Here is a 229,891-nt window from a genome sequence, read left to right as displayed (position 1 = left end):
TTGAAGTCCTTCAGGGGACCGCGTATTCGCGGGTCGACCAACGCCTCGGGGTGCGGGAAGACATTCGTCCGGTAGTCACCGAGCCTGCGGTAGTACACGGTCCCCAGCAGGTTGAAGAAGTACATCTGTGCGAGTGCGGTGAGGAACGTGGGCATCATGTCGAACCAGTCGCGCTCGGTGTAGTTCCGCTTCTTCTTCACCGGAAGGGCCGCGAGCGTCCCGGAATAGTGCGGTGCGTATGACATCTCATCGCGCTGGAGATAGTTGACGGCGGCGTGCTGCGCGCTCGCGGTGAAGATGATCATCGTGATCACCTCGACGAGGGACTTCCTGTTCCGCACCGGAGGGATGCCCGCGATCTTGCCCTGATCCCTCGCCTCGGCGAGCCATCGCCCGAGGTCCGCATCGGCCGCGACCGCGGCGTCGTCGCGGTAGTACACCCAGACGTAGTCGTGCACCCAGCGTTCGATCGCCGACCAGATCAACCGTGCATCGTCCCGGTACGGGAAGTCGATATCGGGATCGTCCATGCCCCGTGATGCCAGGTCGCGTTCCGGAATCGAGTCCGTGAAGTTCCAGTCGAGACGGGCTTTTCCGGCTGTCGATTGGGTGTCCGAGATGTCGGAGGCGAGGATCAGGTCACCGAAGGTCTCGGGCCCCATGATGATCGATGCGGCGAGGTTGTTGATGAACAGGTCGCCTTCGAAGTGGGGGATCAGCAGGGTGTGAAGCGGGTGCCCCGGAGGGAGTTGCCGGTGTGCGGCAACGCAGAACGCCTCGGAGATCAGGTGCGTGCGCGCCAGGTGACTGAACATCTCGTGGTGATTGAAGTCGGCGGTCTGAACGATGGTCTTGGCCATCTGCCAGCCCCAGTAGTCGCTCGACGTGGAGGTCCGCGTGGCGGCGTAGAAGACGGGGCTCTCCCCCGGGACCTGCCCCACCTGAATCGCAGCGGGCTTGAGCTGACGACTTCCCCGCGGCCGCAGGAAGATCGCGATCGGCGCGGTGTTCCAGTTCGGACCGGTCAACAGCTTGTACGTCGCATCCTCCTTCGCCATGCGCCCCAGTGGGCGATAGTCGCAGAGGAACAGCCGGCCTTCGGCGAGCGCGACGCGCAGGGACTCTCCCGTGGCCGCGGCGAACTTGGCATCGTCGATCTTCGCGCTGCGCGGCAATCGCTCGGAGACCTTCTCGATGATCATGGGGTTGGGGCCCGCCAGCCTGGTGTGCCCGAAGAAGTCATCGTCACGCAGCCTCTCCGCCACCGACGGAAGCGGAATCGATCCCCACATCGCGTTGTACCGCTGGAGGTTTCCCTTGTCCCCGATGTCCCCGATCCACAGTTTCTGACCGACCAGCGAACGCTCGACGGCCCCGAACACGGTGCGGCGGATGGCCTGCAATGCGGACAGGATGCCGAGGAGGGCCGTGACCCAGGTGCCGACCACCGCCTTGTCCGTGGCATCGACGACCGTGTCGAGTGTGGCGCTGAGGTACTTCTTCGACAGTGCGTCGACCGCGCGGGCGATCCCGGCGAACTGGTTCTTGAGGGCACGGATCTGCACACTGCAGGCCAGGGTTTCGGACTTGAGCTGGGGCAGAACGGCGATCACGACGCTGTCGACGAGGTTCTCGACCAGATTGAGGAAGTTGTCGATGAACTCGATCAACCAATCGATCGTCGGATTCTCGCCCAGTGGTAGGTCGGCCGACATCGGCACTCCGACGACGTTCTCGATGGTGGTGGACCAGCGGTAGGTCTGCCTGGCCTCCGCGAGGAGACGGGCCCGGGTAGCGAGCTGATCGGGCGAGCAATCTGCGGTGAGGCGCGGAATCCATTGAGAGGAAGGCTCCGCCGATGCATCAGGGATCGCTGACAACAGCGGCTGGGCGGCGACGACGCCACCGGCGATGAAGGCGACCTTGAACGCACTTCGACGATTCACTGACATACTTCTCACTCCCCGCGGCCCGGATCACCATCCACACGGGTGGATGGCTTCGAACCGTAACCACCTGCACTACAACATCTTCGAAGCGCGAACCTCACGCGGATCACTCCACCGAGGTTGTGCTGCTTCACTCAGTGAAAGCAGTCCTTCGGCATACTGTTTGCTTTTGCAACTCAGGAACCTACCAACTGAAATGCTTGGGCGCCAGCGTGTCTCAGAACACACGTCTGAATTCCGGTTTCCCCTAGGGGATCTCATCACCCGATTTGCGGCACTTGCACCTTTATCTGTGACGATTCCTTGTCGATGCCGTGTCGATTCCGTGAAGCCGAAGGGCCGCCGCTCCGGGCTGAGCACCGGATATCAGTGCTGCGTCGCAGTCTCGGGAAGCGAATCCGCCGGTAGCCGGTGGTGCGGTCCGCTGGTGTCGCAGTTTTCGGGCCGCCCTGTCGCAGATCGGGACCGTTCGCCGAACGGGAGCGGCAGTTCGATCAGCCTTCCGGCGTGGGGCAGGAGGCGGCGATGTCCACCCGGGAAACGAATCGCCGGCCGCTCGATCCCTCCAGTGAGAAGCCGGCGGCCCGGCCGGGTACGGCGTCCAGGGTCAGGGTGCTGTTCTCCCAGACCCGCGCCTCCGCCTCGGACACCCACACGGGCACGAGCGCACCGTCGCCCAGGTCGACGGTGCCGAGCCGCACGTTCGCATCGCCGACGCGGAACTCCTCCACGGTGAAGCACATCGGGGCGGAGCCGTCGCAGCAGCCGCCGCTCTGGTGGATCAGCAGCGGCCCGTGCTGCCCCCACAGATCACGGAGCAGTGCCCGCGCCTCCGACGTCGATTCCACGCGCTCGCCCATGACCCTCCTTTTCCGTACAACGACGGTAGCCGGTGCCGGTCGCCCCCGTCACGAGATCGTCACCGCCGAGATCACGGAAGGCGCGTAGGCTCGAAGGCAGGAGTCGAAAACCCCATCGGGATCAGCCCGGTGCTCCCGGCTCCGTTCAGCGGGCGAGCCCGATCTCACCAGCAGGGAGCGCCATGACGAAGAAGAACGAACTCCAGCCTCCGCGACGGCGCCGGAAGTGGCCGTGGATCGTGTTCGGAGTGTTCGTACTGTGCACCATTCCCGGATTCATGTAGCCGGGGTGCCTACCCCCCGGAAGTCCCCCGAGGCTCTGCGACGGCTGCTCGAACGTCCGCACGCCAGGCCCGGGCGCGCGGTTCCGGGACGCGTACTCCTGCCGCGGCACCGCACTCGCGCCCGCATGGTCGACGGGGTCTGGTGGCCGCGGTCCCGCGACCTGAGGGCGGAGCTCCCCAGCGTGCTACCGGCACTCGGCGTCCGGCTCCAGACGCTGACCCTGATCCGGTTCTGCACCGCCGATTGGACCACCCGCGCCGCCGTGCTGCACCGTCCCGAGTCCGTCCCCATCGAGCTCGCCCTGATGAACACCGAGGGCCTCATCAGCTTCTCCGGCCCGGATGTCACCGTGGTCTACGGCCTGATCGCGCCGGACGCGAATCTGCACCAGGCGGAGCAGCTGGTCGCCCGCCTCCTCGACGTGCCGTAGCGGCCGGCGATCCCGTGCAACGAATCAGGTCCGGCTCCCTGCTGGGAACCGGACCTGATTTCACTGTGCGCCCGAAGGGATTCGAACCCCTGACCTTCTGATCCGTAGTCAGATGCTCTATCCACTGAGCTACGGGCGCATACCCATTTTCAATTGTCGCCGGTCCGAAGACCGCCGTGGCGGAGGCGAGAGGATTTGAACCTCCGGTCCGGTGTTGGCCGGACAACTCATTAGCAGTGAGTCCCATTCGGCCGCTCTGGCACGCCTCCAAGTAGGACGCGATACGCGAGCGCTCCGTACGGGGCACGCGCAACCGCCGAGCAGCTACTTTACACAACGCTCCCGTAACCCACAAAACCGCAGGCCACGCCGCTTCCGGCCTAGTTCTGCCCGCTGGTCACGAGGTCCTCCCACGTGAGGTCAACGCGCACCTCGACCGGGCCGACGATGCCGGCGAGCACGGCGGCCGCGCGGTCGCGGAGCCGATCGCCACCCACGAGCATCGTCTCCGCACGAGCTCCGGTGCCCACGGCCACGAGGTGCACGTGCACGCCGGTCACCGCGGCACCGTCGAGGACGAACTCGATATCGGCGATGGCGGCGGATTCGGCCGCCGCCTCGTCGGAGAGCGCGATCGTGAGCGCCTTGGTGAGCGCGAGTTGCGTGATGTCGATACCGGGCTTCGTGGTCGCCACCGGCCGCGAGCGCCGGGGAAGCCCGGAAACCTGGTGGGACACCGCGGAGCGAAGCCGTTCGATCGCGTCGGCACCCCAGCCGGACGCGGCCTCGGGGGCGTCGGACTCGGATGCGGTCAGGCCCGCGAGCCGACGGGTCGCGTCGGCAATCCATTCGTTCGCCACCGGGGCTCCGGGAACGTGGTCTTTTGCTGGAGTGAAACTCATAGCTCCCCCAGTGTGACCACGAATCGTCCGCTTGTACAAGGCCGGAAACCGGCGATCCGCGCCGGAAGGGTCGTCAGATGGGTCATGGGCGGTATCCCTCCAGGGCCTCCGCGAGATGGCGTCGCGTGCGCTGCAGGTGCCCGCGCACCGACCCCTCGGTGGTGCGCAGCACGGCGGCGATCTCGGCGGTCGACAGGCCGTCCACCTCGCGCAGCCACCACGCCGCCCGGGACGGATAGGGCAGTCGGGCCAGCTCCCGGCTCAGTGCGCCGAGGAAGTCGCTGTCGGCGGCCAATTCGACGGGGCCGGGGTCCGTGGTCGCAACGTCCTGCACCATGTCGGACACCACGACCGCATGACGGCATCGCAGCACGTCGACGGTCTTGCGCGAGGCGATGGAGAACAGCCAGGTGCGCACACTGGACCGGAAGGCGAAGGTCGGCAGCGCCTTCCATGCCGCGATCAAGGACTCCTGCACCACGTCGTCGCAGTCGGTGCGTTGCGGGAAGGTGCGCGCCACGAAGCGGAACAGGGCCGGCGCATGCCTCTGAACGAGCGCATCGAAGGCGGCGGCATCGCCGCGCTGTGCCCGCCTGGTGAGGGTCTCGTCGGAGAGCGACGACAACAGCTCCGGGTCGTTCAACCATCCTCCTTCGTGAGATAGGTCACAACCGCGTGCCGATCTCGTGTCCGAGCCGACTCACTCCATAGTGCCGGAAAGGATCCCGGCACATCAGTCGACACAAGGAGACGGAAGATGACCTCGACCACCACCAGCCCTGCTGCCTCGACTGCCACCGAGAAGACCCCCGGCTCGGAGGTCGCGACCGCCAACGGCCGCGGCTCGACCAACATCGCCGATGTCGTGGTGTCGAAGATCGCCGGAATCGCGGCGCGCGAGGTGGACGGCGTGTACGACCTGGGCGGCCAGGCCGCCCGCGTGGTCGGCAAGATCCGCGAGACGCTGCCCGGCGCACCCGACCTGACGCAGGGCGTCACCGTCGAGGTCGGCGAGAAGCAGGCCGCGGTCGATGTGGCGATCGTCGCGGAGTACGGCGTGGCCATTCACGATCTCGCCGCCGGCATCCGGAACAACGTGATCGATGCGATCGAGTCGATGACGGGCCTGCAGGTCACCGAGGTCAACGTGACGGTGCACGACGTGCACTTCCCGGATTCCGACGATGACGAGACCCCCGCCACGGAGTCGCGAGTCCAGTGAGCCGCGCACACGCCGAACGCATCGACCGGATCGTCGCCGCGGTGACGGCGGTCGACGGTGTGGCGGGGCTGCACGCCGGGGCCGCGGGCTCGGCCGCGACCTACCTCCCCGGCCGGACGGTGCCCGGTATCCGGGTCGATGACGAGTCGGGGCAGGTGAGCATCGTCGTCGAGTTCCGTGGTGATACCGACCTCGTCGCCATCGCCGAGAGCGCTCGACAGGCCGCGACCGACGCGGCCGGGGTACCGATCCAGGTGATCGTGGCCGATATCCGGGTGCCGGAGAGCACCGACCGTTCGAAGGAGATGACCGCATGACGCAGAACTTCACCGTGTGGGGAGCCGTGATCGGCCTCCTGCTGGCGATCGCCGCAGTCTCCGGGGGCCTCGTGGGATTCCTCCTGGCCATCGTGCTCGGCGGCGCCGGGCTCGCGATCGGAGCGCACTTCGACGGCCTGATCGATCTCACCGCCCTGCGGCGGCGCGACCGGAGCTGACCATGACCTCCGAAGCGGTGACCCCTGACGCCGTCACCTCCGACGCGGCGCCGCAAGGCGAGGCGGCGGACGGTGCGGACCGCGCCTGCCGCGGCCGGACGGTGATCGACGACCGCGTGCGCCAGCGGCTGATCGAACACGCCGTCCTGTCGGTTCCCGGCACGGTGCGGCACCGCGGCCTCCCGCTGCGGCAGCTCCCGTCGATCCGTTTCGCGGACAGCGAGCGGAAGGAAGTGCAGGTGCAGGTGGCGGCCGAATGGCCGCTGGACGCATCGCGGTTGGTGGATTCGGTGCGCTGGGCGGTCGACGATGAGCTGGCCCGCAGCCTGGGCGAATCACCGTCGTCCGTGCACGTCCACGTGGCTCGCGTCAGTGGCGAATCGTCGGCTCCGCGACGCGCTCTCGCGCTGCACACCGCAACCGAGACCGAGCCGGAGCCGCACGCCACACTGGACGCCCGGCGCAATGCGCCCCGCCGCACGGCGGGATCGAGCATCGTCGCGGTGCCCGTGCTGTTCGCCTTCCTGGTGCTCGGCGTCCTCGCGCTGCGCGACAGCCTGGTCTCGCTGGGCTGGGTGGGCGGCGGCCGGTGGATCGACGCGGTCCCCCGGATCGCCGACGACCTGCGGTGGGCGTGGTGGACGTGGCCCGCGGCGATCGCCGCGATCGTGGTCGGCCTCGTGCTGGTGATCGCTGCGGTGAAGCCGCGCAAGCGCAGTCACACGCCGATCTCCGACGAACTCTGGCTGGGCCGCCGAGCGGCTCGCGCGCGACGGAAGGGAGCACGTTCATGAGGTCGTCCACACGGGTCATCGACCGCATCCTGGCGGGCGTACTGGGCCTGGCGCTGATCGCGGGCGGCGCGTGGCTGCTCGCCTACCGGCAGGGCGTGGCGTTCACCACCGAGGCCACGCACCGGCTCGCGCCGGACGTGATCGCGGCCTCGCCCGATAAGCCGTGGTGGCAGGCGTCGGTGGTGGCGGCGGGCGTTCTGCTGGTCCTCGTGACCGCCTGGCTGCTGGTGCGGCACCTGCGCGCACCGGCCTCGAAGACCGTCGACACCGAGGACGGCGGCAGCGTCGACCTCGGGAAGGTCGCCGAGGCCGTGGCCGACGATCTGGCGCGCAGCGAGCTGATCCGGCGGGCCCGCTCGGCCACGCTGGTGGAGCGGGGACACCCGGTGATCCGGGTGTCGGTCACCGTGGCGCCCGGCGCGAGCGACGAGGAATTGGCCGCCTTGGCGCGAGCGGCGCAGCACGAGGTGACCCGGGCGACGAATCCCGATGTGCGGCTACAGGTCCTCATCAACGGTGAGGACACGAGCGATCGGCGCCGCGACCACGCGGTGGCCGGAACACCAGAGGCTTGAGGTGGAGACCCCACCTCGGGAAATGAATGACATCTACCGAGAGGAAGTGCGGCATGGGAATCGCAGATGACGCGAAGAACAAGGCAGAGGACCTCAAGGGCCGTGCGAAGGAGGCGGCCGGCGCCGCCACCGGCGACGACGACCTCAAGGCCGAGGGCCAGGCCGATCAGGGTCTCGCCGCGGTGAAGGACAAGGTCACCGAGGCCGCCGACAAGGTCAAGGAGGGCGTCGACGCCGTCAAGGACAAGTTGACGGGCAACTGATGCCACGCGGCGCTTGAGCCGCAGCACGATCACGAGGCCGGTCCCGATCGCGGGGCCGGCCTCGCCGCGTCGAACCCGCTAGGCGAGCCGGGCGACGGCGCGCACGGGCGCACCGTCGAACGGGCCCACCCGGAGCGGGTGGATCCCCACCTCGCACTCCACGGGAAGATCCGTGAGACCGCGCAGGTTCTCGACGATGAGTCCATCGCGGCCGAGCACCAGGGCGTGCACGGGAAAGCCCTCGGAGTCGATCGGGTCCGGGCTGTAGGTGTCCACACCGAGCACCCGCATTCCCCGCTCCCACAACGCTTCCGCCGCCGCGGCCGACAGGGCGGGGTGTTCCCGGTATCCGGGAGTGCCGAACCATCGGTCCCAGCCCGTCGCGATCAGCACGATCGCGGGCAGCCGGAGCGGCAGATCGCCGAGCGCCTCGGGACCGATCACGCCACCCGCAGGAACATCGACACGGACCACCCGGGCGGGGCCCAGGAGTTCTTCGATCCCGATGTCGGCCACGGTGCGCCCGCCGTCGACGGTGTGGCACGGGGCGTCCACATGCGTGCCGCTGTGCGTGGACAGGTGCAGTCGCGTGACCGCCACACCGTCGGCGTCGAGCGTGAGCGCGGGCTCGGCGACGATCGGCGGGTCGCCCGGGTACTCGGTCCCGGGGCTCAGCGTGTGCGTGAGGTCGACCCAGCTCACGCCGAAACCGGCTCCCGCGTCCGGGTCGCGACGCTCACCGCCCAGTAGAACCCGGCGCTCACCAGGAAGGTGGGCACGGTGGCACCCACCGGGCTCACCCACAGGTAGGTGATGGCCGAGGAGAAGCCGACGCCCACCAGCCACACGATGACCGCCACCGGGTTCCAGCCGCCGCGGTACCAGTAGTCGCGCGATCCGGCCTCGGCGAGTGAGGCGGCGTAGCGACCGCGCCGCAGCACGTAGTAGTCCACGATGATGATCGCGAACACGGGGATGAAGACGATGCCGATCGCGGTGAGGAAAGCGGTGAACTTGTCCAGCAGCGCCAGCCACGCCGATCCGGCGATCGAGATGATGCCCAATCCCAGTGCGGCGGGGAGGAACCGGATCCGTCCCGGTTCGGCGTTCACGAGCGAGGTGACCATCCCGTACACGGCCATGGTGTTGGTGGCCATCACGGAGAAGAAGACCACGATCGCGAGCGGCACCCCGAACTCGGCGACGATCACCGTCGGGTCGAAGGGCGGGGCGTCCTTGCCGTTCGCGAGCAGCCACGCGATCGCGGTGGCGCCCAGCGCCATCGCGGCCACGGTCGACGCGACGTAGCCCAGGCCCGAGCCGATCACGCCGCCGCGCTCGGTCTTGGCGAACCGGTTGATATCGGCGGAGAGCACGGTCCACGAGATCGCCGTGGCCACCACGATGTCGAAGATCCCGAGCCCGCTGAGGCCTTCGGGATCGCGGGGCAGCGCGTTGAGCCGGTCGAAACCGTCACCGAACATGTCGATGAACAGGTAGGCCATGATCGCCAGGATCACCACGGCCAGAATCGGTTCCACCTTGGCGATACCCGCGTGACCGAAGATCGCGAGCGAGACCACGATCACCTCGCACAGCACGGAGAACAGCGTGGGGTTGGAGTAGCCGGTCTGCTGCTGCACCACGTAGTTCACGGTGACGCCGGCCAGCATGGCCTGCACCCAGCTCCAGCCCATGAGCACGGCGATGTTGGCGGCCACCGGGATCCGGCTTCCGCGAACACCGAACGAGGCCCGGGTGAGTGCCATCGTCGGCAGTCCGGTGCGGGTGCCCACGTTGCCCACGGTCACGAGCACCAGGGCACCGACCACCGTGCCCGCCAGGATCAGCCACAGCGCGCTGCTCAGCGAGACCGACGGGACGAACAGCGTGCCGGTGAGCATCGTGGTCACCACGAGATTCGCGGCGAGCCAGATCGCGAAGACGCGCCGCCCGCTGAGATCGCCGGTCACGGGGGTGCCGTCGTCGGCGCCGGCGTGCAGGTGGGCGTCGAGTCGCCGGTAGTAGCGCAGCATCAGGCGGCCGAGAGGTGCTCGTGGACGGCGATGAGCCCGCCGTCGGGGGCCGCGGCGAAGACGATCGATTCGCGTTCGCGGGTCTCGGTGCGGGTGCCGTCGCCGTCCTGGGTCACGGTGCGCACCGAGTGGCTGAACACTGCGGTGGCGCCGACCGTGGTGACCACGCGCTCGCTGCTGTCGCAGGACACCACGTGCCAGCCGGCGTTCACCCAGCCGGACCACAGTCGCTCGTATTCGGCCCGGTCGCCGAGGGTGCGAGGCTCGGTGTGGAAGACGAACGTGGCTCGCGGGTGGAAGCCCGCGAAGTAGCGATCGGTATCGGTGGCGGCGAAGGCCTCGATGATGCGGTCGGCGGCGGCGAGCACATCGCCTTCGGGGATTGAATGGTCCATTTCGTCTCCTGACCTGCGGCTCTCCCGCGCTGGGTCGGCCAACTGTAAGCCCCATCACAGGGTCGTGCAAGCAGTTCGGAACCGGCGAGAATCGATCGACGATCGATCTGCGCATGCGGGGGGCGATCTGGTCTCCATTGGGCGCGCCGAAGCCTGTGTGGGTGCACTATTGGAGCAGTGCGCCGTGCGGAAAATGCGGCGTGGAACTTCGGGAGGGGCGATGGACGAGATCGACCGGGCGCTGCTCGACCTGCTCGCACGCGACGGGCGGATGAGTCATCGCGAACTCGCCGCGGCCGTCGGCGTCACCCGCGCCACCGTCGCCTCGCGTCTGCGCCGGCTCCTCGATTCGGGCGCCTTCACGGTGCAGGGCGTGGTGCATCCGTCGGTCCTCGGACGCGGCACCATCTGTTACGTCCGGATCGAGGTGGACGGTCCGGCGGCCCCCGTGGCCGGGGCCCTTGCGACGCTCCCGGAGGTCGTCTACGTCTCGGTGACCACGGGCCGGTTCGCGGTGGCCGCGGAGATCCGCACGGGCTCCGCGGAGGCCGTCGACGGTGCGCTCGCCCGCCTGCGCTCGCTGCCCGGTGTCGCGCGGGCGGAGACGCTCGCCTACCGGGAGGTGCACCGGGACGCGGTCGGGCCGGTCGGCGATGCCGATGCCCAGCTCGACGAGGCCGATATCGCGCTCCTGCGGAGCCTGGAGCGCGACGGTCGGGCGTCCTACGTCCAGCTCGGTGCCGCCGCGGGCCTGTCGGCGGCCGCCGCCCGGCGGCGGGTGCTGCGCCTGGTGGACGGCGCGGTGGTGCGGATCGGGCCGATCGTGAGCCGCGGCTCGGAGCACGCGATGGGGATGGGGATCCACGTGACCGGCGCGGCGCGCGCCGCCGCGGACGAGGTGGCCGCGGTGGCGGGCGTCAGCTTCCTGGCGCGCACCGTGGGCACGTTCGATCTTCTGGCCACCGTCCGGTCCCCGGCCGCCGCCGGGCTCGCGGAGGCGGTGGACGCGGTGCGCGCCCTGCCCTCGGTGTCCGGGGTGGAGACGTGGTCGCACCTGCGGTTCGTGAAGGAGTCGTACGCCTCGCTCGGGGAATGACGGTGCTCCGAGGGGCGGCGGACCGTCGGACTACCCTGGCGGGGTGGCCTCCGCGAACGAATCCCAGTCCGGACAGCTCGGCATCCGCGCCGATCTCGAGACGCTGCCGGCGTACGTGCCGGGCAAGTCGGTGCCGTCGGCGATCAAGCTCTCCTCGAACGAGGTGGTCGACGGTCCGCTGCCCTCCGTGGCCGCCGCCCTGGCCGAAGCGCTGACGGGGGCGAACCGCTATCCGGACAACGGTGCCGTGGCGTTGCGGGCCGAGCTCGCGAAGCTGACCGGGGCCACCGAGGAGCAGGTGCACGTGGGCTGCGGTTCGGTGGCGCTGTGCCAGGACCTGGTGCAGGTCACCTGCCGCCCCGGCGACGAGGTGATCTTCGCGTGGCGCAGCTTCGAGGCCTATCCGATCATCACTCGGGTGGTGGGCGCGGTGCCGGTGCAGGTGCCGCTCACCGCCGATGCGGTGCACGATCTGGATGCGATGGCCGCGGCGATCACCGACCGCACCCGCCTCATCTTCGTCTGCAACCCGAACAACCCCACCGGGACCACGGTCTCGGAGGAGCAGCTCGAGGCCTTCCTGGCGAAGGTCCCGCCGCAGGTGATCGTGGCGCTCGACGAGGCGTACTACGAGTACCACCGCGGCAACGCGCAGAGCGGTGAGCGGATCGACGGCGTGGCCGTGGTCGCGCGGCACCGCAACGTGATCGCGCTGCGCACCTTCTCGAAGGCCTACGGCCTGGCCGGGGTGCGGGTGGGCTACGCGATCGGCGATCCGGAGCTGATCGCCGCGATGACCAAGGTGCACCTGCCCTTCTCGGTGAGCGTGCCCGCGCAGGCCGCCGCCATCGCCTCGCTCCGTGCGAGCGACGAGCTGCTGGCGCGCACCGAGGGCGTGGTCGCCGAGCGCGTCCGCGTCCGGGACACGCTGCGGGAGGCCGGATACGACGTGCCGCACACGCAGTCCAACTTCGTGTGGCTGCCCCTCGGCGACGATGCGGCCCGGTTCACCGCCGACGCCGCCGAGGCCGGAATCCTGGTGCGCGGCTTCGTGGGCGAGGGTGTGCGCGTCACCGTGACCGTCCCGGAGGAGAACGACGCCTTCCTGGACTTCGCCACGGGCTGGCAGCAATAGATGCGGTGCACCGAGACGGCGGACGGAACCGGCGGTGTGCCCGCCCGACGACTCTCGGAGCGCAGCACGGGCATGAACCGCCGAAGGAGAGCACATCGATGAGCCTGTCCAAGCATGAGTTCGCGTTCACCGCGCACGTCCCGGTGCGCTGGTCGGATATGGATGCCCTGGGGCACGTCAATCACGCGCGGATGGTGACGCTGCTGGAGGAGGCACGCATCCAGTGGCTGCTGTCGGCCGGTGAGAAGTATGCGCCGCTGATCAAGAGCGCGTTCATCGCCGATGTGGCGATCAAGTACAAAGCCCAACTGTTCCACGAGGATTCGCCGGTTCAGGTGGGCATGTACATCGCGGGCAACCGCAGCGTCGACTTCACCATCGGCTACGAGGTGCGGGCCGCGGGGGCCGCGCCCGAATCCAAACCCGCGATCCTCGCCACCACGCAGATGGCCGTGGTCGATATCGACAAGCGCGCCCTGCGCCGCCTCACCGACGAGGAGAAATCCTACCTGGCGTCCTGGTCCCGCGACTGATCCCGACCGTTCTCCGCGGTGAACAGCTGCTTCACCTCGCCCTTCGGCAGTGACCTGAAACGCAACACCGCCGATGCGAGAACGAGGATCGGACCGGCCGACCACGGTTCGCCGAGTGCCGCCGGGATCGCGCCGGCGATCACGAGCAGTACGAAGGCGTTGCACCTGCGCCACCGGTTGGTCGTCGTGTTCGTGCCCCAGACGACCCACCCCGCCACCACGAGGGCCACGCTCGCGAAGAACGCGACGACGGCAGTGGTCATGCGGCGCTACCGCTCGGCCGGTGCATCCGGGCCATCGGTCACAGCCGGTGATTCGCCTCGGGGCGCCGACGGAGGCAGGGCCTGCCGTTTCGGCCCGCCGATCTCTCCGCGCACGCCCACGATCTGGCTCGCGACCCGCTTGGCGCTCTGTGTGGAGATCTCGCGTTCGCCGGAGCGCAGCACCAACTCGTGGATCTGCTGGTCGATGGATTCGATCGACATGCGCCGGGGCCGTTTGGAATCGGCCACGTCCACCAGGTCGCCCACCTTGGTCAGCGCCGTGACCCGGTCCACCAGCTCGTCCCAGACCCGGTCGAGCTCGCTGGAGCGCGTACCGTCGGCCAGTCCCGGGGCGTAGCGCAGCTGGCCCCACACCGACTTCAGCTGCGCCACATCGGCGGAGATCTGCACCAGATCGGTGGGCAGATCCAATTGCAGCAGTTGCTCATCGAGATCGCCGGAGCTCACGGACCGCGAATACGTGACCTTGTCGTAGACCAGGCCGGCGAGGAACAGCAGTACGTCGTAGCGGTCCTCGAAGATCAGCAGCCGGGGATCGGGGGCGCCGTGTCCGTCGACCCAGTCGGCCACCTGGGGCGCGAGCCGCAGCACCGGCCCGGCCACGCGGGAGACGGTGCGCGCCGCCACGGCGCCGGCCGACGGCGTCATCGGCAGCGGGGTCTGGCAGAGCGCATCGAAGAGTGCGTCGCGCTCGTCGAGGTCGAGGTGGACGGCGTCCTTGCGTGCCTTGCGCACGGCGCGAACACCCGCTGCGAAGGACACCCGGTTCAGCGTGAAGGCGTGGCGGTAGCCCGCCAGCTTGCGGCGGGCATCGGCGGCGCGGATCGCCTCGGCCGCGCTCTTGGCCTGGGCGAGCGGGCTGGGCGGCACCCCGTCGACCGACGGTGCCGGGGGCGGGGGCTCGGCGATCCGCCCGAGCTTGCGCAGCTTGGCGTAGCCGCCGATGTCGGGAAAGGCGCGCTCGGTGTCGAAACGGTTGATCACCACCTCGCGGGCGGCGGGTTGGAGATGGCCGGCGGCGATGAGGAGTGCGGCCTCGTCGGACAGCTCGCGCCGCGGCATGGGGATGGCCCGGGCGTCGCACCAGCGGCGCACGGGCGCCTCGATGTGCACCTCGGGTTCGGTCGCCTCGATCGGCACCTCCCGCGGTTCCGGTTCGGTCATCCGGTCACCCCCTCTCGTCGCTGCTGCGGTCGCTTCCCCCGGCCATTGTCCCCGAACGGCAGCGCCGCGCGCAGCCCCCACGCGAGCGGGACGCTGACCAGCGACGTCGCGACGAAGGCGACGGCGATGTTCCCGGTGAAGGGGGTCCACCGGAAGACGTCGAGCAGCAGCACGTCCATCACGATGAGGTGCACCAGGAAGTACTCGTAGGAGATGCCGCCGAGCCACACCATGGGTCGGCTGCCGAGGAACCGGTGGTAGGGGTCGGCGCTACCGGGGGCGAGGGCGAGCGGAGCTATCAGCGCGGCGGCCACGATGAGGTACAGCGCGGATTTCACGATGGCCTCGACCGCGCTCTTGGGCACCATGGTGGGCGCGCCCCCCACTGCGGGCAGTGCCGAAACCACGAAGGCGGTCACGGCGAGCACCAGGCAGGCGGGGGTGGCCCAGCGGGGCCAGCCGCGGATCAGCTCGGCGCACACGGTGAGCACCATCCCGGCCACGAACCACCACAGGTAGGCGGGTGGCCACATCCGTGCGGTGATCTGGATACCGGGGGCGATGACCGCCCAGATCGGGCTCACCGCGCCCAGCACCGCGAGCGATCCGAGGAGGAGGCCGGGGCGCCAGCGGTACCGGCAGATCACGGCGGTGAGCACCCACCCGATGAAGGGCAGGGCCACGTAGAAGGCCACCTCGACGGCCAGGCTCCAGGCCTGCGTGAGTCCCACCCGCAGGTGCCCGAAGCCGTAGATCTGGATGAATCCGAGGTTGCGGAGGTAGCCGTCGAGGCCCCCGCCCGAGGGGTTGGGCTCGTATCGCACCAGGCCCAGCAGGTAGACGAAGGTGACCACCACCCAGTACGCCGGGACCACACGGCGGAATCGGTGCCAGGCGTACCGCCGCAGATCGGGCTGGTGGTGCTGCCCCTCGCGCAGCAGGCGCACCCACGGCCGGAACAGCAGGAAACCCGAGAGCGCGAAGAAGATGGGCACGCCGATCTCGAACCGCGCCCACAGGTGCCCCGGGAAGTCGTCGGTGTAGTGACCGGTGGCGAACGCGGCGTGCGTCAGGCACACCGAGGCTGCGGCGACGGCACGCAGCCCGGTGAGCGGCGCTACCCGACCTTGCATCCATCCATTTTGCCCCGTCGGTCCGTCAGGCCCCAGGGGGCATCGCGGCCCGTGCGACGAACCGCGGCGGTCCGATCAGCGCGCATCGTCGGGGTCGATCACGAGGCGCACCATGAGCCGCTCCGGCGGTTGCGCAGTCCGAGCACCGAAACCGGTGTGGGAGTGGCTGGGCCGGCTCATCGCGCTCGCCCGCACCACCTCGCCGCGCACCCGATGGGTCAGCGTGGACAGCAGCCCGTTCTTGCTGAGCCGGACGTCGCCGAGGTCCACCTCGATCACGCCGCCGACCTCGGGCGCGGTCGGGCCGAAGCACGCCGCGGGCCCGGCGAGCACCACGGTGCGCCGGTCGCGGTCCTCCCGGAGCACGCGGGCGTCGATCTCCTCCTGCGTGGGGAAGTGCACGTCGGTCACCCGGATTCCGGCGACCACGCCGGGCGCCGCGGGGCCGCCCGGTTCGGCGCGGTCCTCGGGCCGGCGGGTGGCCTCGCGCACCTCGCGGTACTCGACGGTGCTCGGGTCGATCGTGAAGGTGCCGTCGGGTCCGCGCACGTACCGGCCCGTCTCCTCGACCAGCAGCTCGATCCGTCCGGCCACCTGCGGCGGCAGACCGTGCCCGTGCCAGCCGAGGCTGATGATGATGTCGGTGCGGTACGGATCGGTGACCGAGTGGCCGAGCTGGGCGACCACGTCACCGATCTGCACCAGGCCGCTGCGGGTGTCCCAGTCGTGGACCACCGGCGCGGGATAGCCGGGCCGGTGGCTCGGATAGAGGGTGAGGGCGCCGAGCACCGTCCCGCCGCGCCGCGGGACCTCGCCGCAGCACTGGTACTCCCACCGGGAGATGTGCACGTAGAGCAGCGCCGGGTCGAACGACAGCGATGAGTTCACAGTTCTTCACCGGCGCTGGACGATTCGTAACCCTCCGGTGCCACCTCCCGCGCGTCATCGTAACCGCGACCGCCGGAGACGGCAGTGGTCAGGATCAACGCGAGGTGCAGACCACGCGGGTTCAGCAGTAGCCGCAGATACCGGTGGCGGCGAGCTCGGTGAAGCAGTTGGGGCACAGCTTGGCCTGGCGCGGCTCGGGCTTCGCGGGCGCGGAGGCCTTCGCGGGCTTGGCCGCGGCACCGGCGCTCGCGCGGGGCGCCGCGGTGGTGCGGGCCTTGACCACGCGGCCGGACGCCTTCTTCGCCGGACGGGCCTTGACCGCCTTGGCTTGCGCGGCGCGGCGCGCCTCGGCGAGCTTCGGGGTGAGCTGCGGGCCGGCGCCGGCGGGGATCGTCGCACCGTAGTGCAGGTAGCAGGCGAAACGGGCGGCGGCGGCGTGCTCGTCCAGATCGGCCGGAACGGGCAGTCCGGCGGCGGCCACGGCGTAGGCGTATCCGTCGCCGACCGTCTGATCGTGTGCGACGGTGAGCGCCACGAGCGGCGGCTCCCCCGCGGCCTGGCAGCGGTCGGTGACGCGGCGCTGCAGGGCGGCGATCCAGGTGCGGACGGGGGCGCGGGTCGCGATGCCCGCCTCGGCCTGGGCGCGGGCGGCGAGCTCGGCGAAGCTGATGTAGGCGCCGTACCGGCCGGCGGTTTCCACGAGCACGGCGTAGGCGGCGTCGGCCCACTGGTCGAGCGCCTCGTCGAAGGGCACCGAGAGTTCGTTCGCGGTCCGCCACGCTTCGAGGTCGATCGGATCTTCCAGGGCAGGGACGGCTTCGCTCACTGACCTAGTTTACGTCCGCGCATGGGGTACAACGCAAACCGTTGCGCTCTACGTGAACTGGCGCACAACGTCGTACCCGATCTTGCAGATGAATGCGGAGACCACCACGAGGAAGACGATCTTGACGAAACCGCTCCCCTTCGCCACCGCCGTGCGCGCGCCGAGGTAGCCGCCCGCCACGTTGGCGCACGCCATGGCGATGCCCAGCTTCCAGTAGCCCGCACCCTGCGGCAGGAAGACCACGAGCGAGGCCAGGTTGGTGGCGAGGTTGGCGACCTTCGCCTTGGCGGAGGCCTCCAGGAAGGCGTAGCCCATGAGGCCCACCATCGCGAACACGAGGAAGGAGCCCGTGCCCGGGCCGAGCGCACCGTCGTACACGCCGATCGCGAATCCGGCCAGCCCGGCCGCCACGAGATGACGGTGCCCCGCGAACCGCAGGGCGGTGCTGCCGCCGAGATCGGGCTGGCGCAGCGTGTAGACGAAGACCACGATGAGCGCCGCCAGGATGATCGGGTTGAACGCCGCGCGCGGGATGTGCGAGGCGATCAGCGAGCCCACGATCGCGCCCGCGAAGGCGGGGACCGCAAGAGCGACCGCGGTGCGGGCGTCGGGTTTCACGCGGCGCCAGAAGGTGATGCTGCTGGTGGTGGTGCCCGCGATGGAGGCCATCTTGTTGGTGGCCAGCAGGTGGATCGGCGCCGCGCCGGGGAAGGCGATCAACAGGGCGGGCAACTGGATCAGGCCGCCGCCGCCCACCACCGAGTCCACCCAGCCGGCGGCGAGAGCGGCCAGCAGGAGCAGCAGCAGGGTGGTCGTGGAGATGTCGGGCACCGACACATCGTGCTGTAATGGCCTTGTGCATATCAACCCTTACGGGACCGATCCGGTGCTGCTGGCGGTCGACCTGGCGAACCGCCCGCCCGTCGATCTGACCGACCTGGTCCGGCGGTGCGACGAGCACGACATGTCGATCGAATCCGTGGGTGAGGGCGACTTCGAGGGCTGCCGCGCGGTGATCGACGCGTGGCTCACGGTGGTCGATGCCGCCGAGGTGTCCGAGCGGGTGGAACTGCTCAACGCGCTGCTCGCGACGCACGCCTCGCACCCGCGGGTGACCGACCACGCCGGCACCGGCTGGCACATCCACTACCGCGAGTCCGGCGCTACCCTGGCCGGTCAGCTCGCGGTGCTGATCCTGACCGGGACCGCGCTGCACCTCACCGAACGGGGGATGACGCGGCTCGGACGGTGCGCCTCCTCCGACTGCGAGCGCGTCTTCGCGGACGTCTCGCGCAACGGGCGGCAACAGTACTGTTCCCCGCGCTGCGGCAGCCGCGAGGCGGTGCGCCGGCATCGGGCGGGTTGACCCGCGACAAGCATCGGCAGTGATCCTTGGAGGTCCGCACAAGACCTTCGGGACATCTGTCCCCGTACCGTCGCCACATGCCCAACGACACCGCACTCGCCGACCGCCCCCTGACTCCCGAGGAGATCAGCGAGCGCGCGGAGGCCGCCGTGGGTTACCACTACGTGCACCCGGAGACCTACACCGTGGGCCGCGAGAAGGTGCGCGAGTACGCCCGCGCCTCGCAGTTCACCGATCCGCGGTACTTCGAGCTCGACGCCGCGGCGGCCGCGGGTTACGACGATCTGGTGGCGCCGCCCATGCTGGTGAGCGTGGCGGGCATCGTCGCCAACCGGCACCTGTTCGACGATTCGGTGATCGGCTACGGCGCGAGCCAGCTGCTGCAGGCCGACGAGTCGATGACCTACCACCGGCCGATCGTCGCGGGCCACGAGCTGACGATGCACGTGCACGTGGACAAGTACCGCAAGGTCGGCGGATTCGACATGGTCACCATCCGCAACGAGATGTACTCGCAGCAGGACGAGCACCTGGTCACCTTCTCCACCACCCTGATCGGCGGCTCGCCGGACGACGGTGCCGACTACGGCGACGTGGCCGAGAAGATCGTGATGCACGGGGTCATGAACGCCTGACGCGCACCGTCACGGCCTGATCCGCACCGTCATCGCCGGGTGACGCGCATGGGCAGCGACGACAGGCCCCGCACGTTCAGCGAGTGCACCCGCTCGGCGGCATCGAAGTCCACCTCGTAGCCGCGCACCGTCGAGACCACCTCGCCCAGAGCGATATCCGCCTCCAGCTTGGCGAGGTGCGATCCCAGGCAGAAGTGGCTGCCGAAGCCGAAGCTGAGCGAGGCCGAGGTGTCGCGACCGATCCGGAAGGCGGCCGCGTCGTCGAAGATCTGGGCGTCGCGGTTGGCGGAGGCGACCAGCAGCAGCACCCGATCGCCCTCGGGGATCACGGTTCCGCGGAATTCCACCTCGGATGTCGCGCGCCGCAACAGCATCTGGGTCGAGGTGTCGTAGCGCAGGGTCTCCGCCGACCACTCCCCCACCCGTGGCGGTGCGGCGAAGGGTTTGGCGCCCTCGTCGGGAAATCGTGCGCCCCAGTACATCGCGTTCCCGAGGAGCTTGGTGGTGGTCTCGTTCCCGGCCACGATCATGAGGATCAGGATGCCCACGATCTCCGCATCGGTGAGGGCCTGTTTCTCGCCGCCGTCGCCCTCCACCTGCGCGGCGATCAGGGCGGACACCAGATCGTCTGCGGGGCGGCCTCGACGTTCGGCGACGAGATCGAAGTAGTACCGATAGAGGCCGAAGAAGGCCTCCGCCGCCGGCTGGGGAACATCGAAAACACCGTCCTCCCTGTGGATCAGCACATCGCCCAGCCTGCACAGCTCATCCCGATCCGCGATCGGCACACCCATCATCTCGGAGATCACCTCCATGGGCACCAGGGCGGCGAAGTCGGCGACGAAGTCGAACTCGGCGCGCTCCAGGCACGCCGCCCAGTGTTCGCGCACGCGGCCCTCGATCCACGGCCGCAGTTCGCCGACTCGCTTGGGGGTGAAGGCCTTCGCCACGAGCCGGCGGATGCGCATGTGCCGCGGATCGTCCATGGCGATGAAGCTCATCGCGTACTCGGCGTCGGGGGTGTAGGCCGCCGGCTCCAGCGTGACACCCCACGCGCTCGACAGTCGCTCCGTGTCCCGAAAGGCCGCACGCACGTCGTCGTAGCGGGAGAGTGCCCAGAAATCGCGCTCCGGGTTGTAGTACACCGGCTGTTCGGCGCGCAGGCGCTCGTACACCGGATACGGGTCGTCATGGAAGGCGTGGGAGTACGGGTCGAGCACGGTCGTGGAACTGGACATGTGTCCAGACAGTAGTCCAGATCCCGCCGAAGTGGAACAGGTTCTCGGTATTCAGTCGCGCATCATCAGGTCGACCGCGCGGGTCAGCGCCGCCTTCGACGCCGCGACATCGATGTATCCCATCCCCGCCTGCACGAGCACACCCGAGTACGCGAGCTCGACGGACTCCACCAGCCCCGACGGTGCACCCGGCCCGAGCGCTTCGGCCAGGCGCCCGCGGATCAGCAGGCCCACCCGCAACCGCACCACCTGCGCATCGGGCTCGTGCCCGAGCAGTGCCGTGTTCACGGCGGTGGCGAACTGCGGATCGATCAGCACCAGATCGACCAGCCCGCACAGCACCTCCAGGAGCCGATCCCGCGGGGCCGCAGCCGGATCGGGATCGACGAGCTCGGCCTCCACCCTGCGGGCGAAGACCTCGGCGATCAGATGGTTCTTCGACGAGAAGTAGGTGTAGGCGGTGGCCGGCGAGACCCCCGCGGCACGCGCCGCCAGCCGCACGGTGAACCCGTCGACCCCGTGCTCGGCCAGCACCGCGGGTACCGCCGCGCACAGCTTCGCGACGGTGTCCGCCTGGGTGGGGGTCAGTCGCCTGCGGGGCAGGTCCGACGGTGCGCTGGACATGCGTCCAGACCCTAGTCCAGACCGCGCACCGTCGGGCTAACGGCGCTCGCGCCAGCGGTCGATCGGGGTCTTACCCTGCTCACCGAGGGGTTCGTCGAGGATCTTCTCGCGCCCCAGGATCGATCCGGTCACCCGCAGCCGCAGCCGCAGGTCCCACAGCATCAGCTTGTTGTAGAGCGTGAGCGCCTGCGGATTGACCACGTCGGCCAGACGCAACAGTCGGAGCAGGCGATCGAACCACTCCTGTTCGGTGTCGGTCCACCCCCAGCCGAGCATCTCCCGGAAGGCGGGCGGCAGATTCCCGCGCGTCATGAAGTGGTTGAGCGGGCCGAAGATCTTGGCCAGCACCCATCCGGGAGGGCCGAGCGCCTCGTTGAGGAACATGAAGTCCGACAACGATTTCAGATCGTCGCGCACCTCGGGGGCGATCGCGAGCGAGGGCAGCATCGAGTTCCAGTAGTCCTCGAACTCCTGCCAGCTCTGCGGCCACGCCGACTCCGGAACGTTGACGCCCGTGGCGAGCGGTGCCGCCGCCGGCGTCAGCACGTCGAGCGTCTCGCGATCGAGTGGGCCGTAGAGGAATTCGTACTGATCGATGTAGAAGCGGTACAGGCAGGCCGCCACCCACAGCTGCAGTTCGCGCGAGTTCCCGCTGTACTTCACGGGACTCTTCTCGGTCGAGTGGACGTGCGCGTGCACCTTGGCCATCTCGGCTCGGAAGGCCGCGCGATCCTGCTCGTCGCCCGCGACCGAGACCACGAGGTGCTGGCCGGTGGTGCGGAGCCGCTTGAACGGGTGCCGCCGCGGGCTGCCGGATTCGACGCGGCTCTCGTGCACGCCGTGCCCGACCGGCGGCAGCGACAGCTGCATGATGATGTTCGCGACGCCACTGGTCAGCCCCACCATCGTGAGCAGGTCCGCGAGGTTCTGCGGCTGCCGCCGCGCGCGGCGGCTGCGAGTGAGGAGCTGATCGACGACTGCCATATCCCTATCATGCATTCACCACCGCAAAGATGCACCCTTTTCGAGAACACGTCGTAACTTGGCCGCGGCGCCCGGTGTCGGACATCGGCGCTAGCGTGCCGGCATGAGCAACGCACTCGCGGAGATCGCAGCCGAAGTGGCACGCATCAACCCACTCGACGAGCTCGAAGTCCGGCATCAACGCGAAACCCTGGAGTGGCTCGGAGTCACGACCGACGTCTTCCGCCGCATCGCCGACCCTGTGGCACCGGTCCGGCACCTGGTGTCCTACTTCCTCCTCGTCGATCCGCACGGTGGCGTCGTGTTGCTCGGCGATCATGTGAAGGCGAATCTGTGGCTGCCCTCCGGGGGTCACGTGGAGCCCGGCGAGCATCCCGCCGACACCGTGGTTCGGGAGTGCCGCGAAGAGCTGGGAATCGATGCCCTCTTTCATCCGGCGGTGGGTCGCCACCCCCTCTTCATCACGATCACCGACACCGCGGGCGCGAGCAACGTGCACAACGACGTGAGCCTGTGGTTCGTGCTCGGACATGCCCGGGACACAGTTCTCGCGGTCGACCCGAGGGAGTACCGCTCCGTCCGTTGGTGGTCGCCGAATGCGATCCATCGCGAAGATCCGGCCCTGTTCGACCCGCACATGCGGAGGATGCTCTCGAAACTCGACGCAGCCGGAATCACGAGGGCCACCGGTACCGTCGGGGGCACTACCCCTTCACCGATGGAGCCCTCATGACGGAATGGGTCGAAGTGCTCAAGGTCCTGGTCGACGGGCCGCGCCTGCCGGTCCGCGGGGTCGTCCGCACGCTCCACGCCGATCTGATCGACCGCACCGAGACCTTCGGTTTCATCGGTGCGCCGCCGATGCCGGTGGTTCTCGGTGACCACGACGTCCGGGTCTGGCGCGACGGACGGCGAGTGCGGGTGGAGCGCCCCGACGGCTCGCCGTACTTCATCACCGACGGCGTGACCGCGTGGGAGTTCTCCGACGATCCCGACGAGAGTCCGACTCACGCCCCCGCGGACCGCGTGTACTACTCGGGCCCCGGTTCCGAACTCCTGATCTCCCGCAGCGCCCAGGACTGGCTTCACGGCGACGATTTCACCCGACCGAACGGCCCGATCGGAGAGACCACGTTCCTCGATAGATCGTGCTGGGCCGTCGAACTCGCGCCCCCGGAGCACAAGCCGTACCCGCTCCAGATCGTCGTCGACCGGGAATCCGGCGCGATCCTGCAGGAGCGCAACGACGATGCCGGCTTCTCCGTCGAGTACATCGAACTCAGCATCGGAGAACCGGTCGACGGTGCGGTGTTCACCTGGACCGGGCCCTCCACTTCCCTGGATGAACGATGGGCTGCGCGGCGGGCGGAGTACGAGGCCGCGGAGCAGGCGCGGCTGGCGGAGAGCCGCACATGGTTCACCGACCACGTCGCCGCCCCCGCGCTCACCGTGGAGGTGGCCCTGGGATTCTCCTTCTCCCACTTCTACGATCTCGATCCCGCCGACGGCAGCTTCTCCGCGCGGGTCCAGGCCGATCGGGCGGGCGGACCCGACGGGGTTCTGTCCAGGCGCGCCCGATCCACCCAAGAATGGGACTTCGGGAGGGTCGGTTACCCGGTTCGTCGATGGTCCACCAGTGATTTCGATTGGGCGTGCTGGATGTCGCAGGACTTCCTCGATGACAACGCCCTCGGCCAACTACAGAGGCACCTCCACCCGGACGAATCGGCCGTCGATCAGTTCACCGTCGAACCGGACCACACCTGAATCAGTTCAGCCGTTCCGTGAGGTGGACCGTCACCTCGTCGCCGTCGGTCTTGCCGATCTCCTTCCGGATCGCGGCGGATACCGGCAGCTTGTGGGTTCCGTCGCCGAGCGCCATGAACGACGAGGTGAAGGGCTCACCGTCGACCGTGCCCTTCACCTTGACCAGCCCTCGCGTGCCGAAGATCGTGGCGGAATCCCGGAGCTGCACGCAGGTCCACGTGTCTCCCTCCCGGACTTTGCCGAGTGTTGCTGTGAAGGTGATGTCGAGCGGGCCTGCCGTGGCTGCCATGAAGCCTCCTTGGAACGAACTGGCGGTGGAGTCCAGTCTCCACCGGCGCGATCGCTGCGTCCGAGCTTCCGACCTGCGCTACCGGCTGCACGACATGCGTCACACGGCGGCGTACTCGCACCGCGCGCTCAGTACTCGATGTGCGCGAGTCTTGCGCGGGCCGAGGCCGAGCACCTGCTGCACCGCGGTGTACGGGGTGGCGAAACAAGTAATCTACGCGCCGAAGGGGCGGGTGCAATTTTGAGAAACGAAACGAAGCTGCAAAACGTTCGATTCTGGTGGCCTCGACGTGAGTTTTCTCCGGAGGCCGTAGCGGCCCTGCTCCACCAGTTTCTAGCCGCGGGCGCCGGCGCCGAGGCGATCCACGCTCGCTGGTTCTTCGGCGGTGACACCCGTGCGGAGGGGCTCACCAACGTCGCGTTCGACCTCCAGAACACCCCGATTGGTACCATGCGATCGGCGGGTTCGATTTCTCGGTGGGCGGAGTGGCCACAGTATCTGGGAACACGATTTCGATCAGTCCCCAGGTAGATATTGATGACTTCTATAACTGGGATGGCGGGAAGTCTACGAAGGTCGGCCCAGTGACTATTAGCGACGCCAGTATGAAAGACCTCGTTACTGCAGGTGTTGCGTAGAAGTTCCTTATCAAAGGGTCAAGTTCCCTACCTACCATGACAATTCCGAAGTAGAGAATGGTGAGAATGACGCGACGTCTAGCAACGGGGCAGGCAATCAAGTTAGGGGCCGGATTCTTGGTCGCCACGGCCTTATTCGCCACCGTCGGTTGCGGCGAGAGCAAAGGCGGACGGAACAATTCTATCGACTATGCGTGCAAGAATTCCGACTCCACGCGCCTCCTTGCCTCTGCAGGACTGCTCAATGCCGCACAGTCCACTCGCGCAACGCTCACGCTTAGGATGGCGCGATGCGATCGTGATCTGATTAGCGAATTTGACTTACGCATCAGAGGCGGTACGGTTACGGACTTTACCGCTGCCGCAAGCATGAATAGCCCCACCTTCGAGGCTGGAATGCGAGACCAGCCTGGGTATGTGATCCAGGATCAAGTGAACACTGAGACGTTCGGGCGGCTATATAGAGAGGTGCAGGTTTCCTCCGTCTCGGCCGACGGCAATGTCGGCGGCACTGTCAAGTTGTTCGCCACCTAGAGTCACGAAGCAACGGTTCCTCCAAAGTCATGTCCAGAGGACCCCTCGAAGACTCTCCAGCGGTTCTCGTGTGGGGATTTGTGTGGATGAACGAGTCATGGAGGTTCCTCGACTGACGAGAACCCTTCCCTGACCTGGCGGAAGCGGAGGGATTTGAACCCCCGGTGGTTTCACCCACGCTCGCTTTCAAGGCGAGTGCATTCGGCCGCTCTGCCACGCTTCCCTGCGCCGAATGCTACCGGACCACGGACCGGCCGACGGCTCACGACCCATCGCCGTGCCGGGTGTGCTACCCATGAACCATGAAGGCGATCGACGTCGATGAAACCACCCAAGACCTGCGGCTCGTCGATATCCCAACCCCGGAGCCGGGGCCCGGCGAGGTCCGGATCAAGGTGGCCGCCGCCGCGGTGAACCGGGCCGACCTCATGCAGCGCCGCGGCCTGTACCCGCCGCCGCCGGGCGCGAGCCACATCTTGGGCCTGGAGGTCTCGGGCACCGTCGACGCGCTCGGCGAGGGCGTCACGAGCCTGCGCCCGGGCGACGAGGTGTGCGCACTCCTGGCCGGCGGTGGCTACGCCGAGTACGCGGTGGTCGCGGCCACCCAGTGCCTCCCGATCCCCGCCGGTGTGAGCCTGGTGGACGCCGCCGCGCTCCCCGAGGTCTCGTGCACCGTCTACTCCAACGTGGTCACCGAGGCCGGGCTCAAGGCCGGCGAGACGCTCCTGCTGCACGGCGGTGGCAGCGGCATCGGCACGCACGGCATCCAGCTCGGCAAGGCGCTCGGCGCCACGGTGGCCGTGACCGTCGGCTCCGAGTACAAGGCGCAACGCTGCCGCGAGCTCGGCGCCAATATCGTGATCAATTACCGCGAACAGGATTTCGCGGAGGAGCTGGACGGCCGGGCCGACGTGATCCTCGACATCATGGGCGCGAAGTACCTCCCCGGCAACGTGCGCGCGCTCGCCCCGCACGGGCGCCTGGTGATCATCGGCATGCAGGGCGGCACCGAGGGAACGCTGAACATCGCTGCGCTGCTTGCCAAGCGCGGCCGGGTGAGCGCGACCAACCTGCGGGGCCGCCCCGCCACCGGACCGAACAGCAAGGCCGAGGTGGTGAGCGGTGTCATCGATCACGTGTGGCCGCTGGTGGCCGCCGGCGAGGTGAAGCCCATCATCTCCGCCCGCCTCCCCTACACCGAGGTCGACGCCGCCCAAACCCTCCTCGATTCGCCCGAGTCCATCGGCAAGGTGCTCCTCGTCGTGGATCCGCAGGCATGACAGACGATCTCGGTGCACGCCTCCTCGACGCACAGGTCGAGTTCGCGAAGAAGCAACTCCGCGACACCGCCTACCACGCCCTCGTGATCGACGAGGTCGACCACGCGCTCGCCGAGGCCTCGCGACTGACCCTCGCCGAATCCGTCACCCCCGACATGATCAAGGCCGTTGCGGCGAAGTACGCCGTGCAGGTCCCCGTGGAGGGCGCGATCCCGGAGCTGGTGGGCGAGATCGCCGGCCGGCTCTACCGGCACTCCGCGAACGAGGAGACCAGCCTCGCCGATGTGGTCGACAGCCGCCGCTTCGACGAGCTGCTCACCGCCGTGCTGGAGATGGAGGTCACCCAGCGGATCCTGCAGCAGCTGTGGGAGAGCCCCGTGACCGCCGATACCGTGAGCTCTGTCCTACACGTGGCCGCCACCTCCGCAGCCGACGATGCGGCCCGCGTCCTGGACCGGAATCCCGTGACGCGCACCGTCGCCGGTGCCGCGAACCGCGTCTTCGGCCGGGCCCTGCCCGCCCTCGGCGAACGCGCCGACGAGGCCACCCGGCGCGGCGTGCGGGCCGTGCTGCGGCGCGCCACCGTCGACGGTGACCGGTCGGTCGCCGAGGCCGTCCGCGACGTGTGGCGGCGCAACCGCGAGAACCCGCTGGCCGCCTACCGCGACATGGTGACCGACGCCGACATCGAAGACGTGGTGGTGCTGATCTTCGAGTTCTGGCGCACCTTCCGCGACACCGACTACTTCCGCGCCCTGCTCGACGAGGGCATCGACCACGTCTTCGACAAGTACGGCGACACCTCGCTGTACGACCTGCTGGCCGAGCTTGGCGTGGGCCGCGAGGACATGATCGAGGAGGCGCTGCGCTTCGGGCCGCCCGTGATCGCCACCCTCGACGAGCGCGGCGTGCTCGACGCCCTGCTGCGCCGCCGCCTCGCGCCCTTCTTCGAATCCGACGAGTATCGTGCCGCCATGGAGAATCGCCCGTGAACACCCGCATCGCCGCCGCGGCCGCCGCCGCAGCCCTGCTCGCCACCGCCGCGTGCGGCCAGAACGGCACGCCCGCACCGTCGTCCAGCTCCACCGAACCGGCCGCCGCATCCAGCGCCGGTGCGTGGTCGTCGTCCGCCCGCCCGGGACCGGCCCCCGCGGGTGCTCTCGCCTCCCCCGCCCACGGCTACTTCCCCTCGCTCACCGCGACACCGGGAACACCGGACGGGGCAACGGTGTCGATCCCGACCCTGCAGGGCGGCGACCCGGCGGTCACGAAGCGGTTCAACGAGGCGATGAAGGCCTCCCGCGCCGGAATGCCCCCGGCCGATGAGAGCACCACCGCCAGCGACGGCGAACTCACCGGCGGATACCGCAGCGGCGTCACCCGGATCGGCGCGAATGCCGTGGCCGGGCGCATCGTCCTGTACTGGAACGGCAAGGGTGCGGCCCACCCCAACAACAGCCTCGGCACCGTGGTGATCGCGACCAAGACCGCCACCCCCGTCACCGTCGACGACGTGTACCGCGACAAGTCCGCCGCGCTCGGCCGGATCCGCGGCCTGCTCCCCGAACTCGACACCAGCGGACGGCTCCGCGCGGACAACGTGAGCGGCGACGACATCCTGGACGCGTGGCTTCCCACCGCGACCGGCATCGAGGTCTACGTGCCCGTGGCACACGCGGCCGGCGATTACGTGCCCGTCGTGGTCCCGTACGTCAAGATCGCCGATCTCCTGCGGCCGGGCATGCTGGACGTCCTGCGCGCCGACTGACTACAGGGCCGACTGACTACAGGAAAGCCGTGACCACCACGGCCACACCGCAGATCGCCACGATGATGCCGCCGGCGAGCGAGATCATCCGCTGCGTGCGCTCGGTGGACCGCGATCGCAGCGCGGCGCCCACCGCGACCAGCACCTGGCACCAGCCGAGCGAGGCGATACCCACACCCAGCGCGAAGATCCCGGCCACCGCGGGCTCGTGCAGCCGCGAGCCCAGGCCCACGGCGATCGCCATGAAGTACAGCAGCGGCATCGGATTGATCATGGTGAGACCGAAGAACAGCCCGAACCGGCGCAGGCCGGTGCGGGCGGCGCGGTCGGCATCGGTGGTCGCGCCCGGGGGCCGTCCGCGGAAGGCGTTGCGCAGCGTCACCGCCGCCACCACGAACAGCAACACGCCGCCCACGGCCGCGGGCCACTTGCCCCAGCGCTCCACCGTGGGCGCCACCACCGACCCCGCCGCGAGAGCGATCACGCAGTAGAGGAAGTCGGCCAGCCCCACACCGCAGGCGGCGGGCGCACCGCGGCGCCACCCCCGATCGGTGCCCTCCTTGAGCAGGAGCACGCCGATCGCGCCGATGGGCACGGTGGCGCCGAGTCCGGCGAGGATCCCGGCCCCGAAGGTCGAGATCAGCTGCGCGGCATTCACCCGGAGGCCGCCGCTACCCGAGAGAGGCGAGCGCGCGGATCAACTGATCGACGTCGTACGGGGTGGAGTACTGCCCCAGCCCGACGGTGACCGCACCGCCGTACTCCGGCACGCCGAGGCCCGCGAAGTACCGGCTGGGCACGTTCGACAGCGCGCACACCCCATTGTCGGCGAGCCGCTTGGCCGCCTTCGCCGCGGGCACCCCCGGCAACGTGAACGAGACGATGGGCACGCGCCGCTCGGCACGGCCGATGATCGCGACCTGCGGCGTGGACGCCAGCGAGCTGAGCAAGTAGTAGAGCAGCCGCTGCTGGTACTGCCGCAGCCCGAACATCGAATGCTCGAGCCGATCGCGGCGGGTGCCCACGGACGCCTCATCGAGACCGGCCAGATGATCGATCGAAGCGATCAGGCCGGCGAGCATGGCGTACTGGTGCTCGCCCACCTCCAGGCGCTCCGGTCCGGCCAGGCTACGGTCCGGATTCACCGCGCGCAGGCGCCCGATCATCGACGGATCGCGGAAGACCATCGCAGCCACCTGCGGGCCGCCCCATCGGTTGGCGCTGACCACCAGGACATCGGCGCCGAGGCGTTCGATGTCGAGAAGTTCGTACGGTGCCGCGCTCGTGGCATCCACCACCAGCAACGCACCGGCCCGGTGCGCGGCCTGCGCGGCCGCGGCCACATCGAGCACGGACCCGATGGTCGACGAGGCCAGGGGCATCGCGATCACCGAGGTGGCGGAGTTGGCCAGCTCGTCGAACTGCCAAGCCGGCGCCTCGCCCGTCTCGATATCCGCCTCGACCCACTTCACACGGGCGCCGCCGCGATCGGCCACCCGCAGCCACGGCGCCTGATTCGCCTCGTCGTCCAGGCGGCAGAGCACCACCTCGGCACCGAGGCCGAGCCGCGCGCTCAGCGATTCCGCGAGGCTCGACAGCAGCTGCTCGCGGCTGGGCCCGAGCACCACGCCCTCGGGTTTGCCGTTCGTCAGATCCGCGACCGCCACCCGCGCCGCCTGCACGATGCCACGAGTGTGTGCAGCTGCAGCATAGACACCATGAGGGTTGCTCACGAACCCACGGAAAGCGTTCGCTACTGCAGATGCAACAGCCCCCGGAATCTGGGCGCCCGCCTGGGGGTCGAAATGGATCCAACCATCCCCCAGCGCAGGGAAAAGCCCCCGGATGCGGGCAACGTCGAACGCCGAGACAGCGACGGCGGACGAGGCCCGACCGGGAGAACCCTGGTCACCTGAGAACGTGTTCACTGCGATGCAGATTACACCCGTCAACCGACGAGTCGGCGGCCCGCCCACGCCGTACTGCCAGAATGGTGCTATGAGCGATCGCAACGACGTGGAGATCATCCCGGCCGAGAACCCGGCGTCCACAACTGGTGGTGCGGAGGCGGCGAGCGACGGCCACGACGAGTTGGCGGGCATGGTCGAGCAGCCCGCCAAGGTGATGCGGATCGGCACCATGATCAAGCAGCTGCTGGAGGAGGTACGTGCCGCTCCCCTCGACGACGCCAGCCGGGCCCGGCTCAAGGAGATCCACCGCACCTCGATCAAGGAACTCGAGGACGGTCTATCGGACGATCTGCAAGCCGAACTCGAGCGCCTCGCCCTCCCGTTCACCGACGATTCCACCCCGTCGGACGCCGAACTGCGGATCGCCCAGGCCCAGCTCGTGGGTTGGCTCGAGGGCCTGTTCCACGGCATCCAGACCGCGCTGTTCGCCCAGCAGATGGCGGCCCGCCAACAGCTGGAGCAGATGCGCCAGGGCGCGCTGCCCCCGGGGATGAACCCCGGACCCGAGTCGCAGACGGGCCACGGCCAGTACCTATGACCTCCCCGGGCGACTCAGGCGAGACGGGTACGCTTCGAACCCGTGCCAGTCGATAGCCCCGCCGAGCAACAGCCGGCGCCCCTCGTCTCGGATTCACGCACCTTCAAGCGCGCGATCCGCGACCTCGTCGACGGCGCCACCGTGCACCGCGAGCTGTGGCTGGAGCTGGGCTGGCAGGACATCAAGCAGCGCTACCGCCGCTCGGTGATCGGCCCGTTCTGGATCACCATCGCCACCGGCGTCACCGCGGGCGCGCTGGCGCTGTTGTGGTCGGCCCTGCTCAACGCCGACGTCAAGACACTGCTGCCGCAGCTCACCGTGGGCTTCGTGATCTGGGCCTTCATCCAGAGCTCGATCATCGACGGCTCCGAGGTGTTCATCGCCAACGAGGGGCTGATCAAACAGCTGCCCGCGCCGCTGTCGGTGCACGTCTACCGGCTGGTGTGGCGGCAGGTGCTGTTCCTCGCGCACAACATGATCATCGTGGTGATCGTGCTGGCGATCTTCCCGCCACAGCACTGGTCGTGGACCCAGCTCAGCGTGATCCCCGGATTCGCCATGCTCGCCCTGACCGCGGTCTGGGTCGCGATGTTCTTCGGCATCCTGGCCACCCGGTTCCGCGATATCTCGCCGCTGCTCACCGCACTCACCCAGCTGCTGTTCTACGTGACCCCGGTGGTGTGGACCCTGGACACCGTTCCCGGCGGCAACAGCGAGCGTGCGCAGCTGGTCAAGCTCAACCCGCTGTACCACTACCTGGAGATGATCCGGGGCCCGCTCACCGGCAAGCCCTTCGATCCCCAGCACTGGTACGTGGTGATCGGCTGCACCGTGGTCGGCTGGGCGCTGACGCTGGTGCTGATGAAGCAGTACCGTTCCCGAGTCGCGTATTGGGTGTGAGATGACCGTTTCCATTCGAACGCAGGACGCCTGCGTCGATTTCCCCGTCTTCGACGCGAAGTCGCGGTCGATCAAGCGCGCCGTGATGGGCAAGGCCGGCGGCCAGGTGGTGGCCGACGACAACGTGGTGGTCGTCGAGGCGCTGCGCAACATCACGATGAACCTCAACGAGGGCGACCGGGTGGGCCTGGTGGGCCACAACGGCGCCGGCAAGTCGACGCTGCTGCGCCTGCTGTCCGGCATCTACGAGCCCACCCGCGGCACCGCCGTGGTGAAGGGCCGCGTGGCGCCCGTCTTCGACCTGGGCGTGGGCATGGACCCGGAGATCTCCGGGATGGAGAACATCATCATCCGCGGCCTGTTCCTCGGGCAGACCCGCAAGGCGATGCAGCGCAAGGCCGACGAGATCGCGGAGTTCACCGAGCTCGGCGACTACCTCTCGATGCCGCTGCGCACCTACTCCACCGGCATGCGGGTGCGGATCGCGCTCGGCGTGGTCACCTCGATCGACCCCGAGATCCTGCTGCTCGACGAGGGCATCGGCGCCGTGGACGCGGAGTTCATGCGCAAGGCCCGCAAGCGCCTCGCCGCGCTGGTCGAGCGGTCGGGCATCCTGGTCTTCGCCTCGCACTCCAACGAGTTCCTGGCCCAGCTGTGCGACCGCGCCATGTGGATCGACCACGGCGAGGTCCGGCAGGAGGGCGGCATCGAGGAGGTCGTGACCGCCTACGAGGGCCCCGACGCCGGTGCGCAGGTCCGCAAGGTCCTGGACATGCTGGCGGCCGAGGATGACTGACGCCGACCGAACGCCTCGCGAGACCGGCACCGTCGTCGCCGTGGTCGTGACCCACAACCGGCCCGGCCCCCTCGCCGAATCGCTCCGGGTGCTCAGCTCGCAGGACCGCCCCGTCGATCACCTGATCGTGGTGGACAACGCGGCCCAGGACGAGGTGCGCGAGCTGGTGCAGTCCCAGCCGGTGGCCACCACCTACCTGCCCTCGCAGTTCAACCTCGGCGGCGCCGGCGGATTCGCGCTGGGCATGCTGCACGCCCTCGCCCTGGGAGCCGACTGGATCTGGCTGGCCGACGACGACGGGCGCCCCGAGGGCCCGCAGGTGCTCTCGACGCTGCTGGAATGCGCGCAGCGGCACGACCTGGCGGAGGTCTCGCCGGTGGTCGCCACCATCGACGATCCGGAGACGCTCGCCTTCCCGCTGCGCCGGGGCCTGGTGTGGCGGCGCAAGCGCAGCGAGCTCATCGACCCGGATCTCCCCGCCGGGGATCCCTCGGCCGATCTGCTCCCCGGCATCGCCTCGCTCTTCAACGGCGCCCTGTTCCGCAAGGACGCCGTGGCCTCGGTGGGCGTGCCCGATCTGCGGCTGTTCATCCGCGGCGACGAGGTGGAGGTGCACCGCCGGCTGGTGCGTTCGGGGCTACCCTTCGGCACCTGCCTGACCACCGCGTACCTGCACCCGAACGGCGCCGACGAGTTCCGGCCCATCCTGGGCGGGCGGATGCACACCCAGTACCCGGACAACGAGACCAAGCGCTATTTCACCTATCGCAACCGCGGCTACCTGCAGTCGCAGCCGGGCATGCGCAAGCTGATCCCGCAGGAGTGGGCGCGGTTCGGCTGGTTCTTCCTGGTGCAGCAGCGCGATGTGGCCGGCTTCCGCGAGTGGCTGCGGCTGCGCAAGCTGGGCCGCGACGAGCGCTTCACCCGGCCCTGATCCGGGGACTCTCGCCGGGCTTCATGAAGGCTTATTGAAGGGCCCTCAACAGACCGGGAGGGCTACGCCTATCATCGTCGGCATGGGAACGAGCCTGGTCTCCGATCTGCTTCCTCAGGGTCACGCACTGCTGCGCATGGTCCAGCGACGGGTCGTCGACCCCGCGCGCCCGGACGTCGCGCTGCGCGCCCTCGGTTACAACCGCCAGTACGGCCCGCAGGCCGCGCTGGTGATCAAGGGGGCGGCGGAGAACCCCGACCGGGCCGCCATCATCGATGAGCACGGCACGCTCACCTACGCCCAGTACGAGGCGCAGTCCAACGCGCTGGCCCGCGGCCTGCGCTCCACCGGACTCAAGGCCGGCGACGTGATCGCAGTGCTCGCCCGCGATCACCGCGGCCTCATGCTGATCATCAGCGCCGCCGCCCGCGCGGGCCTGCGGCTGGCCATGATGAACACCGGCTTCGCCAAGCCCCAGTTCGCGGAGGTCTGCGAGCGCGAGAAGGTGCAGGCCGTCTTCCACGACAGCGAGTTCACCTCGCTGCTCGACGCCCTGCCCGACGATATGCCGCGCTACCTCACCTGGGTCGACGACACCGACACCCTGCCCGAGGGCGCGCAGACCATCGATCAGCTGGCCGCGGGCCGCGATACCAAGCGGGTGCCGCAGCCGGCCCAGCAGGGCGGCTTCATCATCCTCACCTCGGGCACCACCGGCCTGCCGAAGGGCGCCACCCGCAGCAAGGTGCCCTCGCTGGCCACCGCGATGCTGGTGGACCGCATCCCCTTCCAGCGCCGCGGCACCGTGGTGATCGCCTCGCCGATCTTCCACTCCACCGGCTTCGCCATGTGGTCGGCGGGAATGTCGGTGGGCTGCACCACCGTCACGATGCGCCGCTTCGATCCCGAGAACACGCTCAAGCTGATCGCGGACAACAAGGCCGACATGCTGGTGGCGGTGCCCACCATGCTCACCCGCATGCTCGCGCTGCCCGCGGAGACCCTGGCGAAGTACGACACCAGCTCGCTGAAGTCGGTCGTGGTGGCGGGTTCGGCTGTCTCGCCGGAACTTTCGGAGCGATTCCAGGACACCTTCGGCGACGTGCTCTACAACGTCTACGGCTCCACCGAGGTGGCGGTGGCCACCGTCGCCACGCCGAAGAACCTGCGCACCGCGCCGGGCACCGTCGGCAAGCCCCCGGTGCTCACCACCGTGCGGCTCTACGACGACAAGGATCAGCTCGTGGAGGGCGTGGGCGAGCGCGGCCGCGTCTTCGTGCGCGCGGGCGCGCCCTTCGAGGGCTACAGCGACGGCCGCACGAAGCAGATCATCGACGGCCATCTCTCGTCCGGCGATATGGGCCACTGGGACGAGAACGGCCTGCTGCACATCGATGGTCGCGACGACGACATGATCGTCTCCGGCGGCGAGAACGTGTATCCGCTGGAGGTGGAGAACCTCCTGGTGACCCGCGACGATGTGGTCGAGGCCGCCGTGATCGGCGTGCCCGACGAGGAGTTCGGCCAGCGCCTGCGCGCCTTCGTGGTGCTGTCCGACGGTGCGCCCGAGGGCGACGGCGCGGAGCTGACCAAGGAGCTCAAGGACTTCGTGCGCGGGAACTTGGCCCGGTTCAAGGTGCCGCGCGACATCGTCTTCCTCGACACCCTGCCCCGCAATCCCACGGGCAAGATCGTGCGCCGCGAGCTCCCCCAGGACTGAGGAATGTCCGGCCGTCCGTCTCCATGATCATGGGAACGGACGACCGGACATTCGAAGGGCGAGTCAGGCGCCGATCACCAGGCGGGGAACAGCGGGCCGGTGAGGGCCAGCGGCACCGACTGGGTGACGTTGACGAAGTAGAACAGGATCAGGGCGCCGCCGATCAGGGCCATGTTCTTGTTGAAGGAGATCATCTCGGTCTGCTTGATCTGCGGGTCCACGGCCTTCCAGAAGTCGTGCATCATCACGGTGACGGGCAGCAGGAACGCGATGAGCAGCAGCGCGCCCAGGTCGATCCACACGCCCAGCACCAGCGACAGGCCGCCGAGCAGTGCGATCACGCCGCTGCCGACCACTGCGGCCTTGGCGGCGGGCACCTTCTTGGAGAGGGCGTACTGCGCCATGCCGTCCGCGGCGGTGAAGTGGCCGACCGCCGAGAGCAGGAAGAGTGCGGCGAACAGGATCCGGCCGATCAGGAATACGACGTCCATCGTGAGATCTCCTCGTGTGTGGGCGGCGCACCCTGCGCCGCACATGAACCCTTCAACCGGACCGTGGTCCGCATCATTCCGATCCCGGCTCGATGTGATGTAGATCACTTCTGATTTCTACAGAGTACGAGCTCGGAGGACCCCGCACCAGAGCGGATCAGCGGCTCACCAGTAGTTGTGCCGCGTGCGGGGCAGCGGCTGCGGATCGGGCCCCACCGCCGGCTCGGGCCGCACCAGGCGCACCACCTGCAGGATGTGGAACTGCTCCTGGTGCACCACCGCGAGGCCGCCGTAGTCCAACGAGACCTGCATATCGGTGCCCATGAACTGGAACGGCCGGAAGGTCCACCAGAGGTTGCCGTTCTCCCGGCGGAAATCGGCCTCGGAGCGATCGGCATCGGCGAGAACCCAGGCGGCGGTGCAGTTCTCGGCCGCCCACTCCGCCCACTGGTTGACGCCCTTCTCCTTGTCCCAGAGCTTGCCGTCGGTGCGGCGGTCACCGTCGTTGCCCATATCGGTGAGGCCGTCGAACATGCCGGGCAGACCGTCGTGCGCGATCCGCAGCGACGGCCACGCCCAGCTGGGCTGCACCTGGAAGAAGACGCAATCGCCGGGGTTCGCGTTGTCCCGGATGTACTGCGCCGCATAGGTGAAATCGCTGCCGCCCGGCTTGGACAGCGGGCTGTGCTGCCACAGGTATCCGGGGATCGCGGCCACGGCCAGCAGCACCACGACCGCGGCGCCCGCGATCCGTGGGCTCGGCAGCGCGCGCGCCACCGTGGCGGCCGCCACGGCCAGGATCAGCACCAGGCCGGGCACGGTGAAGCTCACGTAGCGCCCCACGTACGACGGGACCACCGGCGAGACGATCAGGATCACCGCGAGCGGGACCAGCGCGGCGGCCACGCCGCAGCGCAGCGCCAGCAGCAGGTCCGACGGTACGCCGCGCCGCCACCACAGCACGCCCGCCGCCAGCACCAGCAGCCAGGCCGCGGCGGCGAACAGGTAGGAGTGGTCGAACCACTGATCCACCGCGACATTGGGGAAGATCATCCAGCCCGGCCAGCGCAGCCAGGAGACCTGATCGCGCTGGGTGGCGGCGAAGAAGGCGATGGGACTGATCACGGCGATCGCCACGGCGGAGGCGATCGCCGCCTGCGTGAGCCGCGCCCGGCGCACCCCGTCCGGCGCGGCCCAGGCCACCGCGACGAGCATCGCGGCGGCGAGTGTCGCGGAGTAGAGGAACAGAGCCGACGAGAGGGCGAGGGCCGCGCCGTAGGCGATCCAGTCCCGCCGGGTTCCCGACCGGGCCGCGCGGTGCGCGAGGATCAGCGTGAGCACCGCCGAGGCGATCACCCAGGAGTACGACCGCGCCTCGACGCCGGCCCAGGTGATCCGGGGCAGGATCAGCGCGATACCGCCCGCGATCACGGCCAGGGTCTCGCCGCCCAGGCGCCGGGCCAGCACGTAGCAGGCGGCCACCGCCGCACCGGCGCCGAGCGCGGAGAAGGCCCGCAGCGCCGCCGGCTCCATGCCGAAGGGCACGGCGAAGAGCTTCAGGACGGCGTAGTACAGCCCGTGGACGGCGTCGATGTTGCCGAGCATCCGCCACAGCTCGCCGGGCGAGCGGTCGATCGCGGAGGCGGTGGCGAGCTCGTCGAACCAGACCGACGGGCGGCCGCCGTGCCACAGCGACAGCAGGACGCCCGCGAGGGCGAGGGCGAGCGGTGGGCCGAACCGTTTCACATCAACCGGAAGATCACCGTGCGCTGGACGATGAAGTTGACGACGGTGGCCGTGCCCTGGGCGAGCACGAAGGCGACGGCGCGGATGGCGTAGCTGCCGAAGCCGTCCTCGGGCGGCGGGAACAGCGCCAGGACACCGAGGTAGATGCCGGTCTGCACCGCGTACATGGTGAGGTACAGCGCCCACACGGCGATGAGCCGCTTCGTGCTCGGCGGCGCCTGGAAGGTCCAGCGCCGATTCAGCAGGTAGGCGGTGGTCGTACCGCAGATGAAGCCGATCGTCTTCGCCGTGAAGTCGTCACCGCCGAAGAGCTTGGTGACGATCAGGGTGATGCCGAAGTCCACGACCGCCGAGAACGCGCCCGTGAGCACGAACCGGATGAGCTGCGTCTTGAGATCGAGCTGCTCCCGATCGGCCGCGTCAGAGGTGGTCACGAAGGATCAGGGTACCGAGCTTCACTCGAAGACGTCGTCCTGCTCACCCGCGGCGGCCTCGCGGCGTCGCTCCTGCCGTGCCAGCAGCGCGCCCAGGGCGCCCGCGATCACGGTGCCCACGAGTCCGCCGACCACCGCGCCCGCGATGGTGGAGGGATCGGAATCGACCATGAGCGAGCACCACAGCGCCAGGTACGGGATGAGGATCGCGATCAACGCCACCATCCGCTTCTTGGTGAGGAAGGACTTCATGATCTCGCCCAGCGGAACATCGTGGCGCACGCAGTACCGGTAGGCCGCGAGCTGCGTGAACACCGCCAGCCACAGCGCCGCGACGGCCGCGATCTTCGCGCCCTCCGCCGCGGCGATCAGCGACAGCACCAGGGTGGCGGGGGCGGTCCAGTAGTAGCCGATGGTCATCGCCCGGTAGTACTCGTCCCGGGCGCGCTCGTCGCCCCACGCGGGGTCCGACGGGGCCAGGATGAACTCCTCGACGCGGTCCTCGACCGAGTGCGAACTCTCAACCGACATGGTTCTCCTCCTTCTCCAACGGGAACAGTTCTTCGACGGTGGCGTCGAGAGCGCGGGCGATCCGCAGGGCGAGGTACACGTTGGGCGCGTAGTCGCCCTTCTCGACGGCCACCATGGTCTGGCGGCTCACGCCTGCGGCAGCGGCCAGTTCGGCCTGCGTCACGCGCCGGGCGCGCCGCCGCATCCGGACGGGGTTCTCATCTTCCACACCACGAAGTCAAGCATGCTTGACATCTGAAGTCAAGCATTCTTGACATCGAGGTCGTCGGAAACCTCTCCGCGCTCGAATGCGACACGTTTCTGCCCGATTCCGGGCAGAAAATTGACAGCGGAGTCGGCGGGACGGAAGATCGACGTCGTGCCGGACACCGACCTCGTCGACCACATCGCGCGCACCACGGGGCTCACCGCCGCCGAGGCAGTGCGGGTGATCGACGATGTCACGGCCTACTACCGGGAGCCCGTCGAGGACTTCGTGCGCCGCCGCCACCGCGCCCTCCAGGACCGCGGTGCCAAGAACGCCGAGATCTTCGAGACCCTCACCGATGAGCTGCGCAGCCGGCTCGTCGCCGCCCCCGAACTCACCGAGCGGCAGCTGCGCCGCCTCGTCTACAGCTAGGAGCGCACCCCCAGCATGTGCGGAATCGTCGGATACATCGGTGGCCAGACGGCCGTGGACATCCTCATCGACGGGCTCACCCAGCTCGAATACCGCGGATACGACTCCGCGGGCATCGCCGTGCTCGGCCCCTCGGGCGCCAAGCGGGTCCGCAGCGTGGGCCGCGTCCGGGATCTGGAGGCCGCGCTGCCCAAGCGTCTGGCCGGTAAGACCGGCATCGGCCACACCCGGTGGGCTACGCACGGCGCACCGTCGGAGGCGAACGCCCACCCGCACGCCTCCGCCCCCGACGCCGAGGGCCTGGAGCGGATCTTCGTGGTGCACAACGGCATCATCGACAACGCCCGCGATCTGCGGATCGAGCTCGAGGCCGAGGGCGTGGAGCTGACCTCCGACACCGACACCGAGGCGGTGGCCCACCTGATCGCCCGCAGCGGCGCCGAGACCCTGGAGGACGCCGTCCGCCAGACCCTGGCCCGGCTCAGCGGCACCTACGCCCTCGCGGTCCTCGACACCGAGCATCCCGATCGCATCGTGGTGGCCCGCAACGGCTCCCCGCTGATCATCGGCGTGGGCGACAAGGAGATGTTCGTGGCCTCCGACATCTCCGCCGTGGTGCGGCACACCAGCCAGGTGGTGCACCTCGACGACGGCGAGTGCGCCACGGTCACCGCCTCCGGCTTCCGCATGTTCAGCGCGGACGACAACCGCGCCGTCGCGAAGTCGGCCACCACCGTGGACATCTCGCCCGACGAGCTGGAGCTGGGCAACCACAGCCACTTCATGCTCAAGGAGATCGCCGAGCAGCCGCAGTCGCTCGAGCGCATGCTCTCCGGCCGCCTCGACGAGCGCTTCGCCACCGCCCGCCTCGACGGCCTGAACCTGGACGCGCAGGCCATGCGCCGGTTCAAGCGGGTCAAGATCCTGGGCTGCGGCAGCGCCTACTACATGGGTCAGCTGGGCGCCTCGGTGATCGAGGAGCTCGCCCGCATCCCCGCGGATGCCGAGCCCGCCAGCGAGTTCCGCTACCGCAACCCGATCATCGAGCCCGACACCCTGTACGTGGCCGTGAGCCAGTCCGGCGAGACGGCCGACACCGCGTTCGCGGTGCAGGAGGTCAAGCGCAAGGGCGGCACCATCGTCGGCCTGGTGAACGTGGTCGGCTCGACCATCGCCCGCGAGGTGTCCGGCGGCATCTACCTGCACGCCGGCCCCGAGGTCTCCGTGGCCTCCACCAAGGCCAACACCCACATGGCGGTGGGCTTCGCTCTGCTGGCGCTGGCGCTGGGCCGCGTGCGTGATCTGTCGATCACCGACGGCACCCGGATCGTGAAGGCGCTCAAGCAGTTGCCGGCGCAGATCGGCGAGATCATCGCCGCACCCGACGAGATCGAGAAGGCGGCCAAGCTGCTCGCCGAGGCGCCCAGCCTGTTCTTCATCGGCCGGGTGCGCGGCTACCCCACCGCCCGCGAGGGCGCGCAGAAGTTCAAGGAGATCAGCTACCGCCACGCCGAGGCCTATCAGGCCTCCGAGCTCAAGCACGGCCCGCTCGCGCTGATCAGCCCGGAGCTGCCGACCGTGGCGATCGTGCCCGACGACGAGCTGCTGGACCGCAACGTGGGTGCGCTGCACGAGATCGCCGCCCGCGGCGGCGATATCGTGGCGATCACCAACCCGGGCGTGGAGCTGCCCGAGTCGAAGGTGACGCTCACCGTGCCCAAGAGCGAGCCCGAGCTGGACCCGATCCTGCTGATGATCCCCACCCAGCTGCTGGCCTACTACGCGGCGCTGTCCCTGGGCCTGAACATCGACCGGCCGCGCAACCTGGCGAAGTCGGTCACCGTCGAGTAATCACTCCCGCTTCGGGCCCACCCACACCTGCTGGGCGTTCACGAACTCGTGGATGCCGTGGCGTCCCAGTTCGCGGCCGTAGCCGGAGCGTTTGACACCGCCGCTGGGCAGCCGCGGATCGGTCTTGACGATGCCGTTCACGCTCACCTGACCGGCCTCGATCTGCGGCGCCAGGGCCTCACCGCGCTCGGGGGACGTCCACACGCTCGCAGCGAGGCCGTAGGGCGTGGCGTTGGCGAGGTCGAGCGCGTGGTCGGCGTCCACGGCGGTCATCACCGCGGCGACCGGGCCGAAGGTCTCCTCGGCGCAGGCCGCCATCCCCGGCCGCACGCCGGTGAGCAGCGTGGGCGGATAGAAGTAGCCCGCGCCGGTGGGCAGTTCACCGCCGATCACACAGGTCGCGCCGGCGGCCACGGTCTCGGTGACCTGCCGGTGCAGGTTGTCGCGCAGATCGGCCCGCGCGATGGGGCCCACCTGGGTGGCCTCGTCGCGCGGCTCGCCCACGCGGAGTGCGGCGAACCGGGTGTGCAGCAGTTCCACCAGCTGGTCGTGCACGGGACGCTCGACGATGATCCGTTTGGCGGCGATGCACGACTGGCCGGCGTTGATGATGCGGGACAGGGCGATCACATCGGCCGCGGCCTCCAGATCGGCATCCGCGAGCACGATGCAGGGATCGGACCCGCCCAGTTCCAGGACGGCCGGCTTGATCTCGCTCGCGGCCACGGCCGCCACCGCGGCGCCGCCCCGCCCGGATCCGGTGAAGGAGACGGCGCGGATCCGGCGGTCGCGGATCACCGCCTCGACATCGGCGGTGGCCACCGGCAACGAGGCGAAGACCCCGTCGGGCGCGCCGACCGCGCGGAAGGCACCGGCGATCGCGGCCGCGCACCCGGGAACGTGCGGGTCGTGTTTCATCACGCACGTGTTCCCCGCCATGAGCGCGGGCGCGCAGAACCGGAAGGCCAACCAGAAGGGTGCATTCCACGGGAGCACGCCCAGCACCGGGCCGATCGGCAGGTACTGCACATAGCTGCGGGTGGCATCGGAGGCCACGGTCTCGGTGGCCAGGTACTCGGCGGCGTGATCGGCGTAGTGCTCGGCGGCCCACGCGGCCTTCTCCACCTCGCCCCGCGCCTCGGTGATGGGTTTACCCATCTCCTCGGTCATCATCATCGCGTAATCCGCCGTGCCGCGCCGCAACTCGGCGGCCACCGCACGCAGCAGTTCGGCGCGTTCGGCGAATCCGGTTCGGCGCCAGCGGTCGTACCCCGCCTCGGCGCGGGCAAGGGTCGATTCGACGAGCTCGGGGCCCGCGGCGGGGACGGTGCGCACCACCTGCCCGGTGGACGGGTCGATGGCGGTGAGTTCGGCGGTCATGTCTCCTCCGTTCGCTCGGCGGGAATCGGCGGCGCGGCGGTAGCGGCGCCGCCGTGCACGGTGAAGTCCTCGTCCAGGGTGAAGAAGGACTCGCAGCCGGTCTCGGTGATCCGGATGGTGTCGGAGATGCCCACGGTCTTATCGCCGTCCACGCCCCACATCCACGGGATCACGTGGAAGGTCATGCCCGGTTCCAGCGCCGTGAAGTCGCCCGGGTTCAGGCTCAGGATGTAGCCCTCGTCCCAGGACGGCGGGAAGGCGATGCCGATGGAGTAGCCGGATCGCGTCACCAGCCGGGCACCCACCGGATTGTCGGAGATGATTCGCCGGACCACCGAGTCCGCGTCCGAGACCGTGAGCCCCGGGCCCATCACCGCTTTCAGTTCTTCCAGCGCGGTCTTCATGGTCTCCTGCGCGATGGACAGCGATTCGCTGAGCTCGCCGTTCACCGCCGTCCGCATCAGCGCCGTGTGGTACCGGCGATAGCAGCCGCCCACCTCCAGGAAGACGTGCTCGCCCGGCTCGATGGTGCGCCCCTCCCAGGTGGCGTGCCCGATCATCGACCGCGGCCCGGAGGCGACGTAGGGCATCACGGCGGGGAACTCGCCGCCGGCGGTGAACATGGCGGCGCTGATCGCCGCGGCCACATCGTTCTCGGTGTTGCCCGGCACCGCCGCCTCGAGTCCCGCCGCCATACCGGCCTCGGCGGCGCGGGCGGCCTTGCGCATCACCGCGATCTCGGCATCGGATTTGCGCGCCCGCCCCGCCTCGACGATGCCGAAGCAGTCCATCAGCACACCCTGCTGGAACGAGGTGTGCACGCGGTCCTGCTGGTAAGCGGGGAAGAAGTAGCTGTTGCGCTCGTAGCCCACGCGTTTGGTACCGAGCCCCGCCTCCTTCAGGGTGAGCACGAGTTCCTGGATCGCGTCGCCGGTATCCGGGTAGGGCCGGGTGCGTTCGACCCAGGTGCGCGCGATCACGTTGGATTCCTCCATCGCGCGGGTGATCATCACCGGCTCGTCGTCGAGCGGCACCACCAGCGCCTGGAAGAAGGAGTAGCCCGTGGTCTGATAGTCGGTGAGGTACATCAGGTTCTCGGGATCGGTGATCACCACCGCGTCCAGCTGGCGCTTCTGCATCCGCTCGCGCAGCTCGGTGAGCCTGCGCTGGTACTCGGCCGGCTCGAAGGTCATATCGTCACGGACCAGCATCAGCTCACCTCCGCGATGGCCCGCTCCAGGATGCCGAGCCCCTCGGCGAGATCCTCTTCCGAGATGGTGAGCGGTGGAATCAGTTTCAGCACCCGTCCTCCGCTGCCGCACGGCCCGATCAGCAGGCCGGCCTCGAAACAAGCGCTCTGGACCCGCTTCGCCAGCGCACCGTCGCCCACATCGAGCGCCTGCATCATGCCCTTGCCCCGCACCTCCCAGTCCCGGTCGGGATGCGCTGCCGCGATCGCGGCGAGCTTCGAGCGCATCGTCTCGCCGTGTGCGGCCACGGCTTTCATGAGGGTGTCGTCGGCGAAGTAGTCGAGGGCCACGGTGCCCGCCACCAGCGACAGGCCCTGCCCGCGGAAGGTGCCGGTGTGCGCGCCCGGCGACCACTGCGCATCGATGCCCGGCTTGTTGAGATTCATCGCGATCGGGGTTCCGTAGCCGCCGAGCCCCTTGGCCAGGGTGATGATATCGGGGTCCAGGCCGTACCCGTCGAAGCTGAAATAGCTTCCGGTGCGGCCGCATCCGGCCTGAATATCGTCGATGATGAACAGCGCCCCGGTCTTCTTCGCGAGCTCCTGCACCGCGCGCAACCACTCCGCGCCGGCCACGTTCACGCCGCCCTCCGCCTGGACGGCCTCCACCAGGAAGGCCGCGGGCGGCGTGAGCCCACTCGACGGATCTTCGAGGGCGGCCGCGTACTCGGCGAGCGCCGTCTTCCCACCGGGCGCGGTCTCGAAAGGCAGGCGCACCACATCGCGCAGCGGCACGCCCGCCCACTGCCGGAAGGCCTCGTTCGCGGTGGCCGCCAGTGCCCCCAGGGTCATCCCGTGGAAGCCGTGGCTGAACGCCACCACCTCACGCCTGCCGGTCACCAGGCGGGCCAGCTTGAGCGCGGCCTCCACGGCGTTGGTGCCGGTGGGCCCGGTGAACTGCATGCGGTGATCCATCCCGCGGGGAGCGAGGATCACCTCGTGGAACCGGGCCAGGAAGTCGCGCTTGGCGGTGGTGTAGGTGTCAAGGCTGTGCACCACCCCATCGGATTCGAGGAAGTCGATCAGGGCGCGCTTCATCTTCGGGTTGTTGTGACCGAAGTTGAGGACCCCCGCGCCGGCGAAGAAGTCGATGTAGCTCGTGCCCGCCTCGTCCACCTGGCGAGCGCCGGAGGCGGAGGCGAAAACGGTGGGGAACGCGCGACAGTACGCACGCACCTCCGATTCGTGCTGGTCGAATACTGCGGTGTCCATGCGAATTCCTCTCGTTCCGTGCGTTCGTCGGTTCCGTTCAGTGCGGTGGATCGGGGGCGCCCGCCAGGCCCACCAGGAGCCGGGCGGCGGTATCGAGCAGCTCGTCGTCGAAGTCGTACTCGGCGCTGTGCAGGGGCGCCTCGGTGGCGGAGCCGAGCAGGGCGAAGGCGCCGGGAACGGCGCCCAGGTAGTAGCTGAAGTCCTCCGAGGCGAGCACGGGGACGGCTGCCTGTCCCGCCCAGTGCGGGCCGAGCACCGCGGCCAGCCGCTCGCCGTACTCGGCTGCGGGCCCCGGATGGTTCACGGTGGCCCCGTACCGCGGCGTGGTCGTCACCCGGATGCCGACGCCGTGGGCATCGGCGGTGGCGCGGGCGATCGACTCGATCAGGTCGAACACCCGGGTCCGGGCGGCATCGTCGGCGGCGCGGATGCTGCCGGACAGCACCGCCTCGTCCGGGGTCACCGTGGGAGCGCTCTCGGCGTGCAGTGCGGTGACGGCCACGACCACCGCCTCGTGCGGCGCGGTGCGGCGGGCCACGATCTGCTGCAGCGCCACCGTGATCGCCGCCGCCGCGAGCACCGGGTCCGCAGTGGCCTCCGGCTGGGAGGCGTGCCCGCCGCGGCCGCGCACCGTCACCTCGAAGGTGCCGTTCGCCGACATCACCGGGCCCGCCGGGCACAGTGCCCTCCCGGGCGGCAGCCCCGGCCAGTTGTGCCAGCCGAAGATCACGTCGACCCCGTCGAGGCAGCCCTCGTCGATCATCCGGCGCGCGCCGTGGCCGCCCTCCTCGGCGGGTTGGAAGAGCAGGGTGACGGGACCCGGGAGATCCGGCTCGTGCCGGTGCAGCCAGCGCGCGGCCGCGAGCAGTGCCGCGGTGTGTCCGTCGTGCCCGCAGGCGTGCATCACGCCCGGCGACTGCGAGGCGTGGGCGAGTCCGGTGGCCTCGGCGATCGGCATGGCGTCGAGGTCGGCGCGCAGGGCCACGTGGCGCCCCGGCGCATCGGGGGCCAGCAGGGCGACGGTGCCGGTGTCCGCGCAGGGCCGCCAGCCGATTCCGATCGCGTCGAGCTCGGCGCGGACGGCGGCTGCGGTGGCGTGCTCGGCCCAGGCGATCTCGGGCCGGCGATGGAGTTCGTGTCGGAGCGTTCGTGCCCGGGCCAGGGTCTCGACCCACGGTGCGTTCATCGGACCTCCTCGGATTGCGGTCCGTCTCGGTCACTTCCAACGTACCGCCGATCGTCGGGCGGCACGCGCTAACGTGACCGAGGGGCCGACGCGCGAGGCGGGATCCGGCCGCGCGGGAGTAGACGAACGGCGGAGTTCCATCGGCCGTTCGGCTGATGTGCGCCCGCTGTGCGATCCCATAGATTCAGCACATGGAGAACCCGACCGCCCGCGATCCGTCCGTGGACGCGCAGCTGCGGGCGGAGCTCCCGGCCGAGTTGTACCGGGTTCTGCAGCTGCGCGTGGTGCAGGGACTCTCGGTCGACGAGGTGGCGGCGATACTGCGCATCACGCCGAACGCGGTGCGGCTCCGCCAGCACCGGGCCCTGGAGGGGCTGCGCCGGCGGTCCTGTGATCAGGGGCGGACACGACAGCGCACCCGGGCCTGAGGCTCCGGGTGCGCCGCGGTGATCGGGGTCCGCTCAGCGCGGGGCCATGCGGATCGCGCCGTCGAGGCGGATCGTCTCGCCGTTGAGCATCGGGTTGGTGATGATCGCCTCCACGAGCTGCGCGTACTCGGACGGGTCGCCGAGGCGGCTCGGATGCGGCACCTGCGCGCCCAGCGAGCGCTGCGCCTCCTCGGGCAGGGTGCCCAGGAGCGGCGTCTTGAACAGGCCGGGTGCGATGGTGTTCACCCGGATCAGCAGCGAGGCGAGATCACGCGCGATCGGCAGGGTGGCACCCACCACGCCGCCCTTGGACGCCGAGTACGCGGCCTGACCGATCTGCCCGTCGAAGGCGGCCACGGAGGCGGTGTTGACGATCACGCCGCGCTCCTCACCCACCGGCGCGTTCTGCGAGATGGCGTACGCGGCAAGCCGGGTCACGTTGAAAGTGCCGATCAGGTTCACCTTCACCACGCGCTCGAAGTCGGCCAGCGGGAACGGCCCGTTCTTGCCGACCGTCTTGATGGCGTTGCCGATGCCCGCGCAGTTCACCGCGATCCGCAGGGTGCCGTCGGCGTTCGCCTGCTCCACGGCCGCCGTCACGCCCGCCTCGTCGGTCACGTCGGCGGCGGCGAAGCGCACGTCCGCCCCGAGTGCATCGAGGGCCGAGGTATCGGCGGAGGGGAGGTCGATGGCCACGACCTTCGCGCCCGACCGGGCGAGGGCGGTCACGGTGGCGAGGCCGAGCCCCGAAGCGCCGCCGGTCACCAGTGCCGTACTGCCTGCGATATCCATGATTGTCTCCTGAAAAGGGTTGAGCGAGGGGGTTTTCTACAGTCCGCGGGCGATGAGTTCCTTCATGATCTCGTTCGTGCCGCCGTAGATCTTCTGCACGCGAGCGCCCGCGTAGAGCTGGGCGATGGGGTACTCCATCATGTAGCCGTACCCGCCGAACAGCTGGAGCACGTTGTCGATCACGCGGCACTGCATCTCGGTGGCCCACAGCTTCGCCATCGAGGCGGTGCCGGCGTCCAGGGTGCCGGCGATCGCGAGGGTGATGCAGTGATCGACCAGCGTCTTACCCGCGAGCACCTCGGTCTTCGCGTCGGCGAGCACGAACTTGGTGTTCTGGAAATCGGCGATGGGCTTACCGAAGGCCTTGCGCTCCTTGGTGTATGCGATCGCCTCGAGCACCGCCTTCTCGGCCGCGGCCACGCCGCCCACGGCGATGCTCAGCCGCTCCCGGGGCAGCTGGCGCATGAGCTGGTAGAAACCCTGGCCCTCGACGCCGCCGAGCAGGTTGGCCGCCGGGACGCGCATATCGGTGAAGGACAGCTCGCGCGTGTCCTGGCCGTGCTGGCCGATCTTCTTGAGCACCCGCCCGCGCTCGAAGCCGGGGAGCCCGTCGGTCTCGGCGACGATCAGCGAGATGCCCTTCGCGCCCTGGCCGGGATCGGTCTTGCAGACGATGATCAGCAGATCGCAGTGGCTGCCGTTGGAGATGAAGGTCTTGCTGCCATTGATCACGTACTCATCGCCCTCACGAACGGCGGTGGTGCGCACGGCCTGCAGATCGGAGCCCGTGCCGGGCTCGGTCATCGCGATGGCGAAGACGGCCTCGCCCGATGCGGCCTTGGGCAGCCAGCGCTGCTTCTGCTCCTCGGTGCCGCAGTCCTCCACGTAGTGGGCGCAGATCGTGGAGTGCACGCCGTAGCCGAAGGCGGAGTCGCCGGACAGGGCCAGTTCCTGCACCACCACCGTGTCGTGCCCGAAGTCGCCGCCGGCGCCGCCGAGCGATTCGGGGAGCTCGGTGCACAGCAGTCCGGCATCGCCCGCCTTGTTCCAGAACTCGCGGTCCACCTGGTGCTGATCGGCCCAGCGCTCCTGATTCGGCGTGGCCTCCCGGCGGAAGAACTCGGCCGCGTGCTTGCGGAGCTCGGTGTGCTCCGGGGTCTCCCACGCGGGGCGGTAGTCGGGGAACAGTGCGGTCATTCGACGGTCTCTTCTCTGCACACGAAACGGACGATACGTTTGTATAGTCTACGATGCAGCTGTATAGCGCAAGGGGGAACCCGCTAGAATCTCGCAGGTAGAAGGGACACCGAGTGACCGATCTCCCCGCGACCGATGACGATCTGACCGCCAAGGCCCGGATCCGCAACGCCGCGCTCGACCTGTTCGCCGCACACGGCGAGAGCGCCGTCTCCCTGCGCGCCGTCGCCGCCCGGGCCGGGGTCACCGTGGGGCTGGTGCAACACCACTTCAAGACCAAAGAGGGACTGCGCAGCGCGGTGGAACAGCAGGTCGTCGACTACCACGCCCAGGCCATCGCCCGGGTCCCCGACGACGGCACCCCCGCCGAGGTCGCCGCCGCCCGCGACGCCTCCGTGCAGGACATGCTGGCCAGCCGGCCGGCCGTCGTCGACTACCTGCGCCGGTCCTTCCTCGACCCCGGCGGCTCCCAGCTGCTGATCCGGCTCACCGAACTCGGCCGCAGCGAGGTGGTCCGCCTCCGCGCCGCGAACCTCGCCTCCACGGACAGATCCGAATCCGACCAGGTGATCAGCCTGATGGTGCGGCAGATGGGCAGCCTGTTCCTGCAGCCCCTCGTCGACGCGATGTGGACCCACCTGCGGGGGCCGGACGCACCGTCGGACGAGAAACCGCAGCTGTCCGTGATCACCGCGCCGCTCGACCCGCACTGACCTCGCCGCACCGGACTGTGCGATTCCACAGCCGCGTCACAGTTCAGCGTGGTCTCAGGTAGCGAGCGGTATTCTGGCCTGCGATGTCTGAGACAACTCTTCCCTATCTGCCCATCTCGACGCGCAAGCTGGTGGGCTGGTCGCGCACCACGCCGATCGAGGGGCACGTGCTGTCCACGCCGGACGTGGACCAGATCGCCAAGGCGGTCGCCGTCGTGGCCGACGCCGAGGCCGACAAGCCCGCCTACCTGCGACGCGGCGTGATCGCGCGCGGCCTGGGCCGCTCGTACAACGAGTCGGCGCAGAACACCGGCGGCCTGACCATCGACATGACGCCGCTGAGCGCCATCCACGAGATCGACGCGGAGAACGCGATCGTGGACGTCGATGCCGGCGTCGACCTCGACACCCTCATGCAGGCGGCGCTGCCCTACGGCCTGTGGGTGCCCGTGCTCCCCGGCACCCGCCAGGTGACCATCGGCGGTGCCATCGCGCACGACATCCACGGCAAGAACCACCACAGCCAGGGATCGTTCGGCAACCACGTCCTCGAGATGACGCTGTTGACCGCCGACGGCACGGTGCTCACGCTCACCCCGAAGGGCTCGTCCGACGATCCCGACGGTGAGCTGTTCTGGGCCACCGTGGCCGGCGTCGGCATGACCGGCATCATCCTGCGCGCGAAGATCCAGATGAAGCGCACCGAGAGCGCCTACTTCATCGCCGACACCGAGCGCACCAATTCGCTGCAGGAGACCATCGACCTGCACCTGCAGGACGGCTTCGAGGACGGCTACGAGTACGCCTCCGGCTGGTTCGACGCGATCAGCGCGCCGCCGAAGCTGGGCCGCGGCACCTTCTCCCGCGGCAACCTGGCCACGCTCGACGAGCTGCCGGAGAAGTACCGCAAGAATCCGCTGAGCTTCAACAACAAGCCGCTGCTCAGCTTCCCCAACATCTTCCCCAACGGGCTGGCGAACAAGTTCGACTTCTCGCTGGTGGGCGAGGCCTACTTCCGCGCCGGGCCGCCCAGCCAGGGCAAGGTGAAGAACCTCGCGGGCTTCTACCACATGCTCGACGCCTTCGGCGGCTGGAACAACGCCTACGGCCGCACCGGCGGCTTCTGCCAGTACCAGTTCATCGTGCCCACCGGCAACGAGCCCGAGTTCATCAAGCTGATCGAGGACATCCAGGCCTCCGGCCACGTGAGCTTCCTCAACGTGATCAAACTCTTCGGCGACGGCAACCAGGCGCCGCTGAGCTTCCCCTTCAAGGGCTGGAACGTGTGCCTGGACTTCCCCGTGAAGCGGGGCCTGGCCGAGTTCCTCAACGAGCTCGACGTGCGCATCATGGCCATGGGCGGCCGGCTGTACACCGCGAAGGATTCGCGGACCACCGCGGAGCGCTTCCACGCCATGTACCCGAAGATCGACGAGTGGATCGCCACGCGCCGTCGCATCGATCCCACCGGCGTCTTCATCTCCGATCTGGGCCGTCGCCTGGAACTCGCCTAAGACCCGGCCGAACAGAACCAAGGAAGCAATCACATGATCAACGCCGTCGGCGTTCCCCAGTCCGTCCTGCTGCTCGGCGGAACCTCCGAGATCGGTCTCGCGATCGTCGAGGAGTACCTCGCCAAGGGCACCCAGCACGTGGTGCTGGCCGCGCTCCCGAACGATCCCCTGCGCGAGCAGTCGGTCGCCCAGGTCAAGGCCGCCGGCGCGGCATCGGTCGACGTGATCGACTTCGACGCCACCGCCTTCGACACCCACGAGGCCGTGATCGACCAGGCCTTCGCCGGTGGCGACATCGACGTGGCCATCGTGGCCTTCGCCCTCGACGGCGACGCCGAGGAGCTGTGGCAGAACCAGCGCAAGGCCGTGCTGCTGGCGCAGGTCAACTACACCGGCGCAGTGTCGGTCGGCGTGCTGCTGGGCCAGAAGTTCAAGGCGCAGGGCCACGGCCAGATCATCGCCATGAGCTCCGTCGCGGGCCTGCGGCCCCGTCGCAGCAACTTCGTCTACGGCTCCTCCAAGGCCGGCTTCGACGGCTTCTACCTCAACCTGGGCCAGGCCCTGGAGCCCTACGGCGCCTCGGTGCTCGTGGTCCGCCCGGGCATGGTGCGCACCAAGTTCTCCGCGCACGTCAAGGAGGCCCCGCTGACGATCGACAAGGACGTCATCGGCAAGCTCGCCGTGGACGCCGCGATCAAGGGCAAGTCGCTGATCTACGCCCCCAGCCCCTGGGGCTTCGTGAGCTTCGGCCTCAAGAACATCCCGCAGCCGATCTTCAAGAAGCTCCCCATCTGATGCGTGCAGCCGCTCGGACGTCGGACCATTTAGTCTGACCGCGTGACTGACACGCACACCGACAGCACCGTCGCGGCCCCGAGGGCACGCGACCTGGCGCTCGACCTGGCCGCCGCCGCGATCCTCGCGGCGGCGGTTTCGGTGATCGGGTGGTACGCCATCCAGTCCGTGGAGTGGCCCGCCTACAGCAGCTCCAACGTGACGCGCTCGCTCGCGACCGTCGCGCAGGTGGCCGCGGTGGTGATCCTCGCCGGCTGCGCGTGGACGCTGAGCCTCGGCCGGTACGCCCGTCCGCTGCGGCTGCTGTCCTTCGCGACCCTCTCGGGCTTCGTCACCGCGACGCTGGCCCTGCCCCTGGGCGGCACCAAGCTGTACCTGGGCGGCATCTCCGTCGACCAGCAGTTCCGCACCGAGTTCCTGACCCGGTTCACCTCATCGCCGCGGATGGCGGACATGACCTACGCGGACATGCCCCCGCTGTACTCCCCCGGCTGGTTCTGGCTGGGCGGCCGATTCGCGCGGATCTTCGGGTTCGAGGGCTGGTCGGCCTTCCAGCCCTGGTCGGTGCTCTCGCTCGCGGTGGCCGCGGCGCTGGCGCTCGCGCTGTGGTTCGCGCTGGTCAGCCCCGCGAAGGCGATCGCCGCGAGCCTCGCGACCACGATCGCGATGCTGCTCTACGGCTCGGCCGAGCCGTACGGCGCCGTGGTCACCATCCTGCTGCCGCCGGTGCTGATCTTCGCCTGGCGCGCCGTGACCCGCGGGGACCGGCTCGCGCTGGCGATCACCGCCGTCTACCTGGGCGGCGCGCTGTGGTTCTACACGCTCTACCTCGGAGTGGCCGCGTTCATCGTGGTGCTGATGGGCCTGGTGGCCCTGATCGCGGCGTGGACGCGCGAGCACCGGGTCGATTGGCGGATTCCGGCGCGGGTCACCGTGATCGGCCTCATCACGATCGTGATCGGCCTGCCCGCGTACGGCCCCTTCCTGCTGCGGATGGCCAGGGAGCCCTCGGAGTCGCGCGGCTCGGCGTTCCACTACCTGCCCGAACAGGGCGCCGTGCTCCCGATGCCGATGCTGCACTTCTCGCTGCTCGGGGCACTGGCCCTGATCGGCGTGGTGTGGGTGCTGGTGCGGTTCCGGTCGACCCCCGAGGCCCAGGCCCTGGGGATCGGCATCGTCGGCGTGTACCTGTGGGCGCTGCTGTCGATGGTGGCCACCGTCGCGCAGACCACCCTGCTCGGCTTCCGTACCGAACCCGTGCTGCACGTGCTGCTCGCCGCGGCCGGCGCGCTCGGCGCCGTGGCCATCGCCGGTTCGCTGGGCGAGGGCTATCCGCGCTACCGGCAGGCCGGCGTGATCCTGGCCGCGGTGGCCGCGATCGGTGTGGCGCAGACGATCCCGGCGCAGCTGGCCGGGGAGATCGCCGTCGCGTACTCGGACACCGACGGTGACGGCAACCGCGGCGACCGCCGGCCGGCGGGTGCGGAATCGTCGTACCGCGATGTGGACAAGGCGATCCTGGAGGCGACCGGCAAGCCCCGCACGGACACCGTGGTGCTCACCGCCGACTACGGCTTCCTCGCGATCTACCCGTACTGGGGCTTCCAGAACCTCACCTCCAACTACGCGAACCCCCTGGCGCAGTTCACCGCCCGCTCGGAGGCCATCGAGGCCTGGGCGAAGCTCACCTCGGCGGACGACTTCATCGCCGCGCTCGACGGTGCGCCCTGGCGCGCGCCCACGGCCTTCGTCTTCCGCAAATCCTCCGACGGCCTGGCGCTGCGGCTCGCGGAGGACGTGTACCCGAACGATCCGAACGTGCGGCGCTACACCGTGACCTTCCCCGACAAGCTCTTCGCCGACCCGCGATTCACCTCCACCGAGGTCGGTCCGTTCGTCGTGATCGTGAGGAAGTGACCATGTCGGTTCGCCGCACCGTCCAGGAGTTCCTGCAGCGTCGCAGCCTGCTGCCCGGCCCCGTCGACGCCGCACTGTCCGGACCGGGGCGCACCCTGCGTGGACTGCGGATCGTGGTGACCGGCGCCTCGTCGGGCATCGGCCGTGAGGCGGCGATCCAGCTGGCCGAGCGCGGCGCCCACGTGATCGCGGTGGCCCGGCGCGAACAGGAGCTCGAGGAGCTCTGCGCGATCACCGGCGGCGAGTACCGCGTCTGCGATCTGAGCGACACCTCGTCGATCGACGGTCTGCTCACCGGACTCGGCGAGGTGGACGTGCTGATCAACAACGCCGGGCACTCCATCCGCCGGTCGATCGCCGATTCCACCGATCGGCTCCACGACTTCCAGCGCACGATGAACCTCAATTACTTCGCGGCGGTGCAACTCTCGCTCGGCGTGCTGCCGGGGATGATCGAGCGCGGGCGCGGGCAGATCGTGAACGTGTGCACGTGGGGCCTGCTGGCCAACACCTTCCCGCGGTTCTCCGCGTACGGCGCCTCCAAGAGCGCGCTGGCGATCTTCGGCCGCAGCCTGAATGCCGAGCGGCCGCATCCGGGCGTGCACGCCACCAACGTCTACTTCCCCCTGGTGCGCACCGAGATGATCGCGCCCACCGAGGAGTACGAGGCCGTGGGCGCCCTGGAGCCCGACGAGGCGGGGCGCTGGATCGTGCGCGCGGTGACGCATCAGCCGATCGAGGTCTCGCCCGCCGCGCTGCGGGCGGTGCTGCCGGTGGTGGACCTGTTGTCCCCGTCGGCCTCCGACCGCACCATCTCGTCCCTTACCTGACCGAACTTAGATATGCCTCACCTAAGCGGTGGCGTACGCTACCCCGGTGATGCATAGAACTCTCGCCCGCCGGCTCGCGCCCGCGGTCGTCCTGCTGGCCGCCGCCGTGGGCGTGGCCTCCTGCTCGAACTCGAACGACGGCAAGAGCTCCGGGAACGCCGACGTCGCCACGGGCGGCGAGCGCTTCGGCACGGCCGATGCGGAGACCGCGAAGCTCGGCACCGATGCCAAACCCGGCGTCTTCCCCCGTTCGGTGCGGCACGCGGCCGGGATCACCGAGATCCCCCGCAAGCCCGAGCGCATCGTCGTCCTCGATACCGGCGAGCTGGATTCCGTTCTGAGCCTGGGCATCAAGCCCGTCGGCATGGTCGAGACCGAGGGCAGCAGCCCGGTGCCGAGCTATCTCGCCGACAAGGTGGAGGGCGTCGAACGGGTCGGCAAGATCCAGAGCGTGAACATCGAGGCCATCGCCAAGCTCAAGCCCGACCTGATCCTCGGCAGCAAGCTGCGCGTGGACAAGCTGTACCCGCAGCTCTCGGCGATCGCGCCCACCGTCTTGTCGATCCGTCCCGGTTTCCCGTGGAAGGAGAACTTCCGCCTGGTGGGCGCCTCGGTGGGCGAGGAGACGAAGACCGTCGAGCAGCTGAACCGGTACGCCGACAACGCCAAGGCCCTCAGCGCGCGGTTCACCGGCGCCAAGCCCACGATCTCGCTGCTGCGGTTCATGCCGGGCAAGACCCGCCTGTACGCGAACAAGTCGCTGATCGGCGTGATCCTGCAGGACGCGGGCCTGCCCCGGCCGGCGGATCAGAACGTCGACGAGTTGGCGGTGGAGATCTCGCTGGAGAACCTGCCCAAGGCCGACGGCGACTACCTGTTCTACTCCAGCTACGGCAAGCCCGACGTGACCGGCGAGAGCACGGCGCTGGCGAATCCGGCGTGGTCGCAGCTGGGCGCGGTGCAGCGCGGTAAGGCCTTCCGGGTGGACGACGACGTCTGGTACCTGGGCCTCGGCCCCACCGGCGCGAACCTCATCGTGACGCAGCTGGGTGAGTTCCTGGCGAAGTAGCCGCCCCGGCGGGGAGCGCGCCTCCCCGCACATCCTCGGCCTCCCCTAGGCAGCTGCGTAGGGGAGGCCGAGGCGTTGTGGGGACACCGTCGCCCTGCCGGGACCTGCGCTTTGACACGCTGTGACATATGTTACAGCTGTGTCGCATGTTGTTCATGTGGTTTTTGTGACTTGGACAACGGAGTTGTTCTAAGGTTCCCCGCATGACCTCCCGTCGGAGTTTCCTGCGCGCCGGAGCCGCGACCCTCGCCGTGGCCGCGACCAGCACCGTGACCACCCGTTACGCCCACGCCGTCCCGGGAATCGCCACCGCCACCGGCACCGCGGGGACCACCCTCGACCGCGTCTGCGTCCCCGGGACCGCCCGCGCCGGCGGCTACCGCCCGCTGGTCCCCGGCACCGGATGGCCGCTGTACGTGCGCCAGGAGCTGGCGACCGCGGGAGCCGCCCGCGAGACCTCCCGCGCGCCCCTCGCCTCCTTCGTGCAGATCACCGATATGCACATCGTGGACGCGCAGAGCCCCGCCCGGTTCGAGTTCGTCCACCCGTTCCAGGGCCCCGCCTTCCGGCCCCAGGAGACACTCACCACCCAGGGCGCAGTAGCGCTCGTGCAGCGGATCAACGCGCTGGCCGGCGGCCCCTTCACCGGCCGCCCCTTCGACTGCGTGATCACCACCGGCGACAACACCGACAACCGGGAACTGGCCGAGCTCAACTGGTTCCAGACGGTGCTCTCCGGCGGCACCATCGTGCCCAACACCGGTGCACCGGACCGCTTCGAGGGCCTGCAGGCCAAGGGCGCCGCACTGTACTGGCAGCCCGAATCGCCGTACTGGGACATGTACAAGGACAAGGGTTTCCAGCAGATCCCCGGATTCCTCAAGGCCGCGATCGGTGCGCACACCAGTCCGGGACTGCGCACCCCCTGGTACGCGGTGGTGGGCAACCACGACGACAGCCTGCTGGGCACCCTGCCCAACGGCATCGCCGACTGGCTCTACCTCTCGCCCGTCAAGCTCGACATCCCGCACACCGATCCGGCGGCGCTCGCGATCGCCCGCGCGCTCACCACCGATCCGTCGCAGCTCGGACCGATGCTGGCCCAGCTCAAGCTGTCCGGGCCCGTCATCCCGGTCACCCCGGACCCGAAGCGGGCACCGTTCAGCCCGCGCGAATTCGTGCGCCGGCACTTCGATCCCGCGCTCACCGGACCCGGCCCCGTGGGCCACGGCTTCGCCAGCCCCGACGGCCCCACCTGGTACACCTTCCAACTCGCTCCCGGCGTGATCGGCATCGCCCTCGACACCACCAATAATCTCGGACTGGCCGAGGGCACCATCGGCGAGAAGCAGCTCGCGTGGCTGCTGGCCCAGCTCAAGGCCCACCCGGACCAACTGGTGATCGTCTTCAGCCACCACACCTCGAAGTCCATGACGGCGCTGTTGCCCGACCCCGAGGAGCCGGGCGAGAAGCAGTACGACGGCAAGGTGCTCGTGGCCACCCTCGCCCAGCATCCCAACGTGATCGCCTGGGTGAACGGGCACACCCACAAGAACGAGATGATCGCGCATGCCGGACCCACGCCGAAGCAGAGCTTCTGGGAGATCAACACCGCCAGCCACGTGGACTTCCCGCAGCTGGCCCGGATCATCGAGGTCGCCGATAACCGCGACGGCACGCTCAGCCTGTTCACCCCGCTGATCGAAGCCGACAGCCCGGTGACCGCCAATCCGTCCGACCTCAGCGCGCAGGGCCTCGCCAGCCTCTACCGCGAGCTGTCGTACAACGATGTGCACCGCGACGACACGCTGCTCGGCGCCGAGGCCGACCGCAACTGCGAGCTGCTGCTCACCCACCCGCTCCGGTGACCCGTCCCGCGGCGGGTGCGGTTGCGCCGCGCCCTCCCGGGACAGCAGACTGGATGAGTGACAACAACTGTGGGCACCATCCGGATCGCGGGGGCCGGACCCGCCGGCCTGACGCTCGCCGCGGCCCTCCTCGCGGCCGGCACCCCACCCGAGCGGATCGTGGTGCACGAGACGATCGACGAGGCCGCCGCCACCGGCGTGGGCGCCTTCCTCGGACTCTCACCCACGATCTTCGGCGCGCTCGGCGTGCGGAGCGAATTCGGCCCGGTCGCCGAGCTGTTCGCCCAGGCGCCCCGCATCGACGCCATCCGGCTGGTCCAGCCCGACGGTGCCGACCTCACCCGCCCGCTGCCCGCACCGCTGCGCATGGTCACCCGGCACGGCCTCGTGGCCGCGCTGCTGGACGCGGCGCGGGGCCTCGGCGCGGACGTCCGCTTCCGGTCACCGATCCCCGCCACCGACGAGACCTCGACGGACCACTGGACGATCGGTGCCGACGGGGTGCACTCCACCGTGCGCCGGTCCCCCGGATTCGCCCACCTGGCCGCCGCCACCGCGCCCGGGACCAGTGCCCGCTTCGCCCCCGGATTCACCGGTCCCGCACCCGATCCGGCGCCGAACGTGCTCACCTTCTTCCGCGGCGACGGGGGCTCCGCGGCCGGCTTCCTCACCGACGCCCGCGGCACCCTCGCCTTCACCCGCACCCCCGACGGTGCCCGTCTCGGGGAGCTCGGGTTCAGCCTCGGCCCCGATGTCCTCGCCGCCCTGGACGCGCAATCCGGTCGGCCGATCCAGATCTGGGAGACCGCGCTCCCCGAACGCCTTCCCGGCGGCGCCAATCCGTGGCGTGCGGGACGCTCCGTGCTGATCGGCGATGCGGCACACGCGAAATCGCCCGCCTCCGGCAGCGGCGCCGCCGATGCCATCACCGACGCGCTGCACGTGGCCCCCGCACTGAACAGCGGCTCCGAGGCCGCGGTCACCGCAGCCCTCGATGAGCTCCTCGACCGCGAAGCCGTCCGCCGCACCCCGCCGCCGCGCTGATCGGGCGCCCGCGGGACGGCACCCCTGCCCACGGCGGCCGCGGAGGCGTAGCGTTGAGGCCAGGAGCCATTCGCAGCTTCCGATCAAGGGAACGACCATGAGCGACAAGTCGCCACGGCAACACATGTCCAAGACCTCCGCCAAGTCGATCAAAGAGAAACGCGCCGACAAGCGCGCGAAGGTGGAACGGACCTTCCACGACCACCTCGATCCGAAGCGGAAGTGACGGCGCACCGGGCGCCCGCGACGCTCGGCATCGTCGGCACCTCGGCGAAGGAGAACGAGTACCGCCTGCCCGTGCACCCCGCCCACCTGGCCCGCATCGACCCCGGGATACGCGCCCGCACCACCCTCGAACGCGGCTACGGCACGCGTTTCGGGTACTCGGATGAGGACCTCGCCGACACCGTCGGCGGATTCGCCGACCGGGAGACGGTGATCGCCGAATCCGATGTGGTGATCCTCCCGAAGCCGCAGCACTCCGATGTCGCGGCCCTGCGCGAGGGCGCCGTCCTGTGGGGCTGGCCGCACTGCGTCCAGGATCCGACGCTCACCCAGATCGCGATCGACCGCGGCCTCACGCTGATCGCCTTCGAGGCCATGAACCACTGGGCCGTGGACGGCGGCGTCGGCGTGCACGTCTTCCACAAGAACAACGAGCTCGCCGGGTACTGCTCGGTACTCCAGGCGCTGCAACTGACCGGATCCACCGGCGATTACGGTCGGCGGCTCACCGCCGTCGTGATCGGATTCGGGGCCACCGCACGGGGCGCTGTGACCGCGCTCAACGCCCACGGTGTGCACGACGTCCAGGTGCTCACCAATCGCTCCGTGGCCGCCGTGGGGTCACCCATCCACTCGGTGCAGATCACCCAGTTCGATCACGATGCCCGCGCGCCCTACCTCAGCCATGTGATCACCGACCGCGGCCGGATTCCCCTGGCGCCCTTCCTCGCCGAGCGGGACATCATCGTCAACTGCACCCTCCAGGACACCGACCATCCGCTGGTGTACCTGCACACCGAGGACCTCCGCGAGTTCCGCCCCGGCACCCTGATCGTGGACGTCTCCTGCGATCTCGCCATGGGGTTCAGCTGGGCGCGGCCCACCAGCTTCGAGGCGCCGATGTTCGAGGTGGGCGACCACATCGCCTACTACGCGGTCGATCACAGTCCCTCGTACCTGTGGAACTCGGCCACCTGGGAGAACAGTGAAGCACTGCTGCCCTTCCTCGATACGGTGATGGGCGGCCCGCTCGCCTGGGACCGCGACGAGACCATCCGCCGCGCCATCGAGATCCGCGACGGGCGCATCGCGAATCCGAACATCCTTTCCTTCCAAGGACGTTCGGCGGAGTACCCGCACCGGCCGGGGCTGCCAGCCGCCGGGTGACGCCGTCAGAGCCCGCGGGCCACCAGCGCCTCACCCATCAGGTCCGCATCGCGGATGAGCCGCACCAGCACGGTGGGCAGCACCCTGATCAGCGAGGCGCGCTGCCCGCGCGCCCAGGCCGCCTCGCGGGTCTGCCGCACCACGGCGATCACCGTGGGGATCGAGCGGATCGTCAGGGCCACCAGCAGTTCCACCCGCCAGCCCAGCAGCCGCCCCGCGAGCGAGGCGAGATCGGTCACCCGCGTGGTGAACACCAGCAGGTTGCCGGCCAGCACGCCCACCAGCAGCTGCCCCACGGGGGCGACGGCGGCGCGCGCACCGTCGGGCCAGCCCTGGCTGAGCAGGTAGAAGCCGGTGAGCACCGCGGCGAACAGCAGCGCGGGCGCCACGGCCCGCCACAGGTGCACCGGCCGCAGCCGCGCCACCGGGAAGAGCGCCGCCACGGCCACCGCGGCCACCGCGAGCGGCACCGGACGCGGCACGATCGCGAGCACGGTGACCAGCGCCAACATCGCCACCAGCTTCACCCCGGCGGGAAGCCGGTGAACCGGCGAATCACGCGGAACGTACTGGCCGATCACTGCGCCGCCAACTCCCGGTAGGCGGCGATCGCCGGGGCGGGGGCACCGTCGAAGACGATGGCCCCGTCGTCCATCACCAGCACCCGATCGAAGTCGTCGAGCAGCTCCAGGTGGTGGGTCAGCAGGATCACCTGCTGCTCCAGCGCCGCGAGCCGGGCCCGCACCTTGAGCACGTTGCGCAGATCGAGCAGCGTGGTGGGCTCGTCGCACACCAGGATCTTCGGCTCGGTGACCAGGACGGACGCGAAGGCCAGCATCTGCTTCTGGCCGGAGCTGAGCAGCTGCGCGGGCGCATCGGCGTGGTCGGCCAGGCCGAACTCGGACAGGATCTCGGTCACTCGTGCGGCGATCCGGGCGGACTGCGCACCGTCCGGCCGGGAGCGCCGCCGGCCGCGCGGCCGCAGCGAGAGGGCCACGTCCTCGGCGGGTGTGGGCATCACGATCTGCGCCGAGGCATCGGCGAACATGAAACCGACCTGCGAGCGGACCTCGGTGCGGTGCTTGCGCACGTCCAGGCCCAGGGTCTCGACGGTGCCGCGGTCGGGCACCACCAGACCGTTGAAGGTGCGCGCCAGCGTCGACTTGCCCGAGCCGTTGGCGCCGATCACCCCGATCCGGCGCTCCGCCAACTCCGCCGAGACGCCGCGCAGCACGGTGCGCTCGTCGTAGGAGTGCCAGACGTCGTCGAGAACGATCACGCCGCGCGCTGCGCGATCCTGGGATAGGCCCGCACCACCGTGACCGTGACCAGTGCGGTGATCGCCACCTTGATCAGATCGCCCGGCAGGAACTGCACCGCGTTCGTGGCGAGCGCGAAAAGGCCGCTGCCGGTGCGCCACGCCGACCACGGGATGCCCACCGCGTAGACGATCACCATGAGCCCGATCACGTTGGCCAGGGCCACCTTCCACACATCGGTGCGTCCCCAGCGGTCCACCAGGTAGCCGGTCACCAGCGCACCGATGATCGCGCCCACCAGATAGCCGCCGGTGGGGCCGGTGAGCACCGCGGGCCCGCCGCGGCCGCCGGCCGCGATCGGCAGCCCGATCACGATGAGCAGCACGTACAGCGCCACCGACGCACCGCCCCAGGGGAACCCGAGGAGCGTGGCCGCGAGCATGAACCCGAGGGTCTGCAGGGTGATCGGCGTGATGCCGCCGAAGCTGATGCCGGGCGGCATGGCGAGCACCGCCATGAGGGCCGTGAACACGGCGATCAGAGCCAGATCGCGAGGGGTGGCGCGGTAGCGCGCAGCGTTGAACACGGTTCAAGAGATAACGGGGCGCTCGGCTACAGTCAAGTCCGTGGCCATCAATCGACAGGACGTGCTGACCTCCGCGATCGGCGTCCTCGACACGGTGGGGCTCCCGGACCTGACGATGCGCCGCGTGGCCGCCGAACTCGGGGTGGCTCCCGGCGCCCTCTACTGGCACATCCCGAACAAGCAGTCGCTGCTCGCCGCGATCGCGGACACGATCCTCGCCGATCCCGCTCTCGCGGCCGCCGCCTCGAAGTCACGGATGCGCTGGGACCGCCAGCTCACCGGCTACGCCCACGCGCTGCGCGGCGTGCTGCGCCGGCACCGCGACGGCGCCGAGGTGGTCTCCGCCTCGCTGGCCTCGCAGCTGGGCACCCGCAACCTGCACACACAGCTCGCCGAGATCGCCACCGCCGCGGGAGCCAAACCGGCCGACGCGCACGCCGTGGCCCTCACCCTCGCCCACTTCGTGGTGGGCTTCACCTTCGAGGAGCAGACCCGCGAGGCCATGGCCCGGGCCGGCGCCGCCGCGGGCGAACTCGACGGGCCGGGCACCGACCGGGCCTTCGCGGGCGGGGTCGACCTCATCGTCGACGGCCTGCGCGGGCGACTCCCCGCCTGAGCCGGGCTCAGGCGATCAGCGCCGCCGCCCGGTCCACCGCATAGCCGTAGCCGGCGATCCCGCAGCCCGCGATCACCGCGACCGCCAGCGGCGAGACGTAGGAGTGGTGCCGGAAGGACTCACGCGCGTGCACATTGGAGATGTGCACCTCGATCACCGGGATCTCGGGGATCACCAGCGCATCGGCCAGCGCCACCGAGGTGTGCGTCCACGCCGCCGGATTGATCACGATGGCCGCGAACTCCTTGGACCGGGCGGCGTGATGGATCCACTCCAGCATCTCGGCCTCGTCGTTGGTCTGGCGCACGTCCACCGCGACCGACGCGGCGGCGGCGGCGCGTTCGCAGACCGCGACCACGTCCGCGTAGGTGCTCGACCCGTACACCTCCGGCTGGCGCACGCCGAGCATGTTCAGGTTCGGTCCGTTCAGCACCAGGATGACAGGGCCCATGGAGCGATAGCCTAGCCTCAAAGGGTCCGACACTTTTGAGATCGAAATCCCACGGCGTGCGCAGCAAGGCTTCGGCCATGTAGGGTGCTCTGTATTCGTAAACACTGAAGGGAGGGCCTGATGACCACGTTCGCGGCCAAGCTGAACCGACTTTTCGAGGTGGTACATCCTGCCGACCGCGGTCCCTACACCTCGTCCGAGTTCTGCCGGATGGTGGAGGAGAGCGGCGGCAAGCTGTCTGTTCCCTACCTCTCGCAGCTCCGGTCGGGTCGTAGCTCGCGTCCCGCGTACGACATGGTCGCGTCCATCGCGCAGACCTTCGGCGTACGCGCGGAGTACTTCTCGGACCCGCTGTACGAGCGTGAGGTCCTCGCCGACCTCGAGCTCACCCGCGAGCTCCGCGAGTCCGGCATGCTCGAGATGGCACGCCGCTCGGTGAAGCTCTCGGCGGATCGTCGCGCCGCACTCGCCGGCCTCCTGGCCGAGTTCGAGGCGGAGGAGAACAAGGAGGGCACCGCCGAATAAGGCGGTCCCGCAAGCCACTCGACAGGGCTCAGCGCACCCGCTCCATCAGGGGCGACGTGGTGTGCTGGGCCCTGCTCGTTATCGCGGACACCCAGCGCGCCATGCGCCAGCCCGGAGGCGGCGCCAGATCGGCCGCCGTGATCGATCCGTACGGCGCCGACAGGTCGAGCCACGTGGCCACCGCCCGCGCCCGCTCGGTGGTCGGATCCTCGTCGTGCAGTGGATCGCCCGGACGCGCCAGCAGGGCCCACCCGTCGAGCACCACACCGGCACGGGCGTCCACCGTCTCCACCCAGCCGCCGCCGGGCCGCACCACCGCTTCCAGGTCCGGGAACAGCTCACGGACCTGCTCGTACGCCGGCCGGTACTTCCACCACTCCCGGGTCGCCACGATCACCGTGCCCACCCAGGACGCCATCAACACGAGCGCCCAGCTCGCGAACCCCGCATCCAGCATCAGCCGGTTCAGGCGCAGGACCCACACGTTCAGCTGCAGATGCTGGAGCAGGAAACCACCGGCGATGACATTGGCCACCGCCACCACCGCGAGGATCACGCCGCCGCCCGCGAGGATCCGCAGCTGCGGGCGATGCATCCGGGTACGCCGCGAGGCGCGCCACGTGGACCTCGCCACCACCAGCGCGGTCAGCATCAGACAGCTGTAGACCAGCGCCGACTCCAGCGCCTGGCCCACCACGCTGCTGCTCATCAGCAGGGTCGGATCCGCGTGCCGGACCGCGATCGCGTTGCCCATCACCAGCACCCCCGCGATCACCAGCGGCAGGACCCGCACCACGATGCGCTGCCGGGAGACCTCCCCGTCGAGCGCGAGCGCGAAGACCAGCGCCCCGACGCAGGCCACCAGGAGCAGCAACCGCTGCAGGGTGATGACCTCGGTCTCGTGCAGACCCGCATGGGTCAGAGCGCCGATGGCCGCGGGCGTGTCCACGGTGACCATGACGGCCAGTGCGACAGCCGTCAGCAACGCAGCACCGGCCGGCATGTTCCGATTGGTCTGCCAGCGACTGAACCGTTCCAACGCTCCGAGCCACAGGATCGGAGCAACGAGCGAAGCGATCATCCGAGTAGCTCGTCCACCACCGCGTCCACCGAACCGGCCGTGCTACCCGCGGCGACGCGCCGCACCAGCATGGTGGCGAAGGATTCCGCTTCCCGCTCGGCCTCGGCGGCCTTGCCGGCATCCGGATCGGACGAGCAGCCCTGCGGATGATCCAGCACGAGATGACCCAGCTCGTGCGCGAGGGTCTGCTCGGGTGTCGCGATCCCGGTCGAGACCAGGAGGAGGTCACGGGCGTCGTTCTTCAGCCACATGCCGAAGACGCCGACGGGCAGCGCCTGCCGCCGGACGTCGATCGGCCGGCCCCGGTGTTCCGCGTATGCGGCGACCACTTCGGCGATGGTCCTGGGACCCGCACCGGAGGTCGGAGTGACGGCACGCACGACCGAGCGCACTGCGCGCGTGGGTCGATCGATGCCAGCCATGCCCAAACGATACGTCCGATCGTCCGCGTTCAGTGCAGAGAGCGTCCGCTGAGCAGAATTCGCCAGGAGCGAATGTGCATCCGCCCAGGTCGGCGACCGCTCTCGTGGTCATTGCGACATCGAGACCGGTACGGGCGGGCCGTGCGGCGGCGACGATTAGAATCGCTGAGTGCCCGAACCGTCCACGGCCCAGCGCGCCGCCCGCACCACCGCATGGACGGCGGCCCTCACCGGCGTCCTGGGCGTTCTGTTCGCGCTCCTCACGCCGTTCATGCCCGTCAAGCAGGCGACGGCGGCCCTGGACTGGCCGCAGCGCGGCACGCTCGAGTCCGTCGCCGCGCCGCTGGTGTCCTACGTCCCCGACCGGCTCGACGTGCGCGTGCCCTGCTCGGCCGTCGGCCGGCTCCCCGGCGGGGTGGGCACCCTGGTGGCGACCGGTCCGGTGGATTCCCCCGACACGCTGCGGCGCGGCCTGTCGATCGCGGTGGCCGGCGCCGCGGACGCACCGCCCGAGCAGCGCCGGCTCGAGGTGATCGTCCGCAACACACCGCTGCTCAGCGTGCCCGTCTCCGAGCTCGCGAATCCCGCGTGCGGCGAGATCGTCTTCACCGGCGACGCCGAGCGGGTGCAGGCGGAGGTCACCGGCCTCAAGGCCGCCGACGGTACGCCGCTGGCCGGCGGCAAGGAGAACGGATTCGACTACCGCCCGCAGACCGTGGGCGCGTTCACCCAGCTGACCGGCCCGGTGACGGCCGAGACCGCCATCCGCTTCCACGCCACGATCGACACCCGCTACACCACCACCCCGTCGATCCTGCGGTGGATCACGATCCTGCTGGCCGTGGGCCTGATCCTCGCGAGCCTGGTGACGCTGCACCGTCTCGATGTGGCCGCCGACGGCCGTCGGCACCGCCGGGTGCTGCCCGAGGGCTGGTGGCGGCCGAGCAAGCTGGACAGCACCGTGCTCGCGGTCCTGGCGGCCTGGCACTTCATCGGCGCCAACACCTCCGACGACGGCTACATCCTGACCATGGCCCGCGCCGCGAGCGAAGCGGGCTACACCGCCAACTACTACCGCTGGTACGGCGCGCCGGAGACCCCCTTCGGCTGGTACTACCAGGCCTTCGCCTGGCTGGACGACATCAGCCCCGCGAGCCCCTGGGTGCGGCTGCCCGCCCTGCTCTGCGGCATCGCGACGTGGCTGATCATCAGCCGCGAGGTGGTGCCGCGGCTGGGCCGCGCGGCGCGCTCGTCGACCACCCTGTGGGCCGCGGGCGGCGTCTTCCTCATCTACTGGATGGCCTTCAACAACGGCCTGCGCCCGGAGCCGGTGATCGCGCTCGGCGCGCTGCTGACCTGGTGCTCGGTGGAACGCGCCATCGCCACGGGCCGGGTGCTGCCCTTCGCGGCCGCCGCGATCGTCGCCGGGTGGACGGTGGCCGCCGGCCCGACCGGGATCATGACGGTGGCGGCGCTGCTCGCGGGGGTGCGCCCGGTGGGGCGCCGGATCCTGCACCGCGCCCGCACCGGCCCCGTCGGGTTCCGGCTGGGCCTGATCGCCAACGCCGCGCCCGTCTTCGCGGGCGGGGTGCTGCTGGTGCCGATCATCTTCTCCAAGCTCACCGCCGCGGCCTTCTTCGCCAAGACCGCGATGCAGTCCTCGGTGGGCACGGTGGTCGACACCAAGAAGTGGTACAACGAGATCGACCGCTACTCGGCACTGTTCACGTTCACCGCCGACGGCGGCGTGGCCCGGCGGTTCGCGGTCCTGATCACCCTGTTGTGCCTGCTGCTGGCCGGTGCCGTGCTGCTGCGCAAGGGCCGGGTGCCGGGCACCAGCCTCGGCCCCGGACGCCGCGTGGTGGCCGTGACCTTCGGCGGGCTGCTGCTGCTGATGTTCACGCCCACCAAATGGACGCACCAGTTCGGTGCCTTCGCCGGCCTCGCCGGTGCCCTCGCCGCGCTCACCGCCGTGGCGATCGCCCCCGTCGCGATGCGCAATCCCCGGAACCGGGCGATCACCGCGGCCTCGGTCTTCTTCGTCCTCGGGCTCTCCTTCAGCGGGCCCAACGGCTGGTGGTACGCCAGCAACTACGGCGTCCCGTGGGGCACCTCGACGGTGCTCGCGCTCGGCACCGTCTTCTTCGTGGCCTCCGTGCTGTCGGTGTTCGCCGCGGGATGGCTGCACTTCCACGAGCCGCAGCAGGCCCCCGCGCCCGCCCTCGTCACGCGCATCGTCGGCTTCTTCGGTCGGCAGTCCCCGATCACCTGGGCCTCGGGCGCGGTGGTGGTGCTGTGCGTGGGAACGCTCACCGCGACAACGGTGCTCACCCAGTTCTCCTCGTACTCGGTCGGCAAGGGGAACCTGCGGGCCCTGGTGGGCGAGGAGTGCAACATGGCCGATTTCGTGCTCACCGAGCCGGACGCCACGGGCGGCCTGCTCACCCCGATCGGCGGCGACGTCCGTGGCGGCCTGGCCGGACCGGGCACCGTCGGCGTGACGCCCGACGGGGTCCCGCCGGTCATCAACGCCACCACCTCGTCGGGCACCGACGACTCGTCGACCTCGCTGGACGCGATGGTCCGGCTGCCGCAGGAGACCACCTCGGGCCGCACCGACCGCGCCGGCATCAACGGCTCGCACATGAAGCTGCCCTACGACCTCGATCCGGCGCGCACGCCCGTGCTCGGCTCGTACTCGGCGGAGCAGCAGGAACGGGCGAAGATCGTCTCGCAGTGGTACCCGCTGCCCACGGGCGACGACCGCCCGCTGCTGACCATGTCGGCGGCCGGCCGATTCACCGACGACGAGCTGTACCTCGAGTACACGACGGCGCCGCCCACCGGCCCGGATCTGCCGGTGGCGGGCAAGAAGGGCTTCATCGACATCGGGCCCAAGCCCGCATGGCGGAACCTGCGCCTGCCCCGCACGGACCTGCCCGACGGGGTGACCGCCGTGCGCCTGGTGGCGATCGACGACGATCTCGCGATCGATCACTGGCTGGCGGTGACGCCGCCCCGGATGTCGAAGCTGGTGACCGCCCAGCAGCTGATCGGTTCCACGGACCCGGTGCTGGTGGACTGGACGTCCGGTCTCAGCTTCACCTGCCAGCGACCCTTCCTGCACCGCGACGGCGTCGCCGAGGTGCCGCAGTGGCGGATCACGCCGGATCAGAACCTGTCGCCGGTGACCACCGAGTGGGAGGGCACCCTCGGCGGCGGTCCCGTGGGCTGGACCCAGATGCTGCTGCGGCAGGAGAAGGTGCCCGCATATCTGAAGGGCGACCTGGGGCAGGACTTCGGTGAGGTGATGCGGCTGACGCCGTACACGCCGGCCCGGCCGGCCGATCTCACGGTGGGCAGCCGCACCGTGTGGGGCACCCATGTGGAGGCCCCGATCCGGAAGGACAAAACGGACTCCTGACGGCCCGTTCCTGACCGCCGAGGGGACCGCGGGCTGAGAATCCGCTGAACGAATCCGCACGTAGGCGGGCCGGAAGGCGGAGATTCGCGGTGTCTCGAATACCATGAGCATCCGTGTCCGTGCCTACTTCGCGCTCCGACCGGGAGCCCGACCCGCAGCCCACCCCGCAGCCCGATGGGCAGTCGCGGGTGCGGCTCGCCCGTCTCGTGGCGCTCGCCGCGGGTGTGGTCGGCCTGTTGCTCTGCCTGCTGACCCCGCTGTTGCCGGTGAAGCAGGCCACCGCCGGCCTCGATTGGCCGCAGGCGCGGCCCGGCGCGACGAGTGCCGATGTCACCGCCTCGCTGGTGACGCAGTCGCCCGCGAACTTCACCGCGACGGTGCCGTGCTCGGTGTTCACCGAGCTCGCCGCGAAGGGCGGGGTCGCCCTGTCGACGCTGCCGATCGGCACCTCACAGTCCCGCGAGCTGGGGCTGAGTGTCTCGGTGGGCGCCCCCGGTCCCGCGCAGTCGGTGACGGTGGCCTCCCGCAACGCGGTGATCGCCGCGGCCCCGATGGACCGGCTGCGCGGCTGCGCGCAGCTGCAGGTGTGGTCGAACCCGGCTGAGGTGGGCGCCCGGTTCGAGGGCACCGACGTGGCCGGGACCACGGCCACGGAGAACCGACCGGTGATGGGCGGCGTCTTCACCGATCTCACGCCCGCGCAGGTCGCCGCGGCCGAACCCGGGCTCCGCGCGCACGCCGAGATCGACACCCGGTTCGAGCTCGCGCCCTCGCCCGTGAAGGCGCTGGCGATCGCGCTGGGCCTGCTGTGCGTGCTGGCCTCGTTGATCGCCCTGTGGCTGCTGGACCGGGGCTACGGCTACCACCGCCGGGCCCCCAGCCGCGGCTGGAAGCAGATCCTGCGGCCCCGGCCGGTCGACGTGGCCGTGGTGGGCGGCCTGGTGCTGTGGACCTTCCTCGGCGGCGGCGGCTCCGACGACGGCTACATCCTGTCGATGGGCAAGGTCGCTTCGGAGGCCGGTTACACCCCGAACTACTACCGCTTCTTCGGTGCCCCCGAGGCGCCCTTCGATTGGTACTACAGCTTCCTCGCGCAGTGGGGTTCGATCAGCGCCAACGCGCTGTGGATGCGGATCCCCGCGCTGCTCGCGGGCATCGCCGTGTGGTTCCTGCTCTCCCGGGTGCTGCTGCCGCGGCTGGGTCCGGGTATCCGCCGCTATCCGGTGGCCACCTGGACCGCCGGGGCGATGCTGCTGGCCTTCTGGTTCCCGATGAACTCGGGCCTGCGCTCGGAGCCGATCATCGTGCTCGGCACCATCGTGACCTGGGCGGCGGTGGAGCGGGCCGTGGCCACGCGGCGCCTGCTTCCGGCCGCGATCGCCGCCCTGGCGGCGGGGATGACGCTGGGCCTCGCGCCGCAGGGCGTGGTCGCGGTGGCGCTGCTGCTGGCCTCGTCGGCGGCGGTGCTGCGCGTGATCGTGGCGCGCCGGAACGAGGCGGGGATCGCCGCACTGGTCCTCCCGATCCTCGCCGCGGGTGCGGTGATCGTGCCGATCGCCTTCCGCGACCAATCGCTCGCGTCGGTGGCCGAGGCGATCCGGATCCGCCTGGAGGTGGGTCCGGTGGCGCCGTGGACGCAGGAGTACCTGCGCTACTTCTTCCTCACCGTGGAGACCACGGACGGTTCGCTGGTGCGCCGGGTGCCGGTGTACCTGTTCATCATGTGCCTGTTCGTGGCGCTGTTCGTGATGTTGCGCAGCAAGCGGATTCCGCGGATCGATCCGGGTCCGGTGTGGCGCCTGGTGGGTGCGGTGTTCATCGGGGCGGCGCTGCTCTCGCTGACGCCGACCAAGTGGACGATCCACTTCGGTGTGTACGCCGGACTCGCCGCGGCCCTGGCCGCCGTGACCACGGTGGCGGTCGTGGAGGCCGCGCGCACCTCGGTCCGCAACTTCACGTTCTTCCTGTGCGGCATGCTGTTCGCGCTCGCCGCGGCCTTCGCGGGCTTCAACCTGTGGCCGTGGCCGTACCCGTGGGGCGTGCCGTGGTTCGACCGGCAGCCCGAGGTCGCGGGCCTCACGTTCAGCACGGTGTTCCGTGACCTCGCCTTCGTCGCGGGCGCGCTGGCCGCGTGGCAGCACTTCCGGATGGACTTCCGCCGGCGCGGCGAGGGCGGCCTGGCCGACGGCGATCTGGTGAACGCCGATGACGCCGAGCTGGCCACGCACACCCATGCGGACCAGGACGGTGCCCGGCGGGCCCGGCGCCGGCTCCAGCTGGCCTCGCTGCCGCTCGTGGTGGTGCTCGGCCTGCTGGTGCTGGGCGAGGGTGCGATCTTCGCGAAGGCGATGGTCTCGAACCCGTCCACCTACACCGTGGCCAAGGGCAACCTGGACACGCTGCGCGGCGACAGCTGCGGCATGGCCGAGAAGGTGCTGGTGGAAACCGATCCCAGCTCCGACCTGTTGCCCTCGGCGGAGGGCCGCCCGGCGGCGCAGGCGCTCACCGGCAGCGCGAGCCACGGCTTCCTGCCCGACGGTCTGCCCGACGAGCTCAAGCCGCTGGCGATCAGCTCGGCGCCCGGCCAGATCAACATGGCCTCGCCGATCACCCAGCCCTTCACTTCCACGGCGGCGACCGCCGGGACGGGCGGCGGGCGCGGACCGCGGACCATCAACGGCAGCACCGCCGCGCTCCCCTTCGGCCTGGATCCGGCCCGCACGCCGGTCGTGGGCTCGTACGGCCAGAACACGGTGCCCGCCGAGCTGTTCAGCGATTGGTACACGCTGCCGGCCCGCTCGGCGGATCGCCCGCTGGTGGCTTTCGCGGCCTCGGGCGCGATCTCCTCGGTCGGTCCGACCGGCAAGAAGGAGTACGGCCAGCCCGTGACCTTGGAGTGGGCGGAGCGCCGTCCCGACGGTTCGCTGGGCGCGCAGGGCGTGCTGGATCCGATCGATCCGGGCCCGAACAAGCCCTGGCGGAACCTGCGGGTGCCGATGGACGCGATCCCGCCGACCGCGAACGTGGTGCGCATCCACGTGCGCGATCCGAACCTGGGCGAGCAGCAGTGGGTGGCGGTCACGCCGCCGCGCGCGCCGCGCCTGCGCACGCTGCAGGACGTGGTGGGCAAGCAGGACCCGGTGCTGCTGGATCTGCTGGTGGGCCAGCAGTTCCCGTGCCAGCGGCCGATGGCGATCCGCAACGGTACCTACGAGGTGCCCAAGTGGCGCATCCTGCCGACGCGCAAGGACGCCCTGTCGACCTCGTCGACGTGGCAGGCCCGCGAGGCCGGCGGCCTGCTGACCGTGCCGGACACGCTGCTCAGGACGACCACGCTGCCGACCTTCATGACGGGCGATCTGACCCGGGACTGGGGTGAGCTGCAGCAGTACACCCCCATCGCCGCCGACGCCCCCGCCGCGGATCTGACGGTCGGGACGCAGACGCGGTCCGGGCTGTGGCGCGAGGGCCCGATCCGCGCCCTGACGAACCAGACGGTGAGGAACTGATGACCAGCGAGAATTCGACCTCCTCGCCGTCGGGCAAGGACGGGGACGCACCGAAGAAGGCCGCCGCGCCGACACCGCCGTCGAAGGCACCTTCGACCCCGCCTCCGACACCGCCTTCGAAGCCGACGTCGACGCTGCCGGCGGAGCAGCGCTACGGGAAGTGGCGGATCGTCGCCGCGGTGGCCGGCCTGCTGGGCTTCATCCTGGCGATCCTCACGCCCTTCCTGCCGGTCGAGGAGAACACCGCGGCGGTGAATTGGCCGCAGAACGGCAAGGTCGCGAACGTCGACGCTCCGTTGGTCTCCTATGCGCCGATCCGCCTCGACGTCACGCTGCCGTGCTCCGTCGTGGATCAGCTCCCGGCGCAGGGCGGCACGCTGCTGCGCACGCTGCCCAGCGACGGTCCGCGGCCGGGCCTGCAGGGCCTGGTGATCCGCGCGGATGCGCAGAACGTGCTCATCGCCGATCGTGATGTGGCGCTGGCCACCGCGAACCGCGCCGATGTGGCGCGCGCGGGCGCGGGCTGCGCGATCCGCTTCGTCTCGACGCCCGAGGCGACGACGGCCGAGTTCACCGGCATGCCGGCGGGAGCGCAGACCTCCAACCAGCTCTCGAACACGGTGGCCGATCCGAACCTGCGGCCGCAGATCACCGGCTTCTACACGGATCTGCCGGAGTCGACCCCGGTCGCCGGTATCGACGTCACGACGCAGATCGATACCCGGTTCAACACCTCGCCGTCCACGCTGAAGCTGCTCGCGATCATCGTGGGCGTGGCGTCCACGATCCTCGCGCTCGTGGCGCTGGGTTTCGTGGACATGCGCGACGGCCGCGGTCACATCCGGTTCATGCCGCAGGGCTGGCTGCGCCCGCGGCCGGTGGATTTCACGGTGATCGGTGTGCTGGGCATCTGGTGGCTGATCGGGCCGAACACCTCCGATGACGGCTACCAGATCACGATGGCCACGCAGGCGAAGTACAGCGGCTACATGATCAACTACTTCCGCAGCTTCGGTGTGCCGGAGAACCCGGTGGGGTGGAACGACTACCTGTTCACCGCGATCTCGCACTTCACCACCGCGGCGCCGGCGATGCGGCTGCCCGGGTTGGTGTTCGGCCTGTTGACCTGGCTGGTGATCTCCCGCGAGATGATCCCGCGGTTGGGCCGCGCGGTGCGGAACAACCCCGCCGCGCTGTGGGCCGGTGCGGGCGGCTTCCTGCTGATCTGGCTGCCGCTCAACAACGGTCTGCGCCCCGAGCCCGCGGTGGTCTTCTTCTCGCTGCTCACCTGGGTGTCGGTGGAGCGCGCCATCGCCACGGGCAGGCTGCTGCCGGTGGCGATCGCCGTGCCGTCGGCCGCACTGTGCGTGGGCGCAGCGCCGGGCGGCCTGATCGCCGTGGCGGCTCTGCTCGCCGCATCGCGGCAGATCGTCACGCGGGTCATCAAGCGCCGCAAGCGTGATGGACTGGTGCCGCTGATCGCGCCGATCCTCGCCTCGGGTATGGCGTACCTGTTCTACGCCTTCTTCACGCCCACTTTCGCTGCGCTCCGCGAGGCGATCGATGTCAAGAAGGTCACCGGTCCCACGCTGGAGTGGTACGAGGAGGGTGTCCGGTACTACTACCTGATGCTCGAGACCGAGGACGGCTCGGTGATCCGCCGGATCGGCGTGCTCACGGCCTTCCTGTGCCTGTTCACCGTGCTCACCTTCATGTTGCGGCGCAAGCGCCCGGCGGGGATCTCCTCGGGCCCGGTGTGGCGCCTGATGGCGGTCTTCTTCGCCACCATCGTGATGCTGGCCTTCACCCCCACCAAGTGGACGCACCACCTCGGCCTGTACGCGGGCTACGCCGCCGGGATCGCCGCTGTGGCCGCCACACTCACCATGACGCCGATGATGCGGTCGAAGCGCAATCGCGTCTTCTTCGCCGCGGCGGCACTGTTCGTGGCCGCGATCTCGTTCTCCTCGCGCAACGGCTACTACTGGGCGGGTACGTACGGGATCCCGTGGAACAACATGCCTCCCGAGCTGTTCGGCGTGCAGTTCTCTTGGGTGCTGTTCGTGATGTCGGTGGGTACTGCCCTGTACGGCCTGTGGCTGCACTACCGCAGGGACTACCTGCCCGAGCCCACGCGGGCGAACTCGCGGGCCATCCCCACGCTGGCGATCCTCACCATGCTGGTGGTGCTGTTCGACGTGACCACCGTGGCCAAGGGCGTGTATTCACAGCGCGGCAGCTTCTCCTGGGGCGCCTCGAACGCCCGTGCGCTGCAGGGTGACACCTGCTCGATGGCGAACTACGTGCTGATGGAGCAGGACCCGAACGGCGGACAGTTGCGGCCCGCACCGCGGCCCGACGGTTCCGTGCCCGCGGCGGCGCAGGCCCTCAGCGGGCGGTCCACGGGATTCACGCTCAACGGCGTTCCCGGGTGGGCCTCGCCGGTGAAGTCGAACCCCGGGCACAACACCGATGTCACGAATCAGGACGTGCCGGAAGTTCCCGGCGGCAAGCGCAATCCGGACTTCAAGACCGACGGCGTCCCCCTGCCCTTCGGCCTGAACCCCGCCACCACGCCGGTGATCGGCAGCGCGGGGGCACCGGGCCTCGCGAACGTGACCACCGACTGGTACGCCCTGGGACAGATCACCGACCGCACCCCGCTGGTCACGCTGTCCGTGGTCGGACCCGTGGCGGCCACCGGACTGAACGGCGTCAAGCGCGACGGCCGGACCCTGTTCCTGGAAGCCGGCCGGCGGGCGCCCGACGGCGGCGTGCAGCCGCTCGGCCGGTTCGTGCCGATCGACGCCTGGAGCAACAACAACTGGCGCAACCTGCGGTTCCCCACGGCCGATCTCCCGGCCGGGACGAACACGGTGCGCGTGGTGGTCGACGATCCGGTCCCGTCGCCCGATGCGATCGCGTTCACTCCGCCGCGCATGACCACGATGCGCACCGCGCAGGAGGTCTTCGGCCGCGACACCGTGGTGGCGCTGGACTTCATGGTGGCCTTCGCCTTCCCGTGCCAACACCAGACGCGGGCGGTGAACGGCGTCTTCGAGCGGCCCGAGTACCGGGTCTCGCCGGATGTGGGCGCCACCATCTCGACCTCGAACACGTGGCAGGGCTGGAAGACCGGCGGCCCGCTGGGCGTGACCGACGCGATGTACCACGAGCAGGTCGTGCCGAGTTACCTGCAGAACAAGTGGGCGATGGATTGGGGCACGATCACCAAGTTCACGCCGTGGACGAAGGCCGAGCCCGCGCAGTTGGAGTTGGGGACCACCACTCGCAACGGCTGGTACACGCCCGGTCCGATGCGGTCGGCGAACTACTGACGGAGGCGCGCACCGTCGCGCCCTCGCTGGCCGTGATGGCCCGCGCCTTCGCCGACGATCCGGTGCTGCGCTGGGTGCAGCCGCGGCGGTTCGCCGATCGGATCACCTTCGCCGGGATGTACCTGGCCTCGCACGGTGCACCGGGCTCCGGTGACGTGCTGTACGAGGACGGGGCGATGGTGGGCGCCGCCTACTGGGATCCGCCGGGCTACGAGCCGCCGGCGCTGCGGCAGATCGCCTCGCTGCCGGTGCTCCTCGCGGGTGTCGGCACGGGTCTGCGGCGCGGTAGCCGCCTGGTGAGCGCCATCCTGGAGCGGCGGCCGAAGGAGCCGCACTGGTACCTGTCCACGCTCGGCGCCGTCACCCCGGGCCGCGGCATCGGCTCCGCGCTGATCGAGCGCGGCCTCGCACGGGTTTCCGGTCCCGCCTACCTGGAGTCCAGCAACCCGCGGAACGTGCCGCTGTACCAGCGCCACGGTTTCGAACCGCTGCAGCCGATCCGGCTGTCGGGCGGCCCCGAACTGATCCCGATGTACCGGCCCGCGCAGGACGGCTAGCGGACGCCGTCCCAGAGGGCGCGGATACCGGCGCCGGGGTCGGTGACGACGCCGTCGTGCGGCCCGCCGAAGACGCGGACCGTGCGTTCGGCGCCGTAGGGCGCCCAGCCCGGATCGTCGCCGCGCGTGAAGCGCACCCACGCGGCGTGCGTCTCGTCGGCGACCTCCTGCGAGGGCGCGGGTCCGGTGAGGTTCGTGACGCCCTCGGCGGCGAGGTTGTCGAAGACGAAGGCGAGTTCGACGGCGTGGCAGGCACCGAGCCGGCCGCCCAGGGCGGTGGACGGCTCGTCGAATCGGTAGACGAAGGTGTCGGCGCCGCCGGTGCGGGCCTCGGCGATCCGGACGGCGGGGATGCCGAAGAACCAGTCGGCCATGATGCGCGCGAAGATGGTGCCCGGGGCCGCATCCGGTTCGACGGCCCGGTACGCCGCGACCGCACCGGCCGGATCGGGCAGGCCGTACTTGGCGGCGGTGGGTTCCAACGCCTGCTCGGGCAGGTAGTCGATGAGCCCGCCCGGGACGAGGAAGAACAGCGCCTCGTCGGCGTTCGCGCCCACCAGGACCCGCACGCCGGAACCGGCACCGGCGCGGATGGATTCGATCGGCAACCGGGGCACCACATCGCCGTCGATCACGGGCTCGAAGATCATCACGTTGGTGGTGAGCTCGCCCCACACCGCCGGATCGGGGTTCGCCTGGATCTCCGCATCGAGGGCGGTGGACGCGGAGATCAGCTCGTTATCGGGCACACCGGCGAAGGCCTCGCGGGTGGGCTCGATGCCCAGTTTCGCTGCGAGGGCGCGGGTCACCGTCTGCGCGGTCTCCCGGGTGAGGGCGTGGTGGCCGGCGCCGCTCTGCAGGACGGCCTGCCCGAACAGGCCCTCCGCGTGCGGGGAGCCGAGCAGCGAGCCCACGCTCATACCGCCCGCGGATTCACCGGCCACGGTGACGCGCGCCGGGTCGCCGCCGAAGGCCGCGATGTTGTCCTGCACCCAGCGCAGCGCGGCGAGCTGGTCGCGCAGGCCGAGATTGGTGTGCTCGTCGCCGGTGTCGAGGAAGCCGAGAGCGCCGAGCCGGTAGTTGAGGGTGACGCACACGACGCCGTCCCGGGCGAAGGCGGCGCCGTCGTAGTAGGGGCTGCGGCCGCTGCCGTTGCGGAAGGCGCCGCCGTGGATCCACACGAAGACCGGCGCGCTGCCGGCGACGTCGGGGGTCCACACGTTGAGGTTGAGGCATTCCGGACCCGGGAAGTCGGGCTCGGCCGTGAGGATCTCGGCCACGGGCCCCTGGTAGCCGGGTTTGGGCACCGTCGGGCCGAGGACGAGTGCGTCCCGCACACCGGACCACGGCGCCGGGGGCTCCGCTGGAAGGAACCACCCGGCGCCGTCGAACGGTGCGGCGTACGGGATCCCGAGGAATCGGGTCACGCCCTCGCGGGCGTCGCCGCGCAGGCGGCCGGTGCGGGTATCGACGATCACGTCCATACCCTCATCGTGCCGGACGCTAGGGCTTCTGGTCGCCCTTCGTGATAACCACGCGCACATCGCCGCTGGCCTCCACGGTCTTACGGGCCGCCGCATCGTTCTCGGCGTCCGCCTCGTAGACCTCCACCGCCACCATCTCGCCGGTGTGGGCGGGCAGGTACAGGTCCTCCGGGACCTCGCCGTCCACGTATACCGGCACCTCCTCCGAGGGCAGCACATCGGTCGAATCATCGGTCACGGCAAGGGTGTTGGCGTGAACCCGCACGCGCAGCCCCAGATCGTCGCGACGCGCGCGCTCCGCCACGATCAGCGGGTCGTGCCACAGATCCATCATCAGTGCCACGCACATGCCCAACATCACCACCAGGAAGGGGAGCGCCGCGATGATGGCCATCGTCTTGATGCCCTCCAGCGCATCGTCTCCGCTGGCCCACAGGAGCAGCGCGGCGACACCGCCGGTGAGCACGCCCCAGAAGACGGTGATCATCCGGCTCGGTTCCTCGGTGCCGCGTTGCGAGAGCGTGCCCATCACGATGGACGCCGAATCCGCACCGGAGACGAAGAAGATGCCGACCAGGACCACCACCAGGACGGTGGTGAGCGTGGTCCACGGCAGGTTCCCGAGCACCCCGAACAGCAGGCTCTCGGAATCGGGGGCCTTGCTGACGCCCAGGCCCGCCTGTTCTTGGTTGATCGCGGTGCCGCCGAAGATGACGAACCACACCAGCGAGACCAACGTGGGAACACACATCACGCCGATCACGAACTCGCGGATGGTGCGGCCCTTGGAGATCTTGGCCAGGAAGAGTCCCACGAACGGGGTCCAGCTGACCCACCACGCCCAGTAGAAGATGCTCCACGTGGCGAGCCACTCGCCGGCCTCCGGCTGGTTCGCCGCGGACCGGGCCGACATGGTCATGAAGTCCGCGAGATAGGAGCCCATGGTGGTGGGCAGCAGGTTCAGGATGAACACAGTGGGGCCCACCACGAAGACGAAGACCGCGAGCACCAGGGCCAGCACCATGTTGGTGTTGGAGAGCCACTGGATGCCCTTGGCGATGCCCGAGACCGCGGAGGCCACGAAGGCCAGCGTCAGGATGGCGATGATGGCCACCAGCAGCATCGTGCTGGAGCCGTTGTCGACCCAGCCCAGCTCCTTGATGCCTGCGCCCACCTGCGCGGCGCCGAGACCCAGCGAGGCGGTGGTGCCGAAGAGCGTGGCGAAGATGGCCAGGATGTCGATGATCCGGCCGCCCACGCCGTGTCCGCCGGTGCGGTTGAAGATCGGGGCGAAGACGGAGCTGATCAGTTGGTTCCGGCCGCACCGGTAGGTGCTGTAGGCGATGGCCAGTCCGACCACCGCGTAGATGGCCCACGGGTGGAAGCCCCAGTGGAACATCGTGGTGGCCATGGCAACCGCCACGTCGTGGCTGGAGGTGCCGGGCGGCGCCGTGACGAAATGCGAGATCGGCTCGGCGGCGCCGTAGAACATCAGGCCGATGCCCATGCCGGCGCTGAACATCATGGCGATCCAGGAGACCGTCTTGTATTCGGGTTGCTCGCCGTCGCGGCCGAGCGGAATCTTCCCGTATCGGGAGAGGGCCAGGTAGGCCGCGAAGAGAACGAACAGGGTGGCCGAAATCAGGAACAGCCAGCCCAAATCAGTAATGATCCAGTGAAGGACATCGGAGGTCGTCTGCTTCAACCCATCCGAATCGAGGAAACCCCACACGACGAACGCCAACACCGCGGCGCCCGCCACACCGAAAACGACCCAGTCAGTCCGGTGATGGTTTCCTGTCTCGTTAGTAACAGTAGCCATGAACCCACTAGATCACACGGGATACGGGCAGTACCAAATCTCGTGCAAAGCCGTACCCAGCACAGATGGTCGAACTAGACTGCGGCGCTTTGAGGTTCGAAGCAAATGTGATCAGGCCGATGGTACGACCGAACGCACCCATCCCTCGAGCCCACGGGGGTTGCGGGTCTGCAGCAGCACGCGACCCGGTCCGGTGAACTCGAAGACCATGCCCTCGCCCGATTTGGCCGACTGGATCCACTTGCCCTGGACGGCGCGGCGCATGGCGAACTGCATGCTCAGGTCGTACGCGACCACGTGGCCGGTGTCGATGACCACCTGTTCGCCGGGCTTGAGGTCGATCACGTCGATCGCGCCGTAACAGGCCACCAGCACCTCGCCCTGGCCGGAGGCCTGCAGGCCGAAGGCACCCTCGCCGCCGAAGAAGGTCTTGGCGCCACCGAACTGGGCGGCGGTCTGCACGCCGTACGAGCTGGCCAGCCAGCCGCCGCGGGTGATGTAGAAGGGACGGTCCGGCTGGATCTGCAGGGTCGCGATATCGCCGGGCAGGGTGCCGGCGATATCGACCCAGCCGCCGGTGGGCGGGGCGGTGAAGGTGGAGACGAAGAAGGACTCGCCGGAGAGCAGGCTGCGCTTGAGGCCCTGCATGATGCCGCCCTGGGCCTGCGATTGCAGATGCATTCCGGCCGAGTGGGCCACCATGGCGCCCGATTCGATGGTCATCGGCTCGTTCGGCGCGAGATGGCAGCGCGCCATGGTGAACGACGGGTTGTGCCGGAGCTGTACCTGCATGCGGAGGAATCTAGCGCACGCCGGAGGCGACGGTGCCGCGTTCACGCCGCGCCGCATCACGGGCCAGAGCGCGGTCGCGCGACTCCTCGAAGCGCACCGCCTTGGCATCGAGCTCGTCCGTGAAATCGCAGATCAGATCGCGCATCCGGCCCGCCTCTCCGGTGAGATCGGTGCGATCGAAGAGATTCCAGGTCCGGAGCACCGGGACCACCACGGAATCGCGATGCTGACGCAGGTCGTAGATCCCGTTCTTCGCCATCAGCACGGCGTCGCGCCGGAAGTGCGGCAGCGCCGCGCCGGGCATCTGGAAGTTGGTGAGCACCGTGTACACCGCGGCCAGGGCCTGCTCCGGCGCCAGGTCGATCGCCGCCGAGAGGATGTTGCGGTAGAAGAGCATGTGCAGGTTCTCGTCGGCGGCGACGCGGCCCAGCATCCGCTCGGCGATCGGATCCGCGCAGACCGCGGCGGTGTTGCGGTGGCTGATCCGGGTGGCGAGCTCCTGGAAGGTCACGTAGCTCACCGACAGCAGCATCGAGTTCATGCCCGGGGCGAAGCCGTGCTGCATCTGCGTCATCCGCAGTTCCTCCAGCTCCACCGGGTCCACACCGCGGGTCACCGTCAGATAGTCGCGCAAGACGATCGAGTGCCGGGCCTCCTCGGCGGTCCACCGGTGCACCCAGTAGCCCCACGCACCGTCCAGGGAGAAGTTCTCGGCGATCTCGCGGTGGTAGCTGGGCAGGTTGTCCTCGGTGAGCAGGTTCATCGTCAGGGCGGCGCGCGCGACCGGCGACAGATCGGAATCGGATTCCTCGAAGTCCGTGCCGCCCAGTGCGGCGAAGTCCCGGCCGCGGCTCCACGGCACGTAGTCGTGGGGATGCCAGTCGACGGCGTGCCGCAGGTGCCGGTCGACCTCCGTCTCCGCGGTTCCCGCGAGCTCGTGCAGCAGTTCCAGGTCGGTCAAGTCGGTCATGGTTGTCGATGCTTCCGGCCGGCGCCCCGGCGGGCCAGGGCGTCCCGTCCCCCGCGGCGTCCCGAAGTCCTTCGGGGCGCGGCGATACCGCGAACGGGGACGTCGGTCATCGGCTCCCGGTACATATGTCCCGGTGGGCGGTCCGACGGTGCGCCGCGGGCCTATCCTGGACGTCATGGCCACCGTCTTCCTCGTCGACGATCACGAGATCGTCCGCCGGGGCCTGACCGACCTGCTGACCTCGGACGGAACTCACCGGGTGGTGGGCGAGGCGGCCACGGTGCGCGCGGCGCTGGCCCGCATTCCCGCGGTCGCGCCACAGGTCGCGGTGGTCGATGTGCGCCTGCCCGACGGTTCCGGGATCGACCTGATCCGCGCGCTGCGCGAGCGCGATCCGCGGCTCCCCTGCCTGGTGCTCACCTCCTACTCCGACGATCAGGCCCTGCTGGACGCGATCACCGCCGGAGCACAGGGCTACGTGCTCAAGCAGATCCGCGGCAGTGAGCTGGTCACGGCGATCGCCACGGTGGCGGCGGGCGGATCGCTGCTCGATTCCGCGAGCACCACCCGTGTGCTGCAACGGATCCGCGACGCCGACCGCATCCCCTCCCCCGCCCGTGCGGGCCTCACCGGCCAGGAGGAGGCGGTGCTCGAACTCCTCGGGGAGGGATTGTCGAACAAACAGATCGCCGACCGGATGTTCCTGGCGGAGAAGACGGTCCGCAACCACGTGACCGGGGTGCTGGCGAAACTGGGCGTGGAGAACCGAGTGCAGGCCGCGCTGCGTGCGGCGCAGTGGCGCGAATCCCGTGGGCCCCGGCCGTGACCGCCTCACACCAGCGAGGACCGCGCGTGCGACCAGGCGTCGACCGCCGGTTCCCCGCGGCGCGTGGCACGTTCGGCGAGCAGCCTTCCCAGCAGGCCGCACACCAGGTACTCGAGGTCCATGCCGTGCACCGCCGCCGTGGTGCGCAGCTCGTTCCACCGGGTGACCCGGCCGGTGTAGGCGGCCTCCGCGAGGTCCACCACGAGGGCCCGCAACTCCGGCCGGTCGAGGGGGTCGACATCACATCCGTTCATGGGCACCACGATCCCGTGCGCCGGCGGCCGGCGACAGGGGCGTTCGTCCCGTCCCGGTTCCCGATCCGGACGCGCCAGGAGGCGCGGTGAGCGAGCAGCCCGAACGCGCAGACCTGCAGGACATCCTCAGCGCCGTGCTGGCGGTGGCGCAGGGGCTCGACCTACCCAGTACCTTGCGCCGCATCGTCACCTCGGCGATGGCGCTGGTGGACGCCCGCTACGGCGCGGTGGGCGTGAGCAACGACGACGGCTCGCTGCAGGAGTTCATCTACGTGGGCGTCGACGCCGAGGCCGCCGCGCTGATCGGCGATCCGCCGTGCGGCCGCGGCGTGCTGGGCTACCTGCTGCGCGAGAGCGAGCCGCTCCGGCTCGACGAGCTGTCCACGCATCCCGCCTCGGTGGGCTTCCCGCCGAATCATCCGCCGATGCACACCTTCCTGGGCGCGCCCATCATCGTCAACGACGATCTCTTCGGATGCATCTACCTCTCCGAGAAGGCGGGCGGGCGGCAGTTCACCGCGGGTGATGCGAAGGCGATCGAGGTCTTCGCGGCTGCCTCGGCGGTGGCGATCGACAACGCCCAGATGCACACCGCGGCACTCGCGCAGCAGGAGCGGGTGGGCGAGCTGCAGGTGATCGAGGAGCGCGAGCGCATCGGCCGCGATCTGCACGATCACGTGATCCAGCGGATCTTCGCCGCCGGGCTGGGCCTGCAGGTGGCGCGATCGGCCGCCGACGAGGAGCCCGTGCGCGAGCGCCTCGATGCGGTGATCGGCGAGCTCGACCGCACCATCGCCGACATCCGGTCGACGATCTTCGAGCTCTCGGATCACCGCACCGAGCTGCGGGCCCGGCTGGTGCGGGCCACCCGGTCGGTGGCGCACGGCGGCGATCTGGCCGTGGACATCGGCTTCTCCGGACCGGTGGAGAGCGCGGTCTCCGACGATCTGGCCCGCGATGTGGAGGCGGTGATCATCGAGAGCGTCTCGAACGCTGTGCGGCACAGCGGCGGCACCCGGGTCTCGGTGACGGTCTCGGCGAGCGGCGATGCGGTGGCCGTGGAGGTGGCCGACGACGGCGCCGGCATCCCCGCCGACGGACGGCGCAGCGGCCTACGGAATCTCGCGACGCGGGCCGAGCTGCGCGCTGGCCGGTTCGAGGCCCGCCCGGCCGAGCCGGGCACCGAGCGGCCCGGCACCGTGGTGCGGTGGGAGGTCCCCCGCGAGGACTAGCCGACCAGCGTGGCGGTGAGGGCGTGGAAGCCGCCCTCCACATCGGCGGCGCGATGCAGGCCGATGTCCCGCAGCGCCGCCGCGGCGAGTGAGCTGGTGTACCCCTCGGAGCAGATCACGAGCCAGCGCACGTCCCAGTCCACCGCCTCGTCGATCCGGGCGGCGGAGGCGGGGTCGAGGCGCCATTCGAGCACGTTCCGCTCGATCACCAGGGCGCCGGGGATCTCGCCCTCGGCGGCGCGCTGGGCCGCGGGCCGGATGTCCACGAGGTGAGCGCCCGCGGCGAGCTCGCGGGCCACCGCCGCAGCCGGGACCCGCTCGATCCGGCCGCGGGCGGCGGCCAGCAGGGCGTCGATGCCGCGGTGCTTCGGCGGGGCCTCCGGCTCGTCCGTGAGTTCACTGCGCACGCGCCGCAGCCGCCCGTCGGGACGCACCTCGTAGTACGACATCGCCGTCAGCGGCGGCGAGTAGGCGTGCACCGACAGCGTCGGCTTATCGGCCTCACCGGAGGCGGCGTCGTGCGCATCGGGGTGCCGGGTCACATCGTGCACCCAGCCCCGGTCGAAGCCGGCCTGCCCGCCCGGATCGATCCGCCGTTCGCGGAGTCGTTCGCCGTCCCAGCTGCGTTCGGACAGCGCACCGTCGACCACGGTGAGCGCGCCCAGCGAGCCGGCGTGGTCGTGCAGTTCGGTGGACCGCTCCGGGACCCAGGAGATCAGCCAGACATCGACCTCGTCGTCGCCCCAGAGCCGCGCGGCCCAGCGTTCGCCGGGCGGCCAGGCATCGGGGATGAGGTGGTCGTAATCGCCCGCGCGCACCCTGTCCGCCTCGGCGGCGGTGAGCGCCAACAGGTCCGGTACGTGCTCGGTCATGCACCTCAGTGTCGGCGGGGCGCGCGATACCGAGAACCCTTCCGCTCAGCGCGACCGCAATGCCGATCGCCGCAGGTCAGCGGACGAGGCCCACCTGGCGCAGCCAGGCGGCGGCCACATCGGCGGGATCGCGGCCGTCGATGTCGATCTGGCCGTTGAGCTCCTGCATGGTCTCGTTCGTGAGCAGCTTGCTCACCTTGCCGAGCACGTCCGTGAGCGCGGGGTACTTGGCGAGCGCGTCCGTGCGTACCTCGGGCACGCCGTCGTAGGGCAGGAAGAACTTCCGGTCGTCCTCCAGCAGCTCCAGGCCGAGCTTGCGGATGCGTCCGTCGGTGGCGTACACATCGCCCGCGAGGCAGGTGCCGCCCGAGATCGCGGAGTAGATGACGCCGGCATCCATGGTGGTCACCGTGTTCGGCGGCGTACCGGTGCCGAGCGGCACCTCGTACTTCTGCAGCAGTCGGCCGAGTCCGTCGGGGCGGGACTGGAACTCGGGATCGACACACAGTGTCCGCTGCGGCGGTGGCAGCCGGAACAGATCGCTGAGCGTGCGCAGGTTCAACTGCGCCTTCTGCTGCGGCGTGACCGCGAAGGCGTAGGTGTTGTTGAACGGGGCGGGCGTGAGCACCTCGATGCCGTTGGCGCGCTCGGCGTCCCGCACCCGATTGAACAACTCGGTGGAATCGCTGATGGTCTCGGTCTGCTTGAGGTAGCTCACCCAGATGGTGCCGGTGTACTCCCAGGAGACATCGGCGGCCCCGCTCGTCATCGCCTGGCGCGAGGACATCGAGCCGGGGGCGTTGGTGATATCGGTGATATCGGCGCCGGAGGCCTGCAGCATGGTGGTGGTGATCTTGCCGAGCAGCACGCCCTCGGAGAAGGACTTCGAGGTCACCGAGATCTTCGCGCCCGCGAGGGGCTTCTGGCCGTCGGCCGATTCGGCGCGCACGAAATGTCCCGAGGAGCTCTCCAGCCCGCAGGCGCCGAGCGTGAAGGTCAGCGCCGCAACCAGGGCGACGATCAGCGGCCGGCGGCTCATGCGGGCCCCCCTCGCAGGCCGCGCGGGGACAGCAGGTACTCGGCCATCCGCGCCACCCAGTCGATCCCGAGCGCGAGCAGCGCCACCAGGAGCGCGCCGGAGAACAGCAGCGGCGGCAGGTACAGGGTGACGCCGGTGGTGATCAGTACGCCCAGGCCGCCGGCACCGATGAAGGTGCCGAGGGTGGCGGTGCCCACCAGGATCACCAGCGCGGTGCGCACACCGTGCAGGATCACGGGCACCGAGAGCGGGAGCTCCACCTTGAGCAGCGCCTGAAATGCTGAGAATCCCTGTCCGCGGGCGGCTTCGATCACCCGGTCGTCCACCTGGCGCAGGCCCACGATGGTGTTCTGCAGGATGGGGAGCACGGCGTACACCACGAGCGCGGCGACGGCCGTCCAGCGCCCGGTGCCGAACCACATGGCGAAGAGCACCACCATGCCCAGCACGGGCGCGGCCTGGCCGATATTGGCCAGTCCCACGACGATCGGGGAAATGCGGGCGAACCGCTTGCGGGTCACCAGGATTCCCAGCGGGATCGCGATGATCACCACGAGCACGGCCGAGACCCCGGTGAGCCAGATGTGCTGCCACACCGACGTGCCCAGGGCCGACCACTGCAGCTGCACCGCCTCGGTCTCCGAGAAGGTCTGGGTGGCGTGCCAGATCAGGTAGCCGACGAATCCGACCACCACCAGCAGCGGTTCCAGGATCAGGTCGAAGGGCGGGCCGCCGGCGAACCGGTTCTTGGCCTCGGTGTCCACGGTGGCGGTCATGGCGCCGCCCGGTAGGTATCGGCGGCCTGCTCCGGATTGGCGATCGCCTGACGCTCGCGGATGCGGGAGGCCACCTGCTCGATGGTGAGCGATCCGGTCACCCGGTCGCGATGGGTCACCAGCACGCCGCCCTGGCTCGCGGCGAGCATCACGTCGAGGGCGTCGGCCAGCGTGGCGGTGCGCTCGACCACGGGGAGCCGCTGATCGACGTAGTCGGAGATCACCGGCTTGCTCAACACCTCCGAGACCGAGGGCCAGGCGCGGGGCCGGCCGTCGGCATCGGTGACCACCACCCAGCTGAGCTTGGCCTCCTTGGCGCGCGCGGCGACCTCCTCGGAGTCCTCACCGGGATGGGTGAGCACCACGGGAGCGCTGGGGATCTCGCTCACGGTGGTGAGCGTGAGGTGACGCAGGGTGGCGCCGGATCCCACGAACTCCTCGACGAACTCGTTCGCCGGCGCCGTGAGGATCTCCTCCGGGGTGGCGAACTGCTCCACCTGGCCGCCCTCCGAGAGGATCAGCACGCGGTCGCCCAGCTTGATGGCCTCGTCCACATCGTGCGTGACGATCACGATGGTCTTGTGCAGGTCCTCCTGGATCGCGAGCAGCTGATCCTGGAGCCGGACCCGGGTGATGGGGTCGACGGCGCCGAAGGGCTCGTCCATGAGCAGCACCGGCGGATCGGCGGCGAGCGCGCGCGCCACGCCCACGCGCTGCTGCTGGCCGCCGGACATCTCCTTGGGGAAGCGTCCGCGGAACTCGTGAGGGTCCAGGCCGACCAGATCGAGCAACTCGTTCACGCGGGCGTCGATCCGGGACTTGTCCCAGCCCAGCAGCTTCGGCACCGCGGCGATGTTCTTCTCCACGGTCCAGTGCGGGAACAGGCCGCCGGCCTGGACCACGTAGCCGATGCCCTGGCGCAGCTCATCGGGATCGACGCCGGTGGCATCGGTGCCACCGATGATCACCTTCCCGGAGGTGGGCTCGATGAGCCGGTTGATCATCTTCAGAGTGGTGGTCTTACCGCAACCGGACGGTCCGACGATGGCCACCGTCTCCCCCGCGGCGATCTCCAGCGTGAGCTCCTTGACGGCCGGCTTCTCCTGGCCGCGGTAGCTCTTGACCACCTTGTCCAGGGTGATCGATACGCCCGTGGTCTCGGTCATGCGGGGATCCGTTCAGTCGGGGACACGGGGCGGTGGAAGGTGGTCATTGCAGCCCCTTCGAGACGGTGAACCGGCCGAGCAGCACCAGCAGGCCGTCGAGCACGAGCGCCACGATCACCACGAGAACCGTGCCGGTCAAGGCGGATTCGAGGGCTCCCGCGCCGCCGAGGCGGGCGAGGCCGGAGAAGATGAGGGAGCCCAGGCCCGGGCCGAGCACGTAGGCCACCACGGTGGCGACGCCCACCACCAGCTGGGTGCTCACCCGGATGCCGGTGAGGATCACGGGCCAGGCGTGCGGCAGCTCCACCGTGGCCAGTACCCGCCAGCGCGGCATACCGATGCCCCGGGCGGCCTCCACGATGTTCGGCGGCACCGCCCGCAGGCCCACGATCGCGCTGGTGAGGATGGGGAGCGTGGCGTAGAAACCCAGCATCGTGACCGACGGGGCCACGCCCAGGCCGAAGACGAGGAGCAGCAGCGCGAGCAGCGCCAGGGAGGGGATCGTCATGCCCACCGAGGCGATCGCCGTGGCGATCGCGGACCCGATGCGCGAGCGGTACACCGCGGCGGCCAGGACAAGCGCGATCACCACCGCGACCAGCACGCACTGGATCACCAGCGAGGCGTGTTGGTAGGTGAGGAAGGCGAGCTGATCCCCGCGACCGTCGAGGAATCTGCGGAGGTCCACTCGAACGAACCTACAGTTGTTCGACGAATCGTGTGCGGTTGGCGATCAGACTGGTTCGAAGTCGGAGGGACTGGATCAGCCCTTGATCCAGTCCAGGGCGATCGCCACGACGGCGGCGTTGAAGAAGAAGCTCAGCACGCTGTGCGCGATGAGCCGACGCCGCATCGGCGTGCTGGTCACGGTGACATCGGAGACCGCGAACGAAGTGCCCACGGTGAACGAGAAGTAGAGGAACTCGGTGGCCTGGGGGTTCTCGCAGCGCGGGAAGTCGAGGCCACCGTCGGTGTAGAAGGCGCGCGCGTAGATCTGCGCGAAGGCCATGTGCAGGAGCACCCAGGACAGCAGGACGGTGGCCGCGGCGGCCGGTTGCAGCCATGGGTCGGCCGTCGAGTCGTCCCTGCCCGCGATCATCAGCATGCCGCCCGCGAGCCCGGAGCCCGACGCCACCAGCGCGAACAGGGTGGCCTGCCAGGCCGGGGCGCGCACATCGTTCTCGACCGACTCCTCGTCGGGGATGTTGCGGCGCAGCGCGACCCAGGTGAGCACGATGTACCCGGCGGCCGCGACGTCCCAGGTCACGAGCAGGCCGACCGCCGAGCGGCCGAAGAACAGCACCAGGGCGAGCCACACCAGGCCCAGCGCGGTGAGCAGGGATTCCAGCAGCGGCACGAGCGACTTCCTCATGCCGACAGCTTGTCATCAGTGCGGTGGGGCGCCGCGCACGATGCGGCAGACCCCGTCCTCGCACACCGTCTCCGGCGGCGGCACGTCCGCGCCACGGGTTCCTCCCGGGGCGCTCCCCGGGCGGATCTCGTCACAGGTCGCCGCGAAACCGGCGAGCGTGCCCTCGTCGGCGCCCGCGGATGCGGCGATCGCATACGCGCGCTGCGCGTGGAGCAGGGCGTGCTCGGTATCGCCGGCGGCGGCGAGCAGGACGGCTTCGAGCTCCGCGTCCATCGCTTCGGCGGGGCAGCCGAGGTCCCGTTCGATCTCCGCGGTCGCTGCCGCCGGCCGGATTCCCCGCTCCTTCGCCGCCGCCAAGATCTCCAGCCCCTTGCGGGCGAGGCGGGTACCCGGTCTCCCCCACCCCGTCAACCCGGCGATGTGGGTGGCGAGCCGTAGCAGTCCGAAGGGCTCGTCCCCGGCCTGCGCCGCCAGCCGGTCGGCGTACCGATCCGCGGCGTCGTCGTCGAGCCGGGCCAGTTGCACCAACTTGCCCACGCCGCCCAGTTGGGACCATTCGAGTTCGGGGCAGGAGCCGAAGGCCTCGTCGTAGGTGGCGACCGCGGCAGCGGCATCGTCGGGGTCGAGTCGCTGCAGCGCGGCCTCCAAGGCGTAGGTCTCGCGCACCAGATCGCGCGCCAGCTCGTCCTTCTGGTGGGCGGCCGCCGCGTCCCGATCGAACCGTCCCGCGACGATCGCGGCGATGTCCCCCTCGGCGAGGTCGCTCGGGTGCCCGGACCAGGCGATGCGCCCGTCGGTGCCCACCACCATCGCGTACGGGATGCTCTGTACGTAGGCCGGTTCCAGCCAGGTCCGGGCCATGACGCCGTCGTTCGGGGAACCGCCGGCACCGGCGGGTGGGGGTGCGTCGACCGCGACGCGGTAGGCCATCGCGTCACCCATCTCGTCGACGTAGGCCCGCACCCCGTCGATTCCGTCGTCTTCCCAGACGGCCACCCCGATCACCCGGATCTCGGGGAACCGGGCCTGCAGTCCGGTGAGTGCGGGGATGCTCTCGCGGCACGGGCCGCACCAGGTGGCCCAGAACTCGATCACGTGCACGATGCCGCGTTCGATGCGGTCGACCGGCTCGCCCTTGACGAACTCCGCCACCCGCAGCGGCGGAGCGATCGAGCCCACGAGGAGCTCGGATTCAGGGGCCGGTGTGCTGTTCATGACCCGACGCTAGCCACGCGCGCGGCGCTGGTCACCCGTGATCGCGCGGGTACGGGCGAGGTGGTTGTGCCGCCGGTTCTCGGGTCCGCGCAGGTCAGGGGCGCAGACGATGCACCGCGACGGTGTGTGCCCCGGCTCAGATTCCGACCGGACGACGGGGGTTCCACCAGCCGATCGGCGGGTCTGCGTCAGACGGAATCTCCACGGCGATAGTGTCATTCGCTCGACCTGGGGCATCCGGCGAACCACGCCACGAGACCACTCACATTCATATGCGCACTTACGCATGTATTGTGAAGGGCGTGATGGTCTACCGCGTCATCGCCGTTGTGCTGTACCTGCTCGTGCGACTCCTCCTGGCGGGGTGCCGCCGGATCGGACGCGCCTTCCATGTGGGCGCGCTGCCGATCGCGTCGGCGCTCACCGTCGCGACGATCGCCGCCGTCGCCGCGATCCACCTCACCCTGCTCCGCGAGCAGGGCGCGCAGCCGGTGGTCCTGCTGTCGATCACGATCCCCGCGCTGGTCGCCACCGGTGCGGCGCTGCTGTGGCGGCGGCACACCTACGATCCGATCCGGGCTGCGCACCGCTACGACGGCTGGATCGACAATTGACCGCGACCGCGCCTTCCGGCTGGAGCCGGATCAGGGAACGATCACACCGTCGGAACCCGAGTGTCGATCGCGGTCCGCCGCGGCCTGCCGCCGGTCGCGAGCACGGAAATCGAGATCGCTCGGGTCGTGCGTGAGCCATGCCAGGACGACGACGAAGGCGACGAGTGCCAACACGCTGACCATGTCCACCCCTTTCACGAGAGCCTGTTCACCAGGCGATAGAAATAATCATCAAATCTATCGCTGCGCGCCGCAGTGTTCCAGGTGATGCTCGCCACGGTGCACCCCGGCCGTCCGCGGCGCCGAACCACCGCGACACCGAATCGTGAACGGGGTCACAGCTTTCGATCCGCAACATCCGCTCAGAAAGGCGATCCCATGCCGGACCCCTCCACCGCCGACACCGGCCGTCTGCGCGGCGTCCTGGGCACCCTCCCGGCGGCGGCCGCGGTACTGGTGCTGATCAACGCGATGTACATCACGCTGGTCGCGATCGGCAACATCACCGACTTCCACACCAATCTCGCCTTCGTGCAACACGTGATGTCGATGGACACCACCAACTTCGGTCAGCCCGCGGGGGTGGGCCTGGACCAGGACGTGATGTGGCGCGCGATCGACGATTCGACCCTGTGGCACATCGGCTACGCCGCGATCATCGCCGCCGAGGCCCTCGCCGCCGTCGTCCTCATCGTGGGCCTGGTCCACTTCGCCCGCGCGCTCTTCGGCTCGGCGAGCTACGACCGCGCCCGGCGTTGGTCGAGCGCCGGACTCACGCTCATCGTGCTCATCTTCGGCGGCGGCTTCATCGCGATCGGCGGTGAATGGTTCCAGATGTGGCGCTCCACCACGTGGAACGGGCTCGACAGCGCCCTGCGATACGTGGTGCTCGCGGGTCTCGGGCTGGTGCTCCTGCACCTCCCCGACCGGGCCTGGGGTCAGCCCTTGGCCATATCGACGAACCGGGAGTAGTGCAGCTGGTGCGCCACGGTGACGGTGGCGGTGGGACCGGCGCGGTGCTTACCGAGGATGAAGTCGGCCTCGCCGGCGCGCGGATCGTCGCGCTCGTAGGCGTCGGGACGGTGCACCAGGACGACCATATCGGCGTCCTGCTCCAACGAGCCGGACTCACGGAGGTCGGCCACCTGGGGCTTCTTATCGGTGCGCTGCTCGGGGCCACGGTTGAGCTGTGCGACGGCGATCAGCGGGACCTCGAGCTCCTTGGCAAGCAGCTTGAGCTGGCGGGAGAACTCCGAGACCTCCTGCTGACGCGATTCGACCTTCTTGCCGGAGGTCATCAGCTGCAGGTAGTCAATCACGATCAGCTTGAGATCGTGCCGCTGCTTGAGCCGGCGGGCCTTGGCCCGGATCTCCATCATCGTGAGGTTCGGCGAATCGTCCACGAACAGCGGCGCCTCGGAGATCTCCGACATGCGGCGGGCGAGGCGGGTCCAGTCGTCGTCGGTCATCTTGCCCGAGCGCATATCGGCCAGCTTGATCCGCGCCTCCGCGGAGAGCAGGCGCATCACCACCTCGGTCTTGCTCATCTCCAGGCTGAACAGGGCGCCGGCCATGCCGTTGGCGATCGAGCAGGAACGCAGGATGTCGAGCGCCACGGTGGACTTACCGGCGCCGGGACGGCCGGCGATGATGATCATCTGCCCGGAGTGCAGACCGTTGGTGAGCGCGTCGAAATCGGTGAAGCCCGTGGGCACGCCCATGCTGACGCCGCCGCGGGAGGCGATGGCGTCGATCTCGTCCATGGTGGGCTGCAGCAGCTCCTCCAGGACCACGTAGTCCTCGGAGGCCTTGCGCTCGGTCACGTCGTACACCGCGGCCTGCGCCCTATCGACCACCTCGGCCACATCGGCGCCCTCGGACCCGGAGTAGCCGTACTGGACGATGCGGGTGCCCGCCTCGACGAGGCGGCGCAGGATGGCCTTCTCCGCGACGATCTCGGCGTAGTAGCCGGCGTTCGCCGCGGTGGGCACGGTGGAGATCAGGGTGTGCAGGTACGGGGCCCCGCCGACGCGCTTGAGCTCGCCCTTGCGGTCGAGCGTCGCGGAGACGGTGACGGCATCGGCGGGCTCACCCGCGCCGTAGAGATCGAGGATCGCGTCGTACACCGACTGGTGCGCGGGCCGGTAGAAGTCGCCCGGGCGCACCACCTCGAGGACGTCCGCGATGGCGTCCTTGGACAGCATCATGGCGCCCAGCACCGACTGCTCGGCGGCGATGTCCTGCGGGGGCTGCCGGCCGAAGTCCTCGGCGGGCGGCGCCTCGGACGGCGGAGCATCGGGGCGACCCGCCGGCCCCGGTGTGAACTCCTGCTCGTCCGTCACCGACATCGCGCACCCGCTCTCGCCTCAGGTCCGCGCTTCCCTGTGGGGCCGCGCGGACGCACTCGTTCCAACACCGGGTCTACCGCCACGCACTGACAGGTTTTCACCCGCGCGCGCCCGAGACCGACGCCCGTGAACGCTAGGCGCTGCCGTCGCGGACGCAAAGTCCGGCTGTGGACGAACTTGGGGACAGGGTGTGGAGGACGCGCGCTCCGCATGTGGGCGCCGGTGTGGACCGATGGGGAAAACCTGTGGATACTACGCGCGTTGTTGCACGACGGGGCAGGTCAAACGGGCCAACGATCATCCACCGGCTGTGGAACAAGAATCCTCAGCGTGTCGTACTATTCCGACATTCGGGCGTGTCGTCAGTGCATCGTTGGTCTCCGCGCGAACAAAACCACCCCTCGTTGTTACCCGCCGGTCACCTGACACCGGCCCCCACCTGCACGGACGCATCACTCACGTGAGATCGGACTTCAATGCGGCATTCGTACCAAGTACCCTGAATCGAGCATCAGGCGCTACGGAAGGACCCCCGATGAACAGCTCCAAGATCACGACGCGCACCGTCGGCGTCGCGGTCGCGCTCGCGGCCGTCGCCACGTGCGCCATCGGTCCCGCCGGCGCCGAACCCGCGCCCGCGCCTCCGAAGCCCGCACCGGTCACCGCGACCGCCACCTGCTCGAGCGGCAACCCCATGTTCGTCATGGGCAACGACACGCTGAACTGGAAGGTCAACGCCAAGGTGCTGCGGCCCGGCCGCGTCGAGTTCTCCGGCACCGGCACCGCCGGCGCCCGTGACTTCGTGCTCAGCCAGTTCGCCTCACTCGCGACCCTGTCCTGGAACAACACCACCACCGGCAAGTTCGGCAGCGTCAAGTTCGGCGGCACCGGCGGCCTGCCCACGCTGAACCGGGTCGCCATCGACACCGGCAAGGGCGCGGTCACCTACAACGTGGTGATCCGCACCGGCGCGGGGACCGAGTGGATCGGCACCCAGGTCAGCACCCCGTGCGTGGGCACCATCGTGGCCTGACGCACCGTCGCCCCGGGGAACCGGGCCCCGAACACGAAGAAGCCCCCACCTCGCGGTGGGGGCTTCTCACGTCGATCGATGCTTAGTTCGCCGCGACGTTCAGCGAGAACTTGGCGCGCACCTCGGGGTGCAGCACCACGACCACGGGGAAGGTGCCCGTGGACTTGATGTGCCCCTGCGGCAGCTCGATGCTGCGCTTGTCGACGACCGGGCCACCGGCGGCCTTGAGGGCGCCGGCGACATCGGACGCGGTGACCGAGCCGAAGAGCTTGCCCGACTCGGCCGTCTTCACGGTCAGGTTCACGGCGGCGAGGCCCTCGATGGCCTGCTTCAGCTCGTTGGCGTGATCGAGGCCGCGCACACGCTTGGCCTCCTGGCTGCGACGGATGCCCTCGACCTGCTTCTCGGCGCCGCGGCTGGCGACGATGGCCAGACCGCGGGGCAGCAGGTAGTTGCGGCCGTAGCCGTCCTTGACCTCGACGGTGTCGCCGGGCGCGCCCAGGTTGTCGACATCAGCGGTGAGAATCAGCTTCATGACTTCTCTCCTTATCGAGTGGTCGACGTGAACGGCAGCAGGGCCACCTCACGCGAGTTCTTGACGGCGATCGCGACGTCGCGCTGGTGCTGGACGCAGTTGCCCGTCACGCGCCGGCTGCGGATCTTGCCCCGCTCCGACAGGAAACGACGCAGCAGCGTGGTGTCCTTGTAGTCGATCTTGATGTTCTTTTCCTTGCAGAACGTGCACGCCTTGGCCTTGACGGCCTTCTCGACGCGCACCTTCCGGCCATTGCCCTTACCGGCCATGGTGTTGGTACTCCTTGATTAGGTCATATCCGGGCCGCGGTGGGCCCGGCACAGTTCTCGATCCCGGGGATCAGAACGGCGGGTCGTCCGAACCGCCGCCGAAGCTCCCGGCCGCGGGGGCGCTGCCCCACGGATCTTCCTGCGGCTGGTTCTGCCGGGGCGCCGACTGGGCTGCGGGCTGGCTGAAGTTGCCACCGCCGCCCTGGCCACCGCCGGAGAAACCGCCGCCACCGCCGCCGCGCTGCGTGCGCGTCGGCTTCGCCGTGGCGTACCGGAGAGAGGGGCCGATCTCATCGACCTCGAGTTCCACCACCGTGCGCCGCTGGCCCTCGCGGTCGTCGTACGACCGCTGCTTGAGCCGACCGGAGACGATGACGCGCGTGCCCTTCGTGAGCGATTCGGCGACGTTCTCGGCCGCCTCACGCCAGATGTTGCAACGCAGGAACAGCGCCTCGCCGTCCTTCCACTCGTTGGTGTTCCGGTCGAAGGTGCGGGGCGTGGAGGCGACGGTGAAGTTGGCCACCGCAGCACCCGACGGGGTGAAGCGCAGCTCCGGGTCCGCCGTCAGATTGCCGATGACCGTGATGATCGTGTCGCCCGCCATGGTGTCTCTCCTCGTAGTTCGGTACGCGTCCGGTAGAGCTAGCTCTGCCGCAGCACCTTAGTGCGGAGCACCGATTCGTTCAGCTTGAGCTGACGATCGAGCTCGTTCACGGTGGCCGGCTCGGCGGTCAGATCGATCACCGCGTAGATGCCTTCGGAGTTCTTGGTGATCTCGTAGGCCAGACGACGCTTGCCCCAGATGTCGATGTTCTCCACCGAACCGCCGTCCTTACGGACCACGTTCAGGAAGGTCTCGAGCGAGGGTGCAACGGTGCGCTCATCCAGGCTCGGATCCAGGATCACCATCAGTTCGTACTTACGCATGGGCTTTTCGCCTCCTCCTATGGACTATGCGGCCGCGGACTCTCCGCGGCAGGAGTGTTGCCGTGTCGGCAACCGCACCAGGCTACCGCATGGGCTCCCCACCTGCGAAATCTCGATTCGACACGGGACATCGCAGGTATTTGTGCGTAAAGTCACACCCGGACCGAGAACGATGCCTAACATAGGGGGCGTTCAACAACCGGGAGGGAAGGCGAAAAATGGGGGTGGATTCCGCGTCGTCATCGGCGCCGACGCGTCGGCCGAGCGATACCCGGATCTTCCTCGACAACATCGATCGCAACGCCCTCGGCCCGCTCCGCACGCTGGGCCGCACGGCCCAGCTCGCGGCCACCACCGTGATGGCCGCGGTGAGCGACACGATCCGCGGCCGCCTGGCCCTGCGCGAGACCGTGATCCAGGCCTGGTTCCTGGTGTCGGTCACCGCCGTCCCCGCGTTCCTCATGGCCATCCCGTTCGGCGTGATCGTCACCATCCAGGTGGGCAGCATCGTCCAGCAGATCGGCGCGTCCTCGCTGCTCGGCGCGGCCAGCGGCCTGGCGGTGATCCAGCAGGCGGCCCCGCTCGCAGCCGGACTGCTGCTCGGCGGCGCCGGAGCCTCCGCGATCGCCGCCGATCTCGGCGCCCGCACCATCCGCGACGAGGTGGACGCGCTGCGCACGATGGGCATCGACCCCGTGCACCGGCTGGTGGCACCGCGCCTCATCGCCGCCGTCGTGGTGGCGCCGCTGCTCAACCTGTTCATCGTGGTGGTCGGCATCATCGCCGCGTTCTACGTGGCCGTGCTCGGCCAGGACGTGACCCCGGGCAGCTACTGGCTCAGCTTCGGCGCCTTCGCCACCGTGCGCGACCTGCTGTTCTCCATGGTCAAGGCCGCACTGTTCGGCGCCATCATCGCGATCGTGGGCTGCCAGCACGGCCTGGAGGCCAAGGGCGGCGCCCGCGGTGTGGCCGATGCCGTCAACGCCACCGTCGTGGTGTCGACGGTGGCGATCATCGTGCTCAACTTCGCCCTCACCCAGGCGTACACGGTCTTCTTCCCGATGAAGGTGGGCTGATGGTCACCCACGCACCGGTCTCGCCCAGGAGCCACCCACTTCACCCCAGTACGAAGGTGGGCTAGCCCGTGTCCGTCGCAACCTATCGCCCGAAGGGCACACGCACGATCGCCCGCGTCTACGCGTGGCTGCGCACCCTGCTGGCCCGGCTCGGCCACATGATGGGCTTCTGCGTCCAGGCGATCGTGATGATCCCGCACGCCGCGCGGCACTACAGCCGCCAGACCATCAGCACCGTCACCGATCTCACCTGGGGCCGCGGCGCCGTGATCGTCGGCGGCGGCACCTCGCTGATGATGGTGGTCCTCGGCCTCGCCGTCGGCGGTACCGTCGCCGTCCAGGCCTTCGCCACCCTCGACCTGCTGGGCATGGGCCCGCTCACCGGCACCGTCAGCGCGCTCGCCAACACCCGCGAGTTCGCCCCGATCCTCGCCGCCGCCGGATTCGCCGTGCAGGCCGGCTGCCGGATGACGGCCGAGATCGGCGCCATGCGCATCAACGAGGAGATCGACGCGATCGAATCGCTGGGCCTGCGCTCGATCTCCTTCGTGGTGAGCACCCGCGTACTGGCCGGGCTGATCGCGGTGATCCCCACCTTCCTCATCGCCATCGTGGTGAGCTTCTTCGCCTGCAGCGTGATCGTCACGGTGGCGCAGGGCGAATCGGTGGGCGCCTACACCCACTACTTCCGGCAGTTCCTCTCCGGCCCGGACATCCTGGCCGCCACGGTGAAGGTGATCATCTTCCTCGTGGTGGTCATCCTGATCCACTGCTACCAGGGCTTCTTCGCCGCAGGCGGGCCCGAGGGCGTGGGCGTGGCCTCGGGCCGCGCGGTTCGTGCCTCCATGGTCGCGATCGTGGTGCTGGACATGATCCTCACCGCCGCGATCTGGGGCTTCAACTCGCCCGTGGTGTTCCGGGGGTAGGCATGGCATCGATAGCTTCGGTCCCCGGAATGACCGTCGAACCCAGGGAACTGGTTCGACGGGGCGCGCTGACGCTGGCCATCGTGCTGATCCTGGCCCTGCTGGCCTGGGGGATCACCGCGCTGCTGCGGCCCACACCGATGCGGATCACGTTGCTCACCACCGCCGTTGCGCCGGGAGTGAGCAACGGCACGCAGATCGAGATGAACGGCGTGCAGATCGGCAGGGTCTCGGGGATCACCCAGCAGGGCTCCGGACGGCTCGGCATCGGGATGGACCTCGACCCGGACAAGAGCAAGGGGCTCACCGACGGTTTCGTCGCCGATTTCACCCCGAACAACATGTTCGGCATCACCTCCGTGCAGATCACCCCGTCGCCCACGGGACAGCCGCTGCGCGACGGCGCCTCCGTGCTGCCGGCCACCGCGCCCACCGACTCGACGATGTCCGGCCTGCTGCGCTCGCTCGCCGATATGGAGTCCACCGCGCTGCGCCCCTACATGTCGGACCTGCTGCGCCAGAGCGATACCGCCACCAAGGGATTCCTGCCCATGGTGCGCGCGCTCGGCGCCGTCGCCCAGACGAACGCCGAGACCCAGAAGGTCCCCACCTCGTACACGCTGCCGATCCTGGCGAACGCGCTGCAGGGCATCGGGGCCTCGTCCGACGATGTGCTCAGCGCGATCAAGATGATGTGGGACTGGCCGGGTCCCGACGCCCCCGGTTACCCCGCGGCGCAGACCGCCACGATCGACGCGCTCACCAACAAGACCTCCCCCGATCTGGCGAACCTGGTGAAATCCCTGCAGCCGCTGGCGCCCACGCTCGCCGTCCTGGTCGACGCCGAACGGCGCGTGGTCTCCTCCATGCCCGATGCCGCGCGCAACGGCCAGCAGGTCTCGGATCTGATCGAGGCGATCCGCCGCTCCATCAAGGACACCCCGAACGGCAAGGTGCTCAACCTGGACGTGCAGGCCCGGCCCGTGCCGATCACGCCGCCGCAGGGAGGTGGACGGTGACCCGCTTCCGCTCCTCGCTGATCCGATTCCTGGTCTTCGTGGTGATCGTGGTGCTGGGCACCACCTTCACGGTGCGGGCGCTGCAGCGGCCCGCTCCCGGCACCCAGGTGGGCTACACGGCGCAGTTCACCAACGCCTCGGGCCTGCGCACCGGCGACGATGTGCGCGTGCTCGGCGTGCAGGTGGGCAAGGTGAAGTCCGTGGAGCTGCGCCGGGGGGACGGCGGCCGCGGCTCCTACGCCGAGGTGGCGCTGTCGGTGGAGAACGATCAGAGGATCTACCGCAATTCCAAGCTGGCCATCCGATTCCAGAACCTCACCGGCCAGCGGTACGTGGATCTGCAGCGCGCCGCAGCGACGGGCGATCCGATGCCGGAGGGCGCCACCATCAAGACCGACCAGACGGTGCCCTCGTTCGACATCACCACCGTTTTCAACGGGCTGCAGCCGGTGCTGTCGACGATGCGGCCCGAGGACATCGACCACTTCGCCGAGTCCGTCGCGGTGGTCATGAACGGTGACGGCTCCGGCCTCGGACCGATGTTGGGCGCGATCGACAAGCTGGCCACCTTCACCGACAACCGGGCGGCGCTGTTCGAGACGCTGATCCGCAACTTCTCCGACCTCTCGGAGTCGATCGGCGGGAAGTCGGGTTCGGTCACCACGCTCGTCGGGTACCTGCAGCGGTTGGCCCGGATCATGGCGGAATCGGCGCCCGCGTACCGCATCCTGTCCGATCAGGGCGCCCAGGTGATCACCGCGGCCGATGCCCTCCTGGCGAACCTGGGCATGACCCCGAACACCAATCCGTGGCTCGACGACCTGCTCTCCCCCGAGGCCAAGAAGCTCGGGCCGCTGGTCGATCTCGCGGCGCTCATCCCCGGCCTGTTCGCGCTCCTCACCGGGCAGGGCATCCCGAAGGCGAAGGGCGACAGCAGGTGCAGTAGGGGCGAGAAGGCCCTGCCGGCCGAGGTGCAGATGTTCATCCGTGGAGCGAAGGTCACACTGTGCAATCCGTGACGACCGGGGATCCGAACGATCCCGACGACCCGAACAACGCCGACTTCGCCAGCCGGGCGGTGGCCGGTGCCCTGCGGCGGCGTCCGCCGCGGCGGGTGTGGCGGCGCACCTGGTTCCGGTTCAGCAACGATTCCGGGCGTCAGCTCGGCTGGGGCATCGCCTCGGCGATGGTGGCGGCCGTCATCGTGCTGGCCGCGGGTTACCTCTCGCTCGCGCCGCCCGGAACCACCTCGTACGCGGTGGACATGAGCGAGACCGGCCAGCTCCGCAAGGGCGACGATGTGCGGGTGGCCGGCGTCCCGGTGGGCACGGTCTCGGCGGTCGACCTGCGCCGCAACGATGTTCGCGTCACCATCCGGGTCAATCGCAGCGCCTTCATCGGCGATCAGTCGACTGCGGCGGTGAAGATGCTCACCGCGGTGGGCGGGTACTACCTCGACATCGATTCGCTCGGCGCGAATTCGCTGGGCGGCTCGTCGATCCCGGCGATGCGGGTGCGCCTGCCGTACACGCTCACCGAGACCTTCCAGACCGCCGGGCCGAAGCTGGCCGCCGTCGACGGGCAGCCCCTGCGCGAGTCGCTGGTGCAGATCCAGCAGGCCGCGAGCGGCCAGCCGGGTCAGCTCAATCACGCGATCACCACGCTGTCCGGGATGGTGGAAGCGCTGGGGCGGCAGAAGGATCAGATCGGCCGGTTCATCACCACGGTCTCGGAGTACACCGGCGCCGTGAACGCCAACGGCGACCGCCTCACGGCGATCATGCAGGACATGAGCACCTTCCTGTCCACCGCCTCGCTCAACATCTCCGGCTACAAGGCCTTCATGCGCGGCTTGGAGATGACCCTGCTGCGGATCAAGCCGGTGGCCGATCTCTACATGCGCGATGTGGACGGCTTCGAGAAGCAGCTGCGGGTGATCTCGGGCCAGATGCAGGAGCTGCTCCGCAAGTTCGAGCCGATGATCGACGAGGGGAAGAAGGCGCTGTCCCGGATCAACGAGGCGGTCCAGCCCGACGGCAGCATCAAGGTGGGCGGGAAAACGGTGCTGGCCTCCTCGTTCTGCATTCCTATTCAGGGGGTGAACTGCTGATGTTCCGTTCGGCACTCGGATCGAAATGGCTGATCAGCGGGATCGCCGTGTTCGTGGTGGTGGCGCTCGGCCTGGGCGGCGCCTGGTACCTGCGCGGCGGCACCGAGCGCACCGTGACCTACTGCGCGCAGATGCCCGACGCGGTCGGCCTGTTCGAGGGCAATCCGGTGACGCGGCGCGGGGTGACGGTCGGGAAGATCACCTCGGTGGCGCCCAACGGTGCGAAGGCCCGCGTGGAGATGTCCGTGGACGCGAACCAGCGGATCCCCGCGAACGCCGGGGCCGTGACCGTCGCCAAATCCCTCATCGCCTCGCGCCAGCTGGCCCTGATCGGCGACGACAACGGCGGTCCCACATTGCAACCGGGCAAGTGCATCGCGGACACCAAGACCCCGCTCTCGCTGACCAAATCGCTGGAGGGCGTCTACCAGCTCACCTCGCAGATCACCACCGGCGGCGGACCGGAGCAGACCCTCCAGGCGCAGCAGGCGTTGGGCGCGCTGGCCAAGGAGACCAACGGCACCGGCCCCAAGATCAACGGCATCCTCACCCAGCTCGCGACGGTGCTCGACAACCCCGGGCCCGGGATGGACGATTTCGCGCGGGCCTTCGACGCCCTGGCGCCGCTCACCTACGGCATGACCTCGAACTGGGGCGATATCAAGTCCCTGTTCAGCAATCTGCCCGCCTACCTGGTGAACGTGATGACCCCGCTCGGCTCCACGGTGGGCGCGCTCGCCACCACCCTGATGCCACTGGGCAAGATGCTCACCAACCTGGTGGGCCAGTACGGCCACATGATCTTCCCGGTGCTGGACATGGCGGTGCCGGTCACCCGCCTGGTGGCGGCCGGATTCCGCAACTACGGCGACCTGCTGGGGATCGTGCCGCCGCTCATCTCGGCCTTCAACGTCAACTACGACCAGGCCAATGCGCGGCTGAAGATCGGTTACCAGCCGCTGCCCGATACCGCCTTCCCGGCGGCGAACCCGGAACTCACCTGCACGAACGTGAACCGGATCGTGCCCGGCCAGTGCCAGGTTCTGCCCGGCGGCAAGATCCGGGTGGACATCATGTCGGTGATCCTGCGAGGAACGGGGGCGGCATCATGAGCACACGCATCCGCGCGGTGTGGCCGGCACTGCTGGCCGTCGTCCTGGTGATCGCGGGTCTGTGGGGGTTGCGCGGCATCGGTCCCTCGACGCTGCCCACGCCCGGTGCCGCATCGTCGGGATGGCAGCTCAAGATCCAGTTCCCGGACGTGCTCAACCTCCCGGACCGCGCCAAGGTGCGGCTCCTGGGCCGCGACGTGGGATCGCTGGAGGGCGTGCGGCTCAGCGAGAAGAAGGCCGAGGCGACGCTGCGGATCGAACGACAGACGCGCGTCCCCCGGTCGGCGATCGCGGAGCTGCGGCAGGACACGCCGCTGGGCGACATCTACGTGGCGCTCACCCCGCCCGCCGACAACCAGGGCAGCTCGTTCTTCGCCGACGGCGATACCGTGCCGCAGTCGCAGACCCGGGCCCCGGTGCAGATGGAGCAGATGCTCACCAGCCTGGCCGATTTCCTCGGCAGCGGCAGCCTGAGCCAGATGGGGAACACCTTCGACCGGCTCAACAGCAGCTTCCCGGAGGATCCCGCGCTCACCCGCAAGATCGTGGGCAACCTCACCACCACCGTCAACGCCTGGTCCAACGACACCAAGAGCCTCGACATCGCGCTGGTCTCCCTGGTGCAGCTCACCGACAAGCTCGCGGAGCAGCGGAATCTGCTCGGCCAGTACCTGGCCCCCGAGGCGATGCCGCGCTGGCGCACCGTGATCGAGACCGGCGATATCGTGGGCGTCTTCGCCGCGCTGGCACCGGTGTTCGCGAACGCCACCTTCCTGGTGCCCACGCTGCGCGAGACCAACACCTTGCTCAGGGCCGTGGTGCGGCCCCTGCTGTACTTCGACCGGCCCGCCGGATCGACGCGGCCGGACAACATCGTCAATCTGCGCAACCTGCTGCGTGACACCGTGATCCCGTACCTCAGCGAGGGCGCGAAGGTGAACGTGGTCCGGCTCGGCATCGGCGATCAGATGCCCAGCGGCGAGCAGGCCGATCAGGCCGTGAAGACGCTCCGGATGCTGGGGGTGGTCCGATGAAACGGGAATTGGTGGCCAACATCGTCACCTTCGTGGCGGTGCTCGCGATCGGCCTGAGCGCCCTGGTGTTCGGGTACATGGGGGTGCGGCCCGGCACGCAGTACACCACCGTGACCCTGCAGCTCCCCCGCTCCTCGCAGCTGGTGACCGGATCGTCGGTGCTGCTGCGCGGGGTGCGGATCGGGGAGGTCGAGCGGGTGGACGGTGATACCCGCGGTGTCTCGGTACGCCTGAAGTATCCGAATTCCACCCAGGTGCCCGTCGATTCCGATGTCTCGATCGAGCAGCTCAGCGCGCTCGGCGAACCGTACGTCGAGTTCGCGCCCCAGGGAACGGCGGGCCCGTACCTCACCGACGGCACGATCGTCGATCCGAAGCGGGTGTCGGTGCCCACCTCGATCCCGGAGGTCTTCCGGTCGCTCACCGCGGTCAGCAAGATCGCCGACGTGGGCCCGCTGTCGGAGATCGTCAAGACGATGTGGCAGGCGACCACCGGCACGGAGGAGTCGATGCCGCGGCTGACCCAGGCCGGTGAGCTGCTCACCTCCACCCTGATGTCGCGGATGCCGCAGATCCGGCAGATGTTCACCCAGACCCAGGTGTACTCGGCCGATCTCGAGTGGATGGGGCCGGCGATCACCGAGTTCGGCCCGGCCTTCCGCAGCACGATCGGCGTGATCCGGCCCGCCGTCGACAAGGTGCTGGCACTGGTCACCGAGCTCGGCCTGCCCGGGCCCTTCAGCGATGTGCTGCACCCGTTCTTCGTGCGGTTGCAGCCCTACCTCGAGGAGCTCATCCCCAAGATCGCCGAGATCCTCGGCCCCAGCCTGCCGATCGCGAAGGCGATCAACGGCACCGTGCCGCAGATCGATCTCAGTGCCTTCCTCTCCTCGGCGCTCGCGATGGTGGGCAACGACGGTGCGCCCCGGCTCGAGGTGACGATCCCCGTCCCCGGCGGGCCCGCGCCCGCTGCTGCGCCGAAACCCTCGGCGGCACCGTCGGGCTCGGCGGTACCGTCGACCACGGCGACGCCGAGCACGACGACGGCGCCGCGGTCGGGCGCACCGTCGACCCGCCCGTCTCCGCCCCCGACCGCCCCGACGACCCCAAGGTGACGATGCCGAACGACCCGACGCCCGAGCAGACCGACGCGGACACGGTGCCGGAGGATTCGCCGGCCACCGAACCCGCCGAGGCCGAACACCCGGAGGCCGAAGCCGCCGAACCCACGGAGGCCGACGAGCCCGCCGCGGCGGCGCCGGTGAAGCCCGCCCGCAAGTCCGCCGCACCGCGGAGCGCCGACCGCGAAACCGCGGCCCCGGCGACGGCCGGCGCGGGGGCGCCGCGGACCGGAAAAGCGGTGGCGCTCACCGTGATCGTCGCGCTCCTCGCGGTGGCGGCCGCGGTCTCCACCTACTTCGCGCTGGACTACCGCGGCCAGGCCCGCGACCTGCAGCAGAGCGCGGCCGATCGGGCACGGGCCGAGGAGATCGCCGGGAAGTACGGGGTGGGGGCGTCGACCCTGGACTTCAACGATCTCGCGCCCTGGCTGCGGTCGATGAAGGACGGCGTCAGCGATGAGCTGGCCAAGAAGATGGACGGCATCGCCGAGACCATGCGCCAGGTGGTCACGGCGGTGCGCCTGCAGTCCACCGGGAAGCTGGTGGTCACCAAGGTGACCGACGAGGCGAACGGGGTCTACAAGGTGGCCACCGTGGTCGATATGTCCGCCACCAGCGTGCAGGCGCCGCAGGGCACCGTGACCACCACGGCGTACGTGATCACCGTGGACCGCAATCAGGACTGGAAGATCACCGACTACGGGAACAGCCTGGGCAACACCCCGGTCCCGGTGGGCGGAGCGGCTCCGGCGCCCGCGCAGCCGGCGCCGAGCCCCTAGGAGTCGAAGAGCACGGCGCAGATCATCGCGAAGACCTCGGCCTGGAACTGCGGGTCGGGGTCGAATCGCCGGGTGCGCCCCACGTCGAAGACCACGGCGAAGGCCGCGTGCACCAGGAAGACCGCCTCGGCCTGGGTGAGCTCAGGGCGCACGGCCATCACCGCGTCGGCGAAGGCGGCGATGTTGGCGCGCTGCACCCCGGCCAGGCGGCTGCGGTCGGTATCCGGCACATTGCCGATCTCGCGGAAGTACACCGTCATCAGCTTCGACTGCCGGAAGGACAGCTGGACGTAGGCCTGCGCGAGGGCCGCGAGCCGGGCGCGCGGGTCCGGGTTGGCGTCGACCACCGCGGCGACCGCATCGACCAAGGCGGCGCCGGAGCGCTCCAGCGCGCTCACCAGGATTCCGGCCTTGTTCGGGAAGTAGCGGTACATCCCGGAGGGGACGATGCCGGCGGCCTGGCCGATCTGGCCCATGCTCACGTTGTGGAAGCCGTGCGTGAAGATCAACTCGATCGCCTCGTCGAGCACCTGGCCCTGGCGTCCGGTCTCGGCCTCCGGCTCGGCGGCGGGTGCCACCGAGTACTCCAGCGGCGGCGCCGGGAGGGCCAGCAGTCGGCGGCCCGCGGCGGCGAGCACGGCCTCGGCGCGGCGTTGCGCGAGCACGGTGCGATGCGCGGTGACGCTGCCGGTCACGCTGATCACTCCGACGCACCGCAGCTCCAGATCCGCGCGATCGACCGAGGGCAGAGCCGGCTCCGCCGCATCGGCGAAGGCGGCGATCATGGCGGTGAGCTGATCGCGGATGCGGTCGCGATCCTCGCGTTCGAGCAGCCGCTGCTCCCAGCGGAACAGGCCGCCCGTATTGCGCCGTTCGAAGGCCACCCGCAGCGCGGCGTCCTCGATGGCGTCGATCCGTGCGTCCGCGGCCTGCCCCTCGGTGTCGGCCGCGGCCCGCGCGACCGCGGTGCTCAGTGCGTCGGAGGCCGAGGTGATGGCGTGTTCGAGGAGGGCGTACTTGTTCGGGAAGTGCCGGTAGACCGCGGGCCCGGAGATGTCCAGCGAGGCGGCGATCTGCTCGATGCCCACGCCGTGGTAGCCGCGCCGGGAGAAATCCTCGGCCGCCACCCGCGCGATCTGCTCGCGCCGATCCTTGGGCCGCTTGCGCCGCGCCTGGGTCACGTCAACTCCTCATCCGCCGTCCGCATAGAGAGTACTCACTGACGTAAGGCCCTCCTCGGTGTACCGTCAAGCCTATAAGTAAGTGAACATTCACACACCGCTTCGGTGCGAACACTTGGAGGAACCGCTCATGACCACGAGCGCAGAGCGCATCGTCACGAGCCCCGCTGATCCGGCGGCCGCGCACCCGGCCGCGGTGGCGGGCCTCGTCGACCCGGTCGCGCAGGGGTACCGGATCCCGATCTCGACACCCGCGCGGGCGGCGCACGTACTCACCACGCTGGCGGATTCGATGACCGCGCCCTCGTCCGCGGCCGGCCCGGCGAACGTGGTGATGCAGCTGATCGATCCCCCCGTGGCCTACGGCGTGATGGAGTCGCCCGTCGAATCGGGGGCGCTGTACAAGCATCCGATCAAGCGCACCCGCACCACCTTCACCTACCTGGCGGTGGCCGTGCTGGGCACCGCGGACGATAAGAAGCGCTACCGGGAGGCCGTGAACACCGCGCACCGTCAGGTCCGCAGCACCGAGAAGAGCCCGGTCAAGTACAACGCCATGGACCGCAACCTGCAGCTGTGGGTGGCCATGTGCCTGTACGTGGGCTTCGAGGACACCCACACCCTGCTGCGCGGCCCGATGAGCCCCGAGCAGCGCGCACTGTTCTACCGCGACGCCGCCCCGCTCGGCACCACGCTGCAGGTGCATCCCGATCAGTGGCCGGCCACCCCGGAGGAGTTCGACGCGGTGTGGGTCGAGCTGTGCCGCACCAAGATCGCGCCCACCCCGGATACCCGCGACTACCTGCGCCAGCTGGTGGACCTCACCTTCGTGGGCACCGTCCCGGGCCCGCTCAAGGCCTTCTCCCGGTTCCAGACCGCCGGTTTCCTCGCGCCGAAGTTCCGGGAGGCCATGGAGATCGAGTGGTCGGCGCGCGATCAGCGGCTGTTCGACGGCTTCTGGCGCCTGGTGGGTTTCGCGAACCGGTTCGTGCCGGTCGCGATCGGGCAGCTGCCGTACCGGCTGCTGCTCACCGATATGCGCACCCGGGCCAAGCTCGGCCGTCCGCTGGTCTGATCCGATCCGACGAAAGCCGGGCTCCCGTGGGGAAGCCCGGCTTTCGTGGTTCGCGGCCGGATCAGCTGAACTGCTGGCGCAGCGTGGGCTTGGTGATCTTGCCCGTGGGGTTGCGCGGCAGGGCGTCGATCACGATCACATCGCGCGGGTGCTTGTACCGGGCGATGTGCTCGGTGAGGAACTCCGAGAGGGCCTCGACGGTGAGCGCGGCGCCCTCGCGCAACTGCACCACCGCCACCACGGCCTCACCCCACTTCTCGTCGGGCCGGCCGATCACCGCCACCTCGGTCACATCCGGATGCGCCGCGACCGCGTTCTCGACCTCCTGCGAGTAGATGTTCTCGCCGCCCGAGATGATCATGTCCTTGGCGCGGTCCACCACGTAGACGAAGCCCTCGTCGTCCATCCGCACCAGATCGCCCGAGTGGAACCAGCCGCCCGCGAAGGCCTCCTGCGTGGCCTGGAGGTTGTTCCAGTAGCCGGACATCATGTTCGGGCCGCGGTACACGATCTCGCCGATCTCGCCGCGCGGCACGTCGTTGCCGTCCGCGTCGATCACGCGGGCGGCGACGGTGCGCACCACCCGGCCCACGGAGCCGAACTTGCGCAGCGTGTCGGCGCCGGAGAGCGCGCAGGTGACCGGCGACATCTCGGTCTGCCCGAAGACGGCGCAGATCTCGGCGTCGGGGAAGGTGTCGGTGAGTTCGCGCAGCAGCGTCTCGCTCGCGGGGGCGGCGCCCCACCACACGTAGCGGAGCTTGAGGTTGCGCGGCCGCGCCTTCTGCTCGTTCACCGCGAGCTGCCACTGCATCGGCACCATGAACATACTGGTGATGCCCTCGCGTTCGAGCGCGTCCAGCGTCTGCGCCGGGTCGAAAGCGCCGAGCGGGAAGATCACGGAGGTCAGGCCCTGCAGGAAGGCCGTGGCCAGTACGCCGAAGCCGGCGATGTGGAACATCGGGACGGCGATCGCGCCCACGGCGTCGGGGTCGACCGAGCCGGGGGCGACCAGATTGGTCCAGCCCTGCGCGGCCATGTTGATGTGGGTGAGCACGGCGCCCTTGGGGCGGCCGGTGGTGCCCGAGGTGTACATGATCAGCGCGGGCGAATCCTCGGGCACGTCGATCCGGGGATCCGGGCGGCCCTCGGCGATCAGGTCCTCGAAGCCGAGCGCTCCCGCGGCCTCGTCGGCACCGTCGAAACGGATGCGCAGGCCGAACTCGGCGCCCGCGCCCGCAACGCCGGCGACCAGCGGATCGAAGGGCGCCTCGTAGACCACGGCGCTGCACGCGGTGTCCTGCACCAGGTACGCCACCTCGGGCGGCGCCATGCGGAAGTTGACCGGCACCGCGATGGCGCCGAGGGCGGTGACGCCGAGGGCCGCCTCGACGTACTCGATGCGGTTGAGGCCGAGGATCAGCACCCGGTCGCCGGCCTTGATGCCGCGCTCGGCGAGGGCGCCCGCGAAGGCGCCGATGCGGTCGGCGAAGCCCGCCCACGTGACGCTCTTGTCGAGGAACCGCAGGGCGGTCTGATCGCCGCGCATGACGGCGTGGTTGCGGACTTGATTGTTCCAGGTATTGCGCTGGGAGCTGCGGGGCTCCTCGGTGCGGGGATACCAGGCGATGTTCTCTTCAGCGGTCATGTATGCGATTGTGTTCTAGAACATGTTCGATCGGAGCCGAATCGCTAAAAGTTAGAGAATAGTGATTCACTTGTGATGCTCCGACGGGACAGCACACCAGGAAGGAACACCGTGTCCGACGCATTCATCTACGAGGCCATCCGCACTCCGCGCGGTAAGCAGCGCGGCGGCTCGCTGCACGCGACCAAGCCGATCGACCTCGTGGTCGGCCTGATCGACGAGGTCAAGACCCGTTTCCCCACCCTCGATCCGGCGGATATCGACGACATCGTGCTCGGCGTCGTCGCCCCGGTGGGCGAGCAGGGCGGCGTGATCCCCCGCGCCGCCGCCATGGCCGGCGGCCTGCCGGACACCGTCGCGGGCGTGCAGATCAACCGCTTCTGCGGTTCGGGCCTGGAGGCCACCAACACCGCCGCCCAGAAGGTGCGCGCGGGCTGGGACCAGCTGGTGCTCGCCGGCGGCGTCGAGTCGATGTCGCGCGTGCCGATGGGGTCCGACGGTGGCGCGATGTTCCAGGACATCACCACCAACTACGACACCTACTTCGTGCCGCAGGGCATCGGCGCCGACCTGATCGCCACCATCGAGGGCTTCTCCCGCGATGACGTCGACGAGTTCGCCGCGCAGAGCCAGGCCAACGCCGCCAAGGCCTGGGAGGAGGGCCGGTTCGCCAAGTCGGTCGTGCCGGTCAAGGACATCAACGGCCTCACCATCCTGGACAACGACGAGCACCGTCGCCCCGGCACCACCCCGGCCGATCTCGGCAAGCTCAAGCCGGCCTTCGAGGGCATCGGCGCGATGGGCGGCTTCGACGCCGTGGCGCTGCAGAAGTACTACACCGTGGAGAAGATCAACCACGTGCACACGGGCGGTAACAGCTCGGGCATCGTCGACGGTGCCGCCCTGGTGCTGGTCGGCAGCGAGGCCGCGGGCAAGAAGGCGGGCCTGAACCCGCGCGGCCGCATCGTCTCGACCGCGATCACCGGTTCCGACCCCACGATCATGCTGACCGGCCCCACCCCGGCCACCGAGAAGGCCCTCAAGCAGGCCGGCCTCACCAAGGACGACATCGACGTCTGGGAGCTCAACGAGGCCTTCGCCTCCGTGGTTCTCAAGTGGATGAAGGACTTCAAGCTCGATCGCGAGCAGGTCAACGTCAACGGCGGCGCCATCGCCCTCGGACACCCGCTCGGCGCCACCGGCGCCATGCTGGTGGGCACCGTGCTCGACGAGCTCGAGCGCTCCGGCGGCCGCTACGGCCTGATCACCCTCTGCATCGGCGGTGGCATGGGCATCGCCACCATCATCGAGCGTCTCTGACCGCCCCGGACTACGAAGGATTCGAACGAACATCATGGCAGACAACATGATCCGCTGGGAGCAGGACGCCGACGGCATCGTCCTCCTGACGATGGACGACCCCACCAGCTCCGCGAACACGATGAACGACCTGTACCGCGAGTCGATGGCGGCCACCATCGATCGCCTGGAGGCCGAGAAGGACTCCATCACGGGCGTTGTGCTCACCTCCGCCAAGAAGACCTTCTTCGCCGGCGGCAACCTCGGCCTGATCCGCAAGGCCACCAAGGCCGATGCGCAGGCCCTCTCGGACAACGTCGAGTCGATGAAGGCCGCGCTGCGCCGCCTCGAGACCCTCGGCAAGCCCGTGGTCTCCGCGATCAACGGCGCCGCGCTCGGCGGCGGCCTGGAGATCGCGCTGGCCACCCACCACCGCATCGCGGCGGATGTGCGCGGCTCGCAGATCGGCCTCCCCGAGGTCACGCTCGGCCTGCTGCCCGGCGGCGGCGGCGTGACCCGCACCGTGCGGCTGCTGGGCCTGCAGGGTGCGCTCATGGGCGTGCTGCTGCAGGGCCCGCGACTCAAGCCGGCCAAGGCCAAGGAGGTGGGCCTGGTCCACGAGGTCGTGGGCACGGTCGAGGAGCTCATCCCCGCCGCCAAGGCGTGGATCAAGGCCAACCCCGAGGGCGGCGTGCAGCCGTGGGACGTCAAGGGCTACAAGATCCCCGGCGGTTCGCCGAACTCGCCGGCGATCGCCGCGAACCTGCCCGCCTTCCCCGCGAACCTGCGCAAGCAGCTCAAGGGCGCCCCGATGCCCGCGCCCCGCGCCATCATGGCCGCGGCCGTGGAGGGCGCGCTGGTGGACTTCGACACCGCCAGCGTGATCGAGGGCCGCTACTTCACCTCGCTGGCCACCGGCCAGGTCTCGAAGAACATGATCAAGGCCTTCTTCTTCGATCTGCAGCACATCAACGGCGGCGGCTCGCGGCCCGACGGCTACCCGAAGTACCAGGCCAAGAAGGTCGGCGTGATCGGCGCCGGCATGATGGGCGCGGCCATCGCCTACGTCTCCGCCAAGGCCGGCATCGAGGTGGTCCTCAAGGACATCGACATCGAGGCCGCGAAGAAGGGCAAGGCGTACTCGGAGAAGCTCGAGGAGAAGGCGCTCGCCAAGGGCCGCACCACCGCCGAGAAGTCGGCCGAGCTGCTGGCCCGGATCACGCCCACCGTGGACGCCGCCGATTTCGCGGGTGTCGACCTGGTGATCGAGGCCGCGTTCGAGTCGGTCGAGGTGAAGAACAAGGTGTTCCAGGAGATCGAGGACATCGTCGAGCCCGACGCCATCCTCGGCTCGAACACCTCGACGCTGCCGATCACCATCCTCGCCGAGGGCGTCAAGCGCTCCGAGGACTTCATCGGCATCCACTTCTTCTCCCCCGTGGACAAGATGCCGCTGGTCGAGATCATCAAGGGCGAGAAGACCTCCGACGCCGTGCTGGCGAAGGTGATCGACTACACCCTGCAGATCAAGAAGACCCCCATCGTGGTCAACGATTCGCGCGGCTTCTTCACCTCCCGCGTGATCGGCACCTTCGTCAACGAGGCGATCGCCGCCGTGGGCGAGGGCGTGAACCCAGTGCTGATCGAGCAGGCCGGCCAGCAGGCCGGTTACCCGGCGGCGCCGCTGCAGCTGATGGACGAGCTCACCCTGACGCTGCCGCAGAAGATCCGCAAGGAGACCCGCGCCGCGGCCGAGGCCGCCGGCAAGCCGCTGCCCCCGCACGGCAGCGACGCCGTGGTGGACGCGATGGTCGACAACGGCCGCACCGGCCGCAAGGACGGCGCGGGCTTCTACGACTACGTGGACGGCAAACGCGCCGGCCTGTGGCCCGGACTGAAGGATCTGTTCCCGGCGGGCAAGGACATTCCGCTGCAGGACATGATCGACCGGATGCTGTTCATCGAGTCGATCGAGACGGTGCGCTGCTTCGACGAGGGCGTGCTCGAATCGGTGGCCGACGCCAACATCGGTTCCATCTTCGGCATCGGCTTCCCCGCGTGGACCGGTGGCGTGATGCAGTTCATCAACGGCTACGAGGCTCCCGACGGCTCCATCGGCCCGAAGGCCTTCGTCGCGCGCGCGAACGATCTGGCCGCCAAGTACGGCGCCCAGTTCACCCCGCCCGCCTCGCTGGTCGCCAAGGCCGAGGCCGGCGAGACCTACGAGTAGACCCGCGCCGCACTGATTCACGGAAAGGGCCCGGCACCGTCATCTCGACGGTGCCGGGCCTCTCCCGTTTCGTTCCCGCGCGTCATGCAGAATCCGCACACCCCACGCCGAGACTGCATTCTGCGACGGATCCCCGGCCGGAAGCGTCCCGGAACGCAGTTTCGATGGAGTCGGGTGCGGGCTCGCTACGCCTTGTCGAAGCGGATGCCCGCAGGCTCACTGTTCAGCAATCCGACGACCAGCCCCGTGAAGCCGCCGAAGAACGGGATGAACACACAGAGCAACCACCAGCCCGAATTGTTGGAATCGTGCAAACGACGGACGGCCAGCGCGATCAACGGGACCACCGAGAGCAGGTATGCGAGGACCGCGACCCGCGCCAGGTTCTCGAACACGGTGTAAGCCCACCCGGCATTGCTCTCGACTGCGGCACCGAGAGCACCGAAGACGACGAACGCGACGAAGAGCAGGAACTGCGCGAGCACCGCCCACCAGAACTCACTCCGCGACGCGCGGCCGCTGTAGCGGAAGGTGTTCTTGACGAATCGCACCGTTGCTTCACCGAACGACGCACCGTAGAGCGGCTTCGCTAGATCGTCAGGATCGCGCGTGGGCGCGGGCGCGTACTCGTACTGCTGATATGTCATTGAATTCTCCCCCTGGCAATGAACGATGTGCGAAGGGAAAAATACCGGTAGCTCCAGTAACCAACAACGTGGGTTAGGTCACGGCGGCGACCGGCCGCGGACGCACGAAACCCCGCGACGAGCAGCCGTCGCGGGGTCGTGCGTACCCGAGGGGTGGGTACGGTCAGCGGGCGAATTCGGGGCGGCGCTTGCCGAGCATGGCGGCCACCCCCTCGCGGTAATCATCGGACTGGAGCAGATCCACCTGGACCGCGGTCTCACGATCCAGCGCGCCCTCGAGCTGCGCCAGGGTGGTGGCGTTGATGGCGCGCTTGGTCTGCGCGATGGCGTCCTTCGGACCGTGCGCGAGCTGCGCCGCGGCCGCGGCCACCGCACCGTCGAGCTCGGCGGCCGGGAGCACCGCGGTGACCATCCCCGTGGCCAGCGCCTCCGGGCCGTACACGCGGTTGCCCAGCAGGGCCATCCCCATCGCCCGGGTCCGGCCGATCACGCCCGGCACCAGTGCCGAGGTGCCGGCGTCGGGGATCAGGCCGATCCCCACGAAGGGCAGCAGGAAGTACGCGGTCTCGGCCATGAAGATCAGGTCCGAGGCGAGGGCGAGCCCCACGGCCATGCCCGCACACGGACCGTTCACCTTGGCGATCACCGGGATCGACGCCGCGGCGATGGCGCGGACGTAGGAGTTCACCGCGTCCATCGCCTCCTGCGGCGTGGCCGGCTCCCCCGCCAGATCGGCGCCGGTGCAGAAGGCCTTGCCCTCGCCCGTGATCACCACCACGCGGATGTCCGGATCGGCATCGGCGTCGTTGATGATCCCGGCCAGCTCGCGCGAGGCCCCCACCCCGAAGGCGTTCATCCGCTGCGGACGGTTGATCGTGACGGTGAGGACCCCGCCCTCGACGCTGCGGAGCAGATCCTCGCTCATGCCACCGTCTCCCGCGCCCCGACCATTCCCGCGAGCCGGCCGGTGATGATCTGCTGGGCCTCGGACACCATGCGATCGATCAGCTCGGCCACCGAGGGCACATCGCGGATGATGCCCTGGCACAGTCCCACGCTCCAGATGCCGGCCTCGACATCGCCGTCCTCGAAGACCTTGCGGCCCCGGGCCCCCGCCACCAGGTGCCGGATGTCCTCGAACTCACAGCCCTTCGCCTCGGTCTCGACCACCTCGACCGAGACGGAGTTCTTCGCGACGCGGGCGGTATTGCCCAGGGTCCGGAAGATGAGCTTGGTATCGAGCTCCGAGTTCGCCACGATCTGCTTCTTGACCTCGGCCGCGATCGGCGACTCCTCGGTGCACAGGAAGCGGCTACCCATGTTGATGCCGTCGGCACCGAGGGCGAGCGCGGCCACCATGCCGCGCGCATCGGCGATACCGCCCGAGGCCAGGATCGGGATCTCCAGCGCATCGGCCGCCGCGGGGATCAGCACGAGGCCGGGGATGTCGTCCTCACCCGGGTGCCCCGCGCACTCGAAGCCGTCGATCGACACCGCGTCCACACCGATCGCCTGCGCCTTGAGCGCGTGCCGCACGCTGGTGCACTTGTGAATCACCTTGACGCCGTTGTCCTTGAGGAAGGGCAGGAACTTGGCAGGGTTCGAGCCGGCGGTCTCGATGATGGTGATGCCCGACTCGACCGCAGCCCGCAGGTACTCCTCGTAGGGCGGCGGATCGATGGTGGGCAGCACGGTGAGGTTCACGCCGAAGGGCTTGCTCGTGAGGGTGCGCGCCCGCGCGATCTCCTGGCGCAGCGCGTCCGGGCTCGGCTGGGTGAGCGCGGTGATGATCCCCAGGCCCCCGGCCTCGGAGACGGAGGCCGCGAGTTCGGCGCGGCCGACCCACATCATCCCGCCCTGAACGATCGGATACTGCACACCGAAGGCCTCGGTGAATCGAGTCGAGAACATGGTCCGGAATGTAACACATCTGAGAGAACGCTCTCTAACTTTTGCGAGTTCTCCATTTCCTCGCCGCCCACCGGTGCGCGCGCTACCATGCGGGAGAACAGGAACTAACTTCCGTGGAGGACCGATCATGACCGCAGCTCCCGAGACCTCGACCGGAGAGCTCATCTCCACCAACCCCCGCACCGGCGCCGAAGTGGCCCGATTCCCCATCGCCGATGCCGCCGCGGTGAACGCCGCCGTCGCCACCGCGCACACCGCAGCACAGTGGTGGGGCGGCCTCGAACCGAAGGCCCGCCGCAGCTGGCTGCTGCGCTTCCGCGCCGAGCTCTCGCGCCGCGCGGAGGATCTCGCCGCGGTGATCGCCGCCGAGACCGGTAAGCCCGTCGACGATGCCCTCCTCGAGGTCATGCTCGCCGTGGTGCACCTCGATTGGGCCGCGAAGAACGCCGAGAAGGTGCTCGGCCGGCGCAGCGTCGGCACCGGCATGCTGGGTGCGAACCTGGCCGCCACCGTCGAATACCGCCCGTTCGGCGTGGTCGGCGTGATCGGCCCCTGGAACTACCCGGTGTACACCCCGATGGGCTCGATCTCGTATGCGCTGGCCGCCGGCAACGCCATCGTCTTCAAGCCCAGCGAGCTGACCCCCGCGGTGGGCCAGTTCCTGGCCGATACCTGGGCCGCCGCCTGCCCCGGACAGCCCGTGCTGCAGGCGATCCACGGCTCCGGCGAGACCGGCGCCGCCCTGTGCCGTTCCGCGGTCGACAAGCTGGCCTTCACCGGTTCGGCCGCCACCGCGCGCAAGGTGATGGCCACCTGTGCCGAGAACCTCACCCCCGTCACCATCGAGGGCGGCGGCAAGGACGCCTTCATCGTGGACTCCGATGCGAACATCGACAACGCGGTCGACGCCGCGGTCTTCGGCGCCTTCGGCAATGCGGGTCAGACCTGCGCCGGCGTCGAGCGGGTGTACGTGGTGGGCGACAAGTACGACGAGTTCGTGGACAAGCTCGCCGCCAAATCACGCGAGATCCACGGCGGCTCGGACGATTCCGCCGACTACGGCCCGGCCACCATGCACAAGCAGCTGAAGATCATCGCCAGCCACATCGACGACGCCCTCAACCGCGGCGGCCGCGCCCTCGTGGGTGGCCGGGAATCGGTGGGCGAGAACACCGCCCAGCCGGTGGTGCTGGTGGACGTGCCCGAGGACTCGACCGCGGTGACCGAGGAGACCTTCGGCCCCACCGTGGTGGTGAACCGCGTCAAGGACATCGACGAGGCGATCGACCGCGCCAACAACAGCACCTACGGGCTGTCCGCCGCGATCATGACCAAGGACCTGAACAAGGGCCGCGAACTGGCCCGCCGGCTGCGCACCGGCGCGGTGGCCGTCAACTCCTTCCTCTCCTTCGCCTCGGTGCCCGCCCTGCCCTTCGGCGGCATCGGCGATTCCGGCTTCGGCCGCATCCACGGCGCCGACGGCCTGCGCGAGTTCAGCCGCCCGCAGTCCGTGGCCGCGCAGAAGTTCGCGCTGCCGATGAACCTGCTGACCTTCAACCGCAAGGAGCGCGATATGAAGACCGTGCGGATGATGCTGGCCAAGGTCTACTCGCGGTGAGCCGGCGCAGCCACCTCGAGCGGATCGCCGCCCTCGACCCGGTGCGCGATCACCAGGAGATCCACCGGATCACCGCGATGTACGAGTTCCCCTGGGACTACGTGCGCGCGCTCGAGTTCGCGCTGTTCCGCACGTACTGCGTGCCCACCATCAGCGCCCTGCTGTCGAAGACCGGAGAATTCCGGGAGCGACCGCAGAAGCGCTACGACGACACCGCGATGCTCATGGCCGAGCTGATCGAGTACGGCTACGACGCGCCCCGCGGCAAGGCCTCGCTGCGCCGGGTGAACCAGATGCACCACCGCTACGACATCAGCAACGACGATCTGATGTACGTGCTCACCACGTTCATCTACGACCCGCTGGACTGGATCGACGCCTACGGCTACCGGCCGCTGCACCCGCACGAGAAGATCGCCGCCTTCGAGTTCTACCGCGAGGTGGGCAAGCGGATGGGCATCCGCGACATCCCCTCCGACTTCCACGAACTCCAGCAGTTCAAGGAGGACTACGAGCGGCGCACCTTCGTCTACACCGACACCAACGCCGAGATCGGCAGGTACACCGTGGATCTGCTGGCGTCCTGGTACCCGGTGCCCCGCGGGTTGGTCGCCACCGCGGTGGAGGCGCTGATCGACGGCCGGATGACGCAGGCCTTCGGCTTCCCGAAGCCCCGTCCCGGGCTGGGTCCCGTGCTGCGCAGCGCGCTGCGGCTGCGCGGCCGATTCGCCGGGGCCCTGCCGCAGCGCACCGTCTCCGCCTTCCAGACCACCGACGCGCGCTCGTACCCCGAGTTCGCCGGGCGGCGGGCCTCGATCGACCCGTCCACCCTCGGCACCTTCGCCTGACGGCGCCTAGAACGTGGTCGTGTTCGCGACGTCCACGCTGACGCCGTGCCCGTCCCGGGTGAAGACCGTCCGCTCGGGGCGGGCGGTAACCACCCAGCCGTAGGCGGAGTAGGCGCTCCCGTAGCGCAGGGTGGTGGCCGGCGCGGTGACCGCCATGTTGCCGTAGTACCAGCCGAGTTCGCCGCCGCGGTAGACGAATCCGGTAGCCGGCTCGCCGGTCTTCGCGCGGTAGCTGCGGCCGAACTCCTCGGACTGGCACTCCACCAGATCGGCGCGGATGTTGCAGGTGGTCTTGCCCGATGCGGTGAGCACCCGGCTCGCGCCGCCGGGACCGGGCGGCAGCGGCGTGGGCGCCACCGTGTCGTTCGCCGTGACCGGCACCGTCGGCGAGGTGCTCGGGTCCGCACCGCCCGGATCGCCGGACGGTGCCGTGGTCACGGTGACCGTGGGGCTCGCCGTGGTCCCGGTGCCGCCGCAGGCCGCGGTGAGCAACAGGGCCGCGACCAGTGCCGTCGTTGCCGTGAAACGCGTCGATCGGTGCATGCCCGGCCTCTCCTCGGTGTACGCACTGTGATCGCCCGCAGCGGCTGATGCGTTAGCAGCGGACCGGAACCGGACATCGCGGCCACGGGCGATAAGGTGGACGCCATGCCTCGTCCCACGATCCGCTTCGACCGGGTCGCGTGGACCGTGCTCGGCCTCACCGCTCTGGCCCTGGTCATCGGCTATCAGATCAAGGCCCAGTGCACGGGCGCGCCCTTCGACGAGTTCGGCCGGTCCATGGGCTTCGCCGATACCCCCACCCGGATCTGCTACTCCGACCTGCAGTACCTGTGGTCCGGTCGCGATGTGAACAACCACGTCTTCCCGTATCTCACCGGCTGGATCGATGCCGACGGCAAGCTGCAGGGCGGCGCGATCGAATACCCCGTGCTCAGCGGGCTGCTGTTCTGGGTGGGTGCGATCGGCGCCACCAACGACGCCGAGTTCCTGGCGCACATGGCGCTGCTGCTGGCCCCGTTCGGCCTGCTCACCGGCTGGATCCTCGCCAAGGTCTCGGGCCGCACCGCCGCGATCTGGGCGATCACGCCGCCGCTCGCGCTGTACGCCTTCCACAACATGGAACTGCCGGTGGTCGCGGCGGCCACCGCCGCCTTCGGCGTGATGGCCTGGGCCGACCGCAACGGCGGCTCGATCCGGCTCCCGGCCATGGCCGCGGCCGCGATCCTGGCCATCGGCTTCGACCTGAAGATCTACCCGGGCCTGTTCGTCGCGCCGCTCGTGCTCTACGTGCTCACCCACGGCCGGGGCGGCACCGTCGCCCTGCCCGACGGTCCCGGGCCGCGGGCCCGCGTGGACTGGCGGCTGCTGGACTGGGTGGGCGCGGCGGCCACCGCCGCCACCGCCGTGGTGGTCGCGGTGGCGATCAACGTGCCCTTCATGGTGTTCGGATACGAGGGCTGGCGGGCCTCACTGAAGTTCCAGGAGCTGCGCACGGCCGACCTGTCGACCAACTCGGTCTGGTACTGGGGCGTGCGCGAGATCTTCGGCGACCCCGCCGACTACGACGACTTCGTCTCCGGGGCGTCGCCACTGCTCATCGTCGCGGCGATCGTGGTGCTCCTGGTGGTGGGCTGGCTCCGGTACCGGCGGACCGGCGTGTACCCATGGCTGGGCGTGAGCGGCGCGATCCTGGCCGCGTTCATGCTCTTCCACAAGGTGCACTCGCCGCAGTACGTGCTGTGGCTGCTGCCCTTCTTCGTCCTGCTCAAGGTGGACTGGCGTGCGATCGCGGCCTACCTGGTGTTCGACCTGAGCCTGGAACTCACCGTGTGGAGCTACTTCTCCGAGCACGCGGCGAACCAGCCGATCACGTGGTGGGTTCAGTGGGGCGTGTGGATCGGCGTCTGGGGCCGGGCCGCGATGCTGCTGTTCTTCCTCTGGTACCTGCCCGGTCGACCGCTGCGGCTGCGTAGCGACTGCGGCAGCGAGTCCGGCGCACCGTCGAGCGGGCCGCCCGCGGGATCGTCCAGCGGCGGCGAGAACGGCCCCGGGAACGTGGACCGCACCAGATCCTCGTCCGGATTGTAGATCTGTCGGATCACCAAGGCGCACAACCCGATCACAGCGATATCTCGGAGCAGGACCGCTCCGGTGAAGGCCTGTTCGGGCAGACCCTTGTTCTGCATGCCCAGGAAGTACATCATCCGCGGCACCCACACCAGCGCATCGATCGTCATCCACGCCAGCAGGATCCGCGTGTGCGGGATCGCCAGCACGGCCAGCGGGATCAGCCACAGCGAGTACTGCGGGCTCCACACCTTGTTCACCAGAAGGAATCCCGCGACCAGCAGGAAGGCGAGCTGGGCCACCCGGGGACGGCGCGGCGCCTTCAGCGCGAGGTAGCCCACACCCACGATCACCAGCAGGAACAGCACCAGCGTGATCATGTTGGCGGTGGTGGAGGCGCCGCCGCGTGGGCCGGTGCCCCCGAACACCCAGCCCCCGGTGAAGGAGCTGATCACCGCGTAGATCGAATCCATATCGACGGCGCGGATCGAGTTGCGGTGGAAGAACTCCCACCACCCCTTCGGCCACAGCGCGAGCACCGGCAGGTTCACCGCCAGCCAGGCCGCGGCGGCGGACGCAGCGGCGGTGGCCCAGGGCCGCAGCGCGCCCGCACGCAGGCACAGGAACAGCAGCACCACCAGGAGGAAGGCCGGGTACAGCTTGGCCGCCGCGCCCAGGCCGAGGATCACGCCCGCCCACGCCGGACGGTTCCGCGCCCACAGCAGCATCCCCACGGCGGTGGCCGCCACGGCGATCGCGTCGAAGTTGGTGAAGGCGTGCACGATCACCAGCGGCGAGGCCGCCATCAGCATGACGTCCCAGGGCCGGCGGGCGGCCCCCGATAACAGGGTGGTGGCCCACACCGCGATCAGCCAGAACAGCGCCAGGCCCACTGCGGCCACGGTGAAGAACAGCACCACCTCGATGGCCGCCGGCACCCCCCACTGCTCGTGCAGGTAGGTCCACAGCTTGGCCACCCGCATCGACAGGTACTGGTACATGCCGGTGAGCACCGGGTACTCCATGTACCGCTCCTGCGGCTGTCCCAGCGGATCGGTGTCGAAGAACTGCGTCTTGTAGGGCATCAGGCCCTCGTTGAGCCGCTCCGCGGAGTACAGCGGCACGGTGTCCGAGTAGCACATCGACGCGTACGGTCGGTTCGCCGACCAGTCCAGCACCAGGTTGCCGTTGTCGTTCTTCTGTTGCAGGCAGCCCGCCTTCGTGGTCCAACCGAGCGCCAGAAAGAGCACCGCGACCAGCAGGATCAACCGCAGCGGCGTGAAGAACCGCTGGAATCCGATCAGCGCGTGCGCGCCGACCGGGCCGCCCAGCGCCGTCGAGAAGTCCCGCGCGACCGGGTTCGTGTAGCTCGGGATGTCACGGTCGGGTTCGGCCACCGTGGCCGGGTCGAACCGCCCCGGGCTCACGTGCAGCCGGTCGTCCTCGGTCTGATCCGTCGCGGGCTCCGACGTCACGGCACCGGGTTCGGGACCCTCGGCGGCACCGTCTGGCCCGGGTTGTTGTTAGGGCCCTGGCCCGGCACCGGGCGCCGCGGCGGCGTGGTCGGCTGCCCCGGGTAGGTGGGGTAGCCGGTCTGCGGAGTGGTGGTCGGATCCCACGGGAAGGTGGGCATCGGCACGCCCGGCAGGCCCGGGATGGTGCGCGAGGTCTCCGGACCGCTCGGATCGGCCGACGAGGACGCCGACGCCGAGGCCGGGCTGCTGCGCCGCGTCTCGACCGGCACACCGGCCTGTCCGCCGATCGCGCCCGGCGTCGGGAAGGTCTCGTAATCGGTACCCGACAGCGCGCCGTCCATCGTCTGCTTCCAGACGGTCGACGGAACGCCGGAACCGTAGATGCTGCCGCCCCACTGGTTCTTGATCGGGCCGCCCGCATCGTTGCCGACCCACACCGCGGTCGAGATCGACGGGGTGTAGCCCACCATCCAGGCGTCCTTGTTCTGGCCGGTGTCCTGGTACTGCGCGGTGCCGGTCTTGGCGGCGGAGGCGCGCCCGCCGGCGAGGCCGTTGCCGTTGGAGTACGAGGCGATCGGCTGCAGCGCGGCCGTGGTGTTGTTCGCGACGTCCTTGCTCATCCGGCGCTCACCGGGATCGCTCTGTCGGTCCAGCAGGGTGCGGCCGTCGGCGGTGGTCACCTTCGAGATCAGGTGCGGTGCGCGGTAGATGCCCTCGGCGGCCAGCGTGGCGTACGCGGACGCCATATCGATCGGCCGGCTCTGGTACTGGCCCAGCACCACGCCGCCCTCGACGCCGCTGCCGTCGTTCTGCTGCAGGGTCTTGGAGATGCCGCCGAAGCTCTCGGCGATGCCCGCCTTGTGCGCGGCGTCGGCCACGTCCTGGGCCTGGTTCCGCAGGTCCATCATCAGCCGGTAGTACACCGTGTTGAGCGACATCTTCATGGCCGTGGCCAGGTTGCAGGAGCCGCAGGACTCGCCCTCGGAGTTGGTCACCGTGACGCCGGTGGTCTTCAGCGGCGCCGAGGAGTACACCCGCGACAGCGGGATGCCCTGCTCCAGGCCCGCGACCAGCGCGAACACCTTGAACGACGATCCGGTCTGCAGGCCGGCCTGGACACGGTCGTAGCCGTTGCCGTCCTCGCCGCCGTAGTAGGCCATGACGCCGCCGGTCTTCGGGTCCACCGAGACGATGGCCGTGCGCAGGTCCTTCGGCTGGTTCTCGGCCATGTTCCGGGCCGCCTTGACCGCCGCGGCCTGGGCCGCCGGATCGATGGTGGTGGTGATCTTGAGGCCCTGGGTGTTCAGGGTCGACTCGTCGATCCCGGCGTCCTTGAGCTCGCGGAGCACCTGGGTGCGGATCAGCCCGTTCGGGCCGGCGGACAGCTCGTCGCCGCCCTGGTTCTTCGACTGCTGCGCCACGCGCGGGAACTTCAGGGCCTTGCGCTGCGCGGGGTCGAGGTTGTTCATCTCGACCATGCCGTCGAGCACCTGGTTCCAGCGGCCCGTGGCGTCCTCGAGGTTGGTGGCCGGGTCGTACATCGACGGTGCGCGGACCATCGCGGCGAGCAGCGCCGCCTGATCGACCTTGAGGTCCTTGGCGTCGACGTTGAAGAAAGTGCGCGAGGCCGACTGCAGGCCGTAGGCGCCGCGACCGAAGTAGATGGTGTTGAGGTACGCGGCCATGATGTCGTCCTTGGACCAGCTGCGCGACATCTTGGTGGAGATGATGAGCTCTTTCCACTTACGGGTCAGCGAGGATTCGTCGCCGACGACCGCGTTCTTCACGTACTGCTGCGTGATGGTGGAGCCACCGCCGGCGTCCTGTCCGTCGCTGGCGACGCCCGGGATGCGCAGCCACACGGCGCGCGCGAAGCCCTTGAGCGAGAACCCGGGGTTGGTCATGAAGTCGCGGTCCTCGATGGCCATGATCGCGTTCTTCATGACCTGCGGGATCTCTTCGGACGGGATGATGGTGCGGTTGCCCTCCGGCGGAACCACCCGTGCGATCGGGGTGTTGCCGTCCTTCATGACGATGGTGGCCACCTGGTTGGTCTCGATCTCGCCCGGCTGCGGCACATCGGCGCGCCAGTACCCGATGCCGAAGGCCACGACGGCCACCACGAGGATCGCAGCGACCGCGGTCACGCCGGCGGTCACCACCTTGCGAATCGTCGATCCACCCACGAGTCCGCGCAACCCCTTCCGGTCGGGTCCCTCCTCGCCGTTTCCGGCATCGTCTCCGCCGTCGGGCCCATCGGGACCCTTCGGGCCGTCGGGACCGTCCGGGCCGTCGGGACCCTTCGGTCCGTCACCGCCCGATCCGCCGCCGGTGGCGGGGACGGCGGGATCGATACCCCGGGAGACGACGGGCGGCTCCTCGGCCGGCGCCTCGGGTTCGGGTCGCGATGCACCGCCGCGATCGGCCTCGGCCGCGAGTTCCTGCTCGTCGACGGGGCGCCCGGAAAGCGGCTGGTAGGCCGACTTCGCGGGGCCGCCCGGCAGCGGGATGGGTTTGGGGGGTGCGGGCTTGGACGCCGCGGGCTCGGTCCGGGGAGCCTGCGCCGGGGTCGTGGGCTGCGGGCCCGAGGACTGCGGAGCCTGCGCCGGGGTCGTGGGCTGCGGGTCCGAGGACTGCGGAGCCTGCGACGGAGGCACAGGCTTCGAATCGGCGGGCTTCGAGTCCGCGGGCTTGGGGTCCGAGGGCTGGGGCGGCACGACCGGGAACTGCGCGGTCGGCGCGGCCTGCGGAGTGGGCGACTGCGTGGGCCGCGGACCGCTCGGCTGGGGCCGCTGCGGGCCGCCCTGCTGCGGGCCCTGCGGACCGTTCTGGGGCGCGGGGCTCTGCGGGGGCCGGTTCTGTCCGGCGGGCCCGGGGGCATCGCCCTCGGGGCGCGACGGTCGCCCGACCGCCCCGTTCCGCTCGTCGTTTCCGCCCGGGTTCGTCACCGCTTGCTCTCCGCTCCGTCTTTCGTCGTGATCGTTCTACTTCCCCCGTGCGCGCTCATCCGGGCGCCGCGCGGCGCTTGCGCTTGGGCCGCGGGGGCAGCCCGGCCACGTAGGACTCCACCAGATGATTCCAGTTGCACGACCGGCAGACCTCCACCACGTGCACCGAGAACTCCGGCCGCGACGATTCGAGCTCACCGAGCTCGGCGTCGCTACGGGCCGATCCGGAGGCCGGACCCAGCGAATCCCCGAACACCCAGGACACCAGCGTCAGCTGTTCCTTGCGGCAGATGGGGCACAGCACCTCCGACGGTCGGCCGTGGAACTTGGCCGCGCGCAACAGGTACGGATCGGCGTCGCACACCGACTTCACCGCAGTGCGCCCGGCGTTGACCGACGCGAGCAGCGATCGCCGCTGCAGCGCGTAGTCCACCGTTTGCCTCTGCGTTCGCACGGATCCAATGTACGTGCCCCGGCTGGGATACGCCTCGACAAGGGGATACCGCCCGCGGCGTGCCCTCACACCGCCGTGCCATTGCAATGCCCATCACACGCTGGGGTATCGTCCTATATATCGGCGCGATACAACAGCCGATCGCATTGAAGAGATAGATCCACTCGCGTCAGCCCCCTGCGGCCCGGCGCCGCGCAGGAAGGGAGGCGTCACATGCTCGAACTCGCAGTTCTCGGCCTGCTGCACGACTCCCCGATGCACGGCTACGAGATCCGCAAGCGGCTGACGGAACTGCTGGGCCCGTTCCGCGCCTTCTCCTACGGTTCGCTGTACCCCGCCCTGCGCCGCGCGCAGGACGCCGGGTACATCGTCGAAGAAGCCGCACCGGGCCCCCCTGCAGCTGCCCGCAAGCGCCGCGCGCGCCGTGTCTACCAGCTGACCCCCGCCGGTCAGGAGCGGTTCTCCGTCCTGGTCGCCGATACGGGTCCGCAGAACTACACGGACGACGGCTTCGGCGTGCATCTCGCCTTCTTCACCGCCACTCCCGCCCAGGCCCGGCTCCGCATCCTCGAAGGACGCCGCCGGCAGGTCGAGGAGCGGCGGGAGGAGCTCCGTCGGGCCCTCGCGGCCGGGGGTGCCAGCGAGACGTACACGCGGCAGTTGCACGAGCTGGGACTGGAGACGACGGAGCGTGAGGTGCGGTGGCTCAATGAGCTGATCGCCGCTGAATCGCGCTCCGACCAATTGGATCGGCCCGCTCGCTCCGCTCCCGGAGCCGACCGACTGACACCGAATGAAGGGAAGAACGGTGACTGACAATTCCACTAAGGTGCGCGTTGCGATCGTCGGCGTGGGCAACTGTGCCTCGTCGCTGGTGCAGGGCGTGCAGTACTACAAGGACGTGGCCGACGATGCGAAGGTCCCGGGCCTCATGCACGTCAAGTTCGGCCCGTACCACGTGCGCGACGTCGAGTTCGTCGCCGCGTTCGACGTGGACGGCAAGAAGGTCGGCTTCGACCTTTCCGATGCCATCAACGCCTCGGAGAACAACACCATCAAGATCGCCGACGTGCCGCCCACCGGCGTCACCGTGCAGCGCGGCCACACCCTCGACGGCCTGGGCAAGTACTACCGCCTGACCATCGAGGAGGCGCCGGGTGAGGGCGTCGACGTGGTGCAGGCGCTCAAGGACAACGAGGTAGACGTCCTCGTCTCCTACCTGCCCGTGGGCTCCGAGGAGGCCGACAAGTTCTACGCGCAGTGCGCCATCGACGCGGGCGTGGCCTTCGTCAACGCGCTGCCCGTGTTCATCGCCTCCGACCCGGAGTGGGCCGAGAAGTTCCGCGCGGCAGGCGTCCCGATCGTGGGCGACGACATCAAGAGCCAGGTGGGCGCCACCATCACCCACCGCGTGATGGCGAAGCTCTTCGAGGACCGCGGCGTCACGCTGGACCGCACGTACCAGCTCAACGTCGGCGGCAACATGGACTTCAAGAACATGCTCGAGCGCGACCGCCTCGAGTCGAAGAAGGTCTCCAAGACCCAGGCCGTCACCTCGAACCTCACCGGCCCGCTGTCGGGCAAGGTGCACGACAAGAACGTGCACATCGGCCCGTCGGACTACGTGGAGTGGCTCGACGACCGCAAGTGGGCGTACGTGCGCCTCGAGGGCCGCGCCTTCGGCGATGTGCCGCTGAACCTGGAGTACAAGCTCGAGGTGTGGGACTCCCCCAACTCGGCCGGCATCATCATCGACGCCGTGCGCGCCGCGAAGATCGCCAAGGACCGCGGTATCGGCGGCCCCGTGATCCCCGCCTCGGCGTACCTGATGAAGTCGCCGCCCGAGCAGATCGCCGACGATGTCGCGCGCAAGCAGCTCGAGGAGTTCATCATCGGCGCGGACTAGTCCCCGCGTTCGACTCGATCAGCCCGTCACCCCCGGTCCGTCCGGCGGTGGCGGGCTTTTCGCTGCCGGCGAAAGGTCCGATTCTTCATACTTCTGTAAGCCGCGGGGCACGCGCCGTCGGTAGCGTCGAAGACATGGAAATCGTGCTCGTCCTCGTCGTGATCGCCGCCGTCGCGTTCGCCGGTGTGAGCGTGGCCCGCGGCCGCAACAACAAGGCCGAGGCCCTCGCCGATGCACAGGCCGACGCCCGCGCCACCATCGAACGGCTCTCCGGCCAGGTGAACAACCTGGTCGGGTCCAACGAGGCCGCGCAGCAGGCGCTCGCCGATGCCGGCGAGCGGTACAACGCCGCGGGCTCCCAGATCGCGCAGGCCACCACGCCCGCGCAGGCCCGGCTCGCCAAGCAGACCGCGCTGGAGGGCCTGTACTACACCCGGGCCGCCCGGGTGGCCATGAATCTCGATCCGGGGCCGCCGATCCCCGAGCTCGACGGTCAGCGCGCCGCGGGCTCCGTCACCGAGGACCGCACCGTCGAGGTCGAGGGTCGCGAGCTCGCGGCCTCCCCCGGGCCGTCGGACCGCACGCCGAACTACTACCCCGGCGGCGTCGTGGCCGGCCGCCCCGTACCCGCGGGCTGGTACAGCGAGCCCTGGTGGAAGCCCGCGCTGGTGGCCGGCGCCTGGGGCGTGGGCAGCTACCTGCTGTTCAGCTCGCTGTTCGCCGGTATGGCCGGGGTCGGTCCGGCCGTGATGGCCGACGGTGCCGGCATGGACGGCGGATTCGACGGCGGCGACACCGGGGGTGACATCGGCGGAGGCGACTTCGGCGGGGACGGCGGCGGTTTCAGCGACTTCGGAGGCGGCGACTTCGGAGGCGGCGACTTCGGAGGCTTCGACTTCTAGTCCCGCGCACCGTCGGCCCGCACTCTCGCTCCCGAAACGAACTCCCGCTCCCGGAATTCCGGGAGCGGGAGTCTGTTCTGGGAGCGAGAAGGTCGTCAGCCCTCCGCGGCGGCCAGCTTCTTCGTGCGGGTGTACAGCACGTAGATCACGCCCACGAAGATGAGCGCGCCCAGGGCCTCGCCCCAGTGCAGGTAGCCCTCGCCGATGAAGGGGAGCGCGAGGGGCTCCGCCTTGCCGCCGATGATCGGCAGGTCCGGCACCCGGTCCGCGAGCACCACGATGCCGGCGTACAGCACGCCGAACAGCGATTCACCCACGATGAGGCCGGTCGCGAGCAGCGTGCCCAGGCGCTTGCGCCCCTCGGCGTTGGCCGACTGGTCGGCCCAGCGGTTGTAGTAGTAGCCGAGTGCGGCACCCACCGGGATCATCAGCGTCACGCTCATCGGCAGGTACATGCCCATGCCCACGGCGAGCGGCGGCAACCGGAACTTGCCGGCGCGGGTGAGCACCTCGTCGATCACGATCACGACCACGCCGATCAGCGCGCCCAGGCCGATGAGGCCCCAGTCCAGATCGCCGCCGAAGACGCCCTCGGAGAGCTTCGCGAGCAGCGAGGCCTGCGGTGCGGCGAGCGCGTTATCGCCCGCGCCCGGAGCACCGACGAAGCCGAAGCCCTTCTGCAGCAGATCGAGCACCGGCGGGATGATCGCCGAGCCGAAGGCGACACCGATCACCAGGGCCACCTGCTGCTTCCAGGGGGTGGCGCCCACCAGCTGACCGGTCTTGAGGTCCTGGAGATTGTCGTTGGAAATGGTGGCGATGCCGAAGACGATCGCACCCGTGAAGAGCGTGTACGCCACGAGCGCCAGCGATTCGTCGCCGGTCGAGGGGCCGTACACCGCGCGGATCAGCAGCGCGGCGGCGATCACCACGAGGATGCCGACACCGGAGATCGGGCTGTTGGAGGCGCCGATCAGGCCGGCCATGTAGCCGCACACGGAGGCCACGAGCAGGCCCAGCACGAGCACGAAGAGAACGCTCAGCGCGATGATGCCGCCGGCCTTCCCGTCGAGCGCGGTGTCGGTGGTGAACAGCCACAGCAGCACGCCGACCGGAACCATGGAGACCAGCACGACGCCGGCCACGTAGGGGAACGGGATGTCCCGCTCGGTGATGTCCACCAGCTGGCCGTCGCGGCGCTTGCGCGCCGAGGCGATGGATTCGCCGATGCCGCGCAGCACCGGTCCGAGCACCTTGAGCAGCGTCCACACGGCGGCTACGCCGATCGCGCCGGCGCCGATCAGGCGGATGTCGTTCTTGAAGACGCTGTTGACCACGTCCGAGAAGGCCTCGCTGCCGCCCAGATCGCCCGCGGTCCAGATCGGGAGGAGCACGAAGTAGGAGATGACCAGGCCCACGATCATCGCGATGCCCACCGTGACGCCCACCAGGTGACCGACGCCGATCAGCGCGAACGACAGGCCGGGAACCACGATGGTGCCGCCGCTACCGATCTTCACCGGGATCGAGATCGACTCGGCGACCACCTTCATCTTCGCCAGCAGCGCGTAGCCCGCGGAGGCCAGCGAGCCGACGAGGATCAGGCGCAGGCCGGTCTTGTTCTCCTTGGCGCCCTCGGCGGTGTCGCCCACCTTGAGCACCTCGGCGGCCGCGACACCCTCGGGGAACGGTAGATCCGATCCCGTGACCAGTGCCCGCCGCAGCGGGATCGAGTACATGACGCCCAGGACGCCGCCCACCAGGCAGACCAGGGTGGTGGTCCAGTACGGGAAGCCCTGCCACCAGCCGATCATCACCAGGCCGGGCAGGATGAAGACGATGGCCGAGAGCGTGCCCGCGGCCGACGCGATCGTCTGGACGATGTTGTTCTCGATGATGGAGTGGTTCGCGAAGTAGCGCAGCAGCGCCATCGAGATCACGGCGGCCGGGATCGAGGTGGCGAAGGTGAGACCCACCTTGAGCCCGAGATAGGCGTTGGCGGCGGTGAAGACGAGCGTGATCACGGCACCGAGTGCGATGCCGCGGACTGTCAGCTCGCGCACGCCGGATCGCGGCGCGGCGGAAGCCGGACTGGACATGTGTACCCCTTATCAGCGGTGAGGGTCGGGTCGACCGACGAGAAAACCCTAGGACCAAGGCCGCGATCGTATGCCGCAAACGGGACAGGTCGTGCGGTGAGGTACCGAGTCGTAGGCTGACGGGGTGCGAAATCCCCTGCGTTTCGGTGTGGTGATCCTGCCTCAATTCCCGTGGCCCGAGGCCCGGCGGCGGTGGCGCAAGGCCGAGGAATTGTGCTTCGATCACGCCTGGACCTACGACCACCTGTCCTGGCGGACCCTGGCCGATCAGCCCTGGGGTGCCACGATCCCCACGTTGACGGCCGCCGCGCTGGTGACCGAGAAGATCCGTCTGGGCACCTTCGTCACCTCGCCGAACTTCCGGCACCCGGTGCCCTTCGCCAAGGACCTGGGCACCGTGGACGAGATCTCGGGCGGCCGCCTGGTGTTGGGGATCGGTTCGGGCGGAACGGGTTTCGATTCGTTCGTACTCGGACAGGAGGAGCTGAGCCCGCGGCGGCGGCACGAGCGTTTCGTGGAGTTCACCCGCGGCCTGGACGCCTTGCTGCGGTTCGAGTCCGAGCCCGGCGGCATCTCCTTCGACGGTGACTTCTTCCGCGCCGTCGACGCCCGCATGGTGGGCGAGCCGGCGCAACGCCCGCGGATGCCCTTCGTGCTCGCCGCCAACGGCCCGAAGGGCCTGCGACTGGTGGCGGAGCTCGGGCAGGGCTGGGTGACCACCGGACCCGACGGTGACGGCGGCGACGCCTGGTGGTCGCGCGTCGCCGAGCTGAGCACGCGGCTCGACGATGCGCTGGCCGAGGCCGGGCGCGATCCGGCGAGCATCGAGCGGCACCTGTCGATCGACTCGGGCGGAACCTACAGCCTCAGCTCACCCGATGCGGCCGACGATGCCGTGGGGCGCGCCGCGGAGCTGGGCTTCACCGACGTGATCCTGCACTGGCCGCGCCCCGACGAGCCCTACCTCGGGACCGAGGACGCCCTCGACGCCTTCGCCGCGCGGCACCTCACGCCCGCAACGTCCTGATCGGGAGACTGGGCCGGCTTCACCGCACGGAGGTTCGTCCCGGCGCAGTGGTAGGTAGCGCTACGGTTTGACCCTCCCGTCACGGGAGGCTTTACGGTCGCGGTATGGAGATCACGGTCCTCGATACGTACACATCCATGCTGACAGTCCTGCAGGCGCCTGCCGCTGAGCGCCCGGCGCTACTTGAGCGAATGTGGCAGCCGATGATGGGGATGTACCGGTACTTCCCCGGACCCGTGGACTTGGCGGCGATGCACCGGGCCTCGTCGGGATTTCCGCTTGACCGTGACACGGAAGCTTGCATCGACGCCGTCGAGCGTCTGCATGCGGCGGATGCCTGGGGACGGGTCGAGCGAGCGCTTCATGAGGCCACCGCCTGGCTCCAGGATGGGCTGGAGCGGGTCGATCTACCGGCAGTCACAGTCCTGCTGGTCGTGGGCGACCCGGGTGATCGGATCTTTCTCGAGGAGGCGCTCGGCCTCACCGCGAACGGCAGCGTCACCGGCTATCTGTATCTGAATATCTGGCCATCCCCGGAGAATCTCGAGCGGGTCGAGGCAACGGCCGTGCACGAATTCGACCATAACGTGCGGTATGCGCCAGGCGGCGTCGTCTGGGACCCGACGACGGTCACCGTCGGCGAGCAGATCGTCTCCGAGGGGCTAGCGGATGCATTTGCCCGTCAGCAGTTCGGCGACGAACTCGGAGCCTCCCGGATCGGCGTGCGTCACCGTCACGACGATGCGCTGTTCGCGACCGTTGCCGACCATCTGGATGTCACGGGGATGCAGAACTTCGCCTCATGGGTGCTAGGCGACGCGATCGCGGGCCGGTTCGGTGCCCCTCCTCTCGGGGTGCCGACCGGTGCCGGCTACGCAGTCGGCAATCGGCTCGTCGACACCTATCTCGCCGTGCGCAGGATTACCGCCGCTGAGGCGGTGCACACCGACGCGCAGGAAGTCATCGCTGTTGGCCTCGCCGAAGACCGCGGCTGACCCGCTCACAGCTCGGCCACCACCGACTGCTGCGGTCACCCGACGCCGCGTCACTACGGCCCTGTGAGCGTGCGGGCTACGAGCGGCGTAGGTTCGATGTGCGAACCAGCTCGGTGACCCACCGAGCCCGACCCCATGGAAAGGCGCCCGGTGGCACTGCGGACCTTCGGCCTCTCGATCGTCGTCACGATCGCCGCCCTGATCGTCGCGTACCTCTACGGCGGTCCCCAGGCACTGTTCCTCACGGCGATCCTCGGCGTGCTGGAGATCAGCCTCTCCTTCGACAACGCCGTGATCAACGCGACGGTGCTGCGCCGGATGAGTGACTTCTGGCAGAAGATGTTCCTCACCGTGGGCATCCTGATCGCGGTGGTCGGCATGCGGCTGCTGTTCCCCCTGGCCATCGTGTGGATCACCGCCGGACTCGACCCGGTGCATGCCATGCGGCTCGCGCTGAACCCGCCGACCGACGGCTCCCCCACCTACGAATCGCTGGTGACCGCGGCGCATCCGCAGATCGCGGCCTTCGGCGGCATCTTCCTGCTGATGCTGTTCCTGGACTTCGTGCTGTCGGAGAAAGACGTCACCTGGCTGAGCTGGATCGAGAAGCCGCTGGAGAAGATCGGCCGGCTCGATCAGCTGTCGGTGGTGATCGCCTGCGGCGCACTGCTGTACACCGCGATGTACATCGCCCACCCGGGCGAGGAGACCACGGTGCTGGTGGCCGGGTTGCTCGGCCTCATCACCTACCTGGTGGTGAACGGGCTGGGCGAGCTCTTCCACATCGACGAGGAGGCGGAGATCGCCGACCTCGACGCGCAGAGCAAGCCGAACAGCGGACCGTCGGACCTGGCGAAGGCGACGGGCAAGGCGGGCTTCTTCCTGTTCCTCTACCTCGAGGTGCTCGACGCCTCGTTCTCCTTCGACGGGGTGATCGGCGCCTTCGCGATCACCGCCGACCCGATCATCATCGCGTTGGGCCTGGGCCTGATCGGTGCGATGTTCGTCCGCTCGATCACGGTGTACCTGGTGCGCCAGGGCACGCTGTCGCAGTACGTGTACCTGGAGCACGGCGCGCACTGGGCGATCGGCGCCCTGGCGGTGATCCTGCTGTACTCGATCGGGACCCCGGTACCGGAGGTGGTCACGGGACTCATCGGCCTGGTGCTGATCATCGCGGCGATGATCTCGAGCGTGATCCGCAACCGCCGGATCGCGGCGGGGCAGGTTCCCGCGGACGCCGCCTGACGGTACTTTGCCTCCGCGTTACCAAGACTTTCCCTGCCGCTCACGTGGCCCTGAGACATTGTCGCTGATTCACTCAGCCGATCCCCGCCTCAGCCCCGAGGGAGCCTCATGCGTCTGCCCAATCTGCGCCTGCTCGTCGATCACGACGGCCAGTCCGCCCGCTCGCACACCACCTGCAAGTACAAGTGCGGCGAGCAGTGCTTCCGTCCGCACGACAACACCTCCGAGAACGAGTACTTCGGCGATCTGACCCGCCGCACGGTGCTCAAGGGCGCGGGCATCGCCGCGGTCGGCGTGGGTGCGACGACGGTGCTCGCCGCGTGCGGTGATGCGAGCACGGGCTCGGCGGGATCGTCTTCGTCAGCCGGTGCGGCGCCCGGCGCCGATATCAAGGCTCCCGGACTGAATTTCACCTCGGTCGCCGCGAACAGCGAAGACCGCGTGGTGATTCCGCAGGGGTACGAGCAGGCCGTGGTGATCGCCTGGGGCGATCCGGTGCTGCCCGGTGCGCCGAAGTTCGACTTCGACAACCAGACTCCCGAGGCGCAGGCCCAGCAGTTCGGCTACAACAACGATTTCACCGATCTGATCCCGGTGGACGGTAAGCCGGACACCTTCCTGATGGTGTGCAACCAGGAGTACACCACGGGCAAGCACATGTTCAAGGGCTACGACGAGAAGAACCCCACCGAGAACCAGGTGCGCGTGGAGATGGCCGCACACGGCCTGGCCGTGGTCGAGGTGAAGGGCGAGCCGGGTTCCGGCAAGCTGACTCCCGTTCTGGGAGAGTACAACCGGCGCGTCACGGCCTCGACGGAGTTCGAGCTGCGCGGCCCGGCGGCGGGTTCGTGGTTCTGTAAGACGGCGGCCGATCCCACCGGCACCCGGGTGCTGGGCACCATCGCCAACTGCTCGGGCGGCATCACCCCGTGGGGCACCATGCTGTCCGGCGAGGAGAACTACACCAACTACTTCTCCGGTGCCGACACCCCGCCGATCGACGGCCTCAAGGAGGGCTGGAAGCGGTACGGCCTGGGCAAGGATTCGGACTACCACAACTGGGGCAAGTACGAGGACCGGTTCAACCTGGCCAAGGAGACCAACGAGGCCAACCGGTTCGGCTACATCGTCGAACTCAATCCGCACGATCCGCGCTCGACCCCGGTGAAGCATTCGGCCATGGGCCGGTTCAAGCACGAGGGCTCGAACATCCACGTGACCTCCAACGGCACGGTGGTGGCGTACTCGGGCGACGATTCGAAGTTCGAGTACATCTACAAGTTCGTCAGTTCGCGAAAGATCCAGGACGGCAAGGGCCCCGCCGCGATGGAGTCGAACATGCGGATCCTCGACGAGGGCACGCTGTACGTCGCGAAGTTCGACGGCCCCAAGGTGGAGGACGGCAAGGTGCCCGCCGGTGGCTACAAGGGCACGGGCAAGTGGATGCCGCTGCTCACGGTGGACGCCGCGGGCAAGGCGACCTCGCACATCGACGGGATGCCGGCCGAGAACGTGGCGGTGTACACCCGGGTGGCGGCCGATAAGGCGGGCGCCACCAAGATGGATCGTCCCGAGGACATCCAGCCGCACCCGAAGACGGGCAAGGTGTACTGCGCGCTCACCAACAACAGCGATCGCGGCGCGGAGGGCAAGGCCGGTATCGACGCCGCCAACCCGCGGGTGAAGAACAAGAACGGCCAGATCCTGGAGATCACCGACGATCACACGGGCACCGAGTTCTCCTGGGACCTGCTGCTGGTGTGCGGTGACCCGGCCGCGGCCGACACCTACTACGGCGGCTACGACAAGACCAAGGTCTCCCGGATCAGCTGCCCCGACAACGTGGCCTTCGATTCCTTCGGCAATCTGTGGATCTCGACCGACGGCACGCAGGACACCTTCAAGAGCAACGACGGCCTGTTCGGCGTGGTGCTGGAGGGCAAGGACCGGGGCCTGACGAAGCAGTTCCTCACCGTGCCCTACGGCGCGGAGACCTGTGGTCCGGTGATCCGGGATAACCGCGTTCTTGTCGCAGTTCAGCATCCGGGTGAGACAGACGACGGCGGCGCCGGCAGCCCCACCTCGCACTGGCCCGACGGCGGGACGAATGAGCCCCGACCTGCGGTGGTGGCGATCTGGAAAACAAACGGGAGCATTGGTTCGTAGCGCGATCGCAAACTCTCCCGCCATCTGACGGTGTCGGTCCGGCCGTTCGGGGGACCGGCACCGCCATAATCTGTGCCTAGTATCGGAGTCATGACCCCCGCGTCCCATGACTCCGGCGCCGCCTCCACCGCCGCACTCGATGCGAGCATCGGTGAGCTGGCCGCCCAACTGCGCTCCCCACTCCTGCAGCTGCACTTCCTGATGAAGCGCACGACCCCGGGGCCGGATCTGACTCCGGCGCAACAGTCGGCCCTACAGAGCCTGTTGCGGCTGGGTCCGGTGCGGATGGGCGAGCTGGCCCGCTTCCTGCGGATCCGGCTGCCCTCGGCGACCAGCGCGGTGGACGGCCTGGAACGGCTCGGCCTGGTGCAGCGCAGCCCCGATCCGGACGACGGGCGGGCCGTGGTGGTGCAGCTGTCCGAGCACGGCCAGCAGCTGACCTCGGAGCTGATCGCGGCGCGCAACGCCGTCCTGGCGCGGCACCTGCACGAGTTGTCGGAGGAGGACCGCGTGCATCTGAACGCGGCGATTCCGGCGCTCAACCTGCTGATCGACCGCTACCGCGAGGACGGCTGAGGAATCCGTCACAGGAGCTTGCTCTTCGTGAGCCATATTGCTTAGACTTTCGTAGTAATACGAGAGGAGCTGCACGTGACGATCACCGCCGAACAGAACGCGGACCACGCACACCCGAGCTTGCGCGACACACTTTCCCACCAGCCCAAGGCGGTGTGGGTCACGGCGTTCGCCGCGGTGATCGCGTTCATGGGCATCGGCCTGGTCGATCCGATCCTCGAATCGATCGCCAAGGGGCTCAACGCCACCCCGAGCCAGACCACGCTGCTGTTCTCCTCGTACCTCGGCGTACAGGTGATCGCCATGCTGTTCATCGGCTGGTTCACCTCGATGTTCGGGGCCAAGCGCACCGTGATCGCGGGCCTGCTGCTGATCGTCGTGGCCTCCGGCGCCTGCGCCCTGGCGGGCTCGATCGGTGAGCTCGTGGCCTGGCGCGCCGTGTGGGGCCTCGGCAACGCCCTCTTCATCGCCACCGCGCTCGCCGTGATCGTCTCCGCCGCCACCGGCGGCCAGCAGGGCGCGATCCTGCTGTACGAGGCCGCGCTCGGCGTGGGCCTGGCCGTCGGTCCGCTGCTCGGCGCCGTGCTCGGCGGCATCTCCTGGCGCGGTCCGTTCGCCGGCACCGCGACGCTGATGCTGATCGGCGCCATCCTGTGCGCCACCATGCTCACATCCGATGCGACCGAGGCCAAGGCGAAGCGCGCCACCGAGGGCACCGTCTCCCCCATGGCGCCCCTGCGTGCGCTGCGCCAGCGCGGGTTGTTCCTCACCGGTCTCGGCTCGGCGTTCTACACCGCCGCTTTCTTCACGGTGCTCGCCTGGTCGCCCTTCGTGCTGCACAAGAGCCCGTACTTCGTGGGCGCCGTGTTCGTGGGCTGGGGCCTGCTGGTGGCGGTGAGCGGCGTGTGGCTCGCCCCCAAGGTGGCCGCCTCGCTCGGTGAACGACGGGGCGCCATCGCCGCCGTCCTCGGGTACGGCGTGCTGTTGCTGATCGCGGCGATCGGCCACGAGAACGTGGCGGTCGTGGTCACCGTGGTGGTGCTGTCGGGTATCCCGTCCGGCGTGCTCAACACCCTGTTCACCGGCACCGCGATGTCGATCGCGGACGCACCCCGGCCCGTGGCCTCGGCCGGCTACAACTTCCTGCGCTGGGCCGGTGGCGCCATCGCCGCGACCGGTGTGGCCCACGTGGCGCAGTGGTTCGGCAGCCCGGCGGCGCCCTTCTTCGTGGGCGCCCTGGCCTGCGTGGTGGCCGCCGTGGTGCTCACCCAGGTGCGCGACAGCAAGGCCGATACCCACGAGGTGCCCGCCGAGGCCGCCCTGGTGGGAGACCAGGAGTTCTGATCCGTTCGCACGCAGAGCGGCACCGTCCACGCCGGACGGTGCCGCTCTCGTCGCTCGGCGGTGAACTACCGTGGAGCGCATGAGCGAACAACGCCCTCTCGCCCTGATCACCGGCGCCTCCCGCGGGCTCGGCGCCCAGATCGCACGGCAGCTCGCCGAGACGCACGACCTGGTGCTCGGCGGCCGCCCCTCCCCCGAACTCGATGCGCTCGCCGCGGAGCTCGGGGCACTCACCTTCGCCGCCGATCTCACCGACCATGCGACGGTGGCCGCTCTCGCGCAATCGATTCCACGGCTCGACGTGCTCGTGCACAACGCCGGGATCGCCTCGATCGCGCGGATCGAGGACACCACCGCAGACGACTGGCGCACCATGTTCGAGGTGAATCTGCTGGCCGTGGTCGAGCTGACCAAGGCACTGCTGCCGGCACTGCGCGACGCGGGTGGCCATGTGGTGCTGATCAATTCGGGCGCGGGCAAGCGCGCGAACCCCGGTTGGGGCGCGTACGCCGCCAGCAAGTTCGGCCTCACCTCGTTCGCCGAGGCGCTCCGCGCCGAGGAGCCCACCCTCCGGGTGACGAGCATTTTCCCCGGCCGCATCGACACGCAGATGCAGGAGGGGATCTTCGCACTCGAGGGCCGGGACTACTCGGCCGACAACCTGCTGCGCCCCGAGACCGTGGCGCGCGCGGTGGTGCAGGCCGTGCACACCTCCGCCGATGCGCACCCCACGGAGATCGTCCTGCGCCCGCGCTGATCGCCTGTGTATTCGAGTTCGTTATTCAATCGTGACCCTATGATCGATACCACGCTGTAGGCTGGAGGCATGCACCTGGGGAGGTGAATGCACCGTGAACAGCACTGTCGATCCCTATCTTGCCGCGATCGAAACACTCGAACACGCGGTCGGCGATGTGCTCAGTGCCGATGTCGTACGGCTCTCCCCCACCGAGGTGGCGGAGGCCCTCGGGCGGATCGAGCGGGTGGCCCGGCGGCTGGCCGCGGTACAGACGGAGATCGCCGCAGCGGCCGAACAGCAGGGTGTCCCCGGCCAACTCGGCTGCTGCGGCCTGAAGCTGATGTTGGAACGGCACTTCCGGCTCACGGGCGGTGAGGCCGCAGCGCGGGTGGCGGCGGTACGCAACCGCGCCGCGCGCGTGCAGCCCTCGGGGGCGGTGTGCCCGCCCCGGCACCCGATCCTCGCCGCCGCGCAGCGCGCGGGCCAGGTCTCGGAGCGGCATGCCCACGAGATCGAGAAGGTGCTCGCCAAGGCGCGCCGCGCGGGTGCGAACGAGGAGGTGGCCTCCTTGATGGAGGACATCTTGGTCGACGCCGCGCTCGACGAGACACCGCACGCCCTTCTGCAAGCGGGCCGCTACGCAATGACGCTGCTCGATGCGCAGGGCCAGGAACCCGACGGGCGCCGCGCCGCAGCGGAACGCGGCATCGAACTCGGTGCGCAGCACAACGATACGCTCGCCAGCGAGATCGGCGGCGTGATCACCGCGCCCCTGCGCGCGCTGCTCGAAGCGGTCTTCGCGAAGTGGGCGCGGCCCGGAGTGAACAACCTCGACGACCCCGCTGCGGACCGGTTGCCCGACGGTGCGGATCGCGCTGCCGTCGATGCGGCAGCCGCCCGCGACCGCCGCACTCCTGCGCAGCGCCGGCACGACGCATTGCTCACCGCCCTGCGCGCCGCGCTCGACTCCGGTGCCCTCGGCACTCACCGCGGGCTGCCCGCCATTCCGATCGTGACCCTCACGCTGGAGCAGGTGGAATCGGAGCTGGGCGTGGCCACCACCGCCACGGGCGGCCGGATCGCCGTGCAGGACGCGATCGAGATCCTCGCGCACCATCCGCGGTACGTGGTGCTGCTGGATGCGCAGTCGCGACCGCTGTGGCTGGGAAGGCAGAGGCGGCTCGCCTCCGCGGACCAGCGCATCGCCCTGATCGGGGCCGAACACGGCTGTACCGCACCGGGATGCGACAGCGCGGCGGCGTACTGCGAGGTGCACCACCTGCGGGACTGGGCCGCGGGCGGGACCACCGATATCGAGAACCTCACCTTGGCCTGCGGAGCGGACCACCACTCGGTGGCGCCCGCCGATACCGACGCCACCGGGTGGCGCACCAGGCCCGCACCACCGGGGCATCCGTACTCCGGTCGCGCGCTGTGGAAACGCGGCCACGGCGATCCGGGCCGCGTCAATCACCGGCACCACCCTCACGAGTTGTACGCCGAGGCGGTGGCGCGCTGGGAACGCCACCGGGACGAGGCACTGGCCGAGCACGCCGCCCGAGCCCCCGGAGTGCGCAGCACCGCGGCGTGACTCCGGCGTGCGCCCCCCGGTGACTAACGCGGGATGAGCGGGGCCTTGTACATCGAGGCCACCCGCTCGCCGTTCATCCACTCCCCCAGTCGATCCGCCTCCACCTGCACCGCGGCGCGGGCTCGGCGTCCGGGGTCGTCGCCGTACACGCACTGCACGATGCCGTCCTCGTCCTGCAGGTAGGCGCCTACGATCCTGCCCTGCCACCACACGGTGGCGCCGCAGTTGCCGGCGGTGTCGTAGATCGACGAGGCGAAACCCGGGTCCAGGTAGAAGTCCCGTTCCTTCCAGCCCATCGGTGTGGGGTCCAGCGCCGGGAGCAGCGCGGCCCAGTCGTCAACGGCCTCCTCGGGTTCCGCATCGTCGGGCAGCACCCAGCCCGTGCGGTCCCGTTCGAGGGCCACCTCCACCGCGCCGATCGCCGCCAGGGCGGCGCGGATCGCGGTCTTGGTGGCGCCGAACCACCACACCACGTCGGTCTCCGTGGCGGGTCCGAAGGCGCGGAGGTACTCGGTCACCAATTCCGCGTAGGCGGTGGCGGTGTCGATGCGTTCGGGCGGTGCGCCGAGCCAGTGATCGGCGCGGGCCCACAGGTTGCGGTTCACCCGCCAGTGGCTCGCGTTGTGGGCTCGGACCAGATCGCCGGTGGCGCCAAGCCAGGTGAGCACGCGGGGTGCGAGATGCTGATCGCCGCCGTACTTCTTGCCCTCGAACAGCGTCACCTGCCCCACCAGCTCGGGCACCGTCTCCCGCAGTTCCTTCGCGCCCAGTTCCCTGCCACCGGCCAGCGCGGCGAGCACGGCGGTGCGGGCATCGCTGAGCCAGGCGCCGCCGTCCGCGCAGATCCCGCCGGCCTCGGCGTCCTTGATCACCTTGGCGCGCTCGGTGCGGGCCACCCGTTCCGACGGTGCGCTCAGCGCCGCCCCCATCAACGGCCGGGGGAAGACGAACATGGTGCGCCGCATGGCCAACTGCTTGACCAACGACCTCTCCTCGTACAGCTCGTGCTCGTACTGCTCACGGGTGAAGCCGTTCATCCGGGCCTGCACGGACAGGTACGGGGTGGCGGCCTCGGTGGCGTGCAGCACCGCTACCGAACGCACCGCGTCGAGAACCGAATCCACCCGGTGCGGCGCGGCCAGAGCGTGCCGCCGCGCCATACGGGCGCGGCGTTCCGCATCGTCGATCAATCGCATCAGAGGACTCCCAGGTTCTGGGCCAATCGATCCCGTCCGTCACCGCGTACCGAGCCGCTCATGCCGTCTCCTCCACCGCGTGCCACAGGTCGTCGCCCTGATCCTTGACGAAGACCCGGCCCCGAGGCTCCACTTCGACGACATCCGTGAGCCAGAAGGTGTCGCCCGGCGCCCAGCCCGCGATGACCGAGTGCACCCCCGGCTCCACCTCGATCGCCGTGCCGCTCGCTGCCAGGTACGCGCCGACCTGAAGGTGCACCGCGTCGTACTCCTCTGCCACGGCCGCCCAGTCCGGCATCACCCAGCGGGTATCGGCGAGTCCCGTGGTCCGGTACCAGTCGTGTCGCTTCGACGCGGTCACGTCCAGCGGATAGCGGCGGCACAACTCCGCCCATGCTGCTGCGGAATCGATCTCGAAGACGCGCCCCGACGCCCGCACACGGTCTACCGCCGCTCGAGTCTCCCCGAAGCCGTCCTCGATCAAATACAGACCGGTCGGCACGCCGGCCTGCTCGGAACAGGTGCGCGGTAACGAATACGGTGGGCGGGACCACCAGATTCCGCCGTAGCGAGCCCTCGGGTCGCTCGGCCGTTCCCTCGCCGCGGTGACCTCGTCGCGAACGACCCCGGCCCGCCACACGTCGAGATGCTCAGACGCCTTTCGCAGCACGATGCCTTCCGAACGGCCGCCCATCCAGACCGCGAACTGTGCGCGATCAATCCCCGCGGTCCACCACTGCGTCACAGGCGCGACCGCAACGATCTCGGCGATTCGCCGAAGCCCGACCGCCGGTTCGGGGCGCGAAGCGACGATGTCGTGCGGCTCCTGCCAGTACATCGCCTGCTCGACGATCGACTCCAACGCAAGATGGATCCAATGGTCGTCGATCGCCTCGACCGCGGCCAGCGTCGCGACGAGCGTACTCACGAGGTCCTCGGAGCCCGGGTTGATCCCGATCCCACCCGGTGCGTACCAGCCGCCGTCCACACCGGAATCGAGCCGAACTCCGATCCGCTGTGACGCCTCAGAGACGCCCCGGTCGGCGAAACACGCAGCCAACAGGCAGAGTTGCCGGCCGCGGGGGCCGGACATCAACTGCTCCGCGAGCGGCGTCATGGCTACATCGCTACGGGACGACGTTGACGAGCTTGCCGGACACCACGATCACCTTGCGCGGGGCACCGTCGAGCAGCTCGGCGACCTTGGGCTCGGCCAGCGCGGCGGCCTCGAGCGCCTCGTCGGAGGCGTCGGCGCCCACGGTGATCCGGGCACGCACCTTGCCCTTCACCTGCACCGGGATCTCGATGGTGTCCTCCACCAGCCACTGCGGATCGTGCTGCGGGAAGGGCCCGTGCGCCAAGGACTCGGTGTGGCCCAGACGATTCCACAGCTCCTCGGCGATGTGCGGCGCCACCGGCGCCAGCATCAGCGCGAGCGGCTCCGCCGCGGCCCGCGGCGCACCGCCCGGGTACGCCTTGGTCAGATGGTTGGTCAGCTCGATCAACTTGGCGATGGCGGTGTTGTCACGCATCTCCGAGTAGTCCTCGCGGACACCGGCGATCGTCTTGTGCAGCAGGCGCATCGTCTCATCCGACGGGGTCTCGTCGGTCACCCGGACGGCGCCCGTCTCCTCGTCGATCACGGTGCGCCACGCGCGCTGTAGGAATCGCTGCGAGCCGACGACGTCCTTGGTGGCCCACGCACGGTCCTGATCCAGCGGGCCCATCGACATCTCGTAGACGCGCAGGGTGTCGGCGCCGTAGTCGCGCGCGATCTCGTCCGGCGCCACCGAGTTCTTCAGCGACTTGCCCATCTTGCCGTACTCGCGGTTCACCTCCTGATCGCCCAGGAAGTACTTGCCGTCGCGCTCGACGACCTCCTCCGCGGGCACGTACACGCCGCGCGAGTCGGTGTAGGCGAAGGCCTGGATCATGCCCTGGTTGAACAGCTTCCGGTAGGGCTCACGCGAGCTCACATGACCCAGGTCGAAGAGCACCTTGTGCCAGAACCGCGCGTACAGCAGGTGCAGCACCGCGTGCTCCACACCGCCCACGTACAGATCGACACCGCCGGGATCCTTCGCACCGTTCACCTCGGGACGCGGGCCCATCCAATAGGCCTCGTTCTCCTTGGCGCAGAAGGCCTCCGAGTTCGTCGGATCGATGTAGCGCAGCTGGTACCAGGAGCTACCCGCCCACTGCGGCATCACATTCGCATCGCGCGTGTAGTCCTTGAGCCCGTCGCCCAGGTCCAGCTCCACGTGCAGCCAGTCAGTGGCCTTGGCCAGCGGGGGATTGGGCTGCGAATCCGAGTCCTCCGGATCGAAGGCCACCGGCGCGTAGTCCTTGACCTCCGGAAGCAGCACGGCCAATTCGGATTCCGGCAGGGCGTGCGGCGCACCGTCGGCGTCGAAAACGATGGGGAAGGGCTCGCCCCAGTACCGCTGCCGCGCGAACAGCCAGTCACGCAACTTGTACTGCACAGTGCCCTCACCGGCGCCCGTCTTCTCCAGGAAGGCGGTGACGGCGGCCTTCGCCTCGGACACGTTCAGCCCGTTGATGTCCAGATCACCGTGCGCGGAGTTCACGGCGGGACCGTCGCCGGTGTAGGCCTCGTCCGTCACACCCACATCGCTGCCGACCACCTCGATGATGGGCAGGCCGAACGTGGTCGCGAACTCGTGGTCGCGGGTGTCGTGCGCGGGGACGGCCATGATGGCGCCGGTGCCGTACCCCATGAGCACGTAGTCGCCGATGAACACCGGAACCTCGGTGCCGTTCACCGGATTCGTCGCGGTGGTGCCCAGGAAGACGCCGGTCTTCTCCTTGTTCTCCTGGCGCTCCAGATCCGACTTCGCGGCGATCGACGCGCGGTACGCGGCGACGGCCTCGGCCGGGGTCGCGGCGCCGCCGGTCCAGCGCTCGTCGGTGCCCGCGGGCCACGCCTCGGCGACCAGGGAGTCGACCAGCGGGTGCTCGGGGGAGAGCACCAGGTAGGTGGCGCCGAACAGGGTGTCCTGGCGCGTGGTGAAGACCTCGATCGGCTCGGTGCCGACGGCGGGGGAGAAGCGCACTCGCGCACCGCGGCTGCGGCCGATCCAGTTGCGCTGCATGGACTTGACCTTCTCCGGCCAGTCCAGCACGTCCAGATCGTCGATCAGGCGATCGGAGTAGGCGGTGATCCGCATCATCCACTGCCGCAACTGCTTGCGGTACACCGGGAAGTTGCCGCGCTCACTGCGGCCGTCGGCGGTGACCTCCTCATTGGCGAGCACCGTGCCCAGACCCGGGCACCAGTTCACCAGCGAATTGCTCTCGTAGACCAGGCGGTACTCGTCGAGCACGGCGCCGCGCTCGGCCACCGTCAGGCTCGACCAGTCGCGACCGTCGGCCAGCGCACGGCTGCCGTCCGCGAACTCGGCCTCCAGCTCCGCGATGGGCCGCGCGCGGTCCTGGGCGGCGTCGTACCAGGAGTTGTAGATCTGCAGGAAGATCCACTGCGTCCAGTGGTAGAACTCCGGATCGGTGGTGGACACCCGGCGCCGCTCGTCGTGCGCCAGGCCCAGCGTGGCGATCTGCTCCAGGTACCGCGCCACGTTCTTCTCCGTGGTGACCCGGGGGTGGGTGCCGGTCTGCACCGCGTACTGCTCGGCGGGCAGCCCGAAAGCGTCGAAGCCCATCGTGTGCAGCACGTTGGCACCGTTCATCCGGTGGTACCGGCCGTAGACGTCGGTGGCGATGAAGCCCAGCGGGTGGCCCACGTGCAGGCCCGCGCCCGACGGGTACGGGAACATGTCCAGCAGGAAGAGCTTGTCGGCGGGCAGCGCACCGTCGGCCGCCTTGAGCGGGCCGACGGGGTTCGGGGCGTTGAAGACGCCACCGTCGCGCCAAGTGTCGCGCCACCGCTGCTCGATCGCGCCCGCGAGCTCCGCCGTATAGCGATGGGCGGGCACGGCGGAGGCGGTCTGTTCCACGTTCTGGGTCACCCCACCAGCCTAAATGCTGCCCCTGATGGGACGAAATTCGCGGCGAACCTACACTGGACGGGTGCTCGTCTTGGTTGTGATCCTGGCAGTGGCCGCACTCGCCGCACTCGCGGTCGGTGCGGCCGGACTCGCGGGCCGCCTCCCCGAGAACGGCTTCGTGGGGGTCCGCACCGAGCAGACGCTCTCCGATCCGCTGCTCTGGCGCACCGCGAACCGCGTCGCCGGACCGGGCCTCATGGCCGCCGGCATCATCTTCGGCGGCGGGGCCCTGGTAGGCCTCGCGATGAGCGCGCCCTGGTCCTACATCGCCGTCGGCATCGCCGTGCTCGCGGGCCTGTTCCTCGCCGGATTCGGCGCCCTGCAGGGCTCGCGCGCAGCATCGATCCAGGCCCGCCTGCAGATGCCCGACGCCACCTGCTGCAGCGCCGACGAAACCACGGACGGCGCACCGTCGAACCCCGCCGACGATTGCGGTGTGACCGGCGGGTGCGGCGCATGCGTATTCAAGGGCATGTGCGACCACGAGCCGCACCCCGCGTAAATGCGCGCTCTGCTGAACAAGCTGTCGATCGACGGCTTCATCCTCGCGATCTTCGCCGCCGTCGCGGTGGCCGCCGTCTTCCCCGCCCAGGGCAAGGCCGTGCCGGTGGTCGACGGCGCCGTCACCGTCGCCATCGCCGTCCTGTTCTTCCTGTACGGCGCCCGCATCCACCCGCAGGAGGCGCTCGCCGGCCTCAAGCACTGGCGCCTGCACGCCGTGATCCTCGGCTTCACCTTCGTGGTCTTCCCGATCATCGGCGTGCTGCTGCAGTTCCTGCCGCCCGCCCTGCTCACCCCCAGCCTGTACGCGGGCGTGCTGTTCCTGACGCTGCTGCCGTCCACGGTGCAGTCATCGATCGCCTTCACCTCGATCGCCGGCGGCAACGTGCCCGGCGCCATCGTGAGCGCCTCACTGTCCAACCTGCTGGGCATCTTCATCACACCGCTACTGGTGCTGGGCCTCATGGCCACCACCGGCGAGGTGCAGTTCCGCAGCAGCGCCGTGCTCGACCTGTGCCTACAACTGCTGCTGCCCTTCATCCTGGGCCAGCTGTCGCGCCGCTGGGTGGCCGACTTCGTCAAGGAGCACGCCGCGGCCCTGAAGTACGTGGACCGCGGATCGATCGTGCTCGTGGTCTACGCGGCCTTCTCGGCCGGTATGCGCGAACACATCTGGAGCCAGGTGTCGTGGGTGGGCGTGCTGCAGCTGATCGTGCTGTCGGTGCTGCTGGTGCTGTTCATGCTGTGGCTCACCCGGTTCTCCGCCGAGAAGCTGGGCTTCGACCGCGGCGACATGATCGCGATCCAGTTCTGCGGCACCAAGAAGTCGATGGCCACGGGCCTGCCCATGGCCGCCGTGTTGTTCGCCGGACAGCCCGTGGGCCTGCTGGTGCTGCCGCTGATGATCTTCCACCAGATCCAGCTCATGATGTGCGCCTGGCTGGCCGCCAAGTACGGACGCGAGCTGGAGCCCGCACAGCCGCGGTGACTCACTCCACCGCGGGCTGCTCCGAGACCAGCTTCAACGTGGGTTCGACCTTCTCGATGAACCACTTCCGGCTCAGCGACGTGGGCTGATACACCGAATAGGTGAGGTCCAGATCCGCGATCACCGTGGAGTCCCGCTGCACCTGCGGCAGCGCGGTGTACCCCGGCAGCTTGAGCAGATCCGCACCGGTGGCACCGTTCGGGTAGATCGCCATGAAGTTGGCACCGATCTTCGGCAACAGCTCCAGCGAGACCATCCCGCGGTTCGCCGGATTGGTGAACCGGGAGTCCTCGCGGATCGCGTTCGGCACCAGCAGGCCCAGCTCGGTGAAGAACCGGTTCGTGGGGTCCTGCGGATCGGCGATCACGTTGAAGCTCGCCGACGACGCCACGTACTGCGCCACGAACCCCGTCTTACCGCGCAGGCCCGGGTACTTCTGCGCCACCCCGGCCACGTACTCGTGATCGGCCGCGATCACCTGCTTGGCCTGATCCTCCTTCCCGAGGATCTTGCCCAGCGCCAGCAGCTGCGTGTCCCAGCCGGCCTCCGCACCCGAGGCGCCGATGCCGCCGAGCACCTTGGTGACACCGCTGATCGAGCTGACGTTCTTGCCGCGCACGATGCGGTGATCGCCCACGAACAGATCGGGCTGGTACTTGGCGATCTCCTCGACCGGGAGCTCGGTGGCGCTGGCCGCCTTGATCACCGGCACGTCCTTGAGCTGCTCGCGCTGCCACGGCGCCGGCAGGGGCTGGGTGAGCTGCACGATCGCGACGGGCTTGATGCCCAGCGCCAGCACGTTGTCGATGGAGTAGCCCGAGGCCACGATGCGCTTCGGTCCCACCGGGTAGTCGATGGTGCCGTTCGCCTGGGGGATCGACACCGTGGACGACGAGGGTGCCGGCGCCTGCGGATCGGACGTCCCGCATCCGGCGAGTAGCGCCAGGGCCGCCAGGGCGGCGAGGACCTTCTTCACATTGCCTCCTCCGGCCGGTGCTCAGAAGGTAAGTCTAGCCTAATTTATTGGGTGTCCATCCGCGCGGTCACCCGCCAGAGGTAGAACGCCGTCGGCACGATGAGGATCTCGACCACCTGCATCGCACCGCTGGCGCCGAACTCGTACACGCGGTTGTCGCCGAGCAGCTCCCCGATCGCCGGGAAGCCGATCGCGGCGAAGAATCCCCAGCGCTCGTTCACCAGCACGGTGAGCGCGAGCATCGCATAGGCCAACGCGATACCCATGTGTCCGGCACCGTCGATCGGAACACCGCACCGCACCACGCGGATCAGCTGGCCTATCCCGGCGAGTGTGAGGAGCGCACCCAGAAGGACGCGGGCCCGGAGATGCCGGTGACCTGCGGTAGTGACGGCGGCCAAGACGGTCGCTCCCTTGTTAGACAATTGTCTCTAACTAAATGCTACGACAAGGTTGGTTGTCATGCCGACCGGGGGCCACGCGACGACGAGTCGCAGAGAAGGTCGTCCGAGCATCGGACACGCGACGACGACCGCCGCTCGAGGACCGTCAGTTGACGGAGACGTCCACCGGGTGCGTCGCCAGCAACGAGGTGGGGAAGCCCTGACGGCGCAAGACCTTTCCCCACAGATCGACCCGCGGGGGCGTCAGCACATCGGTGTGCAGGGACGCGCACGGAATCCAATCGTCGCGCTCCAGCTCATCGTCGAGCTGGCCCATGCCCCAACCGCTGTACCCCGCGAACACCCGCACACCGTCGAGCAGCTCGTCCATCATCTCGACATCCGAATCGAGATCCACCAGCACCACGCGGCCCGACACCGGCTGCAGGCCGCGGATGCCCTCCACGTCCTGCCCCGCCTTCACCACGCCCAAGCACAGCGCGGCGGACTGATTCACCGGACCACCCACGAACACCGCCTTCGGCTTCGCGGCCAGCTCGTGCCACTGCGGCAGCACACCGTGCACCGCGGACTCGCTCGGGCGGTTGAGCACCACGCCCAGGCTGCCGGACTCGTTGTGCTCGATGAGGTAGACGACGGTGCGCCGGAAGGTGGGCTCGTACAACTCCGGGGACGACACCAGCAGCGTGCCCGCGGACACGTCGATATCCGCGCCCGCGTTCTCACCCGAGGACGCGTCCCGCGGAGCGGATTCGTTGGAACGATCGGGACCCACGTCCCCATCATGGCACGCACCACCGACTTCGGGGTCGCACACCACGACCGGCGCACCGTCGCTATCGTGAAGCGGTGACAGTCAGCGGTCCGGGTGCGGACCCGCAGCCCAAGCCAGCGGCGTGGCGCACCTTCCGCGATCTGCCCGACCTGCTGCGCCTGCTGGGCGTCCGGCTGCTGAGCCAGTACGCCGAGGGCCTGTTCCAGGCCGCGCTGGGCAGCGCCATCGTCTTCAACCCGCAGCGCGGCGCCTCCCCGGCGGCCATCGCCGCGGGCCTCGCCGTCCTGCTGCTGCCCTACTCCGTGGTGGGGCCGTTCGCCGGGGCCCTGCTCGACCGCTGGGACCGCCGGCGGGTTTTCATCGTGGCGAATCTGATCCGCGCCGCGCTCATCGTGCTGTGCGCCGCGATCCTCGCCTCGGGCGGCGGCGAGACACCGATCTTCATCGTCGCGCTGGTGGTCGGCGGCGCGGGCCGGTTCGTGGCCTCGGGTCTATCGGCCTCGCTCCCGCACGTGGTCGACCGCGAGCAACTGGTGGCGATGAACTCGGTCACCACCACCTTCGGCGCGGGCGCCACCGCGCTCGGCGCCACCACCGCGGTGGGCCTGCGCGCCATGTTCGGACCCGACGATGCGGGCAGCGCCGCCGTCCTCGGCTGCGCCGCGCTGATCGCCGTGGCCGGCGCCGCACTCGCCGCCCGCTTCCCCGCCGGCGTCCTCGGACCGGACCACGATCCGGACGCCCCCGTCGCGAAGACCTCCGCCGTCCACGACATCGGCACCGGGCTCGCGCACGGCGCCATCGCCGCCTGGCGCGCACCGTCGGTCACCGCGGCCCTCACCGGTATGGGAGCACACCGCACCGTCTTCGGCTTCAACACCATGATGCTGCTGCTCCTGACGCGCTACCACTTCACCGACGGCACCCTGGGACTCGCCGGATTCGGCGCGGTCGCGGGCGCCACGGCGGTGGGGATGTTCGCCGCCGCGGTCATCGTGCCCTTCGCGGTGGCGCGCACCGGCCGGCGCAACACCGTGGTCGGCGCGCTCGCCGTGGCCTGCCTGACCCAGCTCTGCGTGCTCACCCTCAACTTCGCCGTGCTGGTGTGCGCGGCGGCGATCCTGGGACTGGCCGGGCAGGTGGTCAAGCTGTCCGGCGATGCGGCGATGCAGATGGACGTCCCCGACGAACGCCGCGGGCAGGTCTTCGCCTTCCAGGACGCCCTGTTCAACGTGACCTTCGTGGCCGCCGTCGCCTTCGCCGCCGCCGTCGTCCCGTACGACGGGGCCAGCCGCCCGCTGGCCCTGTTCGGGGCCGCGATCTACGCCGTGGCCGTGGTCCTGGTGCTGGCGCTGTACCGGCGGAAGGGAACCCCCGTCGCGCCCGACGCGTCCAATTGATGTGGGGGACGACGGCTCGATCGAGTACTGGTTCGGCGTCGGCGACGGGCAGGTGAGCACCTGGCGGTCGCCCGCGGTCGACGGTGCCGTCCTGCTCGACTTCGACGGCGACGGCCGCCTCGACGATGCGGTGCTGGACCTCGATGCGGACGGTCGCGCCGACGCCGCCGCACTCGATCTCGACGACGACGGCACCGGCGAGTCCCGCTTCCGCGACGACGGCAGCGGCCTGTGGGCGCAGCGCGAGACGCCCGCACCGTCGCGCTGCCGGGCACCGGGTGTCCCGGCTCCCGCCGCACCGGGACCAGCACCCGCGCCCGCGACACCGGCACCCGCCGCGCCGGGAGAGCCGGCACCGCCGGTCACACCAGTCCCGGCCGAACCCGGCCAGGCGCCCCGGCAGGCGGTGGTCGATTCCGACGGTGACGGCACGCCCGATGTCCTGCTGTTCGACGCCGACGGCGACGGGGCGGCCGACGGGGCCGTCGATGTGCGCTAACCGGAAGAGGTCATTTCGCTTCGCGTACGACCGGCGTAGGGTGTGCGGCATGAACCGGACGATTCGGATCGGCGGCGCGGCCGCCACGGTGCTCGCGCTCCTCGTCTCGATGATCGCCGGGGGCGCGGGCTCCGCCGCCGCGGCTGCGCCGCCCGCGGACGGCGTGGTCGTGGACGTGACGAACACCGTCTTCCTCGTCCCCACCCCGCCGCAGCGGGTCAAGGTCTACGCCGACGGCCGCATCATCACCAACGGCGATTCCCCCGGCGGGCTCGTCCAGCTGCGCGGCACTCGCGCCGATGTGGCCGATCTCCGGGCGATCGCCGAACGCGTGCTGCGCAACCGTCCGGCCGTCGACACCCGCGCCGTGATCATGGACGGTTCCGCCGTCACCGCCACCGTCGTGGCCGCCGACGGGACCGTCCTGCGCACCCAGCTCGACAATCCGCAGCCCCGCGGCTGGCCCGCCCTCGGCGACCTCAGCTACGACCTGCGCAAGCGGATCCTCACGATCCCCGGCGAGCGCACCCCGTACCTGGAGCAGCGCTGACTAGGAGCCCTGCCGCTCCGCCCACCACTTCTTCAGTTCGGCCTCGGCCTCGTCGCGGTCGAGCGGGCCGCGGTCGAGCCGGAGCTCCTTGAGGAACTTCCACGCCGCGCCCACCTGCGGTCCGGGCTCCAGGCCCAGGAGCTCCATGATCGCGTTGCCGTCCAGATCGGGCCGCACCCGCGCCAGATCCTCCTGCGCGGCGATCTTCGCGATCCGCTCCTCCAGGCCGTCGTAGGTGGCCTGCAGCCGGGCCGCGCGCCGCTTGTTGCGGGTGGTGCAGTCGGCGCGCACCAGCTTGTGCAGCCGGGGCAGCAGCGGTCCGGCGTCGGTGGCGTAGCGGCGCACCGCGGAATCGGTCCACTGGCCATCGCCGTAGCCGTGGAATCGCAGGTGCAGGAAGACCAGCTGCGCCACGTCCTCGATCACGGCCTTGGGGTAGGCGAGGGCCCGCATCCGCTTGCGCACCATCTTCGCGCCCACCACCTCGTGGTGGTGGAAGGAGACCCCGCCGTTGGCCTCGTGCCGGCGGGTGGCGGGCTTGCCGATGTCGTGCAGCAGCGCGGCCCAGCGCAGGATCAGGTCGGGATCGGACTCCTCCAGGTCGATGGCCTGCTGCAGCACCGTCATCGAGTGCCAGAAGACGTCCTTGTGCTGGTGGTGCTCGTCGATCGCCAGCTTCATCCCGGGGATCTCGGGGATCACCCGCTCGGCAAGGCCGGTGTCCACCAGCAGCACGATGCCATCCACCGGGTGCTCGCCCAGGATCAGCTTGTCCAGTTCCGCGCGCACCCGCTCGGCGGTGATCCGGTCGATCTCGGGCGCCATGTCGGTCATCGCGCGCTGCACCCGCTCGGCCACCGAGAAGCCCAGCTGGGAGACGAAACGGGCGGCGCGCAGCATCCGCAGCGGATCGTCGGAGAAGGACTCCTCCGGGGTGGCCGGGGTGTCGATCTCGCCGGCCAGCAGGGCGTCCAGCCCGTTCAGCGGATCGTGGAAATCCTCGGCGCCCTCGCGACCCACCTTCACGGCCATCGCGTTGATGGTGAAATCGCGGCGCACCAGATCGTCGCGCAGGTTCTCGCCGAACTTCACCACGGGATTGCGGGTGACCCGGTCGTAGGCCTCGGCGCGGTAGGTGGTGATCTCGATCTGCTGATCGTGGAAGGCGGCGCTCACGGTGCCGAACTCGATCCCGGTGTCCCACATCGCCTCGGCCCAGCCGCGCAGCAGGTCCTGGACCTGTTCGGGGCGGGCGTCGGTGGTGAAGTCCAGATCGCTGGTGAGGCGGCCGAGCAGCGCATCGCGCACCGATCCGCCCACCAGGTACAGCTCGTGACCCGCATCGGCGAACCGGGTGCCCAGCGGCACCAGCACATCGGACAGCTCACGCAACGAGATGTGCGCGGCCGCCAGCAGCCTGGTCCGGCGCTCGGCGCGCGGATCGGAAGTCGAATCGGTCACGACCCACCAGTCTACGGCGCTGCGGCGCACCGTCGAAACACCCCGACCGGGGCGGGCGGCGCCGGGCAAAACACCGGCGTGGCGTTCGCGACGGCAACCGGCCAGTAGCATCGGGGGGTGACCTCCGCAGAATCCGCCGACACCCCGGGACGCCCGCAGCGCCCGGGTGCCACCGGCGACTCTGCAGGCGGCGGGGCCTCTCGGCCGCGTCGTCGCCGCCGTCGCGGCGGCCGCGGACGGTCCCGCGCGCAGCTCTCCGCCGTCGCCGATCAGGCGCCGGAGGCGCAGACCGCGGACGCCCCACCCGCACCGTCGGCCCCAGAACAGAAGCCCCGCAACACCCGCACCGAGGGTGGCACCCCGAAGCAGAAGCGCGCCGCCGGACAGCGCGGCCGCACCCGCCCCGACCAGCGCGTTCGTACCGTCCGCGAGACCTCGGCCGGCGGCTTGGTGGTGGCCGGTCTCGACGGTGACGGCGACGGTCTGCGCGCCGCGCTGATCGGCCGCGTGGACCGCCGCGGCCGCACCCTGTGGTCGCTGCCGAAGGGCCACATCGAGGAGGGCGAGACCGCCGAGCTCACCGCGATCCGCGAGATCGCCGAGGAGACCGGTCTCACCGGCTCGGTGCTCGCGCCGATCGGGAAGATCGACTACTGGTTCGCCGTCGAGGGCCGTCGCGTGCACAAGACCGTGCACCACTTCCTGCTGTCCTGGGAGGGCGGCGATCTCTCGGCCGAGGACTACGAGGTGTCCGAGGTGGCGTGGGTGCCGCTCACGGAACTGAGCAGCAAGCTCACCTACTCCGACGAGCGCAAGCTGGTGGCCGCCGCCCGCACGGTGATCAGTGATCTGACCGCCGATCCGGACGAGCTGGCGGCCCGCGTGGCCGCGGCGCCGCGCAGCGAACCGTCGGCCTACGAGCGGGCGGCCGCCGAGCGCAACGCCGTGCGCAACGATCCGCCGAAGCCGCGACGCCGGCGCGGCGGACGCCGGTCCCGGGGCCGGCGCGGCGGCGGAGGCGGGAGCGGGAGCGGTCAGACGTGACCCGGTCGGCCCGCCTGCTGTGCGTGCTGACGCTGCTGGTCGCACTGACCGGATTGGCCGCCCCCACGCGGGCGGGAATGCCGGACGCGCAGTTCGTCCGGATCGCGATCGACGAGATCACGCCCCGCGTCACCGCTGATTCCCCGAACGATGTGACGGTGCGCGGCACCATCACCAACTTCGGCGACCGCGATGTGAGCGATCTCGAGGTCCGGGTGCAGCGCGCCCCCGCCATCGCCGCGTCCGCGCAGTTGCGCAGCGATCTGGTGGCCGACAACAACGTCTACGACACGATGGGCCGGTTCCAGCCCGCGGCCAAGGTGCTGCGGCCGGGGGAGAAGGCCTCCTTCACGCTGAGCATCCCCGTGCGCGCCGGCAGCACCGGCACCGGCGGTCCCACGCTCGGCATCGACCGGCCGGGGGTCTATCCGATCCTGGTCAACGTGAACGGCAAACCGGCCTACGGCGGCGTCGCCCGGCTCGACGATTCGCGGACCATGCTGCCGGTGCTCGCGCTGCCCGACGACGACACGACCGCGTCCGGCACCGTCGACAAGCCGGTCACCAGCTCGCCGTCCCAGCTCACCGTGCTGTGGCCACTGGCCGATAATCCGAAGCTCGCGGGTGGTGTGCCCGGTGGTGGCGATGCGCCGGTCCGCCTGGTCGACGATGCGCTGGCCGGCTCGCTCGGCGCGGGCGGGCGGCTCGACGGCCTGCTGGCCGCGTACGAACAGGCCACCCGCGGTCCCGATCCGCGGCACACCGCGATGCGCACCGGCTCGTGCCTGGCCATCGATCCGGACCTGCTGGTCACGGTGCAGGCGATGACGGGGCCGTACCGCGTGACGCGGAATCCGTCAGACCCGCGCGGCCCCACGGTGGCCGGGACGGGCAGCGACGAGGCCGCGGCGTGGCTGGCGCGGCTGCGGCAGGTGGCCGACGGCTCGTGCGTGGTGGCGCTGCCCTTCGGCCAGGTCGATCTGGAGGCCCTGGGCCGTTCCAACGAGCCCTCGCTGCAGCGGGCTGCGCTGGACAGTTCGGCGGATGTGATCGATTCGATCCTCGGCGTGACCTCGGTGCGGGGCGTGACCCTGCCCGCCTCGGGCGTGCTGCTGGGCGACGGTGCGCAGCAGTCGGTGGCCTCGGACAATTCGGCCGCCGTGGTGGCCGCGACCGCGGTGGGCGCGCCCGCCCGCGGCCGGGGCACCGCGAACGGCATCGTCCCGGTGGGCCGGGGGATCGGCGCCGCCCTGTTCGACCCGTACGTGACCACCGCGCTGGCCGCGCTCGGCGGCACCCCCGACGGTGCGGAGCAGGGCGTGCGGCCCGGCGCTGCGGGCACCACACCGCAGTCCGTGACCTTCGATCTGGACCAGGAGTCGCAGGTCTCGCGGCGGCAGGCCGCGGTGGGCGCGATCGCCGCGTCCGCGCTCGATCCCACCCAGCGGTACGCGCCGCCGGGGGGCTGGGCCGCCGTCACCTCGACCGATCCGATCAGCACGGTCACCGGCCGCACCTCGCTGATCGTGCCGCCGCAGGTGTGGGCCGCGGGCCCGGACGACGCCCGCGCCGTCCTGGACGCGGCGTCCACCCTGTTCGCCTCCGGGCTGGCCGGGCCGCGCACCTTCCGCGATGTGGTGGCCTCGGCGCAGTCGGCGGGGCGCGATCCGGCCGCCGCGGCCGATCCGTGGACCCTGCGGCAGCCGCCCGGCACCGTGGGCTCGCGAGTGCCCGACCGGATCGTGTCCACCGCCGCCGACCACGTCCGCCAGGTCGACCGGCTCGGCGCCGCGCTGATGCCGCTGCCGAAGACCCCGCTCACGCCGCGCGTGTACACCTCCCCACTGCGGGAGGACGCGGTGCGGGCGCTGCGCTGGGCCCCGGCGCGTTCCGCGGTCGACGGTGACGCCACCATCCGGTTGACTGCGGCCCGTTCCTCGCTGTCGGCGCAGTTGGCGTCGGTGAACATCCTCTCGCCGGGCGGTAGTTACACCCTGGCCTCGGACAAATCGCCGCTGCTGCTGGCGGCCCGCAACGATCTGCCGCTCCCGATCCGCACGGTGATCAACGTGGCGGCACCGGACGGCTTCTCGATCGACGCCTCGGAGGTGCAGGAGCTGCCGGCGCGCGGTACCCGGCAGATCGAGCTGCCCACCACGGCGAACGATTCGCGGCAGGTGGCGGTGCAGTTGTCGCTGCGCACCACCAGCGATATGTCGCTGGGCGAGCCGATCCAGATCACGGTGCATTCGAACGCCTACGGCCGGCCGCTGTTCTGGATCACCTGCGCCGCCGGTGTGCTGCTGGTGCTGCTGTCGGGACGGCGGCTGTGGCGCCGGTTCCGCGGCCAGCCCGACCGCGCCGACGCCGATCGTCCGCCGGCCGACGAGCACGACCGGCGCCTGGCGAACAGTTACAGTGCACACCGGAATCCCACCCCGCCGGATCATCCGTCCGGCTCCCCGGACCCGAAGGACTCATGAGCCGCGCCGAGCCCCGGCACATCCCGCCGCGCAAGGGCACCGTCTCCCCCGGGAGCGGTGGCGGTGACGACGGCGGCACGTCGAGCCTGCTGCGCTCGACGGGATCCGTCGCCGTCGCGACGCTGACCTCCCGGCTCACCGGCTTCCTGCGCACCGTGCTGCTGGCCGCGATCCTGGGCTCGGCCGTGTGGTCGTCGTTCACCGTGGCCAATCAGATGCCGCAGCAGGTCTCGGAGCTGGTGCTGGGCCAGGTGCTCGCGGCGCTGGTGATCCCGGTGCTGATCCGCGCCGAGATGGAGGACAAGGACCGCGGCCAGGCCTTCTTCGAGCGGTTGTTCACCATGTCGCTGGTGATTCTGGGCGCCGCGCTGGTGATCGCGATGATCCTGTCGCCGCTGCTGGTCGGCTGGCTGGTGGGTAAGGCCGACAGCAAGGTGAACGAGCCGCTCACCCAGGCGCTGGTGTACCTGCTGCTCCCACAGCTGGTCTTCTACGGGCTCTCCGCCCTGTTCACCGCCGTGCTCAACACCCGCGCCGTGTTCCGGCCGGGCGCGTGGGCACCGGTGGCCACGAACGTCATCCAGATCAGCACCCTGGTGCTGTTCTATCTGATGCCGGGCGAGCTCACCTTGAACCCGGTGGAGATGAGCGACCCCAAACTGCTCGTCCTCGGGCTCGGCAGCACGATCGGCGTCATCGTCCAGGCGTGCATCCAGCTCCCCGCCATGAAGCGGGCCGGGATCAAGCTGCGGCTGCGCTGGGGCGTGGACGATCGGCTCAAGCACTTCGGCGGCATGGGCATCGCGATCATCGCCTACGTCTTCATCTCGCTCCTCGGCTCGTATCTGGTGACCCCCGTGGCCGCGGCGGCCTCGGAGAGCGGGCCCGCGGTCTACGCCAACGTCTGGCTGGTGCTGCAGCTGCCCTACGGCGTGCTGGGTGTGGCGCTGCTGACCGCGGTGATGCCGCGGTTGTCCCGGCACGCGGCCGAGGGCAACCGGAACGCCGTCGTCGACGACCTGTCCCTGGCCACCCGCATCACCATGGTGGCCCTGGTGCCGGTGGTGGCCTTCGCGACGGCCTTCGGCCCGTCGATCGGCCGCGCGCTGTTCAACTACGGGCAGATGTCGGTGGACCAGGCCAACCATCTCGGTACCGCCATCTCCTTCGAGGCCTTCGTCCTCATCCCGTACGCGATGGTGCTGATCCACCTGCGGGTGTTCTACGCGCAGGAGCGTCCGTGGACGCCCACCTTCATCGTGCTCGCGATCACCGGTGTGAAGACCGCGCTGTCGTACCTGGTGCCGCATTTCGTGGACGACGGCAACCGGGTTGTCGAGTTGCTCGGTACGGCCACCGGCCTGGCTTACGCGGCCGGAGCCCTCGTCGGCTGGATCCTGCTGCGGCGGAGTCTGGGCCCGATGCAGCTCACCAATGTGGCCCGCACGCTGATCCAGACGACGGCGGTATCGGCGCTGGTCGTGGTCACTGTGTACGCGATCATGCACGTGAGCGTGCTGCAAAGGCTCGATAAGAGCGGGCCGCTGGGCGCCTTGCTGTACCTTGCAATCGCAGGCGTCCTATCCATGACGTTGATCTACGCGCTGCTCGCGCTCTGGCGGGTTCCGGATGTGCTGGCGATCCTGGCACCTCTGCGGCGCGTCGCGGGCCGGTTCGTGCCCGCGCTGCGGCCGGCGGCACCGTCGGCCCCGGCACGCGAGCGTGAGCCCGCCGAGGCGATCACCGCCGAGCTCCGGCTCGAGGAACTCGAACGGTTCGCCAGCCTCCGCCAGGAGGAGATCACGGCCCAGATGCCGAGGATCGCCGACGATATCGGCCTCCCGTATGCTGGCCAAAGCCATGTTCCCCGGCGGTCGGAGGCACGTGCCGACAATCCGACCACTGGTCTCAGGTACCGCAGAAGAGGAGCATTCGCAGTGACCGAGGACGACTCCGCACGCTCGACCGGCCCCGCAGCCCCGGGCACCGGTCCGATGCCTCTGCCGTCCACGCAGCCCGCCGAGCAGTCCGGTCCGCCGGCGCCGCTCGACGCCTTCGACGATGCCCCGCGCGGCCCGCAGCTGATCCCCGGCGCGGTGGTGGCCGGCGGCCGGTACCGCCTCACCGAGCATTACGGCGGCATCCGCGGCCTGCAGTTCTGGCAGGCCCGTGATATCAACCTCGACCGCGATGTGGCCCTGACCTTCGTCGATTCGGAGCAGCGCGAACCCGTCCCGGAGCGCGGTGCCCAGATCAGCATGCGCGGCGAGGGCCCGCAGTCGATCCTCTCGCGCACGCTGCGCCTGGGCCGGGTGCACTCGAACGGCCTGGCCCGCGTGCTCGACGTGGTGCGCGGCAGCTCCGGCGGCATCGTGGTGGCCGAGTGGATCCCCAGCTACTCGCTCGCCGATGTCGCGGGTACCCACCCGTCGGCGATCGCCGCCGCCAAGGCCGTGCGGTCGCTGGCCAGTGCCGCCGAGGGCGCGCACCGCGCCGGTGCCGCGCTGTCGATCGACCATCCCGACCGGGTCCGGATCTCGCAGGACGGCAACGCCTACCTCGCCTTCCCGGGCACCCTCGCCGATGCCACCAAGGAGTCGGACGTGCGCGGCCTGGGCGCGGTGCTCTACGCCCTGCTGCTGGAGAAGTGGCCGCTCGACGAGACCACGGGCCGGATCGTGACCACCGGAACGGGCACCGTCTCCGGGCTGCAGCAGGCCGATGCCGATGCCAACGGCAATCCGGTGGAGCCGCGGGACGCCAAGAGCGACATCCCGTTCGAGATCTCGGCGGTGGCCACCCGCACGCTGGAGGGCGGGCAGGGCATCCGCACCGCCGCCACTGTGCAGCAGTTGCTCGATCAGGCCTCGGTGGTCGATGTGAAGACCGATCTGCTGGCGGCCGTGCGGGACAGCCCGCAGCCGGCGGCCTCCCAGCAGCCCGCGGGATCGGCGTCGGCATCGGCGTCGGCCGCCGCGGCGGCGCAGGCCGCCCGGCCCACGCCGCCGAAGCGGGTGCAGACGGGCAAGCGCCCCAAGAACGTTCCGCTACTGGTGATCGCGGCCTGCGCGGTGGTACTGCTGCTGATCATCGGCCTCACCCTGCTGATCAGCAGCATCACGGGCGGCAAGGACACGCAGTCCAGCGTGGGCTCGCTGTACCCGGCCGGGCAGAGCTCCTCCGCGGCCGCGGCGCCCCCGGCGGCGCCCGGTATCGGTTCTCCGGTGAAGGGCACGGGGGTCGCACTGGTCGATTTCTCCACCCGCGGTAAGGATTCCGCGACGAACATCGAGCACGTGCTCACCGGCGAGGATCCCGCCTGGAAGACCGACACCTACAAGGCGGGCCCGGCGTTCGGGAACCTCAAGAAGGGTGTGGGCCTGATGGTCACGCTCGACAAGGCGGTCTCGCTGACCGGTGGCAGCATCACCTCGCCCAGCGCCGGTTCCACGATCGAGGTGCGCACCTCGTCGAAGGACACCGTGAAGTCGGTCGACGAGACCTCGCTCGTCTGGTCGGGCACGATCCGCCCGGGCGCCAACGATTTCCACGTCAGCGCGGTGGCACCGCGCGCCAAGTACGTGCTGGTGTGGATCACCGGGCTGACCAAGGTCGAGGGCAACGACTGGTACACCACGATCAACCGGGTGTCCTTCCAAGGCTCCTGACCGGTCCCTCGTCGGGGACCTGCACCACCACCGGCCGCACGCTCGGCCCGTCCCGGTAGTCCCGGAAACTCACGCGCCATCCGCTCGGATCGCGCAGCGCCGAATCCACCCGGACGTCCTCCGGAATCCCCGGCCCCTCCCGCTGTGCGTGTTCCGCGGCCAGCGCCACCGCCTGCTCCGCGGTGCGGCCGGGCACGCCGTCGATGCGTGGACCGCTACCGGTCCACTGGGTGAGCCCGAATCGCACCAGCCGCTCCCAGGATTCGTCGATCAGGCGCTGCGGCGCCAGCGGTCCGAAGGCCGCCGCCCAGGAGGCGGTGTCGAGCCATTCGTACTCGCACATCCGCACCAGGTGGAACATGATGTCCCCCACCGCGGCCGGCTCCTCGAAGCGGGCGGCCAGCGCGGCGGCGGCGTCGAAGGTGGTGCTCACCGGCGGGAGCGGTAGGCCCGGTTCGGGCGGAGTCCGGCAGTGCCATCGGCCGTCCTCCCAGAACGTGGCCCAGCCGAAGTGCCCGGTGCGTACCCGGTGATCGAGCATGGTGGCGTGGTCGGCCCAGTCCGGCCCGCCGGCGAGGAGTTCGTCGGCCGACGGTGCGCCGGCCACTCGCCACCCGGCATCGGCGCAGGAGAGCACGGCGCGGTGTGCGGGGAACCCGGCGAGGGTGGCGCCTGCGGTGGAGGAGGCGTGATACCGCGCCACCCAGCCGCCCTCGCCGGCGGCGGTGCTGCGCGGACCGTCGACCGAGATCCGGAAGGGTAGCGGGGCCCCGGCCGCCCCGAGCGGCGCCTCCGCCGCGGCGAGCAGGCACCACCGCGCGTACAGCAGGCGGAGCGGCTCGGCGCAGGCGTTCATGGCCAGAGGATGGACGTCGGCGCTGAAGCGTCGCTTGCGGCGCGCTTGGCGGAGCGACGGGGCCGGAATCCGCCGGATCCTGTCGGTGCCCGGCGCTACGGTGCGGACAGGCCCCGCGGGGCGCACCGGAGGAGGGGAGCGGATCATGGAAACGGTGGACGATGGACTGATCGTGGGCGAGGACGGTTTGGCGCGGCCGGCGTGGGCGGCGATCGACGAGTTGCATCGCGAGTACTACGACACCGAGTGGGGGGTGCCCATCCGGGACGAGCAGGGGCTGTTCGAGCGGGTCAGTCTGGAGGGCTTCCAGGCGGGTCTGTCGTGGGCCACGGTGCTGCGCAAGCGTCCGCGGTTCCGGGAGGTCTTCGCCGGGTTCGATCCCGATGTGGTGGCCGGTTTCGGCGCGGCGGATGTGGAGCGCCTGATGGCCGATCCCGGGATCATCCGGAACCGGCAGAAGATCGAGGCCACGATCGGTAATGCGGCGGCCACCATCGCGCTGCGGGAGGACGGTGGCCTGGTGGATCTCGTCTGGTCGTTCCGGCCGGAGCGCACCCCGGCGCCGCGCACCATGGCGGAGGTGGCGGCCACCTCGCCCGAGAGCATCGCCCTGTCGAAGGAGTTGCGGCGCCGGGGTTTCCGGTTCGTGGGGCCCACCACGATGTACGCCTTGATGCAGGCGGTGGGCATCGTGGACGATCACCTGGTGGGCAGCCATCGGCGGGGCAGCTCCGGCGTCTGGGCGCCGGGAGCGTAGCGAGCGGGCCCGATCGATACCGGACGCCGGGAGCGTAGCGAGCGGGCCCGATCGATACTGGGCGCCGGGAGCGTAGCGAGCGGGCCCGATCAGTACTGGGCGCCGGGAGCGTAGCGAGCGGTCTCAGTCCGCGACGTGTCCGTAGCGGTGCAGGGTGGTGCTCACCGCCTGTTCCCGCAGCACGCTGAGCAGCTCGCGGCGTCCCGACCAGAGCACCGGTGCGCTCAGCACGGTGTGGCCGCTGGCCGCGGCGGCGGCGAGGAGCTGCGGTTCGGGCTCGCCGAGCACGCGGATGCGAATGGCCTCCTCGCGGGCGGCGAGGGTGCCCGCGTACTCGTCGGCGGTGTGCACCGGTGCTTCGAAGGGCAGGGGCGGCGCGTCCGGGCTCACGGTCACGTCCAGCCGGGTGCCGGTGTGCGCCGCGGCCAGCTGTAGCCGCACGAGATCGCGCGGTGCGGCGCCGGGGCCCACGCGCACTTCGAGTTTGGGGAGCGGACGGTACCGGAAGACGTTGGCCTCGCAGGCCAGTCCGGTGGGGTCGTGTTCGACGCCGAACTCGCTGTCCCACGCCCGCTGATCGGAGGCGGCGGCGGCGTGCAGCCAGCGCACATCGTCGGCGGAGAGGTGCTGGGCCGCGGCGATGATCCGTTCGCTGAACAGGGTCGGTGCGTGTGCGGGCACATCGGGGCGCGGGGCGTCGCTCCAGCGGCCGAGTTGGGCCACGTAGTTCGGGCCTCCGGCCTTGGCGCCGGGTCCGAGGGCGGAGCGCTTCCAGCCGCCGAAGGACTGGCGTTGCACGATGGCGCCGGTGATGTGGCGGTTGATGTAGAGGTTGCCGGCCTCCACCTTCTCGCGCCAGTGGGCGATCTCGTCGGGGTCCAGGCTGTGCAGTCCGGCGGTGAGTCCGTAGCCGGTGGAGTTCTGCATCCGCAGCGCATCGTCGAGGGTGGCGGCGCGCATGATTCCGAGCACGGGACCGAAGCACTCGGTGGTGTGGAACCAGCTGCCCTCGGCGATTCCGTCGAGCACGCCGGGGCTCCACAGCCTGCCCTCGGTGTCGAGGCGACGGGGCTGCACGAGCCAGCGCTCCCCGGGTCCGGGGGTGGTGAGGGCGCGGAGCAGTTTGCCGGAGGCGGGTTCGATGAGCGGGCCCACGCTGGTGCCCAGGTCGGTGCCCGGGCCCACCGTGAGGGTGCGCACGGCGTCTTCGAGCTGCCCCAGGAACCGTTTCGAGGTGCCCACGCTGCCGACGGCGATCACCAGGGAGGCGGCGGAGCACTTCTGTCCGGCGTGGCCGAAGGCCGAACGCACCAGATCGTTCACGGCGAGGTCGGGATCGGCGGCGGGGGTCACGATGAGGGCGTTCTTGCCGGAGGTCTCGGCCAGCAGGTCGAGGTCGGGGCGCCAGCCGCGGAACAGGGCCGCGGTCTCGCTGGCGCCGGTGAGCACCACGGCGCCTGCCTCGGGGTGGGTCACCAGGCGGCGGCCGGCGGCGGCCTCGTCGGCGTTGATCAGTTGCACCAGCTCGCGGGGGACGCCCGCGGCGTGCAGGGCCTCGACGGCCGCCGTGCCGCAGCGCAGCACCTGGGGCGCGGGTTTGATGATCACGGCCGCGCCCGCGGCGAGGGCCGCGAGTACGCCACCCAGCGGGATGGCAACGGGGAAGTTCCACGGCGGGGTCACCACCACCAGCCGGTGGGGCGTGAATTCCGCTTCGCCGCGGGCGTGTTCGGCCAGATCGAGGGCGCTGTGCGCGTAGTAGCGGGCGAAGTCGATGGCCTCGGAGATCTCGGGGTCGGCCTCGGACACGGTCTTACCGGCTTCGTGCACCATCACGGCGAGCAGATCACCGCGGCGGCGGGATAGTTCGTCGGCCACGCGCTGCAGGCGGTCGGCCCGGTCGGCGGCGGAGAGTGCGGCCCAGGCGGTCTGGGCGCTGAGGGCGGTGGCCACGGCGGTGTCGATCGCCGTGGGGTCGGTGACCGTCGGCGGCGGGGTCACGGTGGGTGGGGCCGCCAGCGCGGCGCGGGCCCAGGCCCGGTTCGCGGGGGTCGACGGGTCGGTGTCGGGTTCGCCGACGAAGGTCGTGCGGTGCGGTGGCAGCGGGTCGTGGGCGCGGTCCTGCACCCGGTTCGGGGTGTCCTGCACCAGGGTGCGGCGCGCGACGGCGGCCCGGAATCGCTGCTCCTCCAGGGGGATCGCGGCGGGGTCGGGGCTGAACATGGAGTACAGGAAGTTGTCGCTGGAGGAGTTCTCCTCCAGGCGGCGCACGAGGTAGGAGACGGCCACGTCGAAGTCGCCGGCGTGCACCACGGGGGTGTAGAGGATGAGCGAGCCCACGTCGGCGCGCACGGCGGCGGCCTCCATGGGGGCCATGCCCTGGAGCATCTCCACGTCGAGTTGCCGTTGCACGCCGCGGCGTTCGGCGAGTTCCACGGCGTAGGCGAGGGAGAAGAGGTTCTGCGAGGCCACGCCGATCCGAAGGGAGTCGGCGTGTTCGGGCCGCAGGGCGATGTCCAGTAGCCGCAGGTAGTCGGCGTCCACATCGGCCTTGGTGCCGTAGGTGGCCAGCGGCCAGTCGTGCAGTTCGGCGTCCACCCGCTCCATGGCGAGGTTGGCTCCCTTGACCAGCCGCACCTTGATCGGGGCGCCGCCGGCGGCGGTGCGGCGGGCGGCGAAGTCGAGCAGCCGGGCCAGGGCGCCGGGCGCATCGGGGAGGTAGGCCTGGAGCACGATTCCGGCTGTCAGGTCGCGGAATTCGGGCTCGTCCAGGAGCGCGGTGAAGACCTCGAGGGTGAGGTGCAGGTCCTTGTACTCCTCCATATCGAGGTTGACGAACTTCCCGCCGTCACGGGCGGTGCGGTACAGCGGGCGCAGCCGCTCGACGATGCGGTCGCGGTTGCCCTCGAGGTCCCAGGGGATGAGCTGGGCGACCACGGAGGAGACCTTGATCGAGACGTAGTCCACTGCGGGGTCGGCGAGCAGCTCGTGGGTGCGGCGCAGCCGGTTGTCTGCCTCGCCCTGGCCGAGGACGGCCTCGCCGAGCAGGTTGAGGTTGAGCCGGACGCCGGTATCGCGGGCGCGGCCCAGGCGGCGACGCAGTTTGTCGCCGTCGGCGTCGAAGACGAGGTGGCCCACCAGCTGCCGCAGCCGGGCACGGGCCACCGGCATCGCGATCGACGGTGCGATCCCCGCGGCCACGGTGCCGAGGCGGAGCAGCGCGGCGTCGGTGCCGCTCATGAAGGAGCCGACGGAGCCGTCGGTGGGGGAGACGAGGCGGCGCAGCGCTGTGGCGGCCACCCGGTCGTCCTCGGGCCGCGCGACCTTGTCGACGAAGCCCATCGTGAAGTCGACGCCGTGCGGGTCGTGGAGCAGTGCGGCGAGGCTGCTGGTGGCGGCGGCCTCGCGGCGGCCCACCTCGGCGGGACGGGGCCCGCGGCTGGTGCGCAACCAGCGGCCGGCGCGGGCGACGGCACCGTCGATGAGCGCGGGATCGTCGCCGGACACGGCGGCAGGCGGGATCGGATGAAGAGAGGTGTCGACCATGAAGGCCTCCTGAAGCTCGACGCGGGGATGAGGAGAATCCACAGCGACGGGTGCGCCACCTGGCCTGGAGCCGATGTTATCGCCCGAATAGCGGCCGCACCAGGCTTTCCCCAGCCCTTTGCGATCACAGGATCGTGACGTCGAAATCAAGTTAATCGAATAGCAAAGAAAACCACCTATCCGGTTCCGAATGCGACCTAACATCCGTTCATGACAGACCGGGGGAAGGTCGCCTCGCGGATCGACGGCTCGGGGGAGCCGAAGACCATGGCGAGGCGAATGCCGAGCACCGTCCACGACCGCCTTCATCACGCGCGCGCGATCGAGGAACCCGACGAGGTGCTGCTCGATCGCGCCGCCGGCGGCGACAACCACGCCTTCACGCTGCTCTATCAGCGGCACCGGCGCCAGCTGTTGGCCACCGCCCTGCGCACCATCCGCTCGCACGCCGATGCGGAGGACTGCCTGCAGGAGGCCATGCTCCGCGCCTTCCAGCTCTCGCCCACGTTCCGTGGCGATTGCCGGGTGGCGAGCTGGATGCACCGGATCGTGGTGAACGCCTGCCTCGATCGGGCGCGGCGCAATCAGATCCGGCTGGCGCTGCCGATCCCGGACGATCTGAGCAACTTCGCCTCCGACGAGGGGCGCACCGCCGAAGATCTCGACCGGCGGCTCTCGGTGGACGCGGCGCTGCGGATGCTGCCCGAGGATCAGCGCGCCGCGGTGATCGCGGTCGATATGCACGGTCTGTCGGTCGCGCAGGCCGCGGAATTGCTCGGCGTGGCGGTCGGCACCGTCAAGAGCCGCCGGGCGCGCGCACGGGCCCGGTTGGAGCGCCTGCTGTGCTGATCGGAGCGGCTGGAACACACCAGCGTTCGTACGAGTAAGAAAAGGCACAATGCTGTGTGAGGGCCTCGGGAACCGATCCGCACCCTGATGCGTCCAATTCAGGAGAGGAGGTTGCAGCGATGCTTCCAGGTTCCGACGCCGACGGCGACGGCGAACAGCCCCCGCAGCGGGGCCGCCGCTCGCGGGCGGACCGCGCACGGTCCGACCGGCTCGACGACCTGCTGGCGCAGTACCGCGACGACACGTACGCCACCTGGACCCCTCCCGACGGCCCCGCCGATGTCACCCCCCTCGGCGATCGCCGGATCATCGCCGACCTCCGCACCGCCCCAAAACCCACGCTGCCCAACAAGCGGCTGCGCTACGGCGCCGCCGCGGTCGGCACCGTCGCCGCCTCCGCCCTGGCCGTCACCGTGGCACTGAGCACCCTCGGCGAGCCGGGCACCGTCGAACCCGATAACGGCATCCTGCTGGCGGCCGCCTCCCCGGGCGGGGACCGCGGCGCCCTCACCGACCACGCCGCACTGCAACGCTGCCTCGATGCCGCCCGGATCCCCACCACCAAACGCATCGTGCTCGGCGCCGGCCCGATCGACGTGCGCGGCACATCCGCCACCGTGCTGCTGCTGCCCGGGCCCGCACTGGGCGACCTGACGCTGCTCGCCGTCACCCCGACCTGCGCACAGGGCACCGCATCGTCGGTGCTCGTGACCCGCACCCTGGCCGCGGCCGCACGCACCGCCACCGCGCCCGCACGCACGCCGTAACCTGGAGCGGAAAGGCTCGCGGGAACATCCGGACCCCCGGGACCGTTGGCACGAACAGCCGGCCCGCACGGGGCCGGATCGATCTTCTCTCGAGGCGGGTAGGTAATGACTGCAGCTGGCACCGATATCGCGGACGTGATCATCATCGGATCGGGTCCCGCGGGCTACACCGCCGGCGTGTACGCCGGCCGCGCCGAGCTGAAGACCATCCTGTTCGAGGGCACCAACTTCGGCGGCGCGCTCATGACCACCACCGAGGTGGAGAACTACCCGGGCTTCAAGGCCGGGATCATGGGCCCCGAGCTGATGGACGAGATGCGCGAGCAGGCCATCCGGTTCGGCGCCGACCTGCGCATGGAGGATGTGGAGTCCGCGCAGATCACCGGCGAGATCAAGGAGGTCGTCACCTCCGAGGGCACCTACCGCGCCCGCGCCGTGATCCTGGCGATGGGCGCCGCCGCCCGTTACCTGGGCATCCCCGGCGAGGAGGCCCTGCTGGGCCGCGGCGTGAGCGCCTGCGCCACCTGCGACGGCTTCTTCTTCCGCGATCAGGACATCGCGGTGGTCGGCGGTGGCGATTCGGCGATGGAGGAGGCCATCTTCCTCACCAAGTTCGCCAAGTCGGTCACCCTGATCCACCGCAGCGAGAACTTCCGCGCGTCCAAGATCATGCTGGACCGCGCCCGCGACAACGAGAAGATCCACTTCCTCACCGATGCCGTGGTGACGGCCGTGAACGGCGAGAAGACGGTCGAATCGCTGGCCGTGCGCAACACCGTGACCGGCGCCGAGAGCACGCTGGACGTAACCGGCCTGTTCGTGGCCATCGGCCACGACCCGCGCTCGGGGCTGGTCGCGGGGCAGGTCACCGTCGACGACGAGGGCTACGTGCAGGTCGAGGGCCGCAGCACCGCCACCGGCGTGCCCGGTGTCTTCGCCGCGGGCGATCTGGTGGACCACACCTACCGGCAGGCGATCACCGCCGCGGGCAGCGGATGTTCGGCCGCCATCGACGCCGAGCGCTGGCTAGCGCACCACCGCGAGACCGCGGCCGCGCAGTAATCGTTCTCTCCCCCAATCCCTTTCGATCCGAAGGAACAACCATGGCCACCGTGACCGTCACCGATGCCGATTTCAAGCAGACCGTCCTCGAATCGTCGAAGCCGGTGCTGGTGGACTTCTGGGCCACCTGGTGCGGTCCGTGCAAGATGGTGGCGCCGGTGCTCGAGCAGATCTCCGACGAGCACGCCGACACGCTGGTCGTGGCGAAGGTGGACGTGGATGCCAACCCGGCCGCACCCCGCGACTACCAGGTGCTCAGCATCCCCACGCTGATCCTGTTCAAGGACGGTGAGCCGGTGGCCAAGCTGGTGGGCGCGAAGAGCAAGTCGGCCATCCTCAAGGAGCTCGAGGGCGTCCTCTAGTCGGTCACCGCGGTTGGTCCGGACACCGAAGTGGCCGTATCGTGTACTCGATTCGGCCCGTCCGGGGCCGACCATGGAGCGAACTGAAGGACAGGACATGCCCCGCATCAGCCTCGGTGATCACGGCGGTGCCGTAGCCGAGATCCGCGGCATCCTCGCCGATCAGGGTTTCCTCCCCGATTTCGTGGCCCCGAACGAGCTGGTCAGCGGCGGGTGGACGGTGCCCGAGGCGGTCTTCGACCGTCGCCTGGACCATGCCACCCGCGCCTTCCAGCAGCAGCGCGGCCTGTTGGTCGACGGTGTCGTGGGCCCGGCCACCTACCGTGCGCTGCGCGAATCGACCTATCAGCTCGGTGCGCGCACGCTGAGCTACATCGCCTCGGCACCGCCCTCGGGCGACGATGTGGCGGCGCTGCAGGCCCGGCTGCAGAACCTCGGCTTCTACGCCGGCATGATCGACGGCCTGTTCGGCCCGCAGACGCACCTGGGGCTCTCCGCCTACCAGCGTGAGTTCGGCCTGGTCGCGGACGGTATCTGCGGTCCGGCCACACTGCGCTCGCTCACCTTCCTAGGCTCCCGCGTGACCGGCGGTTCCCCGCACGCGATCCGCGAGGAGGAGCACGTGCGCCGCTCGGGTCCGCGGCTGTCCGGTAAGCGCATCGTGATCGATCCCGGCCTCGGCGGGCCCGACCGGGGGCTCGCGCTGCGCGGCCCCGACGGCCGGATGATCACCGAGGAGGAGATCCTCTGGGATCTGGGCTCGCGCCTGGAGGGCCGCATGGCGGCCGCCGGGATGGAGACCTACCTGTCGCGTCCGCGGGGGATGGACGCCACCGACAGCACCCGCGCGTACACCGCGAACACCTTCGAGGCCGATCTGATGATCGCGCTGCGCACCGCGCACTACCGCAATCCGCGCGCGCACGGCATCGCCTCCTTCCACTTCGGCAACACCCACGGCGCCAGCTCGAACATCGGCCGCAACCTGGCCGGGTTCATCCAGCGCGAGATCGTGGCGCGCACTCCGCTCAGCGATTGCCACTACCACGGCCGGACCTGGGACATCGTGCGCCTGACGCGGATGCCCACGGTGCAGATCGACGTGGGCTACGTGACCAATCCCGAGGATGCGGCGGTGCTCGCCTCCCCGGAGATGCGCGACACCATCGCCGAGGCGATCCTCGTGGCGGTCAAGCGGATGTACCTGCTGGGCGAGAACGACCGGCCCACCGGTACGTACACCTTCGCCGAGCTGATCGCGCTCGAGGAGACCTCGGACACGTGAGTGCCTGACGGGGCTCTCACGGCCCCGTCAGTCCTCCGCCCGGCACACGGGTGCCGCGGCGTCTCCCGTCCCCTCCAGCGCCTCACGGAGGGCCGCTTCGGCCGCACCGGCCGCCAGCAGCTGCTCCAGTGCGTGCTCCACGCCCGCCTTCCATCCGAGGCCCTCGGACAGCTCCAGCCGAAGCCGGGGGTAGCGGTGATGCGGTGCCACGGTCTCGAAACCCATTCGCTCCAGGAAGTCGGCATCGGTCAGCGGCACCGTATCGCAGCCGCATGGACCGCAATCTATTTGCGCCACAACACTTTCCGTGGTCTGACCCACGGGTGTGAGCAGACCGAAGGCCTCCACCGCCCGCACACCGCGGCGCACCAGATCGGTGCACACCGCCGTCACCAGTTCCTCACGGACCCGGTCTTCGACGCCCGGCTCGGCTCCCACCCAGGTCAGGAGCACCGCATCGGGGCTGACCGGGGCGGTGGGGAAGGTGGCGGCACGGGGCACGGTGCGGGGCGGGGCGTAGAAGGCCACGCCCACCAGGCGGGAGCTGCCGTCCGGCCGGTGATCGATCGCGATCTGCCCGCAGGAGCCCCACTCCAGCATGAGCATCGACAGCCAGGCCTCCTTGTCGAAGGCCGTGTCGGTCAGGGTGGCCGCCCCGGGGGCCACCTCCCAGTACACGCACTGACGCAGGTGCTTCGGCAGGTCGTCGAAGGCGCCCAGCGTGAGGGGGACGATCGTGAGAGCCATGGGACTACCGGCCGGCGAGCAGCGAGACGATGCGGTCGAGATCATCGGCCGAGCCCACCTCGACCACGATCTTGCCCTTGCGCTTACCCATGGAGACGGTGACCTTGGTGTCGAGCCGGTCGGCGATGCGGTCGGCCACATCGCGCAGGCCCGGGTCGGCCTCCTGGCGCCGCTTCGGGGCCGCCGGGGCCACGGTGCCGTCCCCGCGGTTGGCGAGGGTGACCGCCTCCTCGGTGGCGCGCACCGACATGCCCTCGGCCACGATCCGGGCGGCGAGGGACTCCTGCGCCTCGGTCCCGGCCTCGAGGGCGAGCAGTGCGCGGGCATGGCCGGCGGACAGCACTCCGGCGGCCACGCGGCGCTGCACGGCCACGGGGAGGCGGAGAAGCCGGATGGTGTTGGTGACCACGGGCCGCGAGCGGCCGAGCCTGGCGGCGAGTTCGTCGTGCGTCACGCCGAACTCCTCCAGCAGTTGCTGGTAGGCGGCCGCCTCTTCGAGCGGGTTCAGTTGCACCCGGTGGATGTTCTCCAACAGGGCGTCGCGCAGCATGTCGCCGTCGGCGGTCTCGCGGACGATCGTCGGGATGGTCTCGAGGCCGGCCTCCTGGCTCGCCCGCCAGCGGCGCTCGCCCATCACGAGCTGGTACCGCACCTCGCCCTTCGGCGTGGGGAGCGGACGCACCACGATCGGCTGCATGAGCCCGAACTCGCGGATCGAGTGCACGAGCTCGGCCAGCGCCTCCTCGTCGAAGACGGAGCGGGGCTGCTGCGGGTTGGGCTGAATCGCGGTCGGCGCGAGCTCGCGGTACACGGCGCCCAGCGAATCGCCGCCGCCGGTCTCGTCCGCGGCGCCCGGGGTGCGGGACGACGCTGCGCGCTTCCCCCCGACGCCGCCGGGTGCGGGTGCCGTCTGCTTGGCGCCGATCACCACGTCGGCCGCGGCGTTGCCGAGCCGCGGTCCCTCGTCGGGTCCGGTGGGGATCAGGGCGGCGAGGCCGCGACCGAGGCCGCCCTTCTTCTGCGTCGCCATGACTACACCGCCTGCCCCGCGCCGCGGAGCGCCAGTTCGCGCCCGGCGTCCAGATAGCTCATCGCGCCGCGCGAACCCGGGTCGTAGTCGAGCACCGTGGTGCCGTAGCCCGGCGCCTCGGAGACCTTGACGCTGCGGGGGATGGTGGCGCTGAGAACGCGTTCGCCGAAGTGGTTGCGGACCTCGGCCGCCACCTGATCGGCGAGCTTGGTGCGTGCGTCGTACATCGTGAGGAGCACGGTGGAGACGTGCAGATCCTTGTTCAGGTGCGCCTGCACCAGCTCGATGTTCCGCAGCAGCTGTCCCACACCCTCCAGCGCGTAGTACTCGCACTGGATCGGGATCAGCACCTCGCGCGCGGCGACGAGCGCGTTCACGGTGAGCAGCCCCAGCGACGGCGGGCAATCGATGAAGATGTAATCGATATCGGCGTCCGCGGCGCTCGCGAGCGCATTCTTCAGCCGGGTCTCGCGAGCCACCATGCTGACGAGTTCGATCTCGGCGCCGGCCAGGTCGATGGTCGCGGGCACACAGAACAGGTTGGGGGAGTGCGGGCTCTGCGCCATCGCCTCCTCCAGGGTGGTCTCGCCGATCAGCAGCTCGTAGGTGGACGGTACGCCCGAACGATGGTCGACCCCGAGCGCCGTGCTGGCATTGCCCTGCGGATCGAGATCCACCACGAGCACCCGCAGGCCCTGCAGCGCGAGCGCCGCGGCGAGGTTGACCGCCGTGGTCGTCTTGCCGACGCCGCCCTTCTGGTTGGCGATGGTCAGCACCCGCTGTGCCGTGGGCTTGGGAAGGGTGCCGGCACCTCCCGGCGTCAGGACCTGGCTGGCGCGACGGGCCGCCTCGGCGATGGGGGTGTCGTCCTCCGTGGTTCCACGTGAAACGTCGTACCCGGATTCGTGATCAGTCACGCATACTCCTCAGCTTGATGTCCCCATCCTAGTGACTCGTTCCGACACCGTCAGCCCGGCATCCGGGTCCGGGCGATCGGCGCAGCTCGGTTCGTTCCGTCCGGCTCGACGACGTCCGAGACTCTCGAGTTTCACGTGAAACTCCGCGCGATCGAGGAGTCTGTTTCACGTGAAACTCGGCAGCCGGCCTCGCGGCCACAACGCTCTGGACGCTGCCCGGAGTCCTGCCGGCGATGCGCCGCGTACCGCCCCCGTCTTCTGCCGATCGGGCCTCCCGCCGGTACCGGCCCCCGGCCCGCGCCTGCCCCGGCCGTGATGCGCTGCTCGCGGCGTCCCGCCCGGGAGCGTTCCGCACGGCGCCCCCGCAGGGAAGTGCGCGCCTCGCACCCGCCGGCTCGTCCGGCTCACCGCCCGTCGCCGCCCACGTGCTCCGCTCGACGGCATCGTCGTCATCGCGGATCCGTAGCCGCTCGCTCGCGGTCACCGTCGAGCGGGACGCGGACAGGTCACGGTGCGACGGCCGCACCGTGGGCCCTCGCGGCGATCACAGGTTCCACGTGAAACATCGTGGGGATGGCCCACAGCCCTGTCACGCCTCGCACACCGGTCCGCTCCCGGCGCCCGGCCTCGGTCCTACGAGCCGATCGGATCAGCACCCGAATTCACCGACCGACCCGTCTCTTCGACCGAGTCAATCGGAATTGCCCACCGATCTCGATGGCCGGATCTCCGCCGCCATGGCGGGCCGCCCGAGGGCCGTCGGACACGGGGGAGAGGACTGACCCCGGTCTCGACTCGCGCTCGTGCGTCGAGCAGTCCGCGTCATGACTCCCGACAGATCGGACTGGGGCTGCCCGGGTCTGCTCCGCGGCGGACCGCAATCCGCGGAATTATTGGTACGCGCGTACCGAACTGCCTCCCGGTGAGGGCCCGTCGGGACCGCCCCGGAGAGGCCGTCTGTCACGTGTCGAAAAAGACCGTGGGTAACCAGTAGGGGGCAAATACTGTCCGTTTCGCCCGGATTCGATCACTTGCCGCGGCGCGACGACTTCCCCGCACCGGACCCGCGGCGGTAGGCACGGACGACGGTCGTCGGCGGATCGACGACGCCCTCGCCGCACCGGACCACCTCGGGATCGCACAGTCCGGCCTTCGCGAGGACCGCCGAGTGCTCCTCGATCTCATCGCCGGCGCGCGAACCCTTCAGTGCCAACAGCCGGCCGCCATCGCGCAGCAGGGGAGCGGACCACGGAGCCAACTTCGGGAAACCCGAGACGGCGCGGGAGGTGACCACATCGGCTCCGCCCGCGGCCTGCACCACCGAGCGCTCCTCGGCGCGGCCCCGGACCACACGAACATTCGGCAGGCGCTCCGCGCAGAACTCCTCGAGGAAGACCGCGCGCCGCAGCAGCGGCTCCACCAGAATCACTTCGACATCGGGGCGCGCGATCGCGACCGGAATACCGGGGAGGCCGGCCCCACTGCCGACATCGACGAGCGTCTCGCCCGCCTCGACCAGTTCGCCGAGCACAGCGCAGTTGAGGATGTGGCGCTCCCACAGCCGGGGTACCTCACGCGGACCGATCAGCCCGCGCACCACACCGTCGGTGGCCAACACGTGCGCGTACTCCTCGGCCAGCGGCAGCCGGTCGCCGAACACCGTTGTCGCCTCCGCGGGAGCCGGGGGCAGCTCCTGCCCCGCCTCGTCCGCCGTCGAGGCCACCGCTTCCGCATCCCGCCGTTCCACGTGAAACCTCCGAATCACACTCGTGTCATTTCACAGCTCGCGCTGCCCGCAAACGACGATGGGCCCCAGGCGCACGGCCCGGGACCCATCGTTCACCTCTGCTCCAGTCTAGGCGCTGGGCAGAACCACCACGCGGCGGTTCGGCTCCGCGCCCTCACTCTCCGAGCGCACACCGTCGACCTTGGCCACGGCGTCGTGCACGATCTTGCGCTCGAACGGCGTCATCGGCTTGAGCGACTCCTTCTCGCCGCTCTCCACGACACGGGCCGCGATCTCGGCGCCCAGTGTGGACAGCCGCGCACGACGGCCGGCGCGCCAGCCGGCCACGTCCAGCATCAGCCGGCTGCGGTCGCCGGTGGACTGCTGCACCGCGAGGCGAGTCAGCTCCTGCAGGGCGTCCAGGACCTCACCGCGCTGGCCCACGAGCTTCGTCAGATCCTCGCCACCGTCGATGGCCACGATCGCGCGGCCGCCTTCGACATCGAGGTCGATATCGCCGTCGAAGTCCAGGATGTCGAGCAGTTGCTCGAGGTAGTCGGCGGCGATCTCGCCCTCCTCGACCAGTTCGTCGTCCTCCTCGGCAGCGGTATCCGCGGGCGCCACGGCGGTGGTCTTCTCGTCCTCGACGGTCACGTCGTCAGACATGCGTACTCCTTGTGGTTCTTCAGTAGGGGTATAGGGGCGGCTCAGCGCCGCTTCTTCCGCTGCTGCTGGTTGCGCTGCCGCTGGCGAGCGTTCCCGGAGGGATGCTGCTGCTTCGGCTTCGCACCGGCCGCGGGCTTGGCGCCGGGGGTGGGCTTCGACGGTGCGTCGGTCGCCTCCTCGGCGTCCTCCGTCTCGGCTCCAGCGGTCGTATCGACCGCCTTGGCCGCCTGCGCGCCGCCCTTCTTCGCCACCGGCTTCGCACCGGGTTTGGGGGCGTTCTCGGCGCGCTTCTCCTGCGCCAGCTTCTTCTTCTCCTCGTCTTCCTTGTCCAACTTGCCGAAGACGATGTGCTGCTGGCAATAGGTCCAGATGTTCTGGGTGACCCAGTAGATCAGGATGGCGACGGGCAGGAAGAAACCACCGACCAGCACGCCGATGGGGAAGACCCACAGCATCAGGCGGTTCATGATGGCCGTCTGCGGGTTATCGAGCGAGGCGACGGGCTGGCGCGCGATCGAGGCACGGGCGTTGAAGTGCGTGGCCAGGGCGGCGACGATCATGAGCGGCACGGCCAGCCAGAAGATCATCCACTTGTCGAAGTCAGGCTGGATGAAGTCGTTGTTGATGTTCACCGGCATGAAGGCCTGGAACTGCTCGAAGGGCTCCTGCACGTACGAGGACAGCGGCACGCCGAAGAGGCGGGCGTCCAGGAAGCTCTGCACGTCGGTGGCCGAGAAGAAGTAGTTCGGCGTGTGGCGCGTCTCGTACGCCGTCATGTTGGGCGAGCCGAACATCTGGGTGGCTCCGCCGGGCATCCGGTTGAACGAGCGCAGCACGTGGAACAGGCCGATGAACACCGGAACCTGCAGCAGCGCAGGCAGACAGCCGAGCAGCGGATTGAAACCGTGCTCCTTCTGCAGCTTCTGCATCTCCAGGGCCAGCTTCTGCCGGTCCTTGCCGTACTTCTTCCGCAGCGCCTGCATCTGCGGCTGGAACTCCTGCATCTGCCGCGTGGTCTTGATCTGGCGGACGAAGGGCTTGTACAGGATGGCGCGCAGGGTGAGCACCAGGAAGATCACCGAAAGAGCCCAGGTGACTCCCTTGTCCGGACCCAGGCCGGGAATCATCGAGAACAGCTTGTGCCAGACCCACATGATGCCCGAGACCGGGTAGTACACGTAGTCCAGAGATAAGGGATTGAACACGTCCGTGGTGCTCCTTGTCGTTCTACTTCATGAGGTTTCGGGCGCGGCGGGCATAGCCGCGCGGGTGGCGATCGGCGCCGGGGGAACGAGCTACTCGGGAACAGGGTCCCATCCGCCGCGGTGCCAGGGACCGCATTTCAACAGCCGAATGGTACTGAGGTACACACCCCGCACGGCGCCGTACCGGCTGAGCGCCTCCACCGCGTACTCACTGCAGGTGGGCATGAAACGGCATGTGGGAGGGCGCATCGGAGAGATCCAGGTGCGGTACCACTGCACCATCCCGATCAGTGCGCGCCGCGGCAGCTGCCGCATCGCGGTGGCCGCGCTCACAGGGCACCCAGCTTGGTGAGGCCCGAGCGCAGTTGCGCCGCAAGTTCATCGGAGTCGTCGTCCGCAGCGGCGCGCAATGCGCGGATCACCACGAGCGAGCCGTCGTCGAGTCCGCCGACCAGCGACGAGGCGGCCGCGCGCAGTCGCCGGGCCACGGCGTGCCGGGTGACGGCATTGCCCACCGACTTGGACACGATCAGTCCCACCCGCGGCGCCGGGATCACCGGATCCACACCGCTCCCGGACACGACGAGGCCCGGCATCCGCTCGGAAGCAGCTGCCGGGCTTGCAATCTCATCAGCCATTGCCGGTTGGCCACGGTTCACCACGTGCACGACGATCGAGCGCCGGCCCACCCTCCGGCCACCTTTGACCGCCGCGGCGAAATCGCGCGACGAACTCATCCGGTGGCGGGCGGGTAGCACTGCGTGGGTCTGCCTTCGTATCCCCTGTGCACGAACGCCACCGCGCCCTGAACGCTCAGGGGCCGCGGTGGCGCCGTGGATCAATGAATCAGGCCGTCAGCTTCGCGCGGCCCTTGGCACGACGCGAAGAGACGATGGCGCGCCCGGCACGGGTGCGCATACGAAGACGGAAGCCGTGAACCCGCGCGCGGCGACGGTTGTTCGGCTGGAACGTCCGCTTGCCCTTAGCCACGGTGACACTCCTTGTTCGGTACGGCGGCGCTGGTGCGCCACCGGATGGTGGATGGAAACTCTCGGCGACACATGAAGTTCAACTTGAGGTCGAACTCGCCCGACGGATCGGTGTGCGCACAGACCGTCCAAGACTACTTATCCCGCCTGACAAGGTCAAACCGCGACACCGCCGGTCCCGTGACGCAGGTCACGATGAGGGTCGCCCGACACGCCGATTCCCGGTCGCGTCCCACACTGTCCTGCGAGAATGTGCTTCGTGTTGAGGAGTCCGCTCCGCTCTGTTAACTTTGCCGAATGCGATCGCTGAGCACGACCACGGCCGTCCGTGGCATCGAGGCACGGCAGCACCGGGCCCGCAGGGACCTGGCGTGTACCGGCCTTCGGGCGGCTCCGTAGCCGGGGCCCGACCCCGGACCGCCTGCACCAGCGCAGCGAGATCGACGATCGGCCGAGACAACGGCCGCAGCATCCTTATACCCGGTTCTTCCACACCTGTGGATAGATCTGTGGAGTAGAGTGCTTTCGCAGGTCGGGTGGGGTGGATTCATGCACAACCCGATAACGAACATGTGGACGAGAAGCCGGCAGCCCAACAGCTCCGGGCCCGGCGCGGAGGACCTGATGACCGTTGATCCACTCATCGAGACGTGGACGGCCGTCGTCGACGATCTCTGTGGGGAGAGCACCGATCGCACCCTCACCATGCAGGAGAAGGCCTGGCTGCGCCTGGTCCAACCGCTGACCCTGACCGAGGGCTTCGCGCTCGTCGCCGTCCCGTCGCAGCTCATGAAGGACGTGATCGACCGCAGTCTGCGGGACCCGATCATCGATGCGCTGTCCATGCGGCTCGGCCAAGACGTGGAGCTCGGCGTGCGCATCTCCCCGGACGCGACGCCGCCGGTCACCGTCGAGGCCGAACCGCCGGCCGGGCCCAGCACCGCCGACCTCCCCGTACCCACGCCGACGGCCACCCTGGAGGCACCGTCGGTCACCCTGCCGCCGCCGATGACGGGTCCGTCGTCGAAGTCGAGCGGCAGCTCCGGTTCGAGCCTGAACCAGAAGTACACCTTCGAGACCTTCGTGATCGGCGCCTCCAACCGGTTCGCGCACGCGGCGGCCTTCGCCGTGGCCGAGGCGCCGGCCCGCGCCTACAACCCGCTCTTCATCTGGGGCGAGTCCGGACTCGGGAAGACCCACCTGCTGCACGCGGCGGGGCACTACGCGCAGCGCCTGTTCCCGGGCATGCGGGTGAAGTACGTCTCCACCGAGGAGTTCACGAACGACTTCATCAACTCGCTCAAGGACGACCGCCAGGTGCAGTTCAAGCAGCGCTACCGCGATGTGGACATCCTGCTGGTGGACGACATCCAGTTCCTGGAAGGGAAACTGGGTATCCAGGAGGAGTTCTTCCACACCTTCAACACGCTGCACAATGCGAACAAGCAGATCGTGGTCTCCTCGGACCGGCCGCCGAAACAGCTTGCAACGCTGGAGGATCGGCTGCGCACTCGGTTCGAGTGGGGCCTGATCACCGATGTGCAGCCGCCCGAGCTCGAGATCCGCATGGCGATCCTGCTCAAGAAGGCGCAGATGGAGCGGATCCACGTTCCGCACGATGTGCTCGAACTCATCGCCACCCGCATCGACCGCAACATCCGCGAGCTCGAGGGCGCCCTGATCCGCGTGACGGCCTTCGCCTCACTCACGCAGACAGACGTGACCTACGAGCTCGCCGAGATGGTGCTGCGCGATCTGGTGCCGGACACCACGACGATCGAGATCAGTTCCAGCACCATCCTTTCGGTGGTGGCGGAGTACTTCGAGATCACCGTGGCCGATCTCAAGGGCACCGAGCGCGCCCGCGCCGTGACCCACGCGCGGCAGATCGCGATGTACCTGTGCCGCGAGCTCACCGAGCTGTCGCTGCCGAAGATCGGCCAGATCTTCGACCGCGACCACACCACGGTGATGTACGCGGAACGCAAGATCCGCAAGGAGATGCCGGAGCGGCGCCGCGTCTACGACCAGGTGCAGGAACTCACCACCCGGATCAAGCGGCGCAGCCAGTAGCGGTCAGCGCCCGCTGCTGCAGATGAGCGGTCCGCCGCCGGTGCCCTCGGCGCTCGACTTCTGTTCCGAGACGACCGTGCCGTTCCGGGTGATCTTGCACGTGACATCGCCGGTGTAACCGATCACGGTGATGTTCACCAGCGCCGCGTCCGAGGAGAAGGTCTTCGACCACGGAAGCGGTTGCGAGCCGAACAGACTCGTGTCCGGAATGCCGATCGTCACCAGCTGCGCCGAGCCGCTGCCGGACACTTCCACCTGCCACTGCCGCGCGTTCGGTCCGGTGGTGGACCCGCCGCCGAAGATGTTGGGCAGCGAGAACGACGGTGACGCAGTGCCGCCGGTGGCCGGCGCCTTGGTCGTGGTGCGGGTAGCCGTCGTGGTCGGCGTGGCCGTCGTGGTCGCCGCCGTCTCCTTCGAACCGCTCGTGGCGACACCCACCACGACGCCCGCCAGCACCAGCACGAAGATCACCGTGGCCACGGCGATCCACAGCACCTTCTTGTTCTTGTTGCCGTCGCCGCCGTCCCCACCACCGGGCCCACCCGGACCGTACGGATCACCGGGGGGCGGGCCCTGCGGGGGCTGCTGGCCGTCGTAGGGGCCGTACGCGCCCGGTGCGTAGCCGAGCTCGTAGCCGCCGGGCTGGCCGCCGGTCTCCTCGCGGCCCATTTCCCGCGTGGGCTGGTACCCGCCCGGCTGCGCCGGCGGGTACGGACCGCCCGGCTGTGCCGGGGGATAGGGGCCGCCGGGCTGCTGCGGCGGCACCGGACCACCGGGTTGCGCCGGATAGTTCTGGCCGCCCGGATGCTGCCCGGGATTCTGCTGCGGATCGGGGTATCCCATGGTCACAAGGTACGCCACGGCGCGGAGCGGGCACCTGTGCATCGACCGCGTCGCCTGTGGATGAATCACCGAAAATGCAGGAACAACCTGGGGATGATTCCTCCACAACCGTCCACAGGTTCGGTTCCTCACCAATTACACGGATGTACTTCCACATTGCCTACGGCGCGTCGTCAACACACCGACACGCCTGTGATGCTGCGCGGACGGCCTTCCTCCACATCATCCACAGGCCTTATGACTACAGGCTATTTCTTCTTTCAATACTTCTTTTGAAAAGAGGGTGTGGGGAAGCGGGCCGCATCGGCCCGCGCCGGAGCTGTAGTTCAGGCGGGCGTACACCCGCCGGTCCCGCCTCCTATAGCATCGAAGCCCTGACGGCAGAAGCCGCCACGCCCTGCCCGCATGTCCCTACCGAAAGGCTCCGTCGGCATGAAGTTTCGCGTCCCGCACGAGGAGTTCGCCGAATCCGTCGCGTGGGTGGCCCGCAGCCTGCCGTCGCGTCCCCCGGTACCGGTGCTCGGCGGCGTCCTGCTGACCGCGGGCGACGACGGGCTCACCGTCTCCGGATTCGACTACGAGGTCTCGGCGCAGGTGCGCGTGGGCGCCGAGGTCGCCGACGAGGGCCAGGTGCTGGTGTCCGGCCGGCTGCTCGCCGACATCACCAAGGCTCTGCCCAACAAGCCGGTCGACGTGGAACTCGATGTCACCCGCGTGGCCATCAGCTGCGGCAGTGCGAAGTTCTCGCTGCCCACGATGCCCGTCGAGGACTACCCGCAGCTTCCCGAGCTGCCGCAGCAGACCGGCGCCATCGAGCGGTCGACCTTCGCCGAGGCCATCTCGCAGGTCGCCATCGCCGCCGGCAAAGACGACACGCTGCCCATGCTCACCGGTATCCGGGTGGAGATCGAGGGCGAGAAGGTGGTTCTGGCCGCGACCGACCGGTTCCGGTTGGCCGTGCGCGAATTCGAATGGCAGCCGCAGTCCGGCGACGTGAAGGCCGCCGTCCTGGTGCCCGCGAAGACCCTGTCCGAGGCCGCGAAGACCTTCGCCGGTGATTCCGAGGTGGGTATCGCGCTGGGCGCCGGTTCCGCCGTGGGCGCCGACGGTCTGCTCGGTGTGGTCGGCCCGGACCGCCGCACCACCACCCGCCTGCTGGACGCCGATTTCCCGAAGTTCCGCCAGCTGCTCCCCGCCGCGCACACCGCGATCGCCACGATGGAGATCGCACCGCTGCTCGAGGCCATCAAGCGTGTGGCCCTGGTGGCGGACCGCGGCGCGCAGGTGCGGATGGAGTTCGGCGACGGTTCGCTGCGGCTCTCGGCCGGTGGCGACGACGCCGGCAAGGCCGAGGAGGAGCTGCCCGCCGATTTCCAGGGCGAGCCGCTCACCATCGCCTTCAACCCGGGCTACCTGCAGGACGGCCTGGCAGCGATCCACACCGAGTCGGTGACCTTCGGGTTCACCACGCCCTCTCGGCCTGCGGTGCTGCGCCCCACGGTGGAGAATGCTTTCCAGCCGGACGACTCGGGGGCGTTCCCCGCGCCGCAGAGCGCGTACACGTACCTGCTGATGCCCGTGCGTCTGCCCGGCTGATCGAACCGTCGAACTCCATCACACGGAAGGCATGACCAGCATGCAGTTGGGTCTCATCGGTCTGGGCAAGATGGGCGCGAACATGCGCCAGCGCGTGCGTGCCGGTGGGCACGAGGTCGTCGGGTACGACCCGCGGCCCGAGGTGACGGACGTCCCCACCCTGGAGGCCCTGGTCGACGCGCTCGAGGCGCCGCGCGTGGTCTGGGTGATGGTGCCGGCCGGCGAGCCCACCCGGGAGACGGTGCGCAAGCTGGCGGACCTGCTCGGCGAGGGCGATCTGGTGATCGACGGCGGCAACTCCAAGTACACCGACGATCAGCCGAACGCCGAGCTGCTGGCCGCCAAGGGCATCGGCTACCTCGATTGCGGTGTCTCCGGCGGTGTCTGGGGCCTGGAGAACGGCTACGGGCTCATGGTCGGCGGCTCGGACGCCGATGTGGAGCGCGCGATGCCGATCTTCGACGCCCTGCGCCCCGAGGGCGATCGGGCGGACGGCTTCGCGCACAGCGGCCCCGTCGGCGCCGGTCACTACGCCAAGATGATCCACAACGGCATCGAGTACGGCCTGATGCAGGCCTACGGCGAGGGCTACGACCTGCTTGAGGCCGAGCCGCTGATCGAGAACGTGGCCGGCACGCTGCGCGCCTGGAGCAAGGGCACCGTGGTGCGGTCGTGGCTGCTGGATCTGCTGGTCAAGGCCCTTGAAGAGGATCCCGGCCTGCAGGAGATCACCGGCTACACCGAGGATTCCGGCGAGGGCCGCTGGACCGTCGAGGAGGCCATCCGGCATTCGGTACCGGCGCCCGTGATCGCGGCCGCGCTGTTCGCGCGATTCCAGTCCCGGCAGGATGATTCGGACACCATGAAGGCGGTCTCGGCCCTGCGTAATCAGTTCGGCGGTCACGCCGTGCGCCGCGCCGACTAGGTTCTCGCCGCTTCCCTTGTACGTTCGCCGATTGCGCCTGCGCGACTTCCGGTCCTGGGACGATGTGGACATCGAACTGGATCGGGGCATCAATGTCTTCGTGGGGCGCAACGGATTCGGGAAGACGAACCTCGTCGAGGCGCTGAACTACCTGGCCACGCTCGGCTCGCATCGTGTGTCCACCGATCAGCCGCTGATCCGGGTGGGCGCCGAATCCGCCTCGGTTCTGGCCACGGTGCACAATGAGGGCCGCGAGCTGACCGCGGAGATCGACATCGTGGCGGGCCGCGCGAACAAGGCCCGGATCAACACCGCGCCGAGTCGGCGGCCCCGCGACCTGCTGGGAATCCTGCAGTCGGTGCTGTTCGCCCCCGAGGATCTGGCGCTGGTGCGGGGCGAGCCCGGCGGCCGCCGACGCTTCGTGGACGATCTCGCGATTCTGCGCACGCCCCGGATCGCCGCCGAGAAGGCCGATTACGAGCGCGTGCTCAAACAGCGCACGGCCCTGCTCAAGACGGCCTACGCCGCCGCTCGGCGCGGGGGACCCGACGCCGAATCGATGCTGTCCACGCTCGACGTCTGGGACGCGCAGCTCGCCCGGTTCGGCGCCGAACTGCTCGCGGCCAGGCTCGAGGTGGTGGCCGCGCTGCAACCGCATCTCACGCTGGCCTACGGGGCCCTTGCGCCGCATTCGCGCGCCGCCACCATGGCCTATACGAGCGGCCTGTTCGACGAGGACTTCGAGGGCGAGCCCGCCGAGGCCACCGTCGCCGAACTCGAACAGGCCCTGCTGGCGGGCCTGCAGCGCGCACGGTCCAGGGAGATCGAACGCGGCGTGTGCCTGGTGGGGCCGCACCGCGACGATGTGGACCTGCGGCTCGGCAACGAACCCGCGAAGGGCTTCGCCTCCCACGGTGAATCCTGGTCGTACGCACTGGCATTGCGGCTGGCCTCGCTGGAACTGCTGCGGTCCGGCGGGAGCGAGCCGGTACTGCTGCTCGACGATGTCTTCGCCGAGCTCGATACCAAGCGGCGCACCGCGCTGGCGGAGGTCGCGCTGGCGACCGAGCAGGTGATCGTGACCGCCGCGGTTCCCGAAGACCTGCCGCCCTCGTTGCGGGCGCGCACTTTCGAGGTGACCGTCGAGGGACCGGCGGACGCGAGGATCTCCCGGCTGGCCGAGGCCGTCGACGATTCATCAGATGAATCGAGCCCGGCTTCGGCGGAGTGAGTGCAGGCGTGCGCGAAGATTAGTGGTCCCGTATTGTCCTGATTCGATCGCAGACCGCGACAATATCGCAAACTGCGACAAACCTCCGATCTTTCTTTCGCTGTACAACAATGGAAGGCAGGCACCGTGCGGATAGCGATCGCGTGCATGGGCTCCCGCGGAGACATCAGCCCGCTCCTCGCCGTAGCGGGGGTGTTCGCCGACAGGGGGGACACCGTCGAGATCGGGTGCACGGTGGAATCGCGGGACTTCGTGCGGTCGCACGGCTTCGAACCGCGCGTACTCACCACGCTCAATCTCAAGGAATTCCTGCAGTCGCCGCTCGGCCAGGAGAAGTTCTTCGGCACCGGCACCACCACGCAGCTGCGGGCCGTGGGCAGGCTCGCGGATTCACACGCCGATGAGTTCGACGAGCACCTCGAGGCACTGTGCGAGGGCGCCGACTGCGTGATCAGCACCCGGATCATCGAGGAACGCGCGGCCCTGGTCACCCACCGGCGCCACACGCCGCTGGTGATGCTGGAGTACTTCCCCGGCGATCCGCACAGCCCGGTGCCGAATCCTCTGCTGGGCCCCCGGTTGCAGGACGCGGCGGCGAAGATCCCGGCCGTACTGCCCCTCACCTACCGGGTGTTCAACGTGGGCTGGGCGCTGAGCATCTTCAAGAAGACTCTGCACCTGGCCAAGCGTGTGGGCTATCCCCACCGGATCGTCAATCCCCGGTCGGTGCTTGCCGGCCGCGACATCCTGCGGATCGAGGCCTTCGGGACGGCGCTGGTGCCCCCGCGCACCCGCCACGACGAGCGGCAGCCGCGGATCGGTTTCATCCGGATCGGCGGCCGCCCCGCCGACCGGGCCGATCGCGATGCCGCGATCGAGGCCTGGATCGCGCAGGACGACCGGCCGATCGTCTACGTGGGCTTCGGCAGCATGCCGGTCGTGGATTTCGACGGTGTGGTCGGCGGGCTGTCGGCCACTCTGGCGCGCAACGGCATGCGGGTGATCGCCGTGCCCGGATGGTCGGCCCGCACCGGCGACGAGGTGGTCAACACGCCGGACCTGCTGGTGGTCCCCGATGTCGATCACGATGCGGTGTTCCCGCGATGCGCGGTCCTGGTGCACCACGGCGGCGCGGGCACCACCGCCATCGCGGCGGCCTCGGGCAGCCCGTCGCTGGTGTGCAGCCAGGCCTTCGACCAGCACTTCTGGGGCCGGCGGATCGAGGCCGCCCGGGCCGGCGCCGTGCTGCCCCGCCGCCGGATGACCGCCGACACCATCGCGGCCGAGGTGCTAGCCCTGGTGCGCGACGAGGCGGTGGTCGTGGGTGCACGCCGCACCGGTGCGGCCGCCGCGAACGATTTGCACGGCCGGGATCAGTTCATCGCGGCCTTCGACGCCTTCATGGCCGAGGTCGCGGCCACCGAGGGTGAGGGGTCCGGTCGCTGATATGCCGGCTTCCCCTGGCGCCCTGAGCGCGTCGAAGCGGTGGATATCGCTCGGCACCGTGTGTATCGCCGTCCTCATGACGGGTATGGACAACAGCATCGTCACCATCGCGCTGCCCACGCTGAGCGAGGAGTTCGGCGGCGGGATGAGCGCGCTGCAGTGGATCGTGGACTCCTACACGCTGGTCTTCGCGGGCCTGCTGCTGGCCACGGGCTACTTCGGAGACCGGATCGGCCGGCGCAAGGTGCTCGTTGCCGGACTCGCGTGCTTCATCGTGATCTCCATCCTGGCGACCAGGTCCACCTCGCTGGCCCAGTTGATCACCGCGCGTGCGGCATTGGGCGCCGCCGCGGCACTGATCTTCCCCGCGACCCTGGCCATCATCTCCGAGCTGTTCCCGGAGAAGCAGGAGCGCACGAAGGCGATCGCCGTGTGGTCGGCCGCGGCCGGCGCATCGATCGCCATCGGCCCCGTGGTCGGCGGCTACCTGGTGGAGCACTTCGCCTGGTCGTCGGTGTTCTGGATCAACGTGCCCATCTCGATCGTCGCGATCATCGGCTGTCTCACGCTGGTCCCGGAGTCCTACGGTTCCGAACGCCCGTCCTTCGACCTGTTCGGGGTGCTGCTGTCGATCTCGGGCATCACCCTGCTGGTGTGGGGCCTGATCGAGGCGCCGAACTTCGGTTGGGGCAGCGCGCCCGTGGTCGGTGCGCTGGTGGCCGCGGTGGTCTTCCTGGTGGCCTTCGTGGCGTACGAGCGGCGCCATGCGAATCCGGTCCTGGATGTGACCCTGTTCCGCGCCCGCGGGTTCGCGATGGGCTCCTTCGCGATCTGCGCCGGCTTCTTCTGCCTGTTGGGCTTCGTCTTCATCACGATCATGTACTTCCAGGCGGTGCTGGGTTACGGGCCGCTGGAGACCGCGGTGCGCGTGATCCCGTTCGCGCTCGTGGCGGTGGCGGTGACGCCGCTGGCGGCCCAGGCCAACACCGAGCGCCGGATGCGGTTCGCGATCTCGATCGGCCTGGGGATCATGGCCGTCGGTTTCGTGGTCACCTCCCGGCTCACCGAATCCGCCGACTACCTCACGCAGATCCTGCCCGCGATGTCGGTGATCGCCGTGGGTCTGGGCCTGTTGCAGGGCCCCGCCACCACCTCCGTGATGACCTCGGTGCCATCGGGTGAGGCCGGGGCCGGATCGGCGGTCAACGACACCACGCGTGAGGTGGGCGGTGCGCTCGGCGTCGCGATCCTCGGTTCGGTGGTCGCGCACCTGTACTCCGCTCGGGTCGCCGAGGATCTCGCCCGCCTGCCCGTGACGCCGGGTATCCGGGCCGAGGCGGAATCGTCGGTGATCGGCGGCGTGCGTGCCATCGGAGCCGCACCGCCCGAGCTGCAGGCCGTGGTGGGCCACACCGTGCAGCAGGGCTTCGTGCACGCCATGCAATCGGCCAACCTGGTGGCCGCCGGTGTGGCCCTGTTCGCGGGCATCACGGTGGTGGTGTTCATGCGGAGCACGGGCAGCACCGCAGGGGGCAGGCACCGGAGCACAGGAGACGGGCCGCAGCTGCGGGTCCAGGACCTGATCTCCGGCGAGCCCACCGGCGGCGGACACACGGAACCTGTCGGAGGCCGCGGGTAGCCTGAGGGCATCGCGGCCAGGAGAGGAGCGCACATGACGGGTCCGAACGACAACGGTCAGTTGCACGGCTCCGATATCGCGCGCCGTGCCCTCGAGGAGGCCCGCGCCGCTGCGAAGGCGGCCGGCAAGTCCGTGGGCCGCGGCAATGCCGCACCGATGACGGGCGGAGTGCGGCGGCTGCGGCAGGGCTCGCGGAAGTGGTCCGGCCCCGCGCCGGACGGCCGTGATCCGCAGAAGTTCGGCGCCCTGATCGGTGGGATCGCGAAGGCCCGTGGCTGGGACCGAAAGGTCGGCGAGGGAACGGTTCTCGGCTGCTGGGACACCGTGGTCGGTGCCGATGTCGCGGCGCACGCGCGGGCCGTCAGCCTGCGCGAGAAGGTGCTCTACGTGAGCGCCGAATCCACCGCCTGGGCCACGCAACTGCGGCTCATGCAGCCCCAGCTGCTCGCGAAGATCAACGCCGCCGTCGGGCAGGGCGTGGTCACCTCGCTCAACATCACCGGCCCCACCGCACCCAGCTGGCGCAAGGGTCCGCTGCACGTATCGGGCCGCGGTCCGCGCGATACCTACGGATAAACCGATCTGCGGCCCAGCAGGGCCGTGCGGCCAGCGAGACCCGATTCGGAGTGATCGCGCCGAAACGAGGTCGGATTCGTCTGCGACGCGTTCAGGGCGTGGCAACCGCATTTAACGTCCTGAAGAAGAGTAGACTGGAACTGCAAGAGCGGATCGCCTCGGCGGCCCGCTGTCCGTTCACCATCGACAGGACCGTCGGGTACCCCCCGGCGGCGCCGCGCGGTGGTATCGACGAAGGAGCGCCAACACATCGTGGCGGCTGACAACAACGCTGGAAAGTCCGGTTCGGGCAACTACGGCGCAGATTCCATCAAGCAGCTCGAGGGCCTCGAGGCGGTGCGCAAGCGCCCCGGCATGTACATCGGCAGCACCGGCCCACGCGGTCTGCACCACATGATCCAAGAGGTCGTCGACAACTCCGTCGACGAGGCCATGGCCGGCTACGCCACGCGCGTGGACGTGCGACTCATGGCCGACGGCGGCGTCGAGGTGATCGACGACGGCCGCGGTATCCCGGTGGCGATGCACGCCAAGGGCATGCCGACGGTGCAGCTGGTGCTCACTTCGCTGCATGCCGGCGGCAAGTTCGACTCCGACTCCTACGCGGTGTCCGGCGGCCTGCACGGCGTCGGTATCTCCGTGGTGAACGCGCTGTCCAGCAAGGTCGAGGTCGAGATCGACGTCGACGGCTACCACTGGCAGCAGGACTTCGCCTGGAACGACAAGGAACGCACCTCCGTCGCCTCCGAGCTGCGGAAGGGCGAGCCCACCGACCGCACCGGCACCACCGTGCGGTTCTGGGCCGATCCCAAGGTCTTCACCGACACCACCTTCTACGACTTCGAGACGGTCGCGCGTCGCCTGCAGGAGATGGCCTTCCTCAACAAGGGCCTGACCATCACGCTCACCGACGAGCGCCCGGTGGCGGTCGAGGTGCCCGACGAGGACCTCACCGAAGAGGCGCCCTCCGCGCACGAGGAGGACGTGCAGGCCGCGTTGGAAGAGGTCGCGCCGAAGAAGCGCGAGCGGATCTTCCACTACCCCGACGGCCTGGTGGACTACGTCAAGCACATCAACGCGCGCACGTCGAAGACGCCGATCCACGGCTCGATCATCTCCTTCGAGGGCCAGGAGAAGGGCCACGAGGTCGAGATCGCGATGCAGTGGAACTCCGGCTACTCGGAGTCGGTGCACACCTTCGCGAACACGATCAACACGCACGAGGGCGGCACCCACGAGGAGGGCTTCCGCGCGGCGCTCACCTCGGTGGTGAAGGCCTACGCGAAGGACAAGAAGCTGGTCAAGGAGAAGGACGGCGAGCTCACCGGTGACGACATCCGCGAGGGTCTCGCCGCCGTGATCTCGGTGAAGGTCTCCGAGCCCCAGTTCGAGGGCCAGACCAAGACCAAGCTGGGCAACACCGAGGTCAAGGGCTTCGTGCAGAAGGTCTGCCGCGAGCAGATCTCCCACTGGTTCGAGTCGAACCCGGCCGATGCGAAGACCATCGTGCAGAAGGCCTCCGCCTCGGCGCAGGCCCGTCTGGCCGCCCGCAAGGCGCGTGAGCTGGTGCGCCGCAAGAGCGCCACCGACATCGGCGGCCTGCCCGGCAAGCTCGCCGACTGCCGCAGCAACGACCCCGAGAAGTGCGAGGTCTACATCGTCGAGGGCGATTCCGCCGGCGGCTCCGCCAAGAGCGGTCGCGACTCGATGTACCAGGCGATCCTGCCCATCCGCGGCAAGATCATCAACGTCGAGAAGGCCCGGATCGACAAGGTGCTCAAGAACACCGAGGTCCAGTCGATCATCACCGCCTTCGGTACCGGCATCCACGACGAGTTCGATCTCGCCAAGCTGCGCTACAACAAGATCGTGCTGATGGCCGACGCCGATGTGGACGGCCAGCACATCTCGACCCTGCTGCTCACCCTGCTGTTCCGCTTCATGCGGCCCCTGGTGGAGCACGGCCACGTGTACCTCGCGCAGCCGCCGCTGTACAAGCTCAAGTGGCAGAAGGGCGCCGAGCCGGAGTTCGCCTACAGCGACCTCGAGCGCGACGTGCTCCTGGCCGACGGTCTCGCCGCCGGCAAGAAGATCAACAAGGACGACGGCATCCAGCGCTACAAGGGCCTCGGCGAGATGAACGCCAAGGAGCTGTGGGAGACCACCATGGACCCGACGGTGCGCGTGCTCAAGCAGGTGACCCTCGACGACGCCGCCGCGGCCGACGAGCTGTTCTCGATCCTCATGGGTGAGGACGTGGTGGCACGACGCTCGTTCATCGCCCGCAACGCCAAGGACGTGCGGTTCCTCGACGTGTGATCCGCGGCGGCCCGGGCCACCGGGCCGCGCGAACCGCACCGTCGAACCGCCTGAACCTGAAGGATTTCCATGACTGACACCACCCTGCCCCCGGAAACCGGCGGCGGCCACGACCGGATCGAACCGGTCGACATCCAGCAGGAGATGCAGCGCAGCTACATCGACTACGCCATGAGCGTGATCGTGGGCCGTGCCCTGCCCGAGGTGCGCGACGGCATGAAGCCCGTGCAGCGCCGAATCCTGTACGCCTCGTACGACGCCGGCTACCGGCCTGACCGCAGCTACGTCAAGTCCGCGAAGCCGGTCGCCGAGACCATGGGTAACTACCACCCGCACGGCGACTCCGCGATCTACGACGCCCTGGTGCGTCTGGCCCAGCCCTGGTCGCTGCGCTACCCGCTGATCGACGGCCAGGGCAACTTCGGCTCGCCCGGTAACGATCCCGCGGCCGCCATGCGTTACACCGAGGCCCGGCTCACGCCGCTCGCAATGGAGATGCTGCGCGACATCGACGAGGAGACAGTCGATTTCGTCCCGAACTACGACGGCAAGACGATGGAGCCCACCGTGCTCCCCGCGCGCGTGCCGAACCTGCTGATGAACGGCGCGGGCGGCATCGCGGTCGGCATGGCCACCAACATCCCGCCGCACAACCTGCGTGAGCTGGCCGACGCCATCTTCTGGTGCCTGGACAACTTCGAGGCTGATTCCGAGGCCACGCTCGAGGCGTGCATGGAGCGCGTGAAGGGCCCGGACTTCCCGACCCACGGCCTGATCGTGGGCAGCCAGGGCATCAAGGACGCCTACTCCACCGGCCGCGGCTCGATCCGCATGCGCGGCGTGGTGGAGGTGGAGGAGGACTCCAAGGGCGCAACGGAACTCGTCATCACCGAGCTGCCCTACCAGGTGAACCCAGACAACCTGGTGCTCTCGATCGCCGAGCAGGTGCGCGACGGCAAGATCGCCGGCATCAGCAAGATCGAGGACCAGTCCTCCGATCGTGTGGGCATGCGGATCGTGGTGCGGCTCAAGCGCGATGCCGTCGCCAAGGTGGTCCTCAACAACCTGTACAAGCACAGCCAGCTGCAGACCAGCTTCGGCGCCAACATGCTGTCCATCGTCGACGGTGTGCCCCGCACGCTGCGGCTGGACCAGATGATCCGCTACTACGTGACGCACCAGTTGGACGTCATCGTGCGGCGCACCCGATTCCGCCTGCGCAAGGCCGAGGAGCGGGCCCACATCCTGCGCGGCCTGGTCAAGGCGCTCGACGCCCTGGACGAGGTGATCGCCCTCATCCGGCGGTCGGAGACCACCGAGATCGCCCGCGCCGGCCTGATCGAGCTGCTCGACGTCGACGAGCTGCAGGCGAACGCCATCCTCGATATGCAGCTGCGCCGCCTCGCGGCCCTGGAGCGGCAGAAGATCATCGACCAGTTGGCCGAGATCGAGCTCGAGATCGCCGACCTCAAGGACATTCTCGACAAGCCGGAGCGCCAGCGTGCCATCGTCCGCGACGAGCTCGCCGAGATCGTGGAGAAGTTCGGCGACGACCGCCGCACCAAGATCATCGCGGCCGACGGCGATGTGACCGACGAGGACCTGATCGCCCGCGAGGACGTGGTGGTCACCATCACCGAGACCGGCTACGCCAAGCGCACCAAGACCGACCTGTACCGCAGCCAGAAGCGCGGCGGCAAGGGCGTCAAGGGAGCCGATCTCAAGCAGGACGACATCGTGGCGCACTTCTTCGTGTGCTCGACCCACGACTGGATCCTGTTCTTCACCACCAAGGGTCGCGTGTACCGGGCCAAGGCCTACGAGCTGCCCGAGCAGAGCCGCACCGCCCGCGGCCAGCACGTGGCGAACCTCCTGGCCTTCCAGCCGGAGGAGCGGATCGCCCAGGTCATCCAGATCAAGGGTTACGAGGACGCGCCGTACCTGATCCTGGCCACCAAGAACGGTCTGGTGAAGAAGTCCAAGCTGGAGGACTTCGACTCCAACCGCAGCGGTGGCATCGTGGCCATCAACCTGCGCGACGAGGACGAGCTGGTGGGCGCGGTGCTCGCCTCCTCCGACGACGATCTGCTGCTGGTGAGCAAGAACGCGCAGTCGATCCGGTTCGCCGCCACCGACGAGGCCCTGCGTCCCATGGGCCGTGCAACCTCGGGTGTGCAGGGTATGCGCTTCAACGGCGACGATCAGCTGTTGGCGCTCAACGTGGTCCAGGAGGACACGTACCTGCTGGTGGCCACATCGGGCGGTTACGCCAAGCGCACGCCGATGGACGACTACCCTGTGCAGGGGCGTGGCGGCAAGGGCGTGCTGACGATTCAGTTCGACCCCAAGCGCGGTGAACTCGTGGGAGCGCTCATCGTCGACGATGAGACCGAGCTCTACGCGATCACCTCGGGCGGCGGAGTGATCCGCACCGCCGCGCGGCAGGTCCGCAAGGCGGGTCGCCAGACCAAGGGTGTCCGGCTGATGAACCTCGGCGAAGGCACTACGCTTCTGGCGATCGCCCGAAACGCCGACGAGACCGACGAGACGAGCGACGAGACCGAGCAGGCGACCACCGAGGAATAGTCGCCGTGACTCAAGAGGAGCGCATGTGAGTACCCCTGGAACCGGCCCCGGGCAGCCCAGTGAGCCCGGGCCGGAGCAGGCGGGTCGACAGCCCGTCCGGATCCCGCGACGCGATACCGATCTCGGCCGCGTCATCGACGCGCCCACCGAGGGCGTGGAGCGGGATGAGCTGCCCAAGGATCTGCCCGACCTCGACAAGATCCACCATGTGACGCCGGCGGAGGCGGCAACGGCTCCCGTGGCCACCACGCCGCCGTCGGCACCGCCCGCGGACGCCCCGGCCCAGCCGGAGGCCGCGGCGGAGCCCGCACCGTCGAACCTGCACACCGTGGGCACCACGCCCGCCCGCGCCGCCGGGGTGAAGACCCAGGCGGCCACGGGACCCGTGCGGGCCGCGATGCAGCTGCGGTCCATCGACCCGTGGACCACGTTCAAGCTGGCCGGTGTGGTGTCCGTGGTGCTGTTCTTCGTGTGGATGATCGCCGTGGGCGCGCTCTACGTGATCCTCAACGGGATGGGCGTGTGGTCGAAGATCAACGACAGCTTCCAAACGCTCGTGAACGAGCAGGCCGGATCGTCGATCCTCACCGCGGGCGACGTCTTCCTGTACTCGAGCCTCGTGGGGCTGGCGAACGTGGTGCTGCTGACCGCGCTCGCCACGGTGGGCGCGTTCATCTACAACCTCTGCGCCGACCTCGTGGGCGGCGTCGAGGTGACCCTCGCAGATAGGGACTGACCAGCGATTTTGTTGGAACCGGGGTGCACTGGTAATCTTTGACCTCGGTTCACGGGCCTATAGCTCAGGCGGTTAGAGCGCTTCGCTGATAACGAAGAGGTCGGAGGTTCAAGTCCTCCTAGGCCCACCACACCCCGTCCCGGGGCCTTAGCTCAGTTGGTAGAGCGCCGCCTTTGCAAGGCGGATGTCAGGAGTTCGAATCTCCTAGGCTCCACAAGAATTTCATAGTCAGAGCCGGTATCCGAACACTCGGATATCGGCTCCGCGTGTACCTGGACGACTCTGAGACGCATTCCGCGGGGTCGGTGCGATGCACGGCGGCGGCCGGCTTCATCGTTCTCGCCCGTAATCCGGTGGCCGACACGCGCAGGCGCCTCCTACGATCGAGCCGTGCGAATCGTGTCGGTGAACGCCTGGGGCGGCGCGATGCATGACGAGCTCCTTGCGTGGCTGCGGGAATCGAACGCCGATATCGTCTGCCTGCAGGAGGTCACCCGCACCCCCGGCGCGACCGGCTGGTCGACCTTCGCCGACGGCGAGCGCACCCTGCCGCAACGGCTGAACCTCCTCGACGACCTCGCCCGGTGCCTGCCGCGGCACCAGCCGCACTTCGTGGTCAACGATGCGGGACCGGTGGTGGACGCCGGCGGCGCGCGCCGGCGGCAGGACTTCGGCATCGCCACTTTCGTCCGTGACGAGCACCCCGTGACCGGCCTCGATGCGCGATTCGTCCACTCCTCCTCCGTGGACCACGAGGAGTGGAGCGTCGACGATCGGCCGCGGGCCGCGCTCACCGTGACGGTCCGCGACCGTGCCGCGGGCCGCACGGTGGCCGTGATCCAGGCGCACGGACTGCGCGACCCCGCCGGTAAACAGGACACCGCAGCCCGGATGGACCAGGCCCGTCGCCTCGCCGACGCCGTTCGCGCCGCGAGCGTGGCCAGCGACCTCGTCGTTCTCTGTGGCGACCTGAACCTGCTCCCGCACAGCGAGACCTTCACGCTGCTCCGCGCCGCCGGGATGACCGATCTCGTCGGCACGGCCGACACCCGCGCCTCGCGGTATCGCAAGCCGATCCGCAGCGCCAGCTACCTGCTCGTCTCCGACGAGAGCGCGGTCCGCGGCTTCGAGATCGTCGCGAGCCCGGAGGTTTCCGACCACCGGGCGCTGCTACTCGACATCTGAGCGGCTCGATCCTCGTCACACCCGGATGCCGCAAAATGCACAAAGTTTACTGATATGGAATCATGGTCTTCATGATCGCACTCACCTCTCGAACCGCCCGTACCCTCGTGGCCACCGTCGTCGCCGGTGCGTCCATCGCCACCGTGACCGCCGCCCCGGCCGCGGCCGATCCGGCCCGCGTCGTCGCAGGGCCGCTGTCGCTCGATCGCGCCGCCCTGCCGGGCTGGGAGATCATGGCGCCCGATGCCGACGGCACCGTCGTCGCCGGCGCGCAGCTCACGGGCAAGAACTGGGGCTCGCAGATCGAGTTCGGCCCGTCGCTGGTCAAGGGGCAGTCGTCGGAGGCCGTGGCTCGCACCATCGTGACCCGCAGCCTGGAGTCCGACGGCTACAAGGGTCTCAAGGGCCGCGTCGTGGGAGTGCAGGTCACGCCCACCACCATCTCCGGGGTCTCCGCCACGCGCGCCCTCGCCGAGGTGCAGTTCGACGGTGCGCCCGTGCGCGCCGACCGGCTGCGCGTGATCGTCGTGGACACGAAGCCGCAGACCTACTACCTCTCCGCCGTTCCGGTCGAGGCACCGGATCGTCAGGCGCAGGCCGAGGCCGCCGAGCGCAGCCTGATCGCCGCACGCTAAGACCACCACTGTGCCGGGCATCGACGGGGAGTCGATGCCCGGCACAGCTGTTTCCATGGAAAGCGGGCGTGCCGAATGACCGTGTGGGATGTGGCGAGGATCGTCGTGGCACTGTGGGCCGGGGCGGGCGGGGCGGGCGGGGCGGGCGGGGCGGTGGGGTTCAACCCCGCGATCGGCCTCGGGTTCGCGATGCTGGTGGGGATCCTGCTGGTAGGAAACGCCTTCCACCTGACCGACTTCCTCCAGCCCGCGGAGCGGCACGACGCGAAGCAGTCGCTCGAAGACTGAATCATTGCCGAGGCGAAGGGAGTTTTGCCCTATTCTGGGTGAGGTACGGCATCGACGACCCCGAAGGAATGATGAGACGCGCCTCGCGCAAACGCCGAAGACCCGACCTGGCCCACCCGGCCATTGATCGTGCACAGCGGGGGTGTGACAGCCCGTGCTAGCGGCACTCGGCATCCTCGCGGGAATCGCGGTGGTGCTGCTCATCACCGCCTTCACCGGCTACTTCGTCGCCCAGGAATTCGCCTACATGGCCGTCGATCGGTCGCGCCTGAAAGCGCGCGCCGAGAGCGGCGATCCCGCGGCGGCCCGCGCACTGTCCGTCACGCGACGGACCTCCTTCATGCTCTCCGGAGCCCAGCTCGGCATCACCGTGACGGGCCTGCTCGTCGGCTACGTCGCGGAACCGCTCATCGGCCAGGGCCTGGGCACCCTGCTCGGCGGCGTGGGCGTGCCCACCGCCGTCGGCATCGCGATCGGTGCCGTGGCGGCCGTCGGCTTCTCGACCGTGGCGCAGATGGTCTTCGGCGAGCTCTTCCCCAAGAATCTCGCCATCTCCCGGCCGGAACCCGTTGCGCTGCAACTGGCCCTGTCGACCACCGTGTACCTGCGCGTCTTCGGCTGGCTCATCCGGTTCTTCGACCGGGCCTCGAACCTGCTGCTGCGGGCGGTCCGCATCGAACCGGTGCACGACGTGGAGCATTCGGCCACACCGCGCGACCTCGAACACATCGTGGCGGCATCACGCGACGCCGGCGAGCTGCCCCGCGAACTGTCCACGCTGCTCGACCGGATCCTCGACTTCCCCACGCACACCGCCGAACACGCGATGATCCCGCGCTCGCGGGTCGACGTGGTGGCGGCCGGTGAACCCGCGCGGTCCGTGCTCGACCGGATGGCCACCGGGCACACCCGCTACCCCGTGGTGGGTGCCACCGCCGACGATCTGATAGGCGTGATCACGCTGCACGATCTGCTCTCCGACAGCTCCGGCACCGCCGCGACCCGCTGCCGCCCCGCCGTGGTCGTCCCCGGCTCCCTGCCCCTGCCCGCCGTGGTGGCGCAGCTCGCCGACGCCGGGCAGGAGATGGCCTTGGTGATCGACGAGTACGGCGGCTTCGACGGCGTGGTCACCGTGGAGGACATCGCCGAGGAACTGGTCGGCGAGATCGACGACGAACACGACGACAACGGTGCAGCGGACCCGGCCGTCCCCGACGGCGAGGGCTGGCTCGTGCGGGGCGATCTGCACATCGACGAACTCGAACGGCTCCTCGACCTCGATCTGGAACCCGGCGACTACGAGACCGTCGGCGGCGCCGTGATCGCCCACCTCGGCGCCCTGCCCGAGCCCGGCGACACCGTCGACCTACCGGTGGTGCCCGAACCCGCGACACTGCTCGATGACGCTCCACCGCACCGGATCCTGCGGGCCGAGGTGCGCACCGTCGACCGGCGCGTCCCGGAGACCGTGCACTTGACCGTGCGCACCGAGAAGGCCACCAATGGATAACCCCTGGGTGATCGTGGCGATCACGGCCGCGCTGATCGCGGCCAGCGCCTTCTTCGTGGCGGTGGAGTTCTCACTGATCGCGGTGCGCAGGCACCGCCTGGAGGACGCCGCCTCATCCAGCCGGTCCGCGCGCGCGGCGCTGCGCAGCTCGCAGGAGCTCTCGCTGCTGCTCGCGGGATCGCAGCTGGGCATCACGGTGTGCACCCTGGCGCTGGGCGCGATCACCAAACCCGCCGTGGACTCGTGGCTCACACCCGTGCTGGAGAGCACCGGAATACCCACGTGGACAGCCGATGTGGGCGCCTTCCTGCTGGCGCTGTTCATCGTGACCTTCCTGCACCTGGTGGTGGGCGAGATGGCGCCGAAATCGTGGGCCATCGCCCACCCCGAGCGGTCGGCGGTGCTGCTCGCGCTGCCCATGCGCGCCTTCATGACCGTGACCCGCCCGCTTCTCGTGGTGCTCAACAACGCCGCGAACGCCTGCCTGCGCCGCGTGGGCGTGACACCGGTCAACGAGGTGGAATCGGGACAGGACCCCGCCGCGCTGCGCCAACTGGTCCAGCACTCGGCCACCGTGGGCGCGCTCGACGCCCAGTACTCCGGGCACCTGACCAGCGCATTGGAACTGGAGGCGCTCACGCTCGGCGACATCGCCCGGTGGGACGTGCCGCCGTCCACCGTGGCGCCGTCCGCGACTCCGACGCAGGTGCGTGCCGAGGCCGATCGCACCGGCCACCTGCGGCTGCTGATCGACGACGGTGCCGCGGTGCTCGGGATGGTCCACGTGCGCGACTGCCTACAGGTTCCCGACGCGGCACGCGCCACGGACCTGATGCGTCCCGTGCTCTTCCTGACCGCCGACGAACCCGCCTACGCCGCACTGGGTTCCATGCGGGAGTCCCGCACCCACCTGGTGGTTGTGCAACGCGCCGACGGTGCCACCGCCGTGGTCACCCTGTCCGATCTGCTGGGCCGGCTGATGCCGACCGCCTCCTAGCGGTACCCGGCCACCACGGGCATCGTCTTCGCGAAGACGGAGGCGATGTCCGAGGGCTTATCGCCGCCGCGCTGGCCGAAGGGCTTGCCGCCCACGGTGATATCGGGGTTCGAGTAGTAGGGCTGGCGGCTGCACGCGCTGGGTTTGCACAGCGAGGAGGTGTTGTACGCCATGATGTCCACCCGGCCGGTGGAGTCGGCGAAACCGTGCCGCTCGGGGTTCGCCCCGCCCGCACCGGGATTGGTGCCCCAATCGTGCATGGCGCCGAGGTTGTGGCCCAGCTCGTGGGCGAAGACTCCGGCCTCGCCGCGCTTGAGATCCGGCTCCAGCCAATCGTTGCCCACCACACTCCACGCCTGCGAGGAGCTGGCGGCGGTGACGGGCAGAGATGGGTTGCTGGCCATCCCCTCGCCGCCGGTCACCACCAGGGACACCAGATCGGCCCGGTAGCTGTCGCGCAGCCCGCCGGCGTTCTTCTTCAACCAGTTGATGCCGGCGCCGGCGCGCCCCGTCTGCGCCTGCGGTACCGAGCTCTGCTCGACCCCGACCACCCGCACCGAGCCCGCGATACCGCTGCGCGCCAGGGCGCCGTTCATGGCGGAGGCCCCGGTCTCCACCGCCGCCTTCACCTGCGCCTCGCCGCCCCGGGCCTTGAGCACCTCGGGGGTGTAGAGGACGAGAAGGTCGATCACGGGCGCCGTGGGAGCGGCGACGGTGACGGCGGGGGAGACGGTGCCGAGGGCGAGCAGGCCGGCCAGCACGACGGGGACGCGGCGCGCCCGGGGACGGAGTGACATCGGGGACCTCCACACGTTGCGATAGCGAATACCTGATTCAAGGTACCCGACCACGGTGGAGGCCGCCCGTGGTCAGTTCGCGGGGGAGGCGCCGGCCTTGTCGCCGGGTGCATCGAAGACCTCGGAGCCCTCGGAGGCGGGGCCGACCGGTTCGTCGACCGCATCTACCTCGGCCTCCGGGACCACGTCCGGCAGGAGTCACTGGATACCTTCTGGGCTTTGCGATGGCGTAGTGGGTGATGGGAAGATACCCGACTCCGGTCGCCACCGCCTCATACCTTAGACAACCTTGGTAGTCGGCCTCTCACCTGCGGTGATCCGGAACGATTCGGGCACCGGAGCGATGATCGGTCGCGGGGGAACAGGGCCGGGGATATGCTTCGTCGGCCGGAGGCGGAATCCCTCGGGGAGCGGTCGCGCCACTGTGAAGCCAGACCCGCTCCGGCACACCGTATTCACTATCCGGGCGCGAAACCCCGGACGAAGGAGCCACCGTCATGGCGAATCTGAGCACCGCGCACGCGGGCGATCTCTCCCTGGGCATCTCGCGGCGGGCCGTCTGGCTCACCGCGGCCACCGTCCTCGCCGCGCTGGCGTACTACTTCATCGGCATCGACCAGGGCGCCGTCTCGGTGTTCGGGAACGACACCCACATCCACGAGTTCTTCCACGACGCCCGGCACTTCCTGGGCTTCCCCTGCCACTGACGGGGGAGAACCCATGGAGAAGAAGGTCATCGCCCGCGGCGCACTCGCCGGGGCGATCGGAGGGCTGCTCGCCTTCCTCGTGGCCCGGTTCCTGGTGGAACCCATCATCCGCCGCGCCATCGCACGGCAGGACGCCGCCGACGCCGCGGAGCACGCCTCGATGCCCGGCATGACGATGGATTCCACCGAGGTCTACAGCCGGGCCGTCCAGGAGAACTTCGGTCTGGGCGCGGGCATCATCGTCTTCGGCATCGCGATGGGCGTGCTCTTCGCGGTGGCCTACTGCGTGGCGGCGCCCAAGCTCCCGCAGTGGAGCCCACGCGCCCTGGCGCTCGCCGTGGCCGGTTCGCTGTTCGCGGGCTTCTACCTGATCCCGTACCTGAAGTACCCGCCCAACCCGCCCGGCGTGGGCGATCCCGACTCCATCGGCGAACGCACCGGCACCTACCTGCTGATGGTGGCCATCGCCCTGGCACTGGTGGCCACGGCGTGGGTGGTCGGCCTCGCACTGACCCCGAAGTACGGGGGCTGGGAGTCGGCCCTCATCGGCGGCGCGATCATCGTGGCCGGCTCCGTGCTGGCCTTCCTGGTGCTGCCGGCGCCCTTGTCCGCCAAGGACTTCCCCGCCGACGATCTGTACTGGTTCCGCACCTACTCGTTCCTGGCGCAGGCGATCCTGTGGGGCGCCATCGGACTGATCGGCGGTGAGCTGATCAACCGGCTCACGCTGTCGCGCAGCCGCGCCCCGGAGGCCGTCGCGGCCTGACCGCGTAGCGCACCGCGAAACCGCAACGGCGGGTCTACCCTCGTGGGTATGACCCGCCGTTGCGTTCTCTGCTGGGTGGTCGCGGTGTTCTTCCTCATCGTGGCCGGGGTGGCCTTCTACCGGGGCGGGCCCGGCGGCATCGACGGGCTCTTCCTGGTGATCGCGCTGGCCTGGGTGCTGCTCGGCATCCAGGCGCACCAACCCGTCGGCTGGCGCGGCTAGAGACCACCGCGCCGCCGACCGGATCGGGCTACTCGCCGATCTTGCGCGGATCCTCGTCGACCGCCACCACCGCCGGCTCCTCCTCGGCGATCGGGGCGCTGTCGCCCGTGGCGCCACTGGCCGGACGCACCCGCGGCGGCTCGGCGGCGATCGGCGGGGCCTTCGGGGTGCGCAGCAGCTTGAACGCGGTGCCGCCCACGGCCAGCACCAGCGCCACCACGAGGGTGATCAGGAGCGGCTTGCGTGTGCCGCCCTTCGCGGTGCCCGACGGTGCCGCATCGTCGACCAGCGCGAGCGGCGCCTCGTCGGACGAGCGGACCTTGCGGACCACCTTCTTGGCCAGCGCCAGGGCGATGGTCTTACGGGTGACGGAGAAGAACGTGGTGAGCACGCGGGTGGCGATCGACAGACCGATCCCGGTGAGCCCGCGGGCGATGTTGAGTGGGCCGGTGAAGCTCTGACCGAAGCCGGTCGCGACGCGCTGGGCGTTGGTGGGGGCGTGCGACGACTCGTCGGTGGCCTGGACGTCGTCGAGCAGTGGGGTAGCCATCGTGGCGGAATCCTTTCGGCGGACGTGTGACAGTGTGCACCGCCGGTTCGTCCGATTCGGAAAGCCCGACCGGACGCATCCGCCGAAATGGCAGAATGGCGGTGTGACCAACTCCAACGCTACCGCCCACGCGACTCTGCACACCTCCGAAGGCGACATCCGGATCGCCCTGTTCGGTAATCACGCGCCCGTGACCGTGGCCAACTTCGTCGGACTCGCCCAGGGAACCAAGGACTACACCACGACCAATGCGTCGGGTGGCTCGGAGGGCCCGTTCTACGACGGCTCGATCTTCCACCGGGTGATCGACGGTTTCATGATCCAGGGCGGCGATCCGACCGGCACCGGCACGGGTGGCCCCGGCTACGACTTCGTCGACGAGTTCCACCCGGAGCTCAAGTTCGACCGTCCGTACCTGCTGGCCATGGCCAACATCGGCCGCCCCGCCACCAACGGCTCGCAGTTCTTCGTGACCGTCGGCAAGACGCCGCACCTCAACAACCGGCACACCATCTTCGGTGAGGTCGAGGACGAGGACAGCAAGCGCATCATCGACACCATCGCGCACGCCCCCACCGACCGCGCCGACCGCCCGGTCAAGGAGGTCACCATCAACTCGATCACCATCGAGCCCTAAACCTCAGCTATCCGCGCAAGGCCCGGCCGGGATTCCGGCCGGGCCTTCGTGCGCTCCGGCCCCCACCCGGCGGAGAGCGAGCGGGCTGAGGGAGGCACGCCAGTGAAGAAAGTTCCTTAGCCTAAGACGTCCATCGTGGCGAACCGCTTCGGTCTCGGAATTGCCCGCCGGACAAGAAAACCTGTGGTCCAGGACACGGACAACGCGTGCGGGTGGGCGGATTCACCGCCACCGAGCCGTTCTCAGATGGACACCCGCCGTTCACCCTTCGTAACCTTGCCGTGATCTTCAGGAGATGAAGGCGTGACCATCGCGCCGCTCCGGGGAACAGGGAGTGTGAACGAAAGTGACCAGCGACAGTACGAAGACCACCCGCCGCACCCGCGCCGCTCTCGGCGCCGCCGTCGCAGTGATCGGACTCGTCGCCTCACCCGCCGTCTCCCAGGCCGCCCCCGCGCCCCAGGCACCCGCTCCGCAGGCCCCTGCGGCCCAGGCGCCCGCACCGCAGGTCTCCGCCGCACCCGACCGTGGCGCCGTCGTCCAGGCCGCCCTCACCCGCGTGGGGATGCCCTACCAGTACGGCGCGTCGGGCCCGTCGGCCTTCGACTGCTCCGGCCTCGTCAGCTGGGCCATGAACCAGGCGGGCCTGTCGGTACCGCGCAGCAGCTACTCGCTGATGAGCGCCGGCACCCCGGTCTCCCAGGGCGAACTGCGCCCCGGCGATGTGGTGATCACCGCGGGCGGCGGGCACGCGGCCCTCTACGTGGGCGACGGCCAGGTGGTCGAGGCGGTCACCTACGGCACCCCGGTGCGCGTGGCCGGGATCCGCGGCTTCGTGACCGCGCGCCGCTTCTAGGGGCGCAGTTCCTCGAGCTCCTGCGCCACCACGGTGGGCGCCTCGCCCAGCTCCCAGCGGCCCAGGAAGAGCAGATCGTCCCCGCGGCTGAGCTCCAACAGGACCGACTCGCGGCCCCAGTGCTTGGTGCTGGTCCGCTTGATCTGCAGACCGTCCCACGGGAAGTGCTTGCGGCCGAAGGCGCCGCGATAGGTGACACCCTCGGCGTCGGCGGCCAGCCGCGGACGCAGCACCAGCACCGAGGCGCCCAGGTACGCCAGCAGCACGGTGCCCAGCCCCACGAGGACGATGCCCACGGGATCGCTCACCGCGCCGAAGAAGGCGGTCGCGGCGCCGAGCACGACGCCCGCCACCAGCAGGACCACGCCCACACTGCGCGGAGCGCTCCAGTTATCCACAGCTTCGTCCACAACTGGGGATGAATGACATCGATGTGTTTCCGCTGGTGAGGATTACTTCCACCACATCGTCATCAACAGACCGACGATCATCAGGCCGAAGCCGATGGCGAAGTTCCACGGGCCCAGCTCGACCATCCAGTTGAGCGCCTTGCCGGGCGCACCCATGCCGGACTCATCGGCGCCGAGGTAGTACACCAGCAGCCAGGCCAGGCCGGCCAGCATGAATCCGAGGAACAGGGCCACGAACCAGCGGCCCGACGGTGCGCTGACCTTCACGGGCGTACGCGAATCCGACGCCGTGTTGATCGTGTAATCGGTCTTCTTGCGGACCTTCGACTTCGGCATGACTTCCTTCTACCTGGGTGCTTTTCACCAGCCAGGTTATCGGATGTGCCCGGGTGACCCCACCCCAGTACGCTGAGCGACGTGCGAATCCTCGTCGTCGACAACTATGACAGCTTCGTCTTCAACCTGGTCCAGTACCTGGGCCAGCTGGGCGTGGAGGCCGATGTCTGGCGCAACGACGATCCGCGACTGGACGATCCGGCCGCCGCAGCCGCGCAGTACGACGGTGTGCTGCTGAGCCCCGGCCCCGGCACCCCCCAGCGTGCCGGCCAGACGATGCCCATGGTGACCGCCGCTCGCGAGGCCGGATCGCCGCTGCTCGGCGTGTGCCTCGGCCACCAGGCCATCGGCGCCGTCTTCGGCGCCACCGTGGACCGTGCCCCCGAACTGCTGCACGGCAAGACCTCGCTGGTGCACCACAACGGCCACGGCGTGCTCGCGGGCCTGCCCGATCCGTTCACCGCCACCCGCTACCACTCGCTCACGGTGCTCGAGCCCACGATCCCCGACGAGCTGGAGATCACCGGGCGCACCGAATCCGGCGTGGTGATGGCCTTCAAACACCGCGAGCTGCCCATCCACGGCGTGCAGTTCCACCCCGAGAGCGTGCTCACCGAGGGCGGTCACCGGATGCTAGCGAACTGGCTCGCCGTGTGCGGCCTCCAGGTCCCCGAGGCGCGTGTCGCCGAACTGGAGCAGGAAGTGGCCGCCGCGCTCGCCTGAGCGCGACATCGCGATACCGCGGCCTAGCGGCGGATCTTGATCGTCACCTGCGTGGACGTGTCCACCGGGGTTCCCGGGCGCGGAGTGGTGTCGTAGACCTTGTTCACGTCCCACGGGAAACCGGCCTTGGCGGAATCGTCCACGCCGATGTTCGACGCCGAGAATCCGGCGGAGATCAGCGTCGCCCGGGCGGCGTTCACGTCCTGACCGACCACGTTCGGCATCGGCAGCGACTTCGCCTTGGACACCACGATGGTGATCTTGCTGCCCTTGTCGACCGAGGTACCACCGGTCGGATTGGTGCGGAGCACCGTGCCGGCGGCGGCGGGATCGTCGACCTCCTGGACCGAGGTCTCGAACCCCAGGCCCTTGAGGTTCGACTCGGCCTGCGCGAGCGGCGTGTTGGAGACGTCCGGCACCCGGACCTGCTCCTTACCGGTGCTCACGGTGAGCACGATCGGCGTGTTCTGCGGCGTGTTCGCACCCACCGCCGGATTCGTGGAGACCACATCGCCCGACTTCACGGTGGGCGAGGCCTCCCGCTTCGGGTCCTTGGCCACCGTGAAACCGGCCTTGGTCAAGATGTCGCGGGCGTCCTTCTCCGAACGGTTCACCACATCGGGGACCGCCGCGATCTTCGGGCCCGACGAGACCTCGACGATCACCGTCGACCCCTCGGTGGCCTGCGTGTCCGGACCGGGGATGGTGGAGATCACCTGCTCCGCGGGCACCGTGTTGTCGGGCACCCGCTTGATCTGCACGTTGAAGCCCAGCTTCTGCAGCGCCACCTGGGCGTCGCTGGCGTTCTGGCCGATCTGCGAGGTCACCGTGACCTGCTTGGTCTCGCCCGGACCCGACAGCAGGTAGAAGGTGGTGCCGCCCACCAGGATGAGCGCGATCACCGCGGCCGAGACCCACAGCAGCAGCTTCGAACGCCCGCCCGAGGAGTCGGTCGAATGCTTGGCCCGCCCCGTGGCCGCCGGAACCGCGGCCACCGCCTCGGTGGGCCGATCGTCGTCGTCCGACGGTGCGCCCGCCGCACCCGCGGCAGGGGCGGCCGCGGCAGCGGCGGCGACCGGAGCGGCCTTCGCCGCGCGGCGGGGCCTCGAGGGCTCGGTGAGCAGCGCATCGCGCTCCTCGTCCGTGAGCACCATCGGTGCCTCCGGCTTGCGGCCCGCGAGCACCCGGATCAGGTCCTGCCGCATCTCGCCAGCGGTCTGGTACCGGTTGTCCGGGTTCTTCGCCAGCGCCTTGAGGGTGATCGAGTCCAGCTCCGGCGGCACGGTGTCGAGGATCGACGACGGGGTCGGCGGATCCTCGCGGACGTGCTGCGAGGCCACCGCGACCGGCGAATCGCCCACGAACGGCGGACGGCCGGTGAGCAGCTCGAACAGCACGCAGCCGGCGGCGTAGACATCGGAACGGGCGTCCACCGATAGGCCGCGGGCCTGCTCGGGGGAGAGGTACTGCGCGGTGCCGATCACGGCGGCGGTTTGGGTCATCGCGGCCGAGGGATCGTTCATCGCGCGGGCGATGCCGAAGTCCATCACCTTGATCTCGCCCGCCCGGGTGAGCATCACGTTGGCCGGCTTCATATCGCGGTGCACGATGCCGTTGCGGTGGCTGAAGTCCAGTGCCGCACAGACATCGGCCATCCACGTCATCGCCGCCTGCGGCGCGATCGTGCCGTCGCGGCGCAACACGTCGCGCAGCGTCTCGCCGTCCACGTACTCCATGACGATGTACGGCAGCGGCCCGGTCGGCGTGTCGGCCTCACCGGTGTCGTACACCTGCACGATCGTCGGATGGTTCAGCGAGGCGGCGTTCTGGGCCTCGCGCCGGAAGCGCTCGTAGAAGCTCGGGTCCCGCGCCAGATCGGCGCGCAGGATCTTGATCGCCACATCGCGCGACAGACGGGTGTCCCGCGCCAGGTGCACCTCGGACATGCCACCGAACCCGAGCGTTTCGCCCAGGTCGTAGCGGTCGTTGATGCGACGCGGCGGGGTTGTCATCGTCTGTGTCCGTTATCCGTTAGTTCCTGCAGGGGACGGGGAGCCCGAAGATGCCGCACGGCGGCGGCGTCGTGGTCGGCTCACCGCCGGTGACCGGCGGCTCCGTCGTGGTCGGCGGTTGCGTCGTCGTCGGAGGCGGCGTGGTGGTCGTCGGCTTCGGCGGCGGCGTCGTGGTGGGCGGGGGCGGCGGCGGGGCGGCCGTCGAGGTCTCCGTCACCGTCCGCGTGGGCGGCGGCGTGTCCTGCGTCTGCGTCGTCGGACGCACCGAGGTCGGCGCACCGGTGGGCGGCGGCGCGGTGACCGTCGGCTCCGTCGGTGTGGTCGTGGACGGCGAATCGCTGCCCGCGTTCTGGAACAGCAGGTAGCCGCCGATGATCGCCGCGGCGATCAGCAGCAGCACCACCGAACCGCCCAGGATCGTCTTCTGGCCCTTGGTCCAGCCGTCGCTGTCGTACTGCGTGGGCGCGGCCGCCCGCGGCGTGGGCGTCGAGTTCCGGTTCGCGGTCACCGGCTGCGGCCCGGGACGCGGCTGCGGCGGCACCACCGTGGTGGCGGCCGTCGCCGGCTCGCGCGAGGCGCCCGCGGCGCCACCGGTCCAGCCCCGCGGCATCGGCGGGCGCTGGCCCGCCTTCACGGCGGCCACGGCATCGGCGAACTCGCCGCCGTTCGCGTACCGCTGCCGCGGATCCTTGACCAGGGTCAGCGTGATCAGCTCGCGCACCGGCGCCGGAAGCTCGGCCGGCAGCGGATCGGGCTGATCCCGGATGTGCTTCATCGCCACGGTGATCGCACCGTCGCCGGAGAACGGACGCTTGCCGGCGAGGCACTCGTAACCCACCACGCCGAGCGAGTAGACATCGGAGGCCGCGGTGGCGTCCTCACCGGAGGCCTGCTCCGGCGAGATGTACTGGGCGGTGCCCATCACCATGCCGGTCTTGGTGACCGGCGCCGCGTCGACCGCCTTGGCGATACCGAAGTCGGTGATCTTCACCTGGCCGGTCGGGGTGATCAGGATGTTGCCGGGCTTGACGTCGCGGTGCACCAGGCCGGCGCTGTGCGCCACCTGCAGCGCCCGGCCGGTCTGCTCCAGCAGGTCGAGCGCCTGCGCCTGGCTCAGGTGCCCCAGGCGGGACAGCACCGCGTTGAGCGGCTCACCGTTCACCAGCTCCATCACCAGGTACGCCAGGGGCGCGCCACCGGCCTGATCGTCGGTCTCGCCGTAGTCGTAGACGCCGGCGATGCCCGGGTGGTTCAGGGCGGCCGTGGTGCGGGCCTCGTTGCGGAACCGCGCGAGGAACTCCTGGTCCTCGGAGAACTCCGCCTTGAGCACCTTGATCGCCACGCGGCGGTCCAGCCGCGTGTCCATCGCCTCCCACACCTGACCCATGCCACCGGTCGCGATGAGCCGGAGGAGTTCGTACCGGTCGGCGATTATGGAGCCGGTCTGCAGACTCATCAGTTCCCCTGCCCGTTCACCGCGGCGCCTATCACCGCACGTCCGATCGGCGCTGCGAGCGACCCACCGGTCGCCGCCTCGCCTTGATTGCCACCATTCTCAATGATGACGGCGACCGCCACCTTCGGGTCGTTCACCGGCCCGTAGCCGATGTACCACGCATGCGGGGGTTCGGCCACCGACCGACCCTCCGAGTGCTCCGCCGTACCCGTCTTCGAGGCGATCGCCACCTTGCCGCCCGCACCCTTCGTGTTCCGTTCGGAGGCCACCATCAGCTCGCGCATCTGTGCCGCGACCTCGGGCGAGAGCGCCTGCCCCGCGCGCTTGGGCGAGGTGGTCGAGATCGTCGACAGATCGGGCGACTGCAGGCTGTCCACCAGGTAGGGCTGCATCCGGATGCCGCCGTTCGCGAGGGTCGCCGCGATCACCGCGTTCTGCAGGGGCGTCAGCGCCACATCGAGCTGGCCGATCGCCGACTGTCCCACCTGCGCGGGGTAGATCATCGGACCGGTCACCGACTGCGAGACCGGCAGCGGGATCGAGTCGGGAGAGCTGTTCACGCCGAAGTTGTTCGCCATCTGCTTGATCGCCTCTCCTCCGTCCTGCATCTTCTGGGTCGACAGGTCCACGAACGCGGTGTTGCAGGAGTACTGGAACGCCTGCAACAGGCTGACGGTACCGCCCGAGGATTCAGGACACGTCATCCCTGCGTAGTTCTGCAGTGTCGTGCCGCCGCCCCCGGGCAGGGTGATCTGCTTATCGGCCGTGAGCCGGGTGTTCAGGTCGATGCCCTTGCCCTGGCTGAGCGCCGCGGCCGTGGTGATCACCTTGAAGGTGGACCCGGGCGGGTACAGCTGCGATGTGGCGCGGTTGAGCATCGGCTGGTCCGGCGCCTTGGTCAGCTGCTCCCAGGCCGCGCTGACCACCTTCGGATCGTGTGAGGACAGCGGGTTCGGGTCGTAGCTGGGCGTCGAGACCATCGCCAGGATCTTGCCGGTCTGCGGTTCGATCGCGACGGCCGAACCGTGGCACGGCCCGTTCGAACCGCACGCCGAGATCAGCCGCTCGTAGGCGATCTTCTGCATGGCCGGGTTGATCGTGGTGACCACGTTGCCGCCGCGCGGGTCGCGGCCGGACAGCAGGTCGACGATGCGCCGGCCGAACAGCCGGTCGTCGCTGCCGTTGAGGATCGGGCCCTCGGCGTGCTCGAGCGCGCCGGCGCTGTAGACCATCGAGTAGTAGCCGGTGATCGGGGCGTAGGCGGGCGCCAGCTCCTTGGGGTAGGTGCGCAGGTACTTGTAGCGGTCGTCGGTGGGCACCGACTGCGCCATCACCTGACCGCCCGCCAGGATGGAGCCGCGCTGGCGGGAGTACTCGTCGAGCAGGACCCGCTCGTTGCGCGGATCGGTGCGGAGGTCGTCCGCCTTGAAGACCTGCACGTAGGTGGCGTTCGCGAGGAGCGCGACCACGAGCAGGACGACGACGACGGAGACGCGGCGGATCGGGGTATTCATACGCGCTTCACGATCTCGGTGGGCCGGTCGGGGACCGGTGCACCGGGCTTGCGCGTGACCTTGGGTTCGCGGGCCGCGTTGGAGATGCGCAGCAGCAGCGCGATGAGGGCGTAGTTCGTGAGCAGCGAGGATCCGCCGTAGCTCACGAAGGGCGTGGTCAGACCCGTCAGCGGGATGAGCTTGGTGACGCCGCCGACCACCACGAAGAGCTGGATCGCCACCGTCGAGGCCAGGCCGGCGGCCAGCAGCTTGCCGAAGCTGTCGCGCACCGTCAGGCCGATCCGGAAGCCGCGGAAGATGAGCACTAGGAACAGCATGAGCACGGCGGCCAGGCCGATCAGGCCGAGCTCCTCACCGATCGCGGCGATGATGAAGTCGGTCGAGGCGAAGGGCACCATCGTGGGCCGGCCGGAGCCGAGCCCCGTCCCGGCCAGACCGCCCGTGGCCAGCGAGAACAGCGACTGCGCGGGCTGGAAACCGATGTCCTCGTAGTGGTCGAAGGGGTGCAGCCACACCTCGACGCGCACCCGCAGGTGGCTGAACATGAAGTAGGCCGCGACGGCGCCCACCACGGCCAGTGCGAGGCCGACCACGACCCAGCCGACGCGTTCGGTGGCGATGTAGACCATGGCGAGCACGGTGAAGAAGATCAGCAGCGGGGTGCCGAGGTCGTTGGCGTAGCCGAGCACGGCCAGGGCCACGATCCACACCAGCAGCAGCGGCGCCAGATCGCGCGGGCGGGGCAGGTCGATGCCGAGCACGCGGCGTCCGGCGGTGGTGAACAGGTCGCGCTTGGACACCAGGAAGGCCGCGGTGAAGATGATCAGCAGGATCTTGCTGATCTCGCTGGGCTGGATGCTGAACAGCGGGGTCTTGATCCAGTTCTTCGAGCCGTTGATCTCGGACAGGCTGGACGGCAGCAGGGCGGGCAGCGCGAGCAGGATCAGGCCGACGAGGCCGATCGTGTACGCGTACTTGGCGAGCGTGCGGTGATCGCGCAGCAGCGCCAGGATCGCGACCAGCACCACCACGCCGAGCAGGGTCCACAGGATCTGCTGATTGGCCTCGTTGATCTCCTGGATCCGGCCGTTCTCGCCGTGCGCGCGGCCCAGATCGAGGCGGTGGATGAGCACCAGGCCGAGGCCGTTGAGCATCGCCACCACGGGCAGGATCAGCGGGTCGGCGTAGGGCGCGAAGCGGCGCACCGCGATGTGCGCGGCGGCGTAGAGCACCACGAAGGCCACCACGTACTTGGCCAGGTCCCAGCTGATGGTCTGCTTCTGCGCCCACTCGACGATGGCGAGCGAGGCACCGGTGATCACGGTGGCGGCGCACAGCAGGACCAATTCCTTCGACCGGGATCCACGGTTCGGGTCGAGCGCGAGGCCGGTACCCGGGGTGTTGGTGGCGGTACCGGACGTCACGAGGGGCCCCCACGGCAGGGCTCATCGGGGGTGGAGGTCTGGGTGACCACCTTGGTCTCCGGCGGGGGAGGCGGGGTGATCGTCTCGCCGGTGGGCGCCGGGGTGGCACCGGGCGGCGGCGCGGGCACGGGGATGACCTGCGTCTCGACCTTGCAGCGCGGGATCAGGTTGTCCTTCTCGGTGAGCGCGCGGGCCTGGTTGCGGGCGTCCTCGATCGAGCTCGCGTAGGGCAGGCCGTCGAGGTTGGCGCGGCCGCGCGGGGTGAGATCGCCCTTGTTCAGCGGGGTGCAGCCCTGGGTGGTGCCGTCACCGCCGGGGGTCTCCGCGATGCAGACGATCTCCTGCTGGCTGTTGAGCGCCTTGCCGAACAGGTTCACCTTCACGCCGCGGGAGATGGCGATGGTGCCGTTGTCGGTGGCGCCCACGAAGTAGTTGGAGTTCACCACCGAGCGGGTGGCGATCACGCCGACGGCGCCGCCGATGAGCAGCACCAGGATCACGGCGAGCGCGATCCACTTGCGACGGGGCCCGGTCTCGGGCTCGTCCTCGGTCTCCTGCGCGATCACCCGACGGGGCGCCTTGCGCGGGGGACGCAGCGCGGCGGCACGGCCGGCGGCGGTGTTGGACGGCGGGACGTAGTCCTCATCGTCGTCGTTGGCGGCGCCGCCCACGATCGGGCGGCTCTGCCCGAAGCTGGAGTCCTCGACGCGGGCGACCACCACGGTCACGTTGTCGGGTCCGCCGGAGCGCAGGGCCAGCTCGATCAGCTTGTCGGCGGCGGCCGAGACGTCGTCGGCGGCGAGCCCGAGGGTGTCGCCGATGGTCTCGTCGCTCACCACGTCGGACAGGCCGTCGGAGCAGAGCAGGTAGACGTCGCCCGCCTTGGCCTCGCGGAGCGTGAGGGTGGGCTCGACCTCGTGGCCGGTGAGGGCCTTCATGATGAGGGAGCGCTGCGGGTGGGTGTGCGCCTGTTCGGCGGTGATGCGGCCCTCGTCGACGAGGGTCTGGACGAAGGTGTCGTCCTTGGTGATGCGGGTGAGCTGGCCGTCGCGCAGCAGGTAGCCGCGCGAGTCGCCCACGTGGATCAGGCCGAGCTTGGAGCCGGCGAACAGGATCGCGGTGAGCGTGGTGCCCATGCCGTCGAGCTCGGGGTCCTCGGCGACCTGTTCGGCGATGGTCTCGTTGCCCGTGACCATCGCCTCTTCGAGGGTGTCCAGCAGATCGCCGCTGGGCTCGTCGTCGTCGAGGGGCGCGAGCGCGGTGATCATCAGCTGCGAGGCCACCTCGCCGGCCGCGTGGCCGCCCATGCCGTCGGCGAGCGCCAGCAGCCGGGGACCGGCGTACACCGAGTCCTCGTTGTTGCTGCGGACGAGACCGCGGTCGGAGCGCGCCGCATAGCGCAGGATCAGGCTCACGGGCGCAGCTCGATCACGGTCTTGCCCACCCGCACGGGCGTTCCCAGCGGGACGCGGGTGGGCGTGGTGACCTTGTTGCGGGCGAGGTAGGTGCCGTTGGTGGAGCCGAGGTCCTCGACGTACCAGTCGTCACCGTCGCGGGCGAGCCGCGCGTGCCGGGTCGACGCGTAGTCGTCGTTGAGGACGAGCGTCGAATCGTCGGCGCGGCCGATCAGCACCGGCTGCTGGCCGAGCGTGATCCGCGTGTTCGCGAGCGGGCCGTGGGTGACCACCAGGTACTTGGCGGTCTTGCTGCCGCGCTGGAAGAAGCTGCCGCGCGGCGGCTTCACTTCCTTCTGCTTCGGCCGCAGACCCGAGGCCAGGCGCGCATCGGAGCGCAGCGCGTTGATCACCAGCCACACGCACAGCCACAGCAGCAGGAGGAAACCCGCGCGCGTCAGCTGTAGGACCAGTCCCTGCACGGCGCCTCCCTCCGGCCAATTGTGCGCATATTCGGCTCGCGCCGCCCGGTCGAGCGGCGCGAGTACGGGGTTGCTTCCGCGAGCCCGAAGAGAAATCTACTGGAATCGCACCACGATGTCGGAGTGCCCGACGCGGATGCGGTCGCCGTCCGCCAGCTCCCAGTTGGACACCGGCACATCGTTCACCGAGGTGCCGTTGGTGGAGCCGAGGTCGTTGAGCACGGCGGCGTAGCCGTCCCAGCGGATCTCCACGTGCCGGCGCGAGACGCCGGTGTCCGGCAGGCGGAACTGCGCGTCCTGGCCGCGGCCGATCACGTTGGCACCGTCGCGCAGCGCGAAGGTGCGGTTGGAGCCGTCCTCCAGGTACAGGGTCACGGTCTGGGGCTGCTGGTAGCCGCCCTGGTCGTACCCGCCCTGCTGGGCGTAGTTCTGGTCGTAGCCGGGCTGCTGGTAGCCGCCCTGGTCGTAGCCGGGCTGCTGCTGGTAGCCACCCTGGTCGTACCCGGGCTGCTGGTAGCCCTGGTCGTACGCGGGCTGCTGGTAGTTCTGGCCGTAGCCCTGCTGGTCGTAACCCGGCTGCTGGTAGCCCTGGTCGTAGCCCTGCTGGCCGTAGTTCTGGTCGTACCCGGGCTGCTGCTGGTAGCCGCCCTGGTCGTAGCCCTGCTGACCGTAGTTCTGCTGGCCGTAGTTCTGGTCGTAGCCGGGCTGCTGGTAGCCGCCCTGGTCGTAGGCGGGCTGCTGGTAGCCCTGCTCGTACCCGGCCTGGGGCTGACCCTGCTGGTCGTAGCCCTGCTGGGGGTAGTTGGGGTCGTAGGCGCCCTGCTGCGGAGGCTGCTGGCCGTAACCCTGCTGGTCGTAGCCCTGCTGCTGGTAGCCGCTCTGGTCGTACTGCTGTCCGCCGTGCCGACCCTGGTCGTATCCGGGGTTGTTGGTCATCGAATCGGCTCCTGATTCTGCAGGTGGTCGCTGAGGTACAAGGTTCTGCGGGACAGCGTCGGGGTCGACGGTGCCGCGCGCCCGGAACTGTCCGGTATGCAGTTGTGGTGACTGCTCGAAGTGCACGACCACGTCACCGTAAGTCTGCCAGCCATTGTCCCGGATGTATTCGTCCAGGTGCTTCGAGAACGCGCGGATGGCGAGATCACGGTCCGCCTCGAAGGTCTGTTGGTCGGTGGGTGAGACTGCGATGACGTACTTGTTGGGTACCAAGTACGCACCGTCTCCGAGCGGTTGCAGCTGGTCCTCGGCCTCCCGTTGGAGGGCTCCCTCGACTTCTTGGGGAACGACCTTCCCGCCGAAGACGCGAGCGAAGCCATCGCCCACCGCGCCTTCGAGCTTGCGCTCGAACCGTTGCAGGATTCCCACAACGACTCCCTCCCTTCCTCAGCGTGTCGCGAACGTGTTCTGACCAATCGATGATAGCGGCGCTGCGCGCACGACGGAGCCAGCGTAACCCCATTGGTCCCAACCGTCCCTTTGGTAGCACGGGCTCGCCGGTCGGGGCAAGGGTGTCGGCCCAGGTAGCGAAGCGATTTCGCACAGTCAGTTCCGTCGTGTTAGTCTTCTTCGGTCGCTCGGGCGAGTGGCGGAATGGCAGACGCGCTGGCTTCAGGTGCCAGTGTCCTTCGGGACGTGGGGGTTCAAGTCCCCCTTCGCCCACCATGAGCAGTTCTACATACTGCCGCCACCGAGGTCACGAACTTGAGAGAGGTCGTGACCTCGGTTTTTTTGTGTCGTGGGGGGTGTCCAAGCGGCGGCTCGGCGACGGTCAGGACTGAAGGCCGTATGTCGTAGGTCGGGCGTTGGTCACTGGCGTTGCTAGAACCTGGTCGTCCGTCTTTGTGCGGCGGGTGCCGTTCCCGTGCCTCGGCGGTTGCGCAGAGTTAAGGGCGAGTTGCCGGTGCTTGAGTCTTCGACTCGGATCATGGACACACCAACAGTGCCGCCCGCCTCGATGCCTGCGAGAAGGTTGAACGTGGTGGAGCGGGCCGCTGCCTGTTAATCCGTTCGCGCTTGCGGTTGCCGACTTGGGTGTGCCGCGGACAACTGCGTGTAAATGGCCGCGCCCGCCGCGAGCAAGCCTGTGCCGGTCTGCTGGGTCGTTTGCGTTCCTGCGTCGATAACGGAACCCGATCACCAGGCAGTTGTCCGAAGTTCATGCGGGTGCGACCGGCGTTTCGAGCACGATCAAGCGGACTCGCTCGTGTACGTCGACGTAAAGAAGCTCGGTTGGATCCGCGGCAGCGGAGGATTGCGTCACCACGGCTGCGACGCTAGGAGATGCCGCAGACGAGGCAGCGGCTGCGGTTAGATCCATGCCGCGATCGAGAGACGACCTCGGGCAGGTCTACCTCGAGATCTGTCCAAATGGGTCACCGCGTTGGCGTGCGCGAACGTGGCGTATTCAGAGTGATTCGGTGTAGCTGTTGCTGTCCGACGGTCCGGTTCCGGTGAGCATGATGGCGTCCGCCACCGCGTCGAGGTCGACAGCTGGGCCGGCGGTCGCGGAGTGGGCGATGGTGAGGACCGCGGCCAGTTGTGCGGTGTCGTCGGCGTAGGCGGTGGTGTCGATGGTGATGATGTTCGTTCCCGCTTTGACGACGTGCGAGGACAGGCGCGCTCCGAGGCTGATCCGCTGACCGATGCGCAGAGTGCTCACCGCGGTGAACTGCTGTGCTGTGTGGACGATGCGGGAGAGATTGCAGTTCGGGATCGCCCTGCTGACGAGGGCGGACGCGGCGTCGAACATAGGGGCGGCGAGCAGCGTGATCGGCACGGGACTGTCCTGGTCGAGGATGCCACGCCCGGCATAGGCGATGTAGGGGTCGCGCGTGGCTCGAGCGAAGGCCCTGACGGTCTCGGAACTGATCTCGTACGCGTCGGGGAACCACAGGTCCCAGCCGCCAGCAGGCGGGGCGTCTGCAGCATCCTGCTGATGGCTGTTCGGTGAGGGCACGAGTCGTTTCTACTCGATTTTCCGAGTCCTGTAACCGGCCTGAGTTTATGTACACCGAAATCTAATTATTCGACGCTGCGGGGCGCTGTGTTCTGTATTACTTTCCAGCTGACGCTCGTGCTGAACGCACGGGAGACCCGTAGCCGAACGAAAGGCCGCCATGCCTGAGCTGGACCCACACTTCGAGGATGTGCAGGCGCATTACGACCTGTCGGACGATTTCTTCCGACTTTTCCTCGATCCGACCCAGACGTACTCGTGTGCCTACTTCGAGCGTGAGGACATGACGCTCGAGGAGGCTCAGCTGGCGAAGGTCGACCTGTCGCTCGGCAAGCTCGATCTCAAGCCCGGGCAGACCCTGCTTGATGTGGGATGTGGTTGGGGAACGACGTTGATCCGCGCGGTCGAGAAGTACGACGTCAACGTCGTGGGTCTGACGCTGTCGAAGAACCAGTACGAGACCGTCAACCGCCGCCTGGCCGGCCTGGAGTCCGATCGTTCCGCTGAGGTGCGGCTGCAGGGGTGGGAGGAGTTCGATGCGCCGGTGGATGCGATCGTCAGCATCGGGGCCTTCGAGCACTTCACTCATGAGCGTCATCTCGCGTTTTTCGACCGCGCTTTCGACATTCTCCCCGATGGTGGCAGGGCGATGATTCACACCATCATGACCTTCGGTATGGACACGTTCCGCGGCGATAGCAAAGTCACCCGCGCTGATTTCGATTTCTTTAGGTTCATCCGCACCGAAATTTTCCCGGGTGGAGAACTTCCTATTACCAAGTACTTCCCCCTTCTTGCGGAAATGGGTGGCTTCGATGTTGCGCAGGTGCAGAGCCTGCAGCCGCACTACGCGAAGACCCTCGACATCTGGGCGGCGAACCTGGAGGCAGCGCGCGTACAGGCTCTGCAGATTCACCCGGAGGGTGTGTACGACACGTACATCAAGTATCTAACGGGCTGCGCGGATGCATTCCGCCGCGGTCTGATCGACGTCCGGCAACACACGCTGGTCAAGCCAGCCCAGGGCGGTCGGCAGCGGTCGCTCGAGGAGGTGCTGGCGCTCCACCCTGAAGTCGACTCGGCTGCGGGTACCACCGCTGCACGGTTCATTCCAACACGGTAGTAGATCATTCTGGACAGAGGACCGTCTGTCGCAGTTGTTCCGTCGTCGGCGTGGTGCCAAGTCCGCGTCTCGTCGCTTGAGGTGAGGTTAGTTGGATGAGTTCTGTCAGGCGGTTGTTCACCAGCGAGTCGGTCACCGAGGGGCACCCGGACAAGATCTGTGATGCGATCTCGGATTCGATCCTCGACGCCCTCCTCGCCGAGGACCCGACCTCGCGCGTCGCGGTCGAGACGCTCGTCACCACCGGCCAGGTCCACGTCGCCGGCGAGGTGACGACCTCCGCGTACGCCGACATCCCGCACATTGTGCGGGACAAGGTGTTGGAGATCGGTTACGACAGCTCCGCGAAGGGTTTCGACGGCAATTCGTGTGGTGTGAATATCGCGATCGGTGCGCAGAGTCCCGAGATCGCGCAGGGTGTGGATCGGGCTTACGAGCACCGTGTGGACGGTGCGCAGGACGAGATCGACGCGCAGGGCGCGGGCGATCAGGGTTTGATGTTCGGTTACGCCTGCTCGGACACCCCGGAGCTGATGCCGCTGCCGATCTCGTTGGCGCACCGGCTCTCGCGCCGGCTGACCGAGGTTCGGAAGAACGGCACGCTGCCGTATCTGCGCCCGGACGGCAAGACTCAGGTCACCATCGAGTACGCGGGGGAGCAGCCTGTGCGTCTGGATACCGTGGTGATCTCCAGCCAGCACGCCGCTGACATCGACATCGACGGCATGCTCGCCCCGGATCTGCGCACTCATGTGCTGAACACGGTGATCGCGGATCTGAACCTGCCGAGCTTGGACACCTCTGCGGTGCGGCTGCTGGTGAATCCGACGGGTAAGTTCGTGCTCGGTGGGCCGATGGGTGATGCGGGTCTGACGGGCCGCAAGATCATCGTCGACACCTACGGCGGTATGGCGCGGCACGGCGGTGGTGCGTTCTCGGGTAAGGATCCGTCGAAGGTGGACCGGTCGGCCGCGTACGCGATGCGCTGGGTGGCGAAGAACGCCGTCGCCGCGGGCCTCGCGGAGCGGATCGAGGTCCAGGTCGCCTACGCCATCGGTAAGGCCTCGCCGGTCGGTCTGTTCGTCGAGACCTTCGGCACCGAGCAGCTCGACCCGATCAAGATCCAGCAGGCCATCGCCCAGGTCTTCGACCTGCGCTCCCGCGCGATCATCAACGACCTCGACCTGCTCCGGCCGATCTACGCGCCCACCGCGGCGTACGGCCACTTCGGACGCACCGACATCGACCTGCCGTGGGAGCGCACCGACCGCGTGGACGCCCTGCGCTCCGCGGCCCGCCTCTGACACCCGCCGCGTACATACCGTGCCAGTGGCATCCCAGGCTATGTGTGCTCCTGGCCCGAATCACCAAGCGCAGCAGAGTCGTAGCGGACCCTCGTCGCGACTCGAGCAGGTTTCGGTTCACGCCACTGCCGAGAACCTATCGCCTACGTCCACTGGCGCCGACTCCTGGTTCTCAAGGCTATTGGGTGTGCCATCGGTAGATCGATCAGTTTCTCGGTTCTGCTTGTTCCAATCCGGATCGCGTTCTGCGTCGAATATCTCATGTCCAGTTAGATCGACCGAGGGAGTTCCAATGATTGACAGAAAGATTCGTACAGGATCGGCCGCGATCGCAGCGGCGGGTCTGGTGATCGGTCTCGTCGCCGGGTGCGGCAACGACAGCAGTAGCGAGGGCGCTCCCGGCTCCTCAGGGATGGCGACCGCGACGACCTCGTCCACGGCGGGCACGATGTCCAGCACGATGCCGAGTACCCCCGCCGCGGGTGTTTCGTCGCTGTTCGGTGCCGGGTGCGCGGACTACGCCGCGCAGAACCCCTCTGGCCCCGGCTCGGTCGCGGGTATGGCCGCCGACCCGGTGGTAACGGCGGCGTCGAACAATCCGATGCTGACCACCCTCACTTCGGCCCTCTCGGGCAAGCTCAACCCCAAGGTGAACTTGGTGGACACCCTCAACAACGGGCAGTTCACGGTGTTCGCGCCCACTGACGCGGCCTTCGCGAAGATCCCGGCGGAGACCATCGAGAAGCTCAAGGTCGACGATGCGCTGTTGACGAAGATCCTGACCTACCACGTCGTACCCGGTCAGCTCGCTCCCGCGCAGGTGGCGGGCATGCACAAGACCGTCGAGGGCAGCGAGGTCAGCGTGACGGGCACACCGGAGTCCACCGTCAAGGTCAAGGACGCGACGGTGGTGTGCGGCGGCGTCAAAACCGCCAACGCGACGGTCTACCTGATCGATACCGTCCTGATGCCGAACTAGACCGGCCCGGCACGACGTCGGGAGCCCGAGGCGACCGCGCGCACCCGCGCACCCGCGCGGCCGTCTCGGCTCTGGTGCACAGCTCAGGGGCAACGAGAGGAAGGCCTGGAGAATGAGTCAGTTCGATGCGGCGCTGGACCGTTCGATCGTGTTCGGCTACTCGAACATCGGCTTCGCGCTGCGCAAGGCGCGATGGGACGGCCGCGATCCGCACGCCGAATCATTGGCGGGGCGCACGGTCGTCGTCACGGGAGCCACCTCGGGCATCGGGGCGGCGATCGCCGAGCAGGTCGTGGACCTGGGCGCGACGGTCGTCATCGTCGGGCGCAACAGTGGGCGCGCGACCGCGGTGCGAGACGGGATCCTCCGCCGCCAGCCGAACGCCTCCGTCATCGTCGAGCTCGGCGACGTCTCCGATCTCGATGCGCTCCCCGAGTTGGCCGCTCGCCTCGCGAAGCACGGCGTGGACGTGATCGTGCACAACGCCGGTGTGATGCCGCCGGAGTGGACGGCCGCCGGCAACGGCCACGAACTCTCTCTCGCCACCCACGTACTGGGGCCCGTGCTCCTGACCGATCTGCTGCTGCCGCAGTTGGCCGACAGTGCGGACGCCCGGGTGATCTTCATGTCGTCGGGAGGCATGTACACCGCGGAACTCCCCGTCGACGATCTCGACTACCGCGAGGGGGAGTACAAGGGGGCCAGCGCGTACGCGCGGAGCAAACGCGTCCAGGTCGCGATGGTGCCGGTCCTGGCGCGGCGCTGGCAGTCGGCGCAGGTGACCGTCGCGGGAATGCATCCCGGATGGGTGGCCACCCCGGGCATAGCCGACTCCCTACCCGGTTTCACGAAACTGGCGGGCTCGCTGCTGCGGAACGCGGACCAGGGTGCGGACACGGCGGTCTGGCTAGCGGCGACGACGCCGAAGCCGGAGAGCGGCAAATTCTGGCACGATCGTGCCGAACGCCCCGAGCATTACCTGCGGCGCACGGAGTTCAGCGACAGCGATCGTCGCGCGGTATGGCGCCAGGTGTGCTCCTTCGCGGGCATCACACCCTGATCCGGGGGCCCCGCGCCCCGAGCCACTTCGCCCAACTCCGGAAGGACAGACAGTGATCACCAAGCAGCAGACCGTGCGCACCGCGGCGCCCGTGGAAGTCGTGTTCGCCTACCTGGCGGACTTCACCCATGCTCAGCAGTGGGATCCCAACGCGGTCGCGGTCACCCGCCTGGCCGGTGACGGCGGCGTGGGCTCGATCTACCGGGTTACGAGCAAGTTCGCCGGTGCCCACACCGACCTCGACTACGAACTGACCGATCTCGAGCCCGCCTCATTGATCCGGTTGCGCGGGCACAAGAGTTCGCTAACGGCGGTCGACACCATCACCGTCGCGCCCGACGGAGCCGGGAGCGCGGTGACCTACGTGGTGGAGTTCAGCTTCCATGGCGCATTCCGCCTCTTCGAGCCCGTCTTCACCGTCGCCGTGAACAAGCTCTTCACGGACGGGGCCAGGGGACTCTCGGCGCACCTGGACGCGCTCGCCTGAGCTTCGAAGGAGCAGCCCTGGCACCTGGACCCTAATCAGCCTCCGCTGGGGCCAGCCATCGTCGAGGTGGCCATCGACGCCCTTGGCTGCGTCCGCCAACCCACTAGCTAGGGAATGCGTTCGGCGTCGGGGTCGCGAGCGGCAACCTCGTGCCGCCGCTGACGTTCGTGCCAGCGCCCAGTCAGGATCTACTTCGCGGCGCGGGCCAACGCACACTACGAACGGTGGGGACGAGGTCCTGGAAGATTATTTGCACCGGCGAGTCCCGCGCGTAGGTGAGGCCTTTGTAGAGGACCGCGGCCGTGATCGCCAGCCAAAGCGCGGCCGACGGCCGTTCCGGTGGTTGGAACGTGGCGTCGTCACTGTCGTGCTTTGTCGAGGTCGATCGCCCTTCGAGTTCAGCTTGCTCGCGTTACATGGCCGGCCGGTGCATTCCATTGCACGCAACCAACTGATAGCGGGACGTGTTCAAGTTGCTCGAGTAAGTGCTTGGGCTTCGCCCCGAGATGGATTCGGCGGCCGGCAGGACTGCTTAACGATTCGTTCGGTCGCGCTAGGAGTTGAGTGACCAGACCGAATAGTTGAGCGCTGTCGCGAACAGTGACCATGCCAGGTATGGCGTAAGCAGTATCGCCGCGAGGCGATCGCGGAACCAGAAGGCCACGATCGTCGCAACGACTAGGGCGTCCAGCGCGATGATGTCGACGAGTGCCCATCCGCGCTGCTCGAGGCCAAAGAACAGTGGCGACCACAGCAGGTTCAGGAGCAACTGCGCGCCGTAGAGCACGATCGCTCGGTTGCCGAACGTGGGTTCCGTGCGCCAGATTCGCCACGCTGCGATCGCCATAAGGATATACAGGACGGTCCAGACGGGACCGAACAGCCAACTTGGAGGCGCCCACGACGGTTGAGCGAGTTGCGAGTAGGTCGACGCCGCGTCAGCCGACGCCGCCCCACCGACGCCGGCAACGATTCCGACGCACAGCAGCGAGACCACCAGGGGGGTCTGCTGAAGGTCTAGTTGTCACCTGATCTGTAGCGGTCTGCGGACTGTTGCTGGAAGGATGATCGACCATGCCGAAGGCGTATCCAGAGGAGTTCCGTGCTGATGTGGTCCGCGTGGCCAGGTCGGGGCAGGTCTCGCTCAAACAGGTAGCGGAGGATTTCGGGATCGCGGAGTCGTGTTTGCGGCGGTGGCTGCGGCAAGACGATGTCGATGACGGTGTTCGTCCCGGTGTGAGCCGGGACGAGGCGAAGGAGCTGCGGGAAGCGCGGCGGCGGATCCGGCTGTTGGAGCAGGAGAATGAAGTCCTTCGGCGGGCGGCGGCGTATTTGTCGCAGGCGAATCTGAAGCTCGGTTCGTCCCCAAAATGATGTTCCCGCTGGTCCGCGAGCTGGCCGCTGACGGGATTGCCGTCGCGGTGACCTGCCGGGTTCTGAAGTTCTCCCGCCAAGCCTTCTATGCCTGGAGCGCTGTTCCAGTCTGTGACCGTGATGTCGATGATGCGGTGGTGACTAATGCTGCGGTCGATGTCCATCGTGATGATCCGGAGTTCGGGTATCGGTTCATCGCCGACGAACTCGTCGCTGCCGGTCACAGTGTGTCGGAGCGGCGAGTGTGGCGGCTGTGCTCACAAGCTGGTCTGTTCTCCGCGCACAGCCGCCGGCGCGGCAGCGGCAAACGTCCCGGACCGCCGGTCCATGACGACCTGGTAGAACGCGAGTTCTCCGCTGAGGCCCCGAACCGTTTGTGGCTCACTGATATCACAGAGCACCACACCCGCGAGGGCAAGTTGTATCTGTGCGCGGTCAAAGACGTCTATGCGAATCGGATCGTCGGATACTCGATCGACGAACGGATGAAGACCCGCATCGCGGTCAACGCCATCAACAGCGCCGTGACCCGGCGCGGTGGCCCTGCCGCGGTTGCCGGATGCGTAGTGCACTCGGATCGAGGTAGCCAGTTCCGATCACGCCGGTTCACCGAGCAGCTCAACAGGTTTCAGCTCAGCGGTTCGATGGGCAGGGTCGGCTCCGCCGGGGACAACGCAGCGATGGAATCGTTCTTCTCGCTGCTGCAGAAGAACGTCCTCGACCGCCAGCAGTGGACCACCCGCCAGGAACTGCGGACGGCAATCGTCGTCTGGATCGAACGGACCTACCACCGCCGCCGGCGACAACGCACACTCGGCAAGCTCACACCCATCGAATTTGAGATGATCTACACAGCCGCCAACGCGGCCTAACAATCACTGAGCTGAAGTGACAACGAAACCTTCAGCAGACCCGGGCGACGGGGTGGAACTCTCGGCGATCGGCGAGATTCTTGCGGTGGGGCGCTCCTGTAACCATGCAGATCAGCTCACATTCGTTGGGTTGTCCTTATGTCGTTGGTGCGCCGGCTTCGGTGCACCAACGCGCGACGCTCTGTTCGCCGCTATCAAGTATTCGGCGCCGCAGCGCCTTTGGATGGCTTCGCACCGGGCGTACGCCCGGCCCGCGCATGTTCAATCATCTGCCGCACGGCGGCTGCGGCGAACGCTCCCTGGCCGACTGTGTTGAGGGTCTGCTCGATCCATTGCAGGGAGACGGTCTGTTCCGTCGAGCTAGACATCCAAGTAGGAGGGTTGCGACTGTTGTCATAGCGAGCAGTGCGAGCGTCGTCGAATCTCGTTCGCGAAGCGCGTGCCGCCCGAGGGCGAGGTACAGACTCGTTGTGCCGCCGACGACGGCGATGAGGTACCAGCCCTGCACGTTAGGGACTGCAATCCCAAGCGTGGTCAGGGCAATGCAGCACCAACCGAGGAAGTTGGTTCGGCATTCCCATGCGCCGGCTGCGAGGATGATGAAACCGCAGCCCATCATCGGGAAGAGCATTCCGGACAGCCGATCGAACTACGCCTGTTCCGACATCGCGTCACGGGGCTACCAGCACGTAGACGGTGCCGTGCGGCAAGGCGAGACAGCCGCGTTGGCCGTTCTTGCCGCCCTAGAGTAGCGCTTCGGGCCGCCCAAGCGCGACCAGATATCTGCTGAAAGGAATCTATCGATCGCTACTATTCTGGCGTGCAGACCGCGCGGCTGATTAGCCGGGCTCCGATCGAGGGGCACCACGCGGCGTTCGCTTGCGGAGTCTTTGGCGGATTTTCCAGTACCGTCGCTGGGTGTCATATCGGAAGATCGCATCCAACGTCCTTGTCGGCGAACGTATCTGGCGTGATGGCCGATACTGGCTGGTCGAGCAAAGCGCCGCAGCCGAAGGGGCCGGGTGGCGGTTCCAACTCCGCGACAAACAGGACCAACGAACAGTGTGGATATACCGCCGCGACTTCGACGTCGCTGTCGCCGGCCGCGACGACAACGAAGACGACGCCACCACGTAGCTCGCGGTTCCAATCGGATCTGGGCTAGACCGGCACCGATCCGGCCACTCACCTACGTCGGAGCTAAGAACTTCAAGGTCGCCGTCACCGCCGCGGTGTTCCGTCCGGGGGGGCAGTGGTTCCGTTACGCGAGGTCGGTCGAAAGTCGAGAATGCGGTCGGCGAGGTCGATCATCACAGCGCCTTCCCTCGTTCGGTACCCCCTAGAAGGTGCTCGGAGTACATCGAGCGAGAGGGACGGGACTATGCGTTGGTGTGGTCGGCGATGAATGCCTCGGCGGCGCGGAGGACGGCTGGGGCGTGGTCCTCGCGGATTAGTGCTGCCGGGGTGCGGTCGTCGAGGCGAGGGTTCGCTGAGATCAGCCAGTTCGGGGCGGTCTGGTCGCCGTCGTTTTGCTCGATGGCCAGGAGCAGTGTGTGGGCGGTCCGGAGGCGGCGCGCTTGCTCGTTGGACGGCTCGGCGGCGCCGGGTTGCGTGGGCTCGAGTGCCCATCGGCCAGGCAAAGCCCGGCTGCGAACGTTGGCGATATAGGCCGTGAGGGTCGGGCCGAGGTAGTCCAGCAGATAGCGTGCTACTTGGTAGCTGCTCAGGCGAGCGGTCTCATTGGATGCCGTGGTCAAAGCGATCATTGGGTCCGGTTCCGATCAGCCGGGTAGCCAGTTAGTCTCTCGGCCGCTCGACTTGACCTCTTCGCTTGACCTCTTCGCGGGCGGAGATCAGACCGCCATCGCGGAGCACTCTCCAGTACTGCCGACGGCGATCGAACTCACGCTCAACCCAATCCGGAAGGCGCTGAGCGCCATCAATCGACTCGTCCTCGGTCATCAGACTGACAATAGCCGCGGTACAGAGCTCACGAGAGGGTGTCGACGAGACCACATGGACGAGGGGCTGTGCTGCGGTTCTTTCCGCACGGCCGCTACCGCGCCGACGTACTGGTGACGGTGAGTTGGGATCCTCGGGCAGTGCGAAAATGGAGTTCCGCAGAGCAGTCGGCGCCAGAGTCCTGCGGTCGCGGGCGGTTAGGCGAACCGGCAGATGTCGTCCCAGCACGGATTGGATTCTTTCGGCTGGTGCGAGGGGTTGTACGGGTCGAGCCGCAGGGAAGCGGCCGGACCGGTGCACTCCATCCAGGTCTTCGGCAACCCCGCCGCGCTGGGCGACTTGCGATGGCCGCAGTGCATTCCCGCAACCTCGTAGCTGAACGTCTTCGTTGTGGGGTCGTACCGCTGTACCTCGCCCCGCATCACCTTCGACGCCGCGGACACCGCCACTCCGCAATCGATCCGACCTCGCGTGACGGTGACCGTGGCCTTGCCGCCGGCCTGGCCTGTCACGACACCGCACACAGTTCCCGGCCCGGACGTCGGGGACGCGATCGCCGCCGCGGGGCTCGACGCTAGGACCGCCCCAGCGACCACACCACCCGAAACCAGGTTCACCAATCGCATGTTTGTCAGTCTACATGTGCAGCTGGCCTGCGGCCTCGTGACAGCTGCTGGTGCAGCATTGAACCATCCGCCGCAAGGGCTGCTACCGGTTCTGTTCGGGGCGGGTCAGGAAGATCGGCTTGCCGAAGGTGGTGAGGGTGTCGTCGGTGGCGTCGGTGCTGATGGCGACGGTGGCGTAGGTCCGGACCTGGACCCCTCCGATGCAGTTGTCGACGGCGATGCGGATGTCGCGGGACATGACTTGCGCGTTGGGGCCGACGACGGCCTTCTTGGCGTAGGGGATGTCTTTGGTGGTGCCGGGCTTGAGGATGCCGGAGATGTTGCCTGTCTCGGTGACGGTGTCCGAGAGGGTGCCCGACAACGAGCCTGTTCCGGTGCCGGAGACGCTGCCGCCGCCTTGCCCGCCACCGGAGCCGCCCTGGCCCTGCCCGGTGACGGTGCCGGATGCGGTGACGGTCGGGGTGATCGAGGCGGTGGTCGCGTTCGACAGTGACCCACCAAGGGTCAAGCTGTCGGCGGTGACGGCACAGCCAACTTGGACCCCTGTAGTGAGAGTTGCCGACTTGATTCGACTGGTGGGCTTACGCTTTGGGTCGTTGGGGTGTTCGGCTTCGATCTTCGCCTCACCGCCTACGGAGCTGAATCCCTCGAAGCTCTGGGGCGATCTGTTCAGCGGCGGAACGGAATCGAGCTTCTCCCCGAACTTGGAAACGGTGACCTTCCAGCCGTCGCGGGTGATCAGTTCGCGGCTGGTGTCGGCGAACTCGCCCTCGCGGATCTGCCCGGGGACGGGGACCCGCATGCGGGGTGCGGGCGGCGGGGTGACCGCAGCCTGGGCCGCGGGCTTCGCGGCAGCCGCTGCGGGAGCCGGCTTGGGGGCCGGCGCGGGTGCGGCGATGACGGGGCCGGCGGCGAGGGTGACTGCTGCGGCGGCTGCGCAGAGCGCGACGAGTGTCTTCGATGCCGCAGACGTGCGGGTGCGTGTGCTGGTCATGTGCGAACGGTCTCCCCCAGGTGAAGTCAATCAGCGATGTCACATCGTTAACAACAGCCCCAATAGCAACATGTGTAACACTGGTTTGGCAACCCCGAGTGCGTCACACCCGTCTGTCCTGCACTGGTGTTGAACTGACTGTCGGGGTGTATTAGCTGGTGAGGATGCCAGCGATGCCGGCGGCGATCACGCCGATGACGATGAGGCCGATGACGGTGGCCATGATCAGCCGGTGCACCGTCAGCTGTCGTTCGGCTGCGGTGTGGGAGGCGTCCCAGAACGGCAGAGCTGGGCTGGGAATGTGCTCGGCGGTGGCCCCGTCGCCGAATCGGTATGTCCGCGGAGCAGGCGAGGCCGCGGGGCGCGCGCTGCCGCCGGGGATCGCTGTGGTGGCGACGATGGCTGCCGGGAGAGCGTATAGGTGCCTGCCGCACGCGGTGAGCTGTTGCCAGGTGTAGAGGCTGTGCGGGTCGGGGCGAGTGTTCCAGCGCGCAGCATCGGCGAGCAGAGCGGTCCGGGCTTCGAGAGCGGGCCGGTACTGCTCGATGAGCGGGGCGGCCCTACCCCAGAGGGTGGCGATCTTCGGGTCCGTCCACCGCATCATCGATCGGACTTGCTCGGGCTGGGCCGTAGCTGCGGTGATGAGGCCGGTTGCGGAGAGTAGGTCTGCCGCGTCGGCAGGAAGCTCACCGTAGGGAACATCGGTGGCCACAGGAATGCTGGTAACAGGGTCGATGCCGGTCAGTTGCAGGACCGCCGTCTTCAGCTCTGCGGTCAGCCGCGCAGGAGCGAAGGAATCACCCGCGGCGGCCCCGTCGCCGCCCAGCGGGTTGTCGTAGTTCCCACCCTCGGGTTCGGGGTGGGCGAGGAGGAACTCGACTGCGTCGATTCGGGCTTTCAGATCCAGCGCCGCGGCCGCGATGGGACTCTGCTCGCCGGTGAACAGGCGATACCAATCACGCATCGACCGCACCGACACAGCGCCACCGGCTTGGCCATCGACCGGATGATTGTTGTGGTGTTCGCGGGCGCGGAGGGTGAGCCAGATCAGGACCGGTGCGATGGTGTCGAAGCGGTCGGGAAGGTGCCGGCCGGAGCGCCAGTTCGATAGCCGCTGGGCGGTCACGCCGTGGGCTCCGGCCGCGTTCGCCGCCTCCGCAGTGTCGGCGAGGGTGGGACTGCCGGCGGCGGTGAACAGCTCCCGCAGTGCCGAGCCGAACCCACCCTCACTGGATGAGCGCGGCTGCGGTGGCGGTGGCGGTGTGGGCATCTACTTCGCCGCTGATGGTGGGCGGCGTAGTGCCTGCCAGAGGGCGGTGGCGCCGGCGACGGTGAAGTGGCTGGCGATCATCATCGCTAGCACGAAGGCCAGGAACACCCAGGGCATGCCGATCTTCGCCCCCCAGGCGTTTAGGTGGGAGACGGCGAACGAGCACCCGATCAACAGGGCCGCACCGAACAGCAGGCCGATCAGCTTCATCGCCATCGCCCGCTGCGCGTCCGCCGCCTCCGCCGCGGGGTCACCACCCACTGGCGGTGCCGTCGTGTCCGACACCTGCTGCGTCACGCAAATCCCCCTCGTTCCGAGCTTCCAGAAGCGACCCGAGCACCACTCACTACTGGCGAATCATCGGTTGCTGTCACCGAACACCAGCGCACGTTACACGCTGCCACAACCTCATGCCGCCGCAACGTCCGTGAGTCCGGTATGCCGGAATACAGCCCCCCTCGGAAAGGTCTGTATTTTACAGACCCCGGTCTGTATTCGGACACAATTCTGCCCCTCTACCTGTGGCGATGACATGTGGTGGCGGTTTGGGGGTTGACAAACCGTACTGGCGTGGTTGATTGCCGGGCATCACGCGACGAGTTCCGTCGCATCCCCCTGGTTCATCCCCTCATCGAGGAGCTTTGTCGATGTCAGTAAGCAGCAGCCCCACCCCTGGCGGGTCAGCCGCAGGCGGGCGTCCGCCGCAGCCCACACCGCTTCCTGCGGGTGGCCCGCGGCACGCCCGCAACACCCCCGCGGGTGATACCGCCCAGTTCCCGGTGCAACGCCCCAACAACCCGGGCGGGCAGGCTGGGCAGCGACCGCAGCTGCTACAGCAACGTCTGCAGGGCGCGTTCCTCACGATCATCGGTATCGCCGGGATCGTCGGCGGTGTCCTCTTCTCCATCGAAGCGCCCCGGTTCACCCCGGTGCCGGTGGTGTTCCTGACTTTCTGGCTCGTTATGGTCATCGTCGGCCGGATCCTGTTCACCGGACTGAACAAGCTCCGCGAAGCCGGCGTCGGGGCCCCGGCGCCGCAGCAGGTGCGCGCCGCCGCCGCAGTCGCCGGCATTGTGGTGGCGGTCGGGATGATGGGGTTCGCCGCCACCACCGCAGGCAGTGGTGTCGCGTCGGCGGCGCCATGCCCGGGTGGTGGACCCGCCACCTGCGGCCCGGACCCGAACGCGCCGACGCTCACCTTCACACCGCCGCCTGCCCAGACCGGCGCGCCGGGTGGGCAGCAAGGTGGGCAGCAGGGTGGGCAGGACAACGGGATCGCCACCTCCCCCTCGCAGGGCGGTGACAACGGCCCCGGCATCCAAGCCCAAACCCCCGAGTTCGGCACCCCCGGCCAGCAGGCCCCGAACATCCCCGGCAACGAACAGCCCGGCCAGGGCGGCCAGCAGCAGCCGGCGCAGGGCCAACAGACCGGCCAGCAGAACCCGGTCCGCACGACCGCCCCTGGGCGCCCCGACCAGACCGGCCAGCAGCAGACCGGCCAGCCGACACAATCCGGGCAGCCCTCCCAGTCGACGGTGACCGTCACGCAGACCCAATCGCAGTGCCCCGCTCCCGGCGCCGCCGGCAACGGCGGAGCTCCTGGCGGCAACGGGGGCCCCGGCGCTCCCGGCACGGAAGGCGGCAGCGGTCCCGACGGGGACGGTGAGAACAAGGACGGCGCACCGTCATGGTCGTACCTCGTCGCGGAGGCCACCGGTGTCATGGCCGGCCGTCGCCGCAACACCAGCGGTGGTTCCAAGCCCACCGCTGATCAGGCGTGGAAGCTGTGGGATCAGGCGCAGCCCGGTGGCAGCGCCGGCCGCAGCCCGGAGGAGATGGCCCGAATGGCGGGTCTCAAGCTCAATCCGGACGGCACCAGTGCCGACCCGAGCTACGACATCATCACCGTCCCCAAGGAAGACGGGGACTACCAGAAGCTGATCCTGATGAAGAACCAGGACGCTCCTAAGCAGTACCGGTTCCCGCTCAACACCCCAGAAGGCGGCCGGTCGGTCAAGAACGACGACGGATCGATCTCCGTCTTCGACCGCAATGGCGAGCAGGTCGGCCAGTTCAACGCCCCCTGGGCCTACGACGCCAACGGCAAGGAAGTACCCACCTGGTACGACATCGACGGCGACGAAATGGTCCAGCACATCGAACCGGGACCGGACAACGTCTACCCGATCATCGCCGACCCGTTCTGGGACAAGGTCAAAAGCGTTGGCAGTGGCGTGAAGAACTTCGGTGCCGGCGTCGGCCGCAGCGTCCTCGACACCGCCGAAGGCGTCGGCCAGATGGTCGCCCACCCCGTCGACACCGCCAAGGGCATGGCCCCACTCGTGGGCCTTGGCGGCGACGGCGCACCCGGCGTCGGCGACTCCTGGAAAGCCGTCGGCAAATCCTTCGTCGCAGCCGATGACTTCGCCAACGGCGACACCGCATACGCCTCCGGCAAGGTGGCTGGCAACGTCCTCCAGGTGCTAGTCGACCCCACCAAGGGCGCAGGAAAGGTCGCCTCCACCGCTGGCAAGGTCGCCAAGGGCGCCGAGGAAGCCGCCCAAGCCACCGCCAAAACAACAGGCAAAGCAGCAGAAGCCGCCGGTGACGTTGCCAGCACGGCAGGCAGGGCCGCGACGGATGCCGCAGGTGATGCGGCCAGCACCGCAGGCAGAGCCGCGACAGACGCCGCAGGCGATGCGGCTAGTACCGGTACACAGGTCGCCTCCGACGCCGCGCAAACAGCCGGACGAGCCGCGACAGACGCGGCAGGTGACGCAGCCAGCACCGCAGGCAGGGCTGCGACGGATTCCGCAGGTGATGCGGCCAGCACCGCAGGCAGAGCCGCGACAGACGCCGCAGGTGATGCAGCCAGCACGGCGGCGCGTGGCGGTGCTGAATCAGCGGGTAGCGCGGGGGCGAATACCGCGCGAGCGCTGGCGGAAGCTGCGGAAGGCGGCATCACACCCCCGCCAGGAAAGATCCTGGAGATCTCGCATCCGCCGGCGAAATTCACTGTCGACCAGATCAATCAGGAGATCGCGAAGCTTGTAGAGCTAAATCTTGACTCGATACTCAATGATGGTCTGACAATAACGAAGCCCGTACGATCAGGATTCGATAGTATTAAGCAGAAGTTCCTGTCGGCGCTCGGAAACGCACCGACCAATGCGGCTGGTAAGTTTCTTGTTCCGAAGGGATGGAATGTAGATCACATAATTGACCTCCAACTGGGAGGGGAAAATGCGCTCGGAAACCTACAGCTCCTTAACGCCTCAGTCAATAAGAGTATGGGTGCCCGCATCGCGAACGCAATCAAGGCAGCCGGACTCACTGAAGGAGATGTGATTTCCGAGATCATTTGGAAAGGCGGACAATCTCTAGTACGCTAAGATAGTAGTATCTCTCCTCGTTGCCACCACCTATGGAAAGGCCCGACTTAATGGCTACCGTTGAATCAGGAGACTCGTCTAGCGGTGACGCTTTCGTGTCAATCGGAAGTGGAGCGATGCAAGTGTACGACGCCAACGCTGCAAGCACACTGTCTAGCATCATCAGTGCAATCCTAGGTAAGCAGGCCAGGGTCATTGCAGGAGACTGGCGCGGTGTGCAGTACTGGGTCGATGCCGGCGAAGGTGGTGCCGCTAACTCACCGGTTTGGATCTTTGATCCTTCTACGATGGGAAATGATCAAACTGTCGATCTCGCGTCGTTTGTGCGCCTACTTCCGAGCGAGGCGATGCTAAATGCTGTTGATGCATCTTCATTTAACGCATGGCTGAACTCGAATGATCGATCCTCGATAGGGGAATCGGAGTGTGTTCCCGTTAATCCTCCTCAGTTTGTTTCAGGCCTGGAGAACCCCAGCGACCGGGCGAATCACACCGTCTCCACGGCTGAATATCTGATCTACTGCGCAAAAGCGTTGCGGGTGATGAAAGATCTAGGACTCCGCTCCGGAGACCCAATTCCAGAGAACTTTAGCGAATTGGTATCAGCAGTCTAGTAGAGCGGGAATGAAGTAGTCTCCGCGAGATTTTCTGAAAAGCCTTATGTAATGAGGTTGGTCATCGGGACTGAGGCCGCGCGGTGCAACAAGCTCTAGCCCCGGATGGGGCTGCCAAGCTCAGCCCCGGGACAGCGCCCTGCGGATCCAGAGCCCCGCGAACACCGACATCACTCCGAAGCAGATGAACGACCAGGTGGGTACGGGCGACCGCGCAGCGATGATGAACGGTGCGATCCAGGACAGGAGCGCGGTCGTCACCCAGTTCGCCGTCGTCGCGGCGCCGATCGTCCGGCCGGGGCGGTCCGCCGGAGCGAGATCGGTGATGGCGGTCCACGCGAGTGCGCCCCAGGTGGCGGGGAAGACGATCAGGACCACGCCGGTGGCTGCCGCGAGGCTCGGGAGTGAGTGGAACTGGAAGGCCAGCCCGATCACCGTCATCGAGATCGCCAGTGAGATCGCGCCGGCTTGGAGCAGCGGCACCCGCCCGTAGCGATCCGCGAGATGTCCCGCTGCGACGCAGGACGCCACGCTCAGCGTGCTGATGCCGAGCAGGAGGAGGGTTGCCGTCGTCTCCGTCGCGCCCACCTCTTGGAGCACCGTCGGCGCGTAGTACACGAGCGCGCTGATGCCGGTGAGTTGTTGCAGGACGGCGACCACGACCGCACTCCAGCGCACTGCCCCCGAGTCGCTCGACGATGCGGTCGTCCGGATCGCGGGCAACCTCGCGGCGATCGCTCGGACGTTGAGCAGGATGATCACTGGCGCGAGCCCTCCCAGGAGCAGCACCAGGAAGGTGTTGTCGGCACCCGCGACGATCGTGGCCGCGCTGGCGCCCGCGTATCCGGCGGCGATCATCGCTTGGTGGAGAGCGGTATACCGCCCGGTCTCCCCGGTGGGAGCCAGCAGGCGGAGGTACAGCGGCGTGAGAGTGGCCATGGCACCGATTCCCACGCCCAGGAGCAGACGCGCGCCGATCATGACCTGAAAGGTCGGTGCCAGCGCGGACGCGACCGACCCCGCAATCAATGTCAGGTTCGATACGGCGATCGCCCTCGTCGGGGTCACGCGGTCCGCCAACTCGCCCGCAGCGAGTGCGGATATCGTTGCGGCGGCGGGCAGTACCGCAGTCGTGAACCCGAATTCGGCTGCGCTGAGATTCCATTGCTTGGCCAGGTGCCCGAGGGCCGTCGCGGTCGATCCCAGGTCGTACCCGAAGGTGAAGGAACCGAGCGCGACGATCAGAGCGATGCGCGCAACCATGTCAACGCCGTGTCGAATTC

General features: G+C 69.2%; 218 protein-coding genes, 6 tRNA genes and 2 pseudogenes (2 of these 226 only partly in view). 119 read left to right on the top strand and 107 right to left on the bottom strand.

The annotated features are described in order from the left end of the window. Positions 1–1,946 carry the 5' portion of a lipoxygenase family protein gene (locus TTY48_RS09920; protein WP_220657337.1) on the bottom strand. 109 nt of this gene lie to the left of the window's left edge, so only the first 1,946 of its 2,055 coding nucleotides appear in the window; it begins with the start codon at positions 1,944–1,946; its stop codon lies beyond the left edge, outside the window. A gap of 497 nt (positions 1,947–2,443) precedes the next feature. Then, on the bottom strand, positions 2,444–2,809 hold the full coding sequence (locus TTY48_RS09915; RefSeq protein WP_220657336.1) for a DUF779 domain-containing protein: 366 nt from the start codon (positions 2,807–2,809) through the stop codon (positions 2,444–2,446). A 289-nt stretch (positions 2,810–3,098) separates the two neighbouring features. On the opposite strand from TTY48_RS09915, the gene TTY48_RS09910 reads away from it, so the two are divergent. Beyond that, positions 3,099–3,524: a DUF5994 family protein gene (locus TTY48_RS09910; protein ID WP_220657335.1), complete on the top strand. Its 426-nt coding sequence runs from the start codon at positions 3,099–3,101 to the stop codon at positions 3,522–3,524. Between the two features lie 66 nt (positions 3,525–3,590). On the opposite strand, the gene TTY48_RS09905 is transcribed toward TTY48_RS09910, so the two are convergent. The 4 genes from TTY48_RS09905 to TTY48_RS09890 all read right to left on the bottom strand — a co-directional run bounded on the left by TTY48_RS09905 (position 3,591) and on the right by TTY48_RS09890 (position 5,069). Further along, positions 3,591–3,663, bottom strand: a tRNA-Arg gene (locus TTY48_RS09905). Between the two features lie 38 nt (positions 3,664–3,701). After that, positions 3,702–3,793 (bottom strand) — tRNA-Ser (locus tag TTY48_RS09900). A 111-nt stretch (positions 3,794–3,904) separates the two neighbouring features. Further along, positions 3,905–4,384, bottom strand: coding sequence for a hypothetical protein (locus TTY48_RS09895; RefSeq protein ID WP_255585608.1), 480 nt, complete (start codon positions 4,382–4,384; stop codon positions 3,905–3,907). Positions 4,385–4,508: 124 nt separating this feature from the next. After that, on the bottom strand, positions 4,509–5,069 hold the full coding sequence (locus TTY48_RS09890) for an RNA polymerase sigma factor (protein ID WP_220657333.1): 561 nt from the start codon (positions 5,067–5,069) through the stop codon (positions 4,509–4,511). Between the two features lie 114 nt (positions 5,070–5,183). Here TTY48_RS09890 and TTY48_RS09885 point away from each other — a divergent pair, with 114 nt between their 5' ends. The 6 genes from TTY48_RS09885 to TTY48_RS09860 are packed head-to-tail and all read left to right on the top strand — an operon-like array spanning position 5,184 to position 7,776. After that, the gene (locus tag TTY48_RS09885; RefSeq protein WP_220657332.1) at positions 5,184–5,648 is read left to right on the top strand and encodes an Asp23/Gls24 family envelope stress response protein; all 465 of its coding nucleotides are present in this window, start codon (positions 5,184–5,186) and stop codon (positions 5,646–5,648) included. After that, positions 5,645–5,965, top strand: a complete 321-nt coding sequence (locus TTY48_RS09880; protein WP_220657331.1) for a hypothetical protein — start codon at positions 5,645–5,647, stop codon at positions 5,963–5,965. Before TTY48_RS09885 ends, TTY48_RS09880 begins: the two co-directional genes overlap by 4 nt. After that, positions 5,962–6,144 carry a DUF2273 domain-containing protein gene (locus TTY48_RS09875; RefSeq protein WP_220657330.1) on the top strand — a complete coding sequence of 61 codons (183 nt, stop codon included), beginning with the start codon at positions 5,962–5,964 and terminating at the stop codon, positions 6,142–6,144. Before TTY48_RS09880 ends, TTY48_RS09875 begins: the two co-directional genes overlap by 4 nt. A 2-nt stretch (positions 6,145–6,146) precedes the next feature. Next, the gene (locus TTY48_RS09870; RefSeq protein WP_220657329.1) at positions 6,147–6,938 is read left to right on the top strand and encodes a hypothetical protein; all 792 of its coding nucleotides are present in this window, start codon (positions 6,147–6,149) and stop codon (positions 6,936–6,938) included. Beyond that, complete coding sequence (locus tag TTY48_RS09865; RefSeq protein WP_220657328.1) at positions 6,935–7,513, top strand: alkaline shock response membrane anchor protein AmaP; 579 nt, start codon at positions 6,935–6,937, stop codon at positions 7,511–7,513. The genes TTY48_RS09870 and TTY48_RS09865 overlap by 4 nt, the downstream gene beginning before the upstream one ends. 53 nt (positions 7,514–7,566) lie before the next feature. Beyond that, the gene (locus tag TTY48_RS09860; protein ID WP_220657327.1) at positions 7,567–7,776 is read left to right on the top strand and encodes a CsbD family protein; all 210 of its coding nucleotides are present in this window, start codon (positions 7,567–7,569) and stop codon (positions 7,774–7,776) included. Between the two features lie 78 nt (positions 7,777–7,854). Here TTY48_RS09860 and TTY48_RS09855 read toward each other — a convergent pair whose 3' ends face one another. Genes TTY48_RS09855 through TTY48_RS09845 form a run of 3 tightly spaced genes read right to left on the bottom strand, consistent with a single transcriptional unit; the run spans position 7,855 to position 10,207 of the window. Next, positions 7,855–8,478 carry a cyclase family protein gene (locus TTY48_RS09855; RefSeq protein ID WP_220657326.1) on the bottom strand — a complete coding sequence of 208 codons (624 nt, stop codon included), beginning with the start codon at positions 8,476–8,478 and terminating at the stop codon, positions 7,855–7,857. Next, positions 8,475–9,812 (bottom strand): cytosine permease, encoded by a 1,338-nt coding sequence (locus tag TTY48_RS09850; RefSeq protein WP_220657325.1) that lies wholly within the window; start codon positions 9,810–9,812, stop codon positions 8,475–8,477. Before TTY48_RS09850 ends, TTY48_RS09855 begins: the two co-directional genes overlap by 4 nt. Further along, the gene (locus TTY48_RS09845; RefSeq protein ID WP_220657324.1) at positions 9,812–10,207 is read right to left on the bottom strand and encodes a nuclear transport factor 2 family protein; all 396 of its coding nucleotides are present in this window, start codon (positions 10,205–10,207) and stop codon (positions 9,812–9,814) included. Before TTY48_RS09845 ends, TTY48_RS09850 begins: the two co-directional genes overlap by 1 nt. Positions 10,208–10,427: 220 nt before the next feature. Between TTY48_RS09845 and TTY48_RS09840 the strand changes: the two genes are divergently transcribed. The 3 genes from TTY48_RS09840 to TTY48_RS09830 all read left to right on the top strand — a co-directional run bounded on the left by TTY48_RS09840 (position 10,428) and on the right by TTY48_RS09830 (position 12,971). Next, positions 10,428–11,303 carry an Lrp/AsnC family transcriptional regulator gene (locus tag TTY48_RS09840; protein ID WP_220657323.1) on the top strand — a complete coding sequence of 292 codons (876 nt, stop codon included), beginning with the start codon at positions 10,428–10,430 and terminating at the stop codon, positions 11,301–11,303. A gap of 43 nt (positions 11,304–11,346) precedes the next feature. Beyond that, on the top strand, positions 11,347–12,438 hold the full coding sequence (gene hisC, locus TTY48_RS09835; RefSeq protein ID WP_220657322.1) for a histidinol-phosphate transaminase: 1,092 nt from the start codon (positions 11,347–11,349) through the stop codon (positions 12,436–12,438). A gap of 98 nt (positions 12,439–12,536) precedes the next feature. Beyond that, entirely contained in the window at positions 12,537–12,971 is a 435-nt protein-coding gene (locus TTY48_RS09830; protein ID WP_220657321.1) for a thioesterase family protein, read from the top strand. On the opposite strand, the gene TTY48_RS09825 is transcribed toward TTY48_RS09830, so the two are convergent. The 6 genes from TTY48_RS09825 to TTY48_RS09800 all read right to left on the bottom strand — a co-directional run bounded on the left by TTY48_RS09825 (position 12,944) and on the right by TTY48_RS09800 (position 18,097). Then, the gene (locus tag TTY48_RS09825) at positions 12,944–13,234 is read right to left on the bottom strand and encodes a hypothetical protein (RefSeq protein WP_220657320.1); all 291 of its coding nucleotides are present in this window, start codon (positions 13,232–13,234) and stop codon (positions 12,944–12,946) included. The genes TTY48_RS09830 and TTY48_RS09825 overlap by 28 nt on opposite strands. 6 nt (positions 13,235–13,240) lie before the next feature. Then, positions 13,241–14,419: a hypothetical protein gene (locus tag TTY48_RS09820; protein ID WP_220657319.1), complete on the bottom strand. Its 1,179-nt coding sequence runs from the start codon at positions 14,417–14,419 to the stop codon at positions 13,241–13,243. Then, the gene (locus tag TTY48_RS09815) at positions 14,416–15,552 is read right to left on the bottom strand and encodes an acyltransferase (protein WP_220657318.1); all 1,137 of its coding nucleotides are present in this window, start codon (positions 15,550–15,552) and stop codon (positions 14,416–14,418) included. The genes TTY48_RS09820 and TTY48_RS09815 overlap by 4 nt, the downstream gene beginning before the upstream one ends. Before the next feature lie 75 nt (positions 15,553–15,627). Next, positions 15,628–16,440: a hypothetical protein gene (locus TTY48_RS09810; protein WP_220657317.1), complete on the bottom strand. Its 813-nt coding sequence runs from the start codon at positions 16,438–16,440 to the stop codon at positions 15,628–15,630. A gap of 121 nt (positions 16,441–16,561) precedes the next feature. Continuing rightward, positions 16,562–17,266 carry a hypothetical protein gene (locus TTY48_RS09805; protein WP_255585607.1) on the bottom strand — a complete coding sequence of 235 codons (705 nt, stop codon included), beginning with the start codon at positions 17,264–17,266 and terminating at the stop codon, positions 16,562–16,564. Between the two features lie 48 nt (positions 17,267–17,314). Next, a complete protein-coding gene (locus TTY48_RS09800; RefSeq protein ID WP_220657316.1) occupies positions 17,315–18,097 on the bottom strand; it encodes a TSUP family transporter in 783 nt (260 codons plus the stop codon). 25 nt (positions 18,098–18,122) lie between these two features. Between TTY48_RS09800 and TTY48_RS09795 the strand changes: the two genes are divergently transcribed. Together TTY48_RS09795 and TTY48_RS09790 are read left to right on the top strand one after the other, a co-directional pair. Continuing rightward, positions 18,123–18,632: a CGNR zinc finger domain-containing protein gene (locus TTY48_RS09795; protein ID WP_220657315.1), complete on the top strand. Its 510-nt coding sequence runs from the start codon at positions 18,123–18,125 to the stop codon at positions 18,630–18,632. 77 nt (positions 18,633–18,709) lie between these two features. After that, complete coding sequence (locus TTY48_RS09790; RefSeq protein WP_220657314.1) at positions 18,710–19,267, top strand: MaoC family dehydratase N-terminal domain-containing protein; 558 nt, start codon at positions 18,710–18,712, stop codon at positions 19,265–19,267. A 29-nt stretch (positions 19,268–19,296) separates the two neighbouring features. Here TTY48_RS09790 and TTY48_RS09785 read toward each other — a convergent pair whose 3' ends face one another. The 3 genes from TTY48_RS09785 to TTY48_RS09775 are packed head-to-tail and all read right to left on the bottom strand — an operon-like array spanning position 19,297 to position 22,113. Next, complete coding sequence (locus tag TTY48_RS09785; RefSeq protein ID WP_220657313.1) at positions 19,297–20,505, bottom strand: cytochrome P450; 1,209 nt, start codon at positions 20,503–20,505, stop codon at positions 19,297–19,299. A 51-nt stretch (positions 20,506–20,556) separates the two neighbouring features. Further along, positions 20,557–21,129 carry a TetR/AcrR family transcriptional regulator gene (locus TTY48_RS09780; RefSeq protein WP_220657312.1) on the bottom strand — a complete coding sequence of 191 codons (573 nt, stop codon included), beginning with the start codon at positions 21,127–21,129 and terminating at the stop codon, positions 20,557–20,559. Positions 21,130–21,165: 36 nt separating this feature from the next. Continuing rightward, entirely contained in the window at positions 21,166–22,113 is a 948-nt protein-coding gene (locus TTY48_RS09775) for an oxygenase MpaB family protein (RefSeq protein WP_255585606.1), read from the bottom strand. Positions 22,114–22,216: 103 nt separating this feature from the next. On the opposite strand from TTY48_RS09775, the gene TTY48_RS09770 reads away from it, so the two are divergent. Together TTY48_RS09770 and TTY48_RS09765 are read left to right on the top strand one after the other, a co-directional pair. Further along, on the top strand, positions 22,217–22,846 hold the full coding sequence (locus tag TTY48_RS09770) for an NUDIX hydrolase (protein ID WP_220657310.1): 630 nt from the start codon (positions 22,217–22,219) through the stop codon (positions 22,844–22,846). Then, complete coding sequence (locus TTY48_RS09765) at positions 22,843–23,880, top strand: hypothetical protein (RefSeq protein ID WP_220657309.1); 1,038 nt, start codon at positions 22,843–22,845, stop codon at positions 23,878–23,880. The genes TTY48_RS09770 and TTY48_RS09765 overlap by 4 nt, the downstream gene beginning before the upstream one ends. Before the next feature lies 1 nt (position 23,881). On the opposite strand, the gene TTY48_RS09760 is transcribed toward TTY48_RS09765, so the two are convergent. Both TTY48_RS09760 and TTY48_RS09755 read right to left on the bottom strand, forming a co-directional pair. Then, positions 23,882–24,169 carry a DUF1905 domain-containing protein gene (locus TTY48_RS09760; protein ID WP_220657308.1) on the bottom strand — a complete coding sequence of 96 codons (288 nt, stop codon included), beginning with the start codon at positions 24,167–24,169 and terminating at the stop codon, positions 23,882–23,884. A 1,307-nt stretch (positions 24,170–25,476) separates the two neighbouring features. Beyond that, a tRNA-Ser gene (locus tag TTY48_RS09755) sits at positions 25,477–25,564 on the bottom strand. Between the two features lie 79 nt (positions 25,565–25,643). On the opposite strand from TTY48_RS09755, the gene TTY48_RS09750 reads away from it, so the two are divergent. From TTY48_RS09750 to TTY48_RS21325, 3 genes are read left to right on the top strand one after another with little or no spacing between them, the layout of a single operon-like run. Then, positions 25,644–26,621: an NAD(P)H-quinone oxidoreductase gene (locus TTY48_RS09750; RefSeq protein WP_220657307.1), complete on the top strand. Its 978-nt coding sequence runs from the start codon at positions 25,644–25,646 to the stop codon at positions 26,619–26,621. Further along, entirely contained in the window at positions 26,618–27,613 is a 996-nt protein-coding gene (locus tag TTY48_RS09745; RefSeq protein WP_220657306.1) for a hypothetical protein, read from the top strand. The genes TTY48_RS09750 and TTY48_RS09745 overlap by 4 nt, the downstream gene beginning before the upstream one ends. Beyond that, positions 27,610–28,389: a hypothetical protein gene (locus tag TTY48_RS21325; RefSeq protein WP_255585605.1), complete on the top strand. Its 780-nt coding sequence runs from the start codon at positions 27,610–27,612 to the stop codon at positions 28,387–28,389. Before TTY48_RS09745 ends, TTY48_RS21325 begins: the two co-directional genes overlap by 4 nt. Before the next feature lie 16 nt (positions 28,390–28,405). On the opposite strand, the gene TTY48_RS09735 is transcribed toward TTY48_RS21325, so the two are convergent. Beyond that, complete coding sequence (locus TTY48_RS09735) at positions 28,406–29,047, bottom strand: LysE family translocator (RefSeq protein WP_220657305.1); 642 nt, start codon at positions 29,045–29,047, stop codon at positions 28,406–28,408. A 13-nt stretch (positions 29,048–29,060) separates the two neighbouring features. Beyond that, the gene (locus TTY48_RS09730) at positions 29,061–30,317 is read right to left on the bottom strand and encodes a cysteine desulfurase-like protein (RefSeq protein WP_255585604.1); all 1,257 of its coding nucleotides are present in this window, start codon (positions 30,315–30,317) and stop codon (positions 29,061–29,063) included. Between the two features lie 70 nt (positions 30,318–30,387). Between TTY48_RS09730 and TTY48_RS09725 the strand changes: the two genes are divergently transcribed. The 5 genes from TTY48_RS09725 to TTY48_RS09705 all read left to right on the top strand — a co-directional run bounded on the left by TTY48_RS09725 (position 30,388) and on the right by TTY48_RS09705 (position 35,247). Next, complete coding sequence (locus TTY48_RS09725) at positions 30,388–30,897, top strand: bacterial proteasome activator family protein (RefSeq protein WP_220657304.1); 510 nt, start codon at positions 30,388–30,390, stop codon at positions 30,895–30,897. 42 nt (positions 30,898–30,939) lie between these two features. After that, positions 30,940–31,797, top strand: a complete 858-nt coding sequence (locus TTY48_RS09720) for an ABC transporter permease (RefSeq protein WP_220657303.1) — start codon at positions 30,940–30,942, stop codon at positions 31,795–31,797. Position 31,798: 1 nt separating this feature from the next. Continuing rightward, positions 31,799–32,593: an ABC transporter ATP-binding protein gene (locus tag TTY48_RS09715; protein ID WP_220657302.1), complete on the top strand. Its 795-nt coding sequence runs from the start codon at positions 31,799–31,801 to the stop codon at positions 32,591–32,593. Continuing rightward, on the top strand, positions 32,586–33,527 hold the full coding sequence (locus tag TTY48_RS09710) for a glycosyltransferase (RefSeq protein WP_220657301.1): 942 nt from the start codon (positions 32,586–32,588) through the stop codon (positions 33,525–33,527). The genes TTY48_RS09715 and TTY48_RS09710 overlap by 8 nt, the downstream gene beginning before the upstream one ends. Before the next feature lie 82 nt (positions 33,528–33,609). Further along, a complete protein-coding gene (locus tag TTY48_RS09705) occupies positions 33,610–35,247 on the top strand; it encodes an acyl-CoA synthetase (RefSeq protein ID WP_220657300.1) in 1,638 nt (545 codons plus the stop codon). Between the two features lie 74 nt (positions 35,248–35,321). Here the strand turns inward: TTY48_RS09705 and TTY48_RS09700 are convergent, their stop codons facing one another. The 5 genes from TTY48_RS09700 to TTY48_RS09680 form a co-directional block, all read right to left on the bottom strand. Then, positions 35,322–35,738, bottom strand: coding sequence for a DoxX family protein (locus TTY48_RS09700; RefSeq protein WP_220657299.1), 417 nt, complete (start codon positions 35,736–35,738; stop codon positions 35,322–35,324). Between the two features lie 165 nt (positions 35,739–35,903). Continuing rightward, positions 35,904–37,484 carry a glycosyltransferase family 39 protein gene (locus TTY48_RS09695; RefSeq protein WP_220657298.1) on the bottom strand — a complete coding sequence of 527 codons (1,581 nt, stop codon included), beginning with the start codon at positions 37,482–37,484 and terminating at the stop codon, positions 35,904–35,906. Further along, positions 37,481–37,918 (bottom strand): GtrA family protein, encoded by a 438-nt coding sequence (locus TTY48_RS09690; RefSeq protein ID WP_304941248.1) that lies wholly within the window; start codon positions 37,916–37,918, stop codon positions 37,481–37,483. Before TTY48_RS09690 ends, TTY48_RS09695 begins: the two co-directional genes overlap by 4 nt. 21 nt (positions 37,919–37,939) lie before the next feature. Then, positions 37,940–38,449, bottom strand: coding sequence for a hypothetical protein (locus tag TTY48_RS09685; protein WP_220657297.1), 510 nt, complete (start codon positions 38,447–38,449; stop codon positions 37,940–37,942). After that, positions 38,439–38,633, bottom strand: a complete 195-nt coding sequence (locus tag TTY48_RS09680; RefSeq protein WP_220658525.1) for a helix-turn-helix transcriptional regulator — start codon at positions 38,631–38,633, stop codon at positions 38,439–38,441. Before TTY48_RS09680 ends, TTY48_RS09685 begins: the two co-directional genes overlap by 11 nt. Before the next feature lie 174 nt (positions 38,634–38,807). Between TTY48_RS09680 and TTY48_RS09675 the strand changes: the two genes are divergently transcribed. Continuing rightward, positions 38,808–39,068, top strand: a complete 261-nt coding sequence (locus tag TTY48_RS09675) for a hypothetical protein (RefSeq protein WP_220657296.1) — start codon at positions 38,808–38,810, stop codon at positions 39,066–39,068. A gap of 15 nt (positions 39,069–39,083) precedes the next feature. Further along, a complete protein-coding gene (gene glmS, locus TTY48_RS09670) occupies positions 39,084–40,919 on the top strand; it encodes a glutamine--fructose-6-phosphate transaminase (isomerizing) (protein ID WP_220657295.1) in 1,836 nt (611 codons plus the stop codon). Here the strand turns inward: glmS and TTY48_RS09665 are convergent, their stop codons facing one another. From TTY48_RS09665 to doeB2, 4 genes are read right to left on the bottom strand one after another with little or no spacing between them, the layout of a single operon-like run. Continuing rightward, positions 40,920–42,299: an NAD-dependent succinate-semialdehyde dehydrogenase gene (locus TTY48_RS09665; protein WP_220657294.1), complete on the bottom strand. Its 1,380-nt coding sequence runs from the start codon at positions 42,297–42,299 to the stop codon at positions 40,920–40,922. Next, on the bottom strand, positions 42,296–43,510 hold the full coding sequence (gene doeA / locus TTY48_RS09660) for an ectoine hydrolase (RefSeq protein ID WP_220657293.1): 1,215 nt from the start codon (positions 43,508–43,510) through the stop codon (positions 42,296–42,298). The genes TTY48_RS09665 and doeA overlap by 4 nt, the downstream gene beginning before the upstream one ends. After that, positions 43,510–44,760: an aspartate aminotransferase family protein gene (locus TTY48_RS09655; protein ID WP_220657292.1), complete on the bottom strand. Its 1,251-nt coding sequence runs from the start codon at positions 44,758–44,760 to the stop codon at positions 43,510–43,512. The genes doeA and TTY48_RS09655 overlap by 1 nt, the downstream gene beginning before the upstream one ends. A gap of 37 nt (positions 44,761–44,797) precedes the next feature. Continuing rightward, complete coding sequence (gene doeB2 / locus TTY48_RS09650) at positions 44,798–45,946, bottom strand: N(2)-acetyl-L-2,4-diaminobutanoate deacetylase DoeB2 (protein WP_220657291.1); 1,149 nt, start codon at positions 45,944–45,946, stop codon at positions 44,798–44,800. 191 nt (positions 45,947–46,137) lie between these two features. On the opposite strand from doeB2, the gene TTY48_RS09645 reads away from it, so the two are divergent. Further along, entirely contained in the window at positions 46,138–46,374 is a 237-nt protein-coding gene (locus TTY48_RS09645) for an RNA polymerase sigma factor (protein ID WP_220657290.1), read from the top strand. A gap of 33 nt (positions 46,375–46,407) precedes the next feature. Here the strand turns inward: TTY48_RS09645 and TTY48_RS09640 are convergent, their stop codons facing one another. Together TTY48_RS09640 and TTY48_RS09635 are read right to left on the bottom strand one after the other, a co-directional pair. Further along, entirely contained in the window at positions 46,408–47,166 is a 759-nt protein-coding gene (locus TTY48_RS09640) for a 3-hydroxyacyl-CoA dehydrogenase (RefSeq protein WP_220657289.1), read from the bottom strand. 36 nt (positions 47,167–47,202) lie between these two features. Continuing rightward, the gene (locus tag TTY48_RS09635) at positions 47,203–48,363 is read right to left on the bottom strand and encodes an acyl-CoA dehydrogenase family protein (RefSeq protein WP_220657288.1); all 1,161 of its coding nucleotides are present in this window, start codon (positions 48,361–48,363) and stop codon (positions 47,203–47,205) included. A 113-nt stretch (positions 48,364–48,476) separates the two neighbouring features. Here TTY48_RS09635 and TTY48_RS09630 point away from each other — a divergent pair, with 113 nt between their 5' ends. The 10 genes from TTY48_RS09630 to TTY48_RS09590 all read left to right on the top strand — a co-directional run bounded on the left by TTY48_RS09630 (position 48,477) and on the right by TTY48_RS09590 (position 59,505). Further along, positions 48,477–49,076, top strand: coding sequence for a TetR/AcrR family transcriptional regulator (locus tag TTY48_RS09630; RefSeq protein WP_220657287.1), 600 nt, complete (start codon positions 48,477–48,479; stop codon positions 49,074–49,076). 83 nt (positions 49,077–49,159) lie between these two features. Then, positions 49,160–50,590 carry an FAD-binding oxidoreductase gene (locus tag TTY48_RS09625; protein ID WP_220657286.1) on the top strand — a complete coding sequence of 477 codons (1,431 nt, stop codon included), beginning with the start codon at positions 49,160–49,162 and terminating at the stop codon, positions 50,588–50,590. Between the two features lie 33 nt (positions 50,591–50,623). Further along, positions 50,624–51,385, top strand: coding sequence for a decaprenylphospho-beta-D-erythro-pentofuranosid-2-ulose 2-reductase (locus TTY48_RS09620; RefSeq protein WP_220657285.1), 762 nt, complete (start codon positions 50,624–50,626; stop codon positions 51,383–51,385). A gap of 42 nt (positions 51,386–51,427) precedes the next feature. Further along, positions 51,428–53,302 (top strand): galactan 5-O-arabinofuranosyltransferase, encoded by a 1,875-nt coding sequence (locus tag TTY48_RS09615; RefSeq protein WP_220657284.1) that lies wholly within the window; start codon positions 51,428–51,430, stop codon positions 53,300–53,302. 2 nt (positions 53,303–53,304) lie between these two features. Further along, entirely contained in the window at positions 53,305–54,132 is an 828-nt protein-coding gene (locus TTY48_RS09610) for an SDR family NAD(P)-dependent oxidoreductase (protein WP_220657283.1), read from the top strand. Between the two features lie 49 nt (positions 54,133–54,181). Then, positions 54,182–55,201 (top strand): ABC transporter substrate-binding protein, encoded by a 1,020-nt coding sequence (locus tag TTY48_RS09605; RefSeq protein WP_220658524.1) that lies wholly within the window; start codon positions 54,182–54,184, stop codon positions 55,199–55,201. Positions 55,202–55,404: 203 nt separating this feature from the next. Then, the gene (locus TTY48_RS09600; protein ID WP_220657282.1) at positions 55,405–57,069 is read left to right on the top strand and encodes a TIGR03767 family metallophosphoesterase; all 1,665 of its coding nucleotides are present in this window, start codon (positions 55,405–55,407) and stop codon (positions 57,067–57,069) included. Positions 57,070–57,126: 57 nt separating this feature from the next. Next, positions 57,127–58,113 (top strand): FAD-dependent monooxygenase, encoded by a 987-nt coding sequence (locus tag TTY48_RS21320; protein ID WP_304941247.1) that lies wholly within the window; start codon positions 57,127–57,129, stop codon positions 58,111–58,113. A gap of 97 nt (positions 58,114–58,210) precedes the next feature. Beyond that, on the top strand, positions 58,211–58,339 hold the full coding sequence (locus tag TTY48_RS21315) for a hypothetical protein (RefSeq protein WP_255585603.1): 129 nt from the start codon (positions 58,211–58,213) through the stop codon (positions 58,337–58,339). Further along, a complete protein-coding gene (locus TTY48_RS09590; RefSeq protein ID WP_220657281.1) occupies positions 58,336–59,505 on the top strand; it encodes a N(5)-(carboxyethyl)ornithine synthase in 1,170 nt (389 codons plus the stop codon). The genes TTY48_RS21315 and TTY48_RS09590 overlap by 4 nt, the downstream gene beginning before the upstream one ends. A gap of 5 nt (positions 59,506–59,510) precedes the next feature. Here TTY48_RS09590 and TTY48_RS09585 read toward each other — a convergent pair whose 3' ends face one another. Genes TTY48_RS09585 through TTY48_RS09575 form a run of 3 tightly spaced genes read right to left on the bottom strand, consistent with a single transcriptional unit; the run spans position 59,511 to position 61,350 of the window. Further along, positions 59,511–60,086, bottom strand: coding sequence for an energy-coupling factor transporter transmembrane protein EcfT (locus TTY48_RS09585; RefSeq protein WP_220657280.1), 576 nt, complete (start codon positions 60,084–60,086; stop codon positions 59,511–59,513). Then, a complete protein-coding gene (locus tag TTY48_RS09580; RefSeq protein WP_220657279.1) occupies positions 60,083–60,784 on the bottom strand; it encodes an energy-coupling factor ABC transporter ATP-binding protein in 702 nt (233 codons plus the stop codon). Before TTY48_RS09580 ends, TTY48_RS09585 begins: the two co-directional genes overlap by 4 nt. Beyond that, a complete protein-coding gene (locus tag TTY48_RS09575; protein WP_220657278.1) occupies positions 60,781–61,350 on the bottom strand; it encodes a biotin transporter BioY in 570 nt (189 codons plus the stop codon). The genes TTY48_RS09580 and TTY48_RS09575 overlap by 4 nt, the downstream gene beginning before the upstream one ends. Positions 61,351–61,390: 40 nt before the next feature. Here TTY48_RS09575 and TTY48_RS09570 point away from each other — a divergent pair, with 40 nt between their 5' ends. Continuing rightward, positions 61,391–61,966 carry a TetR/AcrR family transcriptional regulator C-terminal domain-containing protein gene (locus TTY48_RS09570; RefSeq protein WP_220657277.1) on the top strand — a complete coding sequence of 192 codons (576 nt, stop codon included), beginning with the start codon at positions 61,391–61,393 and terminating at the stop codon, positions 61,964–61,966. A gap of 7 nt (positions 61,967–61,973) precedes the next feature. Here the strand turns inward: TTY48_RS09570 and aroQ are convergent, their stop codons facing one another. Beyond that, positions 61,974–62,417: a type II 3-dehydroquinate dehydratase gene (gene aroQ, locus TTY48_RS09565; protein WP_220657276.1), complete on the bottom strand. Its 444-nt coding sequence runs from the start codon at positions 62,415–62,417 to the stop codon at positions 61,974–61,976. A gap of 120 nt (positions 62,418–62,537) precedes the next feature. Between aroQ and TTY48_RS09560 the strand changes: the two genes are divergently transcribed. Next, positions 62,538–62,942 (top strand): transcriptional regulator, encoded by a 405-nt coding sequence (locus TTY48_RS09560; RefSeq protein WP_220657275.1) that lies wholly within the window; start codon positions 62,538–62,540, stop codon positions 62,940–62,942. Between the two features lie 28 nt (positions 62,943–62,970). Here the strand turns inward: TTY48_RS09560 and TTY48_RS09555 are convergent, their stop codons facing one another. Together TTY48_RS09555 and TTY48_RS09550 are read right to left on the bottom strand one after the other, a co-directional pair. Then, positions 62,971–64,023: a hypothetical protein gene (locus TTY48_RS09555; protein ID WP_220657274.1), complete on the bottom strand. Its 1,053-nt coding sequence runs from the start codon at positions 64,021–64,023 to the stop codon at positions 62,971–62,973. After that, the gene (locus TTY48_RS09550; RefSeq protein WP_220657273.1) at positions 64,020–64,445 is read right to left on the bottom strand and encodes an ImmA/IrrE family metallo-endopeptidase; all 426 of its coding nucleotides are present in this window, start codon (positions 64,443–64,445) and stop codon (positions 64,020–64,022) included. Before TTY48_RS09550 ends, TTY48_RS09555 begins: the two co-directional genes overlap by 4 nt. Before the next feature lie 169 nt (positions 64,446–64,614). Here TTY48_RS09550 and TTY48_RS09545 point away from each other — a divergent pair, with 169 nt between their 5' ends. From TTY48_RS09545 to TTY48_RS09530, 4 genes are all read left to right on the top strand, one after another. Continuing rightward, entirely contained in the window at positions 64,615–67,869 is a 3,255-nt protein-coding gene (locus tag TTY48_RS09545; RefSeq protein WP_255585602.1) for an arabinosyltransferase domain-containing protein, read from the top strand. Between the two features lie 113 nt (positions 67,870–67,982). Continuing rightward, entirely contained in the window at positions 67,983–71,378 is a 3,396-nt protein-coding gene (locus tag TTY48_RS09540; protein ID WP_220657272.1) for an arabinosyltransferase domain-containing protein, read from the top strand. Next, entirely contained in the window at positions 71,378–74,716 is a 3,339-nt protein-coding gene (locus TTY48_RS09535; protein WP_220657271.1) for an arabinosyltransferase domain-containing protein, read from the top strand. The genes TTY48_RS09540 and TTY48_RS09535 overlap by 1 nt, the downstream gene beginning before the upstream one ends. A 35-nt stretch (positions 74,717–74,751) precedes the next feature. Continuing rightward, positions 74,752–75,273: an N-acetyltransferase gene (locus tag TTY48_RS09530; RefSeq protein WP_220657270.1), complete on the top strand. Its 522-nt coding sequence runs from the start codon at positions 74,752–74,754 to the stop codon at positions 75,271–75,273. Here the strand turns inward: TTY48_RS09530 and TTY48_RS09525 are convergent. From TTY48_RS09525 to TTY48_RS09510, 4 genes are all read right to left on the bottom strand, one after another. Continuing rightward, entirely contained in the window at positions 75,270–76,757 is a 1,488-nt protein-coding gene (locus TTY48_RS09525) for a carboxylesterase/lipase family protein (protein WP_220657269.1), read from the bottom strand. The genes TTY48_RS09530 and TTY48_RS09525 overlap by 4 nt on opposite strands. 19 nt (positions 76,758–76,776) lie before the next feature. Further along, entirely contained in the window at positions 76,777–78,579 is a 1,803-nt protein-coding gene (locus tag TTY48_RS09520; protein WP_220657268.1) for a BCCT family transporter, read from the bottom strand. Between the two features lie 111 nt (positions 78,580–78,690). After that, positions 78,691–79,371: a TIGR00266 family protein gene (locus TTY48_RS09515; RefSeq protein WP_220657267.1), complete on the bottom strand. Its 681-nt coding sequence runs from the start codon at positions 79,369–79,371 to the stop codon at positions 78,691–78,693. Between the two features lie 10 nt (positions 79,372–79,381). Beyond that, positions 79,382–80,341, bottom strand: a complete 960-nt coding sequence (locus tag TTY48_RS09510; protein WP_220657266.1) for an acyl-ACP desaturase — start codon at positions 80,339–80,341, stop codon at positions 79,382–79,384. A 175-nt stretch (positions 80,342–80,516) separates the two neighbouring features. Here TTY48_RS09510 and TTY48_RS09505 point away from each other — a divergent pair, with 175 nt between their 5' ends. Further along, positions 80,517–81,167, top strand: coding sequence for a response regulator transcription factor (locus TTY48_RS09505; protein WP_220657265.1), 651 nt, complete (start codon positions 80,517–80,519; stop codon positions 81,165–81,167). A gap of 5 nt (positions 81,168–81,172) precedes the next feature. Here TTY48_RS09505 and TTY48_RS09500 read toward each other — a convergent pair whose 3' ends face one another. After that, on the bottom strand, positions 81,173–81,421 hold the full coding sequence (locus tag TTY48_RS09500; RefSeq protein ID WP_220657264.1) for a hypothetical protein: 249 nt from the start codon (positions 81,419–81,421) through the stop codon (positions 81,173–81,175). A gap of 86 nt (positions 81,422–81,507) precedes the next feature. Between TTY48_RS09500 and TTY48_RS09495 the strand changes: the two genes are divergently transcribed. Then, positions 81,508–82,653 carry a GAF domain-containing protein gene (locus TTY48_RS09495; protein ID WP_220657263.1) on the top strand — a complete coding sequence of 382 codons (1,146 nt, stop codon included), beginning with the start codon at positions 81,508–81,510 and terminating at the stop codon, positions 82,651–82,653. Here the strand turns inward: TTY48_RS09495 and TTY48_RS21310 are convergent. From TTY48_RS21310 to TTY48_RS09460, 8 genes and pseudogenes are all read right to left on the bottom strand, one after another. Continuing rightward, on the bottom strand, positions 82,650–82,952 hold the full coding sequence (locus TTY48_RS21310; RefSeq protein ID WP_255585740.1) for a rhodanese-like domain-containing protein: 303 nt from the start codon (positions 82,950–82,952) through the stop codon (positions 82,650–82,652). The two genes, TTY48_RS09495 and TTY48_RS21310, sit on opposite strands and share 4 nt — an antisense overlap. Before the next feature lie 66 nt (positions 82,953–83,018). Further along, positions 83,019–83,525 (bottom strand): annotated as a pseudogene (locus TTY48_RS21305) (cysteine dioxygenase); the annotation flags it as partial. Positions 83,526–83,601: 76 nt separating this feature from the next. Next, positions 83,602–84,564, bottom strand: coding sequence for a glycine betaine ABC transporter substrate-binding protein (locus TTY48_RS09485; RefSeq protein WP_220657261.1), 963 nt, complete (start codon positions 84,562–84,564; stop codon positions 83,602–83,604). Further along, positions 84,561–85,340: an ABC transporter permease gene (locus TTY48_RS09480; RefSeq protein ID WP_220657260.1), complete on the bottom strand. Its 780-nt coding sequence runs from the start codon at positions 85,338–85,340 to the stop codon at positions 84,561–84,563. Before TTY48_RS09480 ends, TTY48_RS09485 begins: the two co-directional genes overlap by 4 nt. Continuing rightward, entirely contained in the window at positions 85,337–86,506 is a 1,170-nt protein-coding gene (locus TTY48_RS09475; protein WP_220657259.1) for an ATP-binding cassette domain-containing protein, read from the bottom strand. Before TTY48_RS09475 ends, TTY48_RS09480 begins: the two co-directional genes overlap by 4 nt. Positions 86,507–86,549: 43 nt before the next feature. Next, complete coding sequence (locus TTY48_RS09470; RefSeq protein ID WP_220657258.1) at positions 86,550–87,194, bottom strand: ABC transporter permease; 645 nt, start codon at positions 87,192–87,194, stop codon at positions 86,550–86,552. Between the two features lie 75 nt (positions 87,195–87,269). Then, positions 87,270–87,878, bottom strand: coding sequence for a DUF1345 domain-containing protein (locus tag TTY48_RS09465; protein WP_220657257.1), 609 nt, complete (start codon positions 87,876–87,878; stop codon positions 87,270–87,272). A 15-nt stretch (positions 87,879–87,893) separates the two neighbouring features. After that, entirely contained in the window at positions 87,894–89,093 is a 1,200-nt protein-coding gene (locus TTY48_RS09460; protein ID WP_220657256.1) for a TlpA disulfide reductase family protein, read from the bottom strand. Between the two features lie 302 nt (positions 89,094–89,395). Between TTY48_RS09460 and TTY48_RS09455 the strand changes: the two genes are divergently transcribed. Beyond that, positions 89,396–89,707, top strand: a complete 312-nt coding sequence (locus TTY48_RS09455; RefSeq protein ID WP_220657255.1) for a hypothetical protein — start codon at positions 89,396–89,398, stop codon at positions 89,705–89,707. Between the two features lie 30 nt (positions 89,708–89,737). On the opposite strand, the gene TTY48_RS09450 is transcribed toward TTY48_RS09455, so the two are convergent. Beyond that, a complete protein-coding gene (locus TTY48_RS09450; protein ID WP_220657254.1) occupies positions 89,738–89,890 on the bottom strand; it encodes a hypothetical protein in 153 nt (50 codons plus the stop codon). A 195-nt stretch (positions 89,891–90,085) separates the two neighbouring features. On the opposite strand from TTY48_RS09450, the gene TTY48_RS09445 reads away from it, so the two are divergent. Next, complete coding sequence (locus tag TTY48_RS09445; RefSeq protein WP_220657253.1) at positions 90,086–90,679, top strand: DUF2165 domain-containing protein; 594 nt, start codon at positions 90,086–90,088, stop codon at positions 90,677–90,679. Here the strand turns inward: TTY48_RS09445 and dnaB are convergent. After that, a complete protein-coding gene (gene dnaB / locus TTY48_RS09440) occupies positions 90,646–92,055 on the bottom strand; it encodes a replicative DNA helicase (protein WP_220657252.1) in 1,410 nt (469 codons plus the stop codon). The genes TTY48_RS09445 and dnaB overlap by 34 nt on opposite strands. 535 nt (positions 92,056–92,590) lie before the next feature. Between dnaB and TTY48_RS09435 the strand changes: the two genes are divergently transcribed. Next, a complete protein-coding gene (locus TTY48_RS09435; protein WP_220657251.1) occupies positions 92,591–93,088 on the top strand; it encodes a hypothetical protein in 498 nt (165 codons plus the stop codon). An 82-nt stretch (positions 93,089–93,170) separates the two neighbouring features. Here TTY48_RS09435 and rplI read toward each other — a convergent pair whose 3' ends face one another. From rplI to rpsF, 4 genes are all read right to left on the bottom strand, one after another. After that, complete coding sequence (gene rplI / locus TTY48_RS09430) at positions 93,171–93,623, bottom strand: 50S ribosomal protein L9 (RefSeq protein WP_220657250.1); 453 nt, start codon at positions 93,621–93,623, stop codon at positions 93,171–93,173. 11 nt (positions 93,624–93,634) lie between these two features. Next, positions 93,635–93,892, bottom strand: coding sequence for a 30S ribosomal protein S18 (gene rpsR, locus TTY48_RS09425; RefSeq protein ID WP_013128725.1), 258 nt, complete (start codon positions 93,890–93,892; stop codon positions 93,635–93,637). Between the two features lie 70 nt (positions 93,893–93,962). Next, complete coding sequence (locus TTY48_RS09420; protein WP_220657249.1) at positions 93,963–94,496, bottom strand: single-stranded DNA-binding protein; 534 nt, start codon at positions 94,494–94,496, stop codon at positions 93,963–93,965. 38 nt (positions 94,497–94,534) lie between these two features. After that, positions 94,535–94,819 carry a 30S ribosomal protein S6 gene (rpsF, locus tag TTY48_RS09415; protein ID WP_220657248.1) on the bottom strand — a complete coding sequence of 95 codons (285 nt, stop codon included), beginning with the start codon at positions 94,817–94,819 and terminating at the stop codon, positions 94,535–94,537. A gap of 218 nt (positions 94,820–95,037) precedes the next feature. Between rpsF and TTY48_RS09410 the strand changes: the two genes are divergently transcribed. From TTY48_RS09410 to TTY48_RS09370, 9 genes are all read left to right on the top strand, one after another. After that, entirely contained in the window at positions 95,038–95,895 is an 858-nt protein-coding gene (locus TTY48_RS09410) for an ABC transporter permease (RefSeq protein WP_220657247.1), read from the top strand. A gap of 68 nt (positions 95,896–95,963) precedes the next feature. Beyond that, the gene (locus TTY48_RS09405; RefSeq protein WP_220657246.1) at positions 95,964–96,821 is read left to right on the top strand and encodes an ABC transporter permease; all 858 of its coding nucleotides are present in this window, start codon (positions 95,964–95,966) and stop codon (positions 96,819–96,821) included. Positions 96,822–96,850: 29 nt separating this feature from the next. Then, the gene (locus TTY48_RS09400) at positions 96,851–97,840 is read left to right on the top strand and encodes an MlaD family protein (RefSeq protein ID WP_220657245.1); all 990 of its coding nucleotides are present in this window, start codon (positions 96,851–96,853) and stop codon (positions 97,838–97,840) included. Continuing rightward, positions 97,837–98,859: an MlaD family protein gene (locus TTY48_RS09395; protein WP_220657244.1), complete on the top strand. Its 1,023-nt coding sequence runs from the start codon at positions 97,837–97,839 to the stop codon at positions 98,857–98,859. The genes TTY48_RS09400 and TTY48_RS09395 overlap by 4 nt, the downstream gene beginning before the upstream one ends. After that, the gene (locus tag TTY48_RS09390) at positions 98,856–99,950 is read left to right on the top strand and encodes an MlaD family protein (RefSeq protein ID WP_220657243.1); all 1,095 of its coding nucleotides are present in this window, start codon (positions 98,856–98,858) and stop codon (positions 99,948–99,950) included. Before TTY48_RS09395 ends, TTY48_RS09390 begins: the two co-directional genes overlap by 4 nt. After that, positions 99,950–101,062, top strand: coding sequence for an MlaD family protein (locus TTY48_RS09385; RefSeq protein ID WP_220657242.1), 1,113 nt, complete (start codon positions 99,950–99,952; stop codon positions 101,060–101,062). Before TTY48_RS09390 ends, TTY48_RS09385 begins: the two co-directional genes overlap by 1 nt. Further along, positions 101,059–102,096 carry an MlaD family protein gene (locus TTY48_RS09380; RefSeq protein ID WP_220657241.1) on the top strand — a complete coding sequence of 346 codons (1,038 nt, stop codon included), beginning with the start codon at positions 101,059–101,061 and terminating at the stop codon, positions 102,094–102,096. The genes TTY48_RS09385 and TTY48_RS09380 overlap by 4 nt, the downstream gene beginning before the upstream one ends. Further along, positions 102,093–103,211 carry an MlaD family protein gene (locus TTY48_RS09375; RefSeq protein ID WP_220657240.1) on the top strand — a complete coding sequence of 373 codons (1,119 nt, stop codon included), beginning with the start codon at positions 102,093–102,095 and terminating at the stop codon, positions 103,209–103,211. Before TTY48_RS09380 ends, TTY48_RS09375 begins: the two co-directional genes overlap by 4 nt. Next, positions 103,208–103,996, top strand: a complete 789-nt coding sequence (locus TTY48_RS09370; protein ID WP_220657239.1) for a hypothetical protein — start codon at positions 103,208–103,210, stop codon at positions 103,994–103,996. Before TTY48_RS09375 ends, TTY48_RS09370 begins: the two co-directional genes overlap by 4 nt. On the opposite strand, the gene TTY48_RS09365 is transcribed toward TTY48_RS09370, so the two are convergent. After that, a complete protein-coding gene (locus tag TTY48_RS09365; RefSeq protein ID WP_220657238.1) occupies positions 103,993–105,177 on the bottom strand; it encodes a TetR/AcrR family transcriptional regulator in 1,185 nt (394 codons plus the stop codon). The genes TTY48_RS09370 and TTY48_RS09365 overlap by 4 nt on opposite strands. 130 nt (positions 105,178–105,307) lie before the next feature. On the opposite strand from TTY48_RS09365, the gene TTY48_RS09360 reads away from it, so the two are divergent. Further along, positions 105,308–106,252 (top strand): oxygenase MpaB family protein, encoded by a 945-nt coding sequence (locus TTY48_RS09360; RefSeq protein WP_220657237.1) that lies wholly within the window; start codon positions 105,308–105,310, stop codon positions 106,250–106,252. Between the two features lie 61 nt (positions 106,253–106,313). On the opposite strand, the gene TTY48_RS09355 is transcribed toward TTY48_RS09360, so the two are convergent. Continuing rightward, complete coding sequence (locus tag TTY48_RS09355; RefSeq protein WP_220657236.1) at positions 106,314–107,897, bottom strand: long-chain-fatty-acid--CoA ligase; 1,584 nt, start codon at positions 107,895–107,897, stop codon at positions 106,314–106,316. A gap of 111 nt (positions 107,898–108,008) precedes the next feature. Between TTY48_RS09355 and TTY48_RS09350 the strand changes: the two genes are divergently transcribed. Together TTY48_RS09350 and TTY48_RS09345 are read left to right on the top strand one after the other, a co-directional pair. Continuing rightward, entirely contained in the window at positions 108,009–109,217 is a 1,209-nt protein-coding gene (locus tag TTY48_RS09350; protein ID WP_255585599.1) for an acetyl-CoA C-acetyltransferase, read from the top strand. Positions 109,218–109,251: 34 nt separating this feature from the next. Beyond that, the gene (locus tag TTY48_RS09345; protein WP_220657234.1) at positions 109,252–111,426 is read left to right on the top strand and encodes a 3-hydroxyacyl-CoA dehydrogenase NAD-binding domain-containing protein; all 2,175 of its coding nucleotides are present in this window, start codon (positions 109,252–109,254) and stop codon (positions 111,424–111,426) included. Positions 111,427–111,611: 185 nt separating this feature from the next. Here TTY48_RS09345 and TTY48_RS09340 read toward each other — a convergent pair whose 3' ends face one another. The 3 genes from TTY48_RS09340 to TTY48_RS09330 form a co-directional block, all read right to left on the bottom strand. Beyond that, the gene (locus tag TTY48_RS09340) at positions 111,612–112,073 is read right to left on the bottom strand and encodes a DUF805 domain-containing protein (RefSeq protein WP_220657233.1); all 462 of its coding nucleotides are present in this window, start codon (positions 112,071–112,073) and stop codon (positions 111,612–111,614) included. 163 nt (positions 112,074–112,236) lie between these two features. Continuing rightward, positions 112,237–112,998 (bottom strand): enoyl-CoA hydratase-related protein, encoded by a 762-nt coding sequence (locus TTY48_RS09335; protein WP_220657232.1) that lies wholly within the window; start codon positions 112,996–112,998, stop codon positions 112,237–112,239. Further along, positions 112,995–113,984, bottom strand: a complete 990-nt coding sequence (locus TTY48_RS09330) for a nitronate monooxygenase family protein (RefSeq protein WP_220657231.1) — start codon at positions 113,982–113,984, stop codon at positions 112,995–112,997. The genes TTY48_RS09335 and TTY48_RS09330 overlap by 4 nt, the downstream gene beginning before the upstream one ends. Positions 113,985–114,111: 127 nt before the next feature. Between TTY48_RS09330 and TTY48_RS09325 the strand changes: the two genes are divergently transcribed. Both TTY48_RS09325 and TTY48_RS09320 read left to right on the top strand, forming a co-directional pair. Continuing rightward, positions 114,112–115,602 (top strand): aldehyde dehydrogenase family protein, encoded by a 1,491-nt coding sequence (locus tag TTY48_RS09325; protein WP_220657230.1) that lies wholly within the window; start codon positions 114,112–114,114, stop codon positions 115,600–115,602. After that, entirely contained in the window at positions 115,599–116,450 is an 852-nt protein-coding gene (locus TTY48_RS09320) for an oxygenase MpaB family protein (RefSeq protein WP_220657229.1), read from the top strand. The genes TTY48_RS09325 and TTY48_RS09320 overlap by 4 nt, the downstream gene beginning before the upstream one ends. A gap of 6 nt (positions 116,451–116,456) precedes the next feature. Here the strand turns inward: TTY48_RS09320 and TTY48_RS09315 are convergent, their stop codons facing one another. Next, a complete protein-coding gene (locus TTY48_RS09315) occupies positions 116,457–116,993 on the bottom strand; it encodes a hypothetical protein (protein ID WP_220657228.1) in 537 nt (178 codons plus the stop codon). 105 nt (positions 116,994–117,098) lie between these two features. Here TTY48_RS09315 and TTY48_RS21480 point away from each other — a divergent pair. Then, positions 117,099–118,175 (top strand): annotated as a pseudogene (locus TTY48_RS21480) (hypothetical protein); the annotation flags it as partial. Positions 118,176–118,333: 158 nt separating this feature from the next. On the opposite strand, the gene TTY48_RS09310 reads toward TTY48_RS21480, so the two are convergent. From TTY48_RS09310 to TTY48_RS09300, 3 genes are read right to left on the bottom strand one after another with little or no spacing between them, the layout of a single operon-like run. Beyond that, complete coding sequence (locus TTY48_RS09310; protein ID WP_374758705.1) at positions 118,334–119,953, bottom strand: glycosyltransferase family 87 protein; 1,620 nt, start codon at positions 119,951–119,953, stop codon at positions 118,334–118,336. Between the two features lie 38 nt (positions 119,954–119,991). Further along, entirely contained in the window at positions 119,992–122,943 is a 2,952-nt protein-coding gene (locus TTY48_RS09305; RefSeq protein WP_220657226.1) for a transglycosylase domain-containing protein, read from the bottom strand. Between the two features lie 55 nt (positions 122,944–122,998). Next, positions 122,999–123,397 (bottom strand): DUF5318 domain-containing protein, encoded by a 399-nt coding sequence (locus TTY48_RS09300; RefSeq protein ID WP_220657225.1) that lies wholly within the window; start codon positions 123,395–123,397, stop codon positions 122,999–123,001. Positions 123,398–123,610: 213 nt separating this feature from the next. Between TTY48_RS09300 and TTY48_RS09295 the strand changes: the two genes are divergently transcribed. From TTY48_RS09295 to TTY48_RS09285, 3 genes are all read left to right on the top strand, one after another. Then, complete coding sequence (locus TTY48_RS09295; RefSeq protein ID WP_220657224.1) at positions 123,611–124,213, top strand: PadR family transcriptional regulator; 603 nt, start codon at positions 123,611–123,613, stop codon at positions 124,211–124,213. Further along, positions 124,191–125,303: an inositol-3-phosphate synthase gene (locus TTY48_RS09290; protein WP_220657223.1), complete on the top strand. Its 1,113-nt coding sequence runs from the start codon at positions 124,191–124,193 to the stop codon at positions 125,301–125,303. The genes TTY48_RS09295 and TTY48_RS09290 overlap by 23 nt, the downstream gene beginning before the upstream one ends. A gap of 134 nt (positions 125,304–125,437) precedes the next feature. Beyond that, positions 125,438–126,205 carry a DUF1542 domain-containing protein gene (locus TTY48_RS09285; RefSeq protein ID WP_220657222.1) on the top strand — a complete coding sequence of 256 codons (768 nt, stop codon included), beginning with the start codon at positions 125,438–125,440 and terminating at the stop codon, positions 126,203–126,205. Between the two features lie 95 nt (positions 126,206–126,300). Here the strand turns inward: TTY48_RS09285 and TTY48_RS09280 are convergent, their stop codons facing one another. After that, positions 126,301–128,304, bottom strand: a complete 2,004-nt coding sequence (locus TTY48_RS09280; protein WP_220657221.1) for an OPT family oligopeptide transporter — start codon at positions 128,302–128,304, stop codon at positions 126,301–126,303. A gap of 124 nt (positions 128,305–128,428) precedes the next feature. Here TTY48_RS09280 and TTY48_RS09275 point away from each other — a divergent pair, with 124 nt between their 5' ends. The 8 genes from TTY48_RS09275 (at position 128,429) to TTY48_RS09240 (ending at position 137,990) form a co-directional block, all read left to right on the top strand. Then, entirely contained in the window at positions 128,429–129,331 is a 903-nt protein-coding gene (locus tag TTY48_RS09275) for an LLM class flavin-dependent oxidoreductase (RefSeq protein ID WP_255585598.1), read from the top strand. Between the two features lie 104 nt (positions 129,332–129,435). Then, the gene (locus tag TTY48_RS09270) at positions 129,436–130,326 is read left to right on the top strand and encodes a DUF2268 domain-containing protein (protein ID WP_220657220.1); all 891 of its coding nucleotides are present in this window, start codon (positions 129,436–129,438) and stop codon (positions 130,324–130,326) included. 150 nt (positions 130,327–130,476) lie between these two features. Further along, a complete protein-coding gene (locus tag TTY48_RS09265) occupies positions 130,477–131,574 on the top strand; it encodes a DUF475 domain-containing protein (RefSeq protein ID WP_220657219.1) in 1,098 nt (365 codons plus the stop codon). A gap of 108 nt (positions 131,575–131,682) precedes the next feature. Further along, positions 131,683–133,740 (top strand): PhoX family phosphatase, encoded by a 2,058-nt coding sequence (locus TTY48_RS09260; RefSeq protein WP_220657218.1) that lies wholly within the window; start codon positions 131,683–131,685, stop codon positions 133,738–133,740. 90 nt (positions 133,741–133,830) lie between these two features. Continuing rightward, the gene (locus tag TTY48_RS09255) at positions 133,831–134,316 is read left to right on the top strand and encodes a MarR family winged helix-turn-helix transcriptional regulator (protein WP_220657217.1); all 486 of its coding nucleotides are present in this window, start codon (positions 133,831–133,833) and stop codon (positions 134,314–134,316) included. A gap of 75 nt (positions 134,317–134,391) precedes the next feature. Then, on the top strand, positions 134,392–135,660 hold the full coding sequence (locus TTY48_RS09250) for an MFS transporter (protein ID WP_220657216.1): 1,269 nt from the start codon (positions 134,392–134,394) through the stop codon (positions 135,658–135,660). 79 nt (positions 135,661–135,739) lie between these two features. After that, the gene (locus tag TTY48_RS09245) at positions 135,740–136,417 is read left to right on the top strand and encodes an SDR family oxidoreductase (protein ID WP_220657215.1); all 678 of its coding nucleotides are present in this window, start codon (positions 135,740–135,742) and stop codon (positions 136,415–136,417) included. 94 nt (positions 136,418–136,511) lie between these two features. Then, positions 136,512–137,990 carry an HNH endonuclease signature motif containing protein gene (locus tag TTY48_RS09240; RefSeq protein ID WP_220657214.1) on the top strand — a complete coding sequence of 493 codons (1,479 nt, stop codon included), beginning with the start codon at positions 136,512–136,514 and terminating at the stop codon, positions 137,988–137,990. A gap of 23 nt (positions 137,991–138,013) precedes the next feature. Here TTY48_RS09240 and TTY48_RS09235 read toward each other — a convergent pair whose 3' ends face one another. From TTY48_RS09235 to leuS, 3 genes are read right to left on the bottom strand one after another with little or no spacing between them, the layout of a single operon-like run. Then, positions 138,014–139,186 (bottom strand): winged helix DNA-binding domain-containing protein, encoded by a 1,173-nt coding sequence (locus tag TTY48_RS09235; protein WP_220657213.1) that lies wholly within the window; start codon positions 139,184–139,186, stop codon positions 138,014–138,016. 58 nt (positions 139,187–139,244) lie between these two features. Further along, a complete protein-coding gene (locus TTY48_RS09230) occupies positions 139,245–140,303 on the bottom strand; it encodes a hypothetical protein (protein WP_220657212.1) in 1,059 nt (352 codons plus the stop codon). A gap of 10 nt (positions 140,304–140,313) precedes the next feature. Continuing rightward, entirely contained in the window at positions 140,314–143,172 is a 2,859-nt protein-coding gene (leuS, locus tag TTY48_RS09225) for a leucine--tRNA ligase (protein ID WP_220657211.1), read from the bottom strand. Positions 143,173–143,233: 61 nt separating this feature from the next. Here leuS and TTY48_RS09220 point away from each other — a divergent pair, with 61 nt between their 5' ends. Both TTY48_RS09220 and TTY48_RS09215 read left to right on the top strand, forming a co-directional pair. Then, positions 143,234–143,713 carry an SdpI family protein gene (locus tag TTY48_RS09220; RefSeq protein WP_220657210.1) on the top strand — a complete coding sequence of 160 codons (480 nt, stop codon included), beginning with the start codon at positions 143,234–143,236 and terminating at the stop codon, positions 143,711–143,713. After that, positions 143,714–144,700 (top strand): bile acid:sodium symporter family protein, encoded by a 987-nt coding sequence (locus TTY48_RS09215; RefSeq protein WP_220657209.1) that lies wholly within the window; start codon positions 143,714–143,716, stop codon positions 144,698–144,700. It begins immediately after the preceding gene. A gap of 1 nt (position 144,701) precedes the next feature. Here the strand turns inward: TTY48_RS09215 and TTY48_RS09210 are convergent, their stop codons facing one another. The 3 genes from TTY48_RS09210 to TTY48_RS09200 form a co-directional block, all read right to left on the bottom strand. Then, complete coding sequence (locus tag TTY48_RS09210) at positions 144,702–145,676, bottom strand: ABC transporter substrate-binding protein (protein WP_220657208.1); 975 nt, start codon at positions 145,674–145,676, stop codon at positions 144,702–144,704. A 44-nt stretch (positions 145,677–145,720) separates the two neighbouring features. Then, the gene (locus TTY48_RS09205) at positions 145,721–146,077 is read right to left on the bottom strand and encodes a hypothetical protein (RefSeq protein ID WP_220657207.1); all 357 of its coding nucleotides are present in this window, start codon (positions 146,075–146,077) and stop codon (positions 145,721–145,723) included. Positions 146,078–146,225: 148 nt separating this feature from the next. Further along, positions 146,226–146,855 carry a YqgE/AlgH family protein gene (locus TTY48_RS09200; protein ID WP_220657206.1) on the bottom strand — a complete coding sequence of 210 codons (630 nt, stop codon included), beginning with the start codon at positions 146,853–146,855 and terminating at the stop codon, positions 146,226–146,228. A gap of 74 nt (positions 146,856–146,929) precedes the next feature. Here TTY48_RS09200 and TTY48_RS09195 point away from each other — a divergent pair, with 74 nt between their 5' ends. Genes TTY48_RS09195 through TTY48_RS09185 form a run of 3 tightly spaced genes read left to right on the top strand, consistent with a single transcriptional unit; the run spans position 146,930 to position 149,304 of the window. After that, positions 146,930–148,255, top strand: coding sequence for an MFS transporter (locus TTY48_RS09195; RefSeq protein ID WP_220657205.1), 1,326 nt, complete (start codon positions 146,930–146,932; stop codon positions 148,253–148,255). A gap of 1 nt (position 148,256) precedes the next feature. Beyond that, on the top strand, positions 148,257–148,754 hold the full coding sequence (locus TTY48_RS09190; RefSeq protein WP_255585597.1) for a hypothetical protein: 498 nt from the start codon (positions 148,257–148,259) through the stop codon (positions 148,752–148,754). Positions 148,755–148,803: 49 nt separating this feature from the next. Then, on the top strand, positions 148,804–149,304 hold the full coding sequence (locus TTY48_RS09185) for a hypothetical protein (protein WP_220657204.1): 501 nt from the start codon (positions 148,804–148,806) through the stop codon (positions 149,302–149,304). On the opposite strand, the gene TTY48_RS09180 is transcribed toward TTY48_RS09185, so the two are convergent. Next, complete coding sequence (locus tag TTY48_RS09180) at positions 149,305–150,765, bottom strand: CCA tRNA nucleotidyltransferase (RefSeq protein WP_220657203.1); 1,461 nt, start codon at positions 150,763–150,765, stop codon at positions 149,305–149,307. 117 nt (positions 150,766–150,882) lie between these two features. Between TTY48_RS09180 and TTY48_RS09175 the strand changes: the two genes are divergently transcribed. From TTY48_RS09175 to TTY48_RS09165, 3 genes are read left to right on the top strand one after another with little or no spacing between them, the layout of a single operon-like run. Further along, positions 150,883–151,809, top strand: coding sequence for an NUDIX hydrolase (locus tag TTY48_RS09175; protein WP_220657202.1), 927 nt, complete (start codon positions 150,883–150,885; stop codon positions 151,807–151,809). Next, positions 151,806–154,292 (top strand): glycoprotein, encoded by a 2,487-nt coding sequence (locus TTY48_RS09170; protein WP_220657201.1) that lies wholly within the window; start codon positions 151,806–151,808, stop codon positions 154,290–154,292. The genes TTY48_RS09175 and TTY48_RS09170 overlap by 4 nt, the downstream gene beginning before the upstream one ends. Beyond that, positions 154,289–157,960 (top strand): murein biosynthesis integral membrane protein MurJ, encoded by a 3,672-nt coding sequence (locus TTY48_RS09165; protein ID WP_220657200.1) that lies wholly within the window; start codon positions 154,289–154,291, stop codon positions 157,958–157,960. The genes TTY48_RS09170 and TTY48_RS09165 overlap by 4 nt, the downstream gene beginning before the upstream one ends. Here TTY48_RS09165 and TTY48_RS09160 read toward each other — a convergent pair. Then, positions 157,932–158,816 (bottom strand): hypothetical protein, encoded by an 885-nt coding sequence (locus TTY48_RS09160; RefSeq protein WP_220657199.1) that lies wholly within the window; start codon positions 158,814–158,816, stop codon positions 157,932–157,934. The two genes, TTY48_RS09165 and TTY48_RS09160, sit on opposite strands and share 29 nt — an antisense overlap. Positions 158,817–158,961: 145 nt before the next feature. On the opposite strand from TTY48_RS09160, the gene TTY48_RS09155 reads away from it, so the two are divergent. Then, on the top strand, positions 158,962–159,573 hold the full coding sequence (locus TTY48_RS09155) for a DNA-3-methyladenine glycosylase I (RefSeq protein ID WP_220657198.1): 612 nt from the start codon (positions 158,962–158,964) through the stop codon (positions 159,571–159,573). A 123-nt stretch (positions 159,574–159,696) separates the two neighbouring features. Here the strand turns inward: TTY48_RS09155 and TTY48_RS09150 are convergent, their stop codons facing one another. Continuing rightward, complete coding sequence (locus TTY48_RS09150; protein WP_220657197.1) at positions 159,697–163,119, bottom strand: proline dehydrogenase family protein; 3,423 nt, start codon at positions 163,117–163,119, stop codon at positions 159,697–159,699. Between the two features lie 210 nt (positions 163,120–163,329). On the opposite strand from TTY48_RS09150, the gene sigM reads away from it, so the two are divergent. The 5 genes from sigM to TTY48_RS09125 all read left to right on the top strand — a co-directional run bounded on the left by sigM (position 163,330) and on the right by TTY48_RS09125 (position 167,444). Further along, complete coding sequence (gene sigM / locus TTY48_RS09145; protein ID WP_255585596.1) at positions 163,330–163,968, top strand: RNA polymerase sigma factor SigM; 639 nt, start codon at positions 163,330–163,332, stop codon at positions 163,966–163,968. A gap of 119 nt (positions 163,969–164,087) precedes the next feature. Further along, positions 164,088–164,735 carry a hypothetical protein gene (locus TTY48_RS09140; RefSeq protein WP_220657196.1) on the top strand — a complete coding sequence of 216 codons (648 nt, stop codon included), beginning with the start codon at positions 164,088–164,090 and terminating at the stop codon, positions 164,733–164,735. 105 nt (positions 164,736–164,840) lie between these two features. Further along, on the top strand, positions 164,841–165,797 hold the full coding sequence (gene trxB, locus TTY48_RS09135; RefSeq protein WP_220657195.1) for a thioredoxin-disulfide reductase: 957 nt from the start codon (positions 164,841–164,843) through the stop codon (positions 165,795–165,797). Positions 165,798–165,838: 41 nt separating this feature from the next. After that, positions 165,839–166,159 (top strand): thioredoxin, encoded by a 321-nt coding sequence (gene trxA, locus TTY48_RS09130; RefSeq protein ID WP_220657194.1) that lies wholly within the window; start codon positions 165,839–165,841, stop codon positions 166,157–166,159. A gap of 97 nt (positions 166,160–166,256) precedes the next feature. Further along, positions 166,257–167,444, top strand: coding sequence for an N-acetylmuramoyl-L-alanine amidase (locus TTY48_RS09125; RefSeq protein WP_220657193.1), 1,188 nt, complete (start codon positions 166,257–166,259; stop codon positions 167,442–167,444). Positions 167,445–167,471: 27 nt separating this feature from the next. Here TTY48_RS09125 and TTY48_RS09120 read toward each other — a convergent pair whose 3' ends face one another. The 9 genes from TTY48_RS09120 to rpmH form a co-directional block, all read right to left on the bottom strand. Beyond that, complete coding sequence (locus TTY48_RS09120; protein WP_255585595.1) at positions 167,472–168,191, bottom strand: acetyltransferase; 720 nt, start codon at positions 168,189–168,191, stop codon at positions 167,472–167,474. A 4-nt stretch (positions 168,192–168,195) separates the two neighbouring features. Then, complete coding sequence (locus TTY48_RS09115) at positions 168,196–169,221, bottom strand: ParB/RepB/Spo0J family partition protein (protein WP_220657192.1); 1,026 nt, start codon at positions 169,219–169,221, stop codon at positions 168,196–168,198. 2 nt (positions 169,222–169,223) lie between these two features. Further along, entirely contained in the window at positions 169,224–170,138 is a 915-nt protein-coding gene (locus tag TTY48_RS09110) for a ParA family protein (protein WP_255585594.1), read from the bottom strand. A 1,027-nt stretch (positions 170,139–171,165) separates the two neighbouring features. Next, positions 171,166–171,885 (bottom strand): 16S rRNA (guanine(527)-N(7))-methyltransferase RsmG, encoded by a 720-nt coding sequence (gene rsmG / locus TTY48_RS09105; RefSeq protein ID WP_220657191.1) that lies wholly within the window; start codon positions 171,883–171,885, stop codon positions 171,166–171,168. Between the two features lie 108 nt (positions 171,886–171,993). Continuing rightward, on the bottom strand, positions 171,994–172,530 hold the full coding sequence (locus TTY48_RS09100) for a R3H domain-containing nucleic acid-binding protein (protein ID WP_220657190.1): 537 nt from the start codon (positions 172,528–172,530) through the stop codon (positions 171,994–171,996). A 41-nt stretch (positions 172,531–172,571) separates the two neighbouring features. Beyond that, positions 172,572–173,684, bottom strand: coding sequence for a membrane protein insertase YidC (yidC, locus tag TTY48_RS09095; RefSeq protein ID WP_255585737.1), 1,113 nt, complete (start codon positions 173,682–173,684; stop codon positions 172,572–172,574). Positions 173,685–173,825: 141 nt separating this feature from the next. Further along, positions 173,826–174,050, bottom strand: a complete 225-nt coding sequence (gene yidD, locus TTY48_RS09090) for a membrane protein insertion efficiency factor YidD (protein WP_220658517.1) — start codon at positions 174,048–174,050, stop codon at positions 173,826–173,828. Positions 174,051–174,064: 14 nt separating this feature from the next. Then, positions 174,065–174,472 carry a ribonuclease P protein component gene (rnpA, locus tag TTY48_RS09085; protein ID WP_374758686.1) on the bottom strand — a complete coding sequence of 136 codons (408 nt, stop codon included), beginning with the start codon at positions 174,470–174,472 and terminating at the stop codon, positions 174,065–174,067. Positions 174,473–174,581: 109 nt separating this feature from the next. Continuing rightward, positions 174,582–174,725: a 50S ribosomal protein L34 gene (rpmH, locus tag TTY48_RS09080; protein WP_220657187.1), complete on the bottom strand. Its 144-nt coding sequence runs from the start codon at positions 174,723–174,725 to the stop codon at positions 174,582–174,584. Between the two features lie 623 nt (positions 174,726–175,348). Between rpmH and dnaA the strand changes: the two genes are divergently transcribed. Then, positions 175,349–176,797 carry a chromosomal replication initiator protein DnaA gene (gene dnaA, locus TTY48_RS09075; protein WP_220657186.1) on the top strand — a complete coding sequence of 483 codons (1,449 nt, stop codon included), beginning with the start codon at positions 175,349–175,351 and terminating at the stop codon, positions 176,795–176,797. Positions 176,798–176,800: 3 nt separating this feature from the next. Here dnaA and TTY48_RS09070 read toward each other — a convergent pair whose 3' ends face one another. Further along, a complete protein-coding gene (locus TTY48_RS09070) occupies positions 176,801–177,640 on the bottom strand; it encodes a hypothetical protein (RefSeq protein ID WP_220657185.1) in 840 nt (279 codons plus the stop codon). Positions 177,641–178,072: 432 nt separating this feature from the next. Here TTY48_RS09070 and dnaN point away from each other — a divergent pair, with 432 nt between their 5' ends. The 16 genes from dnaN (at position 178,073) to TTY48_RS08990 (ending at position 195,309) form a co-directional block, all read left to right on the top strand. Then, the gene (gene dnaN, locus TTY48_RS09065; protein WP_220657184.1) at positions 178,073–179,236 is read left to right on the top strand and encodes a DNA polymerase III subunit beta; all 1,164 of its coding nucleotides are present in this window, start codon (positions 178,073–178,075) and stop codon (positions 179,234–179,236) included. Between the two features lie 40 nt (positions 179,237–179,276). Next, on the top strand, positions 179,277–180,161 hold the full coding sequence (gene gnd / locus TTY48_RS09060; protein ID WP_220658516.1) for a phosphogluconate dehydrogenase (NAD(+)-dependent, decarboxylating): 885 nt from the start codon (positions 179,277–179,279) through the stop codon (positions 180,159–180,161). A 16-nt stretch (positions 180,162–180,177) separates the two neighbouring features. Beyond that, positions 180,178–181,392, top strand: a complete 1,215-nt coding sequence (recF, locus tag TTY48_RS09055) for a DNA replication/repair protein RecF (protein WP_220657183.1) — start codon at positions 180,178–180,180, stop codon at positions 181,390–181,392. A gap of 147 nt (positions 181,393–181,539) precedes the next feature. Further along, a complete protein-coding gene (locus TTY48_RS09050) occupies positions 181,540–182,838 on the top strand; it encodes a nucleotide disphospho-sugar-binding domain-containing protein (protein ID WP_220657182.1) in 1,299 nt (432 codons plus the stop codon). 1 nt (position 182,839) lies between these two features. Next, on the top strand, positions 182,840–184,477 hold the full coding sequence (locus TTY48_RS09045; protein WP_220657181.1) for an MFS transporter: 1,638 nt from the start codon (positions 182,840–182,842) through the stop codon (positions 184,475–184,477). A gap of 33 nt (positions 184,478–184,510) precedes the next feature. Beyond that, the gene (locus TTY48_RS09040; RefSeq protein WP_220657180.1) at positions 184,511–185,053 is read left to right on the top strand and encodes a DUF721 family protein; all 543 of its coding nucleotides are present in this window, start codon (positions 184,511–184,513) and stop codon (positions 185,051–185,053) included. 252 nt (positions 185,054–185,305) lie between these two features. Further along, positions 185,306–187,372: a DNA topoisomerase (ATP-hydrolyzing) subunit B gene (gene gyrB / locus TTY48_RS09035; protein WP_220657179.1), complete on the top strand. Its 2,067-nt coding sequence runs from the start codon at positions 185,306–185,308 to the stop codon at positions 187,370–187,372. A gap of 69 nt (positions 187,373–187,441) precedes the next feature. Then, positions 187,442–189,958, top strand: a complete 2,517-nt coding sequence (gene gyrA, locus TTY48_RS09030; protein WP_220657178.1) for a DNA gyrase subunit A — start codon at positions 187,442–187,444, stop codon at positions 189,956–189,958. Positions 189,959–189,983: 25 nt separating this feature from the next. Continuing rightward, a complete protein-coding gene (locus TTY48_RS09025; RefSeq protein ID WP_220657177.1) occupies positions 189,984–190,694 on the top strand; it encodes a DUF3566 domain-containing protein in 711 nt (236 codons plus the stop codon). Between the two features lie 53 nt (positions 190,695–190,747). Next, positions 190,748–190,824 (top strand) — tRNA-Ile (locus tag TTY48_RS09020). An 11-nt stretch (positions 190,825–190,835) separates the two neighbouring features. Then, positions 190,836–190,908 (top strand) — tRNA-Ala (locus tag TTY48_RS09015). A gap of 176 nt (positions 190,909–191,084) precedes the next feature. Continuing rightward, positions 191,085–191,879 (top strand): endonuclease/exonuclease/phosphatase family protein, encoded by a 795-nt coding sequence (locus TTY48_RS09010; RefSeq protein WP_220657176.1) that lies wholly within the window; start codon positions 191,085–191,087, stop codon positions 191,877–191,879. A gap of 71 nt (positions 191,880–191,950) precedes the next feature. After that, a complete protein-coding gene (locus TTY48_RS09005; RefSeq protein WP_220657175.1) occupies positions 191,951–192,514 on the top strand; it encodes a hypothetical protein in 564 nt (187 codons plus the stop codon). A gap of 90 nt (positions 192,515–192,604) precedes the next feature. Continuing rightward, a complete protein-coding gene (locus tag TTY48_RS09000) occupies positions 192,605–192,802 on the top strand; it encodes a hypothetical protein (protein WP_220657174.1) in 198 nt (65 codons plus the stop codon). 154 nt (positions 192,803–192,956) lie between these two features. Further along, on the top strand, positions 192,957–194,312 hold the full coding sequence (locus TTY48_RS08995) for a hemolysin family protein (RefSeq protein WP_220657173.1): 1,356 nt from the start codon (positions 192,957–192,959) through the stop codon (positions 194,310–194,312). Beyond that, positions 194,305–195,309, top strand: coding sequence for a CNNM domain-containing protein (locus TTY48_RS08990; RefSeq protein WP_220657172.1), 1,005 nt, complete (start codon positions 194,305–194,307; stop codon positions 195,307–195,309). The genes TTY48_RS08995 and TTY48_RS08990 overlap by 8 nt, the downstream gene beginning before the upstream one ends. On the opposite strand, the gene TTY48_RS08985 is transcribed toward TTY48_RS08990, so the two are convergent. After that, positions 195,306–196,106 carry a M12 family metallo-peptidase gene (locus TTY48_RS08985; protein WP_220657171.1) on the bottom strand — a complete coding sequence of 267 codons (801 nt, stop codon included), beginning with the start codon at positions 196,104–196,106 and terminating at the stop codon, positions 195,306–195,308. The genes TTY48_RS08990 and TTY48_RS08985 overlap by 4 nt on opposite strands. Before the next feature lie 497 nt (positions 196,107–196,603). Here TTY48_RS08985 and TTY48_RS08980 point away from each other — a divergent pair, with 497 nt between their 5' ends. The 3 genes from TTY48_RS08980 to TTY48_RS08970 are packed head-to-tail and all read left to right on the top strand — an operon-like array spanning position 196,604 to position 197,801. Continuing rightward, on the top strand, positions 196,604–196,813 hold the full coding sequence (locus TTY48_RS08980) for a CbtB-domain containing protein (RefSeq protein ID WP_220657170.1): 210 nt from the start codon (positions 196,604–196,606) through the stop codon (positions 196,811–196,813). Between the two features lie 13 nt (positions 196,814–196,826). Then, positions 196,827–197,579: a CbtA family protein gene (locus TTY48_RS08975; RefSeq protein WP_220657169.1), complete on the top strand. Its 753-nt coding sequence runs from the start codon at positions 196,827–196,829 to the stop codon at positions 197,577–197,579. A 48-nt stretch (positions 197,580–197,627) separates the two neighbouring features. Then, complete coding sequence (locus tag TTY48_RS08970) at positions 197,628–197,801, top strand: hypothetical protein (RefSeq protein ID WP_220657168.1); 174 nt, start codon at positions 197,628–197,630, stop codon at positions 197,799–197,801. Positions 197,802–197,829: 28 nt separating this feature from the next. Here the strand turns inward: TTY48_RS08970 and cwsA are convergent, their stop codons facing one another. Next, positions 197,830–198,351, bottom strand: a complete 522-nt coding sequence (gene cwsA, locus TTY48_RS08965) for a cell wall synthesis protein CwsA (protein ID WP_220657167.1) — start codon at positions 198,349–198,351, stop codon at positions 197,830–197,832. Between the two features lie 103 nt (positions 198,352–198,454). Between cwsA and TTY48_RS08960 the strand changes: the two genes are divergently transcribed. Together TTY48_RS08960 and TTY48_RS08955 are read left to right on the top strand one after the other, a co-directional pair. Continuing rightward, positions 198,455–198,988 (top strand): peptidylprolyl isomerase, encoded by a 534-nt coding sequence (locus TTY48_RS08960; RefSeq protein WP_220657166.1) that lies wholly within the window; start codon positions 198,455–198,457, stop codon positions 198,986–198,988. 346 nt (positions 198,989–199,334) lie between these two features. Beyond that, positions 199,335–199,844 (top strand): C40 family peptidase, encoded by a 510-nt coding sequence (locus TTY48_RS08955; RefSeq protein WP_220657165.1) that lies wholly within the window; start codon positions 199,335–199,337, stop codon positions 199,842–199,844. On the opposite strand, the gene TTY48_RS08950 is transcribed toward TTY48_RS08955, so the two are convergent. Continuing rightward, positions 199,841–200,242 (bottom strand): PH domain-containing protein, encoded by a 402-nt coding sequence (locus TTY48_RS08950; protein ID WP_220657164.1) that lies wholly within the window; start codon positions 200,240–200,242, stop codon positions 199,841–199,843. The genes TTY48_RS08955 and TTY48_RS08950 overlap by 4 nt on opposite strands. A 54-nt stretch (positions 200,243–200,296) precedes the next feature. After that, complete coding sequence (gene crgA / locus TTY48_RS08945; protein ID WP_220657163.1) at positions 200,297–200,590, bottom strand: cell division protein CrgA; 294 nt, start codon at positions 200,588–200,590, stop codon at positions 200,297–200,299. Between the two features lie 81 nt (positions 200,591–200,671). On the opposite strand from crgA, the gene TTY48_RS08940 reads away from it, so the two are divergent. Beyond that, complete coding sequence (locus TTY48_RS08940) at positions 200,672–201,313, top strand: aminodeoxychorismate/anthranilate synthase component II (RefSeq protein WP_220657162.1); 642 nt, start codon at positions 200,672–200,674, stop codon at positions 201,311–201,313. Between the two features lie 23 nt (positions 201,314–201,336). Here TTY48_RS08940 and pknB read toward each other — a convergent pair whose 3' ends face one another. From pknB to TTY48_RS08905, 7 genes are all read right to left on the bottom strand, one after another. Continuing rightward, on the bottom strand, positions 201,337–203,325 hold the full coding sequence (gene pknB / locus TTY48_RS08935) for a Stk1 family PASTA domain-containing Ser/Thr kinase (protein WP_220657161.1): 1,989 nt from the start codon (positions 203,323–203,325) through the stop codon (positions 201,337–201,339). A 19-nt stretch (positions 203,326–203,344) separates the two neighbouring features. Then, complete coding sequence (locus TTY48_RS08930; protein WP_220657160.1) at positions 203,345–204,781, bottom strand: protein kinase; 1,437 nt, start codon at positions 204,779–204,781, stop codon at positions 203,345–203,347. After that, positions 204,781–206,295 carry a penicillin-binding protein 2 gene (locus TTY48_RS08925; protein WP_220657159.1) on the bottom strand — a complete coding sequence of 505 codons (1,515 nt, stop codon included), beginning with the start codon at positions 206,293–206,295 and terminating at the stop codon, positions 204,781–204,783. The genes TTY48_RS08930 and TTY48_RS08925 overlap by 1 nt, the downstream gene beginning before the upstream one ends. After that, positions 206,292–207,719 carry an FtsW/RodA/SpoVE family cell cycle protein gene (locus TTY48_RS08920; RefSeq protein ID WP_220657158.1) on the bottom strand — a complete coding sequence of 476 codons (1,428 nt, stop codon included), beginning with the start codon at positions 207,717–207,719 and terminating at the stop codon, positions 206,292–206,294. Before TTY48_RS08920 ends, TTY48_RS08925 begins: the two co-directional genes overlap by 4 nt. After that, positions 207,716–209,134 carry a PP2C family serine/threonine-protein phosphatase gene (locus TTY48_RS08915; RefSeq protein WP_220657157.1) on the bottom strand — a complete coding sequence of 473 codons (1,419 nt, stop codon included), beginning with the start codon at positions 209,132–209,134 and terminating at the stop codon, positions 207,716–207,718. The genes TTY48_RS08920 and TTY48_RS08915 overlap by 4 nt, the downstream gene beginning before the upstream one ends. Further along, the gene (locus tag TTY48_RS08910) at positions 209,131–209,595 is read right to left on the bottom strand and encodes an FHA domain-containing protein (RefSeq protein ID WP_220657156.1); all 465 of its coding nucleotides are present in this window, start codon (positions 209,593–209,595) and stop codon (positions 209,131–209,133) included. Before TTY48_RS08910 ends, TTY48_RS08915 begins: the two co-directional genes overlap by 4 nt. 96 nt (positions 209,596–209,691) lie before the next feature. Then, complete coding sequence (locus tag TTY48_RS08905; protein ID WP_220657155.1) at positions 209,692–210,960, bottom strand: DUF3662 and FHA domain-containing protein; 1,269 nt, start codon at positions 210,958–210,960, stop codon at positions 209,692–209,694. 211 nt (positions 210,961–211,171) lie between these two features. On the opposite strand from TTY48_RS08905, the gene TTY48_RS08900 reads away from it, so the two are divergent. Beyond that, positions 211,172–211,257, top strand: a tRNA-Leu gene (locus TTY48_RS08900). Positions 211,258–211,999: 742 nt separating this feature from the next. Here TTY48_RS08900 and TTY48_RS08895 read toward each other — a convergent pair. Further along, positions 212,000–212,551 (bottom strand): MaoC family dehydratase N-terminal domain-containing protein, encoded by a 552-nt coding sequence (locus tag TTY48_RS08895; RefSeq protein ID WP_220657154.1) that lies wholly within the window; start codon positions 212,549–212,551, stop codon positions 212,000–212,002. A 160-nt stretch (positions 212,552–212,711) separates the two neighbouring features. Here TTY48_RS08895 and TTY48_RS08890 point away from each other — a divergent pair, with 160 nt between their 5' ends. From TTY48_RS08890 to TTY48_RS08870, 5 genes are all read left to right on the top strand, one after another. Beyond that, positions 212,712–213,674 (top strand): cyclopropane mycolic acid synthase family methyltransferase, encoded by a 963-nt coding sequence (locus tag TTY48_RS08890; RefSeq protein ID WP_220657153.1) that lies wholly within the window; start codon positions 212,712–212,714, stop codon positions 213,672–213,674. Positions 213,675–213,769: 95 nt separating this feature from the next. Continuing rightward, positions 213,770–214,978: a methionine adenosyltransferase gene (gene metK, locus TTY48_RS08885; RefSeq protein ID WP_220657152.1), complete on the top strand. Its 1,209-nt coding sequence runs from the start codon at positions 213,770–213,772 to the stop codon at positions 214,976–214,978. A gap of 292 nt (positions 214,979–215,270) precedes the next feature. Continuing rightward, the gene (locus TTY48_RS08880; protein ID WP_220657151.1) at positions 215,271–215,957 is read left to right on the top strand and encodes a fasciclin domain-containing protein; all 687 of its coding nucleotides are present in this window, start codon (positions 215,271–215,273) and stop codon (positions 215,955–215,957) included. 112 nt (positions 215,958–216,069) lie between these two features. Beyond that, positions 216,070–217,017 carry an SDR family NAD(P)-dependent oxidoreductase gene (locus TTY48_RS08875; RefSeq protein ID WP_220657150.1) on the top strand — a complete coding sequence of 316 codons (948 nt, stop codon included), beginning with the start codon at positions 216,070–216,072 and terminating at the stop codon, positions 217,015–217,017. A gap of 52 nt (positions 217,018–217,069) precedes the next feature. After that, positions 217,070–217,504, top strand: a complete 435-nt coding sequence (locus TTY48_RS08870; protein ID WP_220657149.1) for an SRPBCC family protein — start codon at positions 217,070–217,072, stop codon at positions 217,502–217,504. A gap of 553 nt (positions 217,505–218,057) precedes the next feature. On the opposite strand, the gene TTY48_RS08865 is transcribed toward TTY48_RS08870, so the two are convergent. Then, positions 218,058–218,504: a TspO/MBR family protein gene (locus tag TTY48_RS08865; protein ID WP_220658515.1), complete on the bottom strand. Its 447-nt coding sequence runs from the start codon at positions 218,502–218,504 to the stop codon at positions 218,058–218,060. Between the two features lie 74 nt (positions 218,505–218,578). On the opposite strand from TTY48_RS08865, the gene TTY48_RS08860 reads away from it, so the two are divergent. Both TTY48_RS08860 and TTY48_RS08855 read left to right on the top strand, forming a co-directional pair. Further along, a protein-coding gene (locus TTY48_RS08860) for an IS3 family transposase (RefSeq protein ID WP_374758672.1) occupies positions 218,579–219,750 on the top strand; the annotation gives its coding sequence in 2 pieces (ribosomal slippage) (positions 218,579–218,839 and positions 218,842–219,750; 1,170 coding nt in all). 918 nt (positions 219,751–220,668) lie between these two features. Beyond that, positions 220,669–220,887 (top strand): hypothetical protein, encoded by a 219-nt coding sequence (locus TTY48_RS08855; RefSeq protein WP_220657148.1) that lies wholly within the window; start codon positions 220,669–220,671, stop codon positions 220,885–220,887. Positions 220,888–221,129: 242 nt separating this feature from the next. On the opposite strand, the gene TTY48_RS08850 is transcribed toward TTY48_RS08855, so the two are convergent. The 5 genes from TTY48_RS08850 to TTY48_RS08830 form a co-directional block, all read right to left on the bottom strand. Continuing rightward, entirely contained in the window at positions 221,130–221,516 is a 387-nt protein-coding gene (locus TTY48_RS08850) for a hypothetical protein (RefSeq protein ID WP_220657147.1), read from the bottom strand. 393 nt (positions 221,517–221,909) lie between these two features. After that, positions 221,910–222,224, bottom strand: coding sequence for a hypothetical protein (locus TTY48_RS08845; protein WP_220657146.1), 315 nt, complete (start codon positions 222,222–222,224; stop codon positions 221,910–221,912). Positions 222,225–222,420: 196 nt separating this feature from the next. Then, positions 222,421–223,332, bottom strand: a complete 912-nt coding sequence (locus tag TTY48_RS08840) for an MspA family porin (RefSeq protein WP_220657145.1) — start codon at positions 223,330–223,332, stop codon at positions 222,421–222,423. 151 nt (positions 223,333–223,483) lie between these two features. Then, positions 223,484–224,602 carry a hypothetical protein gene (locus tag TTY48_RS08835; protein ID WP_220657144.1) on the bottom strand — a complete coding sequence of 373 codons (1,119 nt, stop codon included), beginning with the start codon at positions 224,600–224,602 and terminating at the stop codon, positions 223,484–223,486. Beyond that, complete coding sequence (locus TTY48_RS08830; RefSeq protein WP_220657143.1) at positions 224,603–224,899, bottom strand: hypothetical protein; 297 nt, start codon at positions 224,897–224,899, stop codon at positions 224,603–224,605. A gap of 482 nt (positions 224,900–225,381) precedes the next feature. Between TTY48_RS08830 and TTY48_RS08825 the strand changes: the two genes are divergently transcribed. Both TTY48_RS08825 and TTY48_RS08820 read left to right on the top strand, forming a co-directional pair. Then, positions 225,382–227,994 (top strand): HNH endonuclease signature motif containing protein, encoded by a 2,613-nt coding sequence (locus TTY48_RS08825; protein WP_220657142.1) that lies wholly within the window; start codon positions 225,382–225,384, stop codon positions 227,992–227,994. 122 nt (positions 227,995–228,116) lie between these two features. Continuing rightward, complete coding sequence (locus TTY48_RS08820; RefSeq protein ID WP_220657141.1) at positions 228,117–228,608, top strand: hypothetical protein; 492 nt, start codon at positions 228,117–228,119, stop codon at positions 228,606–228,608. A gap of 120 nt (positions 228,609–228,728) precedes the next feature. Here TTY48_RS08820 and TTY48_RS08815 read toward each other — a convergent pair whose 3' ends face one another. Together TTY48_RS08815 and TTY48_RS08810 are read right to left on the bottom strand one after the other, a co-directional pair. Then, positions 228,729–229,871, bottom strand: coding sequence for an MFS transporter (locus TTY48_RS08815; RefSeq protein ID WP_220657140.1), 1,143 nt, complete (start codon positions 229,869–229,871; stop codon positions 228,729–228,731). Continuing rightward, positions 229,850–229,891 carry the end of a flavoprotein gene (locus TTY48_RS08810; protein WP_220657139.1) on the bottom strand. 477 nt of this gene lie beyond the right edge of the window, so 42 of the gene's 519 nt are visible here — the last part of the coding sequence; the start codon falls outside the window, past its right edge — the gene reads right to left on this strand; it ends in the stop codon at positions 229,850–229,852. Before TTY48_RS08810 ends, TTY48_RS08815 begins: the two co-directional genes overlap by 22 nt.

This window comes from Tsukamurella sp. TY48 (assembly GCF_019656655.1).
In the GTDB taxonomy this organism is placed as follows: domain Bacteria; phylum Actinomycetota; class Actinomycetes; order Mycobacteriales; family Mycobacteriaceae; genus Tsukamurella; species Tsukamurella strandjordii.
This window is presented reverse-complemented; position numbering and strand designations above follow the sequence as displayed.

Coding starts and splice junctions, on each gene's coding strand:
- TTY48_RS09915 (WP_220657336.1), bottom strand. CDS start 2,809: ATGGGCGAGCGCGTGGAATCGACGTCGGAGGCGCGGGCACTGCTCCGT.
- TTY48_RS09885 (WP_220657332.1), top strand. CDS start 5,184: ATGACCTCGACCACCACCAGCCCTGCTGCCTCGACTGCCACCGAGAAG.
- TTY48_RS09875 (WP_220657330.1), top strand. CDS start 5,962: ATGACGCAGAACTTCACCGTGTGGGGAGCCGTGATCGGCCTCCTGCTG.
- TTY48_RS09870 (WP_220657329.1), top strand. CDS start 6,147: ATGACCTCCGAAGCGGTGACCCCTGACGCCGTCACCTCCGACGCGGCG.
- TTY48_RS09865 (WP_220657328.1), top strand. CDS start 6,935: ATGAGGTCGTCCACACGGGTCATCGACCGCATCCTGGCGGGCGTACTG.
- TTY48_RS09860 (WP_220657327.1), top strand. CDS start 7,567: ATGGGAATCGCAGATGACGCGAAGAACAAGGCAGAGGACCTCAAGGGC.
- TTY48_RS09850 (WP_220657325.1), bottom strand. CDS start 9,812: ATGCTGCGCTACTACCGGCGACTCGACGCCCACCTGCACGCCGGCGCC.
- TTY48_RS09845 (WP_220657324.1), bottom strand. CDS start 10,207: ATGGACCATTCAATCCCCGAAGGCGATGTGCTCGCCGCCGCCGACCGC.
- TTY48_RS09840 (WP_220657323.1), top strand. CDS start 10,428: ATGGACGAGATCGACCGGGCGCTGCTCGACCTGCTCGCACGCGACGGG.
- TTY48_RS09830 (WP_220657321.1), top strand. CDS start 12,537: ATGAGCCTGTCCAAGCATGAGTTCGCGTTCACCGCGCACGTCCCGGTG.
- TTY48_RS09825 (WP_220657320.1), bottom strand. CDS start 13,234: ATGACCACTGCCGTCGTCGCGTTCTTCGCGAGCGTGGCCCTCGTGGTG.
- TTY48_RS09820 (WP_220657319.1), bottom strand. CDS start 14,419: ATGACCGAACCGGAACCGCGGGAGGTGCCGATCGAGGCGACCGAACCC.
- TTY48_RS09815 (WP_220657318.1), bottom strand. CDS start 15,552: ATGCAAGGTCGGGTAGCGCCGCTCACCGGGCTGCGTGCCGTCGCCGCA.
- TTY48_RS09790 (WP_220657314.1), top strand. CDS start 18,710: ATGCCCAACGACACCGCACTCGCCGACCGCCCCCTGACTCCCGAGGAG.
- TTY48_RS09785 (WP_220657313.1), bottom strand. CDS start 20,505: ATGTCCAGTTCCACGACCGTGCTCGACCCGTACTCCCACGCCTTCCAT.
- TTY48_RS09780 (WP_220657312.1), bottom strand. CDS start 21,129: ATGTCCAGCGCACCGTCGGACCTGCCCCGCAGGCGACTGACCCCCACC.
- TTY48_RS09775 (WP_255585606.1), bottom strand. CDS start 22,113: ATGGCAGTCGTCGATCAGCTCCTCACTCGCAGCCGCCGCGCGCGGCGG.
- TTY48_RS09770 (WP_220657310.1), top strand. CDS start 22,217: ATGAGCAACGCACTCGCGGAGATCGCAGCCGAAGTGGCACGCATCAAC.
- TTY48_RS09765 (WP_220657309.1), top strand. CDS start 22,843: ATGACGGAATGGGTCGAAGTGCTCAAGGTCCTGGTCGACGGGCCGCGC.
- TTY48_RS09760 (WP_220657308.1), bottom strand. CDS start 24,169: ATGGCAGCCACGGCAGGCCCGCTCGACATCACCTTCACAGCAACACTC.
- TTY48_RS09750 (WP_220657307.1), top strand. CDS start 25,644: ATGAAGGCGATCGACGTCGATGAAACCACCCAAGACCTGCGGCTCGTC.
- TTY48_RS09745 (WP_220657306.1), top strand. CDS start 26,618: ATGACAGACGATCTCGGTGCACGCCTCCTCGACGCACAGGTCGAGTTC.
- TTY48_RS09725 (WP_220657304.1), top strand. CDS start 30,388: ATGAGCGATCGCAACGACGTGGAGATCATCCCGGCCGAGAACCCGGCG.
- TTY48_RS09715 (WP_220657302.1), top strand. CDS start 31,799: ATGACCGTTTCCATTCGAACGCAGGACGCCTGCGTCGATTTCCCCGTC.
- TTY48_RS09710 (WP_220657301.1), top strand. CDS start 32,586: ATGACTGACGCCGACCGAACGCCTCGCGAGACCGGCACCGTCGTCGCC.
- TTY48_RS09705 (WP_220657300.1), top strand. CDS start 33,610: ATGGGAACGAGCCTGGTCTCCGATCTGCTTCCTCAGGGTCACGCACTG.
- TTY48_RS09700 (WP_220657299.1), bottom strand. CDS start 35,738: ATGGACGTCGTATTCCTGATCGGCCGGATCCTGTTCGCCGCACTCTTC.
- TTY48_RS09685 (WP_220657297.1), bottom strand. CDS start 38,449: ATGTCGGTTGAGAGTTCGCACTCGGTCGAGGACCGCGTCGAGGAGTTC.
- TTY48_RS09680 (WP_220658525.1), bottom strand. CDS start 38,633: ATGCGGCGGCGCGCCCGGCGCGTGACGCAGGCCGAACTGGCCGCTGCC.
- glmS (WP_220657295.1), top strand. CDS start 39,084: ATGTGCGGAATCGTCGGATACATCGGTGGCCAGACGGCCGTGGACATC.
- TTY48_RS09665 (WP_220657294.1), bottom strand. CDS start 42,299: ATGACCGCCGAACTCACCGCCATCGACCCGTCCACCGGGCAGGTGGTG.
- doeA (WP_220657293.1), bottom strand. CDS start 43,510: ATGCTGGTCCGTGACGATATGACCTTCGAGCCGGCCGAGTACCAGCGC.
- TTY48_RS09655 (WP_220657292.1), bottom strand. CDS start 44,760: ATGGACACCGCAGTATTCGACCAGCACGAATCGGAGGTGCGTGCGTAC.
- doeB2 (WP_220657291.1), bottom strand. CDS start 45,946: ATGAACGCACCGTGGGTCGAGACCCTGGCCCGGGCACGAACGCTCCGA.
- TTY48_RS09645 (WP_220657290.1), top strand. CDS start 46,138: ATGGAGAACCCGACCGCCCGCGATCCGTCCGTGGACGCGCAGCTGCGG.
- TTY48_RS09640 (WP_220657289.1), bottom strand. CDS start 47,166: ATGGATATCGCAGGCAGTACGGCACTGGTGACCGGCGGCGCTTCGGGG.
- TTY48_RS09635 (WP_220657288.1), bottom strand. CDS start 48,363: ATGACCGCACTGTTCCCCGACTACCGCCCCGCGTGGGAGACCCCGGAG.
- TTY48_RS09625 (WP_220657286.1), top strand. CDS start 49,160: ATGTCTGAGACAACTCTTCCCTATCTGCCCATCTCGACGCGCAAGCTG.
- TTY48_RS09620 (WP_220657285.1), top strand. CDS start 50,624: ATGATCAACGCCGTCGGCGTTCCCCAGTCCGTCCTGCTGCTCGGCGGA.
- TTY48_RS09610 (WP_220657283.1), top strand. CDS start 53,305: ATGTCGGTTCGCCGCACCGTCCAGGAGTTCCTGCAGCGTCGCAGCCTG.
- TTY48_RS09605 (WP_220658524.1), top strand. CDS start 54,182: ATGCATAGAACTCTCGCCCGCCGGCTCGCGCCCGCGGTCGTCCTGCTG.
- TTY48_RS09600 (WP_220657282.1), top strand. CDS start 55,405: ATGACCTCCCGTCGGAGTTTCCTGCGCGCCGGAGCCGCGACCCTCGCC.
- TTY48_RS21315 (WP_255585603.1), top strand. CDS start 58,211: ATGAGCGACAAGTCGCCACGGCAACACATGTCCAAGACCTCCGCCAAG.
- aroQ (WP_220657276.1), bottom strand. CDS start 62,417: ATGGGCCCTGTCATCCTGGTGCTGAACGGACCGAACCTGAACATGCTC.
- TTY48_RS09560 (WP_220657275.1), top strand. CDS start 62,538: ATGACCACGTTCGCGGCCAAGCTGAACCGACTTTTCGAGGTGGTACAT.
- TTY48_RS09555 (WP_220657274.1), bottom strand. CDS start 64,023: ATGATCGCTTCGCTCGTTGCTCCGATCCTGTGGCTCGGAGCGTTGGAA.
- TTY48_RS09550 (WP_220657273.1), bottom strand. CDS start 64,445: ATGGCTGGCATCGATCGACCCACGCGCGCAGTGCGCTCGGTCGTGCGT.
- TTY48_RS09535 (WP_220657271.1), top strand. CDS start 71,378: ATGACCAGCGAGAATTCGACCTCCTCGCCGTCGGGCAAGGACGGGGAC.
- TTY48_RS09530 (WP_220657270.1), top strand. CDS start 74,752: ATGGCCCGCGCCTTCGCCGACGATCCGGTGCTGCGCTGGGTGCAGCCG.
- TTY48_RS09525 (WP_220657269.1), bottom strand. CDS start 76,757: ATGGACGTGATCGTCGATACCCGCACCGGCCGCCTGCGCGGCGACGCC.
- TTY48_RS09520 (WP_220657268.1), bottom strand. CDS start 78,579: ATGGCTACTGTTACTAACGAGACAGGAAACCATCACCGGACTGACTGG.
- TTY48_RS09515 (WP_220657267.1), bottom strand. CDS start 79,371: ATGCAGGTACAGCTCCGGCACAACCCGTCGTTCACCATGGCGCGCTGC.
- TTY48_RS09510 (WP_220657266.1), bottom strand. CDS start 80,341: ATGACCGACTTGACCGACCTGGAACTGCTGCACGAGCTCGCGGGAACC.
- TTY48_RS09505 (WP_220657265.1), top strand. CDS start 80,517: ATGGCCACCGTCTTCCTCGTCGACGATCACGAGATCGTCCGCCGGGGC.
- TTY48_RS09500 (WP_220657264.1), bottom strand. CDS start 81,421: ATGAACGGATGTGATGTCGACCCCCTCGACCGGCCGGAGTTGCGGGCC.
- TTY48_RS09485 (WP_220657261.1), bottom strand. CDS start 84,564: ATGAGCCGCCGGCCGCTGATCGTCGCCCTGGTTGCGGCGCTGACCTTC.
- TTY48_RS09480 (WP_220657260.1), bottom strand. CDS start 85,340: ATGACCGCCACCGTGGACACCGAGGCCAAGAACCGGTTCGCCGGCGGC.
- TTY48_RS09475 (WP_220657259.1), bottom strand. CDS start 86,506: ATGACCGAGACCACGGGCGTATCGATCACCCTGGACAAGGTGGTCAAG.
- TTY48_RS09465 (WP_220657257.1), bottom strand. CDS start 87,878: ATGAGGAAGTCGCTCGTGCCGCTGCTGGAATCCCTGCTCACCGCGCTG.
- TTY48_RS09460 (WP_220657256.1), bottom strand. CDS start 89,093: ATGAACAGCACACCGGCCCCTGAATCCGAGCTCCTCGTGGGCTCGATC.
- TTY48_RS09450 (WP_220657254.1), bottom strand. CDS start 89,890: ATGGTCAGCGTGTTGGCACTCGTCGCCTTCGTCGTCGTCCTGGCATGG.
- TTY48_RS09445 (WP_220657253.1), top strand. CDS start 90,086: ATGCCGGACCCCTCCACCGCCGACACCGGCCGTCTGCGCGGCGTCCTG.
- dnaB (WP_220657252.1), bottom strand. CDS start 92,055: ATGTCGGTGACGGACGAGCAGGAGTTCACACCGGGGCCGGCGGGTCGC.
- TTY48_RS09435 (WP_220657251.1), top strand. CDS start 92,591: ATGAACAGCTCCAAGATCACGACGCGCACCGTCGGCGTCGCGGTCGCG.
- rplI (WP_220657250.1), bottom strand. CDS start 93,623: ATGAAGCTGATTCTCACCGCTGATGTCGACAACCTGGGCGCGCCCGGC.
- rpsR (WP_013128725.1), bottom strand. CDS start 93,892: ATGGCCGGTAAGGGCAATGGCCGGAAGGTGCGCGTCGAGAAGGCCGTC.
- TTY48_RS09420 (WP_220657249.1), bottom strand. CDS start 94,496: ATGGCGGGCGACACGATCATCACGGTCATCGGCAATCTGACGGCGGAC.
- rpsF (WP_220657248.1), bottom strand. CDS start 94,819: ATGCGTAAGTACGAACTGATGGTGATCCTGGATCCGAGCCTGGATGAG.
- TTY48_RS09410 (WP_220657247.1), top strand. CDS start 95,038: ATGGGGGTGGATTCCGCGTCGTCATCGGCGCCGACGCGTCGGCCGAGC.
- TTY48_RS09400 (WP_220657245.1), top strand. CDS start 96,851: ATGACCGTCGAACCCAGGGAACTGGTTCGACGGGGCGCGCTGACGCTG.
- TTY48_RS09385 (WP_220657242.1), top strand. CDS start 99,950: ATGTTCCGTTCGGCACTCGGATCGAAATGGCTGATCAGCGGGATCGCC.
- TTY48_RS09380 (WP_220657241.1), top strand. CDS start 101,059: ATGAGCACACGCATCCGCGCGGTGTGGCCGGCACTGCTGGCCGTCGTC.
- TTY48_RS09375 (WP_220657240.1), top strand. CDS start 102,093: ATGAAACGGGAATTGGTGGCCAACATCGTCACCTTCGTGGCGGTGCTC.
- TTY48_RS09360 (WP_220657237.1), top strand. CDS start 105,308: ATGACCACGAGCGCAGAGCGCATCGTCACGAGCCCCGCTGATCCGGCG.
- TTY48_RS09355 (WP_220657236.1), bottom strand. CDS start 107,897: ATGACCGCTGAAGAGAACATCGCCTGGTATCCCCGCACCGAGGAGCCC.
- TTY48_RS09345 (WP_220657234.1), top strand. CDS start 109,252: ATGGCAGACAACATGATCCGCTGGGAGCAGGACGCCGACGGCATCGTC.
- TTY48_RS09340 (WP_220657233.1), bottom strand. CDS start 112,073: ATGACATATCAGCAGTACGAGTACGCGCCCGCGCCCACGCGCGATCCT.
- TTY48_RS09335 (WP_220657232.1), bottom strand. CDS start 112,998: ATGAGCGAGGATCTGCTCCGCAGCGTCGAGGGCGGGGTCCTCACCGTC.
- TTY48_RS09330 (WP_220657231.1), bottom strand. CDS start 113,984: ATGTTCTCGACTCGATTCACCGAGGCCTTCGGTGTGCAGTATCCGATC.
- TTY48_RS09325 (WP_220657230.1), top strand. CDS start 114,112: ATGACCGCAGCTCCCGAGACCTCGACCGGAGAGCTCATCTCCACCAAC.
- TTY48_RS09315 (WP_220657228.1), bottom strand. CDS start 116,993: ATGCACCGATCGACGCGTTTCACGGCAACGACGGCACTGGTCGCGGCC.
- TTY48_RS09295 (WP_220657224.1), top strand. CDS start 123,611: ATGCTCGAACTCGCAGTTCTCGGCCTGCTGCACGACTCCCCGATGCAC.
- TTY48_RS09290 (WP_220657223.1), top strand. CDS start 124,191: ATGAAGGGAAGAACGGTGACTGACAATTCCACTAAGGTGCGCGTTGCG.
- TTY48_RS09285 (WP_220657222.1), top strand. CDS start 125,438: ATGGAAATCGTGCTCGTCCTCGTCGTGATCGCCGCCGTCGCGTTCGCC.
- TTY48_RS09280 (WP_220657221.1), bottom strand. CDS start 128,304: ATGTCCAGTCCGGCTTCCGCCGCGCCGCGATCCGGCGTGCGCGAGCTG.
- TTY48_RS09270 (WP_220657220.1), top strand. CDS start 129,436: ATGGAGATCACGGTCCTCGATACGTACACATCCATGCTGACAGTCCTG.
- TTY48_RS09260 (WP_220657218.1), top strand. CDS start 131,683: ATGCGTCTGCCCAATCTGCGCCTGCTCGTCGATCACGACGGCCAGTCC.
- TTY48_RS09255 (WP_220657217.1), top strand. CDS start 133,831: ATGACCCCCGCGTCCCATGACTCCGGCGCCGCCTCCACCGCCGCACTC.
- TTY48_RS09245 (WP_220657215.1), top strand. CDS start 135,740: ATGAGCGAACAACGCCCTCTCGCCCTGATCACCGGCGCCTCCCGCGGG.
- TTY48_RS09235 (WP_220657213.1), bottom strand. CDS start 139,186: ATGCGATTGATCGACGATGCGGAACGCCGCGCCCGTATGGCGCGGCGG.
- TTY48_RS09230 (WP_220657212.1), bottom strand. CDS start 140,303: ATGACGCCGCTCGCGGAGCAGTTGATGTCCGGCCCCCGCGGCCGGCAA.
- TTY48_RS09215 (WP_220657209.1), top strand. CDS start 143,714: ATGCGCGCTCTGCTGAACAAGCTGTCGATCGACGGCTTCATCCTCGCG.
- TTY48_RS09185 (WP_220657204.1), top strand. CDS start 148,804: ATGAACCGGACGATTCGGATCGGCGGCGCGGCCGCCACGGTGCTCGCG.
- TTY48_RS09165 (WP_220657200.1), top strand. CDS start 154,289: ATGAGCCGCGCCGAGCCCCGGCACATCCCGCCGCGCAAGGGCACCGTC.
- TTY48_RS09160 (WP_220657199.1), bottom strand. CDS start 158,816: ATGAACGCCTGCGCCGAGCCGCTCCGCCTGCTGTACGCGCGGTGGTGC.
- TTY48_RS09155 (WP_220657198.1), top strand. CDS start 158,962: ATGGAAACGGTGGACGATGGACTGATCGTGGGCGAGGACGGTTTGGCG.
- TTY48_RS09150 (WP_220657197.1), bottom strand. CDS start 163,119: ATGGTCGACACCTCTCTTCATCCGATCCCGCCTGCCGCCGTGTCCGGC.
- sigM (WP_255585596.1), top strand. CDS start 163,330: ATGACAGACCGGGGGAAGGTCGCCTCGCGGATCGACGGCTCGGGGGAG.
- TTY48_RS09140 (WP_220657196.1), top strand. CDS start 164,088: ATGCTTCCAGGTTCCGACGCCGACGGCGACGGCGAACAGCCCCCGCAG.
- trxB (WP_220657195.1), top strand. CDS start 164,841: ATGACTGCAGCTGGCACCGATATCGCGGACGTGATCATCATCGGATCG.
- trxA (WP_220657194.1), top strand. CDS start 165,839: ATGGCCACCGTGACCGTCACCGATGCCGATTTCAAGCAGACCGTCCTC.
- TTY48_RS09125 (WP_220657193.1), top strand. CDS start 166,257: ATGCCCCGCATCAGCCTCGGTGATCACGGCGGTGCCGTAGCCGAGATC.
- TTY48_RS09120 (WP_255585595.1), bottom strand. CDS start 168,191: ATGGCTCTCACGATCGTCCCCCTCACGCTGGGCGCCTTCGACGACCTG.
- TTY48_RS09115 (WP_220657192.1), bottom strand. CDS start 169,221: ATGGCGACGCAGAAGAAGGGCGGCCTCGGTCGCGGCCTCGCCGCCCTG.
- TTY48_RS09100 (WP_220657190.1), bottom strand. CDS start 172,530: ATGTCTGACGACGTGACCGTCGAGGACGAGAAGACCACCGCCGTGGCG.
- yidC (WP_255585737.1), bottom strand. CDS start 173,684: ATGTGGGTCTGGCACAAGCTGTTCTCGATGATTCCCGGCCTGGGTCCG.
- yidD (WP_220658517.1), bottom strand. CDS start 174,050: ATGCGGCAGCTGCCGCGGCGCGCACTGATCGGGATGGTGCAGTGGTAC.
- rnpA (WP_374758686.1), bottom strand. CDS start 174,472: ATGAGTTCGTCGCGCGATTTCGCCGCGGCGGTCAAAGGTGGCCGGAGG.
- dnaA (WP_220657186.1), top strand. CDS start 175,349: ATGACCGTTGATCCACTCATCGAGACGTGGACGGCCGTCGTCGACGAT.
- TTY48_RS09070 (WP_220657185.1), bottom strand. CDS start 177,640: ATGGGATACCCCGATCCGCAGCAGAATCCCGGGCAGCATCCGGGCGGC.
- dnaN (WP_220657184.1), top strand. CDS start 178,073: ATGAAGTTTCGCGTCCCGCACGAGGAGTTCGCCGAATCCGTCGCGTGG.
- gnd (WP_220658516.1), top strand. CDS start 179,277: ATGCAGTTGGGTCTCATCGGTCTGGGCAAGATGGGCGCGAACATGCGC.
- TTY48_RS09050 (WP_220657182.1), top strand. CDS start 181,540: ATGGGCTCCCGCGGAGACATCAGCCCGCTCCTCGCCGTAGCGGGGGTG.
- TTY48_RS09045 (WP_220657181.1), top strand. CDS start 182,840: ATGCCGGCTTCCCCTGGCGCCCTGAGCGCGTCGAAGCGGTGGATATCG.
- TTY48_RS09040 (WP_220657180.1), top strand. CDS start 184,511: ATGACGGGTCCGAACGACAACGGTCAGTTGCACGGCTCCGATATCGCG.
- gyrA (WP_220657178.1), top strand. CDS start 187,442: ATGACTGACACCACCCTGCCCCCGGAAACCGGCGGCGGCCACGACCGG.
- TTY48_RS09005 (WP_220657175.1), top strand. CDS start 191,951: ATGATCGCACTCACCTCTCGAACCGCCCGTACCCTCGTGGCCACCGTC.
- TTY48_RS08990 (WP_220657172.1), top strand. CDS start 194,305: ATGGATAACCCCTGGGTGATCGTGGCGATCACGGCCGCGCTGATCGCG.
- TTY48_RS08985 (WP_220657171.1), bottom strand. CDS start 196,106: ATGTCACTCCGTCCCCGGGCGCGCCGCGTCCCCGTCGTGCTGGCCGGC.
- TTY48_RS08980 (WP_220657170.1), top strand. CDS start 196,604: ATGGCGAATCTGAGCACCGCGCACGCGGGCGATCTCTCCCTGGGCATC.
- TTY48_RS08975 (WP_220657169.1), top strand. CDS start 196,827: ATGGAGAAGAAGGTCATCGCCCGCGGCGCACTCGCCGGGGCGATCGGA.
- TTY48_RS08970 (WP_220657168.1), top strand. CDS start 197,628: ATGACCCGCCGTTGCGTTCTCTGCTGGGTGGTCGCGGTGTTCTTCCTC.
- cwsA (WP_220657167.1), bottom strand. CDS start 198,351: ATGGCTACCCCACTGCTCGACGACGTCCAGGCCACCGACGAGTCGTCG.
- crgA (WP_220657163.1), bottom strand. CDS start 200,590: ATGCCGAAGTCGAAGGTCCGCAAGAAGACCGATTACACGATCAACACG.
- pknB (WP_220657161.1), bottom strand. CDS start 203,325: ATGACAACCCCGCCGCGTCGCATCAACGACCGCTACGACCTGGGCGAA.
- TTY48_RS08930 (WP_220657160.1), bottom strand. CDS start 204,781: ATGAGTCTGCAGACCGGCTCCATAATCGCCGACCGGTACGAACTCCTC.
- TTY48_RS08925 (WP_220657159.1), bottom strand. CDS start 206,295: ATGAATACCCCGATCCGCCGCGTCTCCGTCGTCGTCGTCCTGCTCGTG.
- TTY48_RS08890 (WP_220657153.1), top strand. CDS start 212,712: ATGCCTGAGCTGGACCCACACTTCGAGGATGTGCAGGCGCATTACGAC.
- metK (WP_220657152.1), top strand. CDS start 213,770: ATGAGTTCTGTCAGGCGGTTGTTCACCAGCGAGTCGGTCACCGAGGGG.
- TTY48_RS08880 (WP_220657151.1), top strand. CDS start 215,271: ATGATTGACAGAAAGATTCGTACAGGATCGGCCGCGATCGCAGCGGCG.
- TTY48_RS08875 (WP_220657150.1), top strand. CDS start 216,070: ATGAGTCAGTTCGATGCGGCGCTGGACCGTTCGATCGTGTTCGGCTAC.
- TTY48_RS08850 (WP_220657147.1), bottom strand. CDS start 221,516: ATGATCGCTTTGACCACGGCATCCAATGAGACCGCTCGCCTGAGCAGC.
- TTY48_RS08840 (WP_220657145.1), bottom strand. CDS start 223,332: ATGACCAGCACACGCACCCGCACGTCTGCGGCATCGAAGACACTCGTC.
- TTY48_RS08835 (WP_220657144.1), bottom strand. CDS start 224,602: ATGCCCACACCGCCACCGCCACCGCAGCCGCGCTCATCCAGTGAGGGT.
- TTY48_RS08815 (WP_220657140.1), bottom strand. CDS start 229,871: ATGGTTGCGCGCATCGCTCTGATCGTCGCGCTCGGTTCCTTCACCTTC.